The organism is Dictyobacter halimunensis, from assembly GCF_036245075.1.
Window position 1 is genome coordinate 1,209,669 of record NZ_BSRI01000001.1, and the last position, 230,686, is coordinate 1,440,354.

A 230,686-nucleotide genomic window follows, 5' to 3' on the forward strand; every position below is an offset into this window, starting at 1 on the left:
CGCGCTCTGGCCCATCGAAGTAGCCGTGGTGATAGCTGTAGGTGGTGGAGAAGGTAGTGTTGCGCCAGGTGTCGCGCACCTTCACCGTCTCCACACAATGCACTGGGAACGGCAGCTTCGTGATCCAGGGATTGCCCGCCTCTTTATCCTGCAGGTAGAATCTGGTCGAAGGCGCGTACGCCACCGTCGTCTCCGCTCCCAGGTTGTTGACAGTCCTGACCAACAGGTGCGGCTTTTGCCCACCCATCAGGTCAAGATAGCGCAGCGGGCGACGCACGTCTCCTGGTAACGACGACGACCAGACCAGGCAGGCGGTGCCATTGCCCAGCAGATCCAGCGCCTGTACATTGGCGGCGTTATCCAATGGGGGAAATGCGCGATCGTGGTCGCCGCGCTCCAGCTATTGCCCGCCTGGTTGAAATAGACACGCACGCCCCCGGCATGCAGATACAGCATATCGGTCGTGCCTGTGCCATCGATATCGGCCAGCAGGATACGACGATGATCGAATTGATCGAGCGGGTCAAACTGCGGCGCGCTATCCATAGTGACCTTCGCGCCAAAGCGGCCGTAGCCGAGATTGGGCCAGTAGCACACCTCGCCATTGCGAATGCGCACGATATCACTCAAGCCATCACCCGACATATCCGCGAGTGAAATGGCCTGTTCCCCATCCGCAAAGACGATGCTCGGACCCTTCTCTTCGTCCCAGCCCTTGCCTGTACGCTGGGCGGTATCAAAGCCCTCCTGGCCCAACGAGCGATACCACAGAAACGTGTCATGTTCGCTAATCAGGATGTCGATACGCCCATCGCCATCGAGATCGATGAACGTGAGATTGGGATCGCTCCAATCCACCCCGGGCAGCGAGACAAATGGAACAAATGGGTTCCATTGCTCATCCATGGTCCGTTCGTAAAATCCTGGCGTCGGGCCCGCGAATTGCACCACATGCGGGCGACCATCACCCGCCAGATCAAGGAATTGCGCGCGGTCAGCCAGGGCCAGCACTGGCTTTGGCAAGACCAGTTCAGCCGGCGCGAACTTCGCCTCGATGTGCGCGTCGCCATCACTCCTCACCACATTTGTCGGGCTGAGATTCTGTTTATAGAACCAGGCATCGGCCTGCTCGGTGAGCACCCCCGGCAGTCCCTCGCCCTCAAGATCAATCCAGCGATAGCGCATGCCATCGAGGCCAACCGGCAACTGCGCCAGGCTTTCGCCGCGCAGCTCGCGCAGCTGCGCCTGAATGGTCGCATCGCTGTAGGTGAACTCAAGCGGCGGAAGCGACCTGGAGAGATAATCTCCGTCAGCCTGGCGGAGATAGCTGCACTGCGTCACCGCAATCAGTTTGGAAAAAATCGGCGCGCGGGCGCTCGCAGGGTCCTGCTCGTATTCATAGGTAAAGTCGGTCGAGCGCACCAGGCCATCGTATCCCTGCTGGGAGGTATGAAGAAGATCTGGAATATGATGGAACATCAGCACGCGCTGGCACAGACGCTGGGTACGCACCTCAAATGTCGAGCGGTACGTCGAAAAGGCATCCTGGCGGACAGTCCATGTACTGGTTTCCTGAGGTGTAGGATTGGTCTGATCGTGCTCGCCGTAGTCGAATACGACCTCAAAATACCAGTTGCCATCACCCGGAGGCTCAGGCCATGGTGGGGCGTCCTCAAGTTTGGGTAGATAGGGGGTGTGATTGCCGTAACGGATATACTTGAGATAGCGATTGGTGCTACGTCGTGGATCTAGTCTGTCGCCGCGATTTTGCTGGTGGGCTTGCGCAAGATCGACATTTTCGGCGTCCTCTGCCTTGTAGTGGTACGTGATGACGTTGCCTTTGTCATCGTAGGTCTCGCAGATCAGCCAGCTGAAAATACGTTCGGGATGAGCGGGATCGGCGATGCGTGAATTGCCGCTTCTCCCATACCAGGTAGTGATGTTGTCTTTCGAGATGGAACGCCAGAAGATATCATCTGGCCTGGACGCATTTGACCAGCGCTCGATGACAGCAAACAGACCCTCGACGCGCGGGCAATAGCGGCGGATAGCATAGGCAGTGCCATTGATAGTGCGCGGCGGCGGTTCCTCGTATGCCCATGTGCCATCCGGCATATGCTGCGTGAGGACAGGCACCAGATCTTCGGCGCCCGACAGGATGAACACATCCGACTCCTCGGCATCCAGGTAACGTGGGAGCCCTTTATCCGTTTTACGCGTGATCGCGGGCAAGGAAAGATTCCAACCCAGTCCAAAGGGCCCGTTGCCCGCGCCAGAATCATACGAGAGGGAAAGCTGCGGACCAAAGCCTGAGCGGCCCGGGCTGGTGGCAATGGGCACGGTCATGGAGCCAGTACCAGTGACCGGGTTGGCACCGAACTTCTCACCAATACCACGAATCGCGCCTCCACCCCGGGGTAAAGAAATCGTCGGTGGCTGATTGCGACCCGTCTCAGATGGCTCTTGCGCGGCCAATACCGAAGATTGCCTGCCAGCGGTTTGTTCACCTTGACCGAGACCCATACAGACCTCTTTCTGCTTGAGGCAAGTTTATCGCGATCTGTGCTAAAAAAGCTGAGCTATACTTTCTTGTTCCCGCTACGTACCATGCTTTCCTTGTACCATATCGTAAACGCAAAGAAAACTCTTTTTTGGAGCCCATCTTATTATTTTATCAATACAACTGGTGGATTCTTCCAATTAAGAATATCGGCAAAGCTACACATCCATCTTAACCAGCCTGTGGAAGGCGTTGACGATATCCTGGAAGCGATGTGAAGACACCTCAAAGCGTGGACCACTCTTGCTCATCGCCGGTGAGGAAGACCATACAGTCCCGGCAGTTGTCGTCAAAGCCGCACACAAGCTGCAACACGCCAATCCTGCCGTTACTAAGTTCCGCAAAATCCCTGGTCGTGGGCATTCACTGATCATTGATCACGGATGGCCTGAAGTGGCTAAGATGGCCCTGACGTTTGTCACGCAACACCGGCGAGATACTCTGTAGCGATGGCGTGTTACCAGAACGCGAGAAAACCCACCAAATCTACCATTTCAGGAACGGCAACGCAATCATATTAAAAAAAACCTGAATACACCATCCTGGGAATTCATTCCGAGAAGAGGCCACAGGCACCGCGGCAAAACGATGACGGTGCACCGGTGGCCTTTTTTGAAGCCAGGAGCAATTCTACCGCGCTTACACGATGGGAGTGCCTGGTTGTCAAATAAAAATGCCACGATATTCCCTGATTTTAGAAGCAGTCATCCTCTGCATCAGGATATCTTACCTGCATCAATCCCTGCACAGCAAATTGCCTGGTCGCCTCGTTGTGGGAATCCCGTTGGGCAAGCAAATAGGCGCGATGCGCACGAAGATAGTGATTCTCAAAGGGGAGCATGCGTTCACATAACACTCGCAGTTCAGCGCGTTCCCCTTCGTTCTCTGGCAGATTATAGCTCCAGAACAATTTGCCTTTCTCAAACATGGCTTCCAGGAAAGAGGCCCATTCGTCATTGATCAGCTTGCGATAGGTCTGCACGCTCTCCCTTTTCGTCGAGACAGAACAATCCGTTTTGAAGGCGAGCAACGCGGTCCCCATGCGGCAGGCGGTCTCCACCAACATGCGTATGCCTGGGCCCGGACGAATATCAGCTCGATCAGACTGGAGCTGATCATAGCCGAAAAACGCCCCGTCGGGATCAGGATAGGCAAGTGGATACGTGACTTTCTCTACCTGGTGCAGCCAGAGGAGAAATTGCAGCGCTGTTCCCGCCGCATCTCGCGTATATTCTTCCCTGCCAGGCAAGCTCATGTGCTCCCTGGTATCTTCTCCATACAGCAGCACACTCGTCTGCTTGACAGCCGCTCTCAAAAAGCCAGGTAGACGGTCCTGAGACTGCTCACTCCCAGCATGGAGATCCAGACGCCGAGGAGTCAGAGAAGCGAAGGCGCGCTCTAGTTGCTCTGCCTGGGCAGCCTCCTCCTCCGAAACAAACGCGTCTTTAAAGAGAACATACACATCAATATCGCTCCACTCAACCGCGTTGCCTTCTGCATAGCTGCCTGTCAGATAGCAAGCCCGTATACGCCCTGGAAATTGCATCTCGTAACGTTCTACTATTTGCGAGAGCACCCTGTCTATTGACGGCTTGCCAATAGTACGAATTTGCATAGGCGTATCCTTTCTGTATGTTGATGGATAAAATGCCACCTTCTGATATAATGCAATGTCACCTATTATGAAACGTTTTTAGCTGAGGAGAATGTGATGTCCAACTACCTGGCATTGTATGATTACCGATCTCAAGTGGCTGCCTCTTATCGTGAACGGAACAGGGCATTATGCGCCGGAGAAGATGCTGCTGTCGTTCTCCGACGTTTTCGGGAGAGCAAAGATCACCTTTTCTTGACGCATTCCCAATCCGCTCTTGACGAGGAACAGCGTCGTCATTTTCATGGCCTGCGCTACTTTCCCTATAATCCTGCCATGTGTTTTGCAGTGACTATCGATACTCATGTTGAGCCGAAGCAGCAACACATCGCGATGGATGCTCGAGAATCGATGACAATGACCACCATCGGAGTGGTTCGCTTTACGGTTGGTGAGACACCTGTAGAGTTATCTGTATACTGGCTCAACATCTATGGTGGTGGTCTGTTTCTCCCTTTTCGTGATGCAACGTATACCTCGGAAACGTATGGCGCTGGGCGCTACCTCTTCGATACGATTAAGGGCAGTGATCCTGTTCCCTTCACACATGCCCAGGATGAAAAACAGATCATGCTCGATTTCAATTATGCGTACAATCCTTCCTGTTCTTATAATGATCGCTGGGTCTGTCCTCTGGCCCCTACCGAGAACCGCCTTGATGTCCTTATTCCAGCGGGCGAGAAAAACTATAAGGAAGACCGGTCGTGATCGTCTATTCGCGATAAACCTGGCGGCAACTGTTGAGGGACAGGTCATCGGTGTAGGAACGCTCTTCGAAAATCTCATCCCTTCTTGCAAGCGTATACAGTTCAGCGTACCGAAATCTTGACCTTGCTGGAATCTGTATCTGCACGACAGTCGCACTTACTGGAAGGCAGAGGAAAAAAACACATGGCCTGGCTCAAAAAATAGGATTTCGCTCTGATACATGTTCTTTGGGATTGCCAATCAGAAAATCAACACGTCTTCGTGCTTCCATACTCATTCTAACGCTATCTTAACCAGCAAGGTGTATAATGACACTAACAATCTTCGAGATGAGGTGCAGGTATGTTTCATTCCTTACCATTATTTGTTCTCTTGCTTCTCTTTGCAACTGCGGCCGTAGCTGTTTGGGTGGCTGGCATCCAGCTCTCCGCTACCACTGACATCCCTCAAAAAGACGTGTGCAGGAAAGAACCATGAACAAGACATCCCTCTTCTCTCGTTTTGCACGTCTCATGTCACGGATGCTTGGGCATCCGCTGGCCTTTGGCGTAGCAGCGCTGATTATCGTCGTGTGGCTCATCTGTGGACCCGTCTTCCATTTCAGCAATACCTGGCAACTCTTTATCAACACAGGAACCACCATTATCACCTTTCTCATGGTGTTCCTCATTCAAAATACGCAGAATCGTGATGGTGAAGCCATGCAGATCAAGTTAGATGAATTGATTCGGGCCCTCAAACAGGCAGACAACACCATCTTAGACAGCGAAAATCTCACGGAACAGGAGCTCAAACAGCTCCATGAACACTATAGCCAACTGGCACAGCGCGCCCAATCACGGTTGCCACACAAGAACGCAACTCCCCCAACCCGTTGATACAGTGGCTCGCAACAAAAGGAAACTGGTTGCTTTTTTGGTTATTCCGACTTTTGGTTCCGACTGTGCTCAAAACCCACATATATCAATATCTTGTTTTTTTGTGCATATATGGGATATGCTGTTAAGCAACGCTGTCACTACCCGCATAGACTCATCCGGGGGCATCCCTACAGAGGTCGTTCTGGGAAGTGACTCTTCCTCAAGAAGAATTGCTCCCGTACTCAGAGCATTTTCGAGAGAAGACAGTTGTTCAAGATGTTGCAAGTAATCGATCGGAAGCCACAACAGTCCTTTGACATCATCGCCAAATTGCTCGATTGCCTCCTCTACTTCAGCTGAGCACAAAAGTTGCCAAAAACCATTTTTTCGAGTTCATTCCACAGACAGAAAGGGAATAGACCAGGATGCCAAAGATGACTCTTCCCCCACGTAGCGCGCAACGCCAGGAGGATACCTGGGACATTGCCAGTGTATTTCCCAATAGTGCGGCCTGGGAAACTGAATATCAGTCGGTGCAAGCGGAATTACCAGCCTTTAAAAAGTTCCATGGGAAGCTAAATGGTCCCACGATCCTGGCCGAGGTACTGGATGCATCCTTTCAGATTATCGTACGCGTCCAGAAGTTGTATATGTATGCCGAACTCTTGATGAGCGTTGATGCCAGCGATGAAGAGGCGGCAGCTCTGATCAGCAGGGCGGCGACGCTCGATGGACAGGTGAGTGCGGCCGTGGCCTTTATCAAACCAGAACTGCTGGCCAATGGCGCGGAAAAGCTCTCGCAGTGGGCCAGTTCAGACTCACGCCTGGCTGCGTATACTCATTATTTTGAGGATCTTTTGCGCGTGCAGGCCCATGTACGTTCACCTGAAGTTGAGGAGCTATTGGGTGCGCTCAACGATCCTTTTGCGACAACGTACGGCGTCGTGGGATCTCTCACCGGAGCTGAGATGCGCTTTCAGCCAGCAACATCGAGTACCGGTGAGGAGTATCCAGTCGCTCAGAGCACGACGGTCCCACTCTGGTCCAGCACTGACCGCGAGACGCGCCGCACGGCCTGGGAAAATTACCATGATGGCTATCTCGCCTTCAAAAAGACGCTGGCCAATAACCTGGAAGGTCAGATCAAGCAGTATGTCTTTCTAGCGCGTGCACATGGCTATCGCTCTGCCCTGGAAGCGCGGCTCGCGGTTGACAATATCCCCGTTAAGGTGTATCACAATGTGATTGAGACCTTTCGTCGGAACCTCCCCACCTGGCATCGCTACTGGGCGCTGCGGCGGCGCATCTTGGGATACCAAACTCTGCATACCTACGATCTCTATTCGCCGTTGACCACAAAGCTGCCTGCATTGCCCTATACACAGGCGGTAGATTGGATTGCTGAAGGACTTCAGCCGCTCGGCGATGAGTATGTGCAGATTCTGCGCCGGGGCAGTCTGCAGGAACGTTGGGTGGATATCTATCCCAATCAGGGCAAACGCCTTGGGGCATTCTCCTCAGGCTGTCCGGGGACGCATCCTTTTATCTTCATGAGCTATGACAACTCTCTAAAAGGCATGAGCACCCTGGCGCACGAACTTGGGCACTCGATGCATTCCTATCTGACCTGGCAGACGCAGCCGCTGGTATACAGCAGGTATTCGATGTTTGTAGCTGAGACTGCTTCAAACTTTCACCAGGCCCTGGTACGTGCGCATCTGTTGCACACGCGCCCTGAGCGCGATTTCCAGATCGGGCTGCTGGATGAGGCCATGAACAATTTCCACAGGTATTACTTCATCATGCCCCTGCTGGCCCGCCTTGAGCTGGAAATGTATGAGCGTGTGGAGCGCGGCGAGGCCCTCACCGCCGATGTCCTCAATGGCCTTTTTGCTGACTTCCTGGCGGAGGGCTACGGCAGTGAGGTTGAAGTGGATGCCGCACGCGATGGCATTACCTGGGCAACCTTTAGCCATCTCTATGCGAACTTCTACGTCTTCCAGTACACAACAGGTATCGCTGCTGCGAACACCCTGGCGCGCTCAATTCTCGCCTCCCAGCCTCACGCAGTTGAACGCTACCTTGCATTTTTGCGCACCGGCAACGCGCGTTATCCGCTCGATGTCCTTCAGCAGGCAGGCGTCGATTTGAGCACACCTGAGCCAATAGAGGCCACCTTTGCTGTGCTGGCTGACTATGTTGAGCGACTCGAACAACTGACGAGCACTCCGGAGTAACGCTCAAGAAGAAAAAACAAAAGCATGTCAACGTAGGTGCCTGGCTTGCCCAATCTTGCCGCATCCGGGCACCCTCGTTCCCCAAACACGTTTCCATGCGAAAGAAACGGGCACCAGCAAGCCGCAGTCGTGGTTCAGGTTTTATGGGGCTCCCCAGGAGGAAAATCGGTATCTGACGTACCTGGGCGCCCAGCCCGCCTCCAAGAAGCAACCGCACAACATCCGGATGCCCCTTTCCAACAAACAGGTGACCTGGCTGCTGGTAAAAGCGCCAGCGGACCTCAATGAACAGGAACAACAAGAACTGGCGATGCTCCGAGAAGCGAGTCCGACGGCGGATCAGGTCTATCACCTGGTTCAGGAGTTTGGACAGATGGTTCGTGAACGTCAATGAGAGCGGCTGGATCACTGGCTGTATGCAGCCAAAGAGAGCAATTTGCCCGCATTGCAGTCCTTCGCTTCAGGTATCCAACGGGATTACGCTGTCGTGCACGCTGGATCGATCATATTCCTGTCTCTTGATCCGTTTGAGCGTGTTCACATAGCTTTCCAGTCAGAGAACTTCAACGCGGAAAGGAATAAACATACCGATGAGTCAAATAAAATCGTATCTCACGCTCCCCTATGCGCCTGCTATTGCTGGCTTGGCATTCCGCTTTTTCCAGGGAGAAACTGACTTCCCCTCAATTGAGGCTGTGCGCGAGGCTGTACGAACTGTTGATGGCGATCTCTGGCTACCGGGACCGGACACCACTCCTGATGCTGTTTGCGATCCAGCTCGGGATTGCCTGTTAGCCGAGGTTGATGGCAAAGTAATTGGTTATACCTGGCTCACCTGGTGGTCGGAGCCCGCCGTTGAACTGTTCCTCCATCTGGGCTGGCTTGTCCCGCAGTGGAGACGCAAAGGCATTGGACGCGCGCTCTTACGCTGGCAAGAACAACGGTTACGTCACATTGCACAGGCACAGCCAACGACAAAACCCTGTGTGTTCGGTGGCAATGCCGACGAGAGCCAACCAGGAAATCGGGCCTTGCTCTTAAGTGAAGGATACACAGTAGCGTTCACCATCGTGTGGATGACCTGCCAGATTCCCACCGAACCCATCCAACTCACACCGCTCCCCGCTGGTCTGGAAATTCGTCAGGTTTCGCGTGAACAGTTGCCTGCCATTTATGCAGCGAATGTGGAAGCGTTCTCGGAAAACTACGATAGCCTTGAAAGCTATGAAACCTGGTTGCACGAGTTGGGTGGGCCTGACCCCGATACCAGTCTGTGGATAGTGGCCTGGGACGGAGATCAGATTGCGGGGCATGTCATCAGTACCAGTGATGCAGAAGGCGCGCATACACCCTGGGTCGGGATACACCACGCCTTTCGACGGCGCGGTTTAGGCAAAGCGTTGATGACGCGCATGCTCCAACGCTGCCAGGAGCGCGGCATTCAGCAAGCAAGCATCGGGACGAGAGCGGAAAATCCCGGCAAACCCCTCCACCTGTACGAAAGCGTTGGGTACCAGGTCGTGTCACGCCATCCGAGGTATCGCAAACCCATGTAGGCTTGCTATGAGAAACGAGGGAGCCTTTCTCTTTCTCGCCTTTTGCTCCCTCGTCATAGTACATCAGAAACTTCGCCACGGATGATGGCTCTCACGACCTTTTGATGAATCGCGACCATGTCTCCCTCAAGCACTTTGGTGAGGTTCCTGTTGGAGAGAACAAGGCAGGAGTCGAACCCGCCGCTACAGCGAAGCGCGTCCATCCCAGCCAGGATCAGGTTTTTCAGCAGATACAGACAGATCAACCCCCTCCAGGTGATGCCGATCATTGTAGCGTTCGAGCAGGAACGTCGGCTGCCACCCTTGTTCTCGTGTAAATACCTGCCAGTGCGTGATCGCGGTATAGTCCGTATCAATGTCAGTGCGTTGAAGCTGGTGGATCGTTATGCCAAAGAAATAGGTGAAGCTGGCCTGGACAATCCCACCATGGCAGACCAGGACGATCGTCTTCCCCGCGTATTCGTGCATTAACCGCTGAAGTGCTGAGGTGGCACGCAGGTTGAATTCCACCCAGTTCTCGCCAGTGGACAGCCAGCGAAAATACGGACGCTGTTCGCGTGGCACCTCTTTCCACATGGTAAGAAATTGCTCCTTACTCAAGCTGCCATCCTCATTGCGCCACTCTTCAAATGCAGGGTCTTGTACCACTGGCAGACCTAACGCGGGCGCGATGATTTCTGCCGTGTGCTGTGCACGAGGCAGCGTGCTGCTGATCAACACATCCGCCTGGATCTCACCGGTCGCAGCCAAGCGATCGCGCAACAACTTGGCTTGCTTCACCCCAAGCGGCGAGAGGCCGTGGTCAACCAGTTTGCCATGGGCTTCCCCAATATAGTCACCGTGGCGGATGAGATAGAGATGGGTCATGAACTGCTCCTACCTTTCAACATCGGTCTGGAGAAAAGGGATCTGCTTCAGAGCAGCGTACGTGAATGGTGGAGATTTGTCAACGGATCGTTCCTCCATCGTCACACGAAAAGCGACACCAGTTTCTCTCCGACAAGCAGCCAGGCGCAGCACAGGACTCGCTTGCGCAGGGTTTGAAAGCTTGCCTGCCCATACGCTTGCCGCTTGATGAACTTCAGTCGATGGACATGGCATCAAACGGCATTCGCGTCCTTCCATGAATGTAAAGGGCAAATACAAGGCGGCTCCGCGGTCAGCTCACCTGCCGAGACATATTGCCCAGATCAAGGCGACAGTTCACACAAACCACTAAACTCATCAGCAAAAGGGCAAATTTTTTGCATGGTACAAAGAAAGCAAGAAACGCTGTCAACGCCGATGTATACCTGCGCTAACAACTGCTGAGTTCTCTCTTAAAATGGGTCTATTTCTGCCTATACAAGTGGTACCACCATACAGTGTTGCACCGCTCCCTTAAGCCTCTCCCTGGTTGAGCAACTGATCCGATGCAACCGAGATGCACCCAAGGGAGAGGATAGGCCCGTCTGTCACTTGGCTAACAGTAGTGTCCATTTTCTTCAAGACACCCTCCCCCTATCGATAGTATACTCCCCTTGATCACTGCTCACTCAAAAGAGCGCACAGCGCTCACTAATGAACGAAGAGAAGGAAAATGAGAAAAAACCATTCTCTATGGCGAGAAAGATGAGCAGCAAGCGAGAAGAGTAAGGAGCAAAGATATGAGAAAACTCGCTGCTTTTATGCATGTCTCGTTGGATGGGTATGCGTCTCCACAGGATGGGAGCCTTGAATGGACGTTTCGGGGAATGAGCGAAGACGTTTCCCAGGCCGCACACACGCTCCTGAGCGATGTGGACATGGCTCTCTTTGGACGGCAAACCTATCAGGGAATGCAGGGATATTGGACGACAGTTCCTGGCAATCCCGAAAGCACACCAGACGAGATCGAGCACGCCTACTGGCTCGAGCAAGTCACCAAAGTCGTGTGCTCAACCACACTTGAAACGGCCAATTGGAACCATTCCATCCTCATCAAGGATCATATTGTTGAGCAAATCAACGCGCTCAAACAACAGTCTGGCCAGACCATGAAGATCTTCGGTAGCCCTCGGTTGGTCCATTCGTTGCTCGATCTTGACCCTGGATTGATCGACGAATATCGGCTTTTCTTTCATCCTATCGTGTTAGGTGATGGAGTGCCCTTATTCAAGAATGTCAAAGACAGTATCAACCTCAACCTGGTTGATTCCAGCATCTTTGGCAATGGAGTTGTCTACCTCCGTTATCAATCCGCACACCATGAGACTGATGAATAACAGCACCAGGAGGAAAAAGATGAGTCAACTTGAACTGCGTCGATCCGAGCAAAGAAAAAAACGCCTCCCATGGAGATTGTTGCCCATAGGAATTGTTATCCTGACTGTGCTGACCGCACTGGTTCACTTCATCCTCGGCCTGGGGACGTTCTGGGTGGCATCCCATGGGCCGGCACCTGTGGGTTCGACCCCACAAGGATTAGTGACGATTGCTACCCTGTTTCTCCTGAACTGTATCGGCTACCTGGCCCTCTTAGTTGCGTTCTATCTGCCCTGGCTCAAGCAAGTAAGACCGTCTATTCGCTGGCTGCTCATTGGGTATACGACCCTCACCATTGTGGTGTGGTACTTCGTTGAGTTCCGTCATGCAGATATGTTTGATTATAGTGATAAGCTTATAGAGGTCCTGCTTATTGCGTTGCTCCTGCTTGATGGCAGTCGGGCCCGTAGGCTTCCTGCCTGATGATTTGCCAAAAGTTTTAGCCGCTTCGAACACAATATGGGTCAAAAGAACTTAGACATGATACGGGTCAATTTCATAAGTGGTCCAGACTGAGAAACTGTTTTGGAATGCGAGGCGGTAATGCTGCATGGCCAAAAGAGCAAGAGAGGAGAAGTTTTTGCACAGGTTTGACGGTAGAATGTCTTGCATGCAATGAGGGAGCGGGAGACCTTTGTGCGCAAGACTGACAGGCCTGGCGTTCGCTTTCTGCTGACGAAATCTCATGTACCCGATAACGAGCAAGCATGCTATGATCGGGGCCGCATCAATTCAGGCTTTGCTGCTCTCCTTTGTAAAGCCCATCCTGGTGATTCTCGCACATGAGCAGGAAGAGGCGATCAGCTTCGGCCCACTCTATGAACGGGCCAACGTGAGCTGTTAGATTGTGTTAGCAGAAAGCGAACTCCGGGCCGATACGAATGCCAACACGATTGATATGATAGAATATATGTTTCAATTCCGAGGAGGAACTTATGAGCCAGAATGCCATGAAGCGTCTTTATCTGATGCAGGTTGGGTCCATGCCGGAATACCAGATTCCGATTGTGTGCTATCTGGTGCAAACGGGTGACGGCAAGAATATTCTGATTGACAGTGGTCTACCGGAGATTATGCCTGAAGGAGAATCGGATTTCGAGAATGGGCAGGACGTTATCGAGCAGTTAGCGAGTATTGGCTTAAAACCGGACGATATTGATACAGTCATTTCGACGCATTATGATATCGACCATGCCGGAAGACACGCGGCATTCACGAAGGCGCAATATGTTGTTCAGCGTGTGCATCATTTGGATGCGGCGAGCAACCCACGTTTTGCTGCCAATCGACCCCAATGGGATCAGCCAATGGAGCGCATTCGGCTGGTGGACGGGGACACGGAACTGCTGCCGGGACTGGAGCTGATTGAGACGAGCGGACATGTGCCGGGACATCACTCAGTGCTGGTGCGGCTGCCCAAAACGGGGGCGATTTTATTGCCGATTGACGCTGTACCCTTCAGCAAGGGCTTTACCCGTGACAAGCAGGACGACGGTAGCAACCCGGACGCCGAAGCGACCCACGCCAGTACGATAAAACTACTTGATCTGGTCGAACGGGAGCACATCGAGCTTGTAATTTTCGGTCATGACAATAAGCAATGGGAAGGGCTGAAAAAGCTGCCGGAGTATTACGAGTGAGGATGCAAGCACCCTTTTCCCGGTTCGGAGTTCCGATCGTGAAAGGTAATGGTTATATGGTAAGTGGTAGTGTTATGGTTTCATAAGAGGGCAAGACATGTCTTGCCCCTGCGAAGCGACGGAGGTGGTAAATAACCTACCATGTGAGCGACTTTTGCCCTCAAACATGGATCTGTCCCGCTTTTGGTGGTGCCAACCGATGGGCGGAACTGCATATCCCTGCTTGTAAGCAAATCTTTGAGAAGTGGAAGTACATTCCTCTCCTTGTCGAATACCAAGGATGGTCAGTTTATCGTGTTCTGTCCCATCCGGATGGGACAGAACACGATAAACTGACCATCCCTGTGATTACAGGTTTTATAGTACAGAATGTGTCCGATCTTGGATGGCTTTTGGGAAAACTTGAGAGGGCTTCGCATCCGCCATGGCTGGTACGAAGCCCTCTTTTCTGCTCTATGGAAGCGTGCTCAAATGGGGACCGACCGTGTCCGCGAAGGTATAGCTGTTGGAGGCATCCCAGTTGATTGACCAGTCCATCACGCCCCGAATGCTGGAATAGGTGGTGGGTGGAATGAAGGTTCCGCAGTTCGTGCCGGTGGCCAGACAATCGAGTGCGGCGTTAACTACTGATGGGGCCACATAGCCCTTGCCTGCGGCCTGCGTGGAGGCAGGCAGGCCAAGCCCAACCTGATCCGGGCGCAAGCCTCCCTGAAGCAGAATGCAAGCCTGGGCAGTGATGAAATCCACGCCCCCATAGGCGTACAGTTTGCCATCACAGCCGTACATGGAACCCGAATTGTAGTACTGCGTGTTCACGATGGTCAGAATGGTTTTGATGTTCAGGGCGAGCTGAAAATAGGGGCTGCTGGTCGACGCGACATCAACAGTCTGTGGGGCCAGGGTAATAATCAGGTTTGGACCTGCCAGCGTGGACAGTTGCTGGAGAGCGCTGGTCAGATAGGTGACATTAATGCCACTCTCTAGATCGATATCGACTCCGTCGAAGCCATAGCTTTGCATCAATCCATACGCGCTCGTGGCGAAATTGGTTGCGCTTGTCGCGTCGTCAATGGTGACGGTACCTGCCGCGCCTCCGACGGAGAGAATAACTTTTCTCCCCTGAGCATGGAGGGTCGCAATATCGCTGATAAACTGAGCTGTCGTATACCCGCCGAGCATGCTCGCGAGCTTCGTATCGATACTGAAGGTGATCTGGCCCTTCTGAGAGCCTGATGAAGCGAAAGCCGCTGCGATGATGTTGTAATACGGGTTTACCGCGTTCAGGGGCAGCGGGGTGGCGCTGTTCGTGAAATCCTGCCAGTAGCCGGTTAGCAGGTGTTTGGGCAGGCCACCCGGACACGATGTACAGGGGGTTGGCGTGAAGGATGGAGTCGGGAGCGGGGTTGGGGTTGAGGTCAGCGTTGGGGTGGGCGTTGGCGTCCTTTTCGCCGCAGCGTTTCCCGCCGCAAAGGTGTGTGCTGGCTGGTTGAATAAGACGAGTGTGCCAACACTTCCGAGGAGCAGAAGAAGGGCAAGAGCAAAGAAGAGTGTGTGACGAATAGAACGAGACATGGCAAATCTCCTTGCGACAGGGCGCGGAACCTCCGTTCGAGAGGAACGAGGCTGATTACATCCATATCGGTCAAACGATGGTTTGATGAACGATCGGCACATCTTGCGTGAAGGGGTAAGATATGAGATCTTAATCCCAAGCATAAAAGATGATAGCCTCCTTGTCAAGATGTCTATACCACAAGATCAGAGATCTCAAAAGTCAGGGAGGAAGTGAAAAGGAAGAGTCAATCCGGGTAGAATGCATGTACTCAAAAAACAAAGCATTCAAGGATCGACTCACGATGGGTTATACAACATGGCTGGAAAAAGCAAGACATAGGAATTACCCTGACCAACTCAGAGGCAGATGAATCAGCTCTTGCCTGGCTTTGCGCCAGAGCTTTTCGACCGGATTGAGGAGGTGGATCTAATTGTGAACGATGGGCATGACGGCCTCCTGGCAGCGATGGACACGTTGTTCACGGCGACGCTTCGGCAGCGGTGCCTGATCCATACACAACGCAATGTGCGAAGCGCCATTCCCCATCGTGAGCGCAAGGAGCTCGCCAGGAAAGAGACCAGGTCTTTTCTCTAGAAAGAAGACCTGGCGAGCTTCGCACATTGATGCATAAGTGAACAATACCTCAGGCTCGAAAAGATTCTCTCAACCTGCGAAAAACTCTACCAGCACGGGCGCGAGCACATCGGGGTCGACCTCGTGGGTCTGGCCTGCCAGCGTGCAACGTTGTGCATTGGGAAGACTGTGTGCAACTGCGTCTGCGGCTTTGTGCATCAAAGCAGGACTTGCTTCACCATCCAGGACCAGTGCTGGCACAGAAATGGATGAGATCAACGTGGTAGGTACAGAGCCATCTCCCATGATGGCGTTGTCGTAGGCGAGCGTAGGTGCCACTGCCTCGAAGGTAGACCAGAAGGGCATCTGGCGCATCCCTGCAACAGCTTGTGCAGGTGCGCCGAAGGTGGTCATAGCAAGGGCAACAGCGTCGCCCCAATGGCTCTCTGCGAGCAAGGCGGTCAACTGCTTGGTATAGTTTTCAGATGCGTGACGGCTATCGTCGTCACCAGCATTGAATGGCGCCTCATATAAGGCCATTTTCTTGATAGCAAGGCCGCGGGCCGCAGCATGCAGAGTAAGCACAGCTCCGGAAGACATACCGAACACGCATGCCAATCCCCCTGCTTCTTTGATAAGGGCTTCAAGGTCTTCAATCTCGCGCAGGGTGGCATAGGGCAGGGTATCCCCACTCTCGCCTCTACCTCGACGATCATAATGGAATACAGTAAAATGCTGTGCAAGCAGAGCAGCTAGCCTGGCAGCCTTGGGGTCAATCGCCCGATGCTGAAATGCCCCGCCCACCAGGATAACCGCTGGCCCTTCGCCCGACTGGTCGAATGCAATAGCTGTGCCGTCTTTTGAGGCTATTTTTCTCATCGCTCTTTTCCTTTCGCGTTTATTTTCGCATCGTAAGTGTACATGCTATCAGCGAAAAGGTCTTCTTAGATCTTGCTCTTTCTTTGCACCTGCTGTGCAATCCATCTTGCGTTCCCCACCGATGCTCACCAGATAGGTTGGTGAGCATCGATGGGGCAGTGAAAGTGGTCGGCAACAGCGTGAGGGCCGCCAGTTGAGGCAGCGGCAACTACGCCTGAACCACTAGCCAGCGGTTGCCATCGGGATCACTGATCTCAAACCACTTGACGCCAGAGCCCGGGCCATACAGATCATCCTTCACTTCGTTGACCCTGGCCCCCTTTGCTTTGAGCTCGTTGTACGCCGCTTCAAGATCCGAAGTCGCGAGATAGAGCTTCATCGTCCCAGGCTGCATGTTTTCATGCATTGTGGTCAGATTGAGCGAGGCACCTCCTCCGGGAAGTTCAAGGGAGACCCAGTGCTGATCGCCCTGTCCGAAGTCTGTGGTCACACGGAAGCCTAACTGCCCTGCATAGAATGCTTTGGCCTTTGCCATCTCGGTGACCGCTATCGTCAACATCGAAATTTTCTCGTTTGCCATGGGTATCATTTGCCTTTCACATATCGTACCAGAACGTGTTCTGTATTCTTCTTCATTAAACTGGAGCCAGCGCGTTTTCGCTAGCGTACCCTCCTCCAGATTAGCGAGCCATGCCAGAGGTCATCCAGCGCTGGAAGAGTGCTACTTGCTCGCGTGGCCAGGCCCCATCACAGGGCATCGACCCTTGCTGGAGCCGGTGGGAAATGCCCTGCACGTGCCTGGCGACATCGTCGTAAGACCACAGATCAAAGGCCCATTGCATGGATTGGCGATCTTTTGCGCGGAAGAGGGGTTTGATATGCTGCGTGAAGGTGATTGGTTCGTTTGGCATCATCTCTCCCTTCGTTTCCTGTGAGGAACCTATGGGTTCCGGCGAGGCTTCCCCCCAATCCCAGTGCGGGACAGGCTGATGCAGCGGTGGATTGGCTCCGGGGGCCGAATAGGTGACCGCCAAATGTGTTCCCCACCCGATATAGGAGACAAACGCCGAGCGAAACGCCTGGTCCGTTGGCAATCCGGCGTCATCGGCAGCCTGACAGATCAGCCTGGCCCAGCGTGCCCGCTGCTCCTCACTCAGTCCTTTGCCGAGATGTTGGGAGATCATATGAGCGTGGCCGCCATAGCGCTCTGTATACGCCTCTGGCCCGCCGAACACCTCACCAAGCCAGGTAGCAACGCGTTCCGGGTGGTCGGGCGCCATCCCCGCAAACAGCGGAGCCAGGAGTTCATCCTGGGAAACATACTTCTCATAGAAGATGCGCGTCAAACGGGTAAGGACTGGCAATCCTCCCATCCACTCATACAGGGTCGGTTTCTGATTGTCCATCATCATAAAATGTCCTTTCAAGAGGCAGGCTTCTCCAAGACGGCCGATGAGGCAGAGGCAAGAAATGTTCGAGCGCTTTAGCATGAGAGCGGTAGAGGATCAGGCAGCACCTGCTGATCCGCCACCTGCCTGTCTATGCACGTTTGAGGACACTGCCGAAACTATCGGTTAGCGTCCCAAGGGTGCGGCTTTGTGGTCGAAGCGCCCAGGAGGCGACCACGAGCAGAAGCACTGAACCGGTATAGATGAGGTGGAATTTGCTATCGCCCACCATGGCGTGGGAGACAAACGCGCCAGTCATGTTGAAGAACATGCCAGCATATGCCCATTCCTTGAGCCGAGGAAAGCGCGGCACGACGATAGCTATAACACCAAGAATCTTCCATGTCCCGATGATATTCAACAGGAAGAGGGGGTATCCAAGGACCGTGTGCGTTTCCACTGTTCCAAACTGCTGTGTCAACTCTCCCATAGCGCCTGCGAACATCACAAACACAAGAGCCGCAGTGACCGTCCAATACGCAATCGCTTTTCCTTTTGCTGATCTGAGAGAAACGTTCATTGATACTGTCTGTTCCACGTTGTTTTTCTCCTCTTGATGTGAAAGTAGGTGTGGTTGTCTCTGGAATGCTCTGTACAGCATTTCACACATGGACGCGAGCCTGATCCTGGGACGAAAAGCCAGTTGAAGGCATCAATACACAGAGCGGTTGTATGAGAGCCTGTACAAAGCGTTTTCTTTTGTTGGAAGCCAGTCTGTGCATGCTTCGATGAATAGGCCTGCTTCCAATTGCTATGTTTTCGTTCTCACTCTTCTGACGTAAGTTGGCCAGAGGATGTGACCGGGAAAGAGCATTACCTTAAGGCAAACAGCTCTACCGTGTATTCATCACCAAGAGAGAGATAGGGGTGGCTCTGCACCAGGCGAACTGCCTCTGCCCTCTCTTCCGCTTGAATGATGGCATAGCCATTGAGGGGAGTCGCACACTCATCTGCCGAACCATCCCCATGCAGAGTGTACCCCTGTTTCATTGGCGATCCCACGTCAAGCAGATGTTCCCCCAACCCGGTAAACCATTGTGGCCACCCCTCGTGTGATGCATCTGGCAATGTGGCTGGCCCTTTATAGAGCAAAAGAAATCTTTTCATGGTTTTCTCCCTGTGTCAGCATATTTGGCTGGTCAGCCGACGTCCACCCGGGTGGTGTGAGGATGCACGCCGACTGATCTGCTTCCCATCACCTTACCAACCCTGGCCCGCCATCTGCCTGGTCGTGGCGTTCAAGCGATTGAAGAGGTTGGTCGTGGCGATCATCAGAATGATGGCCGCCAGGCCCTTTTCGTCGTAATACCGGGTGGCCTCTTCCCAGACCTCATCGGAAACCGCGTCAGGCCGGTCGGAGAGGCGGGTGGCGGCTTCGGCGAGCGCGAGGGCGGCGCGCTCAGCATCGGTGAAGTAGGGCGTCTCCCTCCAGGCGGCCACAGCGAAGAGTCGCTCGTCTGTTTCTCCGGCCTTCCTGGCGCTCCGTGCGCCATAGTCCACACAATAGCTACAGCCATTAATCTGGCTCGCGCGCAAATGGACCAACTCAAGTGTCTTCTGTGGCACACCGCCCTGTCTGGTGGCCTTGAGCAGCGCCTGGATGGGCTGCAGGACGTCAGGAAGGATGGTTGCTGGATTGCTCATTCGTGCTTGCATGATGAAATATTCTCCTTTTCGTCTGTTCAGTTCTACCAACTTCGATGAAGCGGCATCGGGATCGTCAGCATCCCGCATGCGCTGCTCTTGCGCTTCGGTGGTTTCATCTGTCTCAAGAGAGAGCAAGATCAAACTCAAACGGTGGATCTTGAGCAGCACCCCAAAGAGGGCCGCCTGATCAGGCAAGGGGCCGGCGAGCCTCGTGGTTCCAGCTGGCTCATGGACCATCATGAGTCCAGATAACCAGTCTTGCCAGAAAGGATCAAGGTATCCTTTGATCCGAATGTGATAGTGCATCAGCCGCTTCTCCCTTTGTGGTTCTCTCCACACACATAAGGATAGCGCACAGACAGCCTGGAGACAGTCGTCAAAAGTCTACCGCAAGGAGAATATTGCGAGGGGAAAGAGCGGTGTGTTGGGGTTCTCCGTTGGGGAGGAAAATCTCAGTGAAGGACACCACCACCTGCGAACCTCTGGAGACGTCCCAGGCGGTGGTGGCAGCTGTTTAGAGCAGAGAGGCGGTACGTGCCTGGGCAATCGCCTGGGTGCGACTCTCTACACCCAGTTTCGCGAGCAGACTGCTGACATGTTTCTTGACAGTGGAAAGCTGAATCACGAGCTCGTTGGCGATCTGCTGGTTGGAGGCCCCCTCTGCCAGCAGGCTCAAAACCTCCTGCTCACGCCCGGTCAGCGGCTCGATGATCTGTGGTGAGGCAGATGCAACGCGTTCTGGGACAGGCGCAGCTTGAGATTTTTGGATCAAGGGAGCATGAGGCGTGCTCTCTGGCTTTTCCTCATGCTCAAAGGCAGCCAGCAGGCGCAAGACGTAGGGTCGAGAAACGGCCACAGCCGCACCATCCGGCTCATCCTCCTCCAGAAACGCTGCCAGGGCCTGGCGCATCGGTTTCCCTTCATCGAGATAGACGCGCAGATGACCTTCTGGTTCTGTGAGCGCAAACAGGCGTGCCGCGACGCACATTGCTTGCGCTCTCTTGCCCGCGTGATGCAGGGCCAGCAGGTGCAAGGCGAGAAACTCGATTACCGTGTCAACAGAACCTTCTCGATCAAGGTGGTGGCTGAAGCGCGAGAGCATCTCGCCCGCCTGCTCGTAGTGCTGTTGGGCCACGAGTACCCGCACCAGCATGAGCAGCTCCCAGCGACGTAAGGGATTCCAGGCATCGGGGGAGAAGGTGATTTGCGCCGCCCATGCTGCTGCCTCCGCCAGCTTCCCCTGAGCCAGCCACAATTTGACGAGCAGAACCGTGATCCAGGGAGCATGATAGGCCAGCCCACCTTGCTCAAGCAGGGCTTTAAGTCGATACAGAGCCTCTGCTGCTGCTACCAGATCTCCTCGTGCCAGCCCAAGCTGGGCTGAAAAAATCTCGGTAACGGCCAGGAGTTGCATGTGTTGCCAGTTTTGCGCAAGGCGCCGCAAACGCTGGAGCCAGTTGGGGGCCTCTTCCAGCCGGTTCCAGGCGTAGGAGATCACGAACAGGCAATAATACAGATAGCCTTCCCAGGGAGTATGCGCACCAATCTGTTCAGCCAGGGCAAGGGCTTCCAGACATTCCTGCTGAGCCTGGTGTAATTGTATGGCGTAGGTCGAGCGGATTTGAGCTGACCAGCTTAAGACGCGGGTCGCCATCAAGAGGTCTCTTTCCTCCAACAACTGCTGCTTCGCCGCGCTGAGCCGAGGAAGCAGGGGAACCCCGTATTCCTGGTACATGGTGGTCAGCCAGAAGGTGAGGTAGAGCGGGATGATGTTGCAATGGGTATCCTCATCTGGAGGAAGCGCATCAAGTTCACGAATCAGATCCCGCAAGCGCCCGGCATCGTTCTGCCTGAGAATTCCTCTGAGCTCGATCAAGGCTCGCAACTGGAACAGACGCTGCTCAATCCATACCGCCTCGGCTTTGGAGATCTCGCGGTGTGGTTGTTCCCGCCGCAGCCGTGTAGGGGGAGGAGGAAGGAGTGCTTCGAGGCGTGTGAAGGTGTGCTCTACCTGGGCAACCATGCCAACATAGATCTCCTGGCTACTCAAATTCACCGCGTCGAAGAAGCGAAATGCGGCACCAAGAGCCAGGTACAAGTGTTCACACAGAACAGCTTCTGGCAGCGAGAAGACCCAGCTATGCAGCGTTTTTGTTTCTCCACGAGACCAGAACGATCCCGAAGCCCTCTCCATCAAGGAGGCGGCATAGACGTGGTCAGAGGCAGCCAACGCGTGGGTAATAGCCTCGCGCCACTCACTTCGAGCCTCATAGAATCTAGCGGCTCTCAGATGCAAGAGCGGCACCAGTTGGGGGTAGCTGGAGTGGAGACGAGCAAGCAGAGCCTCTCGAAAGAGATCATGATAGCGGTACCACCGGCGCTGCTCGTCGAGCGGGACAAGAAAGAGGTTGGCCTGCTCCAATGCCTGCAATCTCTGCTGGCTCTCAGACTCATCTGGAGCTTCGGTAACGGCCTGACAGAGAGCCGCATTCATGCGAGGTAAAATCGCTGTCTGCAACAAAAAGTTTTGGAGGGGCGCAGGCAGCGGCGCGAGAATGTCCTGCTGCACATAATCCAGCAGATGCCGATGGGTACCCGCAAAGTCTTTCACAAAAGCGGCGTGATCTGGCCGTTTGCGCAGGGAGAGCGCGGCCAGGTGCAGCCCGGCGATCCAGCCCTCCGTTCGCTGGGAGAGGGTGCTCACGTCGTCTTCCGAGAGAGACAGACTCATGGCATCACGCAGAAAGCTGGCGGCCTCAGGCTTGCTAAAGCGCAAATCCTGGTCGCGAATCTCCAGGAGTTGTCCACGCACGCGTAAGCGCGAGAGCGGAAGATCAGGATCGGTGCGGCTGATCAAGACCAGGTGCAGGCTCGTGGGCAGATGCTCGATCAGAAAGAGCATGGAATCAATGATGGTCTGCTCAGAGATCACATGGTAGTCATCGAGAAGCAGGATGAGGTCTTGCGCGTTCTGTTCCACTTCTTGAAGCAAGGCCGCAAGGCAGATCGAGAGCGGGAGAGATTGGGGTGAGTGCAGCAGGGTGAGTGCCGTCTCTCCCAAAGCGGGACGGCATCTGCGCAGGGCTGCAATGACCAGATCCCAGAAACGGATCGGGTCATCGTCCAGTTCCTCAAGAGAAAGCCAGGCCACCACCTGCTCGCTTGTTTGTGTCCTCCCGCCGCGTTCCTGCCCCCTTTTTGACGCTGCCCATGCCGAGAGCAGGGTGGTCTTGCCACTCCCGGCAGAGGCTGAGATGAGTGTCAACGGGTGAGCGCTGATGAGATCCAATTCAGTCAGCAAGCGGGCACGCTCGACCAGAAAGCTCGGTGGACGGGGGACCGAGAGCTTGCTGGAGAGGAGCAGGCCCTGCAACTCAGATAATGGCGCATCTGGCCTGGGCGTAGCAGGGGTAGACACAGGTTCTCCGGTCAGGGCCTGTGCCTCCTGCTCTAAGCGAGCGAACGTGACCTGATCCGTGCGTCCGAGATAGCGTTTGCGGGTGCGCTGACCCTGCTTGTGATAGGCGTACCAGTAGCTGCTTCCACGGGGCCGGGCTTCTTTGAGGACTGAGAGCCGTCCAGCCTGCCCCACAAAAGCAAAGGCGGTGTGTATTTCCAACCAGCGGGAGAACGCGGCGTCATCTCCTGGGTGAAAGCATTGAACAGAGTGTCCCTGGGTGTGGAGTTCATAGCACTGGGGGTCGTTTGACCAGATGAGCGTGTGTTGCGGCGGTTTGGGCATAGTATCCCTCCTATGATGTTGGGAATCATCTCGTTCATACCCAACAGCAGGGAGTATATCACAGAACCAGGCAAGCGAGCAAAGAGGCGGTAGGAGGCCCAAAATCCATTCGATCCACCTGGATCACTCCCGCGAAAAGACACGAACGAAGCGAGCGAACATCCCTGGATGTGGTCTCAGCCATGCGGCGATGTCGGCAATCACGGCTGGATCGACGTGTTGCGCCGGGTCGTATTCTGCCGGCGTGGACGGACCAGTGCCGGAGAAGAACAGATGGTTGTCCGCCTCATAGATCTGAATCGTCACATCAGGCCGGTGAGAGAGGCCCTCCTTCCATCGTGAGAGATCGTCCTCGACCGTCACTTGATAGTCACGACCTCCCTGGAGAATGAGCATCGGTCTGTCCAGAGCCGCCGCTGTCGAAACCGGATCGTAGCTGCGCAGGTCTAACCAGTACGAACCAGAGAGGCCGAATAGTAACTCCCTGGCTGGCGTCGATGAGGACAGTTCCGGACTTTCGACCAGCGCGGCCTGGCGCGTCATCGTCTCGACGGCGGCCTCAGACGCCGGGCCAGGAGAGAGCCGGGCGAGGTAGCGGGCAACGCGGATGGCGGATCGTTGCATGGGCTGCGTATCACCAGCCATGATCACCAGACCCGCAATGGACGGCTCGGCGGTCGCGATACGCGGGGCAACCTTGCCGCCCATGCTGTGACCAAGGACGAAGACCCGCGTAGGGTCCACAGTCGGCTGCTGTTGAAGGAGGTGGACGGCGGCGACAGCATATGGTACGTACTCCTCCGCCATCGTGAAATCGCGCCTCGTTGCCACCTGCTGGCTGTGGGCATAGGTCACCATGTCGAAACGCAGGACCGCCACGCCGCGACTGGCTAACCCCCACGCGAGATCCTTGAGCGGCTTGTTCAGCCCGCTGGTTTCGTCACGGTCGAATGATCCCATTGGCGGCAGCAACACCACGCCGGGCCGCTTTCTGTGTCCGTGGGGCAGGCTCAACGTCCCTGGTACAGCAAGCGGGCTGGAGCCAACCGTGACGTCGTGCTCAGCAAACTTCTTCGGGTTCGCATAGGATGGTGGCATCCACGACGCGGTCCCCTCGGTAGCCGCAAGCAGAAGACCCTGGAGTGCGCCCTGGCTATCCACCGCCATGCGCACCGTGAATCCCCCGCGCTCACAGATGATCGGAATGCGCACGCGGATCAGCCCCTCTTTCATTTGCTCGCTCATTGGTTCTCCGATCGTGGAAACCGGGCCACGTTTGCTGATCTCAGCGCCCCAGGCATCGCGCACGATCTCGGCAGAAACAACCGCCCGGAGCGGCGGCGCAAACAACTGCTCGATCTCTCCAAAGCGCCCATCCCGGGCCATCTCGACAACGGTTGTGGCGATCGCTACTGCATCGCTGGTGGTCAATTCAGTCATCTCTTCTTTCCTTTTACCAACAAGCGCTCATCATGGAGCCGTTCTTCCATGATGGGCTTTCTTGATTATTCTCAATATTGAGAATAATACCATATAATCTCATTCTTGACAATAGTCTCATATGTGAGATAATAGAAGTATGGATACCATCGAACTTCTCTTACATCCTGTGAGGCTGCGCATCGTGCATGCCCTGTCTGGTGGGCGAACCCTCACCACGGCCCACTTGCTTGCTCGGATGCCTGACACTTCGAAGGCTACGATGTATCGGCAGGTCAGCCTGCTCGTGGATGGAGGCATCCTTGAGGTAGAGCGTGAACAGCAGGTGCGTGGCACCATTGAACGTTGGTATCGGCTGCGTCAGTCGAGCGCGGTGATCACGTCCGACGCCGCTGCGGCTGCGTCGCTGGACGATTATCGCCGTGCCTTTGCCGCCGCGATGGCCGCCTTGCTTGGCGAGTTCAACGCCTACCTCGACCGGGGCCACGCTGACCCTCCTGCTGATGCGGTTGGGTTCCGGCAGCATGCGCTGTGGCTCAGCCCGCATGAGCGCGACGAACTGATTGGGGAACTGCGCAAAGCCATTGTGCCGCAGTTGAACAACGAACCTGTACCAGGTCGTAGACAGCACCTACTCAGTCCGATCTTGTTCCCAATTGAGGACGAACCCCCACAGACCTCCGATCAGTAAATCTCTCCCTGCCCGCCGGACACCAGGGCTGCTTGGATGCCCTCTCTATTGTTCAGCTATGAATCTCGTTGCGCAACCCGTGGGTTTCACCCCTCTTCCGAGAGGCTATTCCAACGCGGTTGTTCTCCAGGTTCTCCCTTTGTCGATCTAGTCGATCATCATCTGGGCTTGCCCCGGCACAGGCTCAGGAAAGCAAAATCTTCTTCCTCGCGCTGATAGACGACGGAAAAGCCTACAGTGTGCATGTAGAAATCCAGGCTCTTTTCAAAATCTGTGATGCTTATGGAACAAGGGCGTTTGGACTTCCACGGGGAAATCATTCCGGGGAAGTGAGCAAGAAAGGGGTGAGTAATGACCAGAGAACCGACCAGCGTCTGGACGTCACTATTTCGAGCCAATCGTTTTAATTGCTGAGCGCGAAAAATAGCAATGAACCAAATATTTGGCAGATCCAAAAAGACGCGCGCACCCTTACGACGAGCGTACGCGCATCATCCCTCCACACCCCCTCCCATTCGTCCTTCCCTCTCACGTTGTCACTGACACCTCACTATGCAGGCTCGCTAGCCGTCCTCCATTCGGCAACACCAGCGGTGACAGCACCTCGCTCCTATCATCATCACCAGATTTACACACGCTCCCTGGCCCCGTTGCTCGATCACCTCCAGCCGAAACAGCGAGGCCATCTACATGGGCGAAATTGGCCGCTCAACGGTTGGCGCTCTATGAGAGAGGGCTCGCAGTTCCTCACCAACGTTACTGCCTGTTGGGTACGCCTTTCTGTACATTAGCAAGCGTGTTTAGTGGGGCAGGAGCAATATTGACAGCGGATGGCACAACCCGCAGCAGGAACCAGAAGACAACGACATGGTTCACTAGTAAGAGCGGCACATACATAGTTGGGATAAACCAGGCAACCCCAACGTGGAAGGATGGAAAGCCGACGGCCACGCCTTTGTAGGTGGCAAACAACAAATCAGCAAACCCTACAATGTTGACTAGCCAGACAAGCGGGAGGGCCAACCCTGGCCGAAGCCGTAGCACGAGGGCCGTCAGCAACGCCAGGACAGCCGTGACGAGATCGCCATAAGCAGCGGGAATGGCAAAGCCAGACGGAAGAGTCCCTCCTATCACCTGTGGGAGCAGAAACACCAATCCCTCTGTCCGAAACACATTGAGCAAGATCAATGGGAGTAATGCCTGTAGATACGGTTGCTTTGACAAACGGGGAATAACATACCAGGAAGCAATGAGTGTGAACGAAAGCAGGCTCACCGTCACACTGACCAGAAATGCAAGAAATGCAAGGTTCATAGGTGCTCTCCTTAATAGGTGTATCTACACATAATAAGAAAAAAAAAGAAGGCGCTAGTGACTTGACTCGATCGCTGCCGTGAGTTCAGCGAATAATGCCTCAACATGTTCTAAGCCGAGTTGTTGAATCATCTGTTTCTGGGCCTGTTGCCAGAGTGGCGTGGCCTGCGCAAGAACCTGTTTGCCCTCTTCAGTGAGGGTCACAACCCGCACCCGATGATCTTCACCCTCCTCAACACGAACCCATCCCTGCTGGCGTAACGGGCCGAGATTGCGTGTCAGGGTCGTCCGATCCATCCCCATGAGTTCCGCCAGGCGGTTGATAGAGATGGGAGCAGCCTGAGCAAGGCCCGCGAGCAGCGTAAACTGCGTGATGTGCAGACCGCTCGGAGCAAGGATCTCGTCATAGGTTTGGGTCATTGCGCGATCAGCACGACGAAGGGCCGCGCACACGCATTGACGTACATCAAAAAAGTCCAGTCGAGCCATTTCTTTCCCTCTTTGTAAAAGTGTATATACACATATTAAGGCAGCAGTGCTTCCTTTGTCAAGAGGAGGAGCGCGTCTGAGTTCGTTGACGGGACGGACGATATATTATTGAATGGACACATGGTGCTTAAACGAATGGACAACGTCGGCATCGTGGTGGAATCCCCCGATGCCGCTATCTCTTTTTTCGCTGAACTTTTTCACCTCCTTCGACTTTCAAAAAGCCCTGATTATCACACAGAGGAACCTTGACATTTGCTGATAGTGGGAGCTATCATTTTGATAGAGAAATTAGTTGCATGCATGCACACAAATATCGGGAGGGCGAGACAATTATCAACAATGATGATACTGAATTGCTCACCTGGAGTATCAAACAATTTCGGAGAACCATTCTGAGCGATTTCATCTACGGGATGGTTCAAGCCTTTGAGGATTTTGATTATTCGCTGCCTCAAATGGCAACCTTGCTATTCCTGGATGAGCAGGGCGATCTGACCATCAAACAGGTCGCCGAGGTACTGGGACGCTCAATGTCGGCGACCAGCCGCCTGCTCGATCAACTCGTCACGCGTGGAATGATTCATCGCCGAGGAGATGAGCGGGATCGACGGGCCAAGCTGGTCGCCATTACCGAACAGGGGCGAGCGCTGATTGCGACACTAGAACAACGGCGCGCTGAGGCGCAGCTATCCGTCATGGATTATCTCTCAGCTGAAGAACGAGTTGCTGTGACTCGTGGAATGGTACTGCTCGCTGAAGCCGCGCAGAGAAGGAGAGCACAACATGCGTCCTCCACAACAAGAACAGAAGAATCAACAACATCCTAGCTCTACCGATTACGCACTCCCTTTGAGCGCCCTCAATCGTGACATGCTGGCGCTGGTCGGTGGCAAAGCCGCTAATCTTGGGGAGCTTACCGGCGCGCAACTCCCCGTGCCGCCCGGATTCTGCGTCACCACCATCGCCTACGCGCAGGTTGCAGAGGAAGCTGATCTGCATAATGTTCTGGATCACTACCCTGCTGGAGAAGATGGAGAGACTGAACGACTGGCGAACATGGCGCAGGCCGCCCGCACCCGCCTGCTTGCCGCGATGATGCCCAAAGAGATTGCTGATGCCATCATCACAGCCTATGACGTTTTGGGCTCTGGAGAACCTATCCCTGTAGCAGTGCGTTCCTCTGCCACCGCCGAAGACCTGCCCTTTGCAAGCTTCGCGGGCCAGCAAGATACCTACCTCAACATTGTCGGGAGCGATGCCGTGCTGGATGCTGTGCTGCGCTGTTGGGCCTCACTCTGGACCGACCGCGCGGTACGGTATCGTGAGAGCCTTGGTCTCGACCAGCGTACTACTAAGCTCGCCGTCGTTGTGCAACGTATGGTCCAATCCGAGGTCGCGGGCGTCCTTTTCACCGCCAATCCTGTCACTGGCAAGCGTCGTCAAGCTGTCATCGATGCCAATCCTGGCCTGGGAGAAGCTGTCGTCTCCGGCGCGACCAATCCCGATCATTTTGTCGTCAACACTGCGACAGGCGAGATCATTGAGCGCAGGCCTGGCGATAAGCGCGTTGTTATCAGCGCAGCGGCAGGCGGTGGCACGTTGCGTCGCGAATCCCTCGATGGCCACAAGGAAGCCTGTCTCACCGACGACCAGATCCGCGCTCTGGCCGCTCTAGGAGCGAAGGTCGAAGCCTACTATGGAGCGCCACAGGATATCGAGTGGGCCATTGACCATTCGGGAGCGTTCTGGCTCACGCAATCGCGTCCGATCACCACCCTCTATCCCTTGCCTGTCAACGCCCCAACCAGTGACGACGTGCTGCGAGTCTACTTCTCGTTCAACGTCTTCCAGGGCGTCAATCATCCCTTCACTCCGGCAGGAGCCTCACTCTTCCATTTGATCGGATCAGGGATTGCCGCAGGAGTGGGCTATGCGCAGCCCGATCCCCTGGCTGGCCCTCCCGTAATACGTGATGCTGGTCAACGTCTCTACCTCGATGTGACACACCTGTTACGGAACAAGATAGGACGCCGTCTGCTCATAGGTGCGGCGAGCTTCGGTGAGGCTCGTTCAGCGCCGCTTTTCAAGCAAGTAATCAGCGACCCGCGCCTCTCGCTCATGCCGACGAAGCTCTGGCACCTGATACGCGCTTTGGGTTCCGCATTCGAGAAAACGCGGGCACCACTCTACGCCCTTCAGGCATTGTTCTGGCCTCAGGCTGCTGTGAAACGGGTACAGCAGACCGCTGAGCGTGTACGAGCGACAAACTTCATCACACCTGGCCTCACGAGTAAAGAACGCCTGAGAGAAGTAGAGCGTTTTGTCGGGAATTTCTTGAGGATCATCGGCGGATTAGCACCAGTGTTGCCCGTTGGGCTGGGAAGTCAAGCTATCGCGGGCAGGCTGTTGGGCGATCTTGCGAAGCCAGAGGAGAGGCAGGTAGTGTTGCGTGGCCTCCCGCATAATCCAACCACAGAGATGGATCTGGAGCTCTGGCACCTGGCGCAACGACTGACTGGCTATCCCGACATCGTTGAGCAGATGCACGAATCCACACCTGAGCAACTGGCACAGGGGTATCGGGCAGGCTCCTTGCCGCCTCAGCTCCAGCAAGGATTGGCGGCATTTCTCGCGCTCTATGGGCATCGTGGCGTGGCTGAGATCGACCTTGGCCTGCCGCGTTGGTCAGAAGATCCAACGCACATCCTCGGTGCGCTTTCCAACTACCTGCATCTGAAAGACGTCAATTTGGCTCCCGATGTGCAGTTCCAGCGAGGCGCACAAGAGGCCAAAAGCATGCTGGCCGAACTGGTCCAGAGAGCAAGGAGCAAGAGCTGGCTACGCAGTCGGCTGGTTCACTTCTTCCTGAGCAGGACTCGTGAGCTGGTTGGCTTGCGTGAGATGCCCAAGTTCACTATTATCTTGATGATGGCGCGTATACGTGAGTTGCTCTGGTCGATTGGCGAAGAATTGGAGCAGGATGGGCGGCTGGAAGCTGCTGAGGATGTATTCTTCCTCACCTTGCGAGAGATTCATAGCGCACTGGCAGGCCAGGATATGCATGATGTCGTGCGCGATCATCGCAGCGCGTACGATGTTGAGCTGCGTCGTCGCCACATACCACGTGTTCTGCTCTCGGACGGCACTGAACCCAGCGCCCTGGTCACCGACGAGGCTGATGAGGCTCCAGGGATACTGCGAGGAACACCAGCATCGCCCGGACGGGTCACCGCGAAGGCCAGGGTCATTCTCGACCCAACCGGCGCGCATCTGGCCCCTGGCGAAATTCTGGTTGCGCCCTCGACCGACCCTGGCTGGACTCCTCTCTTCCTGACGGCGGGCGGGCTGGTGATGGAAATGGGTGGGGCCATCTCCCACGGCGCCGTTGTGGCTCGTGAATACGGTATCCCGGCAGTCGTCGGAGTTGCCGGAGCCACCGAGCGCATCACCACCGGTCAGTGGCTCACCGTCGATGGCGCAGCTGGCAAGATCACGATCGAAGAACCAGCAGAAGCACCGGCTGCCGACTGAAACGGTTGAGAAGCGAGAGCAGCCTCTGATTTTGTGTCATACTGGTGAGACAAGTGAAATCTCCTGAGATTGATTGATTTTTGGCTAAACTCAATCAATCTCAGGAGATTTCCTTTTGCCTGGCATTCCCTAAAAAAATTCGGGATGAGACATGTCTATGGACGTTCGTTTCCCATTCTCCAATTTTGCGTAAGCGTTAATTGGATAGTGAGAGGCGAGAGTAGTCGTAGCTTCCGGTCTCCTGGAAGCCAACGGACTGATAGAGGGAGAGTGCGTTTTTGTTCTCTGTAACCACTTCCAACCAGATGTTTTGCTGACCACCCTTGATGATTTCCTGGACGGTGCGGGCCAGGATATGGCGTCCATACCCTTTGCCACGCTGTTCCGCAACAACGGCGAAGCCAAGGATTGAGCTGCTATCTTTTGCGTGATGCACATCGATTTTGCCGATCACCGTCCCGTTCATCTCTCCAATATAGTAGCGATGATCCGGTTGTGTCAGGCTCTCCGGTGTATACCAGTCGACCTCTTCACCTGGAATGCCGAAGGCTTCGGCGGTAATCGTGGACATTGCTGGCAGGTCATAGACTGTCGCTGGTCGGAAAAGGAGATCCTCTTTGAAATTTTCAGGTGCGTGGAATTCGGTCAGGATCATCTTATATTCGCTATGATCATAGGTCGTAGCATACTGGCGAATAAAGGCCTGACCGGCGGGCGAGGCCTGTTCTGCGATCAGCAGGAGCGATGGTAATTTGCGGCGACGTGCTTCCTGACAGGCGGCATTGAAGAGTGTGCGAAAGATGCCACGGCGGCGGTACTCGGGATGAACCATGCCACAGAGCTCACCTTCCTGTCCATTAAAGCTGAAGAGTGGGAGGAAGCCAACCAGTTGCTCATCGGCGTAATAGAGGAAATCGCTGAGTTGATCTTCAGGACGTTTGTGCAGCACATTCAGATTAATCTTAAGGTCGAGCCCCTCATGCTGATTGCAGATACGGGCGAGTTCTTCGATTTCAGTTAATGTTGTAGCGTCGAGACCACGGCTCTCAATGAGGCCCTGTTTTTGTATTATCATGCATTCTGCTCCGATTAATGTAGGAAAACGTATGCACGCATCGCTTTCCCGCGTCTTTCGTTGTTGCTGCTTCATCCGTAGGCGCCTCAAGACCAGGTGGCCCTTTTGGTCTTACCCCGCGTCCACAGCCAAGTTTTCGTCTTCGTCCGAGCCAGTACCGGAGACGGCTTGATCAACGAGCCCGATCAAGCGCAGGGCTTCTCGTAGGACATTCTGACCAGCATTGTGGTCGCGATCCTGGGGAAAGTGAACATAGGGGCAGCAGGGATTCTGGCACACAAAGATGCGATCTTTGAGGGTCATCTGCTCCCACGTCCACCCACAGCAGTGGCAGGTCTTACTGGAAGGAAAGAAACGGTCGACCTTGATCACCTGTCCGCCTCGTTGGGAGGCCTTGCTTTCCAGCAGGCGCACTAGCGTGCCGAGCGCGGCGTCAGAGAACGCGCAGGCCAGCCGTCGGTTTTTGAGTAGCCCCTTGAGATGCAGGTTCTCGACCCCGATGAGGCCATAACAGTCCACCAGCCTGGTCGAAAGCTTCTGCAGGACATCCTGGCGCAAGCACACAACCTGGTAGTGCAAACGTGCTACCTGCCTACGCGCTTTTTCCCGATTCTTCGACCCCGGTTTTCTCCGATGCAGGCGTTTGTTGGCTTGGCGCAGTTTCCCCAGTGCGGTTGTGAGAAAGGCTTGGTTCTCGACTTGCTCTCCCGTACTTAAGGTTGCCAGGCGGTTCAATCCGACATCAATGCCCACCGCTGCCGCTTTCTTCTCAGGGATCTTGTCAGGCAATTCGACCTGGATACTCACGAACCACCAGTCGGCGGTCCCGGTGATGCGTGCACCGAGAATCTTCCCCTGAAAGCGAAGATTCTCGGCCATATTGACCCATCCGAGCTTGGGAACCCAAAGACGATGATCCCCGAGCGTAAATTGGTCGTTGGAGAGATAGAAGCTCGGCTTGCTGCGTTTCTTGCTCTTGAACTTCGGGCGGCGAGCCTTGCCGGTGAAGAAGGCGGTAAAGGCTTTGCCCAGATCGAGAATGGGTTGGTCAGAAGCGTTCTTGGTCACCTCCCAGGTCCAGGGGAATTGCTCCCGTCGGATCGCGTTAAAGTGCTTCTTGAGCGTGAGAGCGGTCGGTTTCTCCCCAACGTCATAGCGCCGATTCCACTCGGACAACGCCCAATTCCACACGAAGCGGGCCACTCCTGCGGCGCGTGCCAAGGAGTTGGCCTGTTCTGAAGTGGGATGCAACCTGATCTTATGGGCGCGAATCATGCATTTTTGCTCGTTCTCCTGCCTGATATTCACCTCAGTATAGAGCAAATGTTCTCCCTTGTCAAGGAACCAGAAAGCGTGGCGTTTTGCCGATTGTTGATCCTTTTTTCATCCCTTTTTGGAAACAGTTGCATTCTCTCTAAAAACAAAAAATATTAACACATCCGTAGTATATATGGGGGCGTCAATATTCTTTGTGAGATTGTTTACATATTACAGCATTGAGATATCGATGGATGCAGTATAAATATGGAGCAGATCTAAACACTATCTCCACCTTCTGCGACACTAACGACCAATATATGGTGGACTTGACCCGTTTTCGTAGAGTGCTCAAAGATGAGAGTTGGACAGCCCGCTTTTCTCGCCCACGCAGCCCTCTTGATTTTTTCGCCAACATCACCTATTGGTTCGTCCGCTTAGCTTTTAATGGATATAGCCGTTGCCAATAGGATCATCTGTCCCGCAGGCGGCCGGGCCGCTGCCATGGTTGTGACACACAACACAATAAATAGTGCCAACACCAGACTGGCAGCAACAGGCTTTATCTCGCAACGCAATTTATCGCAGAGGCTTGACAGAACCGAGAAAATCACATTATACTGATAATGTGATAAAGTGATGTGATCACTATATCAATTCTGAGAGAAAGGGCACACTGTGATTGAGGTATCGCGCCAGAGCTTGAGTGATCAAGTCGCGCAACATTTGCGTGAAATGATCATTGAAGGGGAGATTATCACCGGTCAGGCATTACCATCGGCGCGCAAACTGGCCGAACAATTCGATGTCAGTTCCGTCGTGATTCGCGAGGCACTCAAAACACTGAGTGTCAACGGGCTGGTAGAGATACGACATGGGGCTGGTTCTTTTGTCACGGCACCGGATCAGTGGCATGTTGCTGAACCCATTGCGGCCCTTATTCGTAGCGGACAGGCTGACCTGCTACACGTTGTAGAGACGCGCGCAATCATCGAAGCCGAGATCAGCGCGCTGGCTGCTACACGTCATAGCGAGTCCGACCTTCAGACGCTCGACGCAACGCTGGCACGGATGGTAGACACACAACACGATCCAGTAGCGTTTAGTGCTGCGGACATGAGATTTCATCGCGCCCTCGCCGCCAGCGCGGGCAATCCAGTGCTGGCGCTCGTCCTGCAACCACTGCTAGGTCCCATTCTGACCCTGATGCTACGCGGAACACGCATTGCCGAAGCCAGATCACGATCGATCGATGAGCACCAACGCATTCGCGCCGCGATCGCCGCACACGATCCAGAGGCGGCACGCGCAGCGATGCAACTGCATATGGAGACCAGTCGTGAGGAGGTCCGGAAACTGCAACATGAGCTCACCAGCGACGAAGGTTGAGCGTCATCACCTGCAACAAAACATGGGTTGAATCACAGGTAGCGGCGTCATCCATATATTCACATGGAAGAACATATGGTCGTCCTGATAACAGGACATAATGTTGACATGTTCCATTGCACATGTCAACCGGAATGATGGGAGAGGAGAAGCAAAAAAAATCATACACGCGACCAGAGGGAGGAATACCAAAGGCATGAACTCAAGGGAGAGTCTGGGTACGATCACCCATAGGCGACATGCAATGCACAAAGGAGGGGTGCTCTATGCATACCATCTCTGAACAAGCGTCCGGGCAGCAACCCACCAGATCGCAACGAATGCGACGCAAGAGGCAGCGCAGTCGGCGAGAACGTCGTGAAGAATTGATAGGCTATCTTTTTGCCTCACCAATTATTATCGGCATCATTACCCTCGCCGCCTATCCATTTCTGGCAAGCTTCTACTACAGTTTTACCGATTATAATATCATCCAGCCACCATATTGGACCGGCCTGCAGAACTATCATGATCTGTTTGCAGATCCGCTCTTCTGGCTCAGCCTGAAGAATACACTGATCTATAGCGCCGTGGTCATTCCGCTCAACTTGATCTGTGCGCTGGGGCTCGCCGTTCTCCTCAAACAAAAATTACGCACCATCGGCTTTTTCCGCGCGCTGGTCTACCTGCCTTCTGTCATACCGAGCGTGGCCGCAACCATCCTATGGCTCTGGATTCTGAACCCGCAGTACGGTGTACTGAATAATCTGTTGGGCAGTATTGGGATTACAGGACCGGACTGGATCAATAATCCCGCCTGGACCAAACCCTCCCTGATACTAATGAGTTTATGGGGCATTGGTCCCGCAGCCATCATTTTTCTGGCCGGGCTCCACGATATCCCCGAAGCGCTTTATGAGGCAGCCCGTATCGATGGAGCCGGGCGCATCGCCTGCTTCCGCTTCATTACCATTCGACTGGTCACACCTACGCTCTTCTTTAACCTGGTCTTAGGCGTCATCGGAACGCTGCAGACCTTCAATGAGCCCTATATCTTTGGAGGGAATGGGGGTGGCCCGGCAAATAGCATTCTGATGTATGTGGTGTATCTCTACCAGACGGCGTTCCGGGATTTCCAGATGGGATACGCATCAGCCATGAGTATTATCCTATTTATCGTTATTCTGATACTCACACTTATCGTCACAACGACGTCCAGGCGCTGGGTCTACTACGAAGCAGGACAGCCTAAATAAGGAGAGATCGATGAGTATTCGGACACTATCAATCAGACGGAGCGATCGCAAACGTCCCTTTTTAGAGCAAGAACAGGTGATACGCGTCTTGTCACTCGTGGCATTGATCATCCTGAGCTGCATTCTGCTTTTCCCTATGGCCTGGATGGTAAGCACGTCACTCAAATTACCCAGTGATGTCTTTACGATTCCCATACAGTGGATCCCGAATCCTATCGCCTGGGGCAATTACCCGCAGGCGCTCCAGGACTTCCCTTTCTGGACGTTCCTGGGGAATACGGTGTTCTATTGCATTAGCGATACCATTCTCGTCGTCGCAACTTCGGCGATATCAGCATACGCATTCGCCCGCTTACGCTGGCGTGGCCGCGAGGTGGTCTTTATCCTGATGCTGGCAACGATGATGATCCCATTCCCCGTCACGATGATCCCAACCTATCTGATCTTCAAGTGGCTTGGATGGCTCAACTCATTTAAACCATTGATCCTTCCCGATCTTACGGCAAGCCCATTTTATGTCTTTCTGCTACGGCAGTTCTTCCTGACCATTCCAAATGAGCTGAGCGAGGCCGCATTTGTCGATGGTGCCAGCCATGTGCGCGTCTTCTGGCAAATTGTGCTGCCGCTGGCGAAGCCAGCGCTCCTGGTTGTGGCGATCTTTACCTTCACATCGGATTGGAATAACTTCATCGGACCGTTGATCTATCTGGACGATCAATCGAAGTATACGCTGGCACTAGGCCTACAGGCGTTCCAGGGGTCACAATGGCATGGAGCCCATTATGAACTGATGATGGCAGCGGCGTTCTTAATGACGCTCCCAATGGTTGTCCTCTTCTTCGTCGCACAAAAATATTTTGTGCAGGGCATTACTATGACCGGGTCCAAGGGGTAATGCTCCTTGAGCACATCCCGGACCTCTTGTCGATAGATACATGTACGTATTTGATACACCGCTAGCTTTATTGGATGCCGTTGATTGACATCCTCTGCTGCACGGAAGGAGCTCTCTTTAATGCACATACCGCATACTCACCGTCGTTTCAGTGCGTTTGCACTCTGTGAACTCTTCCTTGTCTTTGTCACGCTGTCTGCTACACTCCTGGCAGGATGCGGAAGTTCAACCAGCAGCGACGCGAACGCGAAACTCACCTACTGGCATCTGTGGCCGGACAAATTCTACGGTGGCATTCAGAATAACCTGGTCAAAACATTCAATCAGACCAAGCCTGGCTTTACGGTCACGCCCCAGGCCCAGGGCGACACCAGTAAGTTCCTGGCCTCCGTCTCAGCCGGAAACCCACCCGATGTGTATATGGTGCCAAGCGGTCCGATCCAGCTGGCAGTACAGGGTGCGCTCATGCCGCTGGACAACTACATTAAAAACTCGAAAGTGATCAAGCAGTCGGACTTCTGGCCTGGAACGTGGTCAGCGTGCACGTATAAGGGGCATGTCTACTGTATTCCCTACGTGTTCGACTCCTTTGCGCTATTTTGGAACAAGGATCTCTTTAAAGCGGCTGGACTCGATCCCAACAAGCCACCGACAACATGGTCCGATCTGGAGACGTATTCGAAGAAACTGACGAAGTACGATAACAAAGGCAACATTTCTCAGCTTGGCTTCGCGCCCTGGATTGGTTCGACTTCGGCGGCTGAATGGCCAATGTGGGCAGATGGCGGTCAGATGTGGGATTACCAGAGCGGGCAGCCCACCATGACACAACCTGGCAATGTGGCGGGTTTGCAGTGGGAGGTCAATTGGGCCAAGGAGTTCGGTGGCTATGACAAGCTGCAACGTTTCAACAGTTCTTTTAGTGGCAATACGAGTTTCCTTGGACAGAAAGTAGCCATGTGGGTTGGGGAATCATATTACCTGTCATCGCTGCAGCAGTACGAGCCAAATCTCAACTTTGGTGTGGCATCCTTCGGTATACCCCGACCCGATGCGTCACACCCCTACATCAATGGATCTGTTGACGGCAATATGCTCGCCATCCCGACCGGTTCCAAGCATCCCGACCAGGCCTGGAAGTTTATTGAGTGGAACGCGACAACGGGCGTCCATAGCTGGGTAACACAAGAAGGCGATAGCTCTGCCCGTAAGGCCGACATTAATGTACAGCCAACCGTTCTGAAAGAGCCCTATCGTAGTGACTACTCCATCTTCGCGAAATTACTCAGCGGACCGAACGTCTATTATGACCAGGGAAGTCCGGTCGATCTGTACTATGCCAGCCAGCGCGACACTGAATTTGACCTTGCTCGTCGTGGAAAGGTAACTCCACAGCAGGCGCTACAAACGCTGCAAACTGACGTTCAAGGTCAACTCAAGAAGGCGCTCGCTCACTTTCACGGATAGCAACGATCAATCAGGAGAATAGCTGATGGCTGATACACCACAAAACCAGGCGGCCCTGGCGCTTCAGATGTACCTGGATACAAGCGCGTCACCACTTGGATCGGCACTTCAGCGCGCACCGATGATGAACATTGGCATTGACGAGGGGGAGCTTGCAACGCTTCCCCTCGTCTCTGAAGCCCTGACCGGTTCGCAGCGGCTGCGCGCAACACATGCCCAGGATCTGGCACTCACTGTAGATGTTGAGCCGGACCCGGCCCGGCACGCGCTGGTCTGGCAGATGCAGATGGCGCAGACCGGGGAGCAGCCAGGACCTCGTGTCCATAATTTTCGCCCACTGCACATCGCGCTCGATGGCTCGTTAGCGCCCGACCTGGTCATTCACACCTGGCGCGGGGGCGCGCAGCAGTCGTTTTTCCCGCCCGATGCGATTACGCCAGAACGCCATGTGCTCTATCCACGGACGACCGCTTTTTACCAGGATGGTACCTTTACGATCGGAACACATGGCGGACGTTCCAGTGATCAGTACATGCCTTATATGTTGATCACGACGGCTGATGATAGTGGTGGCCTCTGGGTTGCCCTCGGCTGGAGCGGGAACTGGCAAGCGCGCTTTGTAAAACCACGAGGCACCTCGGACCTGCATCTTACGATCCAGATTGAACCCTGCGATCTACGCCTACCGTCGGGAACCACACTACAGGGTCCCGCCATGGCCCTGGGTCTGTACGAGGGAGATGCTGCCGTGGGCTATAACGCGCTCCGCTCCTGGCTCCGTTCTCATATGCCCGCGTTGCCATCATCAGATCTGTCACACTTCAATACCTGGACGGCCATGGACGCAAACGTGGATGAGACACGCCTGCTCGATGCGGTCGAACAGGTAGCGGGCAACGGACTGCACTATTTTATGCTGGATGCCGGCTGGTATCCCAGCCCTCCCAATGACTTCTACAGCGGCGTAGGCAACTGGCGTGTCGATGAGACAAAGTTCCCGCGTGGTCTGGAGGTCGTGGCCGAACGTGTCCGCCAACGGGGCATGGAGATGGGGCTCTGGTTCGAGCCTGAACGTGCATACCACACCACTGAACTGGCCACGCAACATCCTGAATGGCTCCTGCGTGTTCCCGGTCGTGAGCATGCGCTGGTCAATTTCGCCTTGCCAGACGTACGCGCCTATTTCCGTACATTTATCGCCGACCTGGTTCAGCGGCTGGGATTACGCTGGCTGAAATGGGATTTCAATATAGACCCGCTTCCTTACTGGCAACAGGCCAATGATGGCGGACTGGCTCACCTGGGACACATCAATGGCCTGTGGGAAACGTTCGACTGGTTACGCAGTACGTTCCCTGAACTGACCATCGAAAATTGCGCCAGTGGTGGCAACCGCTTAGACTGGGCATTGTTTAGCCGCGCGCACGTCAATTTCGCCAACGACCAGTATACAAACCCGGATTGCATCCGGCGTATCCTTGGCCGCATGGGAACCTTCCTCCCAACCGAACGACTCAATATGATCTATGGCCCCTTTCAACGACGGGAGTATGATGACGCTGCCTGGCAGGTATTGGAGGGAAGTTCATTTGGCGTCAGTGAGCCGATCGACAACTGGACCGGGCAATTTCGTACCAGTTTGCGCCATCACCTGGCCCTTCATCGTGCGACCGACGCGTACAGGAGCGGCCATTTCTATCAGCTCACACCCGATACAGACGATCTGTGCGCCTGGGAAGGATGGCAGCTGCACGACCCGGAAACCGGCAGCGGCGTCCTTGCGCTATGGCGTTCCGCCTCACCGGAAGAACAGGTCAGCCTGCACGTACGTGAGATCGACGAAACGCGCAGCTACCGGATCACAGACCTGTATCACCAGTCCGGTTCGCAAACGGTCAGAGGCCAGCAACTAATCCACGGGCTGACAGTCGGCCTAGCACGTGATGCCGCAACCCTCTGGACCTATCATCTAGTGGATGGAGAGGAAAACCAGTGAAAATTACCGATGTTGAAGCGATCCCATTGCGCCTACCGAACATAGATGATGCTCGTTGTGATGGAACGCAGGATGCACTGATTATCCGTGTGTATACTGACGAAGGCTTCATCGGCCTGGGTGAGGTGGACTCCTCCCCGATGGTCGCCAAAGCCATTATCGATGCTCCTCCCAGCCATTCCCTGGCTCGCGGCCTGCGCACAATCCTGCTCGGACAGGACCCATTTGACGTGCAGATGCTCTGGCATAAAATGGTTGAGGGAACAATCTACTTTGGGCGTGCAGGGGCGGCCCTCCAGGCGATCGCGGGCGTGGATATAGCCCTGTGGGATATCGTAGGGCAGGCGACGAAGCAGCCGATCCATAAGTTCCTGGGTGGCCGTTACCGAGACCGCGTACGTGCCTATGCCAGTGCGATCATGCCCGAAACGCCCGAGAAGGCATACGCCCAGGTAAAGCAGCTTGTCGACCAGGGATATACGGCGGTCAAACTGGGGTGGGGACCCCTGGGACGCGTCTCGGAGCGTCTGGATGTTGAACTGGTGCGGGCGGCACGGGCTGGGGCCGGCGAGCATGACCTGATGCTCGACATCGGATTGGTCTGGAACGCTACCCAGGCAAGAAAAATGATACGGCGCTTTGAAGAGTTCGATCTGTTCTGGCTCGAAGAACCCCTGCCACCCGGTGACCTGACCGGGTATGCCAGGCTCGCCGATAGTGTCGACACACGAATTGCCGCCGGAGAGCAGGAGACAACATTCCAGGGATTTGTTGATCTCATCGAGCAGGGACATATCGACGTCGTGCAGCCCGATCTTGCGCGGGCGGGCGGCCTGACGCCGGCCATACGATTGGCACAATACAGCTATGACCGCAATATCCTCTGCGTCCCACATGCGTTCTCAACCGGCATCCTGGTGGCAGCTTCACTACACTACGTTGCCAGTATGCCCCATGGACAACTCACCGAGTTCACCGTCAGCGAAAGCCCGCTCGCACGTGATCTGCTGGCCGAGCCATTCCAACTGGAGGCGGATGGCACCCTCTGTGTACCACAGGCACCCGGCCTGGGTATCCACTTAAACGAAGAGGTATTGCGTCGCTATGCACAGGTCCCACTCAGGGACGGTGCATAGGAACGAGCCATCGGCGGCCAGGACCAGGCCGCTCCCCCTACGGAATGCCGGTTGTGATGGTGCAAAAAGGAGCATGTCCGTTTGTTCGACACGCTTGTTCGGATCGAACGGAAGAGGATGACATGTCTCATCCCGATTGGATCGAACACACGAATGGAACCGCTCATATATCAACCAAACGGGGAATTCGGTAGGGGCAGCGGATTGGCCCTGCCCACGGTGGCATATACAGCAAAGTGCCCCCAATGGATACAAACATCTTTCTATCAATAGAATTTGTTCATGTTCATGCGGCGGCTCAAGGAGAAGAAAGGATGACGGAGAAAACACCATGAGCAAAAGTCGTCAGAAGGTCATCGTGACCGGCGCTTCATCTGGCATCGGTAGAGCAACGGCACAGCGCTTTGCGCAGGAGGGATGGGATGTCTGTCTGACGGCGCGGCGTGAAGAGAGGCTACAACAGGTGCGAGCAGAACTCGCACCAGGACATCATATCGTATGCGCCGGCTCTTATGATCATCCTGAGACAGCAGAGCGCCTGCTAGCGGCACTCCAGGCGGAATGGGGGCACGTCGATGCGCTGGTCAATTGTGCCGGTGTCTCCATGGCAGCCGCAGTCATTGATTCCCCATTGGAGGAGTGGCGTAAACCGCTCGACATCATGCTCAACGGAGCCATCGCGATGACCAGGCTCGCAGTCCCATTGATGCCCGATGGCAGTCGGATCATCCATGTCACATCGATTCATGGAGAAAGGGTCGAGAACCGCAGCAGCGCCTACGCGCTGGCCAAGAGCGCCATCAACCACTACTGCCGTGCGCTCGCTCTCGAACTCGCGCCGCGCAACATCCTGGTCAACGCCATCGCGCCTGGCTTCGTCGATACGCCGATGAGTGTCATCGATGGCGTGAACGAATTGCAGAGCGAATGGTTTCGCCAGAACTACATCGATGGGCACCACCTTCCCCTCAAGCGGGCGGCACAACCTGAAGAGATAGCAGGTGTCGCATGTTTTCTTGCCGGGCGCGATGCTACCTACATTACCGGGCAGATCATTACCGTCGATGGTGGATTAACCATTGGCTTTTGAAAACTCCGAAATATTCAATACGAGCTCCGAAACAAGTAGGCGATTTCAGTGTACGTCCGAAAAGAGTAGGCGCTCGTTTAATACGTTCATCCTGCTACTTCTGGATTGTCCATGTTCTACTATTTTACTTGCTGTGAACAAAGATTGACATGTGTGAGAAAGGATAACCGAAGGAGTCAGCACAGGTAGGCATTTCATCTTTGAGGTGCTATACTACGCGTGCGGGTTTTGATCAGTAGTGACGTTTATCATGGAGAAAAAGGCAGCCTGACGGATCGCAACATTCGTAGAGCTACATTTTCTTATGGGTATACTGTAAAAATTTCGCGATTTTGCAGATAACAGATGCGAAAGCTCTGAATTGTGACTAGTCAGGTTCTTATCAATGATGATGGTATTGCCGGAAATAACCGTTTATACCGGGCCTATGGGTGCTGGTAAAACGACGCGGCTCTATGGCAAGATGGGTGAACTTACTCACCTCGGTATTCCTTATGAGGCATACAGGCCGGGAGTAGATGTTCGAGACGTGGTTATCGCTCCTCGTGGCTATGTCGTGAGTGAAAACGCGGCTCTCACTCCAAATTGTACAACGGTCGAATCGCTTGCTGATATTCCGGTTAAAGAGCTTGTGCTGCGCGGCATCAAGACGCTTTTTCTGGAAGAGTGGTTCATGTTTGGCTTTGATCATCAAAGGCGGCCAATAGCAGGTCTCTATCGTGAAATCATGGGATGGTGGGCTTCGGCTGGTATTGAGCGAGTGTATGCGGCAGGACTTGATCAAGGAGCAAGCGGCAATCAGTTTGGCCTGGTGGTAGATGCCCGGAGATATGGCGCAAAAGTGGTCGTTTGTACAGCCAGGTGCGCATATCCAGTAAATGGTGAACGTGATCCAAAATGCGGGCGTGTCGCCCGCAATAGTCAAATCTATGATGTCCGTGACAACAGAGCATTTGACATGGAGACCTTACCTGATCTTCTGCCCGAAGGGTTGCGTCCGCATGATCGCTATCGCGCGGTGTGTACGCAACACCTGCTATTGCCTCCAGAACAGACAAAGCCATTTGATCCCATACAGACCTGGTAGACTCTATGGAGGAGGTTCCTATCTCCTGCATGTTCAACGTACGCGAAGCACGTTTCTACAGGTGGCCTATCGGTGTGATCTGAACGAAAAAACACAACTAGGGGTGACCGTGCGGCAGCGAGCCGGGAGACATCGGCCTCCCTCCCGAGACAACCAAAGCAACAACAGCATGCCTTGCCATCGCCAGCACCTATCCTTCTGCAGCAGCAACACACGTCTTCCGAGTATCATTCCTGCGTTTTGAGTTACGCAACCGAAGATCAAGCGTTTGCCGAGAAGCTGTATACAGATCTTCAAAGCAGCGGTGTTCCCTGCTGGTTTGCCCCTCATGATCTCAAAACCGGTGACAAGCTCCGCGACAAAATCTATGAGGCGATACAGAACAATGACAAGCTCCTCATTGTCCTCTCCGAACATGCCATCGGGAGTCGTTGGGTCGAGGAAGAAGTGAATGCAGCCTTGGACCGGGAGCATATGCAAAAAGGCACGTTTTTACTCGCAGGAATATCAACGAGCCTTCGAGCGGCTCTTGCGCGATTTGAAGAAGACGGAGATAACGGGAGATGCCTAGCTATCACCTTGAGAAATGACGCATTCAGGGGGCGTATGAACAAGAAACGTGACGCCGCTCTCGTTGATGGGTAATAATACGATCATCGGCAAAGCGAAACAGCAATTCATACGCCTGACCGTAGTCGCTGTTTTTTCTACCAACATACCCCGCGCAAAGAATGTCATATGCCTTCTCCTTCTCGATAATGAATACGATAGGCTATCTGCCCACCTCCTCCCAGGCGTCACTCCATGAACCCGTGTTGTGAGCGAGTGTATACTTTCTATAGTAAGCAGAGGTACATCGATACCGTGGATGGATCGCCCCACCCACTACAGCGAAGGGAGGAAGATGCATACACAGAGACGCTCGACTTGCACTCATCCAGTATGGTTGGCGTGGTCTCTGTTTCTCCATCCAACCAGAAGCAACGACATGGAACACGACACCCAGCAAGATTAGGAAGAACAGGTTGTCGGCAGCGCAGAGCGACAAGGTGTTCTGGATGTTCCTGCGTATCGCGGCACCGCGTTTTGCCGTACCTGCACCTACGATGAAGATACGGCATGTTTGAGATGGGCGCGCTTCTCTTAAAAATACGTGTAAAGGAAACAACGATGAACAAGACATCTCTCTTCTCTCGTTTTGCACGTCTCATGTCGCGGATGCTTGGGCATCCTCTGGCCTTTGGCATAGCAGCGCTGATTATCGTCGTGTGGCTCATCTGTGGACCCATCTTCCATTTCAGCGATACCTGGCAACTCTTTATCAATACAGGAACCACCATTATCACCTTTCTCATGGTATTCCTCATTCAAAATACGCAGAATCGTGATAGTGAAGCCATGCAGGTCAAATTAGATGAATTGATTCGGGCCCTCAAACAGGCAGACAACACCATCTTAGACAGCGAAAATCTCACGGAACAGGAGCTCAAACAGCTCCAAGAACACTATAGCCAACTGGCACAGCACGCCCTATCACGGTTGCCGCACAAGAACGCAACACCCCCAACCCGTTGATACAGTAGCTCGCAACAAAATGATAAGGGTCTCTCTCGATACCCCTGAGCCAGAGCCATCCAGCCACCATCCATCTGGCCGACCAGGCACATCCTTTCCCACTTCCTCCTCTCACACTCGCCCTTCGCGCACATCTATGGCGACGCATCGCCACATTGACACACACAACAGGAGGAAAGCACATGCTGGCGTGCAAGCCCCAGTCCAGCGGAGAAATCCTTCCCTACCAGGTGTTCACTGCAGTGTTCAACGGTCGCACCCATATCAGATCAGGAGCTTGATAGGATATACTAAGGAAAAACAGGAGATGCATACGGCCAGAGACGGCAATGAGAGATACGATCGGGTTCCTGATTTGCCCATCAGCCATACACACAAAGATGCCAGGAAGCAAGGAGAAACATGTTCACCTGTTGCCGAACCAGAGGCAATGAACCAGACCAACACCAATGAGGAGGAGATGGCTCGAATGCAGACAGCACACATCTTACTAGTTGACGATGATCCTGCGCAACTACAGGCTCTGTCAGCGATGCTCTCCATACGCATGCGTGAACTTGCAGTCCAGACGGCATCCCAGCCGTCCAAGGCACTTGAGTTGCTGCAAGAACAGGAATATGATGCCATTATCAGTGATATTTTGATGCCTGGCATGGATGGGCTCGAACTTTTAGAGAAGATACGGCAACGCACCCCCGAAACACCTGTGCTTTTAATTACCGGCCATGGAGACCACGATCTGGCGATGCTCGCTCTTCGCAGTGGAGCGTACGACTACATCCTCAAACCCATTGATCGCGATGATTTTCTTGGGGCCTTGCAGCGTGCGCTGCAGACGCGACAGTTGCGACGGCAAATCCAGGAGCACCAACGCTCCCTGGAACAGCAAGTTGAGCAGCGCACGCAAGAGTTGGTCGCAGCACATGCGGCTAAAGATGCGCTCCTGCGCCTGGTCGCCCATGAGCTCGCGTCACCTCTCACGAGCTTAAAAGGCCGTATCCAGTTGCTGGATCTGTACCTTCAACAGCCAGAGAGCCTGGAAAAGGGGCGCCACATCGTTGGCGGCATCAATCGCTCCCTTGCTCGCTTTGAACGGTTGGTGCAGGACTTACAAGATACGCATCACTTGCAGGCGCAGCACTTTGATTTGCAGCGCACTCGGTGTGACCTGGTTGAGGTGTGCCGGCAGGTGCTCGCCGAATTTCGCGAGGGTGTGAAAACTGCTCCCCTCGCAGAGATCGTTGATGAACCGCTCGAAGGAGATATCGACAGGCAACGTATAAGCCAGGTACTCCTCAATGTGCTTTCCAATGCCTACAAATATTCACCACAGGGAGCTCCCGTGATGGTTCGGGTGTGGCAGGAAGGGAAGCAGGCCGTCATCGCAATCCAAGATCACGGTGTAGGGATTGCAGCAGAACACCTTTCTCGCCTGACAGAGCCATTTTATCGTGTTCCAGAGATCCAGGTACAAACAGGGTCTCAGACAGGATTGGGATTGGGTCTCTACCTGGTCCGCATGATCGTTGAGCAGCACGGGGGGCGACTGGAAGTGCAGAGCCAGCAGGGACAGGGAAGTGTGTTCTCTATCGTGCTCCCTCTGCTACCCGTGTGAGATGCCTTCTACCTGTCAGGAGAGCAACACACGCACTGCAACTGGCGAGAGTGTGCCTTATCAACGATGTCCTGTTGCAGAACCAGAATTAGCCCGCAGAAATACACTGCCATCGTGAGTTCATTAGCAGTGAGGTCCCTCGTGAAGGGAAAAGAAGCCAGCCCGAAAAATTCCTCGTGCCAGATGAGATACAATAAGGGAGATGCTTTAGAGACCGTTGTGATTGTGATCGCGCAATGACATCTCACGAATCTCCTGGAGATAGGCGCTCACCTGGTTATCTACGTGTTGAGGGTAGGGATAGCCCAGCCGGTTGCCCACGGACAACGCGACCTTGCGGAAGAGCACGATCAGGCGATCAAAGGCCTCCCAGGTTGCCTCACTCTCCAGTGGAACATATGTGCTGGCAAACTCCGACCAGATTTCCGCTGGCAGCAATTGCTTGAGCCCGCGCCCAAACACCCCCGGTTTGACAGACCAGTCATGATCCATCTCAATGGACCATTCGAGCATCCGTCGCAGCGTGACGATCTTGAGGTCCTGGTCCAGCATCCATTTCGTGAAGGCGAGATCATCGCGCCAGAGGCTCTTGGCCACGTAGGTCGCCCCCCACCAGAACTCCTCAACGAGCGCTTCGTACTCTACTCGTGTCGGTCGAGCAGGGATATACGCCCGATAGGATGGCAATTGCCATCCGACCGTTCGCTGCTCCTTGTCGAGCAGGACCCGATAGCCTGCATCGAGCTCGTCAGGCAGGTGGGAATCAGAGGTGATGCGATCCAGCACCTCCACTGGCCAGATACCGTAATCAATTTTGACGCCGTTCTGATAGATCACGCCCCGAAAGTATGTTGCCAGATCATACCTCGTGCCCTGGTCACTCCAACGGACCATCGGCTGATCATACTCGCAGACCCAGGCAGTATCAAAGGCAAACGGCTTCACATCGCTCACAGCCAGAATCAGATCATAATCGGAAAGCAGGTCCACTGGCCCTTCCGGCCTGGTACGGGTGCTCGTCAGGATCATGGCACGGATCAATGAATGGGCCGTACCCCAGGCCACCAGTTGGTCAAGAACATCCTTTTCCTGCGGAATGTGCATGCTTTTGTCCTCTCAATGTGTGCAAAACGACTGAAATAGACGTGGCTCATCCGATGCGCCACTCAAACGGTCTGGAGACGAGCCGCCAAGGAACGTCGCTCAGGAAATCGACCCCTATCCGCGCAGTCGATCAATGGTGCGGAAATGGGGGAGCACGTGGAAGAACAAGGGGGCAGCGATGAATACTGCTTTGTCTACGCACGCGACCGACACCATGCCTCTCAGTTGGCACACCACTAGCTCAATCAGCGACCCGATCTCACCCAGCATTTCTTCACGCCATGTCCCGAAGGGATGTACTGTTGGCGACATCACAGTTCCTGGTCATCGTAACTTGTGACTTTGCACTGCAGCGGTGCTGATTTATTCAGCGTTTTGTAGTGCCTCATCCCGTAGGCGTTGTACATCGCGTAAGGGTGGAGCGCCGAAAAGGCTTTTGTACTCACGATTGAAGTGAGAAGCATCATTATACCCCACCCGATAGGCGACACTCGCCGCGTCGAGGTCTTCGCTTAGCATCAGGCGCCGGGCCTCCTGCAGCCGCATCCGCTTCTGGAATTGTGTGGGGCTCATGGCTGTGACGGTTTTGAAGTGGTGATGGAACCCAGAGACACTCATGCCTAACTCGCGCGCGAGTTTCTCGACGTGCAGGGGCTGATCGAAGTTTTGCCGGAGTCGTTCAACCGCCCTGGCAATGGAGGATGTGTGGCCCCCTACGATTGCCAGGTGGCGGAGCCGGTTTCCCTGCTCACCCATCAGCAGGCGATAGATAATTTCCCGTATAATCAGCGGCTGGAGGAATGGCACTTCGGTAGGGGCATCCAGAAGGCCCAAGAGCCGCACGAATGCGTTGAGCAGATTCCCATCCACCGGGCTGACATCGATAGCCCTTACACCGGCATGATCTCTCGGAGAGGCCTGACTGGACTCAAGCATGACCGAGCTAACGAGGCTGGGGGGCAGAGAGAGGCGAAGGCTGAAGTAGGGTTGCTCTTTCGACGCTTCCAGGACATGACTGATGTGGGGGAGTTCCATCGTGACAAGCAGGTAATGCAAGGGATCGTACTGGTAGCGACTATCACCAAAAAGGATTTGTTTGCTGCCCTGCGCAATCACGCACACGGACGGCTCAAACACACCGGGAAGCGGCTCCGTAAGTGAGGAGGAGCGGGTAAGGTACATCCCCTCGAGCGGCTGTACGGTCCCATCCTCGCGCACGGCCCGCGCGATCCGCTCCACCAGTTCCTTGCGCTGGGCCTTCAGGGGCACGGGCTCGCGTTCTGACTGCTGGTCGATCATCATAGTTATGAATACCCCTTTCCTCATTGCTCCATCGCCATTGGGGACAATTTGCAGAATTCTTCAATTATTTACGCTAATAATTCTATCACTCAGTGCGAAGGTGCGTCTATAATAACCAGCAGAGGCCCTCTGAGGAAGACTTGATGGGAGAGGAGAGACGCTCATAGAGTATGTCCGGTAATGCTGACATCCATAGTAATTCTGAATATCGGGAGTTGCTGAGCAAGAAAAAGAGGGGTTATGACGTACGTAACATTCTGGTTTTCGACTGGTGAAAAGGAGATAGAGTTATTATGAAAGCAGCAATTTTTAAGGGGAAAGGTCAGATCGAAGTAGGTGAACGCCCAAAACCAGCTATTCAAGAACAAACCGATGCCATCATACATGTTGTACGGGCCTGTGTGTGCGGATCTGATCTCTGGTATTACCGAGGTCTTATGGACCATGCAGAGGGGTCAATCGGCCATGAGTTCATTGGTGTGGTTGAGGAGATCGGCTCAGACGTGAAAACGATCCACAAGGGCGATTTTGTGATTGCCCCGTTTGCCTTTAGCGACGGCACATGCCCCAACTGCCAGGCCGGTTTCCACACGGCCTGCACTCACGGCGGTTTCTTTGGTCAAGGGATCGAAGGCGATGGTGGGCAGGCAGAGTTTACACGTGTCCCCCAGGCTGACGGTACCCTTGTCGTTGTTCCTGGTTCCGAGTTTTCGGAGGAAACACTGGCATCGCTCCTGGCCCTTTCAGACGTGATGGGGACTGGTTATCATGCGGCCATATCGGCTGAGGTGAAACAAGGTGACACTGTGGCGGTGGTTGGCGACGGTGCGGTTGGCTTATCTGCAGTGTTGTCCGCCAAACTCCTCGGCGCCAAACGCATTATCGCGATGAGTCGCCACGCTGAGCGCCAGGCGCTTGCTCGTGAGTTTGGTGCAACTGATATTGTCGAGGGTCGTGGCGACGCTGCGATCAAATCCATCATGGATTTGACGGATGGCATCGGTGTGGACGCGGTGCTTGAGTGCGTTGGTACGAGCGAAGCGAACCAGACGGCCTTTGCCATTGCGCGCCCCGGTGCCATTGTTGGTCGCGTTGGGATGCCTCACAATGTAGAGATTCCCGCCGAGGGGACCTTCTATCGCAATGTTGGGATGCGCGGTGGTCCCGCTCCAGTTCGTGCCTATATGACTCAATTGCTGGATGCAGTTCTCGCGGGCAAGATTCATCCTGGCCGCATCTTTGATTTCACCACCGATCTTGATCATATTGCCGACGCTTATGCTGCGATGGACGAGCGCCGCGCGATTAAATCGCTGGTCAAAGTAGGGACGATGTAGAAAACATGTGCGTGGACGCCGCCGTGTATCCATTGCAGCAATGGCACGTTTCCCTCTGAGTTCGCTGGTGCAATCATCCGTGTGGCTCATGATTCCCGCGTGTTACCGGGTATGGGTGCGGCACCCGCCGCCCCCTCTCCCTTCGCCTTAACGCCTGGGCGGACGCAGCGCTTTCCTCACCAAACCGCCTGAAAAGTTCCTTTCCTCTCCTGTCAGCGCCCCTTTCCTATTGCATAATATTCTAACAATGGAGGAGATATATCTTGATAACAAAACAAAACAATATGCTTGTCCCTATATTAACGCTAGGGGTTTTTGCCATCATCAATACCGAAATGGGAGTCATCGGGCTGTTGCCTTTAGCTGCTACCCAATTTCATATCAGTATATCTGAAGCAGGACTGCTCGTAAGCCTCTTCGCACTGACTGTTGCTATCTCTGGTCCAATTCTGCCATTAGTATTCTCAGGTATCAATCGCAAGCAGGTTATGCTACTGGTTCTTGGAATTTTCCTTATCGGCAACATTGTTTCAGCATTCACCTCAAACTTTATCGTTGTAGTAATTGCTCGTGTGATTCCAGCCTTGTTTCATCCAATTTATTGTTCCCTGGCGTTCACGGTAGCAGCTACTTCAGTGCGCGAGGAAGACGCTCCCAAGGCCGTCTCTAAGGTCATGATGGGAGTATCTGCAGGTATGGTCCTTGGGGTCCCGGTCACAAGCTTGATTGCGGGTGCCACTTCGTTTGGAATAGCGATGCTCTTTTTCGCTCTCGTGACTGCTCTCGCATTTATGGCGACCATCCTCTTTGTGCCGTCCTTGCCTGTTCATGAAAGAAGTTCGTATGGAGCGCAATTACGCGTCTTAAAAAAATCCATTACCTGGCTTTCCATGGCCGCTGTCATTTGTATCAATGCCGCAGTATTCGGAGTTTTTAGTTACCTTGCTGAGTATCTTGGGGCCATTACACATATTCCGGGGCATACCATTAGTTTCGTATTACTCATCTATGGTGTGGCAAACATTCTCGGCAACATGATCGCCGGGAAGATACTGAGTAAAAATGCCATCAGGTTCGTTGCGTCTTTTCCTTTCGCATTAGGAGCAGTGTACATCCTCTTCTTCTTCCTGGGACAGTTCACTATACCTATGGCTCTCATTACATTGGTTTGGGGCATATTAGCTGGTGCGGCAGGTAATATTAATCAATATTGGATTACGTCTGCAGCTCCAGAGGCTCCTGATCTGGCGAATGGATTGTTTTTAACATCCGCGAACATAGGGACAACCATTGGCACAACGGTCTGCGGATTGCTTCTATCCGGAATAGGCACACAGTACTTCGTCTTAGGTGGATTGCTCTTCTTAGTATTGAGCCTCGTCTCTATTGTGCCAAGAAATTCCATCCGATTGCGGCTAGCACGATTGTAACGTGCAATAGCAAGCCTGAGTATCAGCGTTGATGATTGTATCGTGGAACAGTTAAGATAGAAAAAGTGCAACATAAGCAGCAAAGGGGTCAGTATGCAGCCTAAAATCATTTGCCATATGGTCAGTTCAGTTGACGGTCGCCTGTTGGTTGATCGGTGGACCACACCTGCCGATGGAATTGATGGGAAGCTTTTGAGCGGATACTACAACCAGATTTCCCAGCGATTTCATGCCGACGGCTGGATAGTTGGACGTACTACGATGGAGGATTATGCCCAGGGCACTGTCCGCAAGGTCGAAAAACCGATGATTGACCTGCGCGAGCCGTTTATTGGCAATCGTAACGGGCGCGATGTCGCGGTGGTCATCGATCTCCAGGGGAAGCTCCATTACGGGCAGGATCACGCCGATGGTGATCACATCATCGCTATTCTCAGTGAGAACGTGTCGGACGATTACCTCGCTGAGCTTTATCATGATGGCATTTCCTATCTCTTTACCACCTCGAAGAGGAACAATGAGGGTAATGGCTTCCAAAGTGGAGATCTGCAGTATGCGATGGATGTTCTTGGTGACACTTTCGGTATCAAGACTCTTCTTCTTGAGGGCGGCGGCATGACGAATGGCTTATTCCTGAAAGCCGGATTGATCAATGAAATCAGCCTGCTGGTCTATCCCGGTATTGACGGCCTTGCGGGTGTGCCGAGCATTTTCAATTACCTCGGAAAAGCCAATGAACGGCCTGCTGAAGGTCAATCGTTACGCCTCATCAGTATGGAATCCCTCGAGGGAGGGATGGTATGGCTCCATTATGCAGTGGAGAAAAGTCCGTCAGGCCAGTGAGGAGGATGAAAAATGTATCTGTTCCATCCTCTTGCGGTGGGATCGGCTCCGCTGCTTTGGCGGGACTGGCACCGGTGACACCAGCGGCACGCCTGTCTACGTCTCCATCGAAGCAGCCTGGACATCCAGATGGGAGCAGATGTGCCTCCCACTCCGACCGTCTCCCCTCCGATCCTCTCGTGAGCACAGCGAGCCCATGCTCGCTTGTCATGGGAGGAGCGGCTTGCACGTAACGCTCGCAAACCGTAAACTGGTCAGTTCACGCTCAAGCTGTTCGGTATCCCAGAAACCTTTGCCAGTTGGCCTGGCCTGACGAGTGCGTCGGACACCCACGAGACAGCAAGCGGTTCACCTGGGAGCATCTCAGCTTCGTCTCTCTTGCAAGAAATGGCTGAGGCAGGTACAATGGAGCCACGTGACAAGGCAGTTTATGACCCATTCAGGAGGTCCTGCATGGGTGAGAAGCAACCATTTGATGTTGAAGCCTACATCAAGCAATCGCAAGAAGGTCCCTGTTGTATCTGTGAACTCGTTGCTGGGACCAATCCTCATCATATGATTTATGAGGGGTAAATGATATCGCTTTATGTCGTACGGTTACGATAACGCTGTGCCGTAAAACAAACGTTCTTTTCTACCCTCAAAGCCGATGAGAAGCCAGGAGAGCGATTTTCATCACGACATCACATTATCACAGAACTATGACACAGAGTAATGTCATTTACAGCTACCGGAAAGGTTCAAGAGCGTGAAAAAGTACATACTCTTCGATCATGATGGTGTTCTGGTGGATACCGAGTTCTGGTATTACAAAGCTGGAGAACGCGCCCTGGCGGACATTGGTTTGACTTTGGATAAGGATCAATACCTCCGGGACATGGGCCAGGGATTGGGCACCTGGGCCCAAGCCAGGGCGGCAGGTATTGATGAACAGACCATCAGCAGGCAGCGCGAGGTCCGTAATGATTATTATCAGAAATATCTTAGAACAGAAGCTATTGAGATTGAAGGCGTCGTTGAAACTCTTGCTGAGCTGTCAAAATACGTCCGCATGGCCATCGTGACGACTGCAAAGCGTGTGGATTTTGAAATTATCCATGAAAAGCGCCAGATTAGACAATTCATGGATTTCGTCCTTGTTCGCGAAGACTACAAGCTCACCAAGCCGCACCCGGAACCATATCTGACCGGATTAAAGCGCCTCGGAGCCACCAAAGAAGAGACACTGGTTGTAGAGGATTCATCCAGAGGGCTGAACTCAGCCGTGGCAGCCGGTATTGACTGTGCCATTGTCTATAACGACTTTACAAAAGCGCATGACTTTTCACACGGAATGGCCCAGGAAGCCCCGTGTCTTTAGGCCTGATTCTTACCCACATTTACAAATGGAATCTGTGAAACGGCCATCAGGGTTTCTTGCCACTGTTGACTGTTTCACAAGCCCATCTCTTGCGATTGGCTTTTCAAGCTTGATCAAAAAGATGTGGGTAAGAATCAGGTCTTTAGGCCGGGGAGGAATGGGCCTCCCTTTTGGGGTTGGGGAAGCGAAGTAGTACATTTGTTCATTCATCCCTACCTTTTTGCTTGGCAGGTGGTTGAAAATATAGTAGAATAGCATCTATGAAAACGATCATTACGGCGAAGATACGACTGCATACGACACCCGAACAGTTTGCCGCCTTACGTGCTACCCAACTGGCATATCGAGACGCATTGAACTATGTGAGCCAGTACGCTTTTGCACACGGCAACATGAGCAATGCAGCGCGGCTGCAAGATGGCACATATGATGAGATTCGCGTTCGTTTTCATCTTCCTTCTCAAATGACCTGTTCAGTTTCTCGTCAGGTCGGAGCCACCTATAAAGGCTTATGGACCAAAGTGAAGGCGAACACGGCTGCACGGAAGGCCGGGGTTACCAAGAAGAGGTATAAGGGATTAGACCACGCTCCCACGTTTGTTTCTCCTACCTTGACCTATCAAAACCGCAAAGACTACACCTTTAAGAACAATCAACAGGTCAGCATCTTAACGCTTGAGGGCCGGGTCATCATTCCCTATACCGGCTATCGCAAGCATGTTGAACGTATTCACCATGGTGCAGAAATCGGTGCGGCAAAACTGTGGTATGACAAACCCAAGAAAACCTTCTATTTACTCGTCTCCTTGGAACTCCAGATGGCCGATCCTACACCTGAGACACAGACGGGCATTGCTGGTGTGGATGTCGGTGTACGCTATCTGGCTGTCACCAGTAGCACCAGGGGAACATGTACCTTCTATTCAGGCAAACAGATTGTACCCAAAGCAAACCATTACGCGAGACTGAGGAAACGTCTCCAGAAAAAAGGCACTCGTTCTGCAACGCGCCGCCTGGTGGCGATGAGTGGACGAGAGAGACGGTTGAAGCGAGACGCCAATCATCGAGTCTCAAAAAGCATCGTAACGGCTCATCCTCATAGTTTCATCGGCGTAGAACATCTGGCAGATATCCGAGAGCGAACACGCCGTCGTACGGGCAAGAACACAAGCAAGAAACAACGCAAAGCCAATCATGCCTATTCCAAGTGGAGCTTTGCTGAATTGCAGAGTTTGATCGCGTATAAAGCGCTCTTGCAAGGGTCCATGGCGATCAAAGTAGATGCTCATTACACCTCGCAAGCGTGCCCGATGTGTGGACATACAGCACCTGAGAATCGCCCGAGACACGGCCTGCTCTTTGTCTGCAAGAAGTGCCACTACACGCTTCATGCTGATTTGGTGGGAGCCAGAAACATTACGATGCGCACGTTGGTAGTCCGGCAAGACTGGACGACCACGGGGCTCTTGTCAGTAGCCCCTGATGGATCAAGCGATGAAGCCAAAGCAGCACGCCTGCAAAGGTATGCTGACTTGCGGTGGAGCTTAGAACCAAGCCCCGTATCTTTAGACTGATTCTTACCCACATTTACAAATGGAATCTGTGAAACGGCCATCAGGGTTTCTTGCCACTGTTGACTGTTTCACAAGCCCATCTCTTGCGATTGCTTTTCAAGCTTGATCAAAAAGATGTGGGTAAGAATCAGATCTTTAGATCGGGGTATTTGACAGGCTAGCTATCGAATCGAAACTCTGATTGAATTGAAGGATATCATCCTTACGGATGACCGATAGGCATATTTGGCATCATTTCAAGAGACAGTAGGATTTGTCTGCCGGCGGTAAGGTGGCGCACAAGATTTCCGGACGACTAATGAGGTCGCTAGCTCAACGCGCCCCGTCTCTAGTTGTTCGCCAGCAATCATCTTTAAGAGCATCTCCGCCGCCATTTTCCCCATCGCTTTCAGTGGCTGGTGAATAGTCGTAAGCGGAGGCGTAGCCAGGGCAGAAGAGGGAATATCGTCAAAGCCGACCACACTCATTTGCTCGGGCACGAGAATGCCACGTTCGTAAAGAGCAAGGTAGACACCTGTGGCCTCCAGATCATTGCTCGCCAGAATAGCCGTTGGTGGTTCAGGCAAAGCCAGCAACTCGCATGTCTCTCGATAGCCGGATCCTGGCAAATAATCTCCCATGCGTAGTAACGCCGGGTCGGGTGTGATGCCCGCCGCTTGCAATGCAGCAGAATAAGCGGCGATACGCATGCGCGAAGCCATAAGCGAGGGTGTTCCACTAATCATAGCGATACGTCGATGTCCAAGAGAAAGAAGATATTCAGTAGCAGTCCAGCTCCCAGCCCAATTTGTTGACCCTACTGAAGGTACGGAGGGATCACTTTCGCTTCGATCATCAATGATCACAAAGGGGATGTGATGCGCGCGTAGTTGGGACGCGACCGTGGCTGAATGGTAAGGGATCAGCAGCAGCACTCCGTCGGTCGATTTATCAAGGACATTGGCCAGCCATTGCCGTTCCTGCTGAGCCTCATTGTGCGTGGTAGACAGCACAAGCCGGACATGGGCCGATGACAATACCTCTTCAACACCACTGATCACCAGTAAATAATAATCTACATCAAGCCCCGGAACCACAAGTTCAACCAGGCCACTTAACCCTTTGCGTAGTACGCTGGCAGCACGATTGCGCACATAGCCATGCTTTTCAATGATCTGTGCAACGTGGTCGCGTGTCGACTGACCGACGTCGCTACGCTGATTGAGCACCTTTGAAACTGTAGCTGTCGACACGCCAGCAGCTTTTGCTATCTCAGCGATCGTTGGCCGATGATGCTCTATCTGTTCATTCATAACACGCTCTGTGGCTTTCTGAAAAATCAATTTCGTAACTTCAGCGAAGTATAGCAGAGGTAATAATTGAAGTCAACAAGCTGTAAGCCAGTGTTCCCGCTTGTGCATGCAAATGATAAAAACGATCATTGACTCCTTTTTTACCGCGTGGTACCATGGTAAAATACGAAATCGATTTCGCAAATACATGCAATTGATTTTGCTACTTTGTCTCTGATTAGAAATATACATTGACAAGGAGAAGCTAATCTATGCGTACAAGGATTGGTACGAAACAGCAACTATCGCATGATGTCGCACGATCACGGCGATCGTGGAAGCATGTGATCATGGCAGGGATGCTGGTAGGCGGGCTGATTTCTGTCCTGCTCGCCACTATTGCAGTGCAGTCTCCATCCGCTCATGCCGCAGTTGCCGCCAAACACGGTTCTAGTCCCTCGCTACACCTTATCTGGAGCGATAACTTTAACGGCAACACGCTCGATCCATCCAAATGGACAGCCGATAATGAACCCAGCCCCCGCAACAACGAGCAAGAATACTATACTCCGTCCGATGTCTCTGTTGCCAATGGCTCATTAGCGATCAAAACTGAAAAGCGCAGTATGGGTGGCCTTCCTTATACCTCTGGCTTCGTACATACCTGGCAGAAGTTTTCATTCACCTATGGCCGGGTCGATGTGCGAGCGAAAGTCGCACCCTTTTCTGGTGCCTGGCCAGCAGCCTGGCTTTTAGGCGATGGTTGCGGCCCTTCAGCGGGTGATCCATGTAATTGGCCCAATGCTGGCAGCGCCGAAAATGATTTCATGGAGATGTTTGGCAAGACAACGACCAATAGTGTCACCTTGCACTACGCCGATCCGACGACCGGAGCAACGTCATCGATGGGATGCGGAAATGTCGGACCAACCAACGTCGATTATTCTCAGAGTTTCCACGTGTTCTCCACGGAGACCTCGCCAGGGAAGACGGATTGGTATATCGACAATCAGCTGGTGTGCGAGAAAACCTACACTCCCACACTCTTTAACACCCCGGCGTACCTGATCTTGAATACTGCGATTTGCCCAAGCTGGTGCGGCGTTCCGATTGGCGATGCACAATTGCCACAAAGTGCCTACTATGACTATGTCCATGTCTATTCCAGTGCAGCAAATGGGTATAAGGATGTAGCCGCAATCAATGCCGGTAGCACCGACAACGTTTCTGGCTTTGCACCTGATGCTCATTTCTCAGGTACCAATAGCCAGGCAGTGACGACCTACAATTCGATTGATATCAGTGGGGTGAAGGACCCGGCCGATGTCGGGATGTACCAATCCAATCGTGTTGGCCCATCCTTCATGTACACCTTCCCAAACCTCAAACCAGACCACACGTACCGACTGCGTCTGCACTTTGCGGAAACGTACTGGACAGCAGCCCATCAACGGCAATTCAACGTGCTTGTATCCGATGGGCATCACTCACGGCACGTGCTGACCAATTTTGATGTTTTTGCCGCGGCAGGAGGTGCGAATAAAGCGGTCGTACGTGACTTCACCGTCCATACAACGAGTACCGGGCAGATCGACGTACAATTTGCTTCAGGTGCATCTGATCAGCCTATGGTGAGCGGCCTTGAACTGCTAAACGAGTAACATCATTCTGCTTTGTATCTAAGCTTAGGTACAAAGAACAGGTGGCAACAATACATCTGTTGCTGCCCATGTTTGCTTCCAGCTCCGATGCACATAGGCAACAGAGCTGGAAGCAAACATGGGCAGGTGATTATTGAACGCTTATATCAACGATGCGGGCGTGATCCAAACCATTGGTGCTGATGACTTCTACACGCAGACGGGAAACCATGGCCTGCTGGAGCGGGAATGTGAGATGGCGCTGGTAATTATTATGGACATGGGCGATTTCCCGCAAAACGCCCTCTTGCTCAGCATACACAATGAATTCTTTCAGCGTTTCTGGTTGCGCTTCCCAGACCATGCGCTTTTGTAAGCTTGCCTGGTGTGTCAGCGTCAAATGGCGATGCAACCCGGTATCAAGGGTCAGGGAAACCTGCTGCACAGGCACAGGTTCACTCCATGCCAATTCCAACCAGGGATGTTCATCGTCAGGTTGCGACATCCATCGATGTGTGCCTGGCTCTGTTAGCTCAGGTCTGACCCCTTTCTCGCCATGAACAGAGCGTGTAAAGCCATCGATCACATTGATGGCTTTGCCCTCCTCCTGTTCGGAAGAGGCGGTCACCCGCGCGCATTGTACATGGTCCTGCCGATCGGCTTTTTTGCCGGGAATGAAGGCGCCTTGCGCGAGTAAGCGCTGTTGGGTTTCATGAATCAGAGCCTTATCCTGCCAGGCATGTTCCAGATCTTTCCCACGCGCGAGCGCGACGGCGGCAAAGGTCCCGATCCCCTGCCCGATGACAGAACAGGTTGCCATCACCCTGGTGCTGGAAAAGGCGATATGCGTCGCGGAGATATTTCTACCCGCGAAGAATAAATTAGGGATGTTTTTGCTGATCATACAGCGCAGAGGAATGCCATAGATATAGGGGGTATATGGCTGATTGCATGGTTGTTGGTTCGCCGCTTCAATTCCCTGCGGTGGATGTGTGTCCATCGACCAACCACCATAGGCCACCGCATCCTCAAAATCGACCGCTTGCTCAATGTCATTTTGTGTGAGGGTATGTTGTCCAATGAATCTGCGTGATTCTCGCTTTCCGGGCAAGAAGCCAAACCAATCCAGCGCCCAGTTTTCCGACTCGGGGTGATGGCCGCTGTTTTTAATGTGATCCCAGACGCCCAGCAGCACCGCCAGCAGCTCATCGCGAATCATCTCATTATCTTTGATCGTATCGTAGATACCACCAAACTCGATCCACCAGTATCCATACTCCCATGCGTTGTGGAGGCGAAACTGTAAATCTTCTTCAGAAAACTTTTTAACCCAGGTGGGAGGAATATAAGGCATGGGCTTGCCCATGTCCCTGGCGGTAAATAGCAATGAGGAACCTAAGCGGTATGGATCTCGATGCTGGGTAGCACTATCCTCATTGAATTCGTCCTGGGCTTCCCGACCGGTTGTAAAGAGAGCACCCGCCTCATAGCCAAGGCGTCCGTCACCGGTACAATCGATGAAGATATCCGCCTGTATTGCAAAAGCATCCTCGGTACTCTCTCTGGTGGCGTACGCGGTCCGAATGTGATTGTCTTCGACGGTCACTCCGACAATGGTTGTATTGAGCATCAAGGTCAGGTTAGGTTCGGCCCGGCACTTTTCATAGAGAATGAGATCGAGCATGCTAGCCGAGAACTGTGGATTGCGGACCGCGCATTCCAGCATAATCTCTTCTAAAATGCCTGTTTCTCTGGCTTCTGTTTCGAGGATCTTTCCCCGGACACAGGCACCGAGGATATGCATTCGTACTTCGGACGAGGCATTTCCTCCCAGAACCGAGCGATTCTGACATAAAATGACGTGTGCGTTATTGCGCGCGGCGGCGATGGCAGCAATGACGCCCGCCATGCCTCCCCCCGCCACAAGAATCTGGGTCACAAGGGTATGGTGTTGTGCCTTATTGTCAATCATGTACCTATCCTTTTCCATGAAAAGCGTCTCATCCTTTCAATCCTGAACGGGCCAGCGCCTGAATAAATTGGCGTTGCATAAACAGGAAGACGGCGATAATCGGCAAGAGCGATGATGTCGCACCCGCCATAATCAGTGAAGCCGTAAACCCTCCGCTTTCATCCATATAGCTCGTGAGACCCAGAGGGATGGTAAAGTTATGCTCGCTCGTGAGCATGATCAGCGGCGTTTCATAATCGTTCCAGCTCCAGACAAAGGCCAGAATAGCCAGGGATGCCAGCACAGGTTTGGCCAGAGGCAGGATAATACGCCAGTAGATTCTCCATTCACTGGCGCCGTCGATCCGCGCGGCGTCGCTGAGCTCCTGGGGAATGGTGATAAAGAACTGGCGTAACAGGAATGTGCCCAGCGCGGTAAAGATACCGGGCAAAATGAGCGCCCAGAGGGTATCGTAGAGCCCCATTTGCTGGAACATGAGAAAGCGTGGGACCAGCAACAACTGGCCGGGAATGATCAATGTGCTGATGTAAAACAAGAAGAGCACATCCCGTCCGCGAAAGCGCAGGCGCGCGAAGCCATAGGCAGCCAGGGAGGCTGTCAACAGCTCGCCCACCACACGCGCGACCGCGACAATGATCGAGTTGCCAAAGTAGAGTGTGAGCGGATGATCACCGGTCCATACCGTGAGATAGTTTTGCCAGACAATCGGATCAGGGAGCCACTTCATCGGGAAGCTAAACACATCAATCTCGCGCTTTAACGACGAGATCAGCATCCAGGCAAATGGCAACACGAAGAGAATGGCCAGTGTCCACATGAACGCACCAATGATGATCCATTGAATGCGTTGTCGCTGCCGATAGGACAGAGGCGCATGCCGTCTATTGATCACGGTAGGCCGCTCAATGTGAGATGCCATATTGCTCGCTCCTCTCATAATGTATCGTGTTCGTGTCCATGTGGGATGCCTGTGGGCGCATGTCGAGATAGTGCTGCGGTGTACAGCAGAGAGGTGTTCTAATCATAGAAGACGCTCCGTTTCTGGAACCACCACAACAGCAGTGTCAGTACGAGCACGACCAAAAACATCACCCAGGCCATGGCGGCCGCATAACCAAAGCGATAAAATTCAAAGCCATTCTGGTAGATGTAGTACGAGAGCACGGTCGTGGCCCGCCCGGGACCACCCTGCGTCATGAGGTTGATCATGCCGAAGTTTTGTGAGGCGCCAATAAAACCAGTTACCAGAAGAAAGAAGATGGCCGGCGAGAGAAACGGGATGGTAATGGTGCGAAATCGGGTCCACGCGCCTGCGCCGTCAATGGTGGCAGCCTCCAGTAATTCTGTCGGCACATCTTGCAGAGCGGCCAGATAGATGATAGTTGCATAGCCAACACCTCCCCATACCGCCATAATGATCAGGGCTGGCAACGCCCACTGTGAAGAGACCAACCATTGCGGCGGATTGGCAATCCCAAGCGCCTTGAGAATGACGTTGATCGGCCCCTGCGTTGGATGATAGAGGAGCAGCCAGGTAGTCGCGATGGCAACAGCATTGGCGATAAAGGGAATAAAGAAGATGGTGCGCAGAATAGCCCGCCCGACGATAGGACCATTCAAGGCCAGCGCGAGAAACAGCCCGACAATGACAGTGCAGGGAACGCTGAGCCCGACATAGATCAACGTGATGCGTGCGCTCTGCCAGAAATTCGGATCCTGCAGGACGTCACGAAAGTTTTGCAGCCCGATCCACTTGATGGCGCTCAAACCTGCCGTGGCATCCCACTGCGTAAAGGCAACAATCAGCGCAAAGAGCAGTGGCAGCAGCGTAAACAGCAAGAGCCCGATAAAATTTGGAGCAATAAACAGGTATCCGATCCAACCGCGTGAGCTCCTGGAGCGATATTTGGGCCCTGGCCTGGCCGTTGGGCCCGTATCCGCCGGTGTGTGGCTCTTCGATGAGAGAGCCTGTTTTTGATACAGCGTGCTCATCAATTAGCTCCCTGCTTGTTTAATAGCCGCGTCACACTGCTGTTTGAGCGTTGTGGCCCACTGATCGACGCTGATTTCACCGATCAGGCAGCGATCGCTCTGGGCCTGGAGAATCTTGGTCATCTGAGCCCCTGCGGCGGTAATGGTGTTGGTCACTAATTTGATGTTGGGATCAAAGATAACGCGTTTGAAGGCTGCCGCATCAAAGAGCTGATCTGGATTTGAACCGAGAATAGAGCTCACCTGCTCATCTTGCGAGATCCCGGGGAGCACAGGATTTTTGCTTCCCTTCAGCATATATTTGCTGCCATCACCGATCCAATAGCGAATGAATTTCCACGCGGCGTCCTTATTTTTGGCCTTTTTGGAGAGCATGATCCAGTTATTCAACCCCCCACCATTGTAGTAGCTGCTCGCATTGGTTGGCCTGGGTATCGGCGCGAATGTGGTCACGAAATCGTGAGGGTACTTACTTGTATCCCGAACGTATCGCATGTTGTATGGAGATGAGAGCCACATAGCGAATTGTCCGTTGAGGTAGGGACCTTGTTGATAAACGCGCAAATTCTGAGCCATCACGTCTGTCCAGGGAAAGGCGCTCTTTTCTTTGATCATATCCAGGTGCAGCTGCATGCTCTGTCGGAACACCGGATTGTCGAAGTTTGATGCTTTGCCCCCATCTGTATACATCGCGTTTGGCCCCAATGTCAGAACTGAGAGATCTGGTGGAGCATAGCTGCCATACACGGTCTGTCCGCCATTGGCACGTGTTAAGGTTCGTGCGAGCGCATGGAACTCGTCGATGGTCCAGTTTTGAGGAACCCGCTGCCCTGCTGCATCGAGCAACTTCTTATTGATGGCGATAAAGTTGGGTTCACGAGTCGTGGGCAGGCTATAGAAGGTATTCTGATAGGTAAAGAGACCATCAGTGGTAGCCGTCCAGGGCTTGAGCACGCTGTCAGACTGTATATATGATGTCAGGTCCTCCGCCAGTCCAGACTTAATGCGCTGGCCCATACGCGGGACATCATAGGTGAAGTAGACGTCAATGGGCGTGCCACCCTGCAGCGCCGTATCCAGTTTGGTGTTGCCTGTATCATCATTGACGAACCGGGTATAGTTGACTTTAATAGAAGGATTGGCCTTTTGGAAGGCCGCGATCAAGTCGCGGGGACCATTTTCGAGCGGAACCCCTCCCCATACATTTAGAGTGGTGGTACCAGCATTCGCTGCTGCTCCGCATCCTGCCAGGAGCACGGTTGTCGTCGCCCCTGCCAGATATCCTAAAAATCTACGGCGGCCGATTGAAGATGCGTATGTGGGAGATAGTGTCATCGTAGACTCCTCTCTAAAATACTTCCCTATGATAGGGCTGATGGATAGAGACGTACTTGAAATACATAGAATTTGTACACAATCAGATCAGGCATCAAAATCTGGTTGAAATACCCGTCGTGGAAGCTCGTGCGTTGAACTTCATTGGTAAAATGATCCGCATCCGTTCCTCATCAATTCCTTTCAAGAGGGTAACGAGGCGCAGGGCGGCAATCTCGCCCACTCGATGCCAGTCCAGATAAATACTGGAGAGTGGGGGATCGGTAAACTGAGCAAACGGTTCGTCATAGAATCCTACAATAGAGACCTGTTCCGGGACTTTGATCCTCGCCTCCTTTAATGCTCGCAGCCCACCAATGGCCTGGTTATCGCTTGCATACAAAATCGCGTTAAAGTCCCTGGTATTACTGAGCAGCGCTTCAGTCGCCTCATACCCGGCTCGCGGATGGAACTCAGTCGCAGTCACAACCAGTTGCTCATCATAATAGAGACCCGCTTCACTTAAGCCAAGGCGATATCCCGCTAACTTATCATGGCTCGTCGTTGTGGTAGGAGGACCATTCACAAACACAATCCGACGGCGCCCTGATGAGGCCAGGGCCTGCACCGCTTGTGAGGCGCCATTGAGATAATCACCATGCACACAATTGATCTCTCTTTTGTGCAGGTGGGCGGCCGCAAGAACAATAGGAACATGGGCCTGTTCAAGCGCATCGATAATGCGAAGATCAACAATGCCGCCGATAATAATGACTCCATCGGATTGGAGCAGTTGCGCCAGGCTCTGTGAGGTAGGATCATCAACAATGACCCGTTGAATGTGCATCTGCATCCCGAAGCGGAGAGTGATGGCCTCAATGCCATTGACAACAAGTTCCGTATATGAATTGGTGCTATAGGCTTGCTGCTTTGTGGATCCTCCTTCTGCATCCCGCTGTATCGATCCAAGGGTCGCAACGATGATGCGTTGACTATCTTTGCTGGTGCCGTATCGTTTGGCTTCAGGCAAAGGATAGCCCAGGTCTCGTATGGCTTGTAAGACAGCCGTCCTGGTTCGTTCGTCAACATTTGGATTATCATTCAATACGCGTGAAACGGTCGCCGTTGACACATTGACTTTATCCGCAATATCTCGCAGTTTAATACGCATCCTGGTCATCCTATCGTGTTGCAAACAGAAGAGTATGTAAAAAAGTATACGGAATGTAAGGTAGTTTCACAATGTTCAGTGTAATATTTGCAAGAAAATTTCATGGGGCTCATAGAGGCAAGAGAAATGTTCTAAAAAAAAAGGGATTCCCAGGGTGCGCAAGAGCAGGTGTGGAGTTAGAAAGCCCTTCCTTAGTGTACGCTTACCAGCCGAGTCAGCCTAAGGAATACGAGCCGGGAATGTGCCCGCTGCCACAACCTGATTATTCGTTACGATGCAGGTCAACCAGGAGAAGGAGACACACCTGGTGCGCCATTAGCCTATTGTACCGTTTGTGGGATGAAGGGGAATGCAGATAGAAATGCCAGTCTGCTCATCGGTCAACGCGTAATAGAACGGTATGGCCCACAGGAAAAGCCTCTCGCTCTTCGGAGAGTGTTGAAAACACCAGGTATTGTTGTCTCTCAAGACGCCGGATGTGAAGACGAACCATCTATTCTTGCAGCTAGGCATGGAGAGAGAAACGAGCATAGCGCCGCTCACGATGTACGGTTCAAGATGGATGAACCGGCATCAGATATTCCTCCCCAATGACGGTGTCTCTTTTGAGGCTAGTTATGCTATCTCTTCTCTCGAAACCGTGTACGTAGGAGTGTCAGAAGTTGCGGGGATAAATCCCCGTGGAGTGTCACATCGTCATCCTCTCTCTGAATGCTTTCTTGCACCATTCATGGTTCTTAACCAGGCCACGTCGGGCAAACTTACTCCTTTAAAACCTCTTGCAATGCTACCATCTTCTGGAACTCGTCCACGTTGAAGAACGGCGAAAGACGTTCTCGTACAGCCTGCGAATGATAAATGGCCAGGCGAACCGCCGCCTCTGAATCGTGTTGCATGATGGCATTGAAAATCATCTCATGCTCCTGATTGAAAGGAACAATCTTTAGCATGGTGAGTATTTTCTCGTGGCTAAGGAGGTAGAGATCCGTGCGCTCTTCGTTGTTCACGACAAACTGCGTCAGCGGAGCGTTGCCTGCGGCAATGCCAACTGCGCGATGAAAATCACGGCCCGCCCGGAGAATACGAGGGAGATCGCCACTCTCTGCCACTGCCTTGCCATGCTCAATAGCTTCCTGTATAGCACGTAATTGCATATCGGTGGCGGTAAGTGTGGCAAGTCGAACAAGGTATGGCTCAACGACCTCATTGGCAGCAAACATCGTCACAAATTCTTCACGGGTTAATTGCCTGACATGGAAACCTCTCCCATTTCGCGGTGAGATTAATCCTTCATGTTGGAGGATGGCCAATGCTTCTCGTACCGGGGTGCGACTCACATTGAGTTGAGACGCAATTTCTTCTTCAATGAGTGGCTGGCCATATGCTAAGTATCCAGAAAGGATGCCCTCTTTAATTGCGTGGTAGGCAGCCTCGCGATACCCCGATGCCCTGGGGAGTACGAGCGGCTCAAGGAACTTTGGCATGCATTCACCTTTGCTATATATTGTTTGAAAACTCGGCTTATCTTTGTATACAAAGAATACACTACTTTATCATGCGCGTCAAATCTATTCTACATCTTATTTGCGCCAGGCACCAAAAAAAACAGGAGAAAAAGGAGGAGATTCCTCCATATTCCCAAGATACCGGGAATGTATTGTCTTGACAAAAAGCGAATCCTTCAGGTAATATTGTCATCATACGATTGAATACCGCCTTGTAACCGACATTTCTGTATACAAACATCGTATTTAACAGCCCATTTCCAATTTTTTGCATACAAAAACACCGTGATGGTAGACTCAGGGTCACATCAGCAATCTGGAGTACGTCCCATACCATACAGAATACCATCAGGAGGATTCGCGATCCAAGCAGTTACGGGTTTTCAGTGCACAAAAGGCTACCCGTTTGGCCCAACCTCTAATGACGTCCTGTCGTCCAGACATGAATACCGGAGGGCATATATCAATGTATCCTTCAAGGACTGCTGATATTGCTATCATTGGCGGTGGCATTATTGGTATGAGTTGCGCCTATGAATTAGCTCGTCAGGGAGCCGAACACATTGTTGTCTTTGACAAATCTAATCCAGCCAGTGGTACAACGGGCGGATCGGCTGGTGTGGTTTGTTTACACGACTTCGATGAATTGTACGCGTGCTTTACGCTCATCGGTTATGCTCGCTATCAGCAATTGCGCCACGACTATAACTTCACCTTGAATTCCTGGGGATCACTGAAGGTGATGTATGAGCCGAGCGCATTTCCGCCAACCCCTGACGCATTTCATCAGCGCTTTGGCGGTGGAGAAGAAAGTATTTATTACCATGAGGTCTTGCAACCCCAGGCATTGCTACACCGCTATCCGTGGATCAAAGCCGAGCGTGTCAAGGGGGGCGTATTCTATCCTAACCAGGGTTTTATTGATCCCTATGAACTGGTGGAACTCTATGAGCGATTGGCGTTGGAAACGGGGCGTGTAGAGATTCACCGCAACACGCCAGTCCTGCAAATACGCACGCAAGGAGACCGCATCACCTCTGTAGTCACGCGGCGCGGCCAGTGGCAGGTCGACAGGGTGCTCAACGCCGGTGGTCCCTGGGGCGCCAAAATTGCCGCGCTAGCCGGAACGCATCTTGCCCTCACCCCACAACGTGTTCAGGTCTGTGTCGCGACAGCATTTGATGATGGCGTGGAAACCGCGCCATTGACGGGTATACCTGAGTCCGTACAGGGTGAGGGTGTCTGGTGCAGGGGAGAACTGGGTGGAACACTGCTCTTCGGGCAGCACCACGACACAACAAAGCCCGGCTATACGGTTGATCCTGACTATGTCAATCGAGCGAATGATCCTGACTACCCTCAGGCGGTTGAGCAGGTCTATCGTCGTTTCTGGCATCTTCCCCGAAGCGCTTTTCTCAATGGCTGGTGCTGTGTATATGGCACCACCGAGGATGGTTTCCCAATAATTTCGCGCGATACCAGATTGCGGAACTTCTATCACGCAGTCGGCCTCAATGGTCACGGCATTACGTTACACGCTGGCACCGCGCGAGCGGTAGCCGAATTACTCCTGCACGAGAGCACCTCCCTGGATCTCAGCGATGTATTGGGCAAACCTGCGCGCCTGGATTTTTCGGGGCTTCATGCCGGGCGTTTCACCAGTGGCAAGTTACTCAAGTTTGAGCTTCACAATACCATCAGTGTACCCCCGCCAGGAAACGGGGCAGAGCAAACAAAGGAGTAGGGCTATGGGTACTGAGAAAGCACTATCTCGCCGCGACTTTCTGCGACTCAGTGGGGCAACGGTAGGAGGCGCGGCTCTATTGTCCGCCTGTACAGCCTCGCACAGCAGTGCGCAATCCGGACCGGTCACGCTCAAGTTCTGGAATTCGACATACTCGACCACGGATTCCAGCAATAAAAGTAAAAAGGTGAATCAGTTCTATATTGCCCAGGCAGTGCAACGTTTTGAAGCAGCCAACCCCGGTATTAAAATCCAGATGCAGGTCATTCCCGGCACCACAGACATGTTTACGCAATATCGTGTAGCAAGCATCGCAAAGAACGGACCGGATGTGATGACGTTGTGGTCTGGAAGCTACATGCTCCAGATGAAAAATTTCCTTGAACCGCTCGATCCGTATTTTACTCAACAAGAGCGGGCGCGATTGAGAGGCTGGGATGCGGTGACGGAGGGCTTTCAGGCAGGAGCGGGCAAAACATATGGGGTTCCCAATGCCTCAGATGGCATCTCAGCTGTCTACTACAATAAACATCTGCTCGCAAAGGCCGGTATTGATCCAGAGAAAGACTGGCCGACTACCTTTGACGATTTTCTGACCATAGCGGCAAAGATTAAAGCATCAGGGACAACACCGTTTACGCTGTATGATAACGGCTACACGTTCTTCAGCCTCGATTACTGGATTGCTCAGGTTGTGAACGGCGACCATGGCATCCTGGAACTGGTGCAGGGCCAACGCAATTTTAGCGAATCCGATCTCGTGGCGGTTGCCCAAAAATGGAGCCAGCTCGCGCAGTATACGTTGCCAGGCGCTCCAACCATGAACGGCGGGCAGGCAGAGCAGTTCTTCTTTCAGGGCAAAGTAGCAATGACCATTAATGGTCCGTGGCCGATCGGGGATATGCGCCAGGCATTAGGAGATAATCTTGGCATGCGACGGCTACCGGACTTCAACAAGACCGTTCCCATCCAGAACTCAGGAATTGGTGGGGCGGGAACCGCGCTGATCGTGTCAAACTACTCTAAGCATAAAGCAGAAGCTGTTCAATTCATCAAATTCTTAATGAGCAAAGAAGAACAGGCCAGACGAGCAGCTGATTCCAGCGAAGGCCTGATCAATGCCACAGATGTTGATGTGTCAAGCATCTATAAAGATCCTCTCCGCGTGCAGCAGCAACAGTGGGTGCTGGAGCCCAAAACAATGTTCTGGCCAGATAACGTCTACCCCGCTGAGCTCACCAGCGAACTGGCGGCCCAGGCTCAGCTTGCATGGACTGGCAAAATCACTCCTCTACAATTTATGCAGAAGTTAGATGCCAAACGCGACAGTCTGCGGAAGAATCCAGGGCAATAAAACGAGGTGCACGATTGCGTTTGTGGCAGGAGAGTGATGCACCAGGCGCCACTAACAGCAAGAAAGGTTGTATCGATGAAAGCGCTCAGAGACAGAGAACGAACAAGGGCCAGAACAGCATCCGTCACAGGAGTAAGCGCTCCCCTTTCGCGCATATCTCTACGCCACAGAGGAAGATCCCGTCCGTCGTTCATATCCCTGCGTCACAAAGAAAGCCTGACCGCATTCTTATCACTTGTGCCGGCCTTTCTCTTGATGACTGTATTCATGTGGTATCCGCTGGCTACCGCTTTCTATCACAGTTTTACGCAATGGGATGGAGTAACCACCCAGTGGATTGGTCTGCAGAACTATAGCACCATCTTTACATCCGGGCAATTATGGTTGCTATTGCGGAATAACTTCATATTTCTGCTCTCTATCCCTGGTATCCTGCTTATCTCACTGATCGTCTCTGTTTTATTGTTTGAGGAGGTGCCTGGCTGGAGATTCTTTCGTTCCGTGTATTATTTACCTACCATTCTCTCAGCCGTCGTTGTCGGCATGCTGATGCAAACACTCTTTTCTCCTGAGGGAGCTATCAACGAGGCACTGAGATCCATCGGGTTGGGCGGGTTCGCTCAGCCCTGGATCGGTACCGCTCCTACAGCCTTCCTGGTTCTCATTCTAGCGTTTTACTGGCAGACATTGGGGCAGGGGGTACTTATCTTTCTGTCAGGCCTGTCGTCGCTATCGACCGAGTTGATCGAGGCCGCGCGCATTGATGGCGCCAACTGGTGGCAGCGCCTGTTCAGAATCATCGTGCCCCTGCTGGCGCCTGCCATTTCATACTTTATGGTCACCAATATCATTTACATCTTCATCGGTTTGTTTGCCCTGGTGTACTCGATCACACGCGGCGGACCCGGCTATGAGACCACTCCGATTGACTATATGATCTACGTAAAAGCGTTTGAATCGGGCGACCTGGGATATGCTTCCACCCTATCTGTTATTTTGCTGATCCTGGTCTCAGCAGTTTGCTGGTTGCAGGTAAAAGCGCTTGATTTGCTGGCCGCCGACTAGACCGCACCATTGAAAGGGATTCACACCATGAGAAAAGCTACAGCGATTGTCACGCGTACAGGTGTTGTCATCGTTCTGGCGATTTTCGCCGCCGCTGCTCTCTATCCCATCCTCTTTATGTTTTTGACCAGCTTCAAAACGTCGGTGCAATATACCAATGATCCGCTAGCACTGCCACCGGGCTTCGCGTATATCCAGAACTTCGTGGCAATGTTCAACAGCTTTAATGTGCCAGGTCTGTTACTCAACACCATCACATACATTGCGCTGGCCGCCATCATCTCGTTGACGGTATCGATCCCGGCTGCCTACGCGCTGGCCAAGTTGCGCTTTCCTCTGCGCAACCTGTTCTTTATAACCATCATCGCGAGCATGGTTATCCCGGCGATTACCTATATTATTCCGGATTATGTCTTGATGTCTAACCTGGACCTGGTCGATACACTGTGGTCAGTGGTTTTGCTCTGGGCCACCACCAGCGTGCCGGGTTCGATCTTTCTGCTCACTTCCTTGATGCGCGGATTGCCCAACGATATCCTGGAAGCAACCAGGGTCGATGGCGCGAATTATCTGCAGTTGATGATACGAATTGTGATTCCGATCAGCGCTCCTGGCATTATTACCATCACGATTTTCAATGTCACTTCCTGGTGGAATGATCTCTTGATTCCCCTGGTCTTCTTGCAATCGGACGTCAACAAGACGCTGACAGTAGCGGTGGCCACGATTGTCGGGCGGTATAACACCGACTATCCATTACTGCTGACCGGCCTGTTTATGGCATCGCTCCCACCTATCCTGATCTATATCTTCCTGCAACGATATATCCGGCGTGGCCTGGTAATCGGTGCGATCAAATAATACTGGAACACCTGTAATCAGAAAGAGAGAATGTGCTTTGCATTCAGCAACCATTACGCTCAATGATCAGCATACCCACCAGGTACTGGAGGGATTTGGTGCCAACATTAATCCGATCAAGCATTGGCAAGGCGGTCAGCTTATTCCTACGCTGGACATGTTGACTGACGATCTGGGTGCGACCCTTTTCCGGCTCGACCCCTATGGGTTCACGGACTGGATTGATCCAGATAGCGTGGCTGATCGCGTTGTCCTGCAGAACGAAACATATGCCAGGGTCTACCGGAGCCAGCCCTTTCAGGACGCATGGGCAATGGCACGATATTTTAATGGCAAAGGGATTCGCTTCATTCTGAATGTCAGTGGTATTGTACCGCGTTGGATGTGCGGTGAAGATGGCAAGACACTCTCAGATCTGGAGGCCTATGCCGATCTACTTACGTCTCTCGCCTGGTGGGCGCGTCACGAAGAGGGCCTCAAATTCAATCTGTTTGGCCCGTTCAACGAGACTGATCTTGGCCCTCCTGAAGGTCCGTTTGTCCACGCAGAGGCAGCCGCGAAGGGGCTGGAGCTTCTCGCTGAGCGCTTTGAGCGCGCAGGCCTGGAAGATATACGCTTCGTAGCAGTGGATCAGGCACATTACAATCTGGACTACTTGCAGTCCATTGTCGCTTCCAAGAAGCTGCGCGAAAAGGTAGCGGTGGCGGGAATGCATTGCTATAGTGATTTCTCTCTGACCCCGGTGCGCGATTTCATTGCGCACAACGAGCTCACCTGGAGTTACTGGCTTACAGAGTACGGTGATCTCGACCAGACGGGTGAGCGAGAATGGGATGTTGCCGTGTACTCCACCCGGCGCCTGTTACGGGGTCTGCTGGATGGAGTCCAGGCGGCGATGGTCTGGGATGCCTATGACAACTGGCATGGGCATGACGCCTCCTGGAGTATCTATGGTCTCCTGCGTACAGGAAGCAAGAACAGGTATACACCCAAGAAACGCTACTACGCAGCGAAACAGATATACCGCTTCGTGCCGCCTGGCTCGACACGGATCGAAGTCAGCAATGAGGAGAGTGCTCCTCTCACCGCCGGCTTTCAAACACCTCAAGGGGACCTGACGCTCGTCGGATTGAACGAGGGGGAGCCGCTGCTTCTTGAGATAGCTATTGGGGCTCTCAATTCTGAACACCAGACGTTGCGCCTGTTCATTACCAACCGCACAGAGAATTGCCAGCTGGTCAGCGAGTTCCCACGAGGAGAGAAGATCCAACTGACGATCCCTGCTGAGAGCATCTTTACCCTGACGACGCTCGACGCCGGGTAATGCACATGGGACTGGCACAGGCGGGATGAGGGTTGCAAATGCTTCCGATCGGAAAAAGCGCCAGCGTAAGAGCGCCTGGCATGGGCATGATGAACAGCGAGGGTACTCAACAGTGTATACACCAATAGTACAGAGGAAGGCGGGCATCTATGACGCTGCGTAGCGCAGAGTGGTTCGAGGGGCGAGATGAGTTGGGGCTACAGAGCCGCTCCGTGTTGCGGACTCTCGGGTGGACCCAGGAATTCTTTGACGGCAAGCCTGTCATCGCCATCGCCAATTCCTGGAGCGAGTTGAACAATTGCAACCTGGGTCTCAAAGCGGTCGCCGAGGCCGTAAAACGGGGGGTCATTGCCGCAGGTGGCATTCCTCTAGAATTTAATACTATTTCGCTCGGCGAGGAACTGATGAAACCGAGCGCCATGCTGTATCGCAATTTACTTGCAATGGAGATCGAGGAGACGCTGCGTGCGTACCCGATTGACGGTGTCGTATTGCTTACCGGTTGCGATAAGACCACACCCGCCCAACTTATGGGAGCGGCCAGCGCAAATCTGCCGGCGATTCAGGTGTGCGCTGGCCCCAAGCGAGCAGGCTGTTGGAAAGGTCGTGAACTAGGATCGGGTACAGACCTGTGGCGCTATCTCGATGATTACCGTACGGGTGTTATCAGTGACCAGGACTGGCAGGAGATCGAAGAGAATTACTCCTGTAGTATCGGGACGTGCAATACCATGGGCACTGCCTCAACCATGACCATCCTCTCCGAGGCGCTCGGTATGATGCTGCCCGGAACGGCGACCATCCCCGCAACCGATACGCGCCGGCTCGTCGCCGCCGAATTGAGCGGGCGTCGCGCCGTCCAACTGGTACGCAAGGATGTGAAGCCCTCGCAGGTGATGACGCGCCAGGCATTTGAGAATGCACTGAGGGTATATATGGCCATCGGTGGCTCCACGAATGCCGTGATTCACCTGATCGCCATTGCGGGACGACTGCGCGTGCCCCTGACGGTCGATGACTTTGATGCGTTCGCACGCACGACGCCTACGCTCTTAAATCTTCAGCCCACAGGTACCAGGCTCCTGTCCGACTTTGATACCGCGGGAAGCACGCCCGCATTGATGCATGAATTACGTGATCTGTTGCATCTCAATTGCCTGACGGTCGCAGGAAAAACGATAGGAGAAAGCCTGAATACAATCTCCTATATCGATCCTGCTGTGATTCGGCCGCGGCGAGATCCACTCTATCCATCTGGGGCGCTGGCCGTCTTACATGGCAACCTGGCCCCCAATGGCGCCATTTTGCGCACGACAACAGCATCTGAGAAACTGCAAAAGCATTGTGGAGCAGCCATTGTATTTGAGGATTACGGCGACATGCTGGTACGCATCGACGATCCAGATCTGCCCGTCACGGCCGACTCGGTACTGGTGCTCAGAAATGCAGGCGCTGTAGGTGTGCCGGGGCTACCCGAATGGGGGTCTATCCCCATTCCGAAAAAGTTATTGCTGCAGGGAGTCAGAGATATCGTGCGTATCAGCGATTCCCGCATGAGCGGCACCAGTTCCGGGACGGTTGTCCTGCATGTCTCTCCAGAGGCGGCTGTTGGTGGTCTGCTCGCCCTTGTCAAAGATGGAGACCTGATAGAGCTGGATGTCGAGGAGCGCAGGATCTCCCTGCTCGTCCCTGAAGATGAGTTAGATCGGCGCAGGGCTCAATGGCGACCACCGGTGCCTGTACACCTGCGTGGCTACCCTCGCCTGTATGCAGAACATGTTCTTCAACCTGACGAAGGCTGTGATTTTGATTTCCTGCGTCCACGTTCGGATGAGGAGCTCGCGTTTGTGCCTCCCATTGTAGGGCGCTCCTGACACGTATTCGCAAACAATTGTAGAGAAAGGTCTTTGGCATGGAACCAAAAATCAGCATTATTGGCGCGGGCAGCGCTGTGTTTTCCCTCAGCATTATCCGGGACCTCTGTCTTACACCCAACCTGAAGGGGAGTACTGTCTGTTTTATGGATATTAACCAGGAGCGCCTGGATGCGGCCTATCACCTATGCTCGCGTTTTGCGGCGGAGGTTGGTGCGACACTGCACCTGGAAAAAACGACGGATCGGCTGGAGGCGCTACAGGGGGCTGATTTTGTCATCAATACCGCGCTGGTGGGAGGACACGAAGGATTGCGAGCCGGCTGGGACATTGCCAGAAAGTATGGCTATCGCTTTGGCGGGAGCCTGCATATCATGCACGATGAGCCGTTCTGGAACAATTTCTATCAACTGCAACTCTTCGATTCCCTGATCGAGGATATCCTGGCCGTGTGCCCCGACGCCTGGTATGTTCAGTCAGCCAACCCGGTAATGGGTGGTATCACCCACCTGGCGCGCAAATATCCCCAGGCCAAAATCGTTGGCCTGTGTCATGGATTCGGCGAGATTTATGGCATCGCGAAGATCCTCGGCCTGCAGGACCGTGAGCAGCTGACCTTTGAAATACCGGGCGTCAACCACTTTGTCTGGTTGACCAATGCGTATTACCAGGGCGAGCCGTTCTATCCGCTGCTGGATCGCTGGATTGAGACAGAGTCCGAGCGCTACTGGGCGCAGGCAAAGACACATGGAAGCCTGCGCCCCAAGCAGATTGATCTGTACCGCCGTTTTGGCGTGTTGCCGATCGGGGACACGGGCAGCGAGGGCGGCGGTTCGTGGGGTTGGTGGTATCACACCGATGAACAGACGCAGCAGCTCTGGCAGGAAGATCCCGAGGGCTGGTGGAGCCGGTACTTCCATGCCACAGAGCAAAGGGTCATCGAAATGAAACGCATCAGCGAGGATACCAGCACGCGGGTAACCGAGCACTACCCGGCGGAGCACTCGCATGAAAGCATTATTCCCTTGATCGAGTCACTGGCGTGTGATATTCCGCGCGTCCTGATCGTCAATGTGCAGAACACGGGTGAATACGTGCCTGGTATTCCGCGCGACTTCGCGGTGGAAGCGCCTGCGCACGTCAGCAAGCGTGGCATCGATGCCATCCAGACCCACGCGTTGCCGTCTGGACCGCTCAACTACGCATTGCGCGATTGTGTCGCTCCCTGGAATCTGGAACTGGCAGCCTACAACAGCCGCAGCAGACAGGCGCTGCTCGATGTGATTCTCATGGACCCCTGGACCACCTCGGAAAAGCAGGCGAGGGCATTGTTGGAGGAGATTCTGGATCTGCCCCAGCATACAGCGTTACGCGAGTATTATCAGTAGGACCAATCAGCATATGAAAGGAACACTCATGGCAACGACAGCATCACGGTCCCAGCAGATCATCGAGCAGGCTCAGCGCTACATTCCGGGTGGGGTGAGCAGCGCCAATCGGCTGGTGGAGCCCAATCTTGTTTTTACACGTGCCCAGGGTGCCTACATTTTTGACGCCGAGGGGAAGCGCTATATTGATTACCATGCCGCCTTTGGGCCACCCCTGCTGGGCCACTGCCACCCTGAAGTCCAACAGCGCGCCGCAGAGGCCATGGCGTCGATCGACGTCATCGGCGTAGGGTCGAGCGAACTGGAGGCGCAACTGGCCCAGAAGATCTGCGAGCACGTGCCTTCCGCTGAAAAGGTACTCTTTTGTAATTCTGGGTCTGAAGCTACCTATGCGGCGCTGCGCCTGGCGCGGGCGGTGACGGGTCGCCAGAAGATTATCAAGTTTCAGGGCTGCTATCACGGCTGGCATGATGCCGTCTTGATGAACGTTATCAGCCCGGCGGACAAAGTCGGACAGCGCGATCCGCTCTCGGCCGGCATGCTGCCACAGGCCATCGAAAATACACTGGTGTTGCCCTTTAATGATCTTGACTCGGTGCGCCAGGTATTAGAGGAGCAGGGATCAGAGATCTCCGCCATTATTCTAGAGCTTATTCCCCATAATATCGGTACGGTCCTTCCTCATCTGGAGTTTGTGCAGGGCTTGCGAGACCTGAGCAGCCGCTATAATGTGGTCCTGATCTTTGATGAGGTTGTGACGGGCTTCAGGCATGGGCTCGGCGGCTATCAGGCCGTCCTCGGTGTGACACCAGATCTGACGACAATGGCAAAATCCATTGCCAACGGGTTTCCGCTCGCCGCCCTCGCCGGTCGCGCGGACCTGCTCGATCACTGCAAGCCAGGTGGAGATGTCTTCTTCGCGGGAACCTTTAACGCGCATCCAGCTAGTGTGGCCGCATCCCTGGCGGTGATCGACATCCTTGAGCGCCCTGAGAGCTATGCCACGCTCTTTGATCTGGGGAAGCGTATGCGTGATGGCTTGCGTGCGATTATTCAGCGCTATGGTATCAACGCTACAGTGGCGGGCTTTGGCTCGGTATTCCTCCTCTACTTTATGGAATCCCCCATTGAAAAGTATGAGGACCTGCTACGCAATGATGTGGAGAAATTCGTCGCCTATCGGCGGGCACTGATCAAGCGTGGCATTTACGAATTGCCAGTCAACCTCAAGCGCAATCACATCAGCCTCTCGCACACTGTTGCGGACATTGACGAATCACTGGAAGCAGCCGATGCGGTCTTACAAGAACTCGGCTCGCACCATCATTAAAAAGGAGAAGAGATTTATGCGTGGTCTTCAAGGAAAAGGAGTGCTGATTACCGGAGGAAGCCGAGGCATTGGGCAGGCAACGGCCCGGCGTTTTCTCGAAGAGGGGGCGCGTGTCTTCATCTGTGGCCTCGAACAGGACGAAGTAGAGCACACGATCCAGACGCTCTCGGCACTTGGTGACATTCATGGGCAGGTCTGTGACGTGAGCATCGAGCAGCAGGCGCAGCAGCTCGTTGAGGAGGCTGAGCGTCAGCTTGATGGCATCGATATTTTAATCGATAACGCAGGCATCGCCTGGGAAGAACCCTTTCTAGAAACGACGAGTGAACATTGGGATAAGATCATCTCCGTCAATCTGCGTGGGATGTTTCTGATCGCACGTGAGACAGCCAACCGCATGGTTGCACGCGGCAAAGGCGGCGCAATCGTCCTGATGTCCTCCAAGAATGGTCTGGCCGGTGAAGTCAAATACGCACATTACAATGCGTCGAAGGGGGCCGTCATCATGTTGATGAAAACAATGGCCCTGGAACTGGGTCCTCACGGGATCCGTGTCAATGCCTTATGCCCGGGGTATATTTTGACGCCGCTCGCCCAGTCGATCGACTCACCAGAATTCATCGCAGCATACGTCAATAACATACCGCTGGGGCGACTTGGGCGCCCCGAGGATGTGGCATCGGCCTATGCGTTTCTGGCGTCCGATGATGCCGCATTTATGCATGGAGCAGAGTTGCTCATCGATGGAGGCCAACTCGCGCAATAACGGGTCCCGTCCGATGGTGGCAAGTCACAGATGAGTGTGACCCGCTTTTGTAGAGGCTACAAAAGCGGGTCACACTCAGAACACTGAATATGGCTTGTCCATGTTTGGATAGGTCTCATAGAACGGTAGAGGGTTTTGGTGTGAAAGGTGAGTAGCGATCTGAGAAAGGAACGATGATCTATGTTGAATCCAGTCATCCAACCCGGACACCTGACCGAACTTGATCGGTTTATCTTCGAATCCTGGGGCTATTTTATTATCCCCGATGTCCTGTCAGAGGACGAAGTGGCGGCATGCCTCGCCGCCTCAAAGCGCCTGCACGAGGCGGCGGGTACACCAGCCTTTGGCCAGATCGGACGTGGATATGAAACGGAACCAGCCTTAGAGCACTTGATTGACCACCCGGCCGTGTTGCCAAAGATCAGAGGCCTCTACGGTGATCGTTTCATTTTGCAGGCAGGTTGGAATACCAAACAGCCTGCGCACGGCCCAATGGGGGGATGGCATCAAGACGGCTCTGGTGCCTATGACTTTAAAAAGCTCGGCCACCCCATTCCGTTACTGCAACTACGTGCCTCCTTCTTGCTCAATGATCAGACGCGCCCACGGATGGGGAATATGGAGCTCATTCCCGGGAGCCATCGCAGCCTGGTAGGCCTGCCAGAAGGCGTGCGCAGAGGTGAAAGTGAAGAAGCGAGAGCGGTACCGATCGGCCACGTTATTTGCGCTACGGCAGGCTCTGTGCTGATCTTCCATAACGCGGTATGGCATCGCACCTATGCCCACGATGGAAACTATGATCGCTATACCATGCATATGATCTATAGTCCTCCCTGGGTAAGAAGCTCTGATCGTTTGCACAATGACCCTGCATTTTTGCAGCGCACCACACCGCTTCGCCGTGCATTCATGGGCGAATTTGACCGGCCCGATGCTCCTTATGGTGCCGGCTACACCCCCCCACCATTTGATAACGAATGAATGCGCAGGGATAGGGGGCACGATCATTATCCTTAACACCCCCTATCCCTCCTATCATCACGCCCTGGCATGATACCTAGCTCCATGCACGAAAGCTACCATTGTTGCCGAAAGGGAAATCTAAACAGTCAACTTCACCACCAGCTAAGGATCTCCTTTTCCACCTGAAATTCAAACCCATTGCGTATTGCCCACCAGGATCGATAGAGGGTATATTTGTTGCAGAAAAGCGAAACTGACCCAAAAGGTGCTCCTCATTTCACTCACAGAAAGGAGATCTATGTCGCAACGATTACAGGGACGCGTCGCCATCGTGACGGGAGCCAGCCAGGGGATTGGCGCAGCCATCGCACGCCGCTTCATAGCAGAGGGAGCCCAAGTCATCGGTATCGCGCTCGATGCGGACGCGCTTCAGCAGATGGCGCAGACCCACTCTGCGTTTACCCCCTATGGACTCGATCTGCAGGATCATGCCGCACTCACCGATTGCGTTGAGCAGGTGCGGCGGCAGCATGGACGCATCGATATCCTGGTCAACAACGCGGGCTTCCAGTACACACTACCATTTCTGGATACCACACTCGAACAGTGGCAGCATACCCACCGCGTCAATATCGAGGCACAGTTTGTGCTGTGTAAACTCGTAGCCCCGCAGATGATCGAGCAGCGCTATGGACACATCGTTAATATCTCCTCCACCCAATCGATCGCGGCGGAGCCATCAGTCAGCGCCTACGCGGCGACCAAGGGCGGCATCAATGCCTTCACACGAGCCCTGGCGGTCGACCTGGCCGAATACGGCATCCTGGTCAACGCCCTGGCTCCCGGCGCCATCGCGACCCCAATGGCGATCATCGATGGCATCGATACGCTGAAGACAGAGGCATTTGAGGAATGGTACGTGCGCCAGCGCAAAATTCCTCTGGCCCGCCCCGGGCAACCGGAGGAGATCGCGTCGGCGGCCCTGTTCCTGGCCTCTGAAGAATGCAGCTATATGACGGGACAGGTGCTGGTGGTAGACGGCGGACTGACTATTACCTTTTAGTATACCCACCAATTCAGGAGGTCCATCGCATTGAATGAGATAGAAGTTGTACTCGCATCGGCAGATCAATTGGGAGAGAGCCCGCTCTGGTCAATAGATGAGCAGACACTCTATTGGGTGGATGACGTTCAGGGCATCATTCATCGCCTGCGACCCGCGACAGGCTCCCATGAAACGTTCACTACAGGTATCTACATCGGGATGATCGCCCTGCGCCAGAGCGGCGGACTCGCTTTGACAACCAGGACCGGCTTCGCCATCTGGGAACCAGGGATATCGGAACCGCGTCCACTTGCACAACCAGAACAGGGCAAGCCCCATATGACCTTCAATGATGGGGCCGTTGATTGCGCCGGTCATCTCTGGTCTGGCTCCATGAATCAGAATGAACTGCCCCCGCCGGTCGGAACCCTCTACCGGCTCGATCCTGGTGGCACGGTCACCCCAATGCTTGCACCGGTCGGGCTGCCCAACGGCATCGGCTGGAGTCCCGACAACCGCGTCATGTATTTTACCGATTCGCTCCTGCGCACCATCTTCGCCTTCGACTTTGATCCCGATGGGGGCACCATCACCAACCAACGTGTCTTCGTTCATGATTCCAGAGGGTCCACCATACCCGATGGGCTGACCGTCGACGCCGAAGGCTATGTGTGGAGCGCCTGTTGGGGTACCGGCCAGATCGTTCGCTATACCCCGAGTGGCGCTGTTGATTCCGTCCTGCAGCTTCCGGTGCCCAACGTCACCAGCTGCATCTTTGGTGGCCTCGACCTCAACGAGCTCTACATCACCACGGCCCGCGAAGGCTTGAGCCACGAACAGCAACAGCAGTATCCCCTTTCAGGCGCACTCTTCCGCCTGAAAACAACTACCAGGGGACGTGAAGAATTCAAATTCCGTGGATAACACGAGGTACAACCAAAAACCTTGACAAAGCACAGCTTGATTTCTATACTTATTGGTAAGACCACTTACCTCATACCAATGAAGGCGGGAGAACAGTATGCATCAGCAAGCGGATAAAGCGATCCTGAGCCGTATCGATCGCGTCAGCGTCAAAGATCTGGCGCTTGATCGGCTCAAAAAGTATATTTTTTCAAACGCCATTAGCTCTGGCCAGCGTCTCCCCTCGGAACGCGAGCTGGCGGAACGCCTTGGCATTGGCCGCCCCAGCGTACGCGAGGCGCTCAAGGTGCTGGAGGCCCTCGGTCTGGTGGAGTCGCGCATCGGTGAGGGGACCTTTGTAACCCACCAGAGCGGCGCCAGCATTGGACGCCATATCGGCGTGAGCCTGGCTAGCTGGGGGAGTACGGTGGTCGAGATCTGTGGCGCGCGTCAGATCATTGAAGCAGAGTGCGCGCGTGTCGCCGCCGAACAGGCCAGCGCGTCCGAGATCGAGTCCCTGGCACAGACGCTGCAGCAGATAGAAACGGCCGGCTCACCCTCAGACTACCTCGCTGCGGACATGCAGTTCCATCGCCAGATCGCCCATGCCGCCCATAATACGATCGTCACCCATATCCTTGAAAATCTCATAACACTGCTGGAGGAAACCCTTCATGAGGAACAGGCAGACCAGCTCCCACTGCAGGAAGAAGGGCTGTCGACCCACCGTACCATCTTTACCATGATCGCCAATCACGACGCCGATGGCGCCGCCGTGGCGATGCGACAGCATCTGCAGTTCTCAACCGAACTGTGGCTGGCCATTGTCTCGCTGGGAACACAATCGTCGTCCGACGAAAAGTAACGACCCGATCTCATCTGTCTATCGTCAAAAACAGGGATACCATGAGCAGGTTTTCAGTAGCCATCTTCATAGGTAGAACCTGTTGTCTACTCATCATGCTCTCTTGGCCCGGCGCAAAGGTGCGCCGGGAATAACAGGTTGCCTATAAAGCCATCATTGTAAAGCGTCACGTGTATACATCCGGATATTTCAAAAGGATACACACATGATTACACGCGAGGAAAAAGAGTTCTTTCTTGAGCACGGCTATCTGCACGCCAAAGGTGTATTGAGCGGTGACTACCTCTCCTTTATCCAGCAGGAGTTCGATCGTGTCTGGGATCTGGAGAAGCCACCGGTCAGCCAGCATAAACTGCTCAAGCACCGGTCATTCCTGGATTTGGTCGAGCATGCCCCTATTCTGCAGCGCATCCAGGCCATCTTTGGCTCACAGACGCAACTGCTTCAGTACGACCTGCTGCGACAGGGAGCGCATAATAGTGGTCCTCTGCGAGCCTGGCATCGTGACTTTACATTTCCTGGCGAGCGTCCCCTATCTATCAATACTATCATCATGCTCAATCAGATGACGGAGGAGCGCGGCCCGACACGCGTGGTCCCCGGCACGCATCGCGGCGAAGCGATCCCGACCGGCGAACAGAGAAATCAACCGCTACCCGATGAGGTGGCCGTATACGCAGAGCCGGGTGACGCTGTCTTCATCAATGGCGCCATCTGGCATACCGGAGGCATCAATAAGACCGATGGAGTCAGGCGCGGCATCTATCTTTACTATGGCTACTGGTGGCTCAAACGCTACAATGCAGAGATTGCCCTTCCCTGGCAGGCGTTTGAGGGTGCCAGCGAGCAACGCCTGCGCCTGCTCGGCATCAAGATGCCCGATAAAGACATCCACATGTACGCGCCCAATCCATCGTAACATCAGGCGCGAGGCTTAAATTCAGGCCCATGGCAATGTCTATCAGAGCTTCGGGCCTCGCGCCCTATTTCTCCTCGATCCTCGAAACAGACAGTCAAGGAGGTCTGCAATGGCATCTGCGGCAATGACGCGCCTTCGGTCCCGCATGACGGGCCCCAGGAGGGAGATCCTCTATTTCTATATCTTTATCTCACCCTGGATCATCGGCTTTCTGCTCTTTATGGCTGGCCCCATCCTCGCCTCGGCCGTGTTGAGCTTCACCAGCTATGATGCGATCCACCTGCCTTCGTTTATCGGCCTGAAAAATTATACCGACCTGGCAACTGATGAGCTGTTCTGGCAATCGCTCAAGGTGACGACGATCTATACCCTGGTAAGCGTGCCGCTGGGGATCGTGCTCTCGGTGCTGGTCGCGATGCTGCTCAACCAGAAGATCCCCTTTCTGGCCTTCTTTCGCGCCGTCTACTACCTGCCCAGCGTGATCTCAGGCGTGGCGGTCGCCCTGCTGTGGATGTGGATCTTCAATCCGGACTTTGGCCTGCTGAACTGGACCCTCTCGACCTTCCTACATATCCAGGGTCCGCAATGGCTCTTTAGCGAGCAGTGGGTCTTGCCGGCGCTCATCACGATGAGCCTGTGGGGGATCGGCGGCGGCATCGTGCTCTATCTGGCCGGTCTGCAGGGCGTGCCAACCGAACTGTATGAGGCAGCCAACATCGATGGGGCCAACGCGCTGCGCCGCTTCTGGCACGTCACGCTGCCGATGATTAGCCCGGTCATCCTGTTCTCGCTCATCACTGGCATGATCGCTTCCTTCCAGACCTTTACACAGATCAATATTATGACTCAGGGCGGCCCCCACTACGCCTCGCTTTTCTACATCTACTATCTCTGGCAAAACGCCTTCGGGGCTTCCTTTATCGACCTGGGCTACGCTTCGGCGATGGCCTGGATTCTGTTTGTGCTGGTGCTGGTGCTCACCCTACTGGCACTGCGTTCATCACGTCTGTGGGTGTACTATGAAGGAGGAGAACGCGCATGAGAGTCACCCAGACCGCTGCATCACCGGTTGTTCGTCGTCAACCCAGCAAAGGGTACCAGGAGGCGATGCGCCGCAAGCAGGTACGTACCACGACCTGGCGCACATTGGTTACCATTATCGTTGTGCTTGGCGCCCTGATCATCCTGGCACCGGTGCTGTGGATGCTCTCGACGTCGGTCAAGTCTTTGCCTGATACCCAGGCGTTCCCGCCGCAGTGGATTCCACAGACGCTGCACTGGGATAACTTTGTGTCGTCATTGACCTTTCTGCCCTTCGGCACCTTTGCCCTCAATACGGTGATTGTGACGGCCGCCTGCCTGGTCGGCGATGTGCTGGTCAATTCCTTTATCGCCTATGCCTTCGCCAAAATTCAGGCACCGGGACGTAATGTGCTGTTCCTGTTCGTCTTGAGCACCCTCATGATCCCATTCCCGGTGCTGATGATTCCGCAGTTCCTGCTCTTCAAAACATTCGGCTGGATCGATACGCTGCTGCCGCTGATCGTGCCGTCCTTTTTCGGCAATGCGTTCTACATCTTCATGTTCCGCCAGTTCTACCTGACCATCCCACGCGAGCTGAGCGACGCGGCCCGCATCGATGGCTGCAGCCACTTCGGTATCTACTGGCGCATCATGCTGCCACTGATACGGCCGGCGCTGGCCACGGTGGCGATCTTCTCATTTACTTTTAACTGGAACGACTATCTCTCGCCATTGATCTATCTCGATTCACAGGAGCACTACACGCTGACGCTGGGCCTGGCCTCCTTTATCGGTCGCTACGGGGCGCAGCCATGGAACCTGCTGATGGCCGCTTCACTGGTGACGGTCCTCCCCTGCGTCATTCTCTACTTCTTCGCGCAAAAGTACTTCATTCAGGGTATCGTCGTCTCTGGCGTGAAAGGATAAAAGGAGGTGCCTGCCATGTTCTATCAACGCATGCCGCGTCGCCGCTTCCTGGGACTCTCGGCGGCGGCGCTGACCAGCCTTTCACTCGCCGCCTGCGGATCCGGTAACGGCCAACCTGAGGTGAGTTGGTACGTCAACGACGATCCCGTGCGCAATGCCTGGGAGCGGGACGTGGCGATGCCACAATTCCAGAAGCTGCAACCCGATATCAAGGTCAGGCTGATCAGCGTGCCCTGGGGCGAGTTCGATCCCAAGCTCACCAACCTGGTCGTGGCCGGAATCCCGCCCGATGTGTGGTGCCAGTGGGGCGCCTCGGGCTTTACGAGCTGCGCCTGGCGCGATATCTCCATGGACCTCACGCCGCTGGTCGAGCGCGATAAAGCCGCCTTCACCAATTTTTATCCTGGCGCCATGAAGCTTGGCACCTGGAACGGCAAGCAGATCGGCGTCCCCCTCGATCTCGGCGGGACCTATTGCTTCTACAATAAGGACCTCTTCGATAAAGCCGGCCTCCCTTACCCACCCAGTAACTGGGATGATCCCAACTGGAACTGGAATGAGATGCTGCGCTATGGCAAGCAGCTCACGCGTAACGTGGATGATCCGAGTAAGGCCGTCTATGGGATCAGCTGGGCCATCCCTATCGAGGAGGTGGTCTGGCTGTGGGGCGGTGATGTGTATGATCAGGAAGCATATGTGTCCAGCGCACCCACGGTGAGCCACTGGAATACGCCGACGGCCATCGAGGCGATCCAGGCCTACGCGGACCTGATCAATGTGCATAAGATCGCACCCACAGCAGCCGTCTCCAGCGCGCTCAGCAGTAGTGGCGATCCCTTCGCCACCGGACATATCGCGATGATGATCTCGGGCATCTGGGGCTTTGGCAGCTATCAGTCGACGGCGAAGTTCCGCTGGGGTGCCGCCGCCGTCCCCGGCATGCACAGCAAGAAGACCGGCATCTACGCCGATCCAATGATGATCTCACCGCAGAGCAAGCACCCGGAGGCGGCATGGGAGTTCATCAAGTATCTGACGACGACAGGCGGTCGCAGCTTTATGCAGGCGTCAGGCTGGCCCGTTCCCGATACCACCGTCTTGCCCGACTGGTATAAACAGTTCAAAGGCATCAAGCCCGAGGAGATCAAGGCGGTGTTCGAGGGGCAACTGAAGTATGGCCAGGTCTCGCCCGATAACCTGTTGATCGCCTATGATCGCATCAGCCTGATCACGACCTCCGAGCTCAATCCGGTCATCAACGGTCAGACGAAGGCGCGCGATGTGATGGCGGGACTGGATCAAAAACTGGGTCGCCTGTTCCAGCGCCTGCGCCCATAAGCATATTCGACGCGGCCTGCGCCCACCTATTCTATGCAGGTCGCATGTCATGAATATAAGAAAGGATCAGTGATGTATGTCAGAACGCATGCGCATCGCGCTCGGGCAGTTTTATGACCCCAGCCACGAGATGTTGACCTTCGCCAGGCAGCTCGGGGTGAGCGGCGTACTGCTCAACACCCCCACGATTCCGGGCCGCGGATGCTGGGAGTTCGAGACGCTGCTGTGGCTACGTCAGCGCTGTGAGCAGTATGGCCTGCGCCTGGAGGCGCTTGAAAATACGCCGCCCGGCTTCTATGATACGATCATGCTGAACCTGCCCGGTCGCGATGAGCAGATTGAACGCTATCAGATGACCATCCGCAATATGGGGCGCGCTGGTATTCCTGTCCTTGGCTACCACTGGATGCCCAATGAGGTCTGGCGTACCTCCATCACGACGCCCGGGCGTGGAGGTGCCCTGGTCTCTGCCTTTGATCTTCAGCTGGCGCAGGCTGGTCACACGCTTGCCTGGGGGCTGAGACGGCACCCGCTGCAGGGAGACGAGCCGATTACTGCCGAGGCAATGTGGGAACACTATCGCTACTTTATGCGTGCGGTGCTGCCGGTGGCGGAAGAGGCCGGCGTGAAACTGGCCCTGCACGCGGACGATCCTCCCGTGGGAACCCTGGGGAACATCGCCCGCATCTTCTCTTCATTGGCAGGCTTCCAGCAGGCTATGCAGGAGTTTGATAGCCCCTACCACGGCATCGATTTCTGCGTGGGCAGCTGGTCGGAGATGGCGCAGACCGACGTCTACCAGGCGTTGCGCTCCTTCTGTGAGCGGGGCAAGGTCTTCTACGTCCATCTGCGCGACGTACAGGGGACCGTTCCCCGCTTCCAGGAGTGTTTCCTCGGGGAGGGGAATCTGGACATCGCTCGCGTCCTGCGCATCCTGCGTGACACTGGCTTCACCGGCTTTATCATCGATGATCATGTGCCACGCCTGATCGATGATAGCGAGTGGTCGCATCGGGGGCATGCCCACGCGACCGGCTATCTCCAGGGTTGTCTCGCAACACTGATGGCTGCTGATGGCGAATAAATACCGCGAACATGTCCCTATGATGGAAGAGAAGGAGAGCGCGTTGAAGATTACACACATTGACTGCCACGTGCTGCTGGTGCCGGATGTGAATATTGAGGCCAGCAGTTCGGCCCAGGACGATATCATCGTCGAGATCCATACCGACGAGGGTCTGACTGGTATCGGTGAGAGCGATGTCAATCCCTGGATTGCCCGCGCCTGCATCGAGGCACGCGGCACGCATACCATGGGCCAGGGATTGAGCGAGATGCTGTGCGGACAGGACCCGCTCGACGTGGAGGGGCTGTGGGAGAAGCTGTACATAGGATCGGCGATGAATGGTCGGCGGGGCGCGCTCATCCATGCTCTGGGTGCCCTGGATATCGCCCTGCACGACCTGCGCGGGAAGGCGCTGGGGCAGCCATGCTATCAACTGCTGGGCGGAGAACCGCGTACCACGATCACTCCCTATGCCTCGCTGCAGCCAGAGGTGTCCAGCTTCGCGGCCTATCGCGATTCTATGGTGGAATGGGCGCTGCTGGCTCAGCAGCGCGGTTTCCAGGCCGCCAAGCTGGAGGCCACCTTCTCCGGTCCCTATCGCCACCACGGCTTGAGCGAGCCCTTCGAGCGCGTCACCGAGGTGATCGCGGCTGTGCGCGGCGCGGTCGGCCCTGACTTCACGCTGATGGTCGACCTGCAGTACGCCTTCCCCGACGCCGATACCTGCCTGCGTACGATCCGCGACTGGCAGGAATTCAATCTCTTCTTTCTAGAGACACCGCTACCCTCCGATGACCTGGCGGGCTATGCGCGTCTGGCTCAAGAGCAGCCGATCCCTATTTCAGCCGGTGAGTGGCTGGCGACCCGCTTTGAGTTCCTGGACCTGCTGGACCAGGGTCTGATCAGCGTGGCACAGCCGGACGTGGGACGTGTTGGGGGGCTGACGGAGGCGCTGCGCGTCTGCGAACTGGCCCGCCAACGAGGACGCCTGATCGTGCCGCACGCCTGGAAGACCGGCATTACCATCGCGGCCGCCGCTCACCTGGCCGCCGTGACCCCGCACTGTCCCTATATCGAGTTCCTGCCCGCCGAGCTCTCCAGCTCACGACTACGCCGCGAAGTCGTCAGCGATGGGCTTGAGCTCCATAACGGACAAATCGTGCTACCGTCCACTCCGGGACTGGGCATCGAACTCAATCGCGAGGCGCTCAAGCGCTATAGCGTCTCCTGACCGTGTCGCCCATAGGTTCGGACCTCGCGTCCGATTTCTCTCGACACACGACACCGTATTCCATACGTTCGGACCTCGCGTCCGATTTCTACTGTCCAAGCATCTGGAAAGGAACAATACTATGGGCCTGACGCCGCGCTTTCCACAGGACGCCTTCCCCTTTGGGACTCATGTCTACCGCGAACCATATAAAGACCAGGAGAGGCTGCTGGCCGACCTGCCGCTTCTCAAACGGCTCGGCTTCAACATGATCAAGATCCAGGAATCGTGGGCCATCGATGAGCCACGCGAGGGCAGCTACGACTTCTCGCGCATTGAGCGCATCATCAGCCGCGCCCGCGAGCTTGACCTGGGTATCTACCTGGGTCTGACCATGGAACAGGCCCCTGCCTGGCTCTGGAAGAAGTTTCCCGACGCCTACCTGGTCTATGCCAACGGACAGCCGCATACCGATCCCACCCAGTACGCGCTGCCGGCCGATGGCAAACCGGGGCCATGCTGGGATCATCCAGAGGTGCGGCAGGCGGGCATACGCTTTGTGGAGGAGGTGGCACGCCGCCTGGGCCGCTACAGCAACATCTGGGCCTGGAATACCTGGCAGGAGATCGGCTTCTGGCCCAACGAGGGCGGCCCGCTGGGCTTCTGCTACTGCCCACATACCCTGGCGCGCTTCCGCTCATGGTTACAAGAGAAATACGGCTCGCTCGATGCGTTGAACAGGACCTGGTACACCGCCTATGGCGCATGGGACGAAATCGAGCCGCCGCGCCGCTTTACAGCCAATCCAACCTTTATCGATTGGCGCTATTTTATGGATGATATCTCTATCACGCGCGCTCTGGAGTGGAAAACGCAGACGCTGAAAGCACACGATCCGGGACAGCGCCCGGTATTCAGCCACGTGGGGGGACCACAAATCGGCTCGGCGGCCGAGTGGCGCTGGGCACAGGTGGGAGACTTCTTCGGCAATAGCAACTATCCCGCCTGGTCGCCGTTTGATCATTGGGACGACGCGGCCACCAGCACACCTTCCTGGCATAGCACTGTGCTGTATGAGCTGTGGAATAGCATGATGTTGCGCACAGATATGGTTCGCTGCGCCAATGGACGCGATCGCGCACTGTGGGGCGCCGAGTTTCAGGGTGGTCCCATCAGCACCTATCTGCACCTGGGTCGCACTCTCACAGCCAGCGATATCCGCCGCTGGGTCCTGGCCAGGCTGGCCGCCGGCATGACCGGTATCAGCTTCTGGAACCATCGTGCGGAACACATGTGGCAGGAATGCAACGGCTTCGGCCTGCTCGATCCCGAGGGGGAAACGAGCGAACGCATCGAGGAGGCCGGTCGCGTCGCACGCGCTATCCACGAGAATCCGGCGCTCTTCACTCAGGGACAGGTGCCACAGGCCCAGGTCGCGCTGCTAGTCAACGAGGATCTCTACCACTTCTGCCAGGGCACTCCCGAGAACACGACGGCGCTGCTCGCCTACAACCTGCGAGGACACTACGAGCGCCTCTGGCGCCTGGGCATCCCGGTCGATTTCGTCGATACGCGCGACATCTCCAGAGGAGCGCTGGCGGGATACAAGGTCGCCTTACTGACCATGCCGCTGGCACTGGACCCCGCGCTCATCCCCCCACTGCGCGCCTTCGTCGAGCGGGGCGGCACCCTGATCAGCGAGGCATGCCCCGGCCGCTTCACCAACTACGGCTTCTGCCCACCCAAACAGATGGTCGATGGCGGCGAGGAACTCTTTGGGGCACGCCACAGGAGCGTCCGCATCGTACGCGAACCTGGAGAGGCCTCGAAGTGGACGCCACAGGAACGTGGCTACGGCGAGTTCGCCCCCCCAACGATCTTCAATGGCATCGCTCCCTTCGCGGACACATCCCTGCGCGCCAGTTTCTATCTGCAAACCCTGACCCCCACAACGGGACAGGCCATTCTCCAGCACGACGGTGAGATCACCGGCGTCGTCAATTCAGTCGGATCAGGCAAGGCGGTGCTGCTGGGGACGTTCGCCGGCATCTGCTCCACGGCCCATCGGCATCCCGAGTCCGACCGCTTCATGGAACGCCTGCTCTCCGAGGCGGGTGTACAACCGGAGAAGATCGGCCCCCTGCTCCTCCGGCGACGCGTGCTAGGCTCCCAGGAAGCCTGGTTCTTGATCAACCCCACCTCTTCCGAGATCACCCAGGAGATTGATCTGGCCAGCTTCACCCATGCCCGCGAACTGCTCGGAGCATCCCTCGCCATCTCACCAGATCATGCAGTAACCGTAACCATTCCAGCGGCCAATGTAGCTTGCCTGCTACTGTCTTAAACACTCTCAGACCTATATCTTTCGCACTGCTTCTCAGGTCTTCGCGAAAAAAACGGGTCATGTGTTTTTCACATGCACAGGTATGAATTGCTATCCTCCAGCACTCTGATAGCGATTCATACCGTACGTCCGGAAAACCAGAACATGAAAAGAGATTATGCGGAAAACCACGAAAGCGGGTCAAGTTAGCAGTTCAAACACCTACATGCGGAGAAGAGCAAGATAGGAAACGTTTTTTCTTATCGCGCATGCTATATTGAGACCACCGACGCTGGGATGCTCCCCATGTAGAGGCATCAATCAATGCTGGAATGACGACTGCCAGCATATTCATACCTGTGCGTCGAGTCAAAAATAGAGGGAACAACAACATGAGCATTATCTCTGAAGCACGAGGGTCGGACTCGCCATATGTAGAAACGATTATACGTGGTCGAACGGAAAGCAATGGGTCTCCTCTCCGTCCCGCCGAGATCTGTTGGCACATGGTTTTGCGGAAACTCAATGGCACTACTGACCTTCTGGTTGTTGGACCGTGGACGAGTTCTGGTGTGATCTCTTACCCTGAAGGCGCTGAGCTTCTTTGGATCAAGTTCAAGCTTGGCGCCTTTCTTCCCCATCTGCCCACAAAGCACTTGCTGGATAGAGAAACAGCCCTGCCCGCCGCCACCGGAAAGTCCTTCTGGCTTAACGGTTCCGCGTGGCCATTCCCCGATTATGAAAATGCGGACACGTTTGTAGATAGGCTTGTGCACGCAGGTATGCTGACATATGATCCTGTTGTGAACGCGGTGCTACAAGATCAGCTCAAAGATATGCCATCGCGCACAATGCGACACCGCTTCAAACACGCAACAGGCTTGACGCAAAGCCACATTCGGCAAATGAAACGCGCCCAGCATGCCCAGGCCCTCTTACAGCACGGGGTCTCAATCCTCGACACCGTTGATGAGGCAGGCTATTTCGATCAGCCTCATCTGACTAGATCACTGAAGCAATTTATCGGATATACGCCTGCTCACATCATTCGTTTGAGTCAGCCCGAGGCATTTGCCATTTGATACAAGACTGCGTCTTTGTGCTTAAGGTAGTATAGGGGTGTTCTCGCAAAACCTGATAGCTTGAAATGAAAAATCACTGATAAAGGACTCTACAGGGCATCAAGCGCTCAAATAATGGTTTTGTTACAGGACCGCAAACCAGGAGGTGATGTTTTCTGGTTGCGTTGGTCATTGTCTCTTTATTAATGAACGTATCATGAGATGAGCACAAAGGAGCCAAAGTACAGATGGACATGAAACTTGAACTGGTGCCGATACCCGTTTCTGATGTTGATCGAGCGAAGGTATTTTACGTTGATAAGGTCGGATTTCACCTAGACCATGATGTCCAGCCTGGGAACGGAATGAGAGTCGTCCAACTCACCCCACCTGGATCGGCTTGTTCCATCGTCATTGGAACCGGTATGGGTGAAATTTCCGCCATGCAGCCTGGAACGCTCAAAGGACTCCATCTGGTCGTAGCAGATATTCACAAGGTCCGCGAAGTGCTCGCGGGCAAAGGGGTTGAAGTAAGTAAGATTGACGATCTGGGGGGCATAAAGTATGTCTACTTCAGTGACCCTGATGGGAACAGCTGGGCATTACAGGAAATGCCAGATCATCGGTGAGAACAGTTTGCAGGCGGCTGCACCTGACTCCTCTTTTCAATTTTTTGGACAGAAGACGTACCCGGGATCGGGTACGTCTGGACGATAGATGGGAGCCGACGATAGCGGCACTCGACTAAGACGCTCCACACGTGAAACAATCTTGTCGTGCGATATCCCATGTACAAAACGTGTGAAGACCATGGGAATCAAGTGAGCTTGGGTTGACAATATTTAAATTACCTGTATATACTGCTAAATAAAGAAAGGAGATAGTGACAATGGCAGACACACAACCCACAGAGGATCTGCGTCTTCACGAGCTGCTCAATTGTACAGGATTTAACCTCAGGAAGGCCACGCGCTCCATTACACAGTTGTATAATACCGCCCTGGCCCCAACAAAACTCCTTATCACACAGTTCTCCATTCTGGCCATACTGGCAGCATATAATCCCTGCTCGATCAAATTGTGCTCAGAAGAGCTAGGAATGGATCCAACAACCCTGTCACGCAATCTTCGGCCGTTGGAAAGAAGACAATTGGTACAGCGTAGCATTGATATGGAGGATCAACGAGCGCAAGTTCTTGAGCTGACCGCCCAGGGCCGACAAGCTCTCCAGGAGGCTCAACCTTACTGGCAAGCAGCTCAAACACAGGTCATCAGTACAATGGGAGAGGATAATTGGCAACATTTGCTCTTCAATCTGCGTTTGCTGGCCGAAATGAAAGACCGCTAAAAAAATATGGCAAATAGCTGTATATACAGCTATTTGCCACTGACAGTCATATCCAAAAGAGAAAGGGGTACGCTATGGATGTACAGAGCCTTCCTCAACCAGAGGAATTGCCTTCGAAGATGCGTACACATCCAACCGTTGAACAGATGTATAAACGACAGGCAGAAGATCTCTCTCAATCTCATCTCAAGCAGCCACTGGACACAAACTGGCTACGGGAACTCTGCCTGCAAGCTGGAGCTGATGACGTGGGCTTCGTTTCCCTGCAACGAGCAGAAGTAGATAATCAGCGAGCAGAGATACTGGCGAATGCTCCTTTTGCACAAACCTTGATCAGTATTGTCTGTCGCATGAACCGCGAACCAGTACGCTCACCAGCACGTTCTGTCGCCAACGCTGAATTTCATCATGTCAACGAGCACCTCACGGCTGTCAGCCATACGATCGCCGCGCAACTCGAACAGCAAGGCATACGTGCGATGAATGAAGTCGTAGGCTTCCCCATGGAAGTGGCCAGGCTGGCGGAAGGGCAGAAACCGTATGTCATCTCACATAAACCCATAGCGGTTGCCGCCGGATTGGGACACATGGGACTCCATCGTAACGTCATTCATCCTCGTTTTGGCAACTTTATCCTGCTGGGCACAATCGTCATAGGAGCAGAAGTTAGCGCGGAAAACCACCCCATCGCCTATAATCCCTGCCTGGAATGCAAATTGTGTGTGGCTGCATGTCCGGTTGGAGCGATCAGCCCGGATGGGAAGTTTGATTTCCAAGCTTGCTCTACGCATAATTATCGCGAATTTCTTGGAGGTTTCAAGGAATGGGTAGAAACGGTGGCCGATAGCCCATCTGCAGAAGCCTATCAGGAACAGGTAACCCCAGCAGAAACACTCTCAATATGGCAAAGCCTGGCATTCAAACCAAACTATAAGGCAGCATACTGTATGGCGGTCTGTCCAGCAGGAGAAGACGTTATTGGGCCATACCTGACTGACCGCAAAAAACATTTACAGACAGTCGTGAAACCATTGCAAGACAAAGTGGAGCCGGTGTATGTGCAGGAGGGCTCGGCGGCAGAGGCGCACGTACGGCGCCGTTTCCATCACAAAACAATACGCCTGGTGAGAAAATAAGATGTGGCTGCTATAGTCGGCGTGATCAACAGCAACCTGCTCGCCGAGCTCATGGACTAAGCATCTCATAATGATGTGTATACAACATACACTGTAACGAATTCCATAACATCTATATATTGTGTGCACAACATACAACACAACGAATATTGCAACGTCAAGTTAAAAGGAACAGACAATGAGCACTATCGTAAAAGCCGCCGCTGTGCAGATCAGCCCCGTGCTGTACAGCCGGCAGGGTACCGTTGAGAAGGTTGTGAAAAAGATCCGTGAGTTGGGCAAACAGGGGGTCCAATTCGCGACCTTCCCCGAAACGGTCGTTCCCTACTACCCCTACTTCGCCTTCGTGCAATCTCCGTACGACATGATGGTGGGGAAGGAGCATCAGCGCCTGCTCGAAGAATCGGTCACGGTCCCGTCTGCCGAGACTCAGGTGATCGGCGAGGCTGCAAAGGAAGCGAACATGGTCGTCTCGATCGGCGTCAACGAGCGCGACGGCGGCTCGGTCTATAATACGCAACTGCTCTTCGACGCGGACGGGACGCTGATCCAGCACCGCCGAAAGATCTCACCAACCTATCATGAGAGGATGGTCTGGGGTCAGGGTGACGGCTCTGGCCTGCGCGCCATCGAGAGCGCCGTTGGGCGTATCGGACAGCTCGCCTGCTGGGAGCACTACCAGCCGCTCGCGCGTTACGCGCTCATTGCCGATGGCGAGCAGATCCACTCAGCGATGTATCCAGGATCGATCTTCGGCCAGCGGTTCGCGGAGCAGACGGAAGTGAACATCCGCCAGCACGCCCTCGAATCCGCTTGCTTTGTCGTCAACGCGACGGCGTGGCTCGATGCCGATCAGCAAGCTCAAATCATGAAGGATACCGGGTGTGCTCTCGGGCCGATTTCCGGCGGCTGCTTCACCGCCATTGTCAACCCGGAAGGCCGGATCATTGGCGAGCCGCTTAAAGCCGGGGAAGGCGAAGTGATTGCAGATCTTGACTTTGCTCAGATCGACTCCCGCAAGCGACTCATGGACGCACGCGGTCACTACAGCCGCCCCGAGCTGCTCAGCCTGCTGATCGATCGGACGCCCACTTCACCCATCCATGAGCGCAGCGCGCACCCGAAGGCTGAGGCCTGGCGCACGACTGCCGAGGAGGAAAGGACCGTCGAGATCCTCTAATCCAGCTGGCCATCTGCCACGCCAGATTCAGCATGGTCGGAGAGAAACCAGTTAACTATCAAATAAGGAGTATGACGATGAAATCTACACATGACAGCCCGATCCTTGTGACCGGGGCAGCCGGCAATCTTGGTGCTATCGGCCGCAACCTCACCGCATTGCTGCTCGCTAAGGGGCAGAAGGTACGCGCCCTGGTCCGGAAGGAAGATGAGCGCGCCGAAGCATTGCGCCAGCTCGGTGCCGAGGTTGTGCAGGGCGACTTGACAGATCTCGCCTCGATGCACCGCGCGATCGAAGGGTGCGCACGCATCTACTTCGGCATGTCCGTCTCTGCGGCGTATCTGGAAGCCACAGTTAACACCGCCGCAGTGGCGCGCCAGCACGGCGTCGAGGCTTTCGTAAATATGTCGCAGATGACGGTCTCGCAGATGAGCATCACCGAGACCACAGACAGCTCGCAGCAAAAGCTGCATTGGCTGGGGGAGCAGGCACTCTCATGGTCGGGACTGCCGGTCGTCACGGTCCGGCCGACGGTCTTCCTGGAAAACTTATTCCTGCTTTTCACCGCTACCAGCGTACGGGAAGCAGACGAATTGGCATTGCCGATTGGCAGCGGCAAGACCTCGCCTATCTCGGCTGTCGATGTAGCGCGTGCCGTATCCGTCATCCTTGACGATCCGGTCCCGCACATCGGCCAGGCGTACAATCTGACCGGATATGAGTCGGCCGATATCGACCACTACGCGCGCGTCTTCTCCGAGGCACTCGGCCGGACGATCCGCCCTCGCAATGTGCCACTCCCTCAGTGGATTGATATGCTTCGGGAGGCAGGAATGCCTCCGCATGTCGTCAACCATCTCGGAGTGGTGGCCGACCTCCACACGCAGGGCCGCTACGACCGCATGACGGACGACTTTTTCAAGCTCACTGGCAAGATGCCGACGAGTGTGTTCGACTTTGTAAAGCTGCACGCCGCTGAATTTACGCGGCGTGAAACCACGGCTTGAGGGTTCAATGAGCGTGTAGGGCTGGAGGATGCGCATGCGGTATCGCATACAGAAATCTTCATCTCTACACCGCTCAATGGACGATGCCAAACTGTAAGCTGTAACTGTGGTCATTGAAATGACCACAGGGGCACGGAATATATCCGTGTCCACGAACAATTATCCCTACAGGAGGAACACTATGATCACTCTTGACACCCTGAAGCAGCGCAACCACGATTTTGCCGCACATCAGTTCACCGCGAGCATGTCCATTTTTCCTGCATCCAAGCCGATTATCGTCAGCTGTGTCGATCCGCGTGCCGACCCGGCTCACATTTTGGGGCTCGAATTTGGGGATGCGCTCGTGATACGCAACATCGGTGGTCGGTTCACGCCAGAGACACGGCAAACGATCGTCATGCTCCAAAACGTCGCCCAGGCGCAAGGAGCGACTCCCGGCAAAGGGAACCTCATCATTATGCATCACACCGACTGCGGGATCACTCGCCTTGCCGGAAAACCCGACCTGCTGGCCCACTACTTTGAAATTGACCAGGCAGAACTGGGGGCCAAAGCTGTCACCGATCCTCGAACGGCGGTTGCCATCGATGTTGCTGCGTTCAAGGCGAATCCGCTGCCAGGCGAGTGGGCGGTATCTGGGCTTGTCTATAACGTGACAACGGGACTGATTGAAGCCGTCGTGACACCCGACTCACTGCAGCAGTAAAACAGGTAACAGAAACGGTAAGGTTTTCACATAGATCAAACCAGAAAGGAACATGATGCGTTCAAAATCATTTTTCATTAAATGAAGACCATCTGGCAGCACCGGCCCATTGGATATGCTCGTGGGGTCAGTAATGGAACCCCACGAGCACAATAGATTTTAAATAATGAACTCTTCAAATGCGCTCTCGCATAAATATTCAGAGAAAGTGGGACACGTTCGGGTGGCGGACGATCAATCCGCCACCTGGATCCTCTCATGTAGATGGTCCGCAGATAGAGTGTTTAGTCGATGACGCCAACGCCGGAATACGCCGTGACCTCGCTTATGACGGACGAGGCTGGATCGAGCGTATAGCTGTAGGGAGCATGAGTGAAGTTGCCCGTGCGGGTGATGTCTACAGGCGCGCCACCCAGGTCATTGCCACTCATGTTGACATAGCCATCCGTCTTGCTGTCACCGGTGGTGGTGACGGCCAGCTTGACGTTGCGGAAAACATTGTTCTCAATCAGCATCTGGGCGTTCATGCGTGAATGGACCGCGCTGGTGTCGATGTTCTGGAAGTAGTTGTTGTACACGTGCCCGGTGCCAAAGCGCAGGCTGGGTGCACGCGAACCAACATTGTAGAACCAGTTGTGGTGGTAGGTGACGTGCAGGTGGCCCGTATCGACACTAAAGCTATCAGAATGACCGACCAGCGAGGTTTTATAGTGATCGTGGAAGCGATTCCACGATACGGTCACGTAATCGGACTGCCGGGTGATATCAACCTGTCCATCATAGTAGTCTTTGCCATGGCTGCGATCAGAATAAAACTCGTTGTGGTCGACCCACACATGGTTGGTGCCACGGATGATGGTGATATCATCGGTCCCCTTGGCGAAAGAGATGGTCAGGTTGCGAATGATCACATTGCTTACGCCGTCCAGGTCCAGGCCACCGCCCGTTAAGCCGGAGTGGACGCCTACGCCAAGGATGGTCTTGTTCGAGCCGACCTTGACCTGTCCGCTCAGTGTGAGCGTCCCATTCAAGAGCACGGTACGGGCTGTGGAGCCACTGACGGCACTGGTAAAGCTACTAAGATTAGATACGGTCACAGTGGAACCTCCCTGTCCACCGGTTGTTCCTGCTCCATATCCCACCAGGGGATCGGCCAGGGCCACCACCGGATGGGCCGATGCGGCTAACGGGGCCGCCAGAACTACCAGCATACATGCCAGCATAAGAGAGCCAAGCCAGAAACGTCCTGTTTTGAGCAACGCGGTTACCATTCGATGTATCCTCCTTGATGTATGCATGTTTGAAGCGTCCATTTCACTGTGGGTTCGTTGTTGCAGCGCATCAATCCTTGATGCATATCTGGCACCTTATCAATGATATCTATCTATGCGTATTTTTTCTTCTAAATACCTCCCTTCTCTAACATGCCGTTTTAAACCAAACTGTTTATGTGACCGATCACATTACCTTTATACATTATCTTCTTTGGTAAATCAAGGGGAAATGCACCCTATTTTCCTAAATTACCGCAAAAATACCACTAAATAACCGGTTATGTAACCATTGTTTAGTGATAAAGCAAGCATGCTATTGTGATCAGTCACAATATGGTAGAGCCATACATGTATAAAAAACGATTAAGGACCAACAGGACGTTCATCATGCCCTCGATCATGGATAGGCAGGGGCATGCCACATGACTCGCGAATCTTCAGGCTGGTTGGCAATTGAATGCGTGGTATCTCGCAGAACAGGCCTGGCTGATCTTGCTGACTCCAATGTGGAAAGCAGGATTGATCGATCAGGTGAAGAAGCAGTTCAACGGCGCGACGGCCCATCTCAGCAAATGGCTGCTGGATCGTTGTCAGCGCTGGCTGCATGTGTGCCGATGAAGGGTTATCATCGAAGCCTATCAAGGCAATATCGCTGGGAATGCGCAGTCCGCATTCCTGAGCGGCCGAGATAACGCCGTAGGCTATCAGGTCACTGCCCGCGAAGATAGCCGTCGGGCGTTCAGCCAGGGGACGCGCGAAGAGGGCGTGTGCGCAACTATATCCGCCGCTGGGCTCAAAATCGCCTTCCAGAATCAATGCTGGATCAAGCGCGATACCCGCCTCCTGCAGGGCATCGCGATAGCCATCATAACGATCATGCGATACTTGATTATTGCCTGGGCTCCGTATTTGGGCACTTCTCTTTGCCGAATCAAGCCGAAGCTCGGACATAGCGAAGGATTTCGTCCACGACGCTGACAAGCGGCTGTGTGGCATCTAGTACGATGCCACTGCTGGGAATGGCTTCTTTCGTTTGATGCAAACGCGCAATGATTTCCCGCTCCTCTGGTCTTCCGCCCCAATCAGTTGGGTCCCGTGCCACGCGCTCATCAATCCGCCGAAGACAGGTGTCAAGGTCGACATCAAGGATAAACACGCCGTCTAATAACTCGATGAATTGGGAAAAATTCCTCGACCCACCGCAGAAAAAGGTGACCGCCTCATCCTTGTTCGCGATTAATGCTTGGACTTTCTCTATATCCCAAAGGGGGGATAGGTGGAGATCAGATGTGAGGATATCCGTCGGTGCACCCGTTTCTGGATTGCCTTGATACCTCAATTCCCGGTCACCATGAATGGCCTGGTAGCCACGACGCTGTAATTCTGTGCAGACCGAGGTTTTGCCCGTGCCGGAGACTCCCTCGATAAGATAATTTCTCTTACCCATTCATTGTCCTTTTCTTGATACAAAGAAGGTCATCTATTCGCGTCCAAACGCCCACGCCACCATCAGCGGGAACTCTTTTCGCCAGAACGCGCCGCCGTGCGATCCGGTCCGCTCTTTCATGACAACGTCCGCACCTGCATCGCGCAGCGCGGCCGCCCACCTCATCGCATTCTCAAGGAAGAACGGCTCTTGCGTGCCGGCAACAAGGTACGTGCGCGGAATCCGAGGAGGCATCACCTCAGTCGGTTTGTAGCCCCCACCCGGCGAGGCACAGAAAATCGCACCGTAGACGTCGGGGTGCCGGAGCCCAAGAGCGAGCGCGAGCTCTCCACCCGCCGAGGTGCCGAACACTGCGGTGCGTTCAGTGGGCAGCGCTACTCCAAACCGCGACGCTGTCCATTGGCGGACGTCTTCGACGAAGAACTTCTCATGTGCCGCGAACCGTTCAGCGTCAAAGACCGGTGAGTACTCCTGGAGTCGCTGCTTCTCGTCCGTCAGCCCGTGCCCACCAACGATCATCGTGGGCGGGACGTCAGTTGCCTCGAGGAACCGGCCCCACTGCGAGATCCTCTGACCGTCACCAGCGAAGACAACTGCCTCGGGCGGATCTGGCGGGACGTACACCGTCACAGGCCTTCCACCGTCGTAGTCGAACGTCTCGGTAACAAACTTTCCCGCGATTGCTCGGTCATTCATGTTCACAGTCCCTTAAAATGATGACAAATATGCCTATCGGTCATCCGTTCAGACGACCAGCCGTCTTAGGCGAACTGCCGCGCCCGCTACTCCTCGCCCCAATTGCAAAAGGTCGGAGTTACTTTTCCGCAGAATGTTAAAGCTGCCATTAATATCAGCGTGGATTGTCGTTCCATCGCTGGCTCGATACCAACTTCTGGCAATGCGTCTGCCAGAAAATGTGATGGTTTCCGAACGATCGGCTTGGTATGTTGGCAGCCGATCAGCGTCCAGAAAGCTGGCTTTGCTTGTATAGCTCTCTTCTTGGATGATCACCTGAATCCCTACGACCTCTGTCCTGGAAGCTTTTCTGCGCATCTTGTGCATAGGGAAAGTGGACATTCCGGCTCCATCCCAGTCCGTTTTGTCTTTCCCGCCTTTCCCGCCGCCGGGAAGTCGCGGGAGTATTCGTCTTCCGCCTGGGGTGTGCTTTAAAGCGCAGCACTCCACCGCCTGAAGAAAGGGTTTATGCTCTCTTACAGAGAGGCACCCTCCACACGCCGCGTCACCACTCTGCGCGGAACGCGCTGGAGGGCAATGGGGGCGATCCCAGATCACGTACAGGTACCCGACGCGGCGGGCTGCTCGAGCGGCCTGCTATGCGAGAACAGATCCATGCCTTTGATTACCAGTGAGGCCATGAGCATCCCTGCCGATCTCCCGATGAGGTACGCAATGCACACGTTTGAGAAACAGTATATCTGATGGGGAGCGTTTTTTCCAGGAAACGCGTGTTAAAGTCGCTCATATGGGAGGGCAAGTGCGCGAGGTCGGAGAGCCAAACCTGCTCACGTGGGGGATCTGGCTCTCTTTTGGTGATACTCACAGATGAAATAATGCAGATGTTTAGAACCTCTGCAAAAGTGCGAGCTCAGCTACTACGAGAGCCACAATGCCGTATTTCTAAAGCTCGCGGCCCTCACGGTGGGGGACTAGGATTGTTCGTTGATGGCCAGGACGCGGAAGGTCGGACGCTCGATGAAAATCTCGATCTGTTCGTGCCCTGAGGTGCTCTGGAAGGTGCTAACCCAGGCCGGGATACCTGCATGTTCGTGGATCTCGCCCGGTTGCCAGTGGATACGTTTGTGCGTTTTCCAGAAACGTTGCACTTGTGGTAGATCGAAGGTCAAGTGCGAGAGCGTATTGTAGTGGGTACGCTGGCATTGGGTGCACGTGATCGCAATGCCAGGTTGGTCTCCCAGGCCACGATATCTGGGTGGAAGTTCGTGTGCCTCGTGGGTAGTCAACGCGGCTGACGCACCGCAGAAGATACAGGTTGGAGTTTGATCGATAGCTTGCCAGTAATAATCGTGCAGCCAATGTAGCAATTGGGCATATCTGGCTGCAGCACTACTGACTTTTGGCCAGTTGCCAATGGTTTTCTTTCCGCCTGCAGGCCTGTTGCAGGACTGGCACGTGAAAAGCAGGCCGTCCGAGGACCCATTATCATGGAGGGAGAGATGGCCATTACCACACCAGGGACACCACATGCGCGTTACCAGCGGTCCGGTCGTTGCCGTGCCCGGTTGATAGATCCCATAGGCAGCCAGCTCATCCCTCAGTTGTGTGGTCAAAACGGTGCGCAGAGCTCGTTTGCCGCGATAAATACGCTGGACCAGGGTGGCCTCATTCACCTGCAGTTGCTGCGTAATTTCATCATGGGTGGCACCGTGAATATAGCGAGCAACCAGGGCCGTACGCAATGGTTCCGACAGGTAAGCAAGAGCCTCGTTTACTAAGGCGCTCAACTCCGTGCGCTCAAATTCGAGCTCAACACCATAGTGATCTGGTGTCGCAAGCAGTTCGAGGCTCGACTCGTCTTGTTCCTCTCCATTGGATGAAGTATCGCCAGCGCCACCAGGTAGCGGCAGGATGCGATGGGCACGCTCATGATTATCCTCACGAAGCCACCGTAAGCAAACATTGTGAGCAATGGCCCCCAGCCACCTTCGACGCTCTTCACGCTGTTCATTTTCCCTATCATACACTTTATCCCGATGGCGCCATGCCTCCAGTAAGGTCTCCTGTGCCAGGTCCTCAGCGGCATCGGCGTTTCTGGTAAGGATGGCACATTTACGTACCAACCAGGGGCGCTCAGCAGTGAAGAAAATAGCAATGGAAAACCCGGTTTGAGCATCAGATTGAACTGGTGGCAGCGCCACTATCTCTTCAAATGGCTGCAATAACATACGTTCCTTTTCTCCTTTAGATAGAGGGTCTGTAACCTTTGCATGAAACGCTACATTACTCTATCGTGAGCAGCCTCAAAGAACCTGACAAAAAGAGGATCGCCAGGTACAATGGGCGGGAAAACGGATGAAGGAGAGACACAATGCCTTTTACGAAAAACGAACACGCGGCCCTTTGGTTTACTGATCAAGGTTCCGGTCCCCCTCTCCTCCTCATCCCTGGAGGATTATTTGATCCCATCAATGGTAAACGCTTTTGGGAAATTCCCGGAGTCGTCGATCATTTTGTCACACAGGGATATCGAGTTCTGGTACCTGATCGTCGCTATTCTGTTGGGAGCACGAGTGCTCCTTTCGAGATATATTCTTGGGAAAAGGAGGCAGCGGACTTCGCGGCGGTTGTCCATGCGGCGAAGGAAGAAGCCGTGTCCCTTGTTGCCGGTTCGAATGGATGTTCAGCAGCGATTCGTTTTGCGTTGGCGTATCCCTTTCTGATTCGCTCCTTCGTGCTCTGCTGGCCTGTTGCCCCCGAGAATGGCTGGCTCCTGGAAGCCATTGAATACTCTGCCGCACTGGTTGAGCAGGTTGGCCCTGCCGTCTATGTAGACAGACTTCGCGAACAAGGTGTTCCTCGTCCTGGCGAGAAAGGTGCAGGCTTTCCCTTTGGGTTTGCTCTCCTCCATGACGTGAACCTTGTGGCTTCGTTTTGTTCATTGGACTCACACGATGCCGCACAGATCATCCGAGAATCAGGACAGGCTCTGCTCTCAGGCGATCTCTTACGAGGGGTCTCTGTCAATGATGCTGCGATGCTGGCGGCGCAGTCATTTCCCATCGGGGTCATTCCCGCGTTTCCTGAAAATCCCGTCCATACGCTGGAGATTGCACAGAAACTGACTGACCATATCCCAGGAGCCCAGATGCTGCCAGGGTTTCCAGAACCGCCCACCCCGCGCTTTGCCGCTGTCCGAACCGAGTTTTGCACCGTGCTTCAAGAAGCCTTGGAATCAAAGCGCTCGCGGGAATGATAGTTGCAGCACACATACTCAATGTGCGCTCATCGCATGCACACAAGGAAAAACAAGAGAAGAGGTGGGAAACATCCCGGCACTCTTACTCTTGTTTGAGAGAAACAAACCATCGTGTACAGTACGAATCGACGTATGATCATGAACAAGCTCGACCAGAACGGGAGCGGACACAATCACCTTAATCCATACCGGCAATCCGTGAGAGGATACAGATAACGCACGAGCAAGCTCAACCAGAACAGGAGCGAACGTGCGCGTTCTCCATCCTCTCTGTAGATCCAGGGCTCTATAAAGGAGCCACATCCACTTCTTCGCATCCGCGAAGCTGTCCTGGATGCAGAGGGCAGGATTGGGAAAGCTACAAAGGAAGAAAACAGGACTCCTACTTCTTCCAAGCCACTGCTACAAGAAAGGCATACGTACCGTCATGAAATTAATGATGAGGAAATGCGTTATACACCAGAGCATTACACTTTGATCAGAGGGATTTTCAAAGAGGCGTGCCTGGTTTTCTTGATTCTTCAAGATCTCCATTTTCTCCTTGAGAGAGCTTCATGAAACACAAGGAAAAGAGCCACCGGCATGATGGATGGAACAGTACCTAATAAAAACGAATATCAGGGGATGTATGTGATATGTGATCACTACAGCGAAGAAGAACTCGAACGACGAGCTATTCAAGGCCGGATGGTTACTACGGAGATGAGAGGTGTCTTGCCTGAGCAGTCCGATTCTGCCGCATTTCGCCATGTGCTTGATGTTGGCGGTGGATCTGGCAACTGGCTGATCACCGCGCAGGAGATGGTATGCAGATTGGGGAATTGACCTCCTCCCCACGACTCAAGCCGTGGGGAGGAGGTCAATGTTGGCAACGCCATCCAAATGGACTGTGAATGGGCCAGGATTTATGGGTGACTCGTCCCCCAAAATGCTCTTCAACAAACGAGAAAGCCAACTCAGACAAGGTCAAACAGAAACGAGAAAAGAGCCGTTTTGCAGGAGAGCCCAAAAGAGATGCTTTCAGCCTGTTTCAGCCTGGAAATGCTCTGCGTATCTGAGTTCCAAAACGCCCTCTAAAAAGGAGCACATTATATTCCGGCACCCTGTAAAGCTGTTCGCGCGGTAGCACGCATGCGTTTTAGTAATCTATTTTCTACTTTTGCCGCATGGGGATGTATGCCTCCGTTTTCTTTTACTGCTTGCTGCCATTGATTGAAGCGTTTTGTTTTTGTATCGATATCGTGCAATTCAGTACAGTCAATGCTATCTGTGTTCAAGTCAACCGTAATGGTATCGCCGTTTTCTACGAGCGCGATTGGCCCTCCCAGATAGGCTTCTGGCGTCACGTGGCCGATGACAAGACCCACGGAGCCGCCAGAGAATCGGGCATCGGTCATCAAAGCAATAGTGATGTTTTTTTGTCTGCAAAGGGTTGTAATACGGGATGTAGGGTCGAGCATTTCAGGCATGCCCGGTGCGCCCTGCGGGCCAGCATAGCGGATGACAACCATGTCTTTATCCTGAAATATCTCTGGAGTATGTGTGAGCGCTTCAAGCACTGCTGCCTCACTATTAAATACCTGCGCTTTTCCGGTAAAGATGCCGTCTTTCATACCACCCTCTACGCCTGCCACTTTAATCACTGCGCCACCTTCGGGAGCGAGGTTTCCGCTGAGCATGCGCAAACCACCCGTTGGTTTAAAGGGTTTTGCAACAGAATGGATCACGTCACCATCAGGTGCTGATGGATTCAGACGGTTGATCTGTTCCTGCAGTGTCTCTCCTGTGCAGGTGATGCATGATCCGTCCAAAAGCCCCGCTTGCAACAGCTCTTTCACGATGACCGGCAGACCACCTTTTGCTTCAATATCCACCATAGAATATGCTCCAAACGGCCGGGCATTAATCAGAACAGGAGTAGTTCGGGAAAGTTCATTAAATTCTTGTTGCGTGATGACCTCGTTCCAGAAATCCAGTCCTGCTGCCCTGGCAATTTCCGGTGCATGGAGCACGACATTGGTTGATCCTCCCATGGCGATAGCAACGTTTATCGCGTTTCTTAAGGATGCTCTGGTAACAATATCTCTCGGGCGGATATTCTTCTCTGTCATCACCAACAGATATTCAACGAGTTCGTCAGGGAACTGTTGTATTCTTCGCGGGTCTTGTGAGGCAGGAGCGACCATATGCAGTGGTTCCATGCCAAGTGCGCCGAAAAACGACTGCATGGTGTTATACGTAAACATCCCGCCGCAACTGCCACATCCAGGACACGCATTCATGGCATAGCGTGCTTTCTTTTCTCCGTCTGCATCTCCGGCAACTTGAAAACAACTCACAAGGTCAATCCGCTCTTCTGTTTGGGGATCTCTTCCCGGCCTGATAGAGCCGTCTGACATGATAATGGCAGGTTCATTATGCTCCAGGAGTGCCGCAAGCGTGCCAACAGGCGGCTTATCACAGGCGACCACTGCAATAATCCCTTTTGCTTCACTGCCACTGAGATGTAAGCACGCCGCATCATGGGTGACTTCCCTGCCGATCAGCGAAAAGCGCATCTGGCTTGTGCCATTCAACTGTCCATCTGACACACCTCCAGCAAAATTCGGCGCGATCAATCGGACATTGAGATTATCTTGCAAAATTCTTTTGCTCATGGCTTCTTGAACAGTAGCGACTTTATCGGTAACACCTATATAACATTGGCTGTCTCCCTGATTGCCAATCACTGTCCAGACTGGCGCATGGACTTTCATTGGATCCTGCCCCAAAAACTTTGCCGTCCCCACCTTCTGGCAATCTCGACCAGGATTTTCGGAAATGAATTCTTTGTTTGATTCGCCGTTATACGTACTATCGTTCATATGAAGCAATCCTCCCACAGTAGCAATATGCCAAATAGTGAGGGCGTTTCGTCCCTCCAAAATGCTCTTCAACAAATGAGAAAGCCAGCTTAGACAAGGTCAAACAGAACGAGAAAAAAGCCGTTTGACGGGTGAGCCCAAAGGAGATGCTCTCTGCCTGTTTCAACCTGGAAGTACTCTGCTCATCTGAGTTCCGAAGCGCCCTCACCGTTGTTAGATTTCCCTCTATTCTATCACGGTCAGAAAAATGCTCAGCCAGGGTTGTTAATAGTTCCGAAAATCTAGACAATCCCCGGCATTCGGCTTTATGCCCCTACTGCTAGAGGCAATGGATGCACTACATTCGTACCGCGTCTGAAAAAGATTTGGGCTGATGCAGCCTATCGCGGTCAAGGGTTGGCTACCTGATGTCAAGTGACAGGGGAGTGGGAATTGGAAGTAGTCAAACGCACACCTGGCACCCGCGGTTTCAGCATTGTCCCACGCCGTTGGGTGGTCGAGCGTATATTCAGTTGGATTTCTTGTAACAGAAGAATGAGTAAGGATTACGAGCGTAAAGTGCAGGTGAGTGAAATATTGATCCACGTGGCCATGATTCGCTTGCTGCTAGCCCGCCAGGGGCGGAGAGCGGCAGCGAATTAGGACGTAAACCGCTTCCAATGGCCTTCGGAGACCACTTCGACTGCTCCGTCGACAACGACGAGAGCGGTCTGATCGTCGATTGCATACGCTGGCACACCTACCCCAGCGGCCCATTTTTCTGCATCGGCTAGGGAATTCTCTGGCATGTCGGGGTGATCCAGGTGCGGAAACAGCGCAAAATCAACCAGTCCTAGCGTTTTATCGCCGCCTTCGGGCGGCTTCCACCCGACGAATTCCTCCCCGATGCAGGGGGCCATCACCATGCTCCCGGCGCTCAGTCCCACCCAGACCGTCTCGGGAAGCTCCGGCAAGAGGTTCGCCAGCCCGGACTGCCGCATCCAGTGGCACAGATACAGCGCATCGCCGCCGTTCACCAGCAAGACATCTGCCTCTCGGACCCAGGGGATCCAGCGCTCTTCACCGATGCTGGGCAGCGCAGTGAGTTCCAGTACTCCCAAGGACTTCCAACCCAGCTCGCACATGGGTGTGGAGGACTGACCAGTGATGAAACGCCATGCCCCACCAGGACTGCCCATGGGGTGCCCGTACCCCGCAGTGGGGATGCAGAGAGCATTGGACTCGGTAATCGGCTTGCCCAGAGACTCAACCAGAGCGTTGCGAATGCTGTCGTTTTTGATGCCAGCCGAGGTGAGAAGCAATTTCATGATGGGGTTCCTTTCCAATCCATACGCGATCCGTCTTTTCCGCTCATGCTCTTTGAGACTGAAGCAGAACGACTGAAGACACGTCACGACGGCGTTTCTCCCAGCTTGAGTCGTCTGCTCGCGCGAGCACGCTTACGCACACAGGTCTTCCGCTCTCCAATTGCATGCAAGATATTCTACCATCTGGACCTCGCACAAAACTTCTCCTATCTTGCTCTTTTGGCCATGCAGCATGACCGCCGCGGCATTCCAAAACACGGTCTTGACAGATTCCCCGTTGTCCATTATAGTTAAGTATATGCTTAACTATATCAATCTCGATCTCATCTTCCACGCGCTGGCAGACCCAGCTCGACGGGTCATGGTAGAGCGGTTGAGTCAGGGACCGGCGTCGGTCAGCGAACTCGCCAAGCCACTTGCTATGTCGCTTCCAGCAGTCGTTCAGCACCTTCAGGTGCTGGAGGCGAGCGGCCTCGTCCGATCTGAGAAGGTTGGGCGGGTGCGCACCTGCCGTATTGAGCCAGTGGTGTTGAGCACCGCCGAGCAGTGGATCTCCGAGCGGCGAACGAGTTGGGAGCATCACCTCGACAAACTTGGCGACTACCTCGCCGAACATCCAGATGAATAGGTTAAAGGAGTCTATCATGAATGAACGATCAGTACAGCATACGACTTTCGTCATCGAGCGTACCTATAGTGCCTCGCCTGCACGCGTGTTCGCTGCCTGGGCGAACCCCGAAGCCAAGGCCCAGTGGTTCCCGAAGGCCGACGAATTTGACTTCCGGGTCGGAGGGCGGGAATGCAATCGTGGGACGCATGCAGGAGTGACCTACACCTACGATGCCCACTATCAGGACATTGTGCCCGACCAGCGTATCGCTTATACCTACACTATGGATCGCGACGAGACGCTGATGTCAGTCTCTGTGACGACGGTGGAGTTTCAGAAATCCGCCACCGGCACGCGACTGATCTACACGGAGCAGGGGGCCTTTTTCGATGGGGAGGACAAGCCGGAATATCGCGAGCAGGGAACAAAGAGCTTTCTGGACGCGCTGGACGCGGTGCTCCAGCGCGAACGTATGCGCGAAGAGAGCAAACATTAATTCCCCCAGCCGATCAGGCTCAAACCGCTTTTGAGAGGTGATGGCCCGACCTTGCGTCAGAATCTCGTGGCCATTGGTGGGCGTGGTGCATGAACCGACAGAGCATTTGCCAGGAATGCGCTTGAGAAGCGTCTCCCTGCGGTAGGTTCATTCGCCATGCCCACAGCCTGCCTTTCACCAGAGATGAGAGGGCGTAGTCTCTCATGGCTCTACTCCTCTACACCTGTGACGTGATATCCAGGAAGAGAGAGCATGGAACCGAACCATCCACTCTTCGGTCATGTGCTTTGCTATCGTATGGAACGACAGTGAAGCAAGGCGGATGACAGGACGAGAATATATCAGGTAGAAGGAAAAACATGACGATAGAAACGACAAAGACCAGGGAGCAATCTCTGACCGAATTGCCCAGGAAAGCAACGAGGAAAGAATGGCTCGGGCTTGCTGTCCTGGGAATGACTTCGCTGGTGGTGGCGATTGATTTGTTTGTGATGCTCCTGGCGCTTCCAAAGATCAGTCAGGACTTACACGCAAGTGGGACGCAGCTCCTTTGGATTACAGATATGTACGGCTTTTTGCTGGCAGGCTTTCTGATTACGATGGGGACACTCGGAGACCACATAGGCCGTCGTAAAGTATTGCTGCTTGGGAGCGCGGCTTTTGGGGCGACGTCCTTTCTGGTGGCTTTTTCGCAAAGTGCCGAGATGCTGATTTTCGCGCGGGCACTTCTGGGAGTGGCTGGTGCGATGATTGCTCCCGCAGCGCTCTCGCTCATTCGGCATATGTTTGCCGATCCGGAGGAGAATGCACGGGCTATTAGTATCTGGCTGAGTTGTTTGATCGGCGGGTCAATTGTAGGGCCGCTTGTTGGAGGGGTGCTGCTGGAGCATTTTTGGTGGGGTTCGGTCTTCCTCGTGGGTATACCTCCCATGGTCATTGCTCTGCTGGGAGGCCGAAAGTTCCTGCCGGAGTACAAGAACCCTGATGCGGCCCAGCTTCATTTCCCAAGCGTGTTCTTGTCGCTCGCGGCGATCCTTTCGCTGATCTATGGCATGACAGAAGTAGCGGCTTATGGTTGGCAGGTGTTGCCGGTCGTCGCGTTGCTTGTTGGTATGGTGTTGAGTGTCGTGTTTGTGTGTCAGCAGCGCACATTGCCCGATCCGCTTTTGGACGTGACACTCTTTAAGAAGCCCGCTTTCACTCTTATGCTCGTCGCGATGCTGATGAATACGATGTTTCCTGGCGGCGTCATGGTCCTTTCGACGCAGTATTTGCAATTGGTTGCGGGACTCTCACCATTGCAAGCGGGACTCTGGATGATTCCGGCCATGTTGGCGTCTATTCTTGGCTTTCAGGTGTCGCCTTCTCTTGCTCGTACGATTCGGCCAGCCTATCTGATTGCATTAGGGCTTGTCTGTTCCATCATTGGCTTGCTGATTCTGTGCCTGACGAATGTCGGTGGTGACCTGGTGGCGCTTCTTATCGGCTTTGCGCTCTTTAATCTTGGGTCGGGGCCGCTCGTGACACTAGGGACGGGCATCGTGATCGGCTCTGTTGCGCCACAAAAGGCTGGTGCGGCGGCGGCTGTTTCTCAAACGGGAAATGAATTCGGCTTTGCCCTTGGTGTGGCGGTGGTCGGGAGCATCGGCGCGTTTGTCTATCGTATGCAAACCACAACCCTCCCCCACGAGCTTTCTGCCGATGCTACTCACGCAGTTCAAGAAACATTAGCAACAGCGGTGTCAACGGCCGGGAACCTTCCTGGCAAACTTGGGAGCGACGTCCTCTCCATTGCCAGAAATGCCTTCGTGCAGGAATATCACACGGTAGCATTGCTGAGTGCGGGAGTACTTGCTATCATCGCAGTGGTTATCGTGGTGATGCTCAAAAATTTGCCGGCAATGGCCGAGAAAAACTAGGGGTAAGGTTTCGTTTGCTGAGACGTGTCTCAGCAAACGAACCTTTCTCAGATCTGCATGAGACAGGAAATTTCTGGTCTACCTGCGCATCAGGCAACTTCAACAGGCCCCTGTCAGCTTTTCGTCTCAATGGGATCAAAAGATTTACGGCAAAAGCTCAATCCCGGATGCCGAAAGGACAAATGTCTTTCCAGCTCTCTCGCTCGGATCACTAACAAGCGCTACAACAGCATTGGCGACATCCTCTGGTGTTGGCCTGGCTGGCCGAGTTTCGATAAAATCGGCAGGTGAAAGGCCAAGAGAGGATGCGTACGCCCGGGCAGCCACTTTTCCCAGTTCCGTTTCGGATATGATGCGTCCTGGAACAAGCGCGAGAAACCGCAAACCACGTTGCAAACGAGCGGATTCCTTTTGCGCGTAATCTGCGAGGAATATCTGCGTGCGCTTCGCGCCAGCGTAGCCACCTGAAAGCGGCGATCCACCAAGAGCCGCACCACTGGACATGAGCAGAATGGTCGCCCCCACGGGAAGCGGCGCAGTCAATGCTGCCTGCGAGAAAAGCAACGACATCTTGACATCGCTGTTCCAGTTGGTCGAGAACTGCTCCCAACTCTGTTCCACCAATGGGGCCATGTGCGGTATCGCGCCCGCACAGACGATCAGAATATCTGGCAGCAGCGCCTCAAATACTTTCGCAGGAGCGCCTTCGCTTGCAGCATCGAGCGTGAGTACCCGAACCCCTGGAAATGCAGCGGCGAGTTGCCTGAGCGGCTGTTCCTGCCGCGCAATTGCAAGCACTCGCGCTCCCTCTGCCTGAGCCGCAGCGACAATGTCTCGTCCCAGCCCTCTGCTGCCTCCAATAATGACCACATTTTTGCCGCGCAAACGCTGTGCGGTGATCGATTCGTTCATATGTCCTCCTACTTTCTCGACGAGTTGGCCTTCTCATGTGAACCATGCGACCTTGCTGTGCATACTATGTACCTGGACAATTAAAAGGGTCCCTTTATGGAAGCGTCACGAGTGATTCGCTCCTCTGCTGAAGCGTGGATGATCAGATCGGGCTACTTTTAAGATGACATGGTTTAAAGCAAGCTCAAGCTAATGAAATTTGAACCATGCCTTCGTTCAAATAGTGATTTCAGATCATCGAAACACGCCATCAAGCAGATGGCAGTGTCCGCAAATCCAAAGGAGGCTTCAGTTCTTTTTGAGCCATTGCCCACGCTGATGTGCCAAGAAAATCGGCGGCATGGCGACGCGCGAACTCGGCGAAGGGTGTAGGGCGAATGCCGAGCGCCATATGCGTTTCGAGATGCACTACCTCTTCACCATTGCCAAGCCTGCGCAATCTCGACTGCACATCGAGCGCGTCTACGACAACGGGAGGCATACCCGCCTCGCGTTGTACTCGCTTCCTTTCTTCTGAAGAGATGTTGACATAGCGCACGCTCGATCCTGTGGCAAGGGAGATCTGCTCGGCAATCTCTGCCATGCTCAGGGCTTCTGGGCCTGATATCATATAGGTCTTGCCCTCATGTCCTGCTGTAGTTAGCAGCACAAAGGCGGCTTTGGCGACGTCTTCCAGATCCACGGGGGTCAGCTTTGCATCCTCGAATGGAAGGAAAAACGCTCGCTCGGTGACGATAGTGGGTACTTCTCGCAAATACTCTGTCGCGAATTGGCTGGGACGCAAAAAGGTCCAGGCCAGCCCGGATTGTTCGAGATAGTGCGAGATTTCTGCATGCATGCGCGAAAAGAGAAAGGGCGAATCCAATGAGGTTGTTACACCGGAAAGCTTGATGATGTGGCGAACGCCCGCCGCTTTGGCAGCATCGATGAAGGTACATTGCGTCTCCACCATCTGCAGGTTGGGAGAAGAGATCAGCAAAACGCGCTCTACCCCTGAGAGCGCGTTTGCGAGTGTCTCAGGGTGTTGCATGTCACCCTCTACGAGCTCTACGGTGGAAAATGCCTCTAATGCCCGGGCCTTTGCACGACTCCTGACGAGCGCCTTCACGGGATGCCCCTGGCGGGCAAACTCACGGATCATAGCAGAACCGACCAGGCCATTTGCACCTGTTATAAGGATCATGATACCCTCCTGAGCCAGCACGGTTCGCATGGCTCAGGGGAAAGGAAAGTGCTTCTCGACAAGCCCTCTCATGCGAACCCTGCGACCCGGCTGCATTCTACTCTTTAGCAAAGGAATGAAGAAATCGTCGATGGGACGTTTCTTGCAACCCTTTTTCTCAGTCACTGTTTCCTCTGTACTGAGCCGCAGCCTCATGTTCAGACACCCTCGGTGCGACCCTCCCAGAGCAATGTGATCTTCTTACGAGAGAGAGTATACGCTTGAATGGCGAGACAATCTATGCTATATTGTCTTAAATAATTGTCTATTCGTCTCAAAGGAGAAAAGAGCATGGATGTGCTCACGGATGTCTTGAATACACTCGAACTGAAGGGGTGGATCTCTGCACGCAGAATACTTATTCCTCCCTGGCGTTATGCTTTTGCCGCCAGTCACGATATGATTTTTCATCTCCTTGGCAGCTTTGGTGGAGGCTACCTCACGCTCGAAGGAGATTCAACACCCCTGCGGGTCGAAGACGGAGCGGTCCTGCTCTTTCCCTTCGGGCACGCTCACGCTATCGGCGACCAGCTCACCTCACCCCTCATTCAGGTACTGCATGTGAACTATGACACGCAGAAGCACTATCAGGGTTTCCCCGAGACAGCTGAGGAAGCAACGAGAGCGGTGCTCTGCGGAGCGCTCCATGTGGAGCATCCTGGCGCATTCCCTTTGCTGCACAGCTTGCCAGAGGTAATTCACATTCCCGCAGAACAGGGCCGCACGGATCAGGGCTTTAGCGAGATTGTTCAACTCATCGCGCGTGAAGCAGCCGCTCCTCGGCTGGGGACCGAAGTGATGCTCAGGCGCTTCACCGAACTGCTTTTCATTCACATCATCAGAGTCTGGGTAGAGCAGCAAGCGGAGTCCGCTACCGGCTGGTTGGCGGCGCTGCGTGATCCGGCCATCAGCAAAGCGCTCGGCTTGCTTCATCAATCGCCAGAACGGGGATGGAAGGTGGAGGGGCTGGCAGCAGCCGTGGGTCTTTCCCGCGCCGTCTTCTCTGCTCGCTTTACCCGACTGGTGGGTGAGCCTCCTATCACGTATCTAACCCGTTGGCGTATGCACAGAGCGACCCGTTTACTCCAAAATAACGTCGAGGTAGAAAAGATCGCAAAGCTTCTGGGCTACGAGTCAGAAGTGGCCTTTCACAAGGCCTTCAAACGGGAGGTCGGCATGCCCCCGGTCAGATATCGCAAGCTTGGGAAACCCGTCTCCACAATGCAGTAGAGGGCGTGAAAGGGGTTTCGAGCCAGTGATACCTCCCTCAAGCGCAACGACATGAAAGCAGTCAAAGCATCAACGGGCAAACCGTCCAGGTAGTACGGCATGTGCCAACAAGCGTATGCTATGAGCATAATTTTTCTCTTTACTTCTTTGCTGTAAGTATCTATCCTTGAGGAAGTGGGTAGACAGACACTGGTTGTTAGCTCAAATGAAAGGAGAACCGAAGTGAACCACTCCCTTGAGGAAATTGTGCATGCTGAGAAGCAACTTCAACAGGCCATGGTGAACAACGATGTGCCAGCCCTGGAGCGATTAATACATGATGATCTGGTATTTATTGATGCTGAGGGAAATGTACAGGGAAAACGCGATGATATCGACAGCCATGCGTCTGGTGCTGTTGTTCAGACCGCAGTGGAGTTCGTCGAAGAGCCGGTTATACAGTTCTATGGAGAAAGCGCAATTGTGGCAGTCAAAGCTCATATACAGGTGCGATTACAGGGAAAACCTCTTGAGGCTTTCTGCCGCTATCTGCGTGTATGGCTGTTTCAGGATGAGCGCTGGCAAATTATCTCAGGAACTGTACGCATCATCTCTGAATGACGACTCCTATGGTCTATTTTCTTCATCACGAATTTTAGCAAATATGCCCCGATTGGGTGATTGCTCCCAGCTTCGCGGCGCTCCTTGCTCAATGGGCAGAGCGTCTGGAAGCTGGGTACTATGAGCTCAACGAATTTGGAGGAAAACTCTTCTTCATCCTTCAAGCATCACGCATTGCAATCCCTCGGGGTCTTGCATAAGGCAGGGAACGCAAGAATTATTGTTCCTCCGTGGATCAGGAGGAGGCCATCATGGTCAGAGGACGGATGCGAAAAGCAACCGGGAGAACCGCTGCCGCTTGCTGGATGGTTAGTCCCATCTGTGAGAAAAACGCCTGGTATTTGGCCACCCAGGCAGGAACGTGATCAGACGAAGGATCGTCCAGGCTCACCTTCGCCTCACCAGTCAGGATAAAGGAGTCGGCACCACTCAGGTCGAGGTTAAAATGCAGGCCCACTTTTGGATTCTGCCGAAGGTATTGCCAGCGTTGGTCGCGATCCTGCTCTGATGCGCTGTAGATGAGAAAGGTGGATTGCGCCTCATCCCAGAGAAATCCGACTGGGAGGGTGTGCGGCATCCCGGTCGCATCAACGGTGATGAGCCAGAGAAACAGTTCCTCGCGCAAACGGCGAAGGATCTTCTCCCCAGCAGGAGTCAAGGGATCGGGAGGGAGAAAAGGGACCTCGCGATGAGGAGGGAGGCGTCCGCGGTCGGGGGTGGAGGGGTCAGAATAATGAGAAGACATCGATTGTTCCTTTCGTTAGTGTCACTGCAGTCACCAGGTGCTTTTCCTAAACGCAAGAAAGGCTGCATTAATTATAGCCGGAACTCTTTCTTAATGCAAGGCTTCTTGCATTATCAGGCGACACAAGATATACTGGTGATATTGAAACCGATCTTTGGAAGTATAGTGAATTCTTGACAATTGATGAGCATCATTGTATTATGAGCGTATGAAACTCAGTGAGTATGCTAAACAGCAAGGGGTCCGCTATGAGACCGCCTGGCGTTGGTTCCGGGATGGGAAGATCCAGGGGCGACGCATCGGGGCTCACACGATTCTCATTGATGAACCAACCACGGTCTCCGCCTCCTCATCGAAGACGCACACCGTGGTTTACACGCGGGTGTCTTCCGCCGAAAACAAGGCCAATCTGGATCGTCAGGCCGAACGGTTGGTCGCCTACTGCGCGGCCCGTGGCTATCAGGTGAGCCGGGTGGTGAAGGAAATTGGCTCTGGTGTCAATGACAACCGCCCCAAGTTTCTGGCGCTGCTGGCTGATCCGAACGTGGGGCGCATCGTCATTGAGCACAAAGACCGCGGCACCCGTTTCGGGTTTCGCTACATTGAAACGCTGCTGGCCACCTACGGGCGAGAAATCGAAGTGGTCAATCAAGCCGAGAACGGCACCGAAGACCTGCTCACAGACCTCACCAGCATTGTGTACAGCTTTTGTGCCAGACTCTATGGGCCACGGCGTGCCAAACGCAAGACCGAGCGTCTTGTGCAGGAATTGGAGGGTGATAGTGAAACTGGTTGAAAAGCACGTGATCGCTCGCAGTGATCCCCGGTATGCGGCCCTCGATGCCGCCTGCTTCGCCTCCAAAAACCTTTACAACGCGGCGCTCTACGAAATGCGCCAGGCCTTCATCTTTGAGGGCTGCTACCTCAACTACCATGCGATGGATCGGCGCATGCAGTCGCATGAAGCGTACAAAGCCCTGCCGGCGAAAGTAGCCCAACAGGTGCTGCTGCTGCTCGAACGCAACTGGACATCATTCTTTGCAGCCCTCAAGGCCTACAAGGCCGATCCCTCCACGTTCCGTCGCCGTCCTCAACTCCCCAACTACAAGCAGAAAACGACCGGCCGCAACGTGTTGATCTATACCATGCAAGCCGTCAGTCGCAGCAAACGGACGCTTGGCCGGCACCTCATCCAACCGTCCGGGTTGCCCATCCAGGTCAAAACCCGGCAAGACCCCAGGACGATCGCGCAGGTCCGTGTCGTTCCCAAACACGGCTTTGTCGTCGTAGAGATCGTGTATGAACAGGAGCCAGCCACATCTGCCGTCGATCCTGCACTCATCGCGGGCATCGATGCTGGTATCGATAATGTGATCGCGTTAACTGCAAACAAGCCGGGCTTTGTCCCGGTCGTCGTTAACGGGCGCGGTCTCAAAAGTACGAACCAGTTCTATAACAAGACGATGGCCGATCTGCAACAGGCCCTCGGCCGCCCTGGCTGTACCCGGCGCATGCAGCGCCTGAGCATCTGGCGCCATCGGCGCATCGAGCATGATCTGCATACGATCTCCCGTTTTGTGGTGGAGTTGCTCGCTGCAGAGGGCATTGGCACGCTGGTGATCGGGCGCAACGCAGGCTGGAAGCAGGAGGTTAACCTGGGCGCACGCAACAACCAGCACTTTGTTCAGCTTCCCCATGCGCGCTTGATCCAGATGCTTACCTACAAAGCGGAGCATAAAGGCATCCGGGTGCTACTCACGGAAGAGGCCTACACCAGTAAGGCCAGTTTCCTGGATCGTGATCTCCTGCCCACCTACCAGGCTGGTCAGGAGAAGCCACCCGTGTTCAGCGGAAAACGCATCGCACGGGGCCTCTATCGGGCCCAAGATGGCCGACTCATCAACGCCGATTGCAACGGATCGTACAACATCATTCGAAAAGCAGCTCCTGATGCCTTTGAGGTGGAGGGAGTAGCGGATGGGGAGTGCAGGGTTCATCTGCCGGTAGTCCATCCCGTGAGGATGTCATTCCCTCACGAACCTGCTCACGTGAAAATCCTGACAGCTGTCAGAATTCGCTAGTCGTGACAGAACTATGAATACACCTCACCCGAATGCGCCACTCGCCATCCCGACCGGCAATGAAAAAAATGCAGTGCGCCGCCGACCAGGTGGTCGGAGTACTCGCGTACAAGTTGCTGTGTTTGAAGCAACCATCCAGCTTTTAGCGGAAAGGGGATATGAAGGGCTCAGCATCGCCTCTATTGCTGAGCGTGCTGGTGTCCACGAAACCTCCCTGTACCGTCGCTGGAAAACGAAAGAGCAGTTGATCCTTGAGGCCATCGATCGTCGGGTGGCACAAGAGATTCCTGTTCCTGACACCGGGGTCCTGCGCTCTGATCTTGTCGCAGTATTGCAGTCTCTGAGACTTTTTCTGCAATCAAAGGAAGGACAGGCCCTGTTCCAAACGGCAGTTGCGACGCTTCATGTGCCTGAGCTCCGTGCTCTCCGGCAGGAGCACTGGCGTCAGCGATGTGCACACCTGCAGATCCTCTTTGATCGTGCTATCGCACGTGGCGAACTATCGCCACAGGTAGATTGCCAATTTCTCTTAGAAATGCTCAGTGGCATCATATACATGCGCTTCTTTGTGATCAATGAACCGGTTGATGAGATGTTACCCGAACGGGCCGTTAACCTCATCCTTTCAGGGGTAAAACCAGGCTAATGCTAGCCGACCCACGAGAGGTAATCGGAGGGTAATCGAGGAACACAAAAAGAAAAATCGGCCAGGGAAGCCTTTCGATGACCAAAAGGCTTCCCTCAATTCCCATGTTCTTACTATAGAAGAAGCAAAAGTTCTTCTATAGTACACTGATCCCAGCATCAAAATGGCACGCACAGGCCAGGGGAAATCGCTCTATCTGCTGGACTCGATCTCACCTGAAAAAAACAAACGACGTGTTCACCTGGCTCACGAGTAGTATGAGTTTCTCGTGACAGACTACTGGCCGATCGAGAGTTGCTCTTTGATGAAGGCAAACGCGACCTCGGCCACTTCACGCCAGCCGTGATCAATGGTGAGTGAGTGCCCGCGGCCAGGCATTTCACGCAAGGTTGTGAGCGAGGAATTATGGCGCTGCAGCTTGTAGGCAGCCTTGACGACCGCCAGGGGGACTGTATGGTCTTGCTCACCTGCGACGAGCAAGAGGGGTCCACGTTCAGGATTGCTGGTATTGACCTGATCTTCTGTCCACGGGTTCAGGTTGGCGGCAGCGGCCTGGAAAACAGGGGTGCCAGAACCTGGAACCGCATACCGGTCGTAGAGTTGGCGGGCTTCCTCTTCCGAGAGCGCGTTGGTAAAGCCATAGCGGAACTGCTCGTAGGTCAGTGCGACGGCACGGTGATAGTTGAGAGGATTCGAGAGGACCGGCGCACCAGACTTGAGTTCGGAAAGCGGCACGGGCAGCACGCCACGAAACCCGGCCGGGTCGATGGCAACCGTCACTGCCGATAGAGCCTCGTCGGCCAGTTGTTGAGCGATGAGGCCACCAAAAGAATGGCCGATCACAACAGGTTTCCTCTTGAGCTGACCGGGAGCCTGAGCATAGTAATCGGTGACCTGCTTAATCCTTTTGTGCGCAAAAACATCCGGGTTCTCATTGGCCTCTGCGACGGTCTTCGGATCGTCGGGCCAGCCGGGTGCGAGCGTTGTGTAGCCCCGTTCTTCGAAGAACGTGCGCCAGTTGTCCCAACTGGATGCCAGCAGATAGAGGCCGTGCACGAAGACGACCGGCTGCAATCCCGAGGCGTTGGCGCGGTCGAATTCGCGCTGTTCATGGGGCGTGAGATGGGTCATGTTATCCTCCTTTGGTGAGTCAGCAGATTATGTTTCATTGGATGAGTTGTAGTTCTCCGATTGCCATCCTGTGTAGCAACAGAAAGAGGCAAGCAACGAGATTAGTCCATCAGAGGTGGGCCAGTCACCACCAGACCATATCTGGCCCCAAGCTCGGTGAGTGCCTGCACATTTAACTGCGGAGAGAGATAGAGGGGACGCAGCCCTTCAAAGAAACCTCGCAGACCACCTGGAAGAAAGGTGACGAGCATCTTTCCCACCGTTAAGGAACGCCAGGTATGTGATACGCCTCCGGGAATGCGGATAGAGGTACCAGCCGAGGCGGTAAAGATGTGTTCCCCTAGCTTCACTCGATAGGTCCCTTCCAGAATGTAGAGGAGCTCCTCTTGCTGGTGGATATGTTCTGGAGGTCCTATTTGGGGAAGCGTAATGGTCACCGCCTGATCGTAGAGCCCGTTGGTCGTTTCCGCCGTAGCTTTCCAGGTCCAGTATTCCCCACTTGCTTCAAATGTCGTCTCTCCTTCACCGGTATTGAGAACCAGCGATGCAATATCAGTACTCATAAGATGTTTCCCTTACTTGTGTTCGTTCTTTATTTCTTTTGAAAGCCCGATTTAAATAGTATTCAAGAGCCAACCACCATCTGCCGCGATCTCCGATCCCACCACAAAAGAGATTGCAACTGTTTCCAAAAAGGTATGAAAAAAGGATCAACGAGAGGCATAACGCCACGCTTTCGGGTTTCTTGACAAAAGAGAACATTTGCTCTATACTGAAGCAACTATCAGGCAAGAGAAAGAGCAAAATCGCATGATTCGCGCCCATAAAATCAGGCTGCATCCCACGTCGGAACAAGCTACCTATTTGGCACGCGCTGCAGGGGTGGCCCGCTTCGTGTGGAATTGGGCGTTAGCGGAGTGGAACCGGCACTATGAAGCCGGGGAGAAACCGAGCGCCCTCACGCTCAAAAAGCAGTTCAACGCGATCCGACGCCAGGAATTTCCCTGGACCTGGGAGGTGACCAAGAATGCCTCTGATCAACCTTTTCTGGATCTGGGCAAAGCCTGGACAGCCTACTTTGACGGATTGCGCGAGGGCAGAAACGTCGGCAAGCCTCGCTTCAAACGCAAGAAACGGAGTAAACCGAGCTTTTATCTGGCCAACGACCAATTGGAACTGGGAGACCATCGGGTGTGGATCCCCAAGTTGGGCTGGGTGAATCTGGCGGAGAATCTGCGGTGGCGTGGGAAGATGACCGGGGCACGGGTGACCAAAACGGCGGATTGGTGGTTTTTGAGTGTCACGGTCGAACTGCCGGATGAACCCGCCGATCCAAAGATTCCCGCTATCGGGATCGATGTGGGCCTCAATCGCTTGGTGACCTTGAGCACGGGAGAGAACGTCGAAAACCAAGCCTTTCTCAAAACGTCGCTGAAGAAGTTGCGTCGGGCGAACAAGCGCCTCCATCGCCGGAACCTGGGGTCGAAGAATCGAGAGAAAGCCCGTCGTCAACTGGCTCGGGTCCACTACCGCATAACGTGCCAGCGCGATGATCTCTTGCAGAAACTGACAACGCAGATCGCTGCGTGTTATGGGATGGTGGCGGTGGAAGATCTACATCTGAAAGGGTTGCTCAAGAACCGATGCCTGGCGCGCTCGTTCTCGGATGCCGCGTTAGGCAAACTGCTTCGCTTGCTCAGCAGCAAAGTCGAGCATCAAGGAGGGCGCGTCATCACCGTCGATCGTTTCTTCCCCTCAAGTAAGACCTGCCATGCGTGCACATGGAAATGGGAAGACATGCAGCTTTCTGATCGCCTCTTTGTCTGTCAGAATGAGGCGTGTGCCTACTATCACGTTGCGCAAGATCGCGATCACAATGCGGCCCAGAATCTCTTACAGGAAGTCCTTCGCTTGGTCGGATGGGAGGATCAAGCCGTCACTGGTATTGGCTCAGACACTGACGTTAACTTGGCTGTGGACCTGATGTAAGACCAAAGATGCCCAGGCATTGAGGCGGTTGGGAATGAAGCAGCAACAACAAACGATGTGGTTGTATGTATACGTGCATACGTTTGACTACATTTATTGGAGCAGGAATCATCCGAAGCAAGAAACAGTGCGACCCTGGCCACTTCTTCAGGCTGGCCCAGGCGTTTGAGCGGGGAATGATTGATACGTGCCCTATCCTGCGCTTGCAGGATCTCTTGCGAAGACCCTGAGCGGGTTAACAAGTGGGTTGCGGTGGGGCCAATCGTGATGGTATTGACCCGAATACCACGACCGACGAGCTCTGCCGCCAGTGCCCGCGACAGCGCATGAATGGCCCCTTTGCTGGCAGTATAGAGCGAACTGTCGGCGATGCCCGTCAGGGCATTGACCGATCCGTTGAAGATGATGGACGCCGGCTCATTGAGAAAAGGGAGAGCCTTCTGAACGGTGAAATACGCTCCCTTAAAGTTGGCGTTGAGCATCTCGTCAAACGCTGCTTCATCCACCTCTTCTAGAGCAGCCCCTCTGAAAATGCCTGCATTGACAAACAAAATATCGAGTTTGCCAAACGTCTCATATGTGCGGGCCATCACATGATCGATGTCACCGAGCCTGGTAACATCTGCCTGAACCGCCAGCACCTCGGAACCCAATTGTCGAGTGGCCTCTGCAAGGGTTGCGGGATCCCGTCCAGCAATCACAACTTTTGCTCCATGAGCATGAAAGGTGCTGGCCGTCGCCAGGCCGATCCCACTATTGCCACCGGTCACTAATGCAACTTTTCCCTCAAGGGAACTCATACCACGTTTTCCTTTCGATAGGTAATCTTCCTCTTTGAAAGAAGGATACTCTATTGTTCTGCTTTTTCAGAGGGCGTTATCGGTCTTCAACATGACTTTTTCCGTTGCCTTCAAAAGAAAGGGGTGTGAGAAAAATCTTCGTAGCGTATCGCAGACCATCCAGCGTATCGTATACTATCCAAAGAATGGCCTTCTTTCCTCCTCCGATCGAGCAGGAACACCAGGGAAGTCATCCTGAGCATACTCAGCATAGATGGAGATCAGGAGGAAAGGTAATGCAGAGGAATGAGTCCTTACGCCAGCAACGCATCGCGCGCAACTGGCGACAGCAAGATGTCGCGGACCAGTTGGGCACCACAGTGACCGCTATTGGGCGCTGGGAACGAGGCGCTCAACAACCCAGTGCCTATTTCCGTGTGAAGCTCTGCACACTCTTTGGGAAGAGCGCGGCGGAGTTAGGCCTGGTGGAAACGATTGCGTCGCCACTGGAGAGCGCTGAAGTCACACAGGAAGGGAACGCTCCTGCCGAGGAGATCTCACTCTGGACGGTGCCATATGCACGGAATCCCCATTTTACCGGACGCGATGACATACTCCAATACCTTGGGCAACTGCTCGCTACAAAACAACCAGGCGAGCCGATGAACATTCAGCAGGCAGTGCTGACGCAAACGCAGGCCATTTCGGGACTGGGTGGTATTGGCAAAACGCAAATCGCCATCGAATATGCCTATCGGGCACGGATGCAGGGACGCTATCAGCATACCATGTGGATCTCTGCTGCAAACGAAGAAACGATCCTGACCAGTTTTGTCGAGCTCGCTCGCCTATTCATGCCCACGCTTGTGAAGGAAGAGACCAATCAGCGCACCATCGTCACGGTTCTCTTGCGCTGGCTGGAACAGTGTACGCAGCCCTGGCTGCTGATTTTTGACAACGCCGATAATCTTGACCTGCTGCCACCCTATCTCCCTCATCAAGGCAACGGGCATATCCTCCTCACGACGAGGGCCAACGCGGTCGGTGTGCTGGCATCATCTATTGAAGTCGATGCCATGGGAATACTGGAGGGAACGCATCTCTTACTGCGGCGTGCGCGCCGCTTTTCTGCCGAGTCACCAGAGGAGATGGACAACGCGATCAATCTGGTCATTGCGCTCGCCCAATTTCCTCTGGCCATCGATCAGGCAGGTGCCTACATTGAAGAGACCAGATGCACGCTGAGGGACTACCTTCAGCTCTATCAGACGCATCGTCACGCGCTTCTGGCGCGGCGCGGCAAACAGGCCTCCGGCTATCCAGAGTCAGTTGCCACGACCTGGTCTCTCTCCTTTCAGCGCGTTGAAGAGCAGAATCCTGCTGCCACAGAGTTCTTGCGCCTCTGCGCCTTCCTTGCTCCAGACCACATTCCAGAAGAACTTCTCACCAAAGGTGCTCCCCAGTGGCCACCGACGCTGCGCGAAGCGGTGACGAATCCTCTTCGCTTCAATCAGATGCTCGAAACCCTGCTGGCCTTTTCCCTGGTGAAGCGGCTTGCGGAGGATCGGACGCTGAGTGTCCATCGTCTGGTGCAGGCTGTCCAGATAGATCATCTGGAAGTCGAGGCACAGCGCACCTGGAGCGAGCGGGTAGTGCGTGCCCTGGAGATAGCCTTCCCGGCTGATCCGAAAAACGTGAATACCTGGCCCCAGTGTCTGCGCTACCTGGAACAGGTGCAGGTCTGCGATGAATTGATCCAGCGCTACCAGCTTCTGCTCCCCGAGGCAGCAGACCTGCTTGATCGCGTAGGCAGCTATTTCCTTGAACATAGTATGTATAGCCAGGCGGGAACCCTGTATCGGCGAGCGCTGGCTCTACGCGAGCAAGTGTGGGGAGTCGAGCATCCCCAGGTAGCCTGCAGTCTGCACCATCTGGCAGTCTTGGAACGGGCCAATGGCAACTACGAGCAGGCGGAACCGCTATTCCAACGGGCGCTGGACATCCGCATGCACCACCTGGGATCCGATCATCTCGAGACGGCGACCAGCCTGCATGGCCTGGCATCCCTCTTCGAGTCGCAACGGCGCTACGAGCAGGCGGAAGCCCTGACCCGGCAAGCCCTGAAGATTTATGAGCAACACCTGGGAGCAGACGATCTGGAGACCACCCGCATCAGGCACACCCTGGGGCTTCTGTACTGGCACCAGGGACGCTTCGAGGAGGTGGAACCATTGTATCGGTATAATCTGGCCCTCCATGAGAAAAAACTCGGGCCAGATCACCTCCTGACCGCCAAGAGTCAGACCTGGCTCGGAAATCTCTATTACGGTCAGGGGCGTTTCGCAGAGGCCGAACGCCTCTACAAACGGGTTCTCGGGATTTTCATACAGCACTTTGGTCCCACGCATTTTCAGACCGCCATCATAACCCACAACCTATCAGCGTTGTATATCGAACAGGGCAGGTATCAGGAGGCGGAACCCTTGGGTGAGCAAGCCCTGGCACTTTATGAGCAGCATCTCGGTCCAAATCATGTACATACGGCAGACGGTTTCCTTGAAGTGGCGACCATTTCACTGCATCTGGGGAAGTATACGCGAGCCGATACCCTGGCTCATCGAGCACTGCAATTACATGAAGCCAAACTCGGCCCACTTCATTCCCACGTAGTGGAAGATCTGATCGTCCTGGGTACCAGTTCGCGGGAGCAGAGTCGCTACGCTGAAGCCGAGTCGCTTCTTCAGCGTGTCCTGCAGATCAATGCGCAGGCGCCTGTGATGCCTACTGTCCAGCAACGCGCGCTTTATGAGTTCGCGCGCTTGCGAGAAGCTCAGGAATGGGACGAGCAAGCAGTTAGCCTCTACCAGCAGGCATTGGAAATGGACCTCCAGATGAAGCGCATTGCCCATCCTCTGACGATGGCCACTCGCCAGCGCCTGGCGGCACTGCTGGATCGCCTGGATCGCCCCGAGCACGCAACGCAACTGCAGCGATCTCAACCGGGATCAACCGATCTTTCCAAAGAAGAGACTTCCACCAACCGGAGAGAGATGGCCATGGAGCAGAGCAACATGAAGGCTGGTACGTGGAGCCGATCGCTTCCAGCGTGTCCTCACTGCCAGCTGACGACCGAAATTATCAAAAGCGGAAAAAATCGCTCGGGGAGTCAGCGCTTTCACTGCCGTGCGTGTCAGTTGTCCTTCACCCCTCAGCCAAGTATGCGGAAACCTGACCAGGTGCGAAAGACCGAGGCCCTCGTGCTTGCCAAACAGGGTATCAGTTACCGTCGCATTGCGAGCCTTCTGGGCGTGCATCATCAAACCGTGAGCGCGTGGATCAGTACTCCTGGCACGTCTGGAGCAGAATGAGTCACTAGATGTTGCTTGATACTTGCTTCTATGAGTGAATAATCTGATTACAGAGAATCTGTGGATAACCCTCTCGTCAATATACGTGCCGCTAAGGTACACTTACAAGAGAGACAAACAACCCGTATTGCTATCATTTCTCTTGATCAGTATCAGCAGGAGAACGAACCATGTCTTCCACGATGGGACTTACCCCGCGTAGTACACTAAGACACCGTCCAATTGATCGCTCCCTCACAGATATTCCGCCCTGGGTTCGCGCCTCTCAAGGACTGCATCAACACAAACGTCAACAGCAATTTCCGGGCCAGACAGTACTGCTCCGCTTCCTTGCGCGTTTCCCATTCGCATCGCTCACCACGCTCATTGGAATGGGCATGGCGATCATACTCATTTTCGTAGGGCAGTGGATCGTTAGTTGGGGGACCGTGGTGACTAATGACTGGCAATACGGTCAGCCACGCACCTATCAGACAGATGCGTTTGTTGGGCATGAATACACCGGGCAACCTGGCCATTTTGTCGTGTTCAATATTCATGGCCAGGTCGAGGTACTAGAGCTTCCTGCTAATGCCGTCACGCATGCTCGCCTCATTCTTGGGCCTCGTCTTTCCGGACCACAGGCTGATCTCGTTCCTGTCACCATCCAATTTGTGCCCTCATTCAACCCTCATGCCCCCAATATGCGCTTGAACATGGGAACCACATCCATGTTCTTTCTCAATAGGCATGGGCAGTTTCAAGCACCTATCTAATGACGCTACGAAAGAGATTTCATGGCAAGAAACGAAATGTATTCTGGACCTGATACACAGTGCATTTCACTCCGAACTCATGTCACGGCAGGGACCGTGAAAGACTAGAAAGAGAAGCGTATGAATATTTTATTGGTTTTAATTGATAGTCTCAACCGGCATCAGCTCGCTGCATACGGCGCAACGGCTGCCGCTACGCCTAATCTTAGTGCCTTTGCACGCAAAGCCTGGCGTATGGATAATCATTTTGTGGGGAGCTTGCCCTGTATGCCCGCACGCCGCGAAATTTTCTCTGGAACCCAGGAGTTCATGAAGCGACCGTGGGGACCACTCGAACCATTTGATCAACGCCTTCCTAGATTGGTTGAGCAGCAAGGATATACAACAGCCATTGTAACCGACCATTATCATTACTGGGAAGAGGCCGCGAACGGCTATGTCCAATCATTTAGTAGCACTGAATTCATCAGAGGTCACGAGCTAGATTATTGGCAACCGCTTCCTGCAGATGATGACGCCTTACCAGACTGGGTTGAAAATATAGAGCGTTGGCGACCTGGACAGGGGCGGCGCTATTATGCAAATGTCAAACAGTTTCGAGGAGAAGAAGATTTCTTTCCAGCGAAAGTGATGAGCGGAGCGGCATCCTGGCTGCGTAAACATGCAACAGCCAGGCGCCCTTTCTTCTTGCAGGTAGAATCCTTTGATGTTCATGAACCGTTCCATACCCCTGAGCCGTACGCTTCTCTCTATGGCAATGGCAACGAGCGTGATATATTCACTCTCTGGCCTCCGTATCAGGACAGCAACCAGTTGGCACGTTTTATGCAGGCAACAAGTCGAGAAGAACTGGGCTTTATTCGCGCGCAGTACCTCGGAAAATTAACAATGGTCGATACCTGGTTTGGGAAACTATTACAAACGCTTGATCAACTCGATTTGTGGAAGGATACCATGATCATCGTCACAACCGATCATGGTCACGATCTGGGTGAGCGGGGAGCCTTTGGGAAGCAATATCCACATTTCGATAGTCACGCCAATATCCCTTTGCTTGTCTGGCATCCGCAGTATCCTGGAAACGGGCGTTCGCTCTCTGCATTAACGACAACCATCGATCTCTTTGCGACGGTTCTGGATGCAGTTGGTATCACAGTTGCACCGGATAGCACCATATCCCGGAGCATGCTCCCTCTCCTGGCGGGAACAACAAATTCACTGCATGAAGCGCTCCTCTACGGAACATTTGGTCAGGGTGTCTGCTGCACAGATGGAGAGTGGACGCTATTCAAATCGCCGGAACAAGATGGCCCTCTGTACTATTATTCATCGATGATTATGCCTGGGACAACATCATCACGCCTGTCTAACATAGAATATGGCCACTACTTGCCCAATGTGGATGTACCGCTATGGCGCGTGCCAAAGAAGATAGAGCCATTAAGTCGAGAGAATTTCCTTTTTCAGCGGCGCAAGGACCCACATCAGGAACAAAATCTCTGGTTGAAGGATCTCGGACAACAGAAACGCATGCTTGATCTTTTACATACGCTGCTGGAACAAGCAACAACGCCTGCTGAACAATATACGCGTCTGGGACTGGTCCGGTAATAGCCGAAACAATGCACAGGTGCTTGAGAATACAGAGATAGGTTAAGCGGAGCCGGTCTATTATTGGTAGTGATTATAACTAACTAGTTATAGTTTCAATACGTTTCTAGGTTCCTTGCCCTGGTGCTTCCTGCTGACCTTTGTGGGCTATCAACTGGGCACCAACTACACGAGGATCAGCGGTCCACTCCATTACCTGGACTGGGTCATCGTCGTTGCCGTGCTCGTGCTGATTGCGCTGTATATCTGGCGCCATATTCGAAACGATCGTCGCGCGCGAAGCGCATATGCTGAAAAAGAACGGACATAGCACCCGAGCCCATGCACTGGCGAGAGAAGGGGGTCCATCCCACTCAGAAGTCGGAGAAAGCCCTCTGAAGAGTCAATTAAATGGTCTTTCTGACGACGCCCTCACCGAGAAAACACGTACCAGCCACCCATCGCTCTGAGAGCGATGGGTAATCCTCTTCGGGTTCATCACTACTCCGTCCCCGACGTAGGACGTATGGGTATGTCTTCATCATCACTTCATGAACGAATCTTAGACTCATATCGATAGCCTTTATTTATATGTATATATGCTTATATATGATTGAGGAATACAATGGGACGAACATTACAAGCGATTGAGATTGCAGAGGGAGCATTACTGGCTGATATTGCGGTCGTTTTGCGTTTTATTGCTCTGGTTATGCCAGCAGGCTCTGTCTTCTTTTCTGTGTTCAATGTTATTATCTTTGCGGTACTGGTCTTGCGCCGTGGTCTGTACGTGGCTGCGATGGGGATGGGAGTAGCAGTGTTTCTGGCGGCTATTGTGATGGGACCGCATGCGCTGGTTTTCCTCTTCCTTGAAGGATGTGGCGGTATGTTTCTGGGGATCGCGATGAAGCGTCGTTGGGCGCATGGCCCTGTGCTGCTGCTAGGCATCTTCGCGGGAGCGTTGGCATGCTATGCGCTTGTCATGTTCCTGCTCTTCTTCACGGGTCTCACCGTCCAGGATATGGTGGGGAGCGTTCAACAAACATTGAATGGCCTTCTCGCCTTGCTGGGACAGATAGCCGCCGGGCTTGGGCATGGTCTCTTCTGGCAGCAGCAAATCTCTTCCCCGGTGAATGGTTTTATCACCTGGGGTGTGAGCAATTGGATGTATGTCTTGTATCCCGCGCTGTGCGTGGTTCTGTGCCCGATCGTGATCGCCATTTACCTGGTGACGAATGCTTCCGTTCGCCGGCTAGGCTATGATGTTCGGCCGTTCCCAGGCCCGACGTTTCGTCGCTGGTCGCAGCGTATTCGCTACCGCAGGCTCAAGTCGCGTATACAGCACAGAAAGGTGAGGGAAGGATGGAGCTAAACAACACAGCCCATGCACCGCTTCTCGATATTCAGCATGTGACCTATGCCTATCCACTGCAAAAAACACAGGCGGAGAAAGATGCGCCATCCCCCGCAGTCTTACGGGACGTGAGCTTACAGATTCGACAGGGGGAATATATTGCCTTGCTGGGACATAATGGCAGCGGGAAATCAACGCTGGCGCGCCTCTGTAATGCGCTCCTGTTGCCCGATCGTGGTCGCGTGCTTGTGGCTGGTCAGGATACCAGAGACGCGACACAGCAGCAGGCGATTCGCCAGCAGATTGGGATGGTGTTTCAGAACCCCGACAATCAAATCATCGCGACGGTGGTGGAGGACGATGCGGCCTGGAGCCTGGCGTTGCAAGGGTTTCCTGCAACGCTGATTCGTGAACGTGTCGATGCTGCCCTGGCGGCAGTTGGTCTTGAGCATGCGCGTCATCAGATGCCTCACCAGCTTTCAGGCGGTCAACGTCAACGACTGGCCATTGCCGGTATCCTGGCCTTGCGGCCACGGTGCATTATCGCGGACGAGGCCACGTCTATGCTTGATCCCTCCTCACGGCAGGACATCGTTGCGCTGCTCTCTCGATTGCACCGGGAATTTGGCCTGACCATTATTCACGTAACCCATTTGTTAGAAGAAGTCGTGCAGGCCCAACGGATCGTGCTGATGGAGCAAGGCCAGATTGTTCAGGAGGGAACGCCAGCAACGATCTGGCATGACATTGAACGGTTGCGAGCACTCAAGCTGATTATTCCTGATACCTTCACGTTAACCACACGGTTGCGCGCCGCGGGCTTTCCTCTATCTGCTGAGGCCGTGACCATCGACGCTATCGAAAAGGGGCTGATCGGTGCAGAATCCAATTATTAAGGTTGAGCATCTCTCATATCAATATGAGATGGGCCAGTCGTCGAGAAAAGCATTGGACGACATTTCGTTCGAGATCGCACGCGGAAGCTGTACGGCCATCATCGGGTACAATGGGTCGGGTAAATCGACACTCGTGCAGCACTTCAATGGCCTGCTGCGTCCAACCGAAGGAACGGTCCTGGTGGATGGGATCAATGTCGGGGATCGTCGTAAGGACTTACGTGCGCTACGACAACGGGTTGGGATGCTCTTTCAATATCCAGAATCACAGCTTTTTGAGCAGACGGTGTTTGCCGATGTTGCCTTTGGGCCACAGCGCATGCACATGAGACGACGTGAAGTACGCGGGCGTGTGCAGGACGCGCTGGATAGCGTTGGTCTCCCTCATCAGCACTATGGCTCACGTTCTCCCTTTGCATTAAGTGGTGGGCAGCGCCGGCGAGTTGCCCTGGCGGGCCTTCTGGCCATGTCCCCAACCATCTTGATCCTGGACGAGCCCACTATCGGGCTCGACGGCGAGGGGCGTGCGGAGTTTTACGCCTGCCTCCAACGCCTGCAAAGGGAACGAGGTATCACGATTATCATTGTATCGCATGATATGTCTGAAGTGGCGCGCATTGCTGACCGGGTATGCGTCTTATATCAGGGCCATCTGATGGCACAGGGGACGCCCCGGGAGATCTTTACGCACAATGATCAACTGAAGCAGTGGGGACTGACGGTTCCACCATTACAACAACTGCTCGCTCGTCTTCATAGAAGCGATGGAACAGTCCCCCTGGACCTGCTCACGGTAGATGAAATGCTTGCCTTTTTGCTCAAACAGAAACACACATTCCAGCACATAGATCAGCAGAGCACACGTACCTATCCAGCAGTTTGCCCCGCTCCAAGGCCACAGCCACGCATCCAACGCGCTCCCATCGCGCCGATACGCCTCACGAGGGGGCATGGGGAAAGCCATGAATCCATGAAAAAAAGATGAGAGAGATGGAAGAATGATGCCTTGCACTAGAAAGAAACGTGAGACAACATAGGATGATGGTCAAAAATTTTCCCCTGGGTGTGTTCTATCCAGGGACAAGCGTCATGCATCGTTTACAGGCCAGAACAAAACTGGTGCTCGTGCTCTGGCTGGTGGTGATCCTGATGATCGCCAATCAGCGGCAATGGCATTTTGCCCCCTACATCGTCACAGGGATCTTTGCCGTGGGCGGTTTGATGCTCTCAGGGCTCTCTCTGCGTGAATTGTGGCGCAGAACCAGATTCCTGATCATTGTGATGTTTGCCAGTTCCCTGTTCTCCTTTTTTGGGAGCACACAAAAGAGCCCTATTCTGATGGTTCTCGGTCCGGTACGGATTACCGAACATAGCGTCTGGATTCTGATGATCAGCTTTACCGTTTTTGTCGTTCTGTATTTCTCCTCGCTCATCCTCACAATGACGACCATGCCAGTTGCTCTCGTTGAAGCCATTACGATGTTGCTTTCGCCGTTGCGACGGTGGAAGTGGCCGGTGGATGATTTTGCCTTGATGTTGTTGCTAGCATTCCGTTTTATTCCGACCTTTCTCAGCGAAGCAGAGCAGTTGGTCAAAGCACAGATGGCACGAGGAGCAGATACTAAACATGGAACATGGCGGGAGCGCATTCAGAGTGTGTCGATGTTCTTTTACCCACTGTTTCATAGCTCACTCCGCCATGCCTCTGAACTGGCCACCGCCCTGAATGCCCGTGGATATCAGAGCGATGGGAAGCGCACACCGTTGCACGAGGCGCGCCTGCGGGGAATCGACTATGGGGTGATATGTCTGGTGATAGTCGTGACTGCTGGATCGTTATTGCTCTGAGAACAGGCGGGGAATACGCAATCCACCATGGAAACCGTTATGCCTGATGTCGCAACAATGCCTGAAAAGATCAGAGTATCCCTCTTCTCAGGCATTGTTGCGACATCAGACAGTCATGATCACAGACAGCCATGATACTATGTGTCTCAGCCAATTATGAGATCAAATCACGCTGCCTCAGTTGATGAGCCGTTCTCTGCGAGGTGAACAGGATGCAGAAAATGATAAAAAAGGCGATAACAGCGGAGGAACTGAAACGACTGAGGTTGAAACCACCGTGCTCATGCGCCTTGGTGAGAAGATCACCTACCGTTGCACCGAGTGGTCGTGTCAGAATGAAAGCTGTCCAGAAAAGCCATGTTCGAGATATGGTTGTCGCTCTCCCTCTTGTAAAGATGTAGACCGCTGCAACAAGTACCAGTGCAGCGCTAAAAACGAGTGCTCCTCCTTCGTATCCGAGTCCAGAAGCATCGGCGAGAAAATCGCCCAGCGCTGTTCCCAGTGTATTGGAGAAAAGAATGGTTACCCAATAAAAGAGTTCAGTTTTAGGCGATGTAATGTGATCAACAGACACAGAGCCAAGCGAGATGCGCCAGAGTCCCAGGAGAGCAATGAGTACCGTGAAAAGGAGCAATGAACCTCCGACATAGCCAATGCCAAGCGAGCGATCCGCATAATCGGCGATGGTCGTCCCAGCCGTCGTGGTAGCAATGATAACAGCCCAGTATAAAAATGGATGGAAGCGTTTTGCTCGCACTTGAGCGACCACGGTGACAAGGAAGCAGGCAAAAAAAATGGCTGTAGCTAGAGCATAGCCCAGATTCATTGACATAGATACGGCATCTCCGCCTGTTTCCCCCAATGTCGTCGCGGCGATCTTGATAAGCCAGAAAGCCAGAGTCAGCGCAGGGACTTTACTCATACCAGTATCAAGGGGTTTATGCATACCAGGTGCTCCTTACAAAAAAGAATTCAGTAGAAAACGTCTGTGGTGTCTAAAAAAGGAACCACAAGATGACTTTACCTGTTAATACCTCTATCCTTATTGTAAAAACATAAGTAAATGAATTATAGATTTATGCCGTTAGTAACAAGCGCGGGTGATTCGTTTAACGTGACGAAATGCGAGATAGAAAGCAAGGAGCATAAACACAATTACACGCAAGATCATAACAACAAGAGGTGGATGATGGTCCTATCTTTGCAGAGCCTCTCGCTGCACGAAAGAAGAGGAACATTGCGAATCTTGAGCATGAAACGAGGAAACCTTTATCCGTATACTGTTCCCTCCCGAACACCAAAACAATAGCCAAGGACACATTCGCATCAGGAAGAGAAAGCGAGACATCCTCTTTATAGCTCAGCAATGTCAGACGGAGCATCGAGAGCAGCTCCAAGGAGAAGCGACAACGCCCCCGAGGAACTCCCAATGTTCCTCGGGGGCGTTGTTACCTGTGTGCTACCATTACTTCCTACCTCTTCGTAGGCCTGCCTCTTTAGCTCGCCAGTGAGCCATTGACGCGCAGTTGCTCACGATACCTCTTCTCTAATGAGCCCGTCCAAGGGGTGCCGATCAGTGGCAACAGATAGCGGTCTCCACCGTAGTAGCCAGCGATCCGCCAGGCCAGCACCAGAAAGATCGTCAGCACACCCAGCACCGGGTTGATGCTTACCGTCCCGGCAAACAGGTAACTCACGTTCATAAAGAGCCCGAAGAAGGATGCAATGCCCGTCAGCACCCCGAAGAGCAGTCCCAGCCCCACCAGAATCTCACCAAAGGTGATAATGTAGGCAAAGACGGTGTCATTGGGCAACACCACCTGCTGTAAGAAGACCGCATACCAGCTCTGCACCGACGGATGCGCTCCGGTAGACAGCGCCAGGGCGCCTTTGACAAATCCCTTAATCGCTGTGCCTGCGTGCGCATTAAAGACCCAGGGGGTACCAGTGGCTTCCCCAAATGAGCCAATGGCGATGGAGTGGCCAGTCAATTTCTCCCAGCCAGCAGTCAGCCACTCATAGGCCACGTACACACGCACAATCAGCCACAACCAGGCCATGCGCGAATCAGCAAAGAGAAATTTCGCGACCGGGGGTTCCTCAATCTGGGTGGCGGAACGTGGATGTACAGGAGATGCCGCTTTCCACTATCATTGTGGCGCTCAATACGCAAACCCTACGCAGGCTGCACCTGGCCTGAGAACACAAGGAAGCACGTGGCCTTATCTGTGAAGAAACGTGCCACGTGCTTCCTCACTGGCGCCGCTCAATCGAGAGACAACCGCGTAAACGCTTCGGCGAGCGCGAGGCCAGCATCGCTTCCAATTGATGCCGCACGTTTTCTCCATCCCTCCCTCAAAGCAAGAGGGTCAGCGGTCTGGCTTTCGTGGGCGAGCCGGGCCTCCAGTTTCCGCTCAAAACCAGTGGTGATATCTACGTATGCATCAGCGGCACTACTGGCAAACAACCAGACCTCGCCGACGGCATGCGGTGACAGCCCTGCCTGCACCTGTTCAGCAAAAGCAAGATGATCACGAGCCAGGGGGTAAACCGCATCGAGGGCGGCGCGCCCAACCACCCGGTGGTCCCGATGGCAGAGGTAGGATGGATAGGGATGCTCGGGATCGTGGGTAAACACGACGGCAGGCTGCCAGCGGCGCGTCCATGCCACCAGGTCAGCGCGTAAGGCGCGAGTGTTTTCGACATCTCCATCGGGGTAGCGCAAAAACACCACCTCAGTAATACCAAGCAGCGCCGCCGCTTTTTGTGCTTCTTCCTCTCGCTGAGCGGCAACCTCGTGCGCTTGCCGCTGTGGATCTGAGGATCCATGCTCCCCCGATGTCACAAGCAACAGGCGTACCGTGGCTCCCTGATCGATGGCCTGTGCGAGGGTGCCTGCACACCAACTTTCAATATCATCGGGATGGGCAGCAATGGCCATGATCGGCACCGCGCCTGGAGGTGGAGTAATACGTCTCAATTCTTTCCTCTCGTTTCTATGCTTTATCGGTTCGAGCGTCGGATGGTTTGGATCGCCTCTCGGTCCTTTTCGGAAAGAAGCAGCGTCGTTAGATACCTCACACATCCCCCCTATGTATTAATCTATCACAGAAAGAGGAAGAAAAAGAGCACAAAGAAAGACACGTGGAGAACTTGCTCCACGTGTCAGTTTCTAGCTTGCTTGAGCACTCCTGGTTTGATCGAGGGCAGCCCGTAGCCCCTGCGCGAGCCTGGTCGCCGCATCGCTGGCCCAGAAATGCAGGTAGAACAGGCGTGGGTTTTCGGTGAGCATATGGCTATGGACAGCAGTGACCTCGATGCCATGTTCCCTTAGCGCCTTGATCACCGGGTTGACCTCCTGTGCCAGCAAGACAAAATCACCCGTAATGGCTGCATTTCCCACTCCGGTCGGCTGGAAGTTGATCGCCGTCGCTGTGCCCATGGCAGGTGGAATGTCCATGCCATCAACGCTGATCTTTTCCGCACGTGGGATCGTGTACTGGTAGATGCCAGCATTGGCCTTGCCATGGTACTTCAAAATGGTATCAAGCTGCCTGGTATCGAGATCGAGTGGCTGTGGTTGACTGGGGGAAACAGGGGTGGTCAACGGCGTTTTGGTCTGCGCCAGGGCCGCATGGATTCCTCTCGCGACCTGGGCCGGGTCTCCCTGCCCCTCGATATGTAGATACAGGATACGTGGCGTCTCGCCTAACAGGTGATTGTGCAAGGCGGTTTGCTGGATACCTTCCTGTTGGAGTCTGGATATGACTCCGTTGACTTCATCTTCTGTGAGCACCAGGTCTCCCATTACCATCGTACTTGATCCCATCGGAAGAAACTCAACATGGGTTCCCAGAGCCAGGCCTGCTTTGAGTGAGGCATTGCCAATCCGAACAGAGAGGTCAGTCCGTGGAAAACTATATTTATGAACCCCTCCTGGCTGCATGACGCCGGCCTTGCCCATGGCCTGATCAACCTGCTTCCAATCGATGGATGGGGACGGCGTACCTGTTCTACCTCGTACAGATGCCTGACTCGTTATTGCTGCTCCACCACAGGCACTCAGGAGCAACAGCACAAGGATGCCACTACCGGTCAACATACTGATCAGGAACCAGGATCGTCGCTGCTTTCGTTGTCTGTTCATCATTCACTTTCCCTCTCTTCGACATTAAAATCCCTTCCGCGTGAATACGATAGCGAGATGGCTGCTTCCATCCTTGTCTTTTTGGCTGTCTCGCCGTACAATGTAACCACGGTTATTATAATCTATAACGCAAGTCATATTCCGTCGTTTTTGATCATGCGAGAGCATCCTATACACCACTCTTCACCGCCAGGAGGCATACGAATGGAAGCACGGCAAGCACGGACGTGGGTACTGCTCGTCTACAAGGTTCCGCGTGAACCCACCTCCAATCGTGCCTATGTCTGGCGCAAGCTGAAACGGTTGGGGGCCTTGCTCGTACACGATGCTGTGTGGGTCTTGCCCGCCACGCCATGGACACAGGAGCAGTTGCAATGGTTGGCGGTGGAGATTCTCGAATTAGGAGGTGATGCGCATGTGTGGGTGTCACATGAACTATTGATGGGGCAAGAGGAAGCCTTGATCCAGCAGTTCCAGCAGCGAGTGGATACGGTGTACCAGGAGATCCTGGATGCTCTGCGACAAGAAGATGCCGACCTGATCGCCCTGTCACGCAAATATCAACAGGTCAAGATGCAAGACTACTTTCAGTCAGCGCGAGGGGAACTGGTGCGCACCCAGCTCCTGACAGCACGAGGAGGACGAGACGTATGAAGTGGGTAACCTGGGAACAGGTAGGGGTTGACCGCATGGCCTGCGCCTGGCTGATCCAGAAATATATTGATCCGCAAGCCGAATTTCTGTTTGTGCCGGTGGGGAAAGTGCCGCTGCCCGAAGGAGCGGAGCCCTTCGATATCCCAGGGGTACGCCTGTCACACCACCGGGGACATTGTACGTTTTACACTATGCTCAAAGAATATAATCTGGCTGATCCTGTACTGCAGCGCATCGCGCGCATCATTGATGAGGCTGATGTGGTCCAGGAGGTGATGCTGGAGCCAGTTGCTCCGGGGCTGGACATGATCACGCGCGGTCTACGCCTGATCAGTCCCGATGATGACATCGCCCTGGAACGCGGGCGGCTCATCTATGATGCGCTCTATGCACAGCTCACCGCAGAATCAGCATAACACGATAGAGTATAGGAGGAACATAGCGATGGCTCTTGTTTTTTCCTTCTCCCAGATCGCTCTCACGGCAGCCATTATGGCAGCGGTCTCGCTCCTGCTGCTGTTGGGAGCGCGCCAGTACTTCAAGGGAGGATCACCCGGTGAGGTCATGCTCATTGCGCTGGTAGCTGGTTTCTCTGTCCTGGCCTGGCGTTCAGCTGGCAACACCCCGACATTGAATGCTGATCCCATTCCCGCTATCAGTCCTAATGATGTGTTGTGTCCCGTGACCACATATGTCTTGTTGGGGATGTACGCAGCATTGCGTAAACACGGTGAGCATGATGCGCGTTTTGAACAGGTACGAGCGTCCCTCACCCTTGTATCATTTGCGGTGAATGTGATCACGCTCTAATCAGTAGTGATGGATGACCCAATACTATGGATTGTTTTTCACCCAGGAGAGAAGGAGTTGGTATGATCTTGAAGAAAAAGCCGCGTGTCGCGATTCTCTGGCATGGGGACCGTGAGGCACGAGACACTATGACAGCTGAAAAGAACAGGTTTCAAAAGATTTTTGTAGAATTTGAACGCTACGATATTTCCGCCGAACCTGCCGTGTACAATGATCTTTTTGTTGATGAGGTACGGCATCAACTCCGTGACGTCGATGGCGTGCTTGTGTGGGTGAATCCCGTTCAAGACGAAACGAATCGGACGGTGCTTGATGACATGCTGAGAGAAGTTGCCTCGTATGGCGTTTTTGTCAGTACCCATCCGGATGTCATTGTGAAAATGGGGACAAAAGAGGTGCTCTTTCAAACACGCGCAATGGGTTGGGGAGGCGATATTCATCTCTATAGAAACCAAGAGGAGTTACATCAGCAATTGCCCATCCGACTCGCCCATGGTGCTTCGCGTGTGCTGAAACAAAATCGTGGGAATAATGGGATTGGCGTCTGGAGGGTAGAGGTGATTGATAAGAGTCGCGCACAAGAACCAGATCCGGTTGTGCGTGTCCTGCACGCGCTACGCGACAGTACGGAGAAGCAGATGCTCTTGAGTGAATTCATGAACCTCTGTGACACCTATTTCGCGGCATCCGGGCACATTATTGATCAGCCCTTTCACTCTCCCATGCCTCATGGTATGGTCCGCTGTTATGTGTCTCAAAACGAGGTGGTTGGCTTCGGGCATCAGTATGTGACTGCCTTACTCCGACCGGAGGGTAGTTCCGAACCTCTCCAGCCACAACCGAGAATCTATTTTGCTGAATCGCAGCCAGAGTTCCAAACCTTGAGAAGAACGATGGAAACCGAGTGGATCCCACAGCTCCAAAAGCTCCTCACTATTGAGACGAAAGCGTTGCCAGTGATTTGGGATGCAGACTTCCTCTTTGGGCCTAAGACCGCGACTGGTGAAGATACCTACCTCTTGTGCGAAATAAACGTCAGCTCCGTCTATCCTTTTCCAGATTCGGCTTTACCCAAACTGGTACAAGCAGCAATAGCAAGCATAAAAAATCGTCAAAAGTAATGTTTCTCGTATGTTGGCACAACGATTCTCTCATCAGTAACCAGGGTGCAAACAAAAGAGGAGGCAATATGAGTGAAACATGAAGCAGAAAGCAACAAGTAATCAGCAAGAGGAATAAAGACGATATCGAAGGCAATTGAAAGAACTTGCCGCCGCTTACGCGAAGCAAGCTACAATGTGGAGTAACGTTTCATAGAGGGCAACGTCCTTTCATTGAGAAGACGTTTGTCTTCGTCTCCATTCGTGAATACAGATCCAAAGAAAAGAGTACGCGTCATAGGAAAAGGCAGCAGACCTGAAAAGGATGGATCGAGCAGTAAAGGTGGCTGATAAAAACATTCCTGTCCTTCTTGAGTTCCCCGATGTTGGAGGACAAAGGAACTGGAGATTCTCCATAGTAGAAGAGATTGACCCAAAGAGAGCGCGAAAATGAGCAAGGTTAAAGTTGGTGTATGTATCCCTCCCACCAACCGTGTTGGAGCATATCCCAAAAGACACATGAACTGCAAGTGATTGCTCCGTTAGAGCAATGGACCGTTGCTCGCCAAAGCAGTGCTGTTCTGATAGATATCCGTGGTCACCACGATATTCTGTTCAGTCCAGCATTCGTCCTCAGGCACAAAAACGTTGTATGGTTGCCAGCAGAATATCACTACACTGTTGCACTTGCTCTAGATCTGCCCACTCAATGACGGCGTGAGCACCTGCTCCTCCCGGGCCAAACAAAACCGTTGGGATGCCAGATGCGGCGAGCAGTGCTGCATCTGTCCACCATGCTTCACCAACAATGTCAGGAGCAGAACCAAGGAGTGCCTCAACCTGGTGAGAGAGCATGCGCACAATATGGGTGTTTTCAGCAATCTCGAAGGGCGCTCGAACGGTCGTTATTTTGGCTGAAGCGAGAAACGTTGGGTCAGCGCGCCCGATCTCCTCAATCAGTTGTCGTATCTCCGCCTCGACGTGCTCTGGAGTTTCACCCGGAATTGTTCGGCGTTCGACTTGAAGGATGCAGCGTTCAGGATAACTGGAGAGCTCTTGCCCGCCTTCAATGAGCGAGGCATGAAGAGAACCGCTCCCAAGCAACGGATGTGAGGGGACAGTTCGCAACGAGTGATCAAGGCGCTCCAGGCCCACCAACACCTGGCCCATCTTGGCAATCGCATCACACCCCAACTCAGGGCGAGATCCATGAGCAGCTTTTCCCTGGGTAGTGATTTCTACCCACATAAACCCTTTATGTGCCACACAGAGGCGCAATGCGGTCGGTTCGGTCACAATAGCAGCATCAGCGTGCCATTGCTTCACAATGGCCTGCGTTCCCAGGCTTGCAAATTCTTCATCAACCACGGCGGTGAGAATCACATCGCCACGCAATGAGAGCTTCGTTGCCCTGGCAGCGGCGATCATGATTGCTGCCAGTCCACCCTTCATGTCATAGGATCCTCGTCCGTACAAACGTTCCCCTGCTACAACAGGCTCGTGTGGTCGATCCATCCCAGCAGTACCAACGGTATCCATATGTCCGTTGAGCAGAAGGGAATGTCCCCCTCCAGTTCCATGCACAATGCCAATAACATTGGGACGTCCTGGTATCGGCTCATCCAGAGTAACGTCCACCCCTGCTTGTTCCAGCCAGTTTGCTACGAAGCGGGCAATTTCCCGTTCGCCAGCCCCTCCTGCCACCAGACTGGGGTTGATAGAATCGATAGCAACGAGTTGCTGTAACAGACGAGTGATTTCATTCATACGAGGCTCTCTTTCCTGGAATTAACAATGAGACTCATCAAACCAAATCCTACAAGCAATCTCAGAGGCTTTCCCATGCTCCTCGACGCGTTCCCTCCGAGACAGGTCGCTTTCCGCTGAGCGCACGCGAAACCGTTGTGATGCTTGTGTCCGCGCGCCAAGCCACATCGAATATAGTTGGCACATGTTCTTCCACGATAACGGGGGCCGCGTTCCACTATGCAACGACGATCAAAGCGGAGGTTGGTCGCTTATCCCAGCCTCCTCTATCTACATTTATAGAACTTTTTGGCACCCCCAGCGTAAAAGGCATGGAACGACATATATGAATATTCCTACCAATTACTGAAAGAGGTAACACAAAACGTTTTGCATTGTCAACAGGAAAGAGCCCACCTGCCTGTAAGCTGGAAACATAACCAGGTGAGGCTGCCCGCTTTTGTAGAGCTACAAAAATGGAGAAAATCGTATGCATCCGAACTACGCTTTCTAGAGAACCGGTCGAGAAATCACGCCGCCTCCTGAACCTCAGCAGCTTTTTGCTGGGAACGAGCCAGCACATGTAAATGGTGAACGACCGCACAGCGACGCAGATCGAACAAATTTTTGCGCACACCGCGATAGCGTGCGCGTTGGCCTTGCCATCGCCCAACATGAGCCAAGCTATGTTCCACCGCGACCCGTTCACGCAACTGGGCACATCCTTGTGGTGTCTGTTGAAGCTCGCGCCATTCGATGAGGAGGGCTTCATCAGGGTGAATGCTGACGCTGTGTCCTTTCGCGCTGGTGGTGCATTGGGCTTTCAGGGGACACTGCGAGCACGTCTCTTTGGGAAAATGCACCACTCCACCAGGCATAAAAGGCACTTCTTGCTCGGCGGGGCACCGAATGGTCTGCCGGTCCCGATCGAGGGTAAACGCCTGTTTGTGAAAGCGTTTGCCAGAGCTGACGGGCCAGGCTTTACAATAGACCCTCAGATCATCATTGAGCTCGCGCAGCAGATGGCTACTCAAATACGCGCGATCGATGTGAAGTTCCTTCAGACGCACTCCTTGTCGCTCCAGGTCAGCGTTGATCTTTTTGCTTGAGCAAACCACCCCCAGCCTGTTCTGTCAATCTTCCTGCTACCTTTCTCATACGCAAACGTGTGCAAGACACGCCTGAGCGGTCAGTTGTTCCTGCTTCATCGCCAGTTGCCATGGCACGAGGACCTTTGGATCAGCCCCCTCGTTTCGGGCTCACATCGGCTCCACAGGCGCTTTTACGTCCGGTCGTAGCCACTACCCAGGACGGCCAACTTTAGGCATGAAGCTGGCGAAGCATGTCGGTCGCGAACCAGGCCAGGTTGTACGCCGCGTTCCTATCGCGATCGATCACGAGCTCACAGACCTGGCACACATAGATGCGGTGCTTGAGGGGCATGCGCTTCTTGACATGCCCACAACAGGAACAGCGTTTGGTTGAGGGAAACCAGCGCGAGGCGATGAACACATCTCCTCCCGCGTCGGCCACTTTCGTCTGCAAGAACTGCAAGAGTTGTCCCATGGCCGCATCTGCCACGGCACGCGACAGCTTCCGGTTGGCCATCATCCCCACCACATTGAGATCTTCAATGCCGATCGCTCCACAGGTTCGTGCCAGTTCGGTGGTGAACTTGTGTTGCACATCCCGGCGGATGTTCGCGATCTTCTGGTGCTCACGGGCCACTTTGCGCCGCTGCTTCTCATAGTTCTTGCTGAACACGGTTCGCCTCGTTTTTGGGTCTTTCGTCTTTTGTTTCTTGGAGAGCCGACGTTGCAGCTTGCCGAGTTTCTTGAGATGGGATGCTAACGGCCTGTGGTTCTGGAGCCGCCTCCCATCGGAAACCACCGCAGCGTGCGTGAGGCCCACATCGACCCCCACGACGGGCACGGGCGTAGGAGGGCGCTCTTTCTGGATCTCAAGCTGGATGGACACATACCACTGACCGGCTTCACAGGAGACGGTTGCCCCCAGGATCTTGCGGGATGCACAGTGGACCTGTTTGCGTCGGGTGCGCTTGTTCGTCGGCGTGGTGGCCTTCCCCGCTTCGACAAAGCGCAGCTTTTCTGCCAAATTGACCGTCCCCAGGGAGCGCAGAAGCTTGCCTCGATCCTTTGTGGTGTGGCGTTGGTCCAGGATGAAGCGCCCCAACCCTGGGATCGAGATCCAGTGACTGCCAACGGTGCATTTGTCGTTGGAGAGATAAAAGGATTCGCGTGATTTCCCCTTCTTCTTGAAGCGAGGATAGGCCGCCCGACCCGCAAAGAAGTTCGCATAGGCGTTCTTCAGGTCATCGAAGGCCCCTTCCACCACGCATTTGGTGACCTCACCGGTCCAGGGATAGGCGTCATGCCGCATGGCATTGAACTGCTTCTTGAGGGCGAAGGCATTGGGTGCTTTGAGCACACGCTGCGCTTGGGGCGTCGTCTCCTGCTCCCGTTTGTAGGCCTGATATTGCTTCTCCCACTGTTCGCGGCCCCAGTTGTAGACAAACCGCCTGGTGCCACAGGCACGTTTCAAATACTCCACCTGCTCAGGGGTGGGGTTCATTCGGATGCGGTGTGCGGTGTTCATCGGTGCCTGCCTTTATGCTTCACAGGTTTTCCAGGTCCAGCTTTTGCTTCACACGAGGCCATGATCCACCCATCTGGCCTCTGCCGCTTCCGGAAGAGGATCAAGAGGCGATCTTCGTGCGTATCGTATCGTCGGTTCATCGCGGTTCGGTGGGTTGTGAGCACCTGGTGCTAATCCCACCATTGCAGTGCCCTCACGAAAACATATGTGAGCTACCCAAATTCTCTTGCTATATACAGGTACCTATAGTAAACACCTGTGTGTCTGTTGTCAAGAGCTAGCTCATAGCTCCTTTGTGCATTCGCCAACCCATCCTTGACAGGATCATCGCTCTGCCTGTATAGTAGTGAAGTATTCACTCGTTTCTTTGGGGAGGTTTTGACATCTATGCCAGTGCGCTGCTAACTCCATCCTGTTTCCTGTTCGCACAGTGAAACAGAGGCAACCATTCTTGCTTCCATCTATCGCGTGTCTCTCATCAGGCATGAGCGCTCAGCTGTTTTGCGCCTGATTCCTGCTCGACGCCCCACAGACCGTGCCTGCGCGAGACGGCGAATAGTGATAACGCAAGCAGCGAGATGGTGCGAGAGAGATATGGAGAAGCATGCGGCAAAGAGGTGTCAGGCCTGGAACTGCGGCGAACGCATCGCCAATGTTCCCTGATAGGCCACACCATTGGCAGATGGATGCCAACGTTTCCCCTATCGCGGTATCGCATGTTCGAGTCAGCAGTGCAAGCGATGACCTGCTCTCTCTTCTCCCTCTTGTCTCTCCCATCGTTTCCTTGCGTGTGTGATACGATCGTGTTGTTTTTTCTCTCAGAAACAAGCAAGGAATACCTATCATGACAGAACATCAGCTTTCACTCTTCCCCTTCTATGCAGGTTGGGGTATCTACCAGCAGCGTCTTGTCGCGGCCATCGCGCCCCTTACTAGAGAGCAACTTGCCTTGCGCCTCACGCCGCGACACTGGTCGATTGGCATGTATGTGACGCATATTGTTGCTAATCGCGCCTGGTGGTTCCACGCACGGATGGGTGAGGGGGGCGACGATCTGACTCCCCTCGAATTATGGGCTCTGGGAGTCTGTGAGGCGGACGTTGATCCACTTCACCCGGCGGCAGAACTGGTTGCCGGACTGGAGAAGACCTGGCAGATGATCCAGGAGACGCTTGCTCGCCTGACCCCTGCTGATCTTTTCGGGGTCTTCCCGCCTCTGGATCAGGCGGAACGGGTGCGTCACGCGCAACTGGTCGAGCCCGCGCTTCAGCCATTCGCCCAGATGTGGTTGGATGCGACGGCTCGTTCTGGAGAAGTGAGACCCGCAGTTTCGTGCCAGCAGATCATCTGGGGGGTGCTCGAACATGACATCCATCACGGCAGCGAAATCTCCACCATTCTCGGCGTCCACGGCCTGCCAGTCGTCGAGTTGGATTAAGAACAGGAACGTCTGCAGTTCCCCTCTCTCATGGGTGGATCTGGTGAAATGATGCGGTTGCTTCAGCAACAAGGGGGCCCTTGTTGCTGAAGCAACATTCCATGCTCACATGAATAGAAAAAGGGGAAAGACTGGATGGAGAGATACACAGCATTAACCTGCTTTCTGACATATATCAGCCAAACTGAGGCACTGACGCATAAAATCCATTTTGGCAATGAATTCAGTCAATCCACAGAATCTCTTTGTAGGCAATCTCTCTGCGTGATTTCTCGACCGGGTCTCTAGGTATCGTTAGATACATGCATCTATTGAAAAGCTACTTTCAGGGACTGACTTCAGTGTTCATGCTATCCTGGTACTCTCGTTCTATTACGGCTTACAATGAGTGGACCATCCGGATCCGTATTTATTTGTGTCGCTTTGACCTGCTGGAAGATACACCGATAGCGGGGAGCGTGGAACATCTTGGCAGTCAGCACATCGTTGATGCCCGCCAGAATCAGCAAGCGAAAGAGAACAACGGCAAGCAACGCCCCGCAGGGAGAAGCCAGAACATAGACCCATTGAGCATGCCAGAACCAGGAGACTAATGCAGGTCCAAAGCTGCGCGCTGGATTGAGGCTGGAGCCAGAGATAGGTGCGACCTGCCAGTAGATAAGCGCCACCAGCATCCAGGTCATCAAGGGGGTCCAGTGCATCAGGCGGCAGCTACTGACAAAGAGAAAAATCGCCAGAATCAACAGGTAGGTACATCCCATCTCGGTCAGAAAAACACTCCAGATAGAATAGCCGACCCCTGGGACGGTGACACCATTGTGAACACTTGCCGCCCGCTGTCCCCAGACGAGCACAGCTAGTCGCGCCCCAAACACCACGCCGAGCAACTGGCTCGCTATATAGCAGACCAAATCGTGTTGGTGCATCTTTCCTTGCAGTCAGAACGCCAGCGAGACCGCAGGGTTAAGGTGAGCACCACTTCGTTTGCCAGGAGGCGAGATGGCGACGAGCGGCCCGCTCGCCGCGAGCATCAGCCCTGTCATCAGCCAACGCACACTGCGATTGGGAAGTAGGATGGCGAGCGGGGAACCTAAGCCAAAATTGAAGGTGGCAGCACTTAACGCGATGAAGACGAGCCACGCGGTTCCCATCAGTTCTGAAGCGTATTCGGACCAGTGGAGTCTTCGCCACCAGGAAGGCTTTTGCATGCCTTCCCCCTTTCTTCTTTATGACTGGCGCACGCCCTCCGTACTTTCATGGCACCTCTGTTACATAGAGCTTCCCCTCTTTCATGGCAAAAATCAAGGTATCTCCTCATTGCTGGCAAGCCAGCAACGAAGATAAACAACAATCAACGTCCCTTTAAGAATCGAGCGTCATAAAGAGCGCGTTGAGCCCTTCCGCCAGCGTGGGATGCGTGAAGATGCCTTCTTTTAAGGCAGTGTAGGGCAGCTCGCCCATCATTGCCACCTGGATGATCGTCATAATCTCGCCGCCTTCCGTCCCCAGGATGGCGCATCCCAGGATCTGTTGCGTCTCGGCATCAACAACGGCCTTCATGAAACCCCGCGTCTCTCCCATTTCTATCGCACGAGCCACAGCGCTCATGGGCAATTTCGCCACACGGATAGCGCGCCCCTGTCTCCTGGCCTCAATTTCACTCAGGCCAACACGCCCAAGCTGAGGATCAATAAAGACGGTATGGGGAACAAGGCGGTCCCGCGTGCTAGCATGACCATGCTCCAGCAGGTTCGTGCGCAAAATGCGGAAGTCATCGTACGAAATGTGCGTAAAAGCGGGTCCCCCCTTGACGTCACCCAGTGCATAGATGCCAGGAACGTTCGTTTCCAGCTGCTCGTTGACCTGGATGTACCCTTGCTCGTCCATTTGAATGCCAGCAGCTTCAAGAGTAAGATCCTCAGTATTGGGGATACGACCAGTCGCTGCCAGCAGATGCGAGCCGATAAGCTGCTGTTCACCTTCCGGTGTAGATACAGTCAACTTGATACGCCCGTCACCGATCTGCTCAACCTGTTGCGACCTCGTTGCCGTCAAGACGGTGACTCCTTCCTCGCGCATAATGTTCGTGATTTCCTCAGAGACATCTTCATCCTCGTTCATCAGTAAACGTGGACGGGACTGAATAATCGTGACCTGGCTGCCAAAGCGGCGAAACATTTGCCCAAACTCCAGCCCGATGTAACCGCCACCGATAATGATAAGGTGCTCGGGCAGTGTGTCCAACTCCATGAGCGTGGTTGAATTGAGGATGGGAACGCTCTCGACGCCATTGATAGCAAGTGGCTCTGGTCGAACACCAGTAGCGATAAAAATCAGTGGCGCGGTGATCGCTTGCGTCTCGCCAGTATTGAGAGAGACCTCAAGTGTCTTGGGAGCGATAAAATGGGCCTCGCCCCTCAGCAGATCTACACCATCCACCGCTGTAAGGCGGCTCTCATAACCCTGGCGCGCGCCCTCGACGATCCTTTGTTTGCGTTGGCGAACAGCCCGCAGATCGACCAGAATGGAGCCAGTATGGACACCGTATTCGACCCCACGTCTTGCCTGATAGGCGAGGTGTGCACTGGCGACCATCGTTTTTGTCGGAGTACAGCCGGTGTTGACACAAACACCACCAATGGGGCCGCGCTCAATCTGCGCGACTTTTCGGCCTGCCTTTGCCAATGCCATGGGGAGGAATCTGTCGCCCTGGCTGGTTCCTATCACAATTGCATCATATGTTGCAGTTTGTCGCATTCAATGTTTCTCCTTTTTCTTCCCCAAAAAGGACATACCCTCTCTGTTTCTTGGAATCCTCATTATGTATCAAATTGAATCATTCGCGTCCGAGGAACCTGCGAATCGCCATTGCGATTACTTCAGCGTGGGTCTCCAACGCGAAGTGACCCGTGTCAAAGAAGTGAATCTCGGCATCGGGCAAATCACGTTTGAAGGCTTCAGCTCCTGCTGGCAGGAAGAAGGGATCGTTCCTGCCCCACACTGCCAGGAGCGGCGGCTGATGGGTGCGGAAATAGTGCTGGAAGGTGGGATAGAGCGCGACATTGCTCTTGTAATCGCCGAAGAGGTCTAGCTGCACGTCGTCGGCACCGGGACGGGCGAGATAGAAGTTATCGAGTGCAATACCGTCCGGGGATACTGTAGCTTCATCGGAAACGCCGTAGGTGTACTGCCAGCGCGTCGTTTGCGGCGCCAGAAATTGACGCAACGCTTCCCGGTTGCTCTGCGATGCATCCTGCCAGTAGGCCCGAATGGGATTCCACCCTTCGCTCAGACCTTCTTCATACGCATTGCCGTTTTGCGAGATGATTGCGGTGATGCGCTCAGGGTGTTTTACAGCCAGCCGGAATCCCGTCGGAGCACCATAGTCGAAGACGTAGACGGCGAAGCGATCGAAGCCGACCACCTCGGTAAAGCGGTCGATAACATTGGCGATGTTATCAAAAGTGTAGGTGAACTCGCTCCGTGCTGGCATATCGGTCTGACCAAACCCGGGCAAATCGGGCGCGATGAGGTGAAAACGATCGGCCAGCAGCGGAATCAGATCGCGAAACATGTGCCCCGCGCTGGGGAAACCATGCAGCAGCAAGAGCTTTGGAGCCGTCAGCGCGCCAGCCTCACGATAGAAAACCCTGAGTCCGTTAACGTCGGCTGTGCGATAGGTAGTAGCACTCATAGCTGTTTCTCCTGTCTATCTGAATAGGGCAGTTCGTATGCATCCTGAGATACATCACGAAGTGCTTCGAGGGTGATATTTACAACGACGCCGGGCGCCGTCAAACCTGGAATATGGCCGACCGGATACATGCGCACCTTCGCCTTCATCCGCTCCGCCATAAAATGCTGCGTCTCCTTTTCATACTCCTTTCGGTGGAACTACATCCATATCAGGTGCCTTCACCGTCCATATGATCCATAAGATGCTACAGATAACGAGGGCCGCGGCCGGGCTCCAGAAGGCCATCAAGAACGCGATCAGATAGCAGGGAAAACCCAGAAATGAAAGGATCATACTTGTGGGAAGACGACGACTCGATGGATGATCTCTACGATGCTGCCGTACGACTACCCACCAGAGCAAATTGTAGGTGAAGTTCAGAATCCCGATGTAGCCCGCGTAGATAGCGCTGGCGACCGAGGCCGCCGACGTGGTCAGATACGCTCCGAGCAGCGCCGTCGGGAAGGGAATCGCCGAAATGAAAAGCAAGAGCATTCCATTGGCGAAGAGGAGCAGTGTTTCCGCGTGCTTTGCCCATTGGAGCAAACGATGATGGTAGACCCAGGCGATAAGCACCGTCACAAAACTGAACATGAAGGTCAGATAGGTGGGCCATTTGGCCCCCAGGGCCATCGTTAACGCCTGTGGAGTGATCGTGGTCAATATGGGCACCTGCAAGTTGAGCGCGAGCAACGTAATAGCGATGGCAAATATCCCATCGCTGAACGCTTCAAGCCGATTGGTGCCCACGTCTGTTGCGTGTGATTGCTCATGATCTTTGTGCGGACGAAGCCGCATACGCACCCTCTTTCATCTACGGAGAGAAGAGATGAGCGTAGGTAGTACCCCAGAGCTTCTCTCCGCCATAATTATACAGAGCAAAATAGTTTTTACTATGTATATAGTATGTACTAGGAAGAAATATCCTTGTCAATATGTCGTTGGCCGCTAAAAATGGCAGAATTGTGCTTGATGTGCTGTCTCGCTGGGGCAATTATGCCATGGAGGAATTTTTCGCGGTAGATCGTTAATTCGTCGTCTTCGTATCGATCTTCAAAGGAGCTATACTGACCCTGGGTGGCAATAAATCGGTCGGCTACTGACTATTTGCAAGACGGTAAAAATGCTGATGAGGTGGCTCTGGGAAGACTATGGACGGTGTCGCCCTCTACGCATTGCATATAATGGACAAACGCATTGAGGGTTGAAAGGCTGCCAGTATAACCCATCGCCTTTAAGCGTATAAACAATTCCTTCCTGGTGCAGGCGCCATCCTCAGCGATCCAGGTACGAATCTGTGATTTGTAGGGATCAAGGACACTCTGACGTGGAGAACGTCCAGTCGTGGAGGGTGATTCGGTTCTTACATACTTACGCACAGTGTTACGAGCGATGCCGACACGGCGGGCTATTTCGCGAATAGAAACCCCCTGTGCCCTCAATTTACGCACGATACACATGGTATCGCTTTCAACCTCAACGTTGTGCTGTGCCTGCGGTTCATGCCAGGAAGCACTGGTGAGGAACCGGGTCAATCTTTCCTGGTGCTCCTGGGTCAATCCGCTATTGGTGTGCGCAAAGAGGGCGTTGATGTGTATATGCATGTCGACTATGGTTCGATGTGGGGAACCTCCTGTTCCTTTCCAGGCGCGCACAAGGTGCTCATAGAGCATGCGAACGTCTCTCTCTTTTCCTTGTTGTGTATACAAAAATGCCAGATCGCTCAAAGATTGAATGGTGTCTGGATGGAGTAACCCTGCCCGTTGTTCTCGAATAGAGAATGCTTTTCGCATTAAGGGCTCGGCGATGTGATACAGTTCATGTGCTGCAAGATGGGAACTTGCCCAGGCAAGAATTTCGGCGGCCTCGAGATGCTGCTGCTGCATCAGGATGGTGTATGCCTCGACCTGCCCCAGGTAACGCAGGCAGTGCGATCTGGTCACCATATCAGTAGAATCACGTGGAAACAATGTGTGCATGGCGCGGATAATTTGTTTGGCCCATTCGTAACGCTCAGCTGCACCCATCTGATCTATTTGCATGACTTGCACCAGGTGATGCACACTGATCAAGCGATTGGAACTTAGACGTTTCACGAGAGAAAACGCAAGCAGATCCTGAAACAGCTGATTGTACGCGAGTGGGTCCATGATTGCTTGTTGTAATGCTGAAGGCCAATATGCTGCTCCTTGCCTGATAAACTCTTCTGGAAGAGGATGTGGAGAGAGAAAAGCAGAAAGACGCAGGAGCTGCGCAGCGGCGGGGTTGCGCTGTTCAAGACATTGAAACGAAAATGACCAGGTTGTCGCAACTGGATTGGGGTGGTTGGTGAACGCGTTTCCACGCCGTGCGAGCAGGGTCTGGTGATGATCCTGGTAGAGACGTAAATATGTCGCTATGCTGCACCCGGTTTCTTCGATGTAGGCTCCAGCTTGATCCAGCGCCAGAGGAAACTGTCCAAGGGTCAGCACGATCTGGCGTGCCGCAGCTACCTCGTCAGGGGAGGCTGTATCCAGGCGCCGGGCTCGGTGGAGCAAAAACCTGATGCCATCTTCCACCTCCATACAGTCTACCTCGATCGGCAGAGCCAGCATACCAACGGCGGTGACCTGTGTCGTCAACAACAGGCGACCATTGCCGCTATGTGGTAGATACGCTTGTATCAATTCTAGGTTGTCCGCGTTATCGATAATCATCAACCAGGGTTCGCACTTCTGCTCCACGCAGCAAAGAACATCAGCGACAAGAGCATCTGGCTTTCGCTCATAGGGCGTAAGATCCATGGAGAGAAGATGCGCGATCGTCACAAAACTGGTCAGAATCGTCCCTTCATTGGCCGCGTTAATCCAAAGCACATGAGGAGACTGTCCCTGTCCACATACACGATACGCATATTCGATTGCAATCTGCGTCTTACCTATACCACTCAATCCGGTGAGAGCAAGCGATTGCACAGAAGGAGTCTGACACGTGGGATGCGCCTCCAGCAAAGCAAATCCCTGCTCGATCCGTATGAAGAGATCATCACGCCCTATAAAATGAGCATTACGAGTATATGGGACCGTCCATAGTGATTTATCCTCAGGGGAAGCAACCGGTACTGGTTGCACCGTTCCATGATGCAGATGAAGATCTAATGGAAGATCTGGCTTTGCTAACCCCAGTTCTTCAGCACTGAGGCTAAAGAGCGCGCAAAGCCTGGCACGATAATAGAGTCCAGGTTGTTGGACGCCGCGTTCCCAACGTTGTACTGTAACAACAGTAGAGCCTATCTGCTCTGCAATATCGATGAGACGCCAGTTCCTCTTGAGGCGTTGTTGGCGCAGAAGCTCATTTCTTTGCATAAGGGTGTCCCATGGCGGAATCTCCGTTCTTATCAGCTGATCCAGGGCTACCGGAATGTGAGCGTAGAGTGTCCTGATTAAGGAGCTCTCCTATAAACGTTCAGGCCAGCGAACTAAGAACATGAAGTTTTTTGCTCAGGCTGTAAAACTCCTACAGTGGACGTGAGCCAATCGAGCGTTGGCGATAATGATGGATAGATCGAGCCCGATTCAAACATCCTAAACTGCACCACTGCCGGCTCCCGCCTTTAGAGGTATCATAAAAAAATAAGATACAGCGGTCATTCTTACATTTGTGTAATCGCTGTCTCTCTCCCTCTGTGAGCAAGCGCAAGGCGGACAAGGCAATCGGCAGCAGAATCCTTCCTTTTTGCTGATCGTACACGTGATAGACCACCATAATCTTTCCCTGTGGCGTTACCTGGGCCGACTGATATCCAAGCGCCAGCATTTGATTGAGCATCGTAAGATCGGGTGAAGTAATGGGTGGGTCTTCAACGAGACCAGTACATAACAACCGCAATGACTGTCGAAACTCTTTGACCTCTTCAAGCAGATCAACGGTCCAGGCCATCGGAGCTCCATCCCCTACGATATCCTCATGCTTTGGGTGATGAACGAGCGCTGCCTGCCACCACTGTGCGAGATCATCTGGAGAGGAGAGCAGATCCTGCTTTTTTCTTCGGACAATCATTTCCGTATTGACCAGATCCAGAGCCAGTGAGCCACTCAGAAACCGGTCATCTTCGGCAATCTTCTCTTTGGTCATCGTGATGTTTTGTAACTATCCAGGTCTCCTGTTCGTGCGGCGTCTCAAAGAATCTTCGTCTACAGACTGCCGACGAACCTGACGAATGATCCTGAATAGTTACGATGCTGCCTTTCTAAATCTCCTCAAAAGTGTTTAGGCACGCTCAAACAGATTCAATTGCTGCACGTGAGTCTCACAGGAAACCTTCGGAGTTTCTACGCTGTTTTGATCCGCATGCAGCACACCGCACCTTTCGGTGTGTGGCTCTCGCCGAGCAAGGAACCTCGCCAAGATGTTCACCGCGCTATTGTCGTCACGGTCCATGACGAGTCCACATTCTCCGCAACAATACGTCCGTTTCCACAGTGGCATGGCTTGGAGATTGCCACAGCCGCTACACATTTTTGACGTGTTGCGCTCATCTACAAACTGAAGATCCTTCCCATGCAATTGGCATTTATACGTGAGCATCTCAAGAAAGGTGGAAAGTCCCCAATCATTGAACACCAGACGGTTGAGCCGCTTATTGCGTTCCTTGTGCTCTTTCATCACCATGTGTCGCTGGGATAGATCTCCGACCACCACGGTTCTCTCAACCATTCGGTGGCTCATATAGTGTGATGCTTTATGCAAGCTATCACGTTGTTTGCGTCGTTTCTTCTCACTCACGCGCTTGTACACCTTGCTCAGATGTTTATAGCGGCGTGATTTCTTTTTACACCGATCTCGTTTGGAACGAATCTTGTCGAGTTGACGGTTGTACCACTGGCCTCCTTTGAAACCGCCAACGTGGTAAAATACTCCTTGCTCATTCACCCCCGTTGCCAGGGTCTTCATGCCCAGATCGAAAGCGACGACGTGATCAGAGGCACAGCTCTGTTCTGCTTGCTCCGCCACAAAAGAGGCATAGTAGTACCCTCGGGCATCGCGGCTAATCGCCACCTCTTTGAAGTCCTCTGGTGGAACTTCCGTGAGCTTGGCCTTGATGTTTGGGTACTGCTTCTGTTTTCCTTTCCCGCCCGTAGGCAGGATAATACAACCTTCCTTTATGGTGATGTACATAGCAGGATAGCAGAGCGTAAAGAAGGTATGTCGAGGGCGCACCCTGGGGAACCCAGGAGTTTCTCCTGCCTTGACGCGCCGAAAGAACGCTTTCATGGCCCCATCGAGGCGAAAGTAGACTTCATGTAACAGTTTGCCATAGACCTGAAGCAATTCAGGATCATATTCCTTGCTCTGTTGGAGACTCTTTTTCGCTTCGTAGAGATTCCACTTTTTCCCATCGCGGAGTTTTATCACCCACCAGTTATAGAGTCCGCGGCACTTGCCTTGCATGAATTCCAGGGTAGCAGCATCTTGCACGGAAACGTCAAGCCTGATTTTTGTGGTCAGAAGCATGCTGTTGCCTTTCCTTGAGATATTCACGCAAGATCCAAATAATCTCACTGTTGATAGACCGCTCTTCCTCTTTAGCAACATGCTTGATGTGATCAAGAACCTCAGGAGGAAAGCGGACCGAGAAACGTATTTCTTTTTCCATGTATACATTATAGCATCATTTTGTATACATATCAAGAACAGGGAATGTATGCTCATGGAGTACGATTGAGCACTTTTGATGCTATTCCCGAACACTGTTTTGATTCTCCTTTCTGCCGATAGCAACGTCTTGCTTTCTAAATTATACGCAGATAAACCCTTATTGACAAGTATATTTTCCCTCTGTACGCTTATATATACATGGTAAAATGCATTTTGACTAGTAGCACATAGTGACGTGATGAACCATAGCTATCAGAAAGGAGCAGGCCATTCTTCCCCGCGCTGAAGCGGCGGGCTTCCTGCTCGTTATTCGTGGGTACACCACATTCTTTTGCCCTCAGTGTAAACGTACGTTCAACGAACAAACCAGTACCTCTTTTAACTATCTGAAATTCCCGAAGGGCAGCGTGAACGCTATCGGGTACACGCCCGGCGGCATCGGCATATCTCAACCTTCGTATGCACCTTTTTGCACACCAATTGAAATTATGGCGTAATGTATAAGCAACGTAAGCTATCCAGAAACAGTAGATATCTATTACAGGAAGAGGCTAAGCTGGTGATGAAGCGTGTTTTTACGATGCTTCTTGTTTTGATTATTTATTATAAATTGAGGCTTTTCATACAAAAATTTCGTAAACTAGATAAAGAGACAAGAGCAAACAATTCTACACGGGGAGCATCTGAAATAGAAGAATCATCTCCTTGTGAATGAAATACGCTTCGAGGAAGCCCCTGACTGGAGTGATCTTGCATTCTTTTTCCCTGCTCTACAAGATACGAAAGACTCAAAAAATGTACACACCGTGGACTTTGAGATGATATACGTATTGCGTGATAACCTTGAGCGACTAATGGCCGATATTCAGTTACCCCACGATAGGAACACAAAAGGCACGTTCATTCTACCAGGATAGGCCTTCTATGACCTTTGGGCAAGACTTGTTTTATCTCCAGCAAAAGTTTCCCCATCATGATTTCATCAAAAATCTACCCGCGTTGCTGTCAAAAGCAAGGGCTGCGACCTGGCATTCCAGGCCAGGTCGCAGCAATCAATCATTTCAAAAGAGGTAATGCTCTCGACTTTCACTTCTTTTAGACTCGGGTATTGCACTCCTCTGCCATTTCTTATGGGTCAGTTACTGCTTGCCCCAGGTGACTGCCACCCAGAGATCGCTCATCGCGTTGTTGTCCAGGTAGAGCGTAAATTTGCCAAGAGGGGCTGGTAGAGGAATGTGTGTTAACTTGCCTATCTGAAGATTAAGTGTGTGATCAAACGCCAGCGTATCCTTATTCCCACTCCCATCAGGTTTATCGTTGATGCCGACAGCGTTAACGGCCTGTGCGAAAAAGTCCATCTCTTTGACCACGTTCAAGAGGCCCTGACTCCAAAAGGGATAGTGTTCCGCTCGCAAGGTAAGCGAAAGCTCGGCAAACTTCGTCACCCCATCCAGTTGCGCATTCTTAAACCTGGCCCACTCGCTTGGGAACTCATGCCGGATAGAGAAGAGCCGGATCGAACCGATTGTCTGAGCATTCTCGATAGCAGCCTTGAGGTTTGCGACTGCGGCTTTGCGTAGTAAAGCTCCACCCTGGCGCGCAGTATAGCGAACATGCAGAATGACATCAGCGATGGTTTCGTAGTCAAACTGGCGCAGATCAGCGGGCAATTCTAGCTGCCATTCGCTGATTGCTCCGGATCCTTCGAAGGGCAGGTAGCGCTCATCATGGAGATTCGTCTCGAAGAGTCCGCTATCGTTTTGCCCGGTGCTGGTCACAATTGATTCCAGGCTGCTAAAGTAGTCGCTGAAGCGGGGATCATCGGCCCCTGTGCGAGCATAATCCCCGTCGCTGACAACACGGATCGAGCTTTTCAACAGGGTCAGGGTACAGGGGACGCTGGTATAAGGTCCGACCACACAAGGAATACTGACTGAGACTGTTTTGACGCGGCGGAAGTAGTGCCCTGGAGTATCCAGATCGAACAGCTCTTCGGGCAAAGTAAAGGTACAGCGCCCGGTGGCACGGAGTTGGAGCAGCGCAACAGGATCAAGTTGGAGCAGGCTCACATTTTTCGTTAGCTCATACTCACGCCGATTGAGATCATGATAGGCCATCTCCATACGCTTGATATCCTGGTAAAGCTGTTCTCCCGCCAATAGCCCTTCTTTGCCAGCAAGATAGCCCGTCTGTAGGAATGTCAGGGTTGGATCGCCAAGTTCGTGTTGCAGCGCACGCTCAGCCTTCCTGGCAACATTGAAGGCAAACTGGAAGCACTGTCCATACAAGCCTTTGACTTCACGTTTCATCCAGAGATAGAAGTCTTTATTCGTCTCCTTACCAACTTTCTCATCCGTGAGGAACTGCTCAATGTCTTTGGCATGGGCTATTTGCTTCTGGTGGTTATGCCACTCACGCTGGGTAATACTCTCCCGGATCTGTGCTGCGCGTAATTGTTTGAAGATCTGGGTAATCTCGCCCGCCGCCAAGTTGCTCTGGTAGGCCCACTCCTGTTGCCGGCGATCGTACGAACCAATTTTTGCGGCTTTGGTAGCTTCGTAGTTTTTATGACTTGCGGCTCCACGCAATACAGCCGCCAATCCTGAGAGCAACCTGGCAATGTCTCGCCCGGCAATGGCAAAGCCAGCCCCGACGCCTATAGGCTTTACATCACCGCTAATCTGCGGGATCAGGTTGAGGGCCGCGCTAATACCATCCATTACTGTAGCGGCATCTTGCAAATCCTGGGCCTTACTTAGTTGATCAAGCTCGCGTGACTCATACGAACTAATCAACTTGCCGCTGGCCTCGCTCAGGTCTTGAGCAATATCGACGGTGATGTTCCGCGTGGCTACTGCTGGCTCACTTTGCGTAAAATTCATTGTCTCCAGGCCATTCGTATCAACCCCATCAAGGCTCGGAATGGCATTGGTAATATCACTACTCTGTTTGCCCAGCTGCATTTCATAATAGCTATAGCGTTGAATAGCGTTGGCGAGCGACTTTTCCAGCCCTTCTCGACTCTTGATGGCCTCTTGCCACTGCTGATATCTGACCGTTTCGGTGATTTCCAGGATCTCCCGTTCGTGCTGTGCGCGCAAAATAGCCAGCGCCTCATTGTCCCCTTTTTCTATCGCTGAAAGTAGGCTGCTGCCAAGAGATTTGACCTCCTGGCAAACTTCAGTAGCTTTTTGAAAGAGCAGATTAAAGCGAACCAATGGCAATGGCTGGTTCAATCCGCTGACAATCGCGCCCACATCCAGTCCGGCAGCCGCAGCTCTGGCCAGCAGAGCAGGATCGATGGGCGGTTGGAAGAGAGGCAGTTGGCGGAAGATACCCTGGAAATTAAGGCTGTTATGGATCTTGAAAAGACGATCAGCCACAATATCCCAGTAGCCAAGCAGTTTGTCGTTGCGGGGCACGCAGAAGTAGAGCACATTGCCAGCGCTACGCAACGAGTCAAGCTGCTCTTGCCTGGTAGCAAAGCTGGGATGAGGCGCGATATCGAAAGGAATAGAGGTTTCTAGCTCGCGCAATGCGTTGCCAAAGGCATCCAGATCATTGCGCAGGCTGGCATAGGTCTGAGCTGACACGTTTCCTTTTTGTGGCACCTCCTGCGGGCGCGGCCCTAGAATGTTGGCCGCGAGCACATAGAGTTGTGTGGCCTCATTAATACTTTCGCCTGTATCCTGCTGGAAGAGGGTATCACCCCAGGCGATCAAGTTATCGAGGTAGGCCATCACCGCCTTAAACATAAAGGCGGTCTGGCGGTAACGCGCCACCACAAAGGGACGAAATGGGGCATTCTTCCACGCTTCAATGCTATTGATGGTATCCTGGTAAAGCTGAGGATCAACTTTCGTAGAGAGATTGACCAGAATATCTTCAATCATCTTGACATCGTTATACTGAAACGACTTGACCTTCCAGAAACGCTCTGGGGCAGGCCCATCACTATTGTCGGTCGGATCAAAGATGTAGTGAAACCACTTTTGTGCATCTTCAAAGTGCTGGTTTTTGCTCAGGTGAATAGCGATTTCGAGCGGGATATGGTAGAACAGTTCCCAGTTATAGACCGAGTATGCCCCACTGGAGGTAAAGTCAAGATCCTTTACCGGGTAGGGTTGTTGCACCGTTTCTGGCGAGGGGTTATATCTATCGGACGTGAATAGCTCATCATACAGAGTTGGCCGGGGCTTGCCATTGGGGAGAGTAACAAAGCTCCCATCAGACTTTCTCTGGTAATCGGTGTCGGCATCCTGTAGGCCTACAATATCCGTTTCAATCAGCCGTTTGACCAGCTCCGCCACATAGGGATGGAAGTGAGAGAAGAACTGGTAGCTTATCGACCTCTCCTCAGTTGTAATATGTCTGACGATCACGTCCGACCAGCCCAGATCTGGTCTGTAGGTCAGGTAGGGGCGCGTCCTGATATCATAATAGCCATGAAATGACTGCAAGCTCGTTTTTTCCATCGCGCGTTCTCTTCCTTTCAAACGCTCTCTACCGCGTGTTTATATTTTCAGCTATACGACTTATGCCATTCATATGCTGATCAAACTGCACGTTCTTCAAAGCTCCCTTGGTCAGGCCATTGGCATCAATAAGATTGAGGCCTCCACCTCCAGCGTGCAGGATGCCACCGTTGAGCACATGCCCGCCATTTACGATGTTGGAGATGGAACCCGGCGCAACCGGCTTCAACTGAATACCAGTGCTCAGTGTGCCTATACGATCACTCAATGGCTGCTTAACGATCGTCAACCCACCACTCTGGCCCACGAGGTGATCGCCATAGCGCAGCACCGTCGATTGGTTAGTAACCCAGTCCTGCACTGGCTTCAACTGATAGAGAGCTGTTGGATCGATAGCCTCAATTGGCGGAACGCGGAAGGTTATCGGCACTGATGGCTGAAGCACCAGGTTCTGCCACCATTGATCGGCATTGAGGTGGGTATTGGACCACGGATACTTAATCACCCACCAGTCCCATTCCTCAATGGTGGTTTCAGTCATGGTCGGCTCAACAAAAAACGTGTTCTCGCTATCTTGATAGAAAAATGGGCGTGTCAGAGTCTCGATCAAGAACTGCGAGTCAAACCAGCCAAGCCAGTCTAGCGACCGCCGCTCCTCATTGAGGATAGGAGACTGCGGCGGATTGCTGGCAAAGAGTAAAGCATAGTCACTGCCCTGCTGGAGAATGGCTTTGTTCACATTCACAACCCTGGGAAAGTTGCTCATGTTGGAAACTTCGATACTCTGCGTATAGCTTATATCTAGCTCACCGTTAGAGGTGTCACTATCCGTGTACCTGGTCGCGTTGATGCCGTTATGCGAGTAGGGCTCATATGGCACCCCGGAATAGAACGTATTGACCTGCGGCTGGCTATTTTTATTGACAACCCTGAAGGTTTTATAGATTGGATCGCTCAGATGGATATTGACAGCACCATCCTCACCATTGATATATTCTTTGATGACGTAGATGTAGACGCTGGCCGGGTCAAAGCTCTCGACGCCGATATCCGACAAGTTCCCAAAATCGCTCGCCTGCCGACCATCCCACTTACCCTGGAAGTATTCACACCAGTTCAACTGCATATCAACCTGTTTTGGGTTCACGGCAATCGGTTCATCACCTCTCGCCTTATATGACTCGTTAGATGTAGAGCTTGAGGTATCAGCCTGCCTGGCCTTCTCCACAAATGTCACCCAGAACAGGTGCAGGCGCTGCCGCCAGACTACCGCAACAATGTGGTTGCCGTCGATATCAATGGTCACCGGCACCCAGGGCGTCCACATCTGATTGGCAAAGGTACGATAAAAGTACTTGTGCGGCGAGTTATGGCTACGCCCGATCACATGCAAGGTGTTATCAGCAGGGTTCGGCATTTCTTCACAGTACATCGAAACAATATCGAGGCGGGCCAACACTTCCAGGCCTTTCAGGTAGTTGAAGAAGGCATCGGCCGCCAGATCGTTTGAGAGGTCACCTTGCAGCAGCGAACTCTCAAGATCAAGGAAGAGGTTGGTCTTGTCGTCGCGGAATTCCGGTTCGAGCCAGTTTTCGGGGAAGAGGAAGATCTTGCGATTGGCCTCCCAGACGCGATAGCGCTTCATCCACTGCCACTGTTTGGCATTGATAGCCAGCGGGTGAACTTTCTTTTCAAGGTTAAGCAGGCAGCGCTGGATAAAGAGCTGCACGGACGAGATAGCCAGGACCATGCGAGAGGTCTGAACGACAGACTCCATACCTGGATCGATCAGGAAGTACTCAAAAAGCTGTTCTGGTAGATCAAAGCCCTGCTGCTGCATAATATAGGCCACCAGCGCATTGCGCTGCTGCTGGCGCAGCTTGTCAAAAATGGGCTGCGCGATACGCTGCCAGGTGTCTGGCTCATAGTGAGCTTTCACCGTATTACGCAAATCACGAGCCACCGCGAAGTCCGGGGCAGGCTGCAGCCAGCGAGCGAGTTCATCCATTGAGACGCCCAATGTGCCTGTAGCCTGCAACGCGCTCCAGAGGCGCTGCAATCCTCGCTCCTGCGTAAAGTCGGGCGCGGCAATCAGGATCTGGTCAATCCCAACAGGTGTCACGCTAGTGGTAAAACCTAAAGCTGTTGCAACGGCCTTGACCGTTTTTACATCTCTACGTGTGAGATTCGCAACCCGCTGGCAGAGATCATCGAAAAGTGTAGCCTGCCTTTGAGCAGCATTGACGGTGACCGGATAGCTGAGACGAGCATGGCCGAAGAGATCAACCAGGTCATCAGTATTCGCTGCCAGCGTACCTTTCAAGTTGGCATATTCGGCAAGGCGCAAAAATTGTCCAAAAAGGATTGCAGCCCCAACAGGAGTATCATCTGTAAGCTGAGTGGGCAGTTTGCTCAGATTGAGATGAGCAAAATCGCTGGCGTGCGTCAACAGGTAACGCACTTCAACTTCGCTAAAGCCGAAGCTCTCAATGAACTGCAGCGTTTTAGCCATCAGAATCCAGCTGCGCGTAACCCGGTCAATGGCGCTCTGTGCATAAAGTGTCAGGCGATCGAGAGAGCCTTTGGGCAGATTTTCGCCCTGAACGAGCAACGAGGCATCGCCGCCTCCCAACACACGAACATCAAAGGTAAAGTGATAGGGGATACCGGCTTTCAGTTCGGTGAACTGGCTGCTTTCGCTATTGTCACTTCCGGCGGTGACACGCAACAGCGGATCAGGCAACGCGGTCAGGCGAAGCTCAGCATTGGAGTCTTTCTTACCCAACTTGATATAGAAGCGATATGCCCCATTGGTCGGAACTTCAATGTGCCCTTCAAAATGGACGCTGTTCGTGCCATTGGGTTTGACGGCGGTATCAACGTCTGCGACCAATGAAGGTGCAGCGGAGGGCGCTCCACTGCTATCTTGCGAAACAAAAAAGGTAGCCGTCACTCCACGATCCGCACTGGAGGCAAAAGCATCAAGCAATGGATTGCCCGGCTGCGCTTGAGCGGGAGGATTGGTGGGATCACTCAAAAGAGAAGGATCGGTCAGGAAGGCTTCCGTAAGTGTTGGATCAGCATTGAAAGCAGTCGCCAGCGCCGATACCACAAACTGCCGGGTTAGCTTCTGCTGTAAGTAGGGCAGGAAAGCTTGCGCGAGTTGAAACCGCCGGGCTTGCATCTGCGTCTGCTTATCTGTATCAGGCAAACCAGCCGCCAGGGGAGTAAAGAGTTGGGTGAAGTCGTTGACTACCAGGAACGGCTGGAGGTAGCTGGAGAAGAAACTGGCAGCCTGGCCCTGCACCTGATCAAGCAATGCAGCCAATACGGGCGAGTTATGTGCAGTTTCGATCTGAGTTCTCTGCGCATCGAAAAGCACGCCACGGAAGGTGAGTTGCTGCGCCTGGCGCACGCTATCATAGCTGACCTGGATCTCCGACTCCTGGGCAAAATCTGCTGGATTGAGCTTATCAGCTAGTAAAACATTATTTTGAGTAACGGTATAGGCAATCGTGCCGCCCCACATAGCAAAGAAGGTATCAACAACGTCGGAAGGCAGCGCAAGCGCCAGTTTCTGACGCAGAAAATCGTCGGTCAGGCTGCTGGCGGCGGTTGGAATCGCGTTGTCACTGCGAATGCCACGAATTCCGACAGCCAATGTCTTTACCAGGGCAAGCATAGCATTGGGATCGGGCCGATATTTTCCTACCGGATCGAAACGGTGGCGCAGAAGGTAGTTCAGATCTTCGACCGTGAAATTGCTACCTTTGACTGCTACCACTATTTCGACAAAGCGCAGGGTCTGGGTGAGCGGATAGTCGTCAGCCAGTTGCGTCAACGGATCGAGGCTAAGCGGCTTAAATGGCTCTAGCCCGGAAAGGGCCTTTAAAGCGATCAAATCGCGTACATTCAACCCCAGTGCCTTTGCAAACAGGCCATAACGATAGAGCAGCGAGAGCGTTGCCAGCGTCAGTGGCTCACCATCCAGCGTCTTGCCCAGGTCTGTCAGGATCAGCCCGATCTCGTCCGCCGATAGGCTGAGCGCAGCCTGCGCAGAGCTAAGGTGGCTTTTCAGCGACACATTACCCGTTTTAGGATCCTCCGTTTTGGTGCTATCCCAGTGAAACGGCTGATATTGTTTGGTCGTGGTATCGAAGTACGTCATGTAGAACCCCAACGGGTGATCAAACACGAGATCGTTCTGTAAAATGCTACGCTTGAGAAAGAGCTGGGCATAAAGCGGTAAATTCCCTGTTGTCGCAAGATCAGACCAGAAAGTCAACAGTTGCAACCGTCCGTTCTGGCCCAAATTACACTGCCCGGCAAGCGTGTTAAGATGTGCAATATAGAGCAGAGCCGTCGTAAAGGCCGAACCGAGATTTGTGCCAGTCAGCGGGCTGACATGCTGAGGCATAAAGACCTGGAGCGCGCGATCAACCTCTTCTATGCTCCAGCCCAGGCGTTTCCATAAACGTACAAACAGATTGATTTTCAGAAAGACCAGATTTTCCGCCGCCTTCCCATTGGCATAGCGCAAAGTCGTCAGATCAAAGTTACCCTCGGCGTTGGGATCATAAAACACAAGGATCGAGTTGAAATCGCCATTTTGCCAGGCCGAGTCGAGCCATGCACTGGCATCAAAACCAACAGTTGTGCTGCTAAAGCTTGCGCTTAGATCATCCAGTTTCTTTTTAAAAGTAGCCTTCTCAGCATCGGTAAAGGGCCGATAGCCGGCCTGCCCCTTATAGCGGAACACATCCTCAGCGTTCACTCCCAGTTTGTAGAGAATACCAAGCGTGTGCAATTGTGGATTGACAAAGCTGGTCTCCATGAGAGCGATCAACTCTTTATAGCTTACACCCAGACGCCGTGAGAGCGTTTTCGCGGACGGTAGAGCAGCGAGGGCATCGTTCTCTGCGGTGTAGCCGTAGAGCGTGAACCAGTCGGTCAACGGGTTTGCGCCAGTAAAAAGCGCATACCCCGATGGGGTTATGCCGAGATATTCACTAAAGATGGCTGAGCGGTAATAGCTCTTCGGGTTCGTCTGGGGAATAAACAACTCATCGGAAGGGCGGAATATATCCAGCACCTGCCAGAATGGCATCTGATAGTAGTTAAAGAAACCGCGTACCGTTTCCAACCAGAGATCAAATGGTAAAGAAAGCGGATAGTGGGCCTTTTTCAGGGTATCATAGGCGCTGGGGAGAATGTTCTGCGGCTCTGCCAGCAGTTCTGGTGTGGTGGCGTTGCCGGTATCATGGACAGCATTCTGATCCAGGTTGCCATGCGCGATAAAGTATTCGAGGATCTCATTCACGATGTCGATATAGGGCATAACTGTGTTGGTATTTTCGCAGGTCAACGGCAGGTATGGCAGATCGGGACGACGCTCAATCAACACGTTATAGGGCGCCTGCTGCAAATCCGGATCGGGAGCGCCTGGATGTGTGATATGCCATTGCTTGAGAAAATCGGTCCACGAAATCTGATCCACGAAGGGATAAGGTGCATTATTGTGTTTACTTTTCCAATCATTCAGGAAGCTCGTCCAGACATTGGCATGTGGGTCAAGGAACTGGAGCAAATCTACAAAATACGCAGCCGGGCTCAGCACCGAATGGCAGTGTTCACATTCGCAAAAATCCAGCGAGCCGAAGAGCGTTTCCAACGTCGGATACTGCTTAATCAGGGTATCTCTGGCCTGCTGCCGCCGCTCGTACGAGGCAGAGACGGCAAACATCGGAGGAGTAGCGGTAATCTGCTGAGCAGCCGAGAAGAAGTTATATGTAACAGTCGTGATTTGTTGAGACTTACGATAAACCAGATTCGCCTCTTCCAGTGAAGGGAAAAATTGGGCATAGCGATCAATAAAATCGTCAGGAGAGAAGGCCACAACATCATGGGCCGAGGTAAAGCCGTGATCGAACATGACTTTAAGCGATTCGTTTGTTGGCGTGATCTGATAGAGTCGTTGCAGGGTTTTCACACTCTGGACGGTTGAATCGATCTGAGCCTGGGCTGCTCCAGAAAAAACCGCATTTTGATTGGCGCCGACAAAGCTATCGATGTGAGTCTGGCTCAAGGTAAAACCCAGTGGCGTAGCATTTTGCAAAAACGTCTGCACGCTCTGATTCTCTTTACCCTGGTTGATCTGCAGCTCGTTATTTGCCAGCATACGCCCAACTACCTGGGTGGGATAGCTGATTCGGACCTTGCGGGCGAGGTCAGCTGCATAGGCATCCAGGTTGTCGGCGGACTGCGCGTTATCGGCATTGAAAGTAGGAGGGATCAGCGCCTGCATTTTCTGGTTGTCATTCCCAGCCAGGGTGGTCAGGTGCGCTTTCCAGGTTTCGGGTTTATAAAAATCTTTGCTCACTAACTGCTCAAGGTTGCTCCCGGTTTCCTGTTGTAGCGAGGCAGCCAGATCGGCATTGTTGAGAGTCAGATAGGCCAGTTTGCCCTGGGTACGCAGCGTATCCAGTTTCTCTTGCGCAAGACCTTTGGCCTGGGCCTGTTGCCAAAGGTCAGCACCAGTCCCCTGATGAGAGAAGTAAAGATCAGCAAAGGTCGTCTGCTCATTGGCTGCCAGATTTGATTTACTCAGCAGCTGACCAAAGGTCGATGCTGTACCGGGAGACTGCGTAGCAAGCCGCACCGGACGCGCAAAATTATCGAAGGCGGTTTGAGCTGCGGCAAGTTGCTGATCAGTAAAGTTGCTAATGCCAGCTTTATTAGTTGCGCCAAGCGCCTTTGGGATCGTCGCCGAATCGACCCAGGCGAGTTGCTGGGCATCGGAGGGGAGCCCGGCGCGGAAAAGCGCATACAGCGTATCCTGTCCAAGATTGGTGGTCGCACTCAGTTTATTCGCAGTCGCCGCCAGAGAGACCAGGCGGGGATCCCACCCCGTACTCTGAGCTAAGAATGTTAAATCCTGGCGTCCACTATCTTCCTGAGCATCGCCCAGCTTGCTCGATGAAGCAAGATGCGCACTAAGATCGTTATTCAGGCGCTGATATTCGGGAGCAAGCGGTTGTACACTGGCAGGCGCCACCAGATTGAGCACTTTTTGCTGTGGAGGGTTATATTGAGCAGCCGAGATTGAGACCTCTTTGCCATCGGCTCCAACAACTCTCACGTCAAGATTGGCAATCTTTCCACCCGAACTATAAGAAAAAGCATAAGCTCCCTGCCCGCCTGTTTTTGTTTCACCAAGCAGGGTATCAACCCCGCCAAAGCCGCGATTATAGAGGCGCACGGCAAGGCCATTGGCGGGCAAGCCATGATCGAGATAGATAGTGCCCTGGAGGCTATTGGAACCACCTGATGTGACTGGTGGGGGCTCAACACCGCCACCGCCGCCAGGCCTGACTGGTGGGGGCTCAACACCGCCACCGCCTCCACCAGGTCTGACTGGTGGAGGCGGCACTACCACACCAGCCGGTGGCACAACTTCCACGGGAGGAATCACGACAGGTGATGGAGGCGGTATAACTACACTACCCGGAGGAAGCGTAACCGGGACGCCCGGCTGTGGTTGAATCGGATGAGGAGCGGGCTGCACTGGCAAAGGGAGCGGCGCATCCCTGACAATCTCAACAGGCGGCTGCACTGGCATACGTTCAGGTGTTCCCGAAAAGCCTGCTAACGGTTGGAGCGGGGCTGCAGTAGGGGAGGATGCGCTCTCAGTTGCCAGGTGAGGAGTCAGAGGAGACTGGCTAGACACAGCTGGTCGGGGCACTGTTTTGTCCGAAGTAAACCGGTTCACAAGAGCCTGAGCAGTAGCTGCATCGACAACGCCCGTGGGGGGCAGCCCCTCATGCTGCTGAAACTGCACTACAGCCTGGTAAGTACTTTCACCAAAAAGTTCATTCAGAATCTCCGAAGTGGCAATGGTATATCCAATGTCCATCAGCCGACTGTGCAGCAAAATAACATCGTTGCCCTGCTGGTTCAGCGACAGGTTTGGGTTGTGTTGCGTCATAGGTATGCCTTTCTTGACTGCTTCTATTTGAATATATCATTCATGAGATACATACTAAAATGGCCTGGTATATGTCAAAACCAGCATTTTCTCTCCATAGGACCGTGCATAATGAGCAGCACGACCAGCGTTTGTCGTCAGGTCAACAAGTATACCGTGAAAGACGCCGCGACCAATCCAGTCTGGTCTGCCACGACCAGCAACAATACCACGCATGTTTGCTACATAGCGGAATAACCGGCTTAACATAGGGCTGGAAGCGATGCTCCGCTGCATCAGCTTTTCCATTGCCTGTCCATAAACTGCCGCTCTTATAGGTGATGAAGAATTGAGCAGATGACTGATTTGTTTGGCAGATAGACCTGCTCTTCGCAGGAAGGCAACATCTTTCTGCAAAATAGCCTGAGCCAACCGTTCACTTTGCCTCGTAGTTGCCTTCTGAAGCGTATCTACCGCTGCTACTCTCAGCCCAGATTCGCCAAGCTGGGCTGCTGCTCGGGGGGCAGCGTGAGCAGCTACATTTGGCACGGCATGCACCGTGGCATTGGGAGTTGCATGAGCCGCCGCACTGGGCGCTGTATGGCTGACTGCATCTGGTGCAGCATGGCTAGCGGTTTGCGTCGCCGCATCTGGTGCAGCATGGCCAGCGGTTTGCGCCGCCACATCTGGTGCAGCATGGCTAGCGGTTTGCGCCGCCGCATCTGGTGCAGCATGGCTAGCGGTTTGCGCCGCCACATCTGGTGCAGTGTGGGTGGCCAGTTGTGTGCCACCTTCCGCCAAACTCTTCACTGCTGCCGCTTTTGCCAGGCCCACACCCGCGCTGGGTATGACGCCCACTACGAAATCAGTACCGGCCCCGATATACCGCGCTGTTTTGTCGCTCGCTCCCAAACCTTTTGCAGCCGCTGTGACTGCTTGCTCGGTATACGTTTTCTGGACCTCACCTGTCCAGATTGTTCTCAATCCGGCCCAGGCTGTATCACCTCCATGAACAATTGCCACAGCACCCAATACCTGAGTCACCCCAGTTGGTAAAGCTTCCCCTCCCAATCCGACTGCGACCTCTAAACCACCGCCCACAACTTGTAAGACACCAATGCCTCGGTTGATCCAGGTTCGCTTATCCTTCCCATTAGGATCATAGAGATTTACAGGATTCCCTCCCACATAAGCGTAGACATTTATTCCATCTACTATACTCGCGGGGTCCGCAGCGATCCATCGCCCTAACCACGGCGCATAATAGCGCGCGCCATAATAATAGAGAGCATTCTCTTCGTCGCGTTCTTTACTTGTATAGCGATAGCGTTTAGGTGTTTGGGTCTGGTTGCGCACCGCCTGGTAGGAGGTGCCCCCATAGGGATAATATTCTTCGTAGGTAATAATCTGCGCCTGGTCATCTAGTTCCAGGTTGGCTGAGCCGAGGTGGCTGCTGAACTGATAACGGATAAGTTGCAGTGGGGATTGATCGTTTCCCTGAGTGCGCGTCTCGATCAAGGCAACACGTTGATGCCCATCCACCATGGCCAGAGTCTCGCGCTCCAGAACAACAGTGCTGCCATCTCCCCCATATTCGCGATAGATCTCAAAATCGCCCACATAGATACGCTCTTTCAATCTGGTTGGTACCTGTCCCTGAGTGGCCTGCCGCTCTGTAACTTTGCGTACACGTTGCCCGTTGGCGTTATAGATGTAGTAGGTTGTTTCAGGCGTTCCACCGTTGTTCACAACTTGCTGCGCCGTCAACTGAAGCTGGTCTTTATAGTCCCATTGCATAAGCGGCAAATGGGACATGCTCATCATATTGCCATGTACATCGTAGGTATGGGGCAAAGCCGGGCTATTGCTGATTTGCGTACTGCTCAGACGGTTACAGAGTTTGTCTGTTTCAAGCTGACTTGGCTCGCTGTAGTTATAGATGCACGTCCAGCCGAACTGACCAGGATCGGTACTGCTGTGGGACATTTGTAGAAGATTGCCAACTTCGTCGTAGGTGTATCGCTGGAGGTAACCACCCATTGCGTTACCATCCCCAGGCTGCAACAACCCGATGCGAAGTGCATCATTATAGCTTAACGGCAATGGTACTTGTGGTTCTCCACCTTCAGCCTGTCCGAGATGTTCACGCCCACTGGCTTCAATCAGACGATAGATAGCATCATAGGTATAGTCAGCGCTCGGAGCAATCTGGCGATTACGGAAATAGACGCTTTGTTGAGCATCATCCTGGATATGGGTGATATTGCCTGCCGGATCATAAGTATAGCAAAGGTTCTGTACACCAGCAGGTGGAGTGGATGGATCGCTCCCGTCACCTGGGAAAGTTGTAGTACTTCGCGAGGTGTACAGATTGGTCATGCGGAATGTGAGCGGATCGTATTTGTACTGTGTGCTTACCCCATTGCTATACTCGATCCTGATGCGTTGACGCTTGGCATCGTAATCAATATTCGCTACAAAGTCAGTTGTACGAGTCGCGCCTCGTACATTTCCCGCCAAGCTCTCCAGTAGACCGGCTTCATTGTAAGTAAGATGAATTAACGTGTTGTCTGGCGTGGTCTGGATTATAGGCCGATTGAGAGCGTCATATATTGTGCTGCTGGTATAGACCTGTGCTTCCAACACCACCGATGCTGACCAATCCAGCGTTTGCTTATAATTATTGGCAAATTGGCGACTTATATTGAGGAGATTGCCCTTAAAGTCATAGACGCCATTGGTAATTACGCCTGAGCAATCAAAGACCTGATAGGATTTACCTCTCAAATTCTTTGCTTCTGGTATAGGCTGGCTCTCACCAAAGACAGTGCGGCCCACTAGCAACTCCGGTCTGCCGTTTATGCTTAAATATACCTCAATTGGACGACGCAAAACATCATATACGGTGCGTAGCCTATGCCAGCGACTATCCCAGCCTCGAATAGGCTTGCCAGTGACATCGTCCAGCATCCAACGCTCACCCGCCTCCATGCTGGCCTGGTGAATGAGTTTGCCAAGCATTTCATAGTCATAGCGCATAACCATACGATTGCGAGCATCACTGACCGAACGCTTGTATCCTTGAATGTCAAGAATACAGCGAGTTGCGTAATACTCATCAATAGGAGCCTGATTACGCAGAAAGCGATTGTGACTCATAGTCATAAAGGAGCGCCCTTGGGTATCCAAATAGGCCAGAGTCGGAGTGTTGGCATGGACGGCGGTTTTCTGCGCGGCAGCCCGCTCTTGTGTGCCCAACCTACCATCTTGGCGCTGATCATACCATGTTGGTAGATAATCGGAGTCAGGTAGACGCTGAAAAAAATCGCTCACGTCGAGATCGTTTTTGGGTGCGAGCCGAATGGTGTCGTTGACATCCCAACTCGTCTGCTTCCAGGGTTCGAAGAGAACCTTCTCGTAGGTATGGTTGGGATGTAGTGTAGCCACCACACGACCGATCGCATCGTAGAAAACAACAGGACTGATTCCTACGGCCACAGCAAATTCAAAGTGGTGAGTGGCACTAAAAAACGGTTCATACTTGCGCACAGGATCGCCCTTATTATTGAAAATGGTCCAGCCGCTACCCACCCAACGCGGACTACTTACAGCCGCTCCGTCAACTAATGGCCCCATCTCGGACTGAACCTTCTTCTGGATTTCGCGTCCAAAGCCATCCGAGTACGAGAAGCTATGTTGAACCTTCGTTTGGCCCTGTGTAATGTCTGCATGGTGAGTTTCACGCATCAACGTATAGACGACCGGGGGTTGCGGCTGAACATCGCCCTGTGTGCGCTGATAGGTAAACAGGTCGTAAATTATACGAGCAGTTGCATGCTGTAGTGGACCAGTGGGATCGGTAAGTGGATTCTGCAAATGCGCGACAATAGCTGAATCGGTTAGATCTGCTACGAAACCGTCTAGAGTATCGCCCAGATTTTCCTCCGGCTTGCCCATAATTGCCGTTCCCACAACCATTCCCAGTGCATCGCAGACCACTACTGAACGATTGCGATTGGCATCCATGATCAAAGTGGGCTGAAGCACCCGATAATCGTTGCTTTTACTGATTACATTACCGTTAACGTCGCGAACACCTGCGGTAATTCGATTGCCCACCGAGTCTTGGGTCTCCTGGAGTAAGAGGTCGTAGTGATCATAAGTGACCATTGTCGTATCGCTAAAGGGATCGTGATAACGATGTGCACAGAAAAAATGCTGGCTGGCATAGATCAGCTCTTGACCAGTAGTATCAGAGGGATTGGGCGAATAGAATACCTGCCCTGAAGGCATCCACCAATGGTCGTCTGGATCGTTGGCTGGAAAACGCCCATCAGCTTTGAGTTCATTGCTGCTCAGGTAGCCGCCTTCTTTGCCAAGCACACTTACCGGATCTGGCAGCAATGCCTCTGTTACATTGCCATTTTTGTGTTGATAGATGGTGGCAAGCAATCCTGGTGTAAAGGCCAATGTGTAGTGCTCAAAGGGCTGCGCCATTGTTTGCAACTGGCCTAGAGGTAGTGCCCCGCTCAGATCGTCGCGGCGATAAAGTGTGCGGCTCCAATCAAGCAAACGGCGATAGGGTACGTCGGTCTGCGAACCTGCTGCGTCAATGTCCTCATAGGGCAGATCATGCTGACTATCGCAGGCATCCTGTACCTTTTGCGTCAGTTCGTCAAGGCGAAACAGGTTGGTGATCAGTGGTAGATTACCAGCGGGCATGACATTGATTAGCTCATATGTGCGCGTCTCGCAAAGAAGGGGCGGCCGGTAGGCATCGTCTTGCTGGATTGCATTGGTGTACTGATTCTCGGTATATGCCAGCAGGATATGTTTCTGTTTCTGGCGATCACTATCGCTCAATAGCGGATCGGGATCGTCATGGCGACGACCATAAGCAATGGCAACCGTTTGCAAAACGTTGCCAAAGTCATCCACCGCCAGCGTTACAGCATGGTTGACCCGAGGATCAGCGAACTTCTGACCGTTCACCTCAAAAAGTGTACGCTCATAATGAAAATCGATAGCCTCGCGAGCGTGGGTGAAGAAGACAGCATGCCGATTGGCCTCCTGAGGCTGGAGCATCTCAATGGTATAGTTATGTTCTGTGACGCTATAAGGGCGGTCCTCAGCATCCGTACCGTCCAGCGCATAGACTTCCTGGCGCAGCAACGACCCTTTGAGCGAGCGGCAGGCTTCCTGGGCCTCATCGCCTGAGAGGTCAAAAGGCAATCGTGTGCCATCAGGCAGACGAACAGTTGTTGGCAGGACGCTATCATCGAGCAGCATGGCCTCTAGCTGCGTATCAGTTAAGCCTGTGACACCCTCACTCAGGTCGGACTCGCGGTAATACTCATACTCATACTGGCGGCTGATATGGCGGTTGCCGATACAAACTCCGGTGTGAAACCATGTGCGCGTCAGTACAGGCGGCACATAGGAGCTTTGATCAATATTCGTAGCGGGTGGTAACATGCCAGATGCAGTAAGAGTGGCCAGTTCTTCGGTATCCCACTCCTCTACCAGACCAAAACCTCGAAACTCACGCTCGAAACTATCGTAGTAACCATGATGATAGGCGTAGCGGGTGGTAAAACGGTTGCCGCTGATGCGGTCGCGCGTTTCCACACGCTCAACAACATGGACAGGGAAAGCCAGGCGCGTGATCCAGGGCTTGCCCGCTAACTTGTCGGCAAGGTAAAATTTGCTGGAAGAAGCATACCGGATAATAGTTTCCGCACCAAGATTGTTTTTGATTGAAAGCAGCAGATGAGGTTTCTGGCCGCCCATCAAATCAATATAGCGCACAGGACTGCGCGTATCGCTCGGCAGCGGTGAAGACCAGACCAGGCAAGCGGTACCATTACCCAGCAGATCCACCGTCATTACCGATGAAAGTTTGTCAAGATGGGGGAGCGGGCTAAGCGTTTGTGCGTGGCTCCAGCTGTTACCGGATTGATTAAAATAGACCTGAATGGCATCCGACCCAAGATAAATAATGTCAGCTGTACCAGAACCATCGATATCTGCCAGTCGCACGCGCTGCTGATCGAACTGTTCCCTCGTTGCAAACCAGGGAGCAGAGTCCATTGTGACCTTGCTCCCGAAGTGTCCATAGCCCAGATTGGGCCAGTAACAAATTTCGCCGTTGCGCACGCGCACCAGATCAGTCAGGCCATCACCGCACATATCCGCGAGATAGATCGACTGTGTGCCATCGGCAAAGACCAGTTGCGGGCCGCGCTCCTCGTCCTGTGGCTTGCTCACATGTTGAGCTGGACCAAAGCCTGCCCCTCCCAGCGACGCGTACCAGGTGAGAACCTCGTGCTCGGTAATCAAAACATCTGCCAGGCCGTCACCATCCAGATCGACGAAATGCAGATTGGCATCCTGCCAGGCAATATCCGGCCATGCGGTAAAGGTGGCAAAGTTCTCCCACTGCTGATCCTCTGTGCGCTTGAAAAAACCGGGTGTCGTCCCCGAAAAATCGACCAGATCGAGCCGACCATCACCAGCGAGGCTCAATAACTGTTGCCGACCATTATCGAGAGCCGCCAGCGCGGGCTTGTGCGCGACTGTCTCCAGAGGTCCAAATTGGCCATTGCCCAGATTGGGTTTATAGAACCAGGCACCTGCCTGTTCCGCTAAAATACCAGCAACACCTTCTCCATCCAGGTCCACCCAGCGGTAAGACTTTCCATCTGGACCGGCGGTCAGATTTTCCAGGCTGGCAGCGTCGATTTCCTGAACGTTTCCGCTGATAACTGGTTGGCTATATACAAATTCGAGCGGTGGGAGGGATTTTTTGAGATAGCCACCATCCTCCTGACGCTTATACCCATTTTGAGTAGCAGAAGCAATAAAAGAGGCAACTGGATGACCTTTCTTAAGGTCATCTGGATTATCGCGTATGTTTCGATAGGTAAAATCGGTGGAGCGCACCAGACAATCTTGCCCAACGCCAGGCTCGTTGGAAAAGTGGTGGAACATCAACACACGCTGACATAGACGATAGGTACGCACTTCGAAGCTGGAGCGATGAAAGGAAAACGGATCATTACGGCAGAGCCAGGGCTGGACCTCAACCGGATTTGGAGTAAGCAGATCGTGTTCGCCATAATCAAAGACCACCTCAAACATCCAGTCGGTCTTTGAAAGATCGGGCTGGACTAGATGCGAGGTCAGATTGCCGTACTTGATACGTTTCAGATAGCGCTGGGCCGAACGTCTGGAGGCACTGCGATTGCTCTCGTTGGCCTGTAAAAGATCAATGTTATCTGAGTTCTCTGCCTTATACTCATAAACAACGGCATTGCCCTTATCATCGTAGCTGGCGCAGATAAGCCAGGTAAAAATGCGCTGAGGATGGATCGCATCAGTAGGATCAAAGATCCGCGAATTGTTATCCTTACCGTAGAGCGTTGTCACATTATCTTTACTGATAGAACGCCAGTGGATTTCACTCGTTTGCAGATCAATCCAACGCTCAATGCGCGAAAAAAGCCCCTCGATGCGTGGTCGATATCCCTGAACATGATAGGTGATCCCATCCACCACCCGTGTTACCACCTCCCGTTGCCATTGGTCGCCAATCCGGACGAGAAGCGGTACCAGATCTTCCACGCCTGAGAGAATAAAGACATCGGACTCCTCACCATCCCGATACTGGGGTAATCCTCTATCTGTCCTGCGTGTAATAGCCGGGAGCGCAAGACGCCAACCAAAGCCAAACGGACCGTTGCCTGAACCGGAATCATAGGAGAGGGAAAGCTGTGGACCAAAGCCAGAGCGGCCGGGGCTGGTAGCTATTGGTACTGTCATGGAGCCAGTACCGGTAACAGGATTAGCGGCAAATTTCTCACCGATGCCGCGAATAGCTCCTCCCCCCTTTGGCAAGGTGATCGAGGGAGCGGCAATCTGGTCTTTATTGGAATAGCTTTGCTGATCTTGCTTCGCGTTTTTAGGCGTCTCAGCTAACATAAAGTAGTCCCTTTATCGAAAATAAACAACACAATACAATGAGGGCAAAATTTTTTAGCAGAGCTGTACGTTTAAATCCCACTAAAGGCACTACATGATGCAAAATATGTTTTTATAATTGGTGTTCTTAGACAATCAGGCTTTGCATGCTTAACACATGACAAGGCTAAAAATTTATGCTATTGCCATCGTTTTCCTCCTTCGCATGAACAATCATTTACTTCTGAATAATAGACGATAGGCGAAAGTTTTTTAGCAGAACTATTAGAGGAAGATGATGTATAGCAGTCTTGCATTTAACAATGCCTCGCTATGCTGTTTCTGAGCAGCAAGCATCCATGCCACCTTCCCAGCCGACACTTAGCTTTTGTAGCCAAAGTCTGAACCTGCTCGCCGATGAAGTTGAGAAACTCATCCACCACTTTATGATTGGCTTGCAAGCAAGCCACCTGGCACTCTTCGGAAAACATCACAGGCGTTGTATCATGGAGACCTGCGAAGGAGTGCTTTTGGGATGTCAAGAAAGGAAAATAAATCACATGGAAAGCGAATTAGATAAAAACGATGGAATCTACATAACCTGGAGCCTTTACAGCAAATCTTGATGTTTTAGGAATTTGAACGGGATAATATTTACTCACTGATTGGCTAACTGATAAAGGGGAGGATTACCCAGTGCCCAAATCCTCACATCACGATATGTTACATCTGTGGGTTTATTGATAGCTGTCGCCACACATCCAACAAAACCGGCCGAATATTTGTTATCTTGCACATGATTAAGTTCGTGATGATTAACGTAGAGGGTGATGGCGTTTCCGATGACAACGACTGCTATGGTATTGATTTGTCCTTGTCCCTTCTCTATCGCAGATAAGCAGCACCTTTCTAAGAGTTGCACCGGCCCGCTCACGCCGTCTCCATCACTACGCGAAAGAGCATATGAGCCATCACGAGCAAGCAAAAAGCTATAATAAGTATTATCTAGCGTGTTGGCACGAAAAATAATACCACCTAAGCCACTATCGTTACTTGTTGTAATGGTCATCTTAACCTCATAAATGAAATCTCGCACTACCAACTGATGGTTGATACAGGTACTGCCAAGAGCCAGTTGATTCTGGGTGACGTGATACACGCCATTAGCAAACTGACAATAAGGGGTAGTATCCCACCATTTCTTTGACAGCTCGCTTGTACTACTAAGAGAATCGCTGAGCACTAATTTTCCCCGGTATGGAGCGTAAGGAGTTACAGGGAGAGGCGCGGACGTGGAAACTCCTTGTTGAATCTGTGGTGCAGCTAATAGAGGATTAGCCATAAACGAAAAGAAGGCGGAACAGCACCCGATGAGTATAACCATAGCTACACATATCATAAGTATAGGGGTGCGCATTTTGTCTGACCATAGAGATAATGCTTCCCGACGCAGATTCTTTGAAGCAGCTCCCCGCATTTGATGTGGAGAGAGCGCGGGCAGCGCCTCTATACGTATAGCCTGATATACCGATCGCTTCGATTCTCTAATCTTTCCCACCACAAGAGCAACAATACATACAACTGGGAGAGCGACGAGTGCCCCACCAGTGACAAAAAAGCCGATCATCACGGAGATCGAGGTTAAAAGAGCCGCGAGATCTAGCTTTGGCCTCAAAAAAATTTCCCCAATCACAATATAAGCAATAACCATAAAGATTGCAGCAAAGAATGCTGCACCCAATCCTTGAAAGATGCCTGAGCGATGTGACATTCCTGCAGCAATAGCAGCGACGAAAACTTGGATGGTAATACCGAGAAAAACCTGAACGTAACCGAAAACGATAGAAAATGTACCACCCTGTTGAATTACTTCGGGGACCGTAAAGTGAACAATAAGACGCAGGCACACATCCAATAGAAAAAAGAGGGAACCACCAGCACCACTCAACATAAGCATTCTCCGCAAATTTAAAGGCGAAGAAAAGGGGAACACCAATCGCTGCTGTGGATTCTGAAAAACCCAACTTTTTCCAGCAACTCTTGTCGACCTGGGCCAAAGCAGAGGGATACAAGGATAAGCCCAGAGAGCGACGAAAATAAAGAGAAAAACAGGGATCTGAGTCACGTCATTGAATAATTGGAGTATATCTACTCCAACCGGGAATGTCGCTTGCATCACAAAACGAATGCCGTAAAGCAAACCAATCCATATTGCAAACACACTACCAGTAATAGCAACACTCATCCAGTACAAAGGGAGCGGCGAACGCCGAGTGGCAGCAAATTCCAGCCAGGCGGAAGCGGCCGTCTCCATCCAGAGCATGAAAAAAAGTACGGTGATGAAGAGTGAGATACTCCAGGCAGTGTCAAAACTGAGGTGAGAAGGAACGTTTTGATTATACCTGAAGAACAAAGTAAGGACAAACTCTTCTAAAGAAATAGCCTGCCCCAGCAACATACCAAGTACTAAAGCCAACGATACACGACCTACAAGTTGCATTTTCGTTCCATAAACAACTTCGATTAGTTTCGTGTTAAAGATCGCGACCTGAATAATACCGGCCAGTAGAAGCCCAATGACTAATCCCGCTCCTATAACAGCTGCTGCCCCTGTTCCTCCAAAGCTTCCCGGTATGTGGAGCAGATAGAAAAACTCTGCGAAACTCGGAAAGGCAATCATAGCTGCTATCCCGGCACCAAATACATCCCAGAAATTTGCGCGCAACAATTTCGTCGAGTCCCCCAGAATGTCAATGCGTTCCTGAGGCGCTGGATGAACGCGCAAAAGCGTGAACCACCTGCTCCCGAGTTGTTGAGGCAGAGATCGCAAGATGGAAACAAACCTTTCAGTGCGACCATCCCACACAGATCCGCGTACATCGGCATACATCTCGCGCGCGCGCAAAACAGCGTTACGACTAAGATAAACTAGCAAAGTGAACGAGATGATACGCAAACCTTCGTTGAGTCCCGAGTGGTAGACAGGCGCACGGAAATATACATCTATATGTGCAGAAACGAGCGCGGTAAAAAACAACATAGCATCAAGGTATACGTTGAAAAGAAGCATGGGTGCAAGTGGCGCAAGAGCACCAATAACAAACGCCCACCAGATCGAGACGGTAAAATATGTCTTATTTATGTCCTTATTATAGATATGAGCGATTTCATGAAGGCAGGTCGCATGAAACATATCTCTATTTACATCGAACTGGTGGATAAGACCCGCAGATAGCACAATATAATACTTACCAAAGCAGCCAAAAGCAGATCCCGTCTTCCTCATCCTAGAAGGTTCCCATAAAAATGTTGGAGGCCGCACTATCTCCAGCCCATTACAGAGATTTGTCAGATATTCGATCAACTCTGGCTTATTAGAGGTCACTAGCGGTTTAAGTCGATGGCGCTTTATACGGATGATCGGTAAAATCAAGAACATGATAAGAGCCAGGCCTACTTCAAGTAAAAGACAACCAAAAATCCATAGCGCTTCATTGCGATCAACAGGAGTAAGATAGCGATGTTCTGCGGCAATGTTTGCTTGTAAATCTACATTTGACTGCGTTGGATGCGCACTCTTAACGATAGAGTAATCACGAATGGCTATGGCAGTAAGCTGTGATTTGCCTGGAAGCTCAAGATATATATATTGATATATGTATATACTGGCAGCGAGAATCGCGGCAATAAGGAGAATAAAACGCAAGGTAGTAGAAGATGGGATCGCGAAAGGGTTTAATCGCACCGTAGAGGGTGAGTTCAGTGGATTCGTTTGCATCGCTGGTCCTCCCTGCCATACACAGCAACATCAAACAGACTTTTTGCTGGAATCGACAATTGATGAAATCTATGCACCTCGACTAAAAGCACTCAAGGCTTTTTTGGAGGTTGAGACGTAACCAGGCCTGCAATGATAGAGTCTGCCAATTGCATCGCACGATTGTCAGACAGGTTATATGTTCGGGCTTTGGAGTATGCTTGTTCATGTATCCATGTCAGCTGCTCTTTCGAGAGGTCCGGCACCTGAATTATTTTCTTGCGATGTGTTCCAAACAGCTTCTTGACCCTCTCAACGATCCTATCCACTAACGATGCCGCGCTCTTCTCCGCGATCGCTGTGATAACAGCATCAGTAACCAAGAGCACAACAGGTGTCAAAAGCGTGGCGACTTCGGCCGGACCAAACCCCAGGAGATCTTCACCACCTTCATTCTGCTTTTTGAGAAACTTCTCCGGATTGTGCTGGAATACTTCAACAATCCCTGGTAAAAGAGGCAGTTCTTCGGGAGCATACTGTGTAATAAAGGTGCTTGTAACAGTAATTGTGAATTGATCCTGGTCTAGTGTTACCATCATTTCCTCCCTGTGATTAGGCAACCTGGACATAGCTCATAATTACACGAAATACATGCACATTCTTCAATACATGGAGTCTCCAGCACCCGAAACATGAAAATCATGAATCGCTTATACTTACTCCTATTGCATATTATAACTTATTCTTTCAAGAAAGTGAGCCACTTAAGACACGGATATTCGGGGAACCATGGGAATCAACCAGCGGATACCCCAACCGAGCAGCCAAGGTCGAGACCCACGGACCAATGGCTGCTTGATCATCTACCGACACCTGAATGCTTTTTGATGCATACGTTCCCTGTAGCGCGGGACGTACAATAATAAGCTGACGCAGTGCCATCTCTGTTTTTTTATTCCTCCTCTTCCTCCTGATACCTGCCAATGCATTCCTCAAAAGGACAATCAACACGAACAAGTATAAGAAAAGCGGGGGTAACACAGAGGCAGGACAGGGGTAGATAGGGGTAGCTACGCGCCCGAATAGCATCCCACGGAAATGATAGAGCATACAGACACAATCTGGAGAAAAAAGCAGGTCGTATTTTGGGCAGAGTCTTGCCAGAGCAAACAGATCCATATAAGCTAGAGGTGTAAGAAAGCAACCATATTTTTTAGAGTGAAAGAAAGAGCATTTATGAGGATTCGACAATATCAGCAGGCTGACAAGAGTGCCGTCTGGGCTCTTCATAAAGCGGCCCTCCATGGTACTGGAGCCGATTTGGAAGATGGGCAGTGGGATGCGGATCTATTTCAGATAGAAGAGGTATACCTCAATAATCAGGGAGAATTCCTCGTTGGCGAGATCGAGAACCGTATTGTTGCCATGGGGGCCATCAAAAAGATAACCTCGACACGTAGTGAAATCAAACGCATGAGGGTGCACCCTGACTTTCAAAAACGCGGACTGGGGCAGATGATGCTGACACAATTGGAAGCTCGCGCCATAGCGCTGAGCTATCAGGTACTTCAGTTAGATACCACAACGCTTCAGGTAGCAGCCCAACAGCTTTACCGCAAAAATGGCTTCGTCCAACTTGAGACAATAGAGATCGTCAAAGGGCTCACCGTCCTATTCTTTAAGAAAGATCTCCTACCACTTCCTGATGAATAATTGTATAAGAGGAAAAAGGCTCAATTTGACACATGGGGCTTTAGCCCGCCGCCAGCCGCCTTTTGAAGGCGTGCGGTGAGGCGTGCTCAGGCTTTCGTTCGTGGCCCCTTTGGGCCTGGCTTGCGTGGTTTGGCAAGAAAAGCCTCAAGAGAATCGGTATAGATCAGCCAATCTCTGACCACTTGAAACCCTTCGAGCTTGCCTTGTCTGAGCAGAAGCGTCATATAACTGGGTGACAAGCCCGAGCGTTCAGCCGCTTGTGTTGTCGTGAGATACGGTCTCTGTTGTTCCATACCCACAGTGTACCACGAATATTTCTTTCTTGACAAATTACTCGTGCAGATAGTATAATACGCCTAGCGCGAGTGATATAAAAGGAGCGAGAAATAGCGCAGGCGACGACCACCATCAGGCACGTTATGAGCTATCAACCCCATCATGGTGACTGGTTTGCCTCCAACCAGGCTCTTTTCAATCAGGTTGCTGCCTTTTATTTTGATGTGATTCAAAAGCATATCATGGTGCTCGATCATCCAAAAAAAGAAGCCTTGACCATTCTTGAAACGCTTACCCATACCACACAACGCAACCCCAACCCTGCCATGCCTCTTTCAGACATTGCCCAAGATATTCCTGCCTATTTTCGCCGAGCAGCCATTCATGCCGCATTAGGTTCTGCGCACTCCTTTCACACGCACCTTCAGAAATGGAAACAACGAAAAGAGAAATTTCTAGCCAAAGGCAAGACGTTTCATGAGCGTCCACCCGTGCCCCCGCGCACATGGAACAAATCAGTCACATTGTATCAAGGCATGTGGAAGGAACGGAGCAACACGAGCATCATGATCAAGGTCTGGACCGGGGTCTGTTGGAGCTGGATACGCGTTCGCCTTATCGGGCGTGAACTGCCCCCTGATGTGGAACCAGGAAGCCCTTCACTGGTTCGGAAAGGCCATCAGTGGTGGTTACATACGCCTCTTGAGAAACAATTCCAAAATCCTGAAAAGATCGCAACGCAAGTCAACACAAATGCACAGACAAAACTATGTGCGATTGACCTCAACATCAATGAAAATCTCGCGGTGTGTACCGTCCAAACGGTCGAAGGTACGATCCTTGCCACGAAGTTCATCAAGGGTGGCAAAGAGATATCCGGCTTTAGGAAGAGGCAGTTGGGCCGTATCGCACGCAACCGATCTCGGACAGGCATCATAGCAGAAGGCCAACAAGACAATGCAGACCTCTGGAAAAAGATACGCCAGGTGGATGAGCAATGCGCCCATCGTATCAGTGCGCGCATTGTCCAGTTTGCCCAACAGCATCAAGCCACCATCCTGGTGTTTGAACACCTGGGCAATTGTCAATGCCGATGTAGTCGCGGCTCATGAAACTTTTTGGTGAAGCATTTTTTTTCGGAGCAGAGAGAAGCTCGCTCGTCCATACATGAGCCTTTTGTGCGTTTTGATTTTGTTCACAGCGCCTTCTACTGGACCTTGACTCCATTCATAGGTCAATCCTGCTCGTACTGCATCATAATCTCGGTCAATCCCATTGACAAAACTGACGAGTTCTTGAATCTTACTTTCACGGACTTCTTTCATCCATCCGTTCAACAGATCAGGCTTCAGCCCACGTACCATACGAAGAAATGATTGAAGGAAACGATAGAGTTGACCAACTTCTTGAGAACTCTCGAAAAGCTTCGTCAGGCCTTGTTTTTCTTCAGCGGTGAGATCGTCCTCTTTTTTAGCAAGGAGCCAGCGTAACTCTCTTGCCGAAAGCATTGAAGGCATTTTTTTTGTTTGAATGGATTGAGGAGGGTATTTCATGCCGGAAAGCCCCCGACGCAAGCGCGTCACCACATCTTTGACGATAGAGATCCCCCCTTGATATCCTTTTTCCTGTAATTCTTCGAAAAGCTGCTGTGCTGTGGGGGTCTCTTCATTCCAGCGTTGACAGAGATACTCATAATAAGGATCAAGCAAGCTGGGTTTTCGTGTGCGTGGAGCAATACGGACAGGGCCCTCTATTTGAAGATACTTCCGAACCGTTCCACGAGCCAGCCCGAGATCAACGGCAATCTCATGCCCACTTCTTCCCTGTTTGTGCATTTCTCGTACCTTTTCGACAATCTCTTGTTTTCTCTCGAATGTCGCTTGAGAACGACGTTCTTGCCTCCGTTGTTCATAGGTCGGTTTTTCCTTGCTCGCTGAGGTCAGCACTGGCGCAGAAGGTGCTGGAATGGACAATGATTGCCGTTTGAGGTAGCTTTCAACGGCATCTCCAAGATTTTTGCATACATGCCATCGATCCGCACACTGGATCGCTTGAGGAGCTCCCTGAGCGGCTCCATCGGCATATGCTCCACCGCGATCCCGGCTGACCACTTCGATTTCGGGATGCGACGCCAACCATGTTTTCACACTTTCTGCTTCCCGGTCAGGAAGAATATCGATGATCTCGTGTGAATCTAAATCGATCAGGACGGTACCATACCGGACACCACGCTTCCAGGCGAAATCATCAATTCCGACCCGTGTGATCTTGCCGACAGATGGGAAGGGGAGGAGGTGTAGAGAAAAGAGGACAGTCATTCTGGATACCTGAACTCCCATTTGTGCCCCTAAACGAGCACCACCATTCGCGTTGAAGGCGATCCCTATCGCCTGGACAAGTGTACGTAACCGAGTCGTCAACCGAGACGAGGGCTCAATCAATTCAGGAATGCGTTCGGTAAATACTTTGCGTTGACAGGAAGGATTGCGGCAAAAGAATTTTTTCACGGATAAAATGATCTTCACCACACGCCCAGTGCAAGGCAATTCCATCGGATGTCTCCGGTAATAGCTATGGATCGCCCGGGAAGACTGAGCACAGCCTGGGCAGAGGCACCAGATGCGCTTTGAGATGATGTGTATCGCCAGGTCGTTTTCTTCCTCGCGGATGGAAATGATTTCCAATCCATCAGGTAATGGGAGCAATGGAGTTGTTGGCATTCCTTTGCGACGTCTCCTCACACTTTATGAAAGAAGTGTAGCAGATTTCCATCACATTGCCAGGCATTCACCAAAAAGTTTCATGAGCCGTAGTCGCGAGCCGATTTGGAACTGGCCGCCCCGAGAAAACACATTTCCTAAACGCCGGCGACCAAACGCCGGCCACACGCAGCGCCAGACTGGATGATCAGAGCGCCGACGAACCTCATGCCGATGCTCCAACGCCGGCAGCTCGTGCGCCTGTGGCACTGAGCGTCGCCTCCGCAGGCGCCGGAACGCCTGCGCGATCCATCTGCCGTTCTTTCATGCGGTAACTGCGTCCATTGATGGCAATCACCTCAGCGTGATGCAGGAGCCGATCGAGCAGCGCCGTAGCCAATACATCGTCACCCAGTAACGTTCCCCAACTTGCGAAACTGGTGTTGGAGGTCAAAATGATCGAGCCGTGTTCATAGCGCGCCGTCACCAATTCAAAGAAGTAGCGTGCTTGCTCTTGCGACAAGGTGGTGTAGCCCACCTCATCAATCACCAACACACTGGGCGTGATGTAGTGGCGCAACCGGCTGCGCACCAGGCCAGGATGCGACGCCGTGGAGAGCGCATGCGCCAACTCGGAGAGTGTGGTGAACAGGACGGAATGGCCAGCTGTCAGCGCCCGGTTGGCCAGGGCCACGCTCAAATGGGTTTTACCCGTCCCCGGAGGACCCAGCAACACGATATTGGTGCACGTGCGCACGAACGACAGATCAGCCAGTTCCCGTAGCCGGCGTTCGGAGAGCGAGGGCTGAAATGAGAAATCAAACCCCTCGAGCGTCTTGGCGCTGGGAAGACGAGCTGCCTTGAGGCGCCGCGCGATCGCTTTCTGTTCCCGTCCCTCCAATTCGGTGGTCAGCGCTCGTTGCAGCAACGTTTCGTAGGTCCACTGCTGCGTGCTCGCCTCCTGCAACAACTGAGGCAAGGCTACCTCCAGAGAGGTCAGATGCAACTGGTGGTAGATACTCTGCTTCATGCCAAGACCTCCTGCACGGGTTCAATGCGAGCATACTGATCATATTCCTGCAGCGAACGGTTCGCCACATCAGGTGCTGGCTGCAGATGGCCGACTGGCGCCGGCGTGCGCCGTTGCGCTGAAACGGAGGGGACAGTCGTCCACTGATCTGGATGCGGCACGCTCTCCTGAGATCGCGGTCGCTTCTCAATCTCAAAGATCCGTTTCCCCTCTGACCAGATGGTGAGCACCCCTTTGCGCTCCCGGACCAGGACCACGTTGCCCGCCAGATGCAGCGGGCCTGGGAGGCCGTAGAGGACGCCATCGTAGGACACATAGCCATCCCAACTCACTTTGCGTTCCTCGGTCGCGAAGCGCTCCCAGGCAAAATCGGCAGGCAACGGCAACAACGGTTCTTCGGCCAGACGCTCGACCGGGCGCACATGCGTCGTCCGATGCACCCGTGTATTGATGCGTTCACACCAGGCACGTGCCTGACGGTTGAGATCATCGAGGTCAGTGAAGGTGATCCCCGCCCACAAGCTCGTTTTCACATGGCTCACCGAGCGTTCCACCTTGCCTTTCGTCTGGGGCGTGTAGGGTTTGCACACTCGTGGACTCACGCCGATCGAGACCATGAAATCAGCAAAACGTGGATTCCATTTCGGTTGGTTCTCCACCATCTCGAGCAGGACACTTTTCATGCGATCGGTCAGAGCGACGCGGGTGAGCCCGCCAAAGTATTCAAAGGCGTCCATCAAGCAACGAATGAGTGTGGGCGTATCGCACCGTTTGACGAACGTCACGAACCGCATGCGCGAGTAGCCCAGAATCGCGACAAAACCGTAGTACTTGCGCAGCACGCCGGCCTCCTCGTACACAAACTCGCCCCAATCAAATTGCACCTGGTCACCTGGCTTCGTCTCGTAACGCTGTACGGGGGCATGCCCAGCCACCGCTGGCCGAAGAGGATGGACAAACTCCTTGAGAATACTGATGCCACCGGTGTAACCCATCTTCTGTAATCGCACAAAAATGACCTCACAATTGGTGCAGTGGTCTTGAGTGACCCATCGCGTGATCTGCTCGTGAAAAGGAGCAAGCTTGGAAGGCCGCGGTGGACGCGATGAGGACAATACCGCTTCTGGATGCTTGAGATATTTGCGCACGGTGGTGCGTGAAATCTTCAACTCCTGCGCAATTTCCTGCACAGATTTGCCTTGATGAAAAAGATCATGTATGGTTAACACTGTCTGACTCCTAAGCATGGGTGGATCTCCTGAGGGTGTTTTGGATTTTCCTCAGAATACCGCCCTTCTTGGGGGTCGGTCAATTTTCACCGGCTCAGTATACACCCGGCGCTAACACAATCTTAAGCCTGCCAAGGGCACGTATAGCCGTAGGGGCAACACCAAACGGGCCTACTGGATGAAAGGGCGTATCTTCACCTACACCAAATATAAGGCATACACCATGGGGATGCTGACCAGTCGAGTCAGCCCAAAGAATACGAGTCGGGAATGTGCCTGGTGCCATCACCTGATTGCTCGTTACCATACAGGCCACCCAGCCGAAGGATACACGCCTGGTGCGCCCTTGGCTTTCTGCCCGTGCTGTGGGATGAAGGGGAATGCAGATAGAAATGCCAGTTTGGTCATCGGTCAACGCTTACGAAAACGGTATGACCCACAGGAAAAGCCTCAAGCTCTTCGGAGGGTGTTGAAAAACACAGGTGTTGCTGTCTCCCAGGACGCCGGATGTGAAGAAGGACCATCTATCCTTATCGCAGGGCATGGAGACACCAACGAGCATGGCATCGCTCAAGATGCAGTGTTCAGGATGGATGAACACCCATCGGATATTCCTCACCAACTACGGTTTCTCTTTTGAGACGTAGCTATGCTACCTATTCTCTTGAAGCCGCGTACGTAGGAGTGTCAGAAGCTGCGGGGCTTGTAGCCCCTGCGGAGTGTCACAAAAGGGTCGTATTACTATAGAGCATATTTATTGGGATCAAATCGCTCTATAAAGAAGGAAGTGTGCTTCATGCGCCTGCCGCGCTCGTACCTCTGCTATTCCCGCTCCCACCCCTTTATTCTTCATCTATTCCATATGGCGTACAAGCAACGGATGCTGCTAACACATCACTGTCCATCGTGCCCAAAAAGCAACAAACAGGAGCACATGGTTATGCAACACACCAACACGGTGCGACCACGCCCATGGTGGGCTCTTCCCGTGCGGAATCTTCCCATTAGTTACGCCTTTTATACGGAACTTCTCGGCTTTGGTACGACAACAACACCACTTCCTGATCACCTTGCGGAGGTTACTGATTTTGACGACGATCCTCTGCTCCTCATTGGCCCAGAGGCTGGCGATGTAACAACCTACCTGAATAGTCCTCACACAATCATGAAACCAAGGAGCACGTTGGGATTCTTCTGCCAAGACCTCGACACCCAGATGGCCAGATGGTCAATGCGTGGGCTCAAGGAGGTAGAGGAGGCTACAGCGCCATTGGGCGATCGCGCCCTGCTCATTCAGGATCCAGATGGGAATACGCTGCGTTTTACCACACCACGCCAGTGGACACCAGAAGAGATCGCCGCCTTATATGCTCAGGGACCAACGCGCCTGCAGCAAGCGTTGGCTGATATCACTGAGCAGGAACTGGACAAGAAACGCACCGATGGAGAGTGGAGTATCCGCCAACTGGTGCATCACATTGTGGATGGTGATGATCTCTGGATACATGCGATCAAGGCCGCTCTGGCTCGTTCAGGAAGTCAGTATCGCCACGATTGGTACACGCCAGACAATGCCTGCGCTGAGATGCTCGACTATGCAGGGCGAACCATCGAACCCGCTCTTTTACTGTTTCAGGCCCATCACGAACATATCTTACAACTTGTCCAGCATCTTCCTGACGCCCTTTCCCGCTTTCTATTGTTTGCGTGGCCCGATCAGGAACCCCATCCGCTCAACGTGCAACAGATCCTCTACAACCAGGCCGTGCATGTCGCTCTCCACTGCGAAGATATTCTCTTGCTTCGAAGCTCCAACCAGTAGTCACTTGACAGCAAGGCGTCCTACAAAGGATGTGTGCTCTTTTGCGGATATATAAGTAACTATTTGCGGATATATAAGTAACTATAAGAAGGCATATGTGCAATGGCAAGATTCCTTATGAATGCTTTCCCTGATATAAAGACTAATTTAGTCCATATCAACCAGCAATTTTTGCAATCCCTTCAGGAGGCACGTAGTTTTCAGTAAAACCAGTGAATAAGAGGCGAACGGTCAGCCAAATCGGTGAAAGGATACCAAGATATCAGGAGCTTCGCCTCTTCTGCTGTATATGCTGGACCGCTATTTCAACCAGTTCATGAATTGGTCTCGTACCATCGAGGATGAGGTCGTTGTGCTTGAATATGCGCTCGTTGATCGCAAGGTAGAGTTCCCTATACCCACCAGAGAGATAGGCTCGCAACCACTCAGTCAGGAGGGTATATCGATCATCTGGCTGTTGCATGACATAAGGAGGGTCGGTCAGACCTAAGAGACGACGCGCTAACGCGATATCGAGTGGGATGTCTAATGCGATCACAAAATCGATGAGATGTTTCATACTCTCTGCTCCGATTTTCGTATGCAAACATGTGCAAGCACACCTCCACACAGAATTTCGTTGTTGCTGCTTCATCCTCAACAGCCTCCATGCCGAAGCCATTGTGATCGCGATCTTGCCCAAACTGATAGTAGGAACAGTCGGGGTTTTGGCACACGAACACGCGATCCGCCAGCGTGATCTCATCCCATTTCCATTGACATCCATGGCAGAGCTTGGTCGAGGGGAAAAACCGCCCTACCTTCACGACCTGCCCCCCTCGTTGACCAACTTTGCTGGTGAACAGGTCCAACAGTTTGCCCAGGGCTGCATCAGAAAACGAGCGAGCCAGGTTGCGATTTTTGAGGAGCCCTTTGATATGCAGATCTTCAATGCCAATGATGCCATAGCAGTCTGCCAGCCGTGTCGTCAGCTTTTGGAACACGTCATCGCGCAGGCAGGTGATGCGATAATGCAAACGAGCCACCTGCTGTCGTGCTTTCTCGCGATTCTTTGACCCCGGTTTGCGGCGGTGGAGCCGTTTATTGGCTTGACGGAGCTTCTTGAGTTTAGTTTTGAGGAATGCTTGGTTCTCGAATTCCTCGCCTGTACTCAAGGTCGCTAATCGGTTTAAGCCGACATCCACCCCAACGGCTGCGGGTCGCTTCTGAGGAACTTCATCAGGGACTTCCACCGTGATGGAAATGAACCACCAATCAGCCTTTTTTGTCACACGCGCTCCGGTGATCTTGCCTTTGAAGCGCAGATTCTCCGCCAGATTGACCCAGCCAAGTTTGGGTATCCACACCTGATGGTCCTTCAGCTCAAACTGATCATTGGCCAGATAAAAGCTTGGTTTGCTGTTCTTTTTGCTCTTGAATTTCGGGCGGCGAGCCTTTTTCTCAAAGGAGGCCGTGAAGGCTTTGCCCAGATCGAGAAAGGGCTGATCGCAGGCGTTTTTCGTGACGTCCCACGTCCAAGGAAACTGTTCTCGCCGAAGAGCATTGAACTGTTTTTTGAGCTTGAGTGCGGTCGGCTTTTCCCCCGCTTGGTATTGCCGGTTCCACTCAGCCAGAGCCCAATTCCAGACAAATCGTGTGGTTCCTGCGGCTTTGGCAAAATACACGGCCTGCTCAGGCGTCGGGTGGAGTCTGATCTTGTGCGCCTTGATCATCCGTGATGTCCTTTCCTAAAGCCGCAGCTCTGATGAGGTTTGTATGGGAACGCAAGCTGTGAAGCCGCGCCTATCCTAATGTTGCCAGAGCATCAAGGTCAATTCTAGCTTTCTCAGCATCGGTAAGCAAGTCAATAAATCGCGGACGAACGCCCTTTCTGTTCTCATGATCACTTCGGCGATTAGACAACCTTCGGAGCAAAAGATTGCATCCATCGCAGTACCGTCTGGTTGTGCCTGGACGGGCTACCAACGCATCACAGAGAAAACACCCGATGACCGTTTTGTAGACTTGCTGAAAATCGAGAAACTTCTGGTACTTACGCTGAAGGACTGGAATGCCATCAATGTTGCTGTAGAGCCATGTGAGGTAAGTCTGTGAGTCCCGAATAGTAGGAAGTTGCAGCACATGACACACGTGGTTATTGGTCACTGTACGCCCCATCACAGTCTGGTTATCAGAACCTTGAGCTTTTCTCATGGAGAAGCGAACCTCTACAAGGGTTTCTACTGTAGCCTGAACAAGCTCCATCGTTTCACGGTTGCCACAGTAAAAGACTCTTAGCACTTTGTCAGTTGAGGTGTACACCGTTCCATCACCGTCAAGCAACCCTAACAGAAAGTATTGTTCAAAACCTTGTGGGATGGCGGGAACCCCTGCTTTACTTTTCTGAGGCGTAAATCCCATCTCAACCAGTTCTTGTACAATCCTCTGCGAACCGACATTTAATTGATATGCCCCGTCCTTTCTCTGATACACAGGCCGATCACCTTCGGGGTAAAACACATCCCGCAACGAAGATAAATCATCTTTCGAGACAAAAGCAAGCACGTTGAGAGGTGCATCAATAGCCCCGTCGGCCCACGCAAAACCAAGAACGTAGGCTTTTACAGGCGTGAAAGGATGGAACGAGAAGCCTGTTACATAGTTCCGCCTGCGGTTGTTTATGGCAGCTATCACCTGATCTTCAGGGTACATGGCGTCCCGTTGCTTGCCTTCTGGCAGGATGCGCTCTATCTGTCCAGCATCCACACATTTGTAAAGTCTGCTAACATCCTGACCTGCTACTATGAAAGCATCCCTTGCTTGCCGTGCTGTGAGTAACTTCCTCATAGCTCCTTTCCTCTTGATATTCTATTATCCAGTTGAAAAATTTCCTAAATTCGAAACCCATCAACTTTGAGTAAGGAGATCACTAATATCCGATGGCTTTATCTCTCGTCCATAGGCACGGCTAAACGCATCTGCAATCGCTTTAGCAGCGAGGGCTTGCACCGACGATCCCTTCTCTTCTCTCGATATAGTCCAAGTCTTTTTGCCCTCAATATTTTCAACCATTACCGCGATCAAATCTCGGACCAGTTCTTCTTCTGGTGAGAACGTTTCCCCATTGATGACGGTGATCTGGGTTCCATGTCGCTCGCAAAACTGCTCAAACCAGTCGTAGCCAAAGCGGACAAAACGATCCTGAGACCCAATGACCACGCGCGAGACTTCACCCAGTTCGATGTGTTCAATGATCTGATTAAATCCTCTCCGCTTGTAATTAAGCGCAGAGCCGATATCTTCCACCCACTGATCGACCTTGATTCCATGCTCCTGGCAGTACGCTCGAAGCGCTTCTTTCTGCATGGCGAGATCCTTTTTCTGACCAGGAGAAGATACCCGAGCATACGCAATCACCAGCCCTTGAGCCGTCGAAATCAACCCTCGATACTGCAAATATTGCTCATGCGTGTAGTAGCGGCGATTCGTTGGACTCCGAAACGCGGGCAGGATCCCCTTGCGATCCCATTTTTGCAAGGTGTTGACTGATTTTCCAATCAGTTTCCCAAATTGTTTCGGTGAATATGTATGCTCCATGCATACACATTAACATATTATCATAGCTTTTTCAATACTGTTGAACACTCTTTCGCGACCAAAGGGCTCTTCAATGACGATAAATGTCGCAGGTTCCAACCGCTCTCCGCTCCAATGAATCGTGATCGCCTCCCGCCGGCGCAAGGCTTCTAGATCCAGAACGAGTTGTGGCGTTTCCCACAAATCAGGGTCTCCCCCGTCTCTGGCCCACTGGATAAGGTTCTCGGGGTAACGTGTGGATGGGACAACCTGCGGTTTATAGTCATCAAAAAACAGCGTAGCCGCATCATGTAATGCATGGGCTAATGCTTTCACCAGCGTTGTTTTTCCCGCGCCCGAGGCGCCACTAATCGCGATCACAAAACAGGGCGATGCCATATCTCCATTATGGTATTTCATAGGTTTTTTTCGCCTCGCCAGGTCAACAAAATCATTCTGCGCCCTTACCATTATGAGAAGAAATGTGGTTACATTCAAAAAACAGTGAAGCGTTCGCGTAGGCGCGCAATATCGCTGATGTGCTTCTCGAAACGTGGAAGGTCTGGCCGCCATATGGGATAGTGTTCTTTTATTTCAATTTGAACCAATGGATTCACGATGGGACAGACAAACTCGCCAATGTGCCCACGATGCGACCCTAGCATCCCCTGTGGCCAGACAGAACCTTTCGCTGGCCCTCCTGCCACAATGACTTCCCATTGACTGTTGAGATCGACCAATGCCACCTAAATGCTTTCCTCACCTTTCGTAAAATCCCGTTGTGCGTCCGGCGGAGGTCCTTCCTGGGGACAGAAGCCCGCCTGTTCAAATGCTTCAGTCAAACGCTCAGCGTCTTTAGCCCAGGCAAAAAGATCGATGTCTTCATGCTCACGAGTGATCTGACCCAGAGCAAAATCGACTGCCCAGCCACCACGTATCCAGATCGGAATAGCCTTCATTTTACATATTTCAAAGGTCTCTTGCAGAAGTGCAAGCTGCCGGGTATTCATAAGAAGATTCTTTCTCCACAGGTAGTTCTATGCTAGCCACACCACGATTTCATTCAAACACTCATGAATTGGCTTGATAGTATCCACGACAAGATGAAGATAGGAAATGGGATAGTTTGCCTGAAAACCATGCAAGCGTCTATATACTTGAAAGCGATCCCAATCCGTTTGGTGATGAGCCGGAAGCCCAAACGCTTCACGACTGGTAATGCGACGCTTCCACAGTGTCTCATCCGAGCAGATGCACTCAATGACAATCAATGTTGCCTGTGTTTTCCGAGCAACAGCTTGAGCATGATCATAGCTCATGGGTGCTGTGAGGGGGCTATCACAAATCACACTGAGCCTCTGCAACAGCTGGCGGCAAGCAATGCGAAACATGATATCATACGCTACGCCGCCAGCTTCTGGAATCTCATCGGCCAGGCAATCTCTCGCATCATCCTTGTCGATCAGAGGCCAACCAAAATGCTTGCTCACAACACGGCTCAACGTACTTTTTCCACTTCCCGGCAATCCCTTCATAACGATCAACCACATATAAACGCTCCTCGCGTCGGCCTTTCCACTGAGAGAGAAGAAAACAAGATGCCTCATCTCATATGCATCAATACGTTCTCATCTTCAAATCGCTACATAGTAGACACTAAATGTTCCGTACGCCTGAAACCCAATGCGGTAATAGAGCGCACTTCCCATGGAGGTGGCTGCCAACAGACCGATGCGATACCCACACGATCGTGCCTCATGCAGTGCGGCAAGCGTCATCGCCGCGCCGACGCCCTGGCCTCGATAGTGAGGCAGCGTAAAAATATTTCTCAAGGATGCTGCTTCCATACCGCAAAACAACAGGGACGTCGCCACCGGTTCACCATCGATAGTTCCTAGATACAGACGCAGTGGGCTGTGCTGGTCAAGGTGCAGGCCAGCGTAGAGCGTAAAACACTGCTGTATGAGCTCTTCTGAGCAATCCGAGAAGCACACCCGCAACCATTGCAACAACTGCTCGTGGGTGCGAACACGATGGATGATTAATCGAGATGATACCGAGAGGTTCGTGTTCATGCGGAACAGGTCCACAGCCATGACAGGTTCCGTTTCAGCACGAATAAATCCGTGATCCTCTAAAACCTGTCCCACGTTGTCTGGACGAGAGGAGGGTCCCACGAACCAGAGAAATGGCAGACGGCGCTGTTGAAAATACGCACAGACACGGCCGATAGCAGGAGAAAGGCGGTCAGGCTCCAGCTGCGTCTGCAACACACCATTGAAACTATCGGCATCGCTTCCCGTGGCATACCAGAGGAGACCTGGCTCATCGTGAAGCTCCGCCTGGGGAAGCTGGCTAAAGAGTGTGCGCTCGGCAATGTGATTGGCATCATACGCCAGGGAAACCTTTGATGGTGTAAAATCTTGCAGGGCGATAGTATTCATGAGCACGTTCACCTTTCTTCACGATCACCTATTTCAATATGAGGGTTAGAGAGCTCTTCCTCATGCCTTTGGTCCGGATCTGGTCGTAGGTATCGTGTGGCACCGAGCACTTCAAGGGTACGGACGAACTGGCCTTGATTTGCTACGTAAACGCGTGCTCCATGCCTCTTGAGGCAATCAGCTTTTTGAACGGCCAGTTTTGCTAGAATCCTGCCTCCCACAGGGCTCGACGAGACGCTTTGGTATTGATCTGTTTCAATCCACTAATGGCCCAGGTCTTCAACAACGTTTCATCACTGTAGAGATATTCGAGGAAAAGAGGGAGAGCGCCAGGATCCCTGGCTTCAGCAAGCAGTTCTAAGAACCAGCAACGCAGGCCAGGATTAGTTTCCCGAGTAACCTCATTTACCAATTGCTGAGTATACTTATGAGCCTGAGCACGTAGAAGATGAAAGCCATCCTCCTGCATCTGAGGATCGCGCATGCGCATGAGACGTAGACATTCTTGAAATCCCGGAAGCTGTTTTTTCAACGAAAACTCCTTTTTTCTCTTTGAAAAGTGTCTAAGCTGGTATGTACTTGAGCACTCAGATCAATTCTACGCTCTACTGCACTGTTTGACAATCCTCATCACGCAAAGTGCAGAGAACCCCCAACTTGACAACCAATTTCCTCGAACAAGACGGTTGAAGACGTATCATGGCGCGCCGGTACACATGCACTTTTGAGCTTGAATTCCCAGAAAAGACATCCTCTGTGTTCCCTTCGTTGAAGTGAGATTGGTAAGACTGGTATCAAACAGGGAACCAAAATGGGTACCCAATAAAGGAGCCTGGGGAGCGGACTCAAAGGGTAATCTCAAAAGTGCTGTGTACCGCATGACAGCCAACTTGCCAGCCAATTTCAAAAACGGCGTTTTAGGGTCCTAATTGGGCTCCTAAAACGCCAAAAGATAGCATAGAACGGTACACAGAATGAGCGCACAAAATACTTCGCGACTGCACGCATTCGCAACCTTACACTGGTATGATGAAACATCAAGTTCATCTTCAACTTCGTCACCAAAACCAGCGAGCTCCTGCTTGCCGCTGGCATCGTAGTCAGCACCGCCAACTTTCTCACTGATAGCAGCGTCATGCAAGGGCACGCTGCTCTCTCAGATGCCTGGGCGTGGGCGCAGGCTATCGCCATCGACTCCAGTTTGGGCATCGTCTTTATCAACGCCTTCCAGGCCCTACGGGAACGAGACAAAATACGCGCGATGAACTTCTTCACGCTCACGGCCCTGCTCGCCACGGTCGCCGGTCTCATCACCCACTTCGACGCCCTCGGTCTCCCTGTCTCAGATAAAGGCATCTCCGGCGTCATTCCCCTCTGGATCATGACCGCCCTGCGCGCCGTGGCCGTGATTGGCTTCCTGCTCACCTCCCGGCTCAAAAACTTCTCCTTCAACGAGGTTCGTAACGACTGGCACAGAGGCAGACGTTCTCTCCACGAAAGACTTGTATAGAGTAGGGGGTCTACATGCATTTATTGCCATAGTACTCAAATAATATTCCCCAATAGATTAGAACTAAATTTCTATAATTGTCTGTTTCGCAATTCCAAATTACTTTTGTATGAAATATCTTGAAAAGCTCTTGTCTTTGTACACAATTTGTGTTATCTTTGTTTTGAACACAAATTGTGTACAAAGGAGATGTAAAATTTAGTGATTGATGATGATATCCTCCTGAATTTACGTGTTCTGGCTGCGGCACGGCGGGAAAGTGGTGATGGAAGGTTGATACTTAATCCAGATCCTCTCTCTTTTGAGCATTCAGAAGCACCAACTGACTTCGAGAGCGGTCCTGTACCTGGACAGGTCCTTGAACCAAACGAGAATACTCCATTTGCGTTGCGCAAATTAGCCAAACGATTGCATAAGGTGAATATTGAGGGTTTCTGCGATGGTATACGCTCGACCTATTTCGTTGGCCATGAGGATCACCTCCCTATTATATACGCGAGAAATGCCTCTGTCATACGCACACGCGACTGTATGACCGGTTATCATGCAAACAGGTATGGAATGCGGCGCCAGCAGGCCATACTCCTAGCACCATTCTCACTATTCGATCAAGCCACTCTCACTGTCTATGAACGTTTGAAGCTCTACAAGAGCCGCCACGCAGACCTCTGCTGGACAGGGCTAGATAATTGGTCTGGAGACAGTGCAAAATACATTCCAACACCTGCTGAGATGAAGCAGATGGGCAATGTTTCCTGGCAATACAGAGCACGGCGTAGGGCTAGGCATCTCCTTGATTTATCTGAACAGATCACGGCGATGGCGGGAGCTCGATTACTGCGTGAGCAAGATCCAACAGGAAAAAGTTGGCTACTCAAAGATGGCTCATTTTCTCAGTTTAGACGCGAGTATTTGCGTCTGGCAGAACCGCTACGCAACATCGTCTCTTGTGTCAAAACACATCCGGTATCGTACTTTGGGATCGATGGCGAACGGATACTCCATCAAATGGAGATTGGACAACGAAGCGTCGCTTTTCTGCCACGCCCAGCCCTTCAGGCTCAGAAGGGCTATTCTCTACAAGAAACCGATCGACCAATGATTTCTTGGTACTTACGTGTGCGCCAAGCGAACTCCCACGATGCCAATCACATGAGCGGTATTGTCCGGCTAGATATCGCCACTATCGATGATTGGAGCGATTGGATCGATGAAATAAGTTGGGCTGTCCTCGACGAATTTCATGGCATCTCTTCTATGCCAGATCCACGATACGATGTAATGCCATATGGGATCTATGACTGCGAGCAATTCCTTAAAGCGCAGCAACTTCCGGGCGAACTTTTACTAGCACAATTACGCTGACATCGAGAGGATAGGAATCAATTATGCAAGACGCAAATCAACACAAGCGCAACGAATTCCAGAGTGCATGCCTATCACCTAACCAGGAAGCCACTAGAGAGTTTTCTGATCTAGAAGAGCTTGTCATTAAAAATTATCCAGAGGCACCCGATACGACTGAGATCGATGTGGACAACGAAGAAATCGATGCGCTTTTGGAGGCCGTTGAACGCCAGAAAGAAGCACAACAGCAACCAGCGTCGCTACCAGAAAGGCCAATCGGTTATGTTTCTAACGCACGCAATGCAACATCTCGTAGCGATCTCTTCCAATTTTGGGCACCAGCCGAAGAAGTTTCGCTAGGCATCGGCAGCATCGTACGTCACACTGCAACTCAGCCACAGTGGGTTGATACTTACGGCATCATTGTCGATACCACCGGTAACACGCTGGGCTTGGATGACTATGCCTTTCATGTCTATGAACAGGATGCCCTTCCCCCACTCGATAGTATCACTCCGGCACCGAGCTCACGGCGCCCTGTAGTGCATTATCAGGCCAAAGTGTTGGCTTCAACGCAGAAAGCCCAACGCCCAGTACACAGTGGCCCAGTTTATGCAGTAAAAGCAGATGATTTCGCAGCAGTACATACTAAAGATCTGTGGCTTGACCCTCAATATCTATTGCTCGGCTTCTATGAGGATGCAGCTGGTAACTTTGGTGTCTTTGGCGAGGACCGCGCTCGCGTTCTAGTGCATTCTCAAGAGATCTTTTCCGGGATGGATAAATGAGGCTCATACGAACAGTGATAATAGGAACAAATGCGCTCAGCCAGTTGCCTTGCCGAGAGCAATCCATTGGGTTCAACGACAGCACGCTTGCCATGGATCCACTTGGGCTCGATGGGGTTGAGCCAGGGGCTCTGTTTAGGCAGAAACAAGGGGAGAATGCGCACACCTTTGCCCGAGGCCTTCACCTGCTGATTGTGCCCACGAATCCAGGTACGTACCATCTTGCTGTAATGCCAGGAGGCATTGTCCCAGATGAGCAGCCACGCTGTTTTGCCCTGACGCTCCAAGCAGGTGCAGCACCAGTCCAGAAACTGCGTGGTGATGTCACTCACCGGACGCCCATCGACAAAGCGCAAGGACATCTGATCCCGAATGGGAGCCTCTGCTGGCCCTCGTTGCCACAGAACTCCATAACATGCCAGCGCTTTCGTATCGGGATCGGCCTTCTGCCAGTTCTGCTCTCTCAAATGAATGGGAGCATCGGTCGTTTGCCAGGCATGAGCTGGGGGCAACGCGAAGCGACTCCACCACACCTCATCGAGAAAGCCAATGGCCCAGATGGCCGCTTGCTGCGCCTGGGAGGCCCAGATCAAGAGTCGGTCGCGAGCGGTTTTTTTTCCTGGTACAACGGATCGGGGCTGGTGATCCAGTGTTTCGCTCGCTTCCAGTTGATGCCCAGACGCAAGAGCGTTTGGCGCATCGTCTCGATGGAGACGGAACGGGTCATCCAGCCAAGGCGAACACACTGCTTGACGAGCAAATCGAGTGTCCACAAGCTGGTCTCGAAGCCGAAATCGCGCGGCGGGCGATGCAACACCGCTTTGAACATCTCGGTGGTCACGTCTTCGCGCAGAACGGTTGGCAGATGGTGGGGACGGCTCGATCCAGCTTGGAGCGCTTCTCGTCCCTCCTGGTTGAATGCGTGGATGGCATGGCGAACGGTTTGTTCGTCGCAGGAGAGCGCCTTCGCGATGCCGGGAGGCGTTTCCCCACGAGCCGAAGCGAGCAAGATCTGGCTGCGACGAAGCACAAACGCGTCGGCTGAACGTAATCCAGCAGTTAATGCCGTTCGTTCGTCTTCGGAAAGGTCTCGAACAAAAATGCGTGGTCTCATGGGATTGAGTATACCACATCCCGGATCACCTCTCTTGAGAATTCACTAGTGGGTCATTTGCCAACTGCTGTAGGAATGTGCGATGCTCAACAAAAAGTCTGGAAGGAGACCAGCCATGTCCCGTCGAGCATCACAACCCCTGCGGCTGTTTTCGGAAGAAGAAGCCAAAGAACTTCAGCGTGTGAGCAGAGCCTCTAGTGAATCGCGTAACCGTCACCAGCGAGCCGTCGCGCTCGTAGCCGTTGCGGAGGGGAAGAGCTTGAGCGAGGCGGCGCGCCTCGTTGGATGGAAAAGCCACGACCCAGTCACACGGCTAACCAGGCGATTCAATCTCATGGGGTTGGCGGCGCTCGATGATTTGCCCCGATCGGGAGCCCCGCGAACCTATGGGCCAGTGGAACGAGCACGGATTGAGCAGGAGGCACGCCGCACGCCTGATCGCAAGGAAGATGCAACAGCCACCTGGTCCCTCACACTCTTGCAACGCGCCCTGCGCCAAGCTAGCGATGGGCTTCCGAAGGTGAGTACCTTTACGATCCTGCATACCTTGCATGAGGCAGGCTACAGTTGGCAGAAAGATCGCACCTGGTGCCATACGGGAAGAACCCTCAAGAAAGGAAAAGACGGGACGGTGTATCAGAGCGAAGACCCCTACACCCAGGAAAAAAAACGGTGATTGAGCGTGCCTACGTGCAGGCCGAGCATGTGGGTCTCCCCTTGTGGTGTGAAGACGAGGCAGGTCCGTATCAGACCATTCCTCACCCCGGCTTCGTCTGGCAGCCAGAGGGAGAACCAGGGCGACAGGACCATCAATATATCCGCGGGAAGACCTGCAAATTCTTGACCTTGTTTCGGCCAGCCACGGGGGAACTGCGAGCCAAACCAGTTGATCAAAGTACCAATGCCATCTTGCATCCCTGGCTCAAGGAAGAATTGGAGGCTCTTCTCAAAGAGTGTCCGCCAGTTCTAGAGGCGGTTCCAGAGGAGCGACTCTGGCAAAACTGGGATCCCTTTCCTGCCGCCGAACAACTGGATCGGTTCTTGCCTCCCTTGCGCATGTTGCTGATTTTAGATAACCTGGCAGGTCATTACAGTCGCGATTTGGTGAGCTGGTGCCATGAACGCGGCATTGGACTGTTGTATACCCCGTGTGCTGGATCCTGGCTCAACATGGCTGAGTCTGTGCAACGGATCATTATCCGGAGGGCACTGGAGGGGCATCATGTTTATGATGTCGAAATTCTCAAAGATTGGCTCACCGACACCATCGAGGGATGGAATCGTCATCCGACCCCGTTCATCTGGGGAGGCAAACGGCATGCTCGTCGCGACCGTGCCTATGCGCGTCGTCATCGGCAAGGCGGGTCAGGAGCAACATCTCAATACGTGGTGCCGCGGCGCATTCGTTCGGTGCGCTATTACAAACCGGCCAGCAATGCCACTGGATCTGGCAAGTGACCCACTAGGTCCCAAGCAAGGACATGTCATTTTTAGCGGTTTACCAGGAGCAGGAAAAACATCACTATTCCTGACGCTCACCATCTCCTTATATGCACAGCTACAAAATATGGAAGAGGAAAATTAGTATGAGGAGGTTGAAGGTTCCGGGCATTGCCACATTGGCGATCAATGTCAAAGGAGCAGATCTACTGTTTCTTGATCATCTCGCTCCTGAGGATTTAGAAGAACACGATAAACGGATGTGGCGCGCAGCCGGGGTTGACGTAGATAAGAAGCCCTTCCGTCGTGTTATCGTCTATACACCTCTTAAAGAGGATGGTATTAATCGCTATTCGCTCCGTTCCAATCCTGCGGCTGATATCCCTGGATACAGCGAAACGCGCGACTTCGCTCTGGGTATTCAAGATATCTGGTCTTATCTTAGCCTGTTCTTTGATAAAGCGTCTACAACAGTATCAGCACTCATTGCTGAAATTGAGCAATACTTGGATGAAACCCACCCATATGGTTTTACATTAGCAGATATACTTGCTCTCTTCGAACAAGAAATTAGAAAACCTCAGAACGCACGCAAAAGCAGTCGCTGGGAAAATTTCAATCTGAATACGATTCGAGCGGTTGAGCAGCGATTTCGCTCACTACCAGCCACATTAAAAGGGCTCATTGATGTAACTGGCAAAGGTTTTGGCTTGGATAAACTTACCGACTTACAACCCTACGATATGATCGTAGTTGATATTGAGCGCATTATGGCTAATCCAAGCGACCTTCAGGTTGCGGATAGTGCCATTAAAATTATCACCGCCTACATCTTGAAACAACTGACAGAAGCAATGACCAAAGGTACGTGTGGGGTTGATCATGTCATTGTTTTTGCTGATGAATTGAACCGTCTAGCACCACGTAACGGGAATGGGGGGATAGGTGAATACCTATCTCAGCTTGCACGCACCACACGTGATCGCGGTATTGTTCTGTTTGGAGCAGGCCAGTTCCGTAGTGGCATCAATGAGGACATTCTCAAAGCCGCCTCGGTTCATTATTCAATGCGTACTCCCGAACACGAGCTCAGCGATCGTATGTATACACCCCTGTCGCAGGAATTCAAAGCTCGCCTGACACAGCTTGAACCGGGACAGGCTCTGTTACAATACCCATCATTACGCACAGCCGTTTTCACTCAATTTCCTCGGCCATTTGTGATGAGCGGAGCACAGACCTGGAAGGAACATTTCCCACCAGTAGAGGATCGCTCGCTTGCGGATTGCGTCTTCCAGAGAATAAGTAGGCTCGACTCTGAGCACGCACCCCTCTTATCTACCGTCCGAGACGTACTAGAGGGCATAATACAAGCGCAGCCTTCACAGAAAAAGTCAGATGTGCAGAAAGACCTGCTTAACTTGCTACGCAATGTTGAAATATATTATTCGCATTCCAACAACCTACCAGCAAAACTTTCTCCTTGGCAAAAATTTGTAGAGAATATTGCCATTACTTACCCTATGAAAAAGATTGATATCACCCAAACGCCGACACCACCAAACTTTTTAGCAGATGAGGAGGAATGGTAATGACAGCTATCCGCCTGATACACCTGGCCGATCTTCACCTGGGCTATTCTGGTCCAAACAATTTATTAGTTACTGAAGCAGAAAGCACGCAGAAAGCTGGGCGCTATCTACGAGAGGTCGATATCGAACACGCAGTTCAAAACATCACAGCGGAGATTGTCAGCGCCCAACCACCGGTTGATATTGTGCTCCTTGCTGGTGACATCTTTCATAAACCATCACCCTCACCGCGTGCAATCACCTGTGCAGCCAGAATGGTACGCAAACTAACCTCAAATAACATCGCTGTCGTGATTATAGACGGGAACCACGACACATCGAGTATTCTACATACTGGTAGCCCTACAACTTTCCTTAGCGCATTAGGTGCTATAGTTGTGAATGGTAGTGTGAGTAGAATATTACGTGATACATGCTGGCAACACATAACTGGCCCCAAGAGCGATAAGCTAGAGAAACTAGCCATTCACGCTCTTCCATATAGCGCTCTGCGAGGTCAGCCAGACTTTACACACGTCTACCCTATAGAGGGATACGTAAATGTCCTTCTTACACACGGTCGTGTATCCAACATGGCTGAACTAAATAGCTTGTATAAAATGGCGCATACTATCCCGGTAGACATCTTAAATCGGGGCTGGCATTATGCAGCACTAGGTGATTGGCATATTCATCGGTACCAACCACTACACCATGTACCAGCATACTATGCAGGTAGTTTAGAGCCACTCACGTTTGGAGAGGCGATGAATTATCCTTTAGACCCCAAGGATGCTTATGCTGTGCATGGTGCAATTGATGTCCGCTTGTCTCGAGAACAATCGGCTGAAATATACACCTTGGCTAACAGTCAAGCACGCCCACTCCTGAGATTAAAAAATATTGATGCACTCGATATGAATGCAGATGCACTGATGATGGCAATCCGCGAATGTTTGCTTGCTGAATTCCCAGCCCATGCACTTGTCACACTAGAAATTCTCAATATCCACCCCGATGTCTGGCTGCAACTAGACCATGCAGAGATCGCGACCCTGCGCCAGCGTGTACGGTATTGTAGTATACACCCCAGGCTACAACATATTTCTACTACTTCAAGTGCTGCAGCAGTGTCTGAAGCAACGCTTGATCACCAGTGGGAATACTTCCTCGAACAGTATGAGCCAGATGAAGAAGCTAGAACCTGGTATAAAGAGGCCGGATTGAGAAAGATTGAAGAGGCACAACAGTTACTACAGTCTGCTTATGCACAAGAAGGAGAATGAAGGATGAATCAGACGGCGCTTACCTTGCAACTACAAAACTTCCGACGTTTCGCCGGCGCACATGACGTTGCATTTATACCAGGTCTAACCGTAATTAGCGGAGACAACGGAGCAGGCAAAAGCACGCTCATTGAAGCGATACTGTACGCTCTCTTCGGCCCTGCCAGACCCGGGCAAGATAAAGATATACGAACTGACTCCCATAGCGGGCCTGTTCGTGTAGAGTGTAAACTCACTATCGATGACCAAGACATCCATGTTATTCGTGCAGGTAACGTTGCAGAACTGCGCATCAACGGTATTTTGCAGATTCAAGGAGGGCCGAATAGCGGAAAAGAAACCTCAAAACGAATATCTGCTTTGCTTGGAGGATTAGGACGTGAACAGTTCGCACGCATTTATGTTGCTCTACAAGGTGATACGGCAGGCTTAGTGAGCGACACAGCCACCAAGCGGCGTGCAGCAATTGAAACTGTTCTTAACATGGATATTTTGGCAAAAGCTATCGAGTTACAAACCAGGCAATGTGAGCGAGCAAAAGGCAGAATTAGTACATTGGGTGAAAACATTTGCACAGACTTTTCCCTAGATAATGAAGCGCGTGAGCTCATTGAGAGCTTTAATGGTGCACGTGCAATTCATACTAAAACACAATATACCCAAAAGTTCCAGAAAAAGTTCGAGCAAGCTATTACACAAAAGCATCAGCAGCTCCAGGATGCTATTCGCAGTGTTTCTCAGAAAAAGAATGAGGTATCAGAACTTTCAACCCAGTTCAGGATAGCTCAGGAAGAAGTCAAACAAGCTGAGCAAGCTTTCGACCGTCTAGAAGAGGTTCAGAAAAGTTACAATGACTATCAGAAGATGATTATCGGATTTGAAGGGCGCTTAAACCAGATCCAGCAGGATATTCAAAAGTACCAAAACGACTTGGTATTGGCTGAACAATATGCTCCAGCCGTATCCCAGTACGAACACTGGCAAAAAGAAATTCAATCCTATGAAAAACGCCTCGCACGCCTTCCCGTAATTGAGCAACACTATCAGGCATACCAGCAGGCCCAGGAGCTAGTAGAGAGTCTCGATCGTGAATTCAACACACTCAGTGATCTCCAAGAGGCATTGAATCTCTCACGAGAGAATATGATACAAGCCCAACACAACCTAGAAACGCTCATCGATAATGATCCTACAACAGCAGACTATGAGCTATGGCACACGCGCGATACTCGTCTGGCCCTTGAATTCCAACAGAATACCGATGCACAGAAACAGCTTAACAGTAGTATAGGAACAGATCATTGTCCTACCTGTCATCAACCTTTAACTGGACACGCTACCCAACAACTCATACAACATTTCAATCTTTGGTTCCAAGAAACATTGCCATTGCAGAAAGCACAGTTAAAAACGGATAAGCAACGTATAGATACAAAAAAACGTCAATGGGAAGCGGATAAAAAGCAGGCCAAACGTGTTTTCGAACAAAAGCAAGAACAAGCTCGAATTATTGAAGATAAAATCACCGTGATTCATAGCCGATTTGAAGAAAGAAAACGTGCTCGCATCGTCCTCGCGGAGAAACAACAGGTATGGCTCAACCAGCAAGAAACTACACCTGATCCTCAAGAAGAAGGAATAATACGCAAAAAACTTGATCTGGCAAAGCAAACATTGCAGTTATTAGAACCTCAAGTAGCAACCTATAAACAGATCCCTTTCATCCAGGAAAATCTCTTTAATAAACAGGAAGAACAGCATACTCTTGAAGGGGAAAAGCAAGAGATCCATGAGCAGCAAAGTACCCTCAATTACGATTCAGAACGCTTTGAAACCGCGAAAATACAACTAGAGCAGCTACGTCGGCAAACAGAAAGCAAGCAAGGTCAACTGCATCAGTCGCAAATTGACTGCATATCTGTTCAATCACTTGCGGATAAGGAACAAAAAGACTTTGACGCAATGCAGTCTCAACATTACCGATTTGGGACATACGTTCAAGAACATATAAGGGAAGAACATTTACAAAACCATCTAGAGGAATTCAAAAAACACTTCTTCGAGGCTAATACTGAAGAAGTTATGCGCCGTACAACGGAGTTACTCATGCATGCAATTACCGATCAATCCATCTTGGGTGTAAGATTTGATGGAGATATACTACAGTATCTTGATGCTGAGCATGCTGCCTATTCCATTCAGCGCTTATCAGGAGGAGAAAAATCGCTGCTAGGACTCTGCTTACGTATTGCCTTGGCTGAACGGGCCCAAACAGTTACCAAGAGAGGGCGCGTCAAATTCCTTGTGCTGGACGAAGTTCTTTCTTCATTGGATGAAGAGCGTTGCGAGGCCGTACAACGCATCTTTGCTAATGTATTGCAACGAGGTATCTTTGAGCACATTATCATGATTACCCATCTGGATACGGTTAAACAGAGTTGGCAGGCTAATGGATTGACTGTGCGAAAGATGGATGGTAAAAAGAGTGCAATTATCTCGGTCTTTCCCGCTGAGGTTTCTTTGGAGGTGGCCGAGGAAATAGAGGTCTAGGCATGACAATTTCGCAATCATCAAATATCCAAGGAGGGAAGTTTCTCGCTTCCCTCCGTCAAAAAGTCAATATTACACAGGCAGATTTGGCTAAGCGGGCGGAAGTCTCCCGTAGCATGATAGCACAATTAGAGAGCGGAGAACGGCGACCGTCACAGAAACTTGTCCGAGCACTTTGCCAGGTGCTACAAGTATCGATCGAAGAAGAAAGGCAACTCTTGCTAGCTTATGATATTACCCCATCGGGTCACACGCCAGAACAAATTGCCGCTTTTTTACGGGCAGATAAGAATCTAACTCTTGATCAGGCCGAGAAGATTGCTGCGTTGGTGCGGGAAGCCTACGAAAAAGCGATACAGGAATAATTGTGAGTTGTGATGGAAAGTGCCACTCATGAAGAGAGATATTACATTGCGGTATTCCAACGATCTTCCTGGAATACCTCTTCAGCGAGAAATTGAAAAATTCACTCTTGCTGATAGAAAAGCACTTGGTTGTCGTTTTGGAGAACCCTGCGATCCTCGACAATTGATTAAATTTCACGACGTTACCAAAATTTTAGAGACATACGCATCCTATAATACTCATTACGGACGCTCCGTACAAGGAGAGTTTGAACAACGCTGGTCAGGAGTAACCCTCCATATTAACAATGGCAATTATATAATTATGATAAATCCTGATCACAGTTTGTCGCGACGTACATTTACCATTGCCCATGAGTTTGGGCATTTGGTATTTAATCATCAAACAGTCACTATTACAACGCAAAAATCCCTTGAAACACGATATAGTGATGAGCAAGAATTAGAAGCACATAGTTATGGATTAGCACTCTTGCTGCCCTATGCTCCCCTTTTGCAAATTGTGAGGCAGGGAGCAAGTGTTAGTAGCATTGCCAACCATTATGGAATAAGTATGGATGCAGTTGCAATGCGATTAAAGTTAACAGGGTTATGGAAAATGTGCATACCATAGCCGTATTGGTAAACTTTGATGGACCCAGGATTCCGGTACCATTATAAAGGTTTCCCTGCGCCACAAAAGTGGGAAAAGCTCACCTGCAAATAATAATGCTGTTTCCTCGGCCTGCTACGGTTCTAGTTGATTAGGCGTCTTACGTAATGTCGCGTGTGCCGTTTACTGTTTCTTCGGGTACTTTTTAGATAGCATTTTCTTGTCTGAGTCTTTTGGGTTATTGTCAACAAGCACAAGATCTCCTGGTTTCCACGTAAAACGATCTACGCGAATCTTGTTGGTTTCTTCGGTGTCTTGTTTTTTTGGATCTTTCTGGTTGTCTGTCATAGTATTTCTCACTTTCTTTTTGGGGCATTGATGTTCCCCAACAATTTTCAAAAGAACGCGATGAACCAAAACGCAAGGAGTTCAGCGATTTTATATTCTAACAAAGGAGAACTGCTGAACATCCGCATCCTGAACTCCTGGGACTAGTGTAATCTATTTCGATGCAGCAAGACAAAGAAGAGGACTTATTTCTATCTATGTATGGTATATCATGAAAAGGCTTGTATACATGACTGCAAAAGCGACTATGCGTTGAGCATGGAAAATTCCTATTAACATCTTAAATTCAAAATATACATAATAAATAATTTTAATCGCAAAATATATAACAAATCATGTGCCAACAAAAAGGGGCTCCATACGAGAGCCTTCCAGAATTAATCGACCTCATAGTGAATGGGTATTCGCCGTACTCAGCGCTTTGTTGGAGCCAGTACGAAGTGCGTAGATTATAGCTCAAAACATCTGCCAATCAGTAACTACATGCCGTCCTCTCTTCGGGTAAAGCGAACGAGCTGAGATCAGGGGTTCCGCTCGTTCCCACAGGGTATCGCTGACTTTACAAAGATACGTTCTTGCCATGCTTTAGGATTTTGCGTGCGCACCAATCTCTACCGAGATACCATACTTGGCTCCAACCGACCAAAGTGGTCGAGAGGAAAGCCATACAAAGTCATTTGGGCGCATCCAATTTTTCATGTTACCTACCATAATTGTAGAAAAAAGCTTTATCTTGCTGCATCTATGAGTTAAAATGCTAATAATTAGTTTTATGCATATATATACTTACATGAGCTTAAATCTATCACCTCCACTGAGGAGCTTACTACGATACAGCTCTTATTTCGTAGTATTTCCGGCGTCTGGGCAGAGAGCGCTCATCCATACTATTGGGAGGAGCAAGCAGACTACTGTCCAACATATTGTCTAGATTGGAAGAAACTCATCGTATGATTACACAACCCCTCGCAGAGATCGCCCAACGATTCCTGAATGATCAGCCCTATATGGAAATTCTGAAACAAAGTGCGAACAGACGTCTACAATCAATACCAGGCATTCAACCAGCACTCCATGAATTCATTCGGGGCGACACAACGTTCGCTCAAATGAGTGCTGTGTTACTGTTGCCACAGAATGGCTGGTACGTCGGAAAAAATAACAGGGGGTATTTCAACACCACGCTGCAGAAGTTCGCCAAACATTATGTTGGAAGTAATCCTGAGGCCAGCGAGCAATTCCGAGCCCTCCTTCAGGATCTCAACGCACGCACTCTGGGACACAAAATCGAACAGTGTTACACGTTTCTGCAGCAGGAGAAAAACCGCTTGCAGGACACAGGACTCAGTGTTCATTCCATAATCAGTCCCATCAGCAGCGCATTTATCATGTCTCAATTCGCGCATTGGCTTGATCCCCAGGGTGAGCTTCTCATCAGCACACAATATGTCCGTGAAAGCACCGTCAAACTGGTCCGAGGCGGCTTGCTCCCCAACCATACAGAGCTCAAGCCGAGCGGATCTGACTTTATCATTCGTACCGGCGCACAATACAGTGCCTTTTTATCGCTCTTCGATGCCGTGAGAGAGGCAGCACCACAGATCACGTCCCTTCTTCCACCCGCCTATTGGCGGGAGTACTTTATCTGGTGGTCGATGAACCATCGGAAAGAGCTGATCACATCCGATACCGTGCTGATGAAAGAGAACGATAATGCGGAACTGCTTTCCAGCACACCGACACAACACCTGCACATGGAAGAACAAGATAGTCTCTCAAGCGAATATCGAGAGAAAGCCGATGATGAGCTTGCATCGCACCGCTCATTGTTTATAGAACATGAACCACTCCTACCTATCCCAGAACCATGGCTATCAGAAAATATTCGTGAGGTCCAGCGCCATATTCTGGTCGATGAGCAGGTAATCCGGCGAATCTACCATGCACTCTTATCTGGACATGTCATTCTGACAGGCCCTCCGGGAACGGGTAAAACGGATCTGGCGCGCATCATTCCTGAAGTCCTCTGGCGAAGCCCAATGGCAGCCGACTCGGAACACATGGATGAAGCAGAGGGTCCCGAAGCTAATGGCGCGCCGGGGGATGCCAATAACATTACAGAGACAGCCTATACCACTCGCCTGGTGACGGCAACCGACGATTGGAGTACCCGGACCTTGATCAGCGGTATCGTCCCACATCAGAAAGATGGTCAGGTAAGCTATAGAATCCAGTATGGGCACCTGACCACAGCCATCATGAAAAACTGGTCCTTCCAGGGTGAGCGAACAGAGGATTGGAGCATGCTATCACTCCAGCGCACACGTGTCACCACAACGAATAGCCTGGCCCGTGGCATTACACAGACCTTCAAGGGGCAATGGCTGGTCATTGATGAGTTCAATCGGGCACCGATCGACCGGGCGCTGGGTGATGCCCTGACCGCTCTGGGTGGACACAACGTCTTGCGCGTGGGCATCGAGAGCGGAAGCGCGGAACTGCCTATCCCTCTGGATTTCCGCATCATCGGATCGCTTAATAGCTTTGATCGCAACTATCTCAACCAGATCAGTGAAGCGCTCAAACGACGCTTCGCCTTCATCGAGATCCTGCCGCCAACGCGCGCCTATCGCCGTGAGGAACAGAGTATCGTCCTGTATAAAGCGCTCCGGGACCTAAAACACCTCAACCAGGACATTACCATCGAAGAGAATGCGGTGACGTGGGCAGGTGTCGTCACCATCCAATCAGATGCGGAGGGAATCTATCAGTGTGATTGGGACCAAGAACATCCTCTGTTTACACTCTTCTACCAAGTTGCCTGGCCCATCTTTGAGGTTCTGCGCATCTATCGCCAATTGGGCACAGCTCAGGCTATTACGCTAATACGCCAATGGCTCACTCCGGGGATCTTACGGGCGTTTACGACCGCAGACCAATGGATGGGGGCGCTAGATACTGCCTTCTGCGACATCATCGCCGATCAGCTCCAGGTCTTGCTCCCCGACGAGTTAGATGTTTTGATCTGGTATCTCAAGTTTGACGCTGAGACGTTTAGCCAGCGATATCAGCAAGTTCTGGATAAGCTCGTGCTCAAACCACGTCGCCTGGGCGCGCACCTGGATGCCCTGAGCATGCTGGTCGACGAACGTGGGCAGCCCTTCTTGTGCGATGAAGACATTGAGCACTACACCGATCCTGATGAGGACGAGGAACTGGAAGAAATCGTGATCGAGCAGGACATCCTGGATCAGGTCTTCCACCTCGACCATCCAGCCTATCACCTTCCTCACTTCGTGCGTCGTCTACGGACCTATAAAGCGGAGCATGGCCTATGAGCATCACTACTACACCCATCAAAACACAGGCCAGCGCAGAGGCATGGTCACAGTATCTGCAGCGACGCGTGATGCGTCTGCTGCTACTGCACGATCAGCATCTCTTTCAAGGGGCATTTCGCACCTTTTTCGCCGGGAGCAGTTTGACAGCGATACCTATTTTTCAGTTGTATGATGAACACATCAAACTGCTCACCTATAGCGGCGATCTGCTCAGCGACATCCTGCCCCGTATCAAGCAGCAGTGGAAGCAGCAGGTCGATCACCTGACACGGCAGGAAGAGACCCCCACCCGCGGCGAGATCGATTGGACACGGACCCTGACGCGCACTTTTCATGAGGCCCCGAACCAGCCTCCATTGCGCTTCGACACCATTCAGCAGCTACGGCACAGCAGCATTCCCGAAAATATCCTGGTCGTCGCCATCCTGCGTCACCTTCGTCAGACAGTGCGCACCATCCTCAACAGAGATCAGCAGGAGGAACTCTTCACTACCCAGGAGCGCCAGCAGCTGGTCACGATCGACGAACAGCTCGAACGTGAGCTGGCAGCGCCTGACCTGCGCACCCTCATAGGGGAAGCCAGTCGCTACGACCTGGAGACGCTCGTCCAGCACGTTACCAAACGGCTGCGATCAGGAGTCAACGCCTACCGTGACCTGCTCTTGTGGTGGGAAGAGTTCAGCGCTCTTCACATTGGTCAAGGTCATGATCAACGGCATCAGACCTTAGGAAGCAGGCGCAAAGGTGAGCAGGCCGATCAATGGCTCTACGAAGTATGGATCGCCCTGGAGATTTTGACTCTGTTGCAGCAGGAGCAGGCCATTCTGCCCGAGACCCTCAGTATTGAGGTTGATCGTCTAACCTGTAGCTTCACCTGGAATGAACAGCACTACCGTTTCTCCTTCCAGCGCCAGCAGGTTCCCACCAGTGGCACGCAAGCGGGATGGAGACATGTCCCGCTTGCGCATCCCAATTTCACCATCGAGCGTGAACAACCGCTCACCATAGAATACAAGGAAACCATCATCTGGCAAGAGCCGCCGTTTGTCATGCTCGCAGCGTACTCCACACGAACTAATAGCGCCGCCAGGTGCAGCGAAGCCATCCAACGGCTTATGGGAAGCATGCAGCTCCATCATGCCACCCACGGAGCGATCTTTTTCCCGCCTCTGCAAGAACCGCCTCAAGGCCAACACGTCACCCGTGAAGTAATCCATGATGAGCAGACGTATGCGCCTGGCACTACCAGGCAAACCAGCATCTCCTTTTATAAGCTCACACCCGACGTGCCCAACACGATCCTTCAGGAGCGGCTCCATGCGACCATTACACACGCCATTGCCTGTTTACCTGAACGAGAACAACTAGCCTGCCACGGCATTATGCTTGATGGGGATAGCGTCAACTGCAGTCATGACACAACCCTACCCTACAACGTGATCTGCCCCAAGCCCCATATCGGCAGAGGCGTCTTCGACCTGGTCAATCGAGAACAACACTGCAACCAGGATCCTAGAGTCTGCCATGCTATCGAGCGAATCACCTTCTTACCCAGTATCAAACGGGCCAACAACCTGGACGAGTTGAAACAGCGCATCAGTGAGTTCCGCACCTTCGGCGAGCAGTTGAAAGAACAGGCCAAGCAGGGGCAAACGGAACAACAGCGCAGCGAAATCCTCAACACCATCGGGGAAATGATTGAGAAATACGTCCAGACGCGCGGCAGCGTCGCGCTCCAGGAAAAATATTATCGCGATTTACTCTTTGGCGAATACTGGAAGCAACATCCGAGATGCCTGGCTGAAGAAACCCGCAACATTCTCCTCAGTGGCGAATATGTCTGGGACGAGTACCAAGAAACGGGACTCCGGGATTGGGCCGCGCCAGCTATCCAATATTGCCGCGCCTTAGAGCGAGAACTCAAACGTCGCCTCTATGATCCAGATCAAGCCAGCTATAACCTCTCAGTCAGGTGGACAATTGGCACCCCATCCTACCTGTATAGCAATCGCTCAGGGAAATCGGCCGATCGCCAGAACTGGCAAGTCCTTTTAGAACGAGCCAGCAAATCTGGGACAGCGGAACGTGAACTAGAAGCTATCATGAGACGTCTCACTGTTGAGAAAATGGCAGACCTGCGCAACGGTTTAGCTCATGGCAGGCCGGTTGATCAGCAGACAGCGCAAGCCATCAAAGACATCATCATTGGCCGGAAAGGAGAACAGGGCATCCTGTGCTGGCTCGCGGAGCACATTGACATTAAATAAAGGAACCATTATTGTGCTATAAGGTGCCGTTATGCTCATTACAATACCGATTTGGGCATAACACCTTGTGGCACTAAAATTAAAGAAGTAGATACAATGAATTATATGAGCTCGACATGGGCCAATCTGGAATGGGGTCCTTGGATTTCATTCACCGACAACGAGGCATGGAAAACTCTCCCGGCAGATGCAGGCCTATACCGTATCCGCGCAACTACGCGAGATGAACTTTTCTATATCGGTGAAACTGGTCGAAACCTGCGCGAACGTATAGGATCATTGCGCACAAATAGCCAGAAAAAAACAATGCCATTTAACGACCCACATACAGCTGCCCCGGCGTTATGGGCGTGGAACGATTCGGACCAGCTACACTATGAATGTTCGGCAACAGTTATTCATGATAGAGAGAGTATCCAGGACCCCACAAGAACACTTAGAGGATTAAAGTGTTATCTGCTCTGGCGCTATCGATTAGAACGAGGGAAGTCAGTGTTGTGCAATCATGGTCATTTCCCTGCACGCTATATGAAATCAAAAAACAGGAGCGACGGATATCAGGGCGAACAACTCCCAGATGATGCCCCAGATAATCCCGCGAGCGGTCCCAGCTATCCTCCGCTCAAACTCATAGGAAATCCCTTTGATGAAAAAGAATGGATGAGTGGCTTGGATTGGAGCGCGTTTCTTCCCTTACATGCACAGATTACAAAAACACTCCAGCCAACATCAGGCGTCTATCGCATTCTCACCTTAGAGAACCATGATGTCTTTGAAATAGGCAAGACGACAAATCTGCAGCGGATCCCAACACATCCTCAGAAAAATTGGGACCATCTGCAACCCCTTTTTTCCTATGCTCCGCTCGAATACAAAACACCACTATTTCAACTTCTAGAAATAGAAAATGACCTGCTGGGTGGATTTTATGCCCTCACGAAGCATCTACCAACAATTGTATCGGCCTTTTAAACTACAATCAAAACAGATCATATAAGCTATTATTTGCTAAGTACAGGTTGCTAACCATTGCATTGTTCCTGGAACATCAAGAACATCATTCACATAAGCTTTCTCCAATAAAACGCGAGGGGCCAGATAGTCGTACTTTCCACGCCACAGAAATATGTCTTTTAACTTTGATATCATGGCATTCACCAAATCAGGTATCTGGGGGCTCAGTGCTTGCAACTCGGTCAGAACATCTGCGCTATTGCCTTTGTGAGAGATTTCTAAATAATAGTTACAGTCAGAGCTGTAACTACACCAGCCCATATGCATCAGAATGTAAAAAAGCGTTTTATAAATGCGCCATCCAGTCCAGGGAAACAAGAGGAAACGTCCAGGTTCCAAAGAGACAACGCAACTGGAAAGCCAATCAGATCGCCTGGCAAAATCGCGAATTAAAGATAAGCGTTGCCTCGCAAGGGGAGAGAGATATGGATATACTATCTCCTCCTGTAAAATCCGGCGCAGACGTAGCATCATCTGTTTATGAAATTGGAGTTCTCCATGGGTCTTCCAGTTTTGCTCAACGACCCCTTTAGCTCGCTCTACATGCACAATTTTCTTACGGTCATCGACCGAGATAACTCGCCACGCATATCCAGCCAGACCGATGATACCCTCCACCTCAGGCACGCGTTGGATCGTACCAACTTCCTGTGCACCTGCCAGCACACGGAACTCCTGCTCGTTGGCAAAAATAGCATAAAAAGAATAATGATTGGTGAGTTGAGCGCCTTTCATACCCACAATGAGCGTTCCCTCATCCATGCGCGCAATATGATCAAGGGATATCAGGTGTTGAAGAAAAAGACGATATTCATCTAATGTCACCGATTGGAAAGGTACCAGGGTCAGGATAGACTGGGCTAATTGAGATGGCACTAATTCTGTTCTTGCCCGCAGAACACTCATTGTCTGCTGATAGAGCAGGCTCAATGGCATCGTAGGAATATCTGGAGGCTCGATCCATCGTTCTTCTAGATAGAGCTGAATGATAGCAAGTGTCTGGAGAAACTCCCAGGGTATTTGTTCCCATTGGGAGTGGGCACCTGCTTTATTGTCCAGATACTCAAACGTATAAAGGCACATGCGAGATGGTGCTCCGCGACGACCGGAACGCCCCAATCTTTGCACAAAACTGGATACAGAATGCGGCGCGTTGACTTGAATTGTTACATCAAGATGCCCAATATCAATACCCAATTCCAGGGAAGATGTTGCAATGACGCTTGACTGTTGAGCCTGTTCACGCATGCGCATCTCAGCAAATTCCCGCAAGCTGGCGGCAATACTGCTATGATGAACAAAATACCAGTCCATACCAGGCCGTTGTTGGCTCAAGCGGTGGCGAAGCTCGGCTGCAATACGTTCAGCCTTATTTCGACGATTCGCAAAAACCAGCGTCTTTTGGTAACGCATCGTAATAGCAAAAAGATCATCATAATAATCTTGGATATCTTGCTGTAACTCCCAACGCACATCAGGAGGTTCAGTGGATATCGATCCTTCTGGAATCTCTTGTTGTGAACTAGGGCTTATCGGCGGAGAAGCCGTGCGGCGAGAATACAAGCCAATGTCTTCCGGAGCTACATCCGCATAGAAGGCCTTTTCCTCTGAAGCCAGCACAATGTGATTGACACGCAGTTCAATTCGTCGTCCTTGCGTCGACTCCGTCACGAGGCGTGCGTGGGTCTGAAATTGAGAGCTGCTTTGAAGCCATCGCAACGCCACGTCAACATCTCCAATAGTTGCTGACAACCCAATACGCCGAACGGGGCGGCGAATAGCACGTTCCAGGCGTTGAAGATGACAAAGTACCTGCTGACCGCGTTCGGTACCAATGAAGGCATGGATCTCATCAATAATAATGAAACGTAAATCCCCAAAGATTATGCCCAGTTCACCGGCACGATTCATAAACATCGCTTCCATCGATTCGGGAGTGATCTGCAAAATACCGCGGGGCTGTTTTAAAAAGCGCTTTTTTTGATGATATGCAATATCTCCATGCCACCCCTGAATGGGAAGATCTGATCGCCCATACAACAAACCTTCGATGCGCTCAAACTGATCATTGATCAGTGCTTTAAGCGGCCCTATATAAAGGATTCCGACAGACTGCGCTGGCGATTGATCTAACAACGTTAAGGCTGGAAGCATAGCTGCTTCAGTTTTGCCGCTGGCAGTGCCACTCATAATCAACACATGATCGTCTGTGTCCATGATCGCGGGAATAGCGGCTTTTTGAATACTACGCAAATCTGCCCAACCGTTCTGATAAATATATTCTTGAATGAACGGCGCTAACCGCGTAAAGGGATCACCTGTGCTCATAGGGTAAATCCGGAAAAGTAAGAGTCGTCATCGAGAATTTCATTCTGTGGTGTTAATTCATCTGGATTTGATTGCTCGCGGGAAGCAACAAAATCACGTTTGTGAATAATATCAGAGAACGCAATGGTATTATCCCGCCTCATCATTTCCAACACAGCGATTAAATCACGTGTTATCTCGCGCGGCGTAAGAAATTGATTGGCGCCTACCTGTGCTGTTACAACTTCCATAAACTCCTGAATATCGCTGTCAGTAATCGCAGAAGTGTAATGGTAGTGAAGAGCATGGATACGGCAGAGCTTTTGAAGGAGGACAAAAAGCTCTTCATTGGTAAGCGTGTCCAGGCGAATAATGGGTCCTGCAAATGAACGGCGGCCATTTTGAGCAAAGCGGCTCTCCTGCAAGCGAGAGCGAAGTGCTTCATAACTATACAATCCACGTTTAGGATCTTCAACAAGTTGCGGGGTGCCACTGAAAATCAATCCGATATGTTGGGCTACGCCTTGATTAACGTCGTTAAATAGCGTTAATAACTGCTCGTAGTTATTGTTACGTGAAACAGTATTGCTAATTTTGTAGAGGTTGACGGCTTCATCAAAAAAGATAATCAGTCCTTTATAACCGATCAACTGGAAAAAGGACGCAAAAAGCTTGAGATAGTTATACCAGTTTTTATCTGTCACCATCGAGTTGACTTGCAGATCAAAACGAACTTCGTTCAGTAATTGATATTCACCACGCAACCAACGTATCGCATGCTCCATTTTTACGTCATCTCCGGCCTGATACGCACGCCAGTATAAGGAAAGTACGCGTGCAAAATCGAAACTATTTGATAAAAAGCTGATCGAGCGGAGAGTCTCCGACACCTTCTGTTCAACCAGAAAGTTAAACCTGGGATTATCAGGCAACAGCTCAGAGGATCGCATTACCTGTTCCTGGATAGTATTCATCCAATGCTCAAGCAGCGGAGCAAAAGCACCACCTTCAGGACGTGTGCGAATGGCCATATTCTTCAGTAATTCACGGTAGAGGCTAACTCCCTGGCCAGCGGTTCCGGTCAAACGTCGTTCAGCGCTGAGATCAGCATCAGCAACCACAAAGTTGCGTTGGAGCGCGTAATTGCGGATAACCTGAAGCATAAAACTTTTACCCGAGCCATAAGGGCCTACCAGCAGGCGGAAACTCCCTCCACCCTGGGCAACCCTGTAGTCCAGGTCATCAAGCATTGCCTCGATTTCTGCACCGCGACCAACCACCACATGTTCAAGTCCAATACGCGGTGTAACACCATTGCTAAATGCTTGCAGAATCGCGCTACTATGGCGTGGCGAAATTTTACGCTCACTCATAAAAACCTACCTATCTACTTTTAGAAGAAAGATACCAATTAACCAGAATGCTAACAGTTTCATGCAGATGTTGAGGAATAAGACGTGTATCAGGATCAACTAACAAATCCCCAAGTTGCTCATCAACCGGCAAATTAATCTCGTCAATCAGTCGAGAAACAGGGCGACGAACTTTGCGTTCCACCGTAATCAACTGTGCATATTGTTCCTGATAAAGCAATATGATTATTTCCCAATGCTCAGGCTGCCAGTGTTGTACAATACCCTTCCAATCTTCATCCACCTCTAAATCAGAATCAGCGATAGTATTGATCACTGAGGTGATAAGCTCTACCTCTGCTGTAGGTGTAAATTGTGGGGATTGTTCTACCTGAACTTCTTCCTCTACATCAATAGTTAATCGAACTTGCAGTTGATCAGATTCTGCCCGTAACTTTGAAATAGCCTCTGTATCCAGTGGCCTAGCAGGTTGGCCCCATGACGTACGAGTTGGCTTCTCATTTTCAACCATCAATTCGGCAGATTTCTCTACCTTTACAAGAGCAGAACCCACCGTTGTGAACGTTATTTCTTCAGATTCTTGCTTTTCCCCAGGAGTTGGAAATTCTCGTTTCACAGCCTCAATTGTGCTTGAGAAAGTAGTCCAGGCTTTATACACATTTTTATCTAAAACTTCACTACACTTAGCGAACTTACTCATACCAAAATCACCCAGTTTAGGAGTATATCCAAGAGCTTCTTCTAGCTGCACATACCAGAAGCTAAATTCTGCGAGTTGGTTCAATTGGTAATATCGTCTTTCCACGGTATACGGATCCCGGAGGGCCGGTTGAGGCTTTACTGCATCTTCTTTGAGCGTATTGAAAACAGCTAAAGCAAACGCTAGTCTATCAAAGGGCATAATAGCAACGCGTTGAGGCTGCAAGGGTGATTGCTCTCGAATTGCCTCATACAATTTTCTTACATCACCACCAAACCAGTAATTCGTAGCATTTTTAGCATCTTTTGCAAACTGCTTAGCTGTAGGTGGCGCACCTCCTCTATTGTCAACGGAAAATCTATAAGAGATTTTAACTTTACGAATTTCCGCTTCCCAACGCTCGTGTATATATCTATCTAGATATGCCTCCGCCCATAGTCGCCGATAATAAGAAATAATATTTCGTATTCCTTCAAAGCCACCTCGACGTGCATCATCGCCTGTTGAGTATACTCGATCAAGCTTTACACTAGCCGTTCCTAGATCTTTAAAGAGATGTTCATTTATCGGCATTCCCATATCTTTGAGTATTTGGATTTCTTTCCTATAAAAATCCTCTAATCCACTCAAGTCATCGAGATATAACGAACCTTCGCAAAAGAACCAAGCATTAAGTGCACAGCTATGCCAGAAGCTTAACGCTACGCCAAATGCCTTTGTGAGAATCTCATGTGGGAAAGGTTCGCTGACAATACTCTCTGGCCAGCGAGGCAACATAGTAGTTCCCCACAGTTGTTCAACCTCGGAGAGAAGGTTGGCAGGTAAGTGCCGCTGATAGAGCGGATATGGGTCTGGTTTATAAAACTGACAACGGTGTTCAAAGCCGATCGAGAGAGGATCTGTAATTGGACCCCAATGAAGTGGTGTCATTCCCTCTGCCTGGCGTGCATGAATCTCATCGAAATGGTACCAGTATTGCTTCAAAACAGCGACACGCTGCTCAATAGCAGAAATATGAACGGATTGCAGTTCGCTGCCAGTGGGCGAGGGAACAACATTTGTAGTTATAGGCTTTCTCTGAGCAGTTTTATTTAAATGAGTATCCTCTTTTCGCGCATTCTTAGACAGTTGGGAATCGAACTGACCTATAATCCCCACTGATATTGCAGAAACCGGAATAGGACGAAGAGTTTTTTGGTATTGTTCTTTTCCTCCTAACTTCTCATCTTGCTCCCGTAGTTTTGAAATAGTCTCCTGGTCCGCTTCATCAGCAAGGTGGTTTGCTGATAGAGATGCAGAGTTTTGGATAGGCGATCTGTTTACCAATATTGACTCAATCACCTCTTGCCAACTAAGATCAATTGTTGGAACAAAGGGTTGTACAGTCTTTTGATGCATTTTCCGCTGAATATGGTCTGCATATTTAAGGATCCCTAACAATGCATAGCGTAGTTCAGCATTACCAAAGGCTGCATTGACTTCGGCAATCACCACATGAGCATACGTATGCTCCATTAATACACCGTTGAAAGGTTTCCTCACAACAGCAAACGATGTACCTTTACCGTAACGGGTAATCAGCGCAGGTCTATCAAATTTTGAGCTGAGATGTTCGTCAACCGCTGCAACCGCAAGTCGATAACCCTCATCAAGCGCATTCTTTTGTCGCATTTTCTGGTAAAATTTTGTTTGGGTATTAAAACCAACCAATTTATAGAGTACTGTCGCAGGTATTTGCGCCCAATCAGCTCCTTGACGTAACCATGCCTCTGCGATCAATTGTGCATCTGTATCGCAATCAGGAACGGTTAACACCTGAGCATACCACTGCATTGGAGTCAATGATAAGTTATGAACAGCACAGAAATCAGCAATCCAGGGTACCAGATATTGATCCAACAAAGGAAAACTATCACGATAATTTTTCCATAACGCAATAAGCCGCTCACATGCCTGAGTAGGGTTCGTAAAGCCGATGCATTCCAACGCTTCATAGGTATGGATAAGGATATATCCAACATCAGTTTCGGGATATAGGCCTGAGCGAATCTCATTGCGCCAATAGAAGTACCATGCGAGTTGCCTCGTATCCATGAGCGTATAATCAGAATGATAGTGCTTAAATTTTTCTATGGAGACAGGCTCATGTGCCCTATCTTTCCATTGCCGAGCTTGTTCCCAGAAAGAGAGTGCTTCCGTATTTGCAGTGGATAAGGCTGGTTCTTTCTCCTGGCTCTGTTCGGCATCTAACCTGCTAGTTTTCTCCTCTTGTAGCTTTACCTTGTCCGGTATTTGCTTAGCCTCTGTATTGGATACATCTCTAGATCCTTTAGAGGAATGAGCTTCTTGTCGAATTATGAATGAAAAAGAGCGCCGCTCTTCCTCATTCTCAACAGTCAGACGCTCTTGCAATTGTTCTGATTCCTGATGCAACTGAGAAATAATCTTCTGATTCAGCTCAATCGTATGACGTTTGGGCAGCAACGTCTGATTGAAATTTGTGCTTTCAATAACTCTTTCTTCAGTTTCTCGGTGCGGAACTATTATAGTTCTTGGAAAGGCATCTGGTAGAGGCCGCATTACATTACCAGTCTCAACTGAGATCTGTTCAAGGGGTAATTGGATATCATTGCTATGTCTAGTGTATAGTTGCTTCAGCTCCCGCTTGGCTTTCTCCTGCAGGAGATAAAGAAGTAGGGAAAGCGGTGCCTGAAACATTAAAACCAACGATTGCTGCTCCGTGAGAGCTACAGAACTCTGCAAAGGAACTGACGATTTGCTTATCAATGTTGGCTCAATTGTCTCGTGCCAACTCGCATCTTTATTAGGGACTCTGCCACTAATCGATATAGACTGGGCGGAAGAAGAAAGTGCACCGGATTGCTCCCGCTTTTCGTCTTGATTAAATAGTGACAACGATTTTGTATTCTTTACATCTTTTTTATCCACCAACTTTTGAGATGCTGACTCCGATGCAACTATAAAGTTTGCATTCGGCTTCCTGACTTGGGCCAGCTGCTCATTTAACTTTTCACTGGTTACGGTTGCGTTTTCGCTGACCTGATGCAGATCAAAAAGATAAACCGAACAGAAGCTTTTATAATATTTCTCCGGTATATGCAATGCCCATAGAAAAGACGGAATAAACTGCTCTCGCGAAGTAATTGAGGCGAGTGTCCATTGCGAATTTAGCTGGGAGATCTTTTGGGATGCAGCATGCTCATCCCACAATCGACCCTGCTCCTGGAAGATTACCAGGGTCCATGAATTAAACATGAGCCTGGGTTCATCTCGCAAGGTCACAGGCGAGGCCACAATCACATGACTCTTGATAGTAGAATTATTTATCGCGCGTGTAACCGAACCTTTTTTGTTAGAAGGAACCAACCAGAGGATACGAGCCTGGCTATTGTCTCGTAGCAAATTCTCACAAGCATTGATAAAAATCGGTATGCAGACTGGTGAATCAGCAATAATACAACCAGGTACTCCATAATAGCGCAATTGCTCCAGAACTACTTTACCACGCTCAACCGGCGTTGCTCCTCTTAAATGGATATCACGAGGAATGGGTTGTTGCCTGGCAAAATCAAGATGCAGAGCATCAAGCCCCATCACCTCTTCTAATGGTAACACTCTTTCCGTTAGATGTCGTTGAATAAATTTAAACAGATTGTCTGAGTTCTCTGGCCACTCAAACCAGATATTATTCTGATAAGCAAAACGCTGCTTTTGCTGATATACAACTGATAATGACCTCATGTTAACGGTCTGCTGTTGATACGTATAATGAGCAGATGCAACATACCTGCCAATACCATTTTCATACGTATGCACATAATACGTCGAAGGCTTCAGAGTAGCGACCGACACAATAGGAACAGCTTGAGTGATCTTTGTAGCCATGTCTTCGCTCAGCAAACGATATTGCCGCAATACAGGCAATTGCTGGCGAATAAAAGCGGGAATGTCATATTCCTGAATGGAAACGGTGGAGTGAGTCGACAATAAGTAAAGCATTACAGGAGTTAATGCCTGGTGAGAAAATCGAATAATAGCCTGATCGGAGATCAAATTATCGGACTGCTGGTGAGGAATAGGTTTGAAGGGCAGCAATTGGCGATAGTTGCATTGTAATAGAAGTGCTAATCTACTACTACTTGCTTCGGTGACAATTACTTGCGCTGAAAAGTCAGTAACATGCTGAAAGTCAACGCGGATATGCAGGTAGTGCTGCAATGAAGGGTTAATGGTTTGGAACAAACCATTGACCTGCTGCACAGGCACTATGAGATTTCTCAGTTGAGAATCGACCTCAGTGGGTGGATTAGTGCTCAACGACCAAACCTTTTTCCCCTTTTGAAACCAACCCATCCCTAGATAACGGTCTGCACCTTCATAATGGCCTTCAATTCGAACCAACGAATAATTAAGTGTCCAAACCAACGTAAGATCCTGAAGGTCACTTACTTCTTCTAGCTCAGCCAAAGCTGATGAGTCCATAATAAACTTTTTAGAAACCAGAGGCGTAAGAGCTTGCCATACCTGTTTAATCAATGGGTATGGTTGAGGACCTACAAATAGCTGGTACTTCTCAATCCACCCGGCAAGAGGTTCGGGTAATAAACGTTGTAGGCCTGAGGTATGCCAGTCGGGCTGCAATTGATTGTTTTTATATAAGTGGACTTCAATACCACCATCTACAATTACAAATTTGAGCACGATGGGAGAAAGCCAGGGAAACATTTTTGATAAAAAAGAAGGACGAATATTTTCCATGATCGTGTCACCATTGAACAACATTTATGCGAACGCCTAAATGTATTTCTCCATCAATAGCTATTTAAAATAAACTCAGCATTCGACACCTAAGTAGTCTTTGTACCTTGAAAAAACGACACTTATGGGGCCTATATCCATGCTGGTCACTTAATCATCTAACTTATGGGAATTAGTTATAAGAACGGCTATTACGTCAGCTAGCAGTTTCAAGCGCTTCTACCCATCTTAAGTATGAGCTTCAACGCACGATAAAAATTATGGATAGAGCTGGCACCCTCGTATTAATTGTGTGTTTTTAATTATACAGACTATTTACCATTAAATCTCGAACTTTTCAATAAGCGCCATAGATAATCCCATGGAGCACTAAAATTGTCAAGTATATGTTTCTCCAAGGTTTAAATTTATGAATACTTTACGGTTGCCAACAGTACTCACCCACCTAGACAACGGTATCTAGCCTTACTTCTTTCACCATTGGTATTCTAATAGAGTTATATTTATCTTATTTTATTACATAATCGGTAATTTTAGCTCATTAGATTCTATAACTGCTAATACTTGTATACGCTTTATAAATATGTCATATTTTTTTGTACTACATGTATATATTCTCACTTTAAATTCAAAAATTATATTTTTCCTCTCTTAAGAGGGTGTATCACGACTGCGCTGCGCGCCGTAGCAGTCATCGGCTTCCTCCTCACCTCCCGGCTCAAAAATTTCTCCTTCAACGAGCTACGCGACGACTGACATGCCTCGATTTCTGCACTGCGACCAACAATAACATGTTCAAGGCCAATACGCGGTGTAACACCATTGCTAAATGCTTGCAGAATCGCGCTACCATGGCGTGGCGAAATTTTACGCTCACGCATAAAAATCTACCTATCTACTCTGAGAAGAAAGATACCAATTAACTAGAATGCTAACAGTCGCATGCAGGTGTTGAGAAATAAGACGTGTATCAGGATCAACTAACAAATCCCCAAGTTGCTCATCAACCGGCAAATTAATCTCGTCAATCAGTCGAGAAACAGGACGATGGGCTTTGCGTTCCACCGTAATCAACTGTGCATATTGCTCCTGATAAAGCAATAGGATCATTTCCCAATGTTCAGGCTGCCACTGTTGAAGAATGTTCTTCCAATCCTCATCTATCTCTGCAATCGAAGCAGTTGCATCCAGAGAAACAAGCTCTGAAGTAGCCTCATTCAAAGGAACAGATTCTGAATCGGTTACATCGGGAGAGACAACAACAGGATCGCTAATACCCATAGGATGCAGCGGCTGCTGTTCTGTTTCTTCCTCTATAAGCAGTCGCATCAGTAACTTTTCAGATTCTTCCTGCAACTTCGAAACAGCCGCTGAATCTAATTTAATAGCAGGAGGCGGCACCACTGGAGATTTAGCACTAATACTCTCGGAGGCTTGTTGGATGGTTTCTGGCGCTCTCCTTAAAACAGGGGAGGCCTTAGCAGGCGACGGAGTAGTAGAAGGAACAGGAGTAATTGACGGCATTTGTTTTGAGCTATGGGACTCTGTATGTTGGGAGGTACTTATTTTTATTGACGTTGCTTTTTTTGCATCCTCGATCGCACGTGCAAAGAGAGACCAGGCTTTATTGATGTCTGTATGTAAAACAGTCCGCTCCTGGCTAAATTTGCCAATTCCAAAATTTTGCAGTGTAGGTCTATATCCAAGGGCTTCTTCTAACTGCACATACCAGAAACTCAAGACAACCAGTTTGTTTAATTGGTAAAACTCACGTTCCGCGTTGTTTTTAGCAACAGGTGTATCCGAAGAATTCCGCTTGTTTATCTCTTTCATCGATGAGCTTTTTAGTTCACTAAGTTTAGTAAAAACCATAGAAGCAAAGAGCAATTTATTCGCTGGCAAAATAGCACAGTACTGTGATTGAAATGGCGCCTCCTTTTGTATTGCTGTACACAACTCATTTATATTGCCACCAAACCAATGATTGGTCGCCTTTACCACTGCTTTGACAAATTTCTTCGCTTCAGGTAGAGTTACTTGCGTTCCAATATAAAGATCATAGGCATGTCTTGCTCCAGAAAGCTCCAGTTCTCTGCGTTGATCAAGATACTGATCCAAGTATTGCTCTGCCCACTGGCGTCGATAAGACGAGATGATATCTCTTAATACTCCAAACCCATCTCTACGAGTACGATAACTCTTGGTAAAGGTGGTGGCCGTACCCGATTCTTCCGGGTTTTTCAAAAATGATTGTGGCTTACCCAATTGAGCCTCTGCTTTTATCAATTTGTCAAAGAGCTGTTCATTGATTGGCGTCCCCATTTCTTTGAGCGCCTGAACTTCCTTGCGTAAATACGCTTCCAGGCCAGCCAGATCAGTACGAAAAGAAGGCCCTTCACAATAAAACCAGGCAGTCAGTGCACAACCATGCCAAAATTTTAATGCTGGTCCAAACGTTTCTGCCAGGAGCATGTGTGGGAAAGGCTCACTGAGAACACGCTCAGGCCAGCGAATGTGCATAGTCGTTCCCCATAGCTGATTAATTTCAGCAAGAAGAGGAGGCGGTAATAATTGCTGGTAAAGATGAAATTGGTATGGCTCACGAAAATGAAAACGGTTATCAATGTTAAACATGCGGGAATCTTCAACCATTCCCCAAAGCGGCTTCATACCCGAGGCCTGGCGTGCATGAATGTCATCAAAAGCATGCCAGTAGCGTTTCATGGCAGCGATACGAGATAGGTCACATTGCTCATTTTGAATTGGGAAACTTTGAGTATACGTACGTTGTGACGTAGCCACCACCTCAATTTCCTTGTTAAGAGTTATCCTGGATTGATTGGCAGGTGTAGAGGAACTTAATAAGGAGGCAATGTGAGACCGGACTTCGTCCTCATCAATCAAGCGCTTTCTCCGTTGTTCTGGTCCCTGCGGATTTACCAGCTTTTTCATCACAGAAGCTGATTTAGCTATCTGGGGCTCTTTGTTTGAGATGGTTGCAGATGCTGGCTTCGGTGCTACTATAGGATTTACATTCGGTTTCCTGGCTGGAGCCTGCTGCTCATTTGACCTTTCACTGGCTACGGTTGCGTTTTCACTGCTCTGATGCAGATCAAAAAGATATGCCGAACAGAATTCTTTGTAATATTTCTCCGGTACATGCAATACCCTCAGAGAAGATGGACTAAACCGATCTCGCGAAGTAACTGAAGCGAGTGCCCATTGCGAATTTAGCTGGGAGATCTGTCTGGATTGAGCATAGTTATCCCACAGTTGATCCTGCTCTTGAAAGATTACTAACGTCCATGAAATAGACATCAGTCCGGGATCAGCTCGCAAGATCACAGGCGAGACCACAATCACATGCCCTTTTATCGTAGAATTATTTATTGTACGTTTGACAGAATCCCTTCTATGAGAAGGCACAAGCCAGAGGATACACGCTTGATGATTGTCTCGCAGCAAATTCTCACAGGCATTGATGAAGATGGGTACACTAACTGCTGTTTCTGCAATAATGCAACCAGGTATTCCATAATAGCGCAACTGCTCAAAAACAGCTTTACCACGTTCAATGGGCGCCGCTCCTCTTAAGTGAATATTGCCAGGAATAGATTGTTGCTTCGCAAAATCAGGATGCAGAGCATCAAGCCCCATTACCTCTTCCAATGGTAATACCGTTGCCACCGGACGCCGTTGGATATCCTCAAAAAGATTACTCGAGTGCTCTGGCCACTCAAACCAGACATTATTCTGACAAATAAAGCGCTGCTTTTGCTGATATGCAACTACTAATGGTTTCATGTAAATTGTCTGCTGTTGATATTTATAGTGCGCGACAGCAGTATGCTTACCAATGCCATTTTCATATGTATGCACATAATAAATAGAAGGTTTCAACGTAGCGATGGATACAAGAGGAATAGATTGGGTGATCCTTGTTATCATGTCTTCGCTTAGTAAGCGGTATTGTCGCAATACAGGCAGCTGCTGGCTAATAAATGAAGGGATATCATCTCGATAAATGGAAACGGTAGATCCAACTGATAGCAGATAAAGCATCACAGGGGTCAATGCCTGGTATGGGAAACGAATGATAGCCTGGTTGGCTACAAACATATCCGATTGCACCTGGGGTATCGGTCTGATCGGCAGCAATTGGAGGTAGTTACATTGTAAAGCAAGCGCTAATCTATTACTGCGTGCTTCGGCAACAATGACCTGCGCCGAGAAGTCAGTAACGTACTGAAAGTCGACGCGCACAGGGAGATATTGCTGCAATGAAGGGTTGGTGGTATGAAAAAGAAAATCGGCTTGCTGCACAGGCACCATGAGGTTTCTAAGCTGTGCATCAACCTCATTTGACGGTTCGGTGCTCAATGACCAGATCTTTTCCCCTCGTTGAAACCATCCCATTCCCAAATAGCGATCTGCGCCTTCGTAGTGCCCTTCAATACGAAATAATGAGGTATTAAGTGTCCACACTAATACAAAGTCGCGAGGTTGACTTATTTCTTCCAATCTAGCAAAAAAAGATGTATCAACAATAAAATTTTCCGATGCAAAAGGCATGAGATTTTGGATTAATAGTCTGATCACAGGATACGGTTGAGGGCCCATAGACATACGGTGATTATCAATCCACCAGTTAAGCGGACCAGGCAATGCGCGACGAAGATCTGGAGAATCCCAGTCGTGTAACAATCGATAGCCTCTATATATTTGGATTATGATACCACCATCTATGGCTACAAATTTCACTACTATAGGAGGAAGCCAGGGAAATAAATCTGATAAAAACGAAGAATGCGTATTTTCCATAATTATTATCACCGCATGGAAATCTTTATGCTGACGCCTGAAAATGCCTCTCCATAAATATTATTTCAGCTAAACTCAGCTTTTGATGCTTTAATAGCCTCTATATTTTGTGACAAAAAGCTACACTGTCGGACTCCATATCTATGCCAGCCTTATCTTCTAACTTATGGGGGTAGTTATAAAAACGGCTATGAAGTTCCAGGTGCTTTTAGCTATCTTAAAGCTGAACTTCAACGCACAATAAAAATTACAAATAAATCCGGCACCCTCAGATTAATTGCGTGTTTTTAATTATACAGACTATTTAACCATTAAATCTTGACATTTTCAATAAGGCGCCATAGATAATCCCATGAAGCATTAAAATTTCCAAGGATGTGTTCTTTTGAATTTACATTTATAAGTACCTTACAGCTGTAGCCAAAAATCTACCCGCCTAGACAACAGCATCTATCTCTACTCCTTCTGCCATTGGCATCCTAAAGGAGTTATATTGAGCTTATTTTATTACATGATCGGTACTTTTAGCTTACCAGATTCTATAGCTGCTGATACTTGTATACGTTTTATAAACATGCTATATTCTTTGCACTACATGTATGTATTCCCACTTTAAATTCAAAAATGATATTTTTCCTCTCTTAAGAGAACGTATCACTAAAATGACACACTATCACTCACATTGGAAACTGAAAATACACAAGGAGCATGTATAGTGGCCGAATTAATAAGTGCGGGGCCATCTTCTTTTGCTACCGAGGGAGAACGCCAGGCTGCGGCAATATTACAGCAATACCTTCCTGCCGATTGGATCGTTATTTGTAATAAGATTCTTCCGACCAATGATGGTCGTTCATTTGAAATTGACTTTATCGTTATTGGCAAAAACTGGGTCTTTCTGTTGGATGAGATGGCGTTGGCAACAGAGGATACGGCGACTCTGGTAATTCTGCTCTATATAGCACTAGTGGAGGAGGTGGTATGGGTATCGTATTTGTAGGCTACATAAGAATTCTTCAATGATGGTGAGTCGTCTACATGGTCAGGTTCAGGCGTTGATGCTTGAGGCAGATTTTGTTCCGTGCTAGCCGGCTCTAAATGATAAAGGGGTGATGCAGGCAATGTGAATTCGTACTTCTTTGCGGATTTTCGCTGCGGCTTTTCTTCAACTCCTGCTTCCTCAGGTAGTGGAGGCGGAACTACATCATTGGTAGTAGTGCTACTGGTAGTAACGTCCGTAGCAGGTATGGTCCACGCATTATCAGCGAGAACGGTTTTTTTCTGGCACTGACTTTGTTTGCTGACCCGCCATACTCTTTTCGTAGATAACCGTTAATTGAGAAACACGATTGAAGGCCTGTTTGGTAGGAACAATATTGACGACACGCCATCCCTCCCTCTGCCACTTCTTTAAATCCTTTTCGAAACGGTGTTGGGCGTTGCTCATGCCATCTTTATAAATAATGACTTTTTGCTGAGTCTCGGGCATAAAAGATAACTCCAATAAAATTTAAACTGAATAATATAAATATTGATGAGTTTATAGCATGTTTTTTCCTGTTAAACTCATGCAATTTATAAACGACGTGGGTACAAGTTTTTTGTGGCAACCAAGTTTTTAGCTAAATTTTTTCCTAGAGAGGATAAACCTTCTCTCTAATCAATGCCCTTACGCAAGTGTTTTAAAGGGTACCCGCTGCATAAGGTAAATATTTAAGAGAAAACGATAATTCGAGCTCATTTTCTCTTGGGAACTAGAGCACTATCTGGAGCGTACGGTTCAGCATTGTCCTACTTGCACGTTATGAAATAAATGCCGCCGGTAAAAAAGACACTCAAACTAGGTACATCTAAAAATACTATATCCAATTACCACTGTAGAGCCAAAGAGTTAATGTACTAGCATATTGAGTAACTAGTCTATTGATGTGTACTCAGCATACCTACAAATTATTTCTATCCAGAATACACCCTCTCCACAAGCATTGATACACCTATAAAAACACTGAAATAGGAAGATGATAAATAATTAAACATTGATAGTAAGGTATTGCCTAGCAAGTAATTTCAGTGGTAAAATAACTTTAAATACACCTAATTACTCATCAATACTCAAATTTACTAGAAAGTGGCAACAGGGGAAAGAGTATTCCCTCTTTACATGTGCATCAAAAATGACTAGATTAATTTGCACTTAGTGCGTTTCTGTTTTACCATACTACGTGCATTTCTATAACAACCATCTATATGGAATTGTATAGGAGTTGACCATGGGAAAAACTATGGGGTTTTTTCAGAATTTCAACCTGGACTTACGCCGATTGAGTGATGCTCTCATTTATATCCAGGACAACCCGACGGCAAGTCAAGAAGACTTAGCTCGCGGTATGAGCGTAAATAAGCCAGTCGCAGCTGGATTTTCAGGCTGGCTTCGTCATACAGGATTGGCAAACATCGTGGGTAATGGCGATACACTGGCAAAGAAAAGTTACCAACTGACTCAATTTGGACAACTTGTAGCTCGCTATGATCCTACACTTGCCAATTTGGGAACTCAATGGATTTTGCATTATTATTTATCAGTGAAACGGGACGAAGCATCCGATGCCTGGTATGTTTTAATTAATCATTATTTGCCTTTTCAGACTAACTTTACAGGCGATAAATTTCAAGCTTATTTCGAAAATATGATGGAAACAGACGCGAAAAACCGCTCTGCTCTCACGAAAGATCCAGCATCGGCCCTGTACACATATGTGCGACCAGATGCCTTAGCAAAACTGCATATTTTAGAGAAACAGAACAATACCTATTTAGTCAGTCGACCCAATTATCCATCCCCTCTTATTGTTGGATATATGTTATTCGACTGGTGGCAACATCGCTATGATTATACAAATACTCTCCGCTTCTCTCAGCTTTGTAATGAAGAAGAGAGCATCGGCCGGATTTGCCTGGCTGATGTCAGCCAGGTGAGGCGTTTTATTACAGACCTGACTGGACTAGGATATCTGAGTTTCTCTGATACACAACATGAACCAGTAAATCGTCTCCGGCAGCTTCAGGCGAGTAGCCTGCTTGAACGGTATTATGAACAACGATGAGCATGACAGATATTGAAAAGGAACTAACTGTTCGCATTCGTAATGTATGCAACGTACAAGCACGATATCGTGTTCTCTGGATAGTTGGAGAACCACGATGTGGAAAATCTTTTCTCTGTAGGTCTCTATGCAAAAACAATGGATGGAAATACATTAATTACACTCTTGGCCGCGGATTCTTAGACAGCTTAGTTGGGCAGGAAGAAATATATCGTCCTCAAAACTTCTTAGATGATTTATATCGTTGGTGCAATCAATCAACCGAAGACTTCATAGTCCTTGATGAGATTGAACCGCTATTGAGTTTGTGGACATGGGATATACAGGAAGAATTTTTTAAACTTGTAGGGCGTGCTCCAGACTTAACAGCTGGCATAGTGATTGCAACTCGGATCCGCACGGCTGAGCAGCTGAACAGAATATTTTCAGAGATGGATCCAAATCATATTTATGAGATACAGCAAGGAGTGATCTCATGGTACAACTGATGCGCAATGTCGTGCAAATTCAAGGTGGATTTAAACCATCCGTGCAACTCCCCAAAGACTTCTTTAACGAAGAGTATAACCGGCACTTTGTCGAAAGCTATATTCCTACACATGATACTCTTGATATTTTCATGGAGATACGGAATAGTTTACAGTTGAATTCTGAGAACCGTGCAAAACTATTTATGGGCACTTATGGCACTGGCAAATCAGATCTCATGTTGATGATATCCAACTATATAACGCGTTCATCAGATGATCCACTATTAACCCCTTTCTTCGAACGATTGCATAACCTTAATAGTAGTAAAGCTAAAGCTATTTATGATGCGCGATTGCACAAACCTCCATTTCTCCTTGTTCTCCTACAAGCCGATACCGCAACCACTTTCAGCAGTTTTGTTTTAGACGGGCTACAAAAGGCTCTCGATCAAAGTGGACAATCAGAGATCATGAGCCCTACATATTATCGTGCAGCAACAGACCTTATAGCACAATGGGAAAGAGACCTTCCAGAAAATGTTGATCGCGTTGATAGATGGTTACAAGAAAATTACGGCATGACATTGGGTCAACTCAAACGCGA

General features: G+C 52.0%; 187 protein-coding genes and 7 pseudogenes (2 of these 194 only partly in view). 105 read left to right on the forward strand and 89 right to left on the reverse strand.

All coding sequences use genetic code 11. From position 1 onward, the window contains the following. Together AABA21_RS04830 and AABA21_RS04835 are read right to left on the reverse strand one after the other, a co-directional pair. Positions 1-364, reverse strand: partial view of a toxin TcdB middle/N-terminal domain-containing protein gene (locus tag AABA21_RS04830; protein ID WP_338247859.1) — the 5' portion only. It extends 5,447 nt beyond the left edge of the window; only the first 364 of its 5,811 coding nucleotides appear in the window; it begins with the start codon at positions 362-364; its stop codon lies off the left edge, out of view. After that, entirely contained in the window at positions 247-2,523 is a 2,277-nt protein-coding gene (locus AABA21_RS04835; RefSeq protein WP_338247860.1) for a SpvB/TcaC N-terminal domain-containing protein, read from the reverse strand. Before AABA21_RS04835 ends, AABA21_RS04830 begins: the two co-directional genes overlap by 118 nt. 229 nt (positions 2,524-2,752) lie before the next feature. Here AABA21_RS04835 and AABA21_RS04840 point away from each other — a divergent pair, with 229 nt between their 5' ends. Then, positions 2,753-3,007 (forward strand): alpha/beta fold hydrolase, encoded by a 255-nt coding sequence (locus AABA21_RS04840; RefSeq protein WP_338247862.1) that lies wholly within the window; start codon positions 2,753-2,755, stop codon positions 3,005-3,007. A 247-nt stretch (positions 3,008-3,254) separates the two neighbouring features. On the opposite strand, the gene AABA21_RS04845 is transcribed toward AABA21_RS04840, so the two are convergent. After that, positions 3,255-4,175, reverse strand: a complete 921-nt coding sequence (locus tag AABA21_RS04845) for a nucleotidyltransferase domain-containing protein (RefSeq protein ID WP_338247864.1) — start codon at positions 4,173-4,175, stop codon at positions 3,255-3,257. Positions 4,176-4,271: 96 nt separating this feature from the next. Here AABA21_RS04845 and AABA21_RS04850 point away from each other — a divergent pair, with 96 nt between their 5' ends. The 5 genes from AABA21_RS04850 (at position 4,272) to AABA21_RS04870 (ending at position 9,575) form a co-directional block, all read left to right on the forward strand. Next, positions 4,272-4,922 (forward strand): DUF1684 domain-containing protein, encoded by a 651-nt coding sequence (locus AABA21_RS04850; RefSeq protein WP_338247865.1) that lies wholly within the window; start codon positions 4,272-4,274, stop codon positions 4,920-4,922. A gap of 473 nt (positions 4,923-5,395) precedes the next feature. Then, positions 5,396-5,800, forward strand: coding sequence for a low affinity iron permease family protein (locus tag AABA21_RS04855; RefSeq protein ID WP_338247866.1), 405 nt, complete (start codon positions 5,396-5,398; stop codon positions 5,798-5,800). A gap of 416 nt (positions 5,801-6,216) precedes the next feature. Continuing rightward, positions 6,217-8,019 (forward strand): oligoendopeptidase F, encoded by a 1,803-nt coding sequence (gene pepF / locus AABA21_RS04860; protein ID WP_420917131.1) that lies wholly within the window; start codon positions 6,217-6,219, stop codon positions 8,017-8,019. A gap of 55 nt (positions 8,020-8,074) precedes the next feature. Further along, a complete protein-coding gene (locus tag AABA21_RS04865; RefSeq protein WP_338247868.1) occupies positions 8,075-8,413 on the forward strand; it encodes a transposase in 339 nt (112 codons plus the stop codon). A 196-nt stretch (positions 8,414-8,609) separates the two neighbouring features. Further along, positions 8,610-9,575 (forward strand): GNAT family N-acetyltransferase, encoded by a 966-nt coding sequence (locus AABA21_RS04870; RefSeq protein WP_338247869.1) that lies wholly within the window; start codon positions 8,610-8,612, stop codon positions 9,573-9,575. A 183-nt stretch (positions 9,576-9,758) separates the two neighbouring features. On the opposite strand, the gene AABA21_RS04875 is transcribed toward AABA21_RS04870, so the two are convergent. Next, positions 9,759-10,442: a histidine phosphatase family protein gene (locus AABA21_RS04875; protein WP_338247870.1), complete on the reverse strand. Its 684-nt coding sequence runs from the start codon at positions 10,440-10,442 to the stop codon at positions 9,759-9,761. 779 nt (positions 10,443-11,221) lie between these two features. Here AABA21_RS04875 and AABA21_RS04880 point away from each other — a divergent pair. The 4 genes from AABA21_RS04880 (at position 11,222) to AABA21_RS04895 (ending at position 13,498) form a co-directional block, all read left to right on the forward strand. Continuing rightward, entirely contained in the window at positions 11,222-11,818 is a 597-nt protein-coding gene (locus AABA21_RS04880) for a dihydrofolate reductase family protein (protein WP_338247871.1), read from the forward strand. A 19-nt stretch (positions 11,819-11,837) separates the two neighbouring features. Next, a complete protein-coding gene (locus AABA21_RS04885; RefSeq protein WP_338247872.1) occupies positions 11,838-12,281 on the forward strand; it encodes a hypothetical protein in 444 nt (147 codons plus the stop codon). A gap of 262 nt (positions 12,282-12,543) precedes the next feature. After that, positions 12,544-12,702, forward strand: coding sequence for a hypothetical protein (locus AABA21_RS04890; protein ID WP_338247873.1), 159 nt, complete (start codon positions 12,544-12,546; stop codon positions 12,700-12,702). Positions 12,703-12,793: 91 nt separating this feature from the next. Beyond that, the gene (locus AABA21_RS04895; RefSeq protein ID WP_338247874.1) at positions 12,794-13,498 is read left to right on the forward strand and encodes an N-acyl homoserine lactonase family protein; all 705 of its coding nucleotides are present in this window, start codon (positions 12,794-12,796) and stop codon (positions 13,496-13,498) included. Positions 13,499-13,951: 453 nt separating this feature from the next. Here AABA21_RS04895 and AABA21_RS04900 read toward each other — a convergent pair whose 3' ends face one another. Continuing rightward, positions 13,952-15,070 carry a chitinase gene (locus AABA21_RS04900; protein WP_338247875.1) on the reverse strand — a complete coding sequence of 373 codons (1,119 nt, stop codon included), beginning with the start codon at positions 15,068-15,070 and terminating at the stop codon, positions 13,952-13,954. A gap of 400 nt (positions 15,071-15,470) precedes the next feature. On the opposite strand from AABA21_RS04900, the pseudogene AABA21_RS04905 reads away from it, so the two are divergent. Then, positions 15,471-15,620, forward strand: a pseudogene (locus tag AABA21_RS04905) (transposase); the annotation flags it as partial. 96 nt (positions 15,621-15,716) lie between these two features. Here the strand turns inward: AABA21_RS04905 and AABA21_RS04910 are convergent. The 8 genes from AABA21_RS04910 to AABA21_RS04945 form a co-directional block, all read right to left on the reverse strand. Then, positions 15,717-16,505 carry an alpha/beta fold hydrolase gene (locus AABA21_RS04910; RefSeq protein WP_338247877.1) on the reverse strand — a complete coding sequence of 263 codons (789 nt, stop codon included), beginning with the start codon at positions 16,503-16,505 and terminating at the stop codon, positions 15,717-15,719. A 208-nt stretch (positions 16,506-16,713) separates the two neighbouring features. Continuing rightward, positions 16,714-17,085, reverse strand: a complete 372-nt coding sequence (locus AABA21_RS04915) for a VOC family protein (RefSeq protein WP_338247878.1) — start codon at positions 17,083-17,085, stop codon at positions 16,714-16,716. A gap of 100 nt (positions 17,086-17,185) precedes the next feature. Then, positions 17,186-17,917 carry a group II truncated hemoglobin gene (locus AABA21_RS04920; RefSeq protein WP_338247879.1) on the reverse strand — a complete coding sequence of 244 codons (732 nt, stop codon included), beginning with the start codon at positions 17,915-17,917 and terminating at the stop codon, positions 17,186-17,188. 127 nt (positions 17,918-18,044) lie between these two features. Further along, positions 18,045-18,491, reverse strand: coding sequence for a DoxX family protein (locus AABA21_RS04925; RefSeq protein WP_338247880.1), 447 nt, complete (start codon positions 18,489-18,491; stop codon positions 18,045-18,047). 275 nt (positions 18,492-18,766) lie between these two features. Next, positions 18,767-19,060, reverse strand: coding sequence for a hypothetical protein (locus AABA21_RS04930; RefSeq protein WP_338247881.1), 294 nt, complete (start codon positions 19,058-19,060; stop codon positions 18,767-18,769). A gap of 93 nt (positions 19,061-19,153) precedes the next feature. After that, positions 19,154-19,609, reverse strand: coding sequence for a carboxymuconolactone decarboxylase family protein (locus AABA21_RS39250; RefSeq protein WP_420917132.1), 456 nt, complete (start codon positions 19,607-19,609; stop codon positions 19,154-19,156). Between the two features lie 505 nt (positions 19,610-20,114). Next, on the reverse strand, positions 20,115-23,342 hold the full coding sequence (locus tag AABA21_RS04940) for a winged helix-turn-helix domain-containing protein (RefSeq protein WP_338247883.1): 3,228 nt from the start codon (positions 23,340-23,342) through the stop codon (positions 20,115-20,117). Positions 23,343-23,465: 123 nt separating this feature from the next. Then, complete coding sequence (locus AABA21_RS04945) at positions 23,466-24,440, reverse strand: alpha/beta hydrolase family protein (protein WP_338250999.1); 975 nt, start codon at positions 24,438-24,440, stop codon at positions 23,466-23,468. Here AABA21_RS04945 and AABA21_RS04950 point away from each other — a divergent pair. Both AABA21_RS04950 and AABA21_RS04955 read left to right on the forward strand, forming a co-directional pair. After that, on the forward strand, positions 24,336-24,863 hold the full coding sequence (locus AABA21_RS04950; RefSeq protein WP_338251043.1) for a hypothetical protein: 528 nt from the start codon (positions 24,336-24,338) through the stop codon (positions 24,861-24,863). The two genes, AABA21_RS04945 and AABA21_RS04950, sit on opposite strands and share 105 nt — an antisense overlap. Positions 24,864-24,921: 58 nt before the next feature. Then, on the forward strand, positions 24,922-25,473 hold the full coding sequence (locus AABA21_RS04955) for a helix-turn-helix domain-containing protein (RefSeq protein ID WP_338247884.1): 552 nt from the start codon (positions 24,922-24,924) through the stop codon (positions 25,471-25,473). Positions 25,474-25,631: 158 nt separating this feature from the next. On the opposite strand, the gene AABA21_RS04960 is transcribed toward AABA21_RS04955, so the two are convergent. From AABA21_RS04960 to AABA21_RS04970, 3 genes are all read right to left on the reverse strand, one after another. Then, complete coding sequence (locus AABA21_RS04960) at positions 25,632-25,928, reverse strand: VOC family protein (RefSeq protein ID WP_338247885.1); 297 nt, start codon at positions 25,926-25,928, stop codon at positions 25,632-25,634. A 301-nt stretch (positions 25,929-26,229) separates the two neighbouring features. Beyond that, complete coding sequence (locus AABA21_RS04965; protein ID WP_338247886.1) at positions 26,230-26,787, reverse strand: hypothetical protein; 558 nt, start codon at positions 26,785-26,787, stop codon at positions 26,230-26,232. A 54-nt stretch (positions 26,788-26,841) separates the two neighbouring features. Continuing rightward, complete coding sequence (locus AABA21_RS04970; protein WP_338247887.1) at positions 26,842-27,276, reverse strand: MarR family winged helix-turn-helix transcriptional regulator; 435 nt, start codon at positions 27,274-27,276, stop codon at positions 26,842-26,844. Positions 27,277-27,575: 299 nt separating this feature from the next. Between AABA21_RS04970 and AABA21_RS04975 the strand changes: the two genes are divergently transcribed. Beyond that, entirely contained in the window at positions 27,576-28,106 is a 531-nt protein-coding gene (locus tag AABA21_RS04975) for a MarR family winged helix-turn-helix transcriptional regulator (protein ID WP_338247888.1), read from the forward strand. After that, a complete protein-coding gene (locus tag AABA21_RS04980) occupies positions 28,063-30,810 on the forward strand; it encodes a PEP/pyruvate-binding domain-containing protein (protein WP_338247889.1) in 2,748 nt (915 codons plus the stop codon). Before AABA21_RS04975 ends, AABA21_RS04980 begins: the two co-directional genes overlap by 44 nt. 196 nt (positions 30,811-31,006) lie before the next feature. On the opposite strand, the gene AABA21_RS04985 is transcribed toward AABA21_RS04980, so the two are convergent. Together AABA21_RS04985 and AABA21_RS04990 are read right to left on the reverse strand one after the other, a co-directional pair. Beyond that, positions 31,007-31,885: a GNAT family N-acetyltransferase gene (locus AABA21_RS04985; protein ID WP_338247890.1), complete on the reverse strand. Its 879-nt coding sequence runs from the start codon at positions 31,883-31,885 to the stop codon at positions 31,007-31,009. Between the two features lie 111 nt (positions 31,886-31,996). Next, positions 31,997-33,160 carry an RNA-guided endonuclease InsQ/TnpB family protein gene (locus AABA21_RS04990; RefSeq protein ID WP_338251000.1) on the reverse strand — a complete coding sequence of 388 codons (1,164 nt, stop codon included), beginning with the start codon at positions 33,158-33,160 and terminating at the stop codon, positions 31,997-31,999. Between the two features lie 660 nt (positions 33,161-33,820). On the opposite strand from AABA21_RS04990, the gene AABA21_RS04995 reads away from it, so the two are divergent. The 11 genes from AABA21_RS04995 (at position 33,821) to AABA21_RS05045 (ending at position 46,627) form a co-directional block, all read left to right on the forward strand. Beyond that, positions 33,821-34,531 (forward strand): FadR/GntR family transcriptional regulator, encoded by a 711-nt coding sequence (locus AABA21_RS04995; protein ID WP_338247891.1) that lies wholly within the window; start codon positions 33,821-33,823, stop codon positions 34,529-34,531. 266 nt (positions 34,532-34,797) lie between these two features. After that, the gene (locus tag AABA21_RS05000; protein WP_338247892.1) at positions 34,798-35,766 is read left to right on the forward strand and encodes a carbohydrate ABC transporter permease; all 969 of its coding nucleotides are present in this window, start codon (positions 34,798-34,800) and stop codon (positions 35,764-35,766) included. Positions 35,767-35,776: 10 nt separating this feature from the next. Next, entirely contained in the window at positions 35,777-36,661 is an 885-nt protein-coding gene (locus tag AABA21_RS05005) for a carbohydrate ABC transporter permease (protein WP_338247893.1), read from the forward strand. 120 nt (positions 36,662-36,781) lie between these two features. After that, complete coding sequence (locus tag AABA21_RS05010; RefSeq protein ID WP_338247894.1) at positions 36,782-38,128, forward strand: ABC transporter substrate-binding protein; 1,347 nt, start codon at positions 36,782-36,784, stop codon at positions 38,126-38,128. Positions 38,129-38,153: 25 nt separating this feature from the next. Continuing rightward, on the forward strand, positions 38,154-40,124 hold the full coding sequence (locus AABA21_RS05015) for an alpha-galactosidase (protein ID WP_338247895.1): 1,971 nt from the start codon (positions 38,154-38,156) through the stop codon (positions 40,122-40,124). Further along, positions 40,121-41,260 (forward strand): mandelate racemase/muconate lactonizing enzyme family protein, encoded by a 1,140-nt coding sequence (locus AABA21_RS05020; RefSeq protein ID WP_338247896.1) that lies wholly within the window; start codon positions 40,121-40,123, stop codon positions 41,258-41,260. Before AABA21_RS05015 ends, AABA21_RS05020 begins: the two co-directional genes overlap by 4 nt. A 331-nt stretch (positions 41,261-41,591) precedes the next feature. Continuing rightward, positions 41,592-42,350, forward strand: a complete 759-nt coding sequence (locus AABA21_RS05025; RefSeq protein ID WP_338247897.1) for an SDR family NAD(P)-dependent oxidoreductase — start codon at positions 41,592-41,594, stop codon at positions 42,348-42,350. A gap of 385 nt (positions 42,351-42,735) precedes the next feature. Further along, the gene (locus AABA21_RS05030; protein ID WP_338247898.1) at positions 42,736-43,437 is read left to right on the forward strand and encodes a hypothetical protein; all 702 of its coding nucleotides are present in this window, start codon (positions 42,736-42,738) and stop codon (positions 43,435-43,437) included. Positions 43,438-43,677: 240 nt separating this feature from the next. After that, positions 43,678-44,082: a toll/interleukin-1 receptor domain-containing protein gene (locus AABA21_RS05035; RefSeq protein ID WP_338247899.1), complete on the forward strand. Its 405-nt coding sequence runs from the start codon at positions 43,678-43,680 to the stop codon at positions 44,080-44,082. Between the two features lie 525 nt (positions 44,083-44,607). After that, the gene (locus tag AABA21_RS05040; RefSeq protein ID WP_338247900.1) at positions 44,608-45,012 is read left to right on the forward strand and encodes a low affinity iron permease family protein; all 405 of its coding nucleotides are present in this window, start codon (positions 44,608-44,610) and stop codon (positions 45,010-45,012) included. Between the two features lie 307 nt (positions 45,013-45,319). Next, positions 45,320-46,627 (forward strand): ATP-binding response regulator, encoded by a 1,308-nt coding sequence (locus AABA21_RS05045; RefSeq protein ID WP_338247901.1) that lies wholly within the window; start codon positions 45,320-45,322, stop codon positions 46,625-46,627. Positions 46,628-46,834: 207 nt separating this feature from the next. Here the strand turns inward: AABA21_RS05045 and AABA21_RS05050 are convergent, their stop codons facing one another. From AABA21_RS05050 to AABA21_RS05060, 3 genes are all read right to left on the reverse strand, one after another. After that, positions 46,835-47,731, reverse strand: a complete 897-nt coding sequence (locus tag AABA21_RS05050; RefSeq protein ID WP_338247902.1) for an aminoglycoside 6-adenylyltransferase — start codon at positions 47,729-47,731, stop codon at positions 46,835-46,837. Positions 47,732-47,845: 114 nt separating this feature from the next. Further along, positions 47,846-48,043 carry a hypothetical protein gene (locus AABA21_RS05055; protein WP_338247903.1) on the reverse strand — a complete coding sequence of 66 codons (198 nt, stop codon included), beginning with the start codon at positions 48,041-48,043 and terminating at the stop codon, positions 47,846-47,848. A 51-nt stretch (positions 48,044-48,094) separates the two neighbouring features. Then, entirely contained in the window at positions 48,095-49,030 is a 936-nt protein-coding gene (locus AABA21_RS05060) for an AraC family transcriptional regulator (RefSeq protein ID WP_420917133.1), read from the reverse strand. 296 nt (positions 49,031-49,326) lie between these two features. Here AABA21_RS05060 and AABA21_RS05065 point away from each other — a divergent pair, with 296 nt between their 5' ends. The 5 genes from AABA21_RS05065 to AABA21_RS05085 all read left to right on the forward strand — a co-directional run bounded on the left by AABA21_RS05065 (position 49,327) and on the right by AABA21_RS05085 (position 55,577). Then, positions 49,327-50,370: a zinc-dependent alcohol dehydrogenase family protein gene (locus tag AABA21_RS05065; protein WP_338247905.1), complete on the forward strand. Its 1,044-nt coding sequence runs from the start codon at positions 49,327-49,329 to the stop codon at positions 50,368-50,370. Positions 50,371-50,636: 266 nt separating this feature from the next. Beyond that, a complete protein-coding gene (locus AABA21_RS05070; protein WP_420917134.1) occupies positions 50,637-51,800 on the forward strand; it encodes an MFS transporter in 1,164 nt (387 codons plus the stop codon). 93 nt (positions 51,801-51,893) lie between these two features. Next, the gene (locus AABA21_RS05075) at positions 51,894-52,643 is read left to right on the forward strand and encodes a dihydrofolate reductase family protein (protein WP_338247907.1); all 750 of its coding nucleotides are present in this window, start codon (positions 51,894-51,896) and stop codon (positions 52,641-52,643) included. A gap of 748 nt (positions 52,644-53,391) precedes the next feature. After that, complete coding sequence (locus AABA21_RS05080) at positions 53,392-54,003, forward strand: HAD family hydrolase (RefSeq protein ID WP_338247908.1); 612 nt, start codon at positions 53,392-53,394, stop codon at positions 54,001-54,003. A 260-nt stretch (positions 54,004-54,263) separates the two neighbouring features. Next, entirely contained in the window at positions 54,264-55,577 is a 1,314-nt protein-coding gene (locus AABA21_RS05085; protein ID WP_338247909.1) for an RNA-guided endonuclease InsQ/TnpB family protein, read from the forward strand. 236 nt (positions 55,578-55,813) lie between these two features. Here the strand turns inward: AABA21_RS05085 and AABA21_RS05090 are convergent, their stop codons facing one another. Then, entirely contained in the window at positions 55,814-56,869 is a 1,056-nt protein-coding gene (locus tag AABA21_RS05090) for a LacI family DNA-binding transcriptional regulator (RefSeq protein ID WP_338247910.1), read from the reverse strand. Between the two features lie 251 nt (positions 56,870-57,120). Here AABA21_RS05090 and AABA21_RS05095 point away from each other — a divergent pair, with 251 nt between their 5' ends. Beyond that, entirely contained in the window at positions 57,121-58,509 is a 1,389-nt protein-coding gene (locus tag AABA21_RS05095; protein ID WP_338247911.1) for a malectin domain-containing carbohydrate-binding protein, read from the forward strand. Between the two features lie 130 nt (positions 58,510-58,639). Here AABA21_RS05095 and AABA21_RS05100 read toward each other — a convergent pair whose 3' ends face one another. From AABA21_RS05100 to AABA21_RS05125, 6 genes are all read right to left on the reverse strand, one after another. Beyond that, positions 58,640-60,460, reverse strand: coding sequence for an FAD-dependent oxidoreductase (locus AABA21_RS05100; protein ID WP_338247912.1), 1,821 nt, complete (start codon positions 60,458-60,460; stop codon positions 58,640-58,642). A gap of 28 nt (positions 60,461-60,488) precedes the next feature. Then, positions 60,489-61,379, reverse strand: coding sequence for a carbohydrate ABC transporter permease (locus AABA21_RS05105; protein ID WP_338247913.1), 891 nt, complete (start codon positions 61,377-61,379; stop codon positions 60,489-60,491). Between the two features lie 98 nt (positions 61,380-61,477). After that, positions 61,478-62,452 carry a carbohydrate ABC transporter permease gene (locus tag AABA21_RS05110; protein ID WP_338247914.1) on the reverse strand — a complete coding sequence of 325 codons (975 nt, stop codon included), beginning with the start codon at positions 62,450-62,452 and terminating at the stop codon, positions 61,478-61,480. 3 nt (positions 62,453-62,455) lie between these two features. Next, positions 62,456-63,787 carry an extracellular solute-binding protein gene (locus AABA21_RS05115; RefSeq protein ID WP_338247915.1) on the reverse strand — a complete coding sequence of 444 codons (1,332 nt, stop codon included), beginning with the start codon at positions 63,785-63,787 and terminating at the stop codon, positions 62,456-62,458. Positions 63,788-63,881: 94 nt separating this feature from the next. Beyond that, a complete protein-coding gene (locus AABA21_RS05120) occupies positions 63,882-64,937 on the reverse strand; it encodes a LacI family DNA-binding transcriptional regulator (protein WP_338247916.1) in 1,056 nt (351 codons plus the stop codon). A 761-nt stretch (positions 64,938-65,698) separates the two neighbouring features. Then, the gene (locus AABA21_RS05125; protein ID WP_338247917.1) at positions 65,699-66,421 is read right to left on the reverse strand and encodes a GntR family transcriptional regulator; all 723 of its coding nucleotides are present in this window, start codon (positions 66,419-66,421) and stop codon (positions 65,699-65,701) included. A 487-nt stretch (positions 66,422-66,908) separates the two neighbouring features. Here AABA21_RS05125 and AABA21_RS05130 point away from each other — a divergent pair, with 487 nt between their 5' ends. The 27 genes from AABA21_RS05130 (at position 66,909) to AABA21_RS05260 (ending at position 97,171) form a co-directional block, all read left to right on the forward strand. Next, a complete protein-coding gene (locus AABA21_RS05130; RefSeq protein WP_338247918.1) occupies positions 66,909-68,186 on the forward strand; it encodes an NAD(P)/FAD-dependent oxidoreductase in 1,278 nt (425 codons plus the stop codon). 4 nt (positions 68,187-68,190) lie between these two features. Next, positions 68,191-69,540: an ABC transporter substrate-binding protein gene (locus AABA21_RS05135; protein WP_338247919.1), complete on the forward strand. Its 1,350-nt coding sequence runs from the start codon at positions 68,191-68,193 to the stop codon at positions 69,538-69,540. A 255-nt stretch (positions 69,541-69,795) separates the two neighbouring features. After that, entirely contained in the window at positions 69,796-70,605 is an 810-nt protein-coding gene (locus AABA21_RS05140; RefSeq protein ID WP_338247920.1) for a carbohydrate ABC transporter permease, read from the forward strand. A 27-nt stretch (positions 70,606-70,632) separates the two neighbouring features. Next, positions 70,633-71,466 (forward strand): carbohydrate ABC transporter permease, encoded by an 834-nt coding sequence (locus tag AABA21_RS05145; protein ID WP_338247921.1) that lies wholly within the window; start codon positions 70,633-70,635, stop codon positions 71,464-71,466. A 37-nt stretch (positions 71,467-71,503) separates the two neighbouring features. Beyond that, positions 71,504-72,790 (forward strand): glycoside hydrolase, encoded by a 1,287-nt coding sequence (locus tag AABA21_RS05150; RefSeq protein WP_338247922.1) that lies wholly within the window; start codon positions 71,504-71,506, stop codon positions 72,788-72,790. Between the two features lie 149 nt (positions 72,791-72,939). Then, a complete protein-coding gene (locus AABA21_RS05155; protein ID WP_338247923.1) occupies positions 72,940-74,664 on the forward strand; it encodes a dihydroxy-acid dehydratase in 1,725 nt (574 codons plus the stop codon). 38 nt (positions 74,665-74,702) lie between these two features. Beyond that, positions 74,703-76,052, forward strand: coding sequence for a family 4 glycosyl hydrolase (locus AABA21_RS05160; RefSeq protein WP_338247924.1), 1,350 nt, complete (start codon positions 74,703-74,705; stop codon positions 76,050-76,052). Between the two features lie 28 nt (positions 76,053-76,080). Then, on the forward strand, positions 76,081-77,382 hold the full coding sequence (locus tag AABA21_RS05165; RefSeq protein WP_338247925.1) for an aspartate aminotransferase family protein: 1,302 nt from the start codon (positions 76,081-76,083) through the stop codon (positions 77,380-77,382). Between the two features lie 16 nt (positions 77,383-77,398). After that, the gene (locus AABA21_RS05170) at positions 77,399-78,148 is read left to right on the forward strand and encodes an SDR family NAD(P)-dependent oxidoreductase (RefSeq protein WP_338247926.1); all 750 of its coding nucleotides are present in this window, start codon (positions 77,399-77,401) and stop codon (positions 78,146-78,148) included. Positions 78,149-78,328: 180 nt separating this feature from the next. After that, on the forward strand, positions 78,329-79,129 hold the full coding sequence (locus tag AABA21_RS05175) for a phytanoyl-CoA dioxygenase family protein (RefSeq protein WP_338247927.1): 801 nt from the start codon (positions 78,329-78,331) through the stop codon (positions 79,127-79,129). 280 nt (positions 79,130-79,409) lie between these two features. Further along, positions 79,410-80,174 carry an SDR family NAD(P)-dependent oxidoreductase gene (locus AABA21_RS05180; RefSeq protein WP_338247928.1) on the forward strand — a complete coding sequence of 255 codons (765 nt, stop codon included), beginning with the start codon at positions 79,410-79,412 and terminating at the stop codon, positions 80,172-80,174. A gap of 30 nt (positions 80,175-80,204) precedes the next feature. Next, on the forward strand, positions 80,205-81,080 hold the full coding sequence (locus AABA21_RS05185) for an SMP-30/gluconolactonase/LRE family protein (protein ID WP_338247929.1): 876 nt from the start codon (positions 80,205-80,207) through the stop codon (positions 81,078-81,080). Between the two features lie 97 nt (positions 81,081-81,177). Beyond that, entirely contained in the window at positions 81,178-81,924 is a 747-nt protein-coding gene (locus AABA21_RS05190; protein WP_338247930.1) for a FadR/GntR family transcriptional regulator, read from the forward strand. Between the two features lie 205 nt (positions 81,925-82,129). Next, entirely contained in the window at positions 82,130-82,843 is a 714-nt protein-coding gene (locus AABA21_RS05195) for a phytanoyl-CoA dioxygenase family protein (protein WP_338247931.1), read from the forward strand. Positions 82,844-82,952: 109 nt separating this feature from the next. Then, positions 82,953-83,885 carry a carbohydrate ABC transporter permease gene (locus AABA21_RS05200; RefSeq protein ID WP_338247932.1) on the forward strand — a complete coding sequence of 311 codons (933 nt, stop codon included), beginning with the start codon at positions 82,953-82,955 and terminating at the stop codon, positions 83,883-83,885. Next, a complete protein-coding gene (locus AABA21_RS05205) occupies positions 83,882-84,793 on the forward strand; it encodes a carbohydrate ABC transporter permease (RefSeq protein ID WP_338247933.1) in 912 nt (303 codons plus the stop codon). Before AABA21_RS05200 ends, AABA21_RS05205 begins: the two co-directional genes overlap by 4 nt. A 15-nt stretch (positions 84,794-84,808) precedes the next feature. Beyond that, positions 84,809-86,131 carry an ABC transporter substrate-binding protein gene (locus tag AABA21_RS05210; protein ID WP_338247934.1) on the forward strand — a complete coding sequence of 441 codons (1,323 nt, stop codon included), beginning with the start codon at positions 84,809-84,811 and terminating at the stop codon, positions 86,129-86,131. Between the two features lie 76 nt (positions 86,132-86,207). Then, on the forward strand, positions 86,208-87,215 hold the full coding sequence (locus AABA21_RS05215) for a mannonate dehydratase (protein WP_338247935.1): 1,008 nt from the start codon (positions 86,208-86,210) through the stop codon (positions 87,213-87,215). A 43-nt stretch (positions 87,216-87,258) separates the two neighbouring features. Further along, a complete protein-coding gene (locus AABA21_RS05220) occupies positions 87,259-88,428 on the forward strand; it encodes a mandelate racemase/muconate lactonizing enzyme family protein (protein WP_338247936.1) in 1,170 nt (389 codons plus the stop codon). Between the two features lie 121 nt (positions 88,429-88,549). Continuing rightward, the gene (locus tag AABA21_RS05225; protein WP_338247937.1) at positions 88,550-90,751 is read left to right on the forward strand and encodes a beta-galactosidase; all 2,202 of its coding nucleotides are present in this window, start codon (positions 88,550-88,552) and stop codon (positions 90,749-90,751) included. A gap of 371 nt (positions 90,752-91,122) precedes the next feature. Continuing rightward, positions 91,123-91,812 (forward strand): helix-turn-helix domain-containing protein, encoded by a 690-nt coding sequence (locus AABA21_RS05230; protein ID WP_338247938.1) that lies wholly within the window; start codon positions 91,123-91,125, stop codon positions 91,810-91,812. 227 nt (positions 91,813-92,039) lie between these two features. After that, positions 92,040-92,420, forward strand: a complete 381-nt coding sequence (locus AABA21_RS05235; protein WP_338247939.1) for a VOC family protein — start codon at positions 92,040-92,042, stop codon at positions 92,418-92,420. A 260-nt stretch (positions 92,421-92,680) separates the two neighbouring features. Further along, positions 92,681-93,139, forward strand: coding sequence for a MarR family winged helix-turn-helix transcriptional regulator (locus AABA21_RS05240; protein WP_338247940.1), 459 nt, complete (start codon positions 92,681-92,683; stop codon positions 93,137-93,139). Between the two features lie 74 nt (positions 93,140-93,213). After that, entirely contained in the window at positions 93,214-94,275 is a 1,062-nt protein-coding gene (locus AABA21_RS05245) for a hypothetical protein (RefSeq protein WP_338247941.1), read from the forward strand. Positions 94,276-94,453: 178 nt separating this feature from the next. Then, positions 94,454-95,455 carry a nitrilase-related carbon-nitrogen hydrolase gene (locus AABA21_RS05250; RefSeq protein WP_338247942.1) on the forward strand — a complete coding sequence of 334 codons (1,002 nt, stop codon included), beginning with the start codon at positions 94,454-94,456 and terminating at the stop codon, positions 95,453-95,455. A gap of 71 nt (positions 95,456-95,526) precedes the next feature. Next, on the forward strand, positions 95,527-96,462 hold the full coding sequence (locus AABA21_RS05255; protein WP_420917094.1) for an SDR family NAD(P)-dependent oxidoreductase: 936 nt from the start codon (positions 95,527-95,529) through the stop codon (positions 96,460-96,462). Between the two features lie 247 nt (positions 96,463-96,709). Beyond that, the gene (locus tag AABA21_RS05260) at positions 96,710-97,171 is read left to right on the forward strand and encodes a carbonic anhydrase (RefSeq protein WP_338247944.1); all 462 of its coding nucleotides are present in this window, start codon (positions 96,710-96,712) and stop codon (positions 97,169-97,171) included. 284 nt (positions 97,172-97,455) lie between these two features. Here the strand turns inward: AABA21_RS05260 and AABA21_RS05265 are convergent, their stop codons facing one another. The 5 genes from AABA21_RS05265 to AABA21_RS05285 all read right to left on the reverse strand — a co-directional run bounded on the left by AABA21_RS05265 (position 97,456) and on the right by AABA21_RS05285 (position 100,969). Next, on the reverse strand, positions 97,456-98,442 hold the full coding sequence (locus AABA21_RS05265) for a pectate lyase family protein (RefSeq protein WP_338247945.1): 987 nt from the start codon (positions 98,440-98,442) through the stop codon (positions 97,456-97,458). A gap of 366 nt (positions 98,443-98,808) precedes the next feature. Next, positions 98,809-99,396, reverse strand: coding sequence for a LacI family DNA-binding transcriptional regulator (locus AABA21_RS05270; protein WP_338247946.1), 588 nt, complete (start codon positions 99,394-99,396; stop codon positions 98,809-98,811). After that, positions 99,377-99,892 carry an AAA family ATPase gene (locus AABA21_RS05275; protein ID WP_338247947.1) on the reverse strand — a complete coding sequence of 172 codons (516 nt, stop codon included), beginning with the start codon at positions 99,890-99,892 and terminating at the stop codon, positions 99,377-99,379. The genes AABA21_RS05270 and AABA21_RS05275 overlap by 20 nt, the downstream gene beginning before the upstream one ends. A gap of 33 nt (positions 99,893-99,925) precedes the next feature. After that, the gene (locus AABA21_RS05280) at positions 99,926-100,588 is read right to left on the reverse strand and encodes an alpha/beta hydrolase (protein WP_338247948.1); all 663 of its coding nucleotides are present in this window, start codon (positions 100,586-100,588) and stop codon (positions 99,926-99,928) included. 48 nt (positions 100,589-100,636) lie between these two features. Next, a complete protein-coding gene (locus AABA21_RS05285) occupies positions 100,637-100,969 on the reverse strand; it encodes a zinc ribbon domain-containing protein (protein WP_338247949.1) in 333 nt (110 codons plus the stop codon). A 126-nt stretch (positions 100,970-101,095) separates the two neighbouring features. Here AABA21_RS05285 and AABA21_RS05290 point away from each other — a divergent pair, with 126 nt between their 5' ends. Continuing rightward, a complete protein-coding gene (locus AABA21_RS05290) occupies positions 101,096-101,332 on the forward strand; it encodes a hypothetical protein (protein WP_338247950.1) in 237 nt (78 codons plus the stop codon). A gap of 227 nt (positions 101,333-101,559) precedes the next feature. Here AABA21_RS05290 and AABA21_RS05295 read toward each other — a convergent pair whose 3' ends face one another. Next, a complete protein-coding gene (locus AABA21_RS05295) occupies positions 101,560-102,816 on the reverse strand; it encodes an RNA polymerase sigma factor (protein WP_338247951.1) in 1,257 nt (418 codons plus the stop codon). 143 nt (positions 102,817-102,959) lie between these two features. On the opposite strand from AABA21_RS05295, the gene AABA21_RS05300 reads away from it, so the two are divergent. After that, positions 102,960-103,844, forward strand: coding sequence for an alpha/beta fold hydrolase (locus AABA21_RS05300; RefSeq protein WP_338247952.1), 885 nt, complete (start codon positions 102,960-102,962; stop codon positions 103,842-103,844). Positions 103,845-104,429: 585 nt separating this feature from the next. After that, on the forward strand, positions 104,430-104,672 hold the full coding sequence (locus AABA21_RS05305) for a hypothetical protein (RefSeq protein WP_338247953.1): 243 nt from the start codon (positions 104,430-104,432) through the stop codon (positions 104,670-104,672). A gap of 263 nt (positions 104,673-104,935) precedes the next feature. Here AABA21_RS05305 and AABA21_RS05310 read toward each other — a convergent pair whose 3' ends face one another. Next, positions 104,936-106,711 (reverse strand): dihydroxy-acid dehydratase domain-containing protein, encoded by a 1,776-nt coding sequence (locus AABA21_RS05310; protein ID WP_338247954.1) that lies wholly within the window; start codon positions 106,709-106,711, stop codon positions 104,936-104,938. 348 nt (positions 106,712-107,059) lie between these two features. On the opposite strand from AABA21_RS05310, the pseudogene AABA21_RS05315 reads away from it, so the two are divergent. Continuing rightward, positions 107,060-107,353 (forward strand): annotated as a pseudogene (locus AABA21_RS05315) (transposase); the annotation flags it as partial. On the opposite strand, the gene AABA21_RS05320 reads toward AABA21_RS05315, so the two are convergent. Continuing rightward, positions 107,350-108,018: a Type 1 glutamine amidotransferase-like domain-containing protein gene (locus tag AABA21_RS05320; RefSeq protein ID WP_420917135.1), complete on the reverse strand. Its 669-nt coding sequence runs from the start codon at positions 108,016-108,018 to the stop codon at positions 107,350-107,352. The pseudogene AABA21_RS05315 and the gene AABA21_RS05320 sit on opposite strands and share 4 nt — an antisense overlap. Positions 108,019-108,316: 298 nt before the next feature. Between AABA21_RS05320 and AABA21_RS05325 the strand changes: the two genes are divergently transcribed. From AABA21_RS05325 to AABA21_RS05335, 3 genes are all read left to right on the forward strand, one after another. After that, positions 108,317-108,646, forward strand: coding sequence for an ArsR/SmtB family transcription factor (locus AABA21_RS05325; RefSeq protein ID WP_420917136.1), 330 nt, complete (start codon positions 108,317-108,319; stop codon positions 108,644-108,646). Positions 108,647-108,662: 16 nt separating this feature from the next. Continuing rightward, positions 108,663-109,124, forward strand: coding sequence for an SRPBCC family protein (locus AABA21_RS05330; RefSeq protein WP_338247957.1), 462 nt, complete (start codon positions 108,663-108,665; stop codon positions 109,122-109,124). 359 nt (positions 109,125-109,483) lie between these two features. Further along, on the forward strand, positions 109,484-111,043 hold the full coding sequence (locus tag AABA21_RS05335; protein WP_338247958.1) for an MFS transporter: 1,560 nt from the start codon (positions 109,484-109,486) through the stop codon (positions 111,041-111,043). A 144-nt stretch (positions 111,044-111,187) separates the two neighbouring features. Here the strand turns inward: AABA21_RS05335 and AABA21_RS05340 are convergent, their stop codons facing one another. Continuing rightward, positions 111,188-111,955, reverse strand: a complete 768-nt coding sequence (locus AABA21_RS05340; RefSeq protein WP_338247959.1) for an SDR family NAD(P)-dependent oxidoreductase — start codon at positions 111,953-111,955, stop codon at positions 111,188-111,190. 250 nt (positions 111,956-112,205) lie between these two features. Beyond that, positions 112,206-113,138, reverse strand: a complete 933-nt coding sequence (locus AABA21_RS05345) for an SDR family oxidoreductase (RefSeq protein ID WP_338247960.1) — start codon at positions 113,136-113,138, stop codon at positions 112,206-112,208. Positions 113,139-113,468: 330 nt separating this feature from the next. Here AABA21_RS05345 and AABA21_RS05350 point away from each other — a divergent pair, with 330 nt between their 5' ends. Both AABA21_RS05350 and AABA21_RS05355 read left to right on the forward strand, forming a co-directional pair. Next, positions 113,469-114,407, forward strand: a complete 939-nt coding sequence (locus tag AABA21_RS05350) for an AraC family transcriptional regulator (RefSeq protein ID WP_338247961.1) — start codon at positions 113,469-113,471, stop codon at positions 114,405-114,407. Between the two features lie 222 nt (positions 114,408-114,629). Beyond that, positions 114,630-115,007, forward strand: a complete 378-nt coding sequence (locus tag AABA21_RS05355) for a nuclear transport factor 2 family protein (RefSeq protein ID WP_338247962.1) — start codon at positions 114,630-114,632, stop codon at positions 115,005-115,007. A 235-nt stretch (positions 115,008-115,242) separates the two neighbouring features. Here the strand turns inward: AABA21_RS05355 and AABA21_RS05360 are convergent, their stop codons facing one another. Further along, positions 115,243-115,752, reverse strand: coding sequence for a pyridoxamine 5'-phosphate oxidase family protein (locus AABA21_RS05360; protein ID WP_338247963.1), 510 nt, complete (start codon positions 115,750-115,752; stop codon positions 115,243-115,245). A 208-nt stretch (positions 115,753-115,960) separates the two neighbouring features. Between AABA21_RS05360 and AABA21_RS05365 the strand changes: the two genes are divergently transcribed. Genes AABA21_RS05365 through AABA21_RS05375 form a run of 3 tightly spaced genes read left to right on the forward strand, consistent with a single transcriptional unit; the run spans position 115,961 to position 118,479 of the window. Then, a complete protein-coding gene (locus AABA21_RS05365) occupies positions 115,961-116,548 on the forward strand; it encodes an IS607 family transposase (protein WP_338247964.1) in 588 nt (195 codons plus the stop codon). Next, the gene (locus tag AABA21_RS05370) at positions 116,535-117,833 is read left to right on the forward strand and encodes an RNA-guided endonuclease InsQ/TnpB family protein (protein ID WP_338247965.1); all 1,299 of its coding nucleotides are present in this window, start codon (positions 116,535-116,537) and stop codon (positions 117,831-117,833) included. The genes AABA21_RS05365 and AABA21_RS05370 overlap by 14 nt, the downstream gene beginning before the upstream one ends. Before the next feature lie 13 nt (positions 117,834-117,846). After that, positions 117,847-118,479, forward strand: a complete 633-nt coding sequence (locus AABA21_RS05375) for a TetR/AcrR family transcriptional regulator (RefSeq protein ID WP_338247967.1) — start codon at positions 117,847-117,849, stop codon at positions 118,477-118,479. A gap of 276 nt (positions 118,480-118,755) precedes the next feature. Here the strand turns inward: AABA21_RS05375 and AABA21_RS05380 are convergent, their stop codons facing one another. Continuing rightward, positions 118,756-119,610 carry an alpha/beta hydrolase gene (locus AABA21_RS05380; RefSeq protein ID WP_338247968.1) on the reverse strand — a complete coding sequence of 285 codons (855 nt, stop codon included), beginning with the start codon at positions 119,608-119,610 and terminating at the stop codon, positions 118,756-118,758. A gap of 101 nt (positions 119,611-119,711) precedes the next feature. Continuing rightward, positions 119,712-120,173 carry a cupin domain-containing protein gene (locus tag AABA21_RS05385; RefSeq protein ID WP_338247969.1) on the reverse strand — a complete coding sequence of 154 codons (462 nt, stop codon included), beginning with the start codon at positions 120,171-120,173 and terminating at the stop codon, positions 119,712-119,714. Between the two features lie 247 nt (positions 120,174-120,420). Between AABA21_RS05385 and AABA21_RS05390 the strand changes: the two genes are divergently transcribed. Beyond that, a complete protein-coding gene (locus AABA21_RS05390; protein WP_338251002.1) occupies positions 120,421-121,599 on the forward strand; it encodes an RNA-guided endonuclease InsQ/TnpB family protein in 1,179 nt (392 codons plus the stop codon). Here the strand turns inward: AABA21_RS05390 and AABA21_RS05395 are convergent. Then, complete coding sequence (locus tag AABA21_RS05395; RefSeq protein WP_338247970.1) at positions 121,539-122,399, reverse strand: SDR family oxidoreductase; 861 nt, start codon at positions 122,397-122,399, stop codon at positions 121,539-121,541. The genes AABA21_RS05390 and AABA21_RS05395 overlap by 61 nt on opposite strands. A gap of 275 nt (positions 122,400-122,674) precedes the next feature. On the opposite strand from AABA21_RS05395, the gene AABA21_RS05400 reads away from it, so the two are divergent. From AABA21_RS05400 to AABA21_RS05410, 3 genes are all read left to right on the forward strand, one after another. Further along, on the forward strand, positions 122,675-125,746 hold the full coding sequence (locus tag AABA21_RS05400; protein ID WP_338247971.1) for a tetratricopeptide repeat protein: 3,072 nt from the start codon (positions 122,675-122,677) through the stop codon (positions 125,744-125,746). A 170-nt stretch (positions 125,747-125,916) separates the two neighbouring features. After that, entirely contained in the window at positions 125,917-126,501 is a 585-nt protein-coding gene (locus tag AABA21_RS05405) for a hypothetical protein (protein ID WP_338247972.1), read from the forward strand. Positions 126,502-126,621: 120 nt separating this feature from the next. Further along, complete coding sequence (locus tag AABA21_RS05410; RefSeq protein WP_338247973.1) at positions 126,622-128,112, forward strand: sulfatase; 1,491 nt, start codon at positions 126,622-126,624, stop codon at positions 128,110-128,112. Between the two features lie 106 nt (positions 128,113-128,218). Here AABA21_RS05410 and AABA21_RS05415 read toward each other — a convergent pair whose 3' ends face one another. After that, the gene (locus tag AABA21_RS05415; RefSeq protein WP_338247974.1) at positions 128,219-128,368 is read right to left on the reverse strand and encodes a hypothetical protein; all 150 of its coding nucleotides are present in this window, start codon (positions 128,366-128,368) and stop codon (positions 128,219-128,221) included. Between the two features lie 348 nt (positions 128,369-128,716). On the opposite strand from AABA21_RS05415, the gene AABA21_RS05420 reads away from it, so the two are divergent. The 4 genes from AABA21_RS05420 to AABA21_RS05435 all read left to right on the forward strand — a co-directional run bounded on the left by AABA21_RS05420 (position 128,717) and on the right by AABA21_RS05435 (position 132,189). Beyond that, positions 128,717-129,463: a DUF2232 domain-containing protein gene (locus AABA21_RS05420; RefSeq protein WP_338247975.1), complete on the forward strand. Its 747-nt coding sequence runs from the start codon at positions 128,717-128,719 to the stop codon at positions 129,461-129,463. Further along, positions 129,454-130,341, forward strand: coding sequence for an energy-coupling factor transporter ATPase (locus AABA21_RS05425; RefSeq protein WP_338247976.1), 888 nt, complete (start codon positions 129,454-129,456; stop codon positions 130,339-130,341). The genes AABA21_RS05420 and AABA21_RS05425 overlap by 10 nt, the downstream gene beginning before the upstream one ends. Continuing rightward, positions 130,322-131,326: an energy-coupling factor transporter ATPase gene (locus AABA21_RS05430; RefSeq protein WP_338247977.1), complete on the forward strand. Its 1,005-nt coding sequence runs from the start codon at positions 130,322-130,324 to the stop codon at positions 131,324-131,326. The genes AABA21_RS05425 and AABA21_RS05430 overlap by 20 nt, the downstream gene beginning before the upstream one ends. A 104-nt stretch (positions 131,327-131,430) precedes the next feature. Beyond that, on the forward strand, positions 131,431-132,189 hold the full coding sequence (locus AABA21_RS05435; protein WP_338247978.1) for an energy-coupling factor transporter transmembrane component T family protein: 759 nt from the start codon (positions 131,431-131,433) through the stop codon (positions 132,187-132,189). 154 nt (positions 132,190-132,343) lie between these two features. On the opposite strand, the gene AABA21_RS05440 is transcribed toward AABA21_RS05435, so the two are convergent. The 4 genes from AABA21_RS05440 to AABA21_RS05455 all read right to left on the reverse strand — a co-directional run bounded on the left by AABA21_RS05440 (position 132,344) and on the right by AABA21_RS05455 (position 136,339). Beyond that, complete coding sequence (locus AABA21_RS05440) at positions 132,344-133,135, reverse strand: COG4705 family protein (RefSeq protein ID WP_338247980.1); 792 nt, start codon at positions 133,133-133,135, stop codon at positions 132,344-132,346. A gap of 550 nt (positions 133,136-133,685) precedes the next feature. Beyond that, positions 133,686-134,249 (reverse strand): DoxX family membrane protein, encoded by a 564-nt coding sequence (locus AABA21_RS05445; protein WP_338247981.1) that lies wholly within the window; start codon positions 134,247-134,249, stop codon positions 133,686-133,688. Between the two features lie 206 nt (positions 134,250-134,455). After that, positions 134,456-135,169: a PIG-L deacetylase family protein gene (locus tag AABA21_RS05450; RefSeq protein WP_338247982.1), complete on the reverse strand. Its 714-nt coding sequence runs from the start codon at positions 135,167-135,169 to the stop codon at positions 134,456-134,458. 192 nt (positions 135,170-135,361) lie between these two features. Next, entirely contained in the window at positions 135,362-136,339 is a 978-nt protein-coding gene (locus tag AABA21_RS05455) for a DUF1259 domain-containing protein (protein ID WP_338247983.1), read from the reverse strand. A 201-nt stretch (positions 136,340-136,540) separates the two neighbouring features. Between AABA21_RS05455 and AABA21_RS05460 the strand changes: the two genes are divergently transcribed. From AABA21_RS05460 to AABA21_RS05475, 4 genes are all read left to right on the forward strand, one after another. Further along, the gene (locus tag AABA21_RS05460; RefSeq protein ID WP_338247984.1) at positions 136,541-136,990 is read left to right on the forward strand and encodes a Chromate resistance protein ChrB; all 450 of its coding nucleotides are present in this window, start codon (positions 136,541-136,543) and stop codon (positions 136,988-136,990) included. Beyond that, positions 136,987-137,406: a chromate resistance protein ChrB domain-containing protein gene (locus tag AABA21_RS05465; RefSeq protein ID WP_338247985.1), complete on the forward strand. Its 420-nt coding sequence runs from the start codon at positions 136,987-136,989 to the stop codon at positions 137,404-137,406. Before AABA21_RS05460 ends, AABA21_RS05465 begins: the two co-directional genes overlap by 4 nt. 28 nt (positions 137,407-137,434) lie before the next feature. Beyond that, the gene (locus AABA21_RS05470) at positions 137,435-137,800 is read left to right on the forward strand and encodes a hypothetical protein (protein ID WP_338247986.1); all 366 of its coding nucleotides are present in this window, start codon (positions 137,435-137,437) and stop codon (positions 137,798-137,800) included. Between the two features lie 62 nt (positions 137,801-137,862). Continuing rightward, a complete protein-coding gene (locus AABA21_RS05475; RefSeq protein ID WP_338247987.1) occupies positions 137,863-138,921 on the forward strand; it encodes a Cj0069 family protein in 1,059 nt (352 codons plus the stop codon). Between the two features lie 612 nt (positions 138,922-139,533). On the opposite strand, the gene AABA21_RS05480 is transcribed toward AABA21_RS05475, so the two are convergent. From AABA21_RS05480 to AABA21_RS05490, 4 genes and pseudogenes are all read right to left on the reverse strand, one after another. Further along, on the reverse strand, positions 139,534-140,667 hold the full coding sequence (locus AABA21_RS05480) for an ArgE/DapE family deacylase (protein WP_338247988.1): 1,134 nt from the start codon (positions 140,665-140,667) through the stop codon (positions 139,534-139,536). Between the two features lie 61 nt (positions 140,668-140,728). Then, positions 140,729-140,863, reverse strand: a complete 135-nt coding sequence (locus AABA21_RS39260; protein ID WP_420917095.1) for a LacI family DNA-binding transcriptional regulator — start codon at positions 140,861-140,863, stop codon at positions 140,729-140,731. A gap of 313 nt (positions 140,864-141,176) precedes the next feature. Further along, positions 141,177-141,752, reverse strand: a pseudogene (locus AABA21_RS05485) (transposase); the annotation flags it as partial. Between the two features lie 214 nt (positions 141,753-141,966). After that, the gene (locus AABA21_RS05490; RefSeq protein WP_338247989.1) at positions 141,967-143,262 is read right to left on the reverse strand and encodes an RNA-guided endonuclease InsQ/TnpB family protein; all 1,296 of its coding nucleotides are present in this window, start codon (positions 143,260-143,262) and stop codon (positions 141,967-141,969) included. An 844-nt stretch (positions 143,263-144,106) separates the two neighbouring features. Here AABA21_RS05490 and AABA21_RS05495 point away from each other — a divergent pair. Then, positions 144,107-144,700 (forward strand): DinB family protein, encoded by a 594-nt coding sequence (locus AABA21_RS05495; RefSeq protein WP_338247990.1) that lies wholly within the window; start codon positions 144,107-144,109, stop codon positions 144,698-144,700. 350 nt (positions 144,701-145,050) lie between these two features. On the opposite strand, the pseudogene AABA21_RS05500 reads toward AABA21_RS05495, so the two are convergent. The 15 genes and pseudogenes from AABA21_RS05500 to AABA21_RS05565 all read right to left on the reverse strand — a co-directional run bounded on the left by AABA21_RS05500 (position 145,051) and on the right by AABA21_RS05565 (position 179,169). Further along, positions 145,051-145,908 (reverse strand): annotated as a pseudogene (locus AABA21_RS05500) (MIP/aquaporin family protein). A gap of 154 nt (positions 145,909-146,062) precedes the next feature. Further along, on the reverse strand, positions 146,063-147,457 hold the full coding sequence (locus tag AABA21_RS05505; RefSeq protein ID WP_338247991.1) for a mercuric reductase: 1,395 nt from the start codon (positions 147,455-147,457) through the stop codon (positions 146,063-146,065). Positions 147,458-147,536: 79 nt separating this feature from the next. Then, positions 147,537-148,394, reverse strand: a complete 858-nt coding sequence (locus AABA21_RS05510; protein ID WP_338247992.1) for an alpha/beta fold hydrolase — start codon at positions 148,392-148,394, stop codon at positions 147,537-147,539. After that, positions 148,391-148,555: a hypothetical protein gene (locus AABA21_RS05515; protein WP_338247993.1), complete on the reverse strand. Its 165-nt coding sequence runs from the start codon at positions 148,553-148,555 to the stop codon at positions 148,391-148,393. The genes AABA21_RS05510 and AABA21_RS05515 overlap by 4 nt, the downstream gene beginning before the upstream one ends. 19 nt (positions 148,556-148,574) lie before the next feature. Then, complete coding sequence (locus tag AABA21_RS05520) at positions 148,575-149,234, reverse strand: TMEM175 family protein (protein WP_338247994.1); 660 nt, start codon at positions 149,232-149,234, stop codon at positions 148,575-148,577. A gap of 305 nt (positions 149,235-149,539) precedes the next feature. Beyond that, entirely contained in the window at positions 149,540-151,780 is a 2,241-nt protein-coding gene (locus tag AABA21_RS05525; RefSeq protein ID WP_338247995.1) for a helix-turn-helix domain-containing protein, read from the reverse strand. Positions 151,781-151,931: 151 nt separating this feature from the next. Continuing rightward, a complete protein-coding gene (locus AABA21_RS05530) occupies positions 151,932-152,549 on the reverse strand; it encodes a CGNR zinc finger domain-containing protein (RefSeq protein ID WP_338247996.1) in 618 nt (205 codons plus the stop codon). A 135-nt stretch (positions 152,550-152,684) separates the two neighbouring features. Further along, positions 152,685-153,929 (reverse strand): RNA-guided endonuclease InsQ/TnpB family protein, encoded by a 1,245-nt coding sequence (locus AABA21_RS05535; protein ID WP_338247997.1) that lies wholly within the window; start codon positions 153,927-153,929, stop codon positions 152,685-152,687. Beyond that, positions 153,901-154,071, reverse strand: a complete 171-nt coding sequence (locus AABA21_RS39265) for an Arc family DNA-binding protein (protein WP_420917096.1) — start codon at positions 154,069-154,071, stop codon at positions 153,901-153,903. The genes AABA21_RS05535 and AABA21_RS39265 overlap by 29 nt, the downstream gene beginning before the upstream one ends. A 1,141-nt stretch (positions 154,072-155,212) precedes the next feature. Further along, on the reverse strand, positions 155,213-158,548 hold the full coding sequence (locus AABA21_RS05540) for a Tc toxin subunit A-related protein (RefSeq protein ID WP_338247998.1): 3,336 nt from the start codon (positions 158,546-158,548) through the stop codon (positions 155,213-155,215). Positions 158,549-158,576: 28 nt separating this feature from the next. Then, on the reverse strand, positions 158,577-166,532 hold the full coding sequence (locus tag AABA21_RS05545; protein WP_338247999.1) for a neuraminidase-like domain-containing protein: 7,956 nt from the start codon (positions 166,530-166,532) through the stop codon (positions 158,577-158,579). Positions 166,533-166,586: 54 nt separating this feature from the next. Then, positions 166,587-174,491, reverse strand: a complete 7,905-nt coding sequence (locus AABA21_RS05550) for a SpvB/TcaC N-terminal domain-containing protein (RefSeq protein ID WP_338248000.1) — start codon at positions 174,489-174,491, stop codon at positions 166,587-166,589. Positions 174,492-175,128: 637 nt separating this feature from the next. After that, positions 175,129-178,248, reverse strand: coding sequence for a M48 family metalloprotease (locus AABA21_RS05555; RefSeq protein WP_338248001.1), 3,120 nt, complete (start codon positions 178,246-178,248; stop codon positions 175,129-175,131). 92 nt (positions 178,249-178,340) lie between these two features. Then, on the reverse strand, positions 178,341-178,826 hold the full coding sequence (locus AABA21_RS05560) for a hypothetical protein (protein WP_338248002.1): 486 nt from the start codon (positions 178,824-178,826) through the stop codon (positions 178,341-178,343). 148 nt (positions 178,827-178,974) lie between these two features. Then, on the reverse strand, positions 178,975-179,169 hold the full coding sequence (locus AABA21_RS05565) for a hypothetical protein (protein ID WP_338248003.1): 195 nt from the start codon (positions 179,167-179,169) through the stop codon (positions 178,975-178,977). Positions 179,170-179,463: 294 nt separating this feature from the next. Between AABA21_RS05565 and AABA21_RS05570 the strand changes: the two genes are divergently transcribed. Further along, positions 179,464-179,940 (forward strand): GNAT family N-acetyltransferase, encoded by a 477-nt coding sequence (locus tag AABA21_RS05570; protein ID WP_338248004.1) that lies wholly within the window; start codon positions 179,464-179,466, stop codon positions 179,938-179,940. Positions 179,941-180,026: 86 nt separating this feature from the next. Here the strand turns inward: AABA21_RS05570 and AABA21_RS39270 are convergent, their stop codons facing one another. After that, a complete protein-coding gene (locus tag AABA21_RS39270; protein ID WP_420917097.1) occupies positions 180,027-180,233 on the reverse strand; it encodes a helix-turn-helix domain-containing protein in 207 nt (68 codons plus the stop codon). Between the two features lie 93 nt (positions 180,234-180,326). On the opposite strand from AABA21_RS39270, the pseudogene AABA21_RS05575 reads away from it, so the two are divergent. Further along, positions 180,327-181,304 (forward strand): annotated as a pseudogene (locus AABA21_RS05575) (nuclease/transposase family protein); the annotation flags it as partial. An 18-nt stretch (positions 181,305-181,322) separates the two neighbouring features. Here the strand turns inward: AABA21_RS05575 and AABA21_RS05580 are convergent. The 3 genes from AABA21_RS05580 to istA all read right to left on the reverse strand — a co-directional run bounded on the left by AABA21_RS05580 (position 181,323) and on the right by istA (position 185,192). After that, positions 181,323-182,936, reverse strand: coding sequence for an ISL3 family transposase (locus AABA21_RS05580; RefSeq protein ID WP_338246816.1), 1,614 nt, complete (start codon positions 182,934-182,936; stop codon positions 181,323-181,325). A gap of 205 nt (positions 182,937-183,141) precedes the next feature. Further along, entirely contained in the window at positions 183,142-183,945 is an 804-nt protein-coding gene (gene istB / locus AABA21_RS05585; RefSeq protein WP_338246817.1) for an IS21-like element helper ATPase IstB, read from the reverse strand. Continuing rightward, positions 183,942-185,192 carry an IS21 family transposase gene (istA, locus tag AABA21_RS05590; protein ID WP_338246819.1) on the reverse strand — a complete coding sequence of 417 codons (1,251 nt, stop codon included), beginning with the start codon at positions 185,190-185,192 and terminating at the stop codon, positions 183,942-183,944. Before istA ends, istB begins: the two co-directional genes overlap by 4 nt. A 160-nt stretch (positions 185,193-185,352) precedes the next feature. On the opposite strand from istA, the gene AABA21_RS05595 reads away from it, so the two are divergent. Together AABA21_RS05595 and AABA21_RS05600 are read left to right on the forward strand one after the other, a co-directional pair. Then, on the forward strand, positions 185,353-185,814 hold the full coding sequence (locus AABA21_RS05595; protein ID WP_338248005.1) for a zinc ribbon domain-containing protein: 462 nt from the start codon (positions 185,353-185,355) through the stop codon (positions 185,812-185,814). Positions 185,815-186,114: 300 nt separating this feature from the next. Beyond that, complete coding sequence (locus AABA21_RS05600) at positions 186,115-186,996, forward strand: DinB family protein (protein WP_338248006.1); 882 nt, start codon at positions 186,115-186,117, stop codon at positions 186,994-186,996. A 446-nt stretch (positions 186,997-187,442) separates the two neighbouring features. On the opposite strand, the gene AABA21_RS05605 is transcribed toward AABA21_RS05600, so the two are convergent. The 10 genes and pseudogenes from AABA21_RS05605 to AABA21_RS05645 all read right to left on the reverse strand — a co-directional run bounded on the left by AABA21_RS05605 (position 187,443) and on the right by AABA21_RS05645 (position 193,527). After that, a complete protein-coding gene (locus tag AABA21_RS05605; RefSeq protein WP_338248007.1) occupies positions 187,443-188,708 on the reverse strand; it encodes an RNA-guided endonuclease InsQ/TnpB family protein in 1,266 nt (421 codons plus the stop codon). Beyond that, a pseudogene (locus tag AABA21_RS39275) lies at positions 188,668-188,778 on the reverse strand (IS607 family transposase); the annotation flags it as partial. The pseudogene AABA21_RS39275 and the gene AABA21_RS05605, both read right to left, overlap by 41 nt. Next, on the reverse strand, positions 188,779-189,822 hold the full coding sequence (locus AABA21_RS05610) for a hypothetical protein (protein ID WP_338248008.1): 1,044 nt from the start codon (positions 189,820-189,822) through the stop codon (positions 188,779-188,781). A gap of 222 nt (positions 189,823-190,044) precedes the next feature. Then, positions 190,045-190,572: pseudogene (locus AABA21_RS05615) on the reverse strand (IS607 family transposase); the annotation flags it as partial. Between the two features lie 9 nt (positions 190,573-190,581). After that, on the reverse strand, positions 190,582-190,971 hold the full coding sequence (locus AABA21_RS05620; protein WP_338248010.1) for a nucleoside/nucleotide kinase family protein: 390 nt from the start codon (positions 190,969-190,971) through the stop codon (positions 190,582-190,584). A 74-nt stretch (positions 190,972-191,045) separates the two neighbouring features. Continuing rightward, positions 191,046-191,297, reverse strand: a complete 252-nt coding sequence (locus tag AABA21_RS05625) for a hypothetical protein (protein ID WP_338248011.1) — start codon at positions 191,295-191,297, stop codon at positions 191,046-191,048. Further along, positions 191,298-191,561 carry a nucleotidyltransferase domain-containing protein gene (locus AABA21_RS05630; protein ID WP_338248012.1) on the reverse strand — a complete coding sequence of 88 codons (264 nt, stop codon included), beginning with the start codon at positions 191,559-191,561 and terminating at the stop codon, positions 191,298-191,300. A 27-nt stretch (positions 191,562-191,588) separates the two neighbouring features. Further along, positions 191,589-192,101 carry a P-loop nucleotide/nucleoside kinase family protein gene (locus AABA21_RS05635; RefSeq protein WP_338248013.1) on the reverse strand — a complete coding sequence of 171 codons (513 nt, stop codon included), beginning with the start codon at positions 192,099-192,101 and terminating at the stop codon, positions 191,589-191,591. Positions 192,102-192,185: 84 nt separating this feature from the next. Continuing rightward, positions 192,186-192,995, reverse strand: a complete 810-nt coding sequence (locus tag AABA21_RS05640) for a GNAT family N-acetyltransferase (RefSeq protein ID WP_338248014.1) — start codon at positions 192,993-192,995, stop codon at positions 192,186-192,188. A 202-nt stretch (positions 192,996-193,197) separates the two neighbouring features. Then, on the reverse strand, positions 193,198-193,527 hold the full coding sequence (locus tag AABA21_RS05645) for a HEAT repeat domain-containing protein (protein ID WP_338248015.1): 330 nt from the start codon (positions 193,525-193,527) through the stop codon (positions 193,198-193,200). Positions 193,528-194,130: 603 nt separating this feature from the next. Between AABA21_RS05645 and AABA21_RS05650 the strand changes: the two genes are divergently transcribed. The 3 genes from AABA21_RS05650 to AABA21_RS05660 all read left to right on the forward strand — a co-directional run bounded on the left by AABA21_RS05650 (position 194,131) and on the right by AABA21_RS05660 (position 196,640). Continuing rightward, positions 194,131-194,505 carry a hypothetical protein gene (locus AABA21_RS05650; RefSeq protein ID WP_338248016.1) on the forward strand — a complete coding sequence of 125 codons (375 nt, stop codon included), beginning with the start codon at positions 194,131-194,133 and terminating at the stop codon, positions 194,503-194,505. 201 nt (positions 194,506-194,706) lie between these two features. Further along, positions 194,707-195,870 carry a hypothetical protein gene (locus AABA21_RS05655; RefSeq protein ID WP_338248017.1) on the forward strand — a complete coding sequence of 388 codons (1,164 nt, stop codon included), beginning with the start codon at positions 194,707-194,709 and terminating at the stop codon, positions 195,868-195,870. A 23-nt stretch (positions 195,871-195,893) separates the two neighbouring features. Beyond that, the gene (locus AABA21_RS05660; RefSeq protein WP_338248018.1) at positions 195,894-196,640 is read left to right on the forward strand and encodes a hypothetical protein; all 747 of its coding nucleotides are present in this window, start codon (positions 195,894-195,896) and stop codon (positions 196,638-196,640) included. On the opposite strand, the gene AABA21_RS05665 is transcribed toward AABA21_RS05660, so the two are convergent. Both AABA21_RS05665 and AABA21_RS05670 read right to left on the reverse strand, forming a co-directional pair. Next, complete coding sequence (locus AABA21_RS05665) at positions 196,610-197,233, reverse strand: transposase (protein ID WP_338248019.1); 624 nt, start codon at positions 197,231-197,233, stop codon at positions 196,610-196,612. The genes AABA21_RS05660 and AABA21_RS05665 overlap by 31 nt on opposite strands. Beyond that, positions 197,230-197,754 (reverse strand): helix-turn-helix domain-containing protein, encoded by a 525-nt coding sequence (locus AABA21_RS05670; protein WP_338248020.1) that lies wholly within the window; start codon positions 197,752-197,754, stop codon positions 197,230-197,232. The genes AABA21_RS05665 and AABA21_RS05670 overlap by 4 nt, the downstream gene beginning before the upstream one ends. A gap of 115 nt (positions 197,755-197,869) precedes the next feature. Here AABA21_RS05670 and AABA21_RS05675 point away from each other — a divergent pair, with 115 nt between their 5' ends. From AABA21_RS05675 to AABA21_RS05705, 7 genes are all read left to right on the forward strand, one after another. Then, a complete protein-coding gene (locus tag AABA21_RS05675; protein ID WP_338247815.1) occupies positions 197,870-198,430 on the forward strand; it encodes a helix-turn-helix domain-containing protein in 561 nt (186 codons plus the stop codon). Then, positions 198,427-199,212 carry a transposase gene (locus AABA21_RS05680; RefSeq protein ID WP_338247814.1) on the forward strand — a complete coding sequence of 262 codons (786 nt, stop codon included), beginning with the start codon at positions 198,427-198,429 and terminating at the stop codon, positions 199,210-199,212. Before AABA21_RS05675 ends, AABA21_RS05680 begins: the two co-directional genes overlap by 4 nt. Before the next feature lie 128 nt (positions 199,213-199,340). Beyond that, entirely contained in the window at positions 199,341-200,786 is a 1,446-nt protein-coding gene (locus AABA21_RS05685) for a hypothetical protein (RefSeq protein ID WP_338248021.1), read from the forward strand. After that, on the forward strand, positions 200,786-202,051 hold the full coding sequence (locus AABA21_RS05690; protein ID WP_338248022.1) for a metallophosphoesterase family protein: 1,266 nt from the start codon (positions 200,786-200,788) through the stop codon (positions 202,049-202,051). The genes AABA21_RS05685 and AABA21_RS05690 overlap by 1 nt, the downstream gene beginning before the upstream one ends. Before the next feature lie 3 nt (positions 202,052-202,054). Further along, positions 202,055-204,601: an AAA family ATPase gene (locus tag AABA21_RS05695; protein WP_338248023.1), complete on the forward strand. Its 2,547-nt coding sequence runs from the start codon at positions 202,055-202,057 to the stop codon at positions 204,599-204,601. Between the two features lie 2 nt (positions 204,602-204,603). Next, the gene (locus AABA21_RS05700) at positions 204,604-204,966 is read left to right on the forward strand and encodes a helix-turn-helix transcriptional regulator (RefSeq protein ID WP_338248024.1); all 363 of its coding nucleotides are present in this window, start codon (positions 204,604-204,606) and stop codon (positions 204,964-204,966) included. Between the two features lie 28 nt (positions 204,967-204,994). Further along, positions 204,995-205,579, forward strand: coding sequence for an ImmA/IrrE family metallo-endopeptidase (locus tag AABA21_RS05705; RefSeq protein WP_338248025.1), 585 nt, complete (start codon positions 204,995-204,997; stop codon positions 205,577-205,579). A 162-nt stretch (positions 205,580-205,741) separates the two neighbouring features. Here the strand turns inward: AABA21_RS05705 and AABA21_RS05710 are convergent, their stop codons facing one another. After that, positions 205,742-205,906 carry a hypothetical protein gene (locus tag AABA21_RS05710; RefSeq protein ID WP_338248026.1) on the reverse strand — a complete coding sequence of 55 codons (165 nt, stop codon included), beginning with the start codon at positions 205,904-205,906 and terminating at the stop codon, positions 205,742-205,744. Positions 205,907-206,856: 950 nt separating this feature from the next. Here AABA21_RS05710 and AABA21_RS05715 point away from each other — a divergent pair. The 3 genes from AABA21_RS05715 (at position 206,857) to AABA21_RS05725 (ending at position 212,486) form a co-directional block, all read left to right on the forward strand. Beyond that, positions 206,857-209,244, forward strand: coding sequence for an AAA family ATPase (locus AABA21_RS05715; protein ID WP_338248027.1), 2,388 nt, complete (start codon positions 206,857-206,859; stop codon positions 209,242-209,244). Continuing rightward, positions 209,241-211,514: a hypothetical protein gene (locus AABA21_RS05720; RefSeq protein WP_338248028.1), complete on the forward strand. Its 2,274-nt coding sequence runs from the start codon at positions 209,241-209,243 to the stop codon at positions 211,512-211,514. The genes AABA21_RS05715 and AABA21_RS05720 overlap by 4 nt, the downstream gene beginning before the upstream one ends. Before the next feature lie 96 nt (positions 211,515-211,610). Then, positions 211,611-212,486 carry a hypothetical protein gene (locus AABA21_RS05725; RefSeq protein WP_338248029.1) on the forward strand — a complete coding sequence of 292 codons (876 nt, stop codon included), beginning with the start codon at positions 211,611-211,613 and terminating at the stop codon, positions 212,484-212,486. Between the two features lie 36 nt (positions 212,487-212,522). Here the strand turns inward: AABA21_RS05725 and AABA21_RS05730 are convergent, their stop codons facing one another. From AABA21_RS05730 to AABA21_RS05745, 5 genes are all read right to left on the reverse strand, one after another. Continuing rightward, the gene (locus AABA21_RS05730) at positions 212,523-214,856 is read right to left on the reverse strand and encodes a DEAD/DEAH box helicase (RefSeq protein WP_338248030.1); all 2,334 of its coding nucleotides are present in this window, start codon (positions 214,854-214,856) and stop codon (positions 212,523-212,525) included. Beyond that, on the reverse strand, positions 214,853-216,208 hold the full coding sequence (locus AABA21_RS05735) for an ATP-binding protein (RefSeq protein WP_338248031.1): 1,356 nt from the start codon (positions 216,206-216,208) through the stop codon (positions 214,853-214,855). Before AABA21_RS05735 ends, AABA21_RS05730 begins: the two co-directional genes overlap by 4 nt. A 10-nt stretch (positions 216,209-216,218) precedes the next feature. Further along, a complete protein-coding gene (locus AABA21_RS05740) occupies positions 216,219-221,687 on the reverse strand; it encodes a TerB N-terminal domain-containing protein (RefSeq protein ID WP_338248032.1) in 5,469 nt (1,822 codons plus the stop codon). Between the two features lie 635 nt (positions 221,688-222,322). After that, the gene (locus AABA21_RS39280; protein WP_420917098.1) at positions 222,323-222,568 is read right to left on the reverse strand and encodes a BREX system ATP-binding domain-containing protein; all 246 of its coding nucleotides are present in this window, start codon (positions 222,566-222,568) and stop codon (positions 222,323-222,325) included. A gap of 10 nt (positions 222,569-222,578) precedes the next feature. After that, positions 222,579-226,508 (reverse strand): tellurite resistance TerB C-terminal domain-containing protein, encoded by a 3,930-nt coding sequence (locus AABA21_RS05745; RefSeq protein ID WP_338248033.1) that lies wholly within the window; start codon positions 226,506-226,508, stop codon positions 222,579-222,581. A 715-nt stretch (positions 226,509-227,223) separates the two neighbouring features. On the opposite strand from AABA21_RS05745, the gene AABA21_RS05750 reads away from it, so the two are divergent. Next, a complete protein-coding gene (locus AABA21_RS05750; RefSeq protein ID WP_338248034.1) occupies positions 227,224-227,508 on the forward strand; it encodes a nuclease-related domain-containing protein in 285 nt (94 codons plus the stop codon). 261 nt (positions 227,509-227,769) lie between these two features. Here AABA21_RS05750 and AABA21_RS05755 read toward each other — a convergent pair whose 3' ends face one another. Beyond that, positions 227,770-227,997, reverse strand: a complete 228-nt coding sequence (locus AABA21_RS05755; protein WP_338248035.1) for a DUF4177 domain-containing protein — start codon at positions 227,995-227,997, stop codon at positions 227,770-227,772. 781 nt (positions 227,998-228,778) lie between these two features. Here AABA21_RS05755 and AABA21_RS05760 point away from each other — a divergent pair. The 3 genes in view from AABA21_RS05760 to AABA21_RS05770 are tightly spaced (at most 2 nt apart) and all read left to right on the forward strand, a layout consistent with a single transcriptional unit that may run on beyond the window. Further along, positions 228,779-229,612, forward strand: coding sequence for a DUF4007 family protein (locus tag AABA21_RS05760; RefSeq protein WP_338248036.1), 834 nt, complete (start codon positions 228,779-228,781; stop codon positions 229,610-229,612). A 2-nt stretch (positions 229,613-229,614) separates the two neighbouring features. Next, complete coding sequence (locus AABA21_RS05765; RefSeq protein ID WP_338248037.1) at positions 229,615-230,100, forward strand: hypothetical protein; 486 nt, start codon at positions 229,615-229,617, stop codon at positions 230,098-230,100. Then, positions 230,088-230,686 carry the start of a hypothetical protein gene (locus AABA21_RS05770; protein ID WP_338248038.1) on the forward strand. It continues 3,220 nt past the right edge of the window, so the window shows 599 of its 3,819 coding nt (coding positions 1-599); its start codon is at positions 230,088-230,090; its stop codon lies off the right edge, out of view. The genes AABA21_RS05765 and AABA21_RS05770 overlap by 13 nt, the downstream gene beginning before the upstream one ends.

Coding starts and splice junctions, on each gene's coding strand:
- AABA21_RS05140 (WP_338247920.1), top strand. CDS start 69,796: ATGACTGTATTCATGTGGTATCCGCTGGCTACCGCTTTCTATCACAGT.
- AABA21_RS05755 (WP_338248035.1), bottom strand. CDS start 227,997: ATGCCCGAGACTCAGCAAAAAGTCATTATTTATAAAGATGGCATGAGC.
- AABA21_RS05300 (WP_338247952.1), top strand. CDS start 102,960: ATGCCTTTTACGAAAAACGAACACGCGGCCCTTTGGTTTACTGATCAA.
- AABA21_RS05405 (WP_338247972.1), top strand. CDS start 125,917: ATGTCTTCCACGATGGGACTTACCCCGCGTAGTACACTAAGACACCGT.
- AABA21_RS05130 (WP_338247918.1), top strand. CDS start 66,909: ATGTATCCTTCAAGGACTGCTGATATTGCTATCATTGGCGGTGGCATT.
- istA (WP_338246819.1), bottom strand. CDS start 185,192: ATGCTTAGGAGTCAGACAGTGTTAACCATACATGATCTTTTTCATCAA.
- AABA21_RS04880 (WP_338247871.1), top strand. CDS start 11,222: ATGAGAAAACTCGCTGCTTTTATGCATGTCTCGTTGGATGGGTATGCG.
- AABA21_RS05160 (WP_338247924.1), top strand. CDS start 74,703: ATGGAACCAAAAATCAGCATTATTGGCGCGGGCAGCGCTGTGTTTTCC.
- AABA21_RS05075 (WP_338247907.1), top strand. CDS start 51,894: ATGCAGCCTAAAATCATTTGCCATATGGTCAGTTCAGTTGACGGTCGC.
- AABA21_RS05065 (WP_338247905.1), top strand. CDS start 49,327: ATGAAAGCAGCAATTTTTAAGGGGAAAGGTCAGATCGAAGTAGGTGAA.
- AABA21_RS05560 (WP_338248002.1), bottom strand. CDS start 178,826: ATGATGGTAACACTAGACCAGGATCAATTCACAATTACTGTTACAAGC.
- AABA21_RS05505 (WP_338247991.1), bottom strand. CDS start 147,457: ATGCGACAAACTGCAACATATGATGCAATTGTGATAGGAACCAGCCAG.
- AABA21_RS05265 (WP_338247945.1), bottom strand. CDS start 98,442: ATGGTAACCGCGTTGCTCAAAACAGGACGTTTCTGGCTTGGCTCTCTT.
- AABA21_RS05245 (WP_338247941.1), top strand. CDS start 93,214: ATGGATGTACAGAGCCTTCCTCAACCAGAGGAATTGCCTTCGAAGATG.
- AABA21_RS05660 (WP_338248018.1), top strand. CDS start 195,894: ATGCAAGACGCAAATCAACACAAGCGCAACGAATTCCAGAGTGCATGC.
- AABA21_RS04970 (WP_338247887.1), bottom strand. CDS start 27,276: ATGGCTCGACTGGACTTTTTTGATGTACGTCAATGCGTGTGCGCGGCC.
- AABA21_RS04900 (WP_338247875.1), bottom strand. CDS start 15,070: ATGTCTCGTTCTATTCGTCACACACTCTTCTTTGCTCTTGCCCTTCTT.
- AABA21_RS05600 (WP_338248006.1), top strand. CDS start 186,115: ATGCAACACACCAACACGGTGCGACCACGCCCATGGTGGGCTCTTCCC.
- AABA21_RS05710 (WP_338248026.1), bottom strand. CDS start 205,906: ATGACAGACAACCAGAAAGATCCAAAAAAACAAGACACCGAAGAAACC.
- AABA21_RS05705 (WP_338248025.1), top strand. CDS start 204,995: ATGAAGAGAGATATTACATTGCGGTATTCCAACGATCTTCCTGGAATA.
- AABA21_RS05475 (WP_338247987.1), top strand. CDS start 137,863: ATGATCTTGAAGAAAAAGCCGCGTGTCGCGATTCTCTGGCATGGGGAC.
- AABA21_RS05190 (WP_338247930.1), top strand. CDS start 81,178: ATGCATCAGCAAGCGGATAAAGCGATCCTGAGCCGTATCGATCGCGTC.
- AABA21_RS05675 (WP_338247815.1), top strand. CDS start 197,870: ATGTCCCGTCGAGCATCACAACCCCTGCGGCTGTTTTCGGAAGAAGAA.
- AABA21_RS05295 (WP_338247951.1), bottom strand. CDS start 102,816: ATGTTATTGCAGCCATTTGAAGAGATAGTGGCGCTGCCACCAGTTCAA.
- AABA21_RS04875 (WP_338247870.1), bottom strand. CDS start 10,442: ATGACCCATCTCTATCTCATCCGCCACGGTGACTATATTGGGGAAGCC.
- AABA21_RS05745 (WP_338248033.1), bottom strand. CDS start 226,508: ATGGAAAATACGCATTCTTCGTTTTTATCAGATTTATTTCCCTGGCTT.
- AABA21_RS05495 (WP_338247990.1), top strand. CDS start 144,107: ATGACAGAACATCAGCTTTCACTCTTCCCCTTCTATGCAGGTTGGGGT.
- AABA21_RS05440 (WP_338247980.1), bottom strand. CDS start 133,135: ATGCATAAACCCCTTGATACTGGTATGAGTAAAGTCCCTGCGCTGACT.
- AABA21_RS04870 (WP_338247869.1), top strand. CDS start 8,610: ATGAGTCAAATAAAATCGTATCTCACGCTCCCCTATGCGCCTGCTATT.
- AABA21_RS05135 (WP_338247919.1), top strand. CDS start 68,191: ATGGGTACTGAGAAAGCACTATCTCGCCGCGACTTTCTGCGACTCAGT.
- AABA21_RS39270 (WP_420917097.1), bottom strand. CDS start 180,233: ATGGAACAACAGAGACCGTATCTCACGACAACACAAGCGGCTGAACGC.
- AABA21_RS05320 (WP_420917135.1), bottom strand. CDS start 108,018: ATGAAATTGCTTCTCACCTCGGCTGGCATCAAAAACGACAGCATTCGC.
- AABA21_RS04915 (WP_338247878.1), bottom strand. CDS start 17,085: ATGGCAAACGAGAAAATTTCGATGTTGACGATAGCGGTCACCGAGATG.
- AABA21_RS05605 (WP_338248007.1), bottom strand. CDS start 188,708: ATGATCAAGGCGCACAAGATCAGACTCCACCCGACGCCTGAGCAGGCC.
- AABA21_RS05630 (WP_338248012.1), bottom strand. CDS start 191,561: ATGAATACCCGGCAGCTTGCACTTCTGCAAGAGACCTTTGAAATATGT.
- AABA21_RS05145 (WP_338247921.1), top strand. CDS start 70,633: ATGAGAAAAGCTACAGCGATTGTCACGCGTACAGGTGTTGTCATCGTT.
- AABA21_RS04920 (WP_338247879.1), bottom strand. CDS start 17,917: ATGATGATGGACAATCAGAAACCGACCCTGTATGAGTGGATGGGAGGA.
- AABA21_RS05470 (WP_338247986.1), top strand. CDS start 137,435: ATGGCTCTTGTTTTTTCCTTCTCCCAGATCGCTCTCACGGCAGCCATT.
- AABA21_RS05415 (WP_338247974.1), bottom strand. CDS start 128,368: ATGGCGCCAGATATACAGCGCAATCAGCACGAGCACGGCAACGACGAT.
- AABA21_RS04930 (WP_338247881.1), bottom strand. CDS start 19,060: ATGAAAAGATTTCTTTTGCTCTATAAAGGGCCAGCCACATTGCCAGAT.
- AABA21_RS05195 (WP_338247931.1), top strand. CDS start 82,130: ATGATTACACGCGAGGAAAAAGAGTTCTTTCTTGAGCACGGCTATCTG.
- AABA21_RS05640 (WP_338248014.1), bottom strand. CDS start 192,995: ATGAATACTATCGCCCTGCAAGATTTTACACCATCAAAGGTTTCCCTG.
- AABA21_RS05480 (WP_338247988.1), bottom strand. CDS start 140,667: ATGAATGAAATCACTCGTCTGTTACAGCAACTCGTTGCTATCGATTCT.
- AABA21_RS05085 (WP_338247909.1), top strand. CDS start 54,264: ATGAAAACGATCATTACGGCGAAGATACGACTGCATACGACACCCGAA.
- AABA21_RS05050 (WP_338247902.1), bottom strand. CDS start 47,731: ATGCACATTCCGCAGGAAAAGGATGTTCTTGACCAACTGGTGGCCTGG.
- AABA21_RS05740 (WP_338248032.1), bottom strand. CDS start 221,687: ATGGAAAATATTCGTCCTTCTTTTTTATCAAAAATGTTTCCCTGGCTT.
- AABA21_RS05110 (WP_338247914.1), bottom strand. CDS start 62,452: ATGAGCACGCTGTATCAAAAACAGGCTCTCTCATCGAAGAGCCACACA.
- AABA21_RS05025 (WP_338247897.1), top strand. CDS start 41,592: ATGAGCAAAAGTCGTCAGAAGGTCATCGTGACCGGCGCTTCATCTGGC.
- AABA21_RS05400 (WP_338247971.1), top strand. CDS start 122,675: ATGCAGAGGAATGAGTCCTTACGCCAGCAACGCATCGCGCGCAACTGG.
- AABA21_RS05260 (WP_338247944.1), top strand. CDS start 96,710: ATGTCCATTTTTCCTGCATCCAAGCCGATTATCGTCAGCTGTGTCGAT.
- AABA21_RS05565 (WP_338248003.1), bottom strand. CDS start 179,169: ATGGCACTGCGTCAGCTTATTATTGTACGTCCCGCGCTACAGGGAACG.
- AABA21_RS05410 (WP_338247973.1), top strand. CDS start 126,622: ATGAATATTTTATTGGTTTTAATTGATAGTCTCAACCGGCATCAGCTC.
- AABA21_RS05700 (WP_338248024.1), top strand. CDS start 204,604: ATGACAATTTCGCAATCATCAAATATCCAAGGAGGGAAGTTTCTCGCT.
- AABA21_RS04975 (WP_338247888.1), top strand. CDS start 27,576: ATGCATGCACACAAATATCGGGAGGGCGAGACAATTATCAACAATGAT.
- AABA21_RS04965 (WP_338247886.1), bottom strand. CDS start 26,787: ATGAACCTTGCATTTCTTGCATTTCTGGTCAGTGTGACGGTGAGCCTG.
- AABA21_RS05205 (WP_338247933.1), top strand. CDS start 83,882: ATGAGAGTCACCCAGACCGCTGCATCACCGGTTGTTCGTCGTCAACCC.
- AABA21_RS05115 (WP_338247915.1), bottom strand. CDS start 63,787: ATGACACTATCTCCCACATACGCATCTTCAATCGGCCGCCGTAGATTT.
- AABA21_RS04835 (WP_338247860.1), bottom strand. CDS start 2,523: ATGGGTCTCGGTCAAGGTGAACAAACCGCTGGCAGGCAATCTTCGGTA.
- AABA21_RS05765 (WP_338248037.1), top strand. CDS start 229,615: ATGACAGATATTGAAAAGGAACTAACTGTTCGCATTCGTAATGTATGC.
- AABA21_RS05530 (WP_338247996.1), bottom strand. CDS start 152,549: ATGACCAAAGAGAAGATTGCCGAAGATGACCGGTTTCTGAGTGGCTCA.
- AABA21_RS05105 (WP_338247913.1), bottom strand. CDS start 61,379: ATGGCATCTCACATTGAGCGGCCTACCGTGATCAATAGACGGCATGCG.
- AABA21_RS05325 (WP_420917136.1), top strand. CDS start 108,317: ATGCTTAACTATATCAATCTCGATCTCATCTTCCACGCGCTGGCAGAC.
- AABA21_RS05040 (WP_338247900.1), top strand. CDS start 44,608: ATGAACAAGACATCTCTCTTCTCTCGTTTTGCACGTCTCATGTCGCGG.
- AABA21_RS05515 (WP_338247993.1), bottom strand. CDS start 148,555: ATGGCGGAGCGGATGAAGGCGAAGGTGCGCATGTATCCGGTCGGCCAT.
- AABA21_RS05170 (WP_338247926.1), top strand. CDS start 77,399: ATGCGTGGTCTTCAAGGAAAAGGAGTGCTGATTACCGGAGGAAGCCGA.
- AABA21_RS05330 (WP_338247957.1), top strand. CDS start 108,663: ATGAATGAACGATCAGTACAGCATACGACTTTCGTCATCGAGCGTACC.
- AABA21_RS05610 (WP_338248008.1), bottom strand. CDS start 189,822: ATGAGGAAGTTACTCACAGCACGGCAAGCAAGGGATGCTTTCATAGTA.
- AABA21_RS05490 (WP_338247989.1), bottom strand. CDS start 143,262: ATGAACACCGCACACCGCATCCGAATGAACCCCACCCCTGAGCAGGTG.
- AABA21_RS05390 (WP_338251002.1), top strand. CDS start 120,421: ATGATTCGCGCCCATAAAATCAGGCTGCATCCCACGTCGGAACAAGCT.
- AABA21_RS05165 (WP_338247925.1), top strand. CDS start 76,081: ATGGCAACGACAGCATCACGGTCCCAGCAGATCATCGAGCAGGCTCAG.
- AABA21_RS05725 (WP_338248029.1), top strand. CDS start 211,611: ATGAATTATATGAGCTCGACATGGGCCAATCTGGAATGGGGTCCTTGG.
- AABA21_RS05235 (WP_338247939.1), top strand. CDS start 92,040: ATGGACATGAAACTTGAACTGGTGCCGATACCCGTTTCTGATGTTGAT.
- AABA21_RS04850 (WP_338247865.1), top strand. CDS start 4,272: ATGTCCAACTACCTGGCATTGTATGATTACCGATCTCAAGTGGCTGCC.
- AABA21_RS05125 (WP_338247917.1), bottom strand. CDS start 66,421: ATGCCAAAGTTCCTTGAGCCGCTCGTACTCCCCAGGGCATCGGGGTAT.
- AABA21_RS05420 (WP_338247975.1), top strand. CDS start 128,717: ATGGGACGAACATTACAAGCGATTGAGATTGCAGAGGGAGCATTACTG.
- AABA21_RS04845 (WP_338247864.1), bottom strand. CDS start 4,175: ATGCAAATTCGTACTATTGGCAAGCCGTCAATAGACAGGGTGCTCTCG.
- AABA21_RS04940 (WP_338247883.1), bottom strand. CDS start 23,342: ATGCCCAAACCGCCGCAACACACGCTCATCTGGTCAAACGACCCCCAG.
- AABA21_RS05280 (WP_338247948.1), bottom strand. CDS start 100,588: ATGAATGACCGAGCAATCGCGGGAAAGTTTGTTACCGAGACGTTCGAC.
- AABA21_RS05055 (WP_338247903.1), bottom strand. CDS start 48,043: ATGTCGCCAACAGTACATCCCTTCGGGACATGGCGTGAAGAAATGCTG.
- AABA21_RS05580 (WP_338246816.1), bottom strand. CDS start 182,936: ATGCCAACAACTCCATTGCTCCCATTACCTGATGGATTGGAAATCATT.
- AABA21_RS04890 (WP_338247873.1), top strand. CDS start 12,544: ATGTACCCGATAACGAGCAAGCATGCTATGATCGGGGCCGCATCAATT.
- AABA21_RS05445 (WP_338247981.1), bottom strand. CDS start 134,249: ATGGCCTGGTTGTGGCTGATTGTGCGTGTGTACGTGGCCTATGAGTGG.
- AABA21_RS05555 (WP_338248001.1), bottom strand. CDS start 178,248: ATGCAAACGAATCCACTGAACTCACCCTCTACGGTGCGATTAAACCCT.
- AABA21_RS05760 (WP_338248036.1), top strand. CDS start 228,779: ATGGGAAAAACTATGGGGTTTTTTCAGAATTTCAACCTGGACTTACGC.
- AABA21_RS05350 (WP_338247961.1), top strand. CDS start 113,469: ATGGATGTGCTCACGGATGTCTTGAATACACTCGAACTGAAGGGGTGG.
- AABA21_RS05005 (WP_338247893.1), top strand. CDS start 35,777: ATGAGTATTCGGACACTATCAATCAGACGGAGCGATCGCAAACGTCCC.
- AABA21_RS05335 (WP_338247958.1), top strand. CDS start 109,484: ATGACGATAGAAACGACAAAGACCAGGGAGCAATCTCTGACCGAATTG.
- AABA21_RS05120 (WP_338247916.1), bottom strand. CDS start 64,937: ATGCGTATTAAACTGCGAGATATTGCGGATAAAGTCAATGTGTCAACG.
- AABA21_RS05200 (WP_338247932.1), top strand. CDS start 82,953: ATGGCATCTGCGGCAATGACGCGCCTTCGGTCCCGCATGACGGGCCCC.
- AABA21_RS05715 (WP_338248027.1), top strand. CDS start 206,857: ATGATTACACAACCCCTCGCAGAGATCGCCCAACGATTCCTGAATGAT.
- AABA21_RS05255 (WP_420917094.1), top strand. CDS start 95,527: ATGACGATGAAATCTACACATGACAGCCCGATCCTTGTGACCGGGGCA.
- AABA21_RS05525 (WP_338247995.1), bottom strand. CDS start 151,780: ATGCAAAGAAATGAGCTTCTGCGCCAACAACGCCTCAAGAGGAACTGG.
- AABA21_RS39280 (WP_420917098.1), bottom strand. CDS start 222,568: ATGCGTGAGCGTAAAATTTCGCCACGCCATGGTAGCGCGATTCTGCAA.
- AABA21_RS05465 (WP_338247985.1), top strand. CDS start 136,987: ATGAAGTGGGTAACCTGGGAACAGGTAGGGGTTGACCGCATGGCCTGC.
- AABA21_RS05380 (WP_338247968.1), bottom strand. CDS start 119,610: ATGACCCATCTCACGCCCCATGAACAGCGCGAATTCGACCGCGCCAAC.
- AABA21_RS05010 (WP_338247894.1), top strand. CDS start 36,782: ATGCACATACCGCATACTCACCGTCGTTTCAGTGCGTTTGCACTCTGT.
- AABA21_RS05375 (WP_338247967.1), top strand. CDS start 117,847: ATGAATACACCTCACCCGAATGCGCCACTCGCCATCCCGACCGGCAAT.
- AABA21_RS05270 (WP_338247946.1), bottom strand. CDS start 99,396: ATGTCCGAGCTTCGGCTTGATTCGGCAAAGAGAAGTGCCCAAATACGG.
- AABA21_RS05695 (WP_338248023.1), top strand. CDS start 202,055: ATGAATCAGACGGCGCTTACCTTGCAACTACAAAACTTCCGACGTTTC.
- AABA21_RS05360 (WP_338247963.1), bottom strand. CDS start 115,752: ATGTCTTCTCATTATTCTGACCCCTCCACCCCCGACCGCGGACGCCTC.
- AABA21_RS05510 (WP_338247992.1), bottom strand. CDS start 148,394: ATGAGTGCTACTACCTATCGCACAGCCGACGTTAACGGACTCAGGGTT.
- AABA21_RS05225 (WP_338247937.1), top strand. CDS start 88,550: ATGGGCCTGACGCCGCGCTTTCCACAGGACGCCTTCCCCTTTGGGACT.
- AABA21_RS05345 (WP_338247960.1), bottom strand. CDS start 113,138: ATGATCCTTATAACAGGTGCAAATGGCCTGGTCGGTTCTGCTATGATC.
- AABA21_RS05670 (WP_338248020.1), bottom strand. CDS start 197,754: ATGAGACCACGCATTTTTGTTCGAGACCTTTCCGAAGACGAACGAACG.
- AABA21_RS05720 (WP_338248028.1), top strand. CDS start 209,241: ATGAGCATCACTACTACACCCATCAAAACACAGGCCAGCGCAGAGGCA.
- AABA21_RS39265 (WP_420917096.1), bottom strand. CDS start 154,071: ATGGAAAAAGAAATACGTTTCTCGGTCCGCTTTCCTCCTGAGGTTCTT.
- AABA21_RS05090 (WP_338247910.1), bottom strand. CDS start 56,869: ATGAATGAACAGATAGAGCATCATCGGCCAACGATCGCTGAGATAGCA.
- AABA21_RS05425 (WP_338247976.1), top strand. CDS start 129,454: ATGGAGCTAAACAACACAGCCCATGCACCGCTTCTCGATATTCAGCAT.
- AABA21_RS05650 (WP_338248016.1), top strand. CDS start 194,131: ATGCAAGGGCACGCTGCTCTCTCAGATGCCTGGGCGTGGGCGCAGGCT.
- AABA21_RS04945 (WP_338250999.1), bottom strand. CDS start 24,440: ATGCCACCATCCTATGCGAACCCGAAGAAGTTTGCTGAGCACGACGTC.
- AABA21_RS05000 (WP_338247892.1), top strand. CDS start 34,798: ATGCATACCATCTCTGAACAAGCGTCCGGGCAGCAACCCACCAGATCG.
- AABA21_RS05045 (WP_338247901.1), top strand. CDS start 45,320: ATGCATACGGCCAGAGACGGCAATGAGAGATACGATCGGGTTCCTGAT.
- AABA21_RS05060 (WP_420917133.1), bottom strand. CDS start 49,030: ATGATCGACCAGCAGTCAGAACGCGAGCCCGTGCCCCTGAAGGCCCAG.
- istB (WP_338246817.1), bottom strand. CDS start 183,945: ATGAAGCAGAGTATCTACCACCAGTTGCATCTGACCTCTCTGGAGGTA.
- AABA21_RS05730 (WP_338248030.1), bottom strand. CDS start 214,856: ATGAGCACAGGTGATCCCTTTACGCGGTTAGCGCCGTTCATTCAAGAA.
- AABA21_RS05435 (WP_338247978.1), top strand. CDS start 131,431: ATGCATCGTTTACAGGCCAGAACAAAACTGGTGCTCGTGCTCTGGCTG.
- AABA21_RS05310 (WP_338247954.1), bottom strand. CDS start 106,711: ATGAACGATAGTACGTATAACGGCGAATCAAACAAAGAATTCATTTCC.
- AABA21_RS05690 (WP_338248022.1), top strand. CDS start 200,786: ATGACAGCTATCCGCCTGATACACCTGGCCGATCTTCACCTGGGCTAT.
- AABA21_RS05340 (WP_338247959.1), bottom strand. CDS start 111,955: ATGAACGAATCGATCACCGCACAGCGTTTGCGCGGCAAAAATGTGGTC.
- AABA21_RS05550 (WP_338248000.1), bottom strand. CDS start 174,491: ATGTTAGCTGAGACGCCTAAAAACGCGAAGCAAGATCAGCAAAGCTAT.
- AABA21_RS05285 (WP_338247949.1), bottom strand. CDS start 100,969: ATGTCCACTTTCCCTATGCACAAGATGCGCAGAAAAGCTTCCAGGACA.
- AABA21_RS05535 (WP_338247997.1), bottom strand. CDS start 153,929: ATGCTTCTGACCACAAAAATCAGGCTTGACGTTTCCGTGCAAGATGCT.
- AABA21_RS05520 (WP_338247994.1), bottom strand. CDS start 149,234: ATGCGGCTTCGTCCGCACAAAGATCATGAGCAATCACACGCAACAGAC.
- AABA21_RS05095 (WP_338247911.1), top strand. CDS start 57,121: ATGCGTACAAGGATTGGTACGAAACAGCAACTATCGCATGATGTCGCA.
- AABA21_RS04990 (WP_338251000.1), bottom strand. CDS start 33,160: ATGATTCGCGCCCATAAGATCAGGTTGCATCCCACTTCAGAACAGGCC.
- AABA21_RS05210 (WP_338247934.1), top strand. CDS start 84,809: ATGTTCTATCAACGCATGCCGCGTCGCCGCTTCCTGGGACTCTCGGCG.
- AABA21_RS05620 (WP_338248010.1), bottom strand. CDS start 190,971: ATGAAATACCATAATGGAGATATGGCATCGCCCTGTTTTGTGATCGCG.
- AABA21_RS05275 (WP_338247947.1), bottom strand. CDS start 99,892: ATGGGTAAGAGAAATTATCTTATCGAGGGAGTCTCCGGCACGGGCAAA.
- AABA21_RS04855 (WP_338247866.1), top strand. CDS start 5,396: ATGAACAAGACATCCCTCTTCTCTCGTTTTGCACGTCTCATGTCACGG.
- AABA21_RS05395 (WP_338247970.1), bottom strand. CDS start 122,399: ATGAGTTCCCTTGAGGGAAAAGTTGCATTAGTGACCGGTGGCAATAGT.
- AABA21_RS05455 (WP_338247983.1), bottom strand. CDS start 136,339: ATGATGAACAGACAACGAAAGCAGCGACGATCCTGGTTCCTGATCAGT.
- AABA21_RS05460 (WP_338247984.1), top strand. CDS start 136,541: ATGGAAGCACGGCAAGCACGGACGTGGGTACTGCTCGTCTACAAGGTT.
- AABA21_RS05215 (WP_338247935.1), top strand. CDS start 86,208: ATGTCAGAACGCATGCGCATCGCGCTCGGGCAGTTTTATGACCCCAGC.
- AABA21_RS05635 (WP_338248013.1), bottom strand. CDS start 192,101: ATGTGGTTGATCGTTATGAAGGGATTGCCGGGAAGTGGAAAAAGTACG.
- AABA21_RS04980 (WP_338247889.1), top strand. CDS start 28,063: ATGCGTCCTCCACAACAAGAACAGAAGAATCAACAACATCCTAGCTCT.
- AABA21_RS05305 (WP_338247953.1), top strand. CDS start 104,430: ATGATGGATGGAACAGTACCTAATAAAAACGAATATCAGGGGATGTAT.
- AABA21_RS04955 (WP_338247884.1), top strand. CDS start 24,922: ATGGATACCATCGAACTTCTCTTACATCCTGTGAGGCTGCGCATCGTG.
- AABA21_RS05385 (WP_338247969.1), bottom strand. CDS start 120,173: ATGAGTACTGATATTGCATCGCTGGTTCTCAATACCGGTGAAGGAGAG.
- AABA21_RS04910 (WP_338247877.1), bottom strand. CDS start 16,505: ATGAGAAAAATAGCCTCAAAAGACGGCACAGCTATTGCATTCGACCAG.
- AABA21_RS05230 (WP_338247938.1), top strand. CDS start 91,123: ATGAGCATTATCTCTGAAGCACGAGGGTCGGACTCGCCATATGTAGAA.
- AABA21_RS05545 (WP_338247999.1), bottom strand. CDS start 166,532: ATGACGCAACACAACCCAAACCTGTCGCTGAACCAGCAGGGCAACGAT.
- AABA21_RS05155 (WP_338247923.1), top strand. CDS start 72,940: ATGACGCTGCGTAGCGCAGAGTGGTTCGAGGGGCGAGATGAGTTGGGG.
- AABA21_RS05540 (WP_338247998.1), bottom strand. CDS start 158,548: ATGGAAAAAACGAGCTTGCAGTCATTTCATGGCTATTATGATATCAGG.
- AABA21_RS05100 (WP_338247912.1), bottom strand. CDS start 60,460: ATGATTGACAATAAGGCACAACACCATACCCTTGTGACCCAGATTCTT.
- pepF (WP_420917131.1), top strand. CDS start 6,217: ATGACTCTTCCCCCACGTAGCGCGCAACGCCAGGAGGATACCTGGGAC.
- AABA21_RS05030 (WP_338247898.1), top strand. CDS start 42,736: ATGATGATGGTATTGCCGGAAATAACCGTTTATACCGGGCCTATGGGT.
- AABA21_RS05240 (WP_338247940.1), top strand. CDS start 92,681: ATGGCAGACACACAACCCACAGAGGATCTGCGTCTTCACGAGCTGCTC.
- AABA21_RS04895 (WP_338247874.1), top strand. CDS start 12,794: ATGAGCCAGAATGCCATGAAGCGTCTTTATCTGATGCAGGTTGGGTCC.
- AABA21_RS04885 (WP_338247872.1), top strand. CDS start 11,838: ATGAGTCAACTTGAACTGCGTCGATCCGAGCAAAGAAAAAAACGCCTC.
- AABA21_RS05735 (WP_338248031.1), bottom strand. CDS start 216,208: ATGAGTGAGCGTAAAATTTCGCCACGCCATAGTAGCGCGATTCTGCAA.
- AABA21_RS05250 (WP_338247942.1), top strand. CDS start 94,454: ATGAGCACTATCGTAAAAGCCGCCGCTGTGCAGATCAGCCCCGTGCTG.
- AABA21_RS05015 (WP_338247895.1), top strand. CDS start 38,154: ATGGCTGATACACCACAAAACCAGGCGGCCCTGGCGCTTCAGATGTAC.
- AABA21_RS05365 (WP_338247964.1), top strand. CDS start 115,961: ATGAAACTCAGTGAGTATGCTAAACAGCAAGGGGTCCGCTATGAGACC.
- AABA21_RS05595 (WP_338248005.1), top strand. CDS start 185,353: ATGAAAGGGCGTATCTTCACCTACACCAAATATAAGGCATACACCATG.
- AABA21_RS05570 (WP_338248004.1), top strand. CDS start 179,464: ATGAGGATTCGACAATATCAGCAGGCTGACAAGAGTGCCGTCTGGGCT.
- AABA21_RS05685 (WP_338248021.1), top strand. CDS start 199,341: ATGAGGAGGTTGAAGGTTCCGGGCATTGCCACATTGGCGATCAATGTC.
- AABA21_RS39250 (WP_420917132.1), bottom strand. CDS start 19,609: ATGCAAGCACGAATGAGCAATCCAGCAACCATCCTTCCTGACGTCCTG.
- AABA21_RS04985 (WP_338247890.1), bottom strand. CDS start 31,885: ATGATAATACAAAAACAGGGCCTCATTGAGAGCCGTGGTCTCGACGCT.
- AABA21_RS05290 (WP_338247950.1), top strand. CDS start 101,096: ATGCTCTCTTACAGAGAGGCACCCTCCACACGCCGCGTCACCACTCTG.
- AABA21_RS05180 (WP_338247928.1), top strand. CDS start 79,410: ATGTCGCAACGATTACAGGGACGCGTCGCCATCGTGACGGGAGCCAGC.
- AABA21_RS05175 (WP_338247927.1), top strand. CDS start 78,329: ATGTTGAATCCAGTCATCCAACCCGGACACCTGACCGAACTTGATCGG.